The 225315-nt window shown below is 66.9% G+C and carries 220 protein-coding genes and 1 tRNA gene (1 of these 221 only partly in view); 93 read left to right on the top strand and 128 right to left on the bottom strand.

The annotated features are described in order from the left end of the window. From leuB to CA236_RS08245, 5 genes are all read right to left on the bottom strand, one after another. Positions 1–605, bottom strand: the 5' portion of a protein-coding gene (gene leuB / locus CA236_RS08265) for a 3-isopropylmalate dehydrogenase (protein WP_125945239.1). It extends 436 nt beyond the left edge of the window; 605 of the gene's 1041 nt are visible here — the first part of the coding sequence; the start codon lies at positions 603–605; the stop codon falls past the left edge of the window. A 60-nt stretch (positions 606–665) separates the two neighbouring features. Next, positions 666–1397 carry a DNA repair protein RecO gene (recO, locus tag CA236_RS08260; protein WP_125945238.1) on the bottom strand — a complete coding sequence of 244 codons (732 nt, stop codon included), beginning with the start codon at positions 1395–1397 and terminating at the stop codon, positions 666–668. Positions 1398–1479: 82 nt separating this feature from the next. Next, a complete protein-coding gene (locus CA236_RS08255; protein ID WP_052742474.1) occupies positions 1480–1965 on the bottom strand; it encodes a DUF192 domain-containing protein in 486 nt (161 codons plus the stop codon). A 2-nt stretch (positions 1966–1967) separates the two neighbouring features. Next, positions 1968–2528 (bottom strand): cold shock protein, encoded by a 561-nt coding sequence (locus CA236_RS08250; protein ID WP_046408335.1) that lies wholly within the window; start codon positions 2526–2528, stop codon positions 1968–1970. Between the two features lie 75 nt (positions 2529–2603). Further along, positions 2604–3125 carry a RecX family transcriptional regulator gene (locus tag CA236_RS08245; RefSeq protein WP_046408337.1) on the bottom strand — a complete coding sequence of 174 codons (522 nt, stop codon included), beginning with the start codon at positions 3123–3125 and terminating at the stop codon, positions 2604–2606. A 127-nt stretch (positions 3126–3252) separates the two neighbouring features. Between CA236_RS08245 and CA236_RS08240 the strand changes: the two genes are divergently transcribed. Further along, positions 3253–4986, top strand: coding sequence for a fatty acyl-AMP ligase (locus CA236_RS08240; RefSeq protein ID WP_125945237.1), 1734 nt, complete (start codon positions 3253–3255; stop codon positions 4984–4986). A gap of 508 nt (positions 4987–5494) precedes the next feature. Here the strand turns inward: CA236_RS08240 and acs are convergent. From acs to CA236_RS08205, 7 genes are all read right to left on the bottom strand, one after another. Beyond that, complete coding sequence (gene acs / locus CA236_RS08235) at positions 5495–7432, bottom strand: acetate--CoA ligase (protein ID WP_125945236.1); 1938 nt, start codon at positions 7430–7432, stop codon at positions 5495–5497. 100 nt (positions 7433–7532) lie between these two features. Next, positions 7533–8150 carry a MarC family protein gene (locus tag CA236_RS08230; RefSeq protein WP_125945235.1) on the bottom strand — a complete coding sequence of 206 codons (618 nt, stop codon included), beginning with the start codon at positions 8148–8150 and terminating at the stop codon, positions 7533–7535. 66 nt (positions 8151–8216) lie between these two features. Further along, positions 8217–9086 (bottom strand): bifunctional methylenetetrahydrofolate dehydrogenase/methenyltetrahydrofolate cyclohydrolase FolD, encoded by an 870-nt coding sequence (folD, locus tag CA236_RS08225; protein ID WP_125945234.1) that lies wholly within the window; start codon positions 9084–9086, stop codon positions 8217–8219. Between the two features lie 11 nt (positions 9087–9097). Further along, on the bottom strand, positions 9098–9349 hold the full coding sequence (locus CA236_RS08220; RefSeq protein WP_277600065.1) for a DUF167 domain-containing protein: 252 nt from the start codon (positions 9347–9349) through the stop codon (positions 9098–9100). A gap of 32 nt (positions 9350–9381) precedes the next feature. Further along, complete coding sequence (locus tag CA236_RS08215; RefSeq protein WP_314472320.1) at positions 9382–9681, bottom strand: YggT family protein; 300 nt, start codon at positions 9679–9681, stop codon at positions 9382–9384. A gap of 67 nt (positions 9682–9748) precedes the next feature. Continuing rightward, a complete protein-coding gene (gene argB, locus CA236_RS08210) occupies positions 9749–10651 on the bottom strand; it encodes an acetylglutamate kinase (RefSeq protein ID WP_046408451.1) in 903 nt (300 codons plus the stop codon). 77 nt (positions 10652–10728) lie between these two features. Then, positions 10729–11373 (bottom strand): queuosine precursor transporter, encoded by a 645-nt coding sequence (locus tag CA236_RS08205; RefSeq protein WP_046408348.1) that lies wholly within the window; start codon positions 11371–11373, stop codon positions 10729–10731. Between the two features lie 164 nt (positions 11374–11537). On the opposite strand from CA236_RS08205, the gene CA236_RS08200 reads away from it, so the two are divergent. Further along, positions 11538–12872, top strand: coding sequence for a nucleoside transporter C-terminal domain-containing protein (locus CA236_RS08200; RefSeq protein WP_125945232.1), 1335 nt, complete (start codon positions 11538–11540; stop codon positions 12870–12872). A gap of 40 nt (positions 12873–12912) precedes the next feature. On the opposite strand, the gene CA236_RS08195 is transcribed toward CA236_RS08200, so the two are convergent. After that, entirely contained in the window at positions 12913–13764 is an 852-nt protein-coding gene (locus CA236_RS08195; protein ID WP_164518893.1) for a LysR substrate-binding domain-containing protein, read from the bottom strand. A 137-nt stretch (positions 13765–13901) separates the two neighbouring features. On the opposite strand from CA236_RS08195, the gene CA236_RS08190 reads away from it, so the two are divergent. After that, on the top strand, positions 13902–14345 hold the full coding sequence (locus CA236_RS08190) for a hypothetical protein (protein ID WP_206430531.1): 444 nt from the start codon (positions 13902–13904) through the stop codon (positions 14343–14345). 61 nt (positions 14346–14406) lie between these two features. Next, positions 14407–14742 (top strand): TfoX/Sxy family protein, encoded by a 336-nt coding sequence (locus CA236_RS08185; RefSeq protein WP_125945230.1) that lies wholly within the window; start codon positions 14407–14409, stop codon positions 14740–14742. 137 nt (positions 14743–14879) lie between these two features. Here CA236_RS08185 and CA236_RS08180 read toward each other — a convergent pair whose 3' ends face one another. Next, positions 14880–15662, bottom strand: coding sequence for an SDR family oxidoreductase (locus CA236_RS08180; protein ID WP_125945229.1), 783 nt, complete (start codon positions 15660–15662; stop codon positions 14880–14882). Between the two features lie 53 nt (positions 15663–15715). Here CA236_RS08180 and CA236_RS08175 point away from each other — a divergent pair, with 53 nt between their 5' ends. Both CA236_RS08175 and CA236_RS08170 read left to right on the top strand, forming a co-directional pair. After that, complete coding sequence (locus CA236_RS08175) at positions 15716–16501, top strand: ABC transporter ATP-binding protein (protein WP_125945228.1); 786 nt, start codon at positions 15716–15718, stop codon at positions 16499–16501. Beyond that, the gene (locus CA236_RS08170) at positions 16498–18030 is read left to right on the top strand and encodes an ABC transporter permease/substrate-binding protein (protein WP_125945227.1); all 1533 of its coding nucleotides are present in this window, start codon (positions 16498–16500) and stop codon (positions 18028–18030) included. Before CA236_RS08175 ends, CA236_RS08170 begins: the two co-directional genes overlap by 4 nt. Here CA236_RS08170 and CA236_RS08165 read toward each other — a convergent pair. Then, a complete protein-coding gene (locus CA236_RS08165; protein ID WP_206430530.1) occupies positions 18027–19028 on the bottom strand; it encodes an NAD(P)H-quinone oxidoreductase in 1002 nt (333 codons plus the stop codon). The genes CA236_RS08170 and CA236_RS08165 overlap by 4 nt on opposite strands. 71 nt (positions 19029–19099) lie before the next feature. Between CA236_RS08165 and CA236_RS08160 the strand changes: the two genes are divergently transcribed. Continuing rightward, entirely contained in the window at positions 19100–19297 is a 198-nt protein-coding gene (locus CA236_RS08160) for a DUF1192 domain-containing protein (RefSeq protein ID WP_046408360.1), read from the top strand. A 131-nt stretch (positions 19298–19428) separates the two neighbouring features. After that, complete coding sequence (gene clpA, locus CA236_RS08155) at positions 19429–21747, top strand: ATP-dependent Clp protease ATP-binding subunit ClpA (RefSeq protein WP_125945226.1); 2319 nt, start codon at positions 19429–19431, stop codon at positions 21745–21747. A 91-nt stretch (positions 21748–21838) separates the two neighbouring features. On the opposite strand, the gene CA236_RS08150 is transcribed toward clpA, so the two are convergent. Then, positions 21839–22072, bottom strand: coding sequence for a hypothetical protein (locus CA236_RS08150; RefSeq protein ID WP_241212575.1), 234 nt, complete (start codon positions 22070–22072; stop codon positions 21839–21841). A gap of 110 nt (positions 22073–22182) precedes the next feature. Here CA236_RS08150 and CA236_RS08145 point away from each other — a divergent pair, with 110 nt between their 5' ends. Together CA236_RS08145 and CA236_RS08140 are read left to right on the top strand one after the other, a co-directional pair. Then, on the top strand, positions 22183–24225 hold the full coding sequence (locus CA236_RS08145) for a S9 family peptidase (RefSeq protein ID WP_125945225.1): 2043 nt from the start codon (positions 22183–22185) through the stop codon (positions 24223–24225). Between the two features lie 121 nt (positions 24226–24346). Beyond that, positions 24347–26170: an ABC transporter ATP-binding protein/permease gene (locus tag CA236_RS08140; protein WP_125945224.1), complete on the top strand. Its 1824-nt coding sequence runs from the start codon at positions 24347–24349 to the stop codon at positions 26168–26170. Positions 26171–26202: 32 nt separating this feature from the next. On the opposite strand, the gene CA236_RS08135 is transcribed toward CA236_RS08140, so the two are convergent. After that, on the bottom strand, positions 26203–26475 hold the full coding sequence (locus CA236_RS08135) for a GNAT family N-acetyltransferase (protein WP_046408459.1): 273 nt from the start codon (positions 26473–26475) through the stop codon (positions 26203–26205). Between the two features lie 100 nt (positions 26476–26575). On the opposite strand from CA236_RS08135, the gene recQ reads away from it, so the two are divergent. The 3 genes from recQ (at position 26576) to CA236_RS08120 (ending at position 29239) form a co-directional block, all read left to right on the top strand. Then, on the top strand, positions 26576–28339 hold the full coding sequence (gene recQ / locus CA236_RS08130) for a DNA helicase RecQ (RefSeq protein ID WP_125945223.1): 1764 nt from the start codon (positions 26576–26578) through the stop codon (positions 28337–28339). A gap of 73 nt (positions 28340–28412) precedes the next feature. Further along, positions 28413–28847: a TIGR01244 family sulfur transferase gene (locus CA236_RS08125; protein ID WP_046408368.1), complete on the top strand. Its 435-nt coding sequence runs from the start codon at positions 28413–28415 to the stop codon at positions 28845–28847. Beyond that, the gene (locus CA236_RS08120; protein ID WP_125945222.1) at positions 28844–29239 is read left to right on the top strand and encodes a hypothetical protein; all 396 of its coding nucleotides are present in this window, start codon (positions 28844–28846) and stop codon (positions 29237–29239) included. Before CA236_RS08125 ends, CA236_RS08120 begins: the two co-directional genes overlap by 4 nt. 25 nt (positions 29240–29264) lie before the next feature. Here CA236_RS08120 and CA236_RS08115 read toward each other — a convergent pair whose 3' ends face one another. Beyond that, positions 29265–30533, bottom strand: coding sequence for a dipeptidase (locus CA236_RS08115; RefSeq protein ID WP_125945221.1), 1269 nt, complete (start codon positions 30531–30533; stop codon positions 29265–29267). A gap of 311 nt (positions 30534–30844) precedes the next feature. Between CA236_RS08115 and CA236_RS08110 the strand changes: the two genes are divergently transcribed. Beyond that, complete coding sequence (locus tag CA236_RS08110; RefSeq protein ID WP_125945220.1) at positions 30845–31051, top strand: hypothetical protein; 207 nt, start codon at positions 30845–30847, stop codon at positions 31049–31051. 42 nt (positions 31052–31093) lie between these two features. On the opposite strand, the gene CA236_RS08105 is transcribed toward CA236_RS08110, so the two are convergent. The 4 genes from CA236_RS08105 to CA236_RS08090 are packed head-to-tail and all read right to left on the bottom strand — an operon-like array spanning position 31094 to position 35247. Further along, the gene (locus CA236_RS08105; protein WP_241212574.1) at positions 31094–32194 is read right to left on the bottom strand and encodes an FAD-dependent oxidoreductase; all 1101 of its coding nucleotides are present in this window, start codon (positions 32192–32194) and stop codon (positions 31094–31096) included. Then, the gene (locus CA236_RS08100; protein WP_125945219.1) at positions 32191–32592 is read right to left on the bottom strand and encodes an acyl-CoA thioesterase; all 402 of its coding nucleotides are present in this window, start codon (positions 32590–32592) and stop codon (positions 32191–32193) included. The genes CA236_RS08105 and CA236_RS08100 overlap by 4 nt, the downstream gene beginning before the upstream one ends. Beyond that, positions 32589–33149, bottom strand: a complete 561-nt coding sequence (locus tag CA236_RS08095; protein WP_241212573.1) for a DedA family protein — start codon at positions 33147–33149, stop codon at positions 32589–32591. Before CA236_RS08095 ends, CA236_RS08100 begins: the two co-directional genes overlap by 4 nt. Before the next feature lie 28 nt (positions 33150–33177). Then, entirely contained in the window at positions 33178–35247 is a 2070-nt protein-coding gene (locus tag CA236_RS08090) for a S9 family peptidase (RefSeq protein WP_125945217.1), read from the bottom strand. A 264-nt stretch (positions 35248–35511) separates the two neighbouring features. On the opposite strand from CA236_RS08090, the gene CA236_RS08085 reads away from it, so the two are divergent. Next, positions 35512–36450 carry a DUF808 domain-containing protein gene (locus CA236_RS08085; RefSeq protein ID WP_125945216.1) on the top strand — a complete coding sequence of 313 codons (939 nt, stop codon included), beginning with the start codon at positions 35512–35514 and terminating at the stop codon, positions 36448–36450. A gap of 28 nt (positions 36451–36478) precedes the next feature. Here CA236_RS08085 and CA236_RS08080 read toward each other — a convergent pair whose 3' ends face one another. Continuing rightward, positions 36479–37396 carry an ABC transporter ATP-binding protein gene (locus CA236_RS08080; protein ID WP_125945215.1) on the bottom strand — a complete coding sequence of 306 codons (918 nt, stop codon included), beginning with the start codon at positions 37394–37396 and terminating at the stop codon, positions 36479–36481. A gap of 82 nt (positions 37397–37478) precedes the next feature. Between CA236_RS08080 and CA236_RS08075 the strand changes: the two genes are divergently transcribed. Further along, on the top strand, positions 37479–37709 hold the full coding sequence (locus tag CA236_RS08075) for a zinc-finger domain-containing protein (RefSeq protein ID WP_046408381.1): 231 nt from the start codon (positions 37479–37481) through the stop codon (positions 37707–37709). 573 nt (positions 37710–38282) lie between these two features. Beyond that, complete coding sequence (gene tldD / locus CA236_RS08070) at positions 38283–39710, top strand: metalloprotease TldD (RefSeq protein WP_125945285.1); 1428 nt, start codon at positions 38283–38285, stop codon at positions 39708–39710. Positions 39711–39765: 55 nt separating this feature from the next. Here tldD and CA236_RS08065 read toward each other — a convergent pair whose 3' ends face one another. Both CA236_RS08065 and CA236_RS08060 read right to left on the bottom strand, forming a co-directional pair. Continuing rightward, a complete protein-coding gene (locus CA236_RS08065; protein WP_046408383.1) occupies positions 39766–40092 on the bottom strand; it encodes a pilus assembly protein PilZ in 327 nt (108 codons plus the stop codon). Positions 40093–40115: 23 nt separating this feature from the next. Then, a complete protein-coding gene (locus CA236_RS08060) occupies positions 40116–40637 on the bottom strand; it encodes a sterol desaturase family protein (protein ID WP_046408385.1) in 522 nt (173 codons plus the stop codon). A 51-nt stretch (positions 40638–40688) separates the two neighbouring features. Between CA236_RS08060 and CA236_RS08055 the strand changes: the two genes are divergently transcribed. The 3 genes from CA236_RS08055 to CA236_RS08045 all read left to right on the top strand — a co-directional run bounded on the left by CA236_RS08055 (position 40689) and on the right by CA236_RS08045 (position 43680). Next, a complete protein-coding gene (locus tag CA236_RS08055; RefSeq protein WP_125945214.1) occupies positions 40689–42290 on the top strand; it encodes a lysine--tRNA ligase in 1602 nt (533 codons plus the stop codon). 75 nt (positions 42291–42365) lie between these two features. After that, complete coding sequence (locus tag CA236_RS08050; protein ID WP_125945213.1) at positions 42366–42956, top strand: SOS response-associated peptidase family protein; 591 nt, start codon at positions 42366–42368, stop codon at positions 42954–42956. Between the two features lie 250 nt (positions 42957–43206). Beyond that, positions 43207–43680: a hypothetical protein gene (locus CA236_RS08045; RefSeq protein WP_125945212.1), complete on the top strand. Its 474-nt coding sequence runs from the start codon at positions 43207–43209 to the stop codon at positions 43678–43680. Positions 43681–43760: 80 nt separating this feature from the next. Here the strand turns inward: CA236_RS08045 and CA236_RS08040 are convergent, their stop codons facing one another. After that, the gene (locus tag CA236_RS08040) at positions 43761–45380 is read right to left on the bottom strand and encodes a cisplatin damage response ATP-dependent DNA ligase (RefSeq protein WP_125945211.1); all 1620 of its coding nucleotides are present in this window, start codon (positions 45378–45380) and stop codon (positions 43761–43763) included. 76 nt (positions 45381–45456) lie between these two features. On the opposite strand from CA236_RS08040, the gene CA236_RS08035 reads away from it, so the two are divergent. Genes CA236_RS08035 through map form a run of 3 tightly spaced genes read left to right on the top strand, consistent with a single transcriptional unit; the run spans position 45457 to position 47356 of the window. Then, complete coding sequence (locus CA236_RS08035; RefSeq protein WP_125945210.1) at positions 45457–46296, top strand: metallophosphoesterase; 840 nt, start codon at positions 45457–45459, stop codon at positions 46294–46296. A 52-nt stretch (positions 46297–46348) separates the two neighbouring features. Next, positions 46349–46555: a ParD-like family protein gene (locus tag CA236_RS08030; protein ID WP_125945209.1), complete on the top strand. Its 207-nt coding sequence runs from the start codon at positions 46349–46351 to the stop codon at positions 46553–46555. Between the two features lie 24 nt (positions 46556–46579). Beyond that, positions 46580–47356: a type I methionyl aminopeptidase gene (gene map, locus CA236_RS08025; protein ID WP_125945284.1), complete on the top strand. Its 777-nt coding sequence runs from the start codon at positions 46580–46582 to the stop codon at positions 47354–47356. Positions 47357–47418: 62 nt separating this feature from the next. On the opposite strand, the gene CA236_RS08020 is transcribed toward map, so the two are convergent. The 3 genes from CA236_RS08020 to CA236_RS08010 form a co-directional block, all read right to left on the bottom strand. Beyond that, positions 47419–47604: a DUF1328 family protein gene (locus CA236_RS08020; protein WP_046408396.1), complete on the bottom strand. Its 186-nt coding sequence runs from the start codon at positions 47602–47604 to the stop codon at positions 47419–47421. 6 nt (positions 47605–47610) lie between these two features. Beyond that, entirely contained in the window at positions 47611–48114 is a 504-nt protein-coding gene (locus CA236_RS08015; protein ID WP_046408467.1) for a DNA starvation/stationary phase protection protein, read from the bottom strand. Positions 48115–48207: 93 nt separating this feature from the next. Then, the gene (locus tag CA236_RS08010; RefSeq protein WP_241212572.1) at positions 48208–48762 is read right to left on the bottom strand and encodes a TMEM165/GDT1 family protein; all 555 of its coding nucleotides are present in this window, start codon (positions 48760–48762) and stop codon (positions 48208–48210) included. A 241-nt stretch (positions 48763–49003) separates the two neighbouring features. On the opposite strand from CA236_RS08010, the gene rpmG reads away from it, so the two are divergent. Beyond that, a complete protein-coding gene (rpmG, locus tag CA236_RS08005) occupies positions 49004–49171 on the top strand; it encodes a 50S ribosomal protein L33 (RefSeq protein ID WP_007407030.1) in 168 nt (55 codons plus the stop codon). Positions 49172–49318: 147 nt separating this feature from the next. On the opposite strand, the gene CA236_RS08000 is transcribed toward rpmG, so the two are convergent. The 6 genes from CA236_RS08000 to CA236_RS07975 all read right to left on the bottom strand — a co-directional run bounded on the left by CA236_RS08000 (position 49319) and on the right by CA236_RS07975 (position 55057). Next, complete coding sequence (locus tag CA236_RS08000) at positions 49319–50026, bottom strand: head GIN domain-containing protein (RefSeq protein ID WP_125945207.1); 708 nt, start codon at positions 50024–50026, stop codon at positions 49319–49321. Positions 50027–50065: 39 nt separating this feature from the next. Next, positions 50066–50794 (bottom strand): head GIN domain-containing protein, encoded by a 729-nt coding sequence (locus tag CA236_RS07995; RefSeq protein ID WP_125945206.1) that lies wholly within the window; start codon positions 50792–50794, stop codon positions 50066–50068. A gap of 240 nt (positions 50795–51034) precedes the next feature. Continuing rightward, entirely contained in the window at positions 51035–51568 is a 534-nt protein-coding gene (locus CA236_RS07990) for a CarD family transcriptional regulator (RefSeq protein ID WP_046408403.1), read from the bottom strand. Positions 51569–51876: 308 nt separating this feature from the next. Continuing rightward, entirely contained in the window at positions 51877–52218 is a 342-nt protein-coding gene (fdxA, locus tag CA236_RS07985; RefSeq protein ID WP_125945205.1) for a ferredoxin FdxA, read from the bottom strand. Between the two features lie 66 nt (positions 52219–52284). Continuing rightward, a complete protein-coding gene (locus CA236_RS07980; protein WP_046408406.1) occupies positions 52285–52572 on the bottom strand; it encodes a S4 domain-containing protein in 288 nt (95 codons plus the stop codon). Between the two features lie 22 nt (positions 52573–52594). Beyond that, on the bottom strand, positions 52595–55057 hold the full coding sequence (locus CA236_RS07975; protein ID WP_125945204.1) for a helicase-related protein: 2463 nt from the start codon (positions 55055–55057) through the stop codon (positions 52595–52597). 168 nt (positions 55058–55225) lie between these two features. Here CA236_RS07975 and CA236_RS07970 point away from each other — a divergent pair, with 168 nt between their 5' ends. The 4 genes from CA236_RS07970 to groL all read left to right on the top strand — a co-directional run bounded on the left by CA236_RS07970 (position 55226) and on the right by groL (position 60319). Then, complete coding sequence (locus CA236_RS07970) at positions 55226–56725, top strand: M23 family metallopeptidase (protein ID WP_241212571.1); 1500 nt, start codon at positions 55226–55228, stop codon at positions 56723–56725. 73 nt (positions 56726–56798) lie between these two features. After that, positions 56799–58205, top strand: a complete 1407-nt coding sequence (locus tag CA236_RS07965) for an MATE family efflux transporter (RefSeq protein ID WP_125945202.1) — start codon at positions 56799–56801, stop codon at positions 58203–58205. Positions 58206–58337: 132 nt separating this feature from the next. Next, positions 58338–58625, top strand: coding sequence for a co-chaperone GroES (gene groES, locus CA236_RS07960; protein ID WP_046408410.1), 288 nt, complete (start codon positions 58338–58340; stop codon positions 58623–58625). Positions 58626–58681: 56 nt separating this feature from the next. After that, positions 58682–60319 (top strand): chaperonin GroEL, encoded by a 1638-nt coding sequence (groL, locus tag CA236_RS07955; RefSeq protein ID WP_125945201.1) that lies wholly within the window; start codon positions 58682–58684, stop codon positions 60317–60319. Positions 60320–60466: 147 nt separating this feature from the next. Here the strand turns inward: groL and CA236_RS07950 are convergent, their stop codons facing one another. Then, complete coding sequence (locus tag CA236_RS07950; protein WP_125945200.1) at positions 60467–61354, bottom strand: EamA family transporter; 888 nt, start codon at positions 61352–61354, stop codon at positions 60467–60469. A gap of 138 nt (positions 61355–61492) precedes the next feature. Here CA236_RS07950 and CA236_RS07945 point away from each other — a divergent pair, with 138 nt between their 5' ends. Beyond that, positions 61493–63277 carry an ATP-binding cassette domain-containing protein gene (locus CA236_RS07945; RefSeq protein ID WP_125945199.1) on the top strand — a complete coding sequence of 595 codons (1785 nt, stop codon included), beginning with the start codon at positions 61493–61495 and terminating at the stop codon, positions 63275–63277. Here the strand turns inward: CA236_RS07945 and CA236_RS07940 are convergent. The 4 genes from CA236_RS07940 to CA236_RS07925 form a co-directional block, all read right to left on the bottom strand. Continuing rightward, a complete protein-coding gene (locus CA236_RS07940; protein WP_125945198.1) occupies positions 63274–64080 on the bottom strand; it encodes an ATP-binding protein in 807 nt (268 codons plus the stop codon). The genes CA236_RS07945 and CA236_RS07940 overlap by 4 nt on opposite strands. Positions 64081–64127: 47 nt before the next feature. Beyond that, on the bottom strand, positions 64128–66239 hold the full coding sequence (locus CA236_RS07935) for a tetratricopeptide repeat protein (RefSeq protein ID WP_125945197.1): 2112 nt from the start codon (positions 66237–66239) through the stop codon (positions 64128–64130). After that, on the bottom strand, positions 66232–67560 hold the full coding sequence (locus CA236_RS07930; protein WP_241212570.1) for a sigma 54-interacting transcriptional regulator: 1329 nt from the start codon (positions 67558–67560) through the stop codon (positions 66232–66234). Before CA236_RS07930 ends, CA236_RS07935 begins: the two co-directional genes overlap by 8 nt. Before the next feature lie 74 nt (positions 67561–67634). After that, complete coding sequence (locus CA236_RS07925) at positions 67635–69023, bottom strand: TIGR03013 family XrtA/PEP-CTERM system glycosyltransferase (protein WP_125945196.1); 1389 nt, start codon at positions 69021–69023, stop codon at positions 67635–67637. A 196-nt stretch (positions 69024–69219) separates the two neighbouring features. Here CA236_RS07925 and CA236_RS07920 point away from each other — a divergent pair, with 196 nt between their 5' ends. Further along, entirely contained in the window at positions 69220–70266 is a 1047-nt protein-coding gene (locus CA236_RS07920) for a mannose-1-phosphate guanylyltransferase/mannose-6-phosphate isomerase (RefSeq protein WP_125945195.1), read from the top strand. Between the two features lie 70 nt (positions 70267–70336). On the opposite strand, the gene CA236_RS07915 is transcribed toward CA236_RS07920, so the two are convergent. The 6 genes from CA236_RS07915 to queF form a co-directional block, all read right to left on the bottom strand. After that, positions 70337–70693 (bottom strand): GntR family transcriptional regulator, encoded by a 357-nt coding sequence (locus tag CA236_RS07915; protein WP_046408419.1) that lies wholly within the window; start codon positions 70691–70693, stop codon positions 70337–70339. Positions 70694–70796: 103 nt separating this feature from the next. Continuing rightward, a complete protein-coding gene (locus CA236_RS07910; RefSeq protein ID WP_125945194.1) occupies positions 70797–72083 on the bottom strand; it encodes a homoserine dehydrogenase in 1287 nt (428 codons plus the stop codon). A 106-nt stretch (positions 72084–72189) separates the two neighbouring features. Continuing rightward, on the bottom strand, positions 72190–72477 hold the full coding sequence (locus CA236_RS07905) for a PspC domain-containing protein (protein ID WP_125945193.1): 288 nt from the start codon (positions 72475–72477) through the stop codon (positions 72190–72192). 188 nt (positions 72478–72665) lie between these two features. Beyond that, a complete protein-coding gene (locus CA236_RS07900) occupies positions 72666–73949 on the bottom strand; it encodes a glycoside hydrolase family 130 protein (RefSeq protein ID WP_046408423.1) in 1284 nt (427 codons plus the stop codon). Positions 73950–74004: 55 nt separating this feature from the next. After that, entirely contained in the window at positions 74005–76272 is a 2268-nt protein-coding gene (locus CA236_RS07895; protein ID WP_046408424.1) for a glycosyltransferase family 4 protein, read from the bottom strand. A 124-nt stretch (positions 76273–76396) separates the two neighbouring features. Then, a complete protein-coding gene (gene queF / locus CA236_RS07890) occupies positions 76397–76840 on the bottom strand; it encodes a preQ(1) synthase (RefSeq protein WP_046408426.1) in 444 nt (147 codons plus the stop codon). A gap of 105 nt (positions 76841–76945) precedes the next feature. On the opposite strand from queF, the gene CA236_RS07885 reads away from it, so the two are divergent. Next, entirely contained in the window at positions 76946–77782 is an 837-nt protein-coding gene (locus CA236_RS07885; RefSeq protein ID WP_125945192.1) for a sulfurtransferase, read from the top strand. Beyond that, a complete protein-coding gene (metC, locus tag CA236_RS07880; RefSeq protein WP_125945191.1) occupies positions 77740–79002 on the top strand; it encodes a cystathionine beta-lyase in 1263 nt (420 codons plus the stop codon). Before CA236_RS07885 ends, metC begins: the two co-directional genes overlap by 43 nt. Before the next feature lie 21 nt (positions 79003–79023). On the opposite strand, the gene CA236_RS07875 is transcribed toward metC, so the two are convergent. The 7 genes from CA236_RS07875 to CA236_RS07850 form a co-directional block, all read right to left on the bottom strand. Then, positions 79024–79431: a DUF3035 domain-containing protein gene (locus CA236_RS07875; RefSeq protein WP_125945190.1), complete on the bottom strand. Its 408-nt coding sequence runs from the start codon at positions 79429–79431 to the stop codon at positions 79024–79026. Then, positions 79424–79951: a signal peptidase II gene (lspA, locus tag CA236_RS07870; protein WP_241212569.1), complete on the bottom strand. Its 528-nt coding sequence runs from the start codon at positions 79949–79951 to the stop codon at positions 79424–79426. The genes CA236_RS07875 and lspA overlap by 8 nt, the downstream gene beginning before the upstream one ends. Continuing rightward, complete coding sequence (gene ileS, locus CA236_RS07865) at positions 79948–82800, bottom strand: isoleucine--tRNA ligase (RefSeq protein ID WP_241212568.1); 2853 nt, start codon at positions 82798–82800, stop codon at positions 79948–79950. Before ileS ends, lspA begins: the two co-directional genes overlap by 4 nt. A 32-nt stretch (positions 82801–82832) precedes the next feature. Next, a complete protein-coding gene (locus CA236_RS07860) occupies positions 82833–83774 on the bottom strand; it encodes a bifunctional riboflavin kinase/FAD synthetase (RefSeq protein WP_125945188.1) in 942 nt (313 codons plus the stop codon). Between the two features lie 26 nt (positions 83775–83800). Beyond that, complete coding sequence (locus CA236_RS07855; protein ID WP_241212567.1) at positions 83801–84292, bottom strand: dihydrofolate reductase; 492 nt, start codon at positions 84290–84292, stop codon at positions 83801–83803. Then, positions 84282–84404, bottom strand: coding sequence for a hypothetical protein (locus tag CA236_RS19265; RefSeq protein ID WP_277600064.1), 123 nt, complete (start codon positions 84402–84404; stop codon positions 84282–84284). The genes CA236_RS07855 and CA236_RS19265 overlap by 11 nt, the downstream gene beginning before the upstream one ends. Before the next feature lie 66 nt (positions 84405–84470). Next, complete coding sequence (locus CA236_RS07850; protein WP_125945187.1) at positions 84471–85265, bottom strand: thymidylate synthase; 795 nt, start codon at positions 85263–85265, stop codon at positions 84471–84473. Here CA236_RS07850 and CA236_RS07845 point away from each other — a divergent pair. Continuing rightward, a complete protein-coding gene (locus tag CA236_RS07845; protein WP_125945186.1) occupies positions 85257–85751 on the top strand; it encodes a JAB domain-containing protein in 495 nt (164 codons plus the stop codon). The genes CA236_RS07850 and CA236_RS07845 overlap by 9 nt on opposite strands. On the opposite strand, the gene CA236_RS07840 is transcribed toward CA236_RS07845, so the two are convergent. The 4 genes from CA236_RS07840 to CA236_RS07825 all read right to left on the bottom strand — a co-directional run bounded on the left by CA236_RS07840 (position 85674) and on the right by CA236_RS07825 (position 91583). Beyond that, positions 85674–86450, bottom strand: coding sequence for a methyltransferase domain-containing protein (locus CA236_RS07840; protein ID WP_082102817.1), 777 nt, complete (start codon positions 86448–86450; stop codon positions 85674–85676). The two genes, CA236_RS07845 and CA236_RS07840, sit on opposite strands and share 78 nt — an antisense overlap. 47 nt (positions 86451–86497) lie before the next feature. Continuing rightward, positions 86498–87625, bottom strand: coding sequence for a peptide chain release factor 2 (prfB, locus tag CA236_RS07835; RefSeq protein ID WP_125945185.1), 1128 nt, complete (start codon positions 87623–87625; stop codon positions 86498–86500). Between the two features lie 116 nt (positions 87626–87741). Further along, complete coding sequence (locus CA236_RS07830) at positions 87742–90252, bottom strand: transglycosylase domain-containing protein (RefSeq protein WP_125945184.1); 2511 nt, start codon at positions 90250–90252, stop codon at positions 87742–87744. Between the two features lie 86 nt (positions 90253–90338). Beyond that, on the bottom strand, positions 90339–91583 hold the full coding sequence (locus tag CA236_RS07825; RefSeq protein ID WP_046408443.1) for an N-acetylmuramoyl-L-alanine amidase: 1245 nt from the start codon (positions 91581–91583) through the stop codon (positions 90339–90341). A 468-nt stretch (positions 91584–92051) separates the two neighbouring features. Between CA236_RS07825 and CA236_RS07820 the strand changes: the two genes are divergently transcribed. The 3 genes from CA236_RS07820 to CA236_RS07810 all read left to right on the top strand — a co-directional run bounded on the left by CA236_RS07820 (position 92052) and on the right by CA236_RS07810 (position 97001). After that, positions 92052–94787 carry a ribonuclease E/G gene (locus CA236_RS07820; RefSeq protein ID WP_125945280.1) on the top strand — a complete coding sequence of 912 codons (2736 nt, stop codon included), beginning with the start codon at positions 92052–92054 and terminating at the stop codon, positions 94785–94787. Between the two features lie 184 nt (positions 94788–94971). Next, positions 94972–96282, top strand: a complete 1311-nt coding sequence (locus tag CA236_RS07815) for a M48 family metalloprotease (protein ID WP_046408445.1) — start codon at positions 94972–94974, stop codon at positions 96280–96282. Further along, positions 96279–97001 (top strand): DsbA family protein, encoded by a 723-nt coding sequence (locus CA236_RS07810; protein ID WP_125945182.1) that lies wholly within the window; start codon positions 96279–96281, stop codon positions 96999–97001. Before CA236_RS07815 ends, CA236_RS07810 begins: the two co-directional genes overlap by 4 nt. Positions 97002–97011: 10 nt before the next feature. On the opposite strand, the gene CA236_RS07805 is transcribed toward CA236_RS07810, so the two are convergent. The 3 genes from CA236_RS07805 to CA236_RS19260 all read right to left on the bottom strand — a co-directional run bounded on the left by CA236_RS07805 (position 97012) and on the right by CA236_RS19260 (position 100625). Beyond that, on the bottom strand, positions 97012–97692 hold the full coding sequence (locus CA236_RS07805) for an HPP family protein (protein WP_046408448.1): 681 nt from the start codon (positions 97690–97692) through the stop codon (positions 97012–97014). 5 nt (positions 97693–97697) lie between these two features. Continuing rightward, entirely contained in the window at positions 97698–99467 is a 1770-nt protein-coding gene (locus CA236_RS07800) for a DUF885 domain-containing protein (RefSeq protein ID WP_241212580.1), read from the bottom strand. A 333-nt stretch (positions 99468–99800) separates the two neighbouring features. Further along, a complete protein-coding gene (locus CA236_RS19260; RefSeq protein WP_125945181.1) occupies positions 99801–100625 on the bottom strand; it encodes a cold-shock protein in 825 nt (274 codons plus the stop codon). Between the two features lie 282 nt (positions 100626–100907). On the opposite strand from CA236_RS19260, the gene CA236_RS07790 reads away from it, so the two are divergent. The 5 genes from CA236_RS07790 to rpoN all read left to right on the top strand — a co-directional run bounded on the left by CA236_RS07790 (position 100908) and on the right by rpoN (position 105369). Then, entirely contained in the window at positions 100908–101528 is a 621-nt protein-coding gene (locus CA236_RS07790) for a ribonuclease D (RefSeq protein WP_125945180.1), read from the top strand. Between the two features lie 143 nt (positions 101529–101671). Beyond that, positions 101672–102310, top strand: coding sequence for an LPS export ABC transporter periplasmic protein LptC (gene lptC / locus CA236_RS07785; RefSeq protein WP_125945179.1), 639 nt, complete (start codon positions 101672–101674; stop codon positions 102308–102310). A 5-nt stretch (positions 102311–102315) separates the two neighbouring features. Further along, positions 102316–102855 (top strand): LptA/OstA family protein, encoded by a 540-nt coding sequence (locus tag CA236_RS07780; RefSeq protein WP_046409127.1) that lies wholly within the window; start codon positions 102316–102318, stop codon positions 102853–102855. Between the two features lie 144 nt (positions 102856–102999). Then, positions 103000–103776 (top strand): LPS export ABC transporter ATP-binding protein, encoded by a 777-nt coding sequence (gene lptB / locus CA236_RS07775; RefSeq protein WP_046409126.1) that lies wholly within the window; start codon positions 103000–103002, stop codon positions 103774–103776. 99 nt (positions 103777–103875) lie between these two features. Further along, positions 103876–105369, top strand: coding sequence for an RNA polymerase factor sigma-54 (rpoN, locus tag CA236_RS07770; protein ID WP_125945178.1), 1494 nt, complete (start codon positions 103876–103878; stop codon positions 105367–105369). Positions 105370–105400: 31 nt separating this feature from the next. On the opposite strand, the gene CA236_RS07765 is transcribed toward rpoN, so the two are convergent. The 6 genes from CA236_RS07765 to CA236_RS07740 form a co-directional block, all read right to left on the bottom strand. Beyond that, on the bottom strand, positions 105401–107215 hold the full coding sequence (locus CA236_RS07765; RefSeq protein WP_125945177.1) for an acyclic terpene utilization AtuA family protein: 1815 nt from the start codon (positions 107213–107215) through the stop codon (positions 105401–105403). A 94-nt stretch (positions 107216–107309) separates the two neighbouring features. Further along, on the bottom strand, positions 107310–108599 hold the full coding sequence (locus CA236_RS07760) for an adenylosuccinate synthase (protein WP_046409123.1): 1290 nt from the start codon (positions 108597–108599) through the stop codon (positions 107310–107312). Positions 108600–108709: 110 nt separating this feature from the next. After that, a complete protein-coding gene (locus tag CA236_RS07755) occupies positions 108710–109807 on the bottom strand; it encodes an ATP phosphoribosyltransferase regulatory subunit (protein ID WP_125945176.1) in 1098 nt (365 codons plus the stop codon). A 63-nt stretch (positions 109808–109870) separates the two neighbouring features. Next, positions 109871–110122, bottom strand: a complete 252-nt coding sequence (locus CA236_RS07750; RefSeq protein WP_125945175.1) for a hypothetical protein — start codon at positions 110120–110122, stop codon at positions 109871–109873. Positions 110123–110164: 42 nt separating this feature from the next. Further along, positions 110165–111742: a phosphoglycerate dehydrogenase gene (gene serA / locus CA236_RS07745; protein WP_125945174.1), complete on the bottom strand. Its 1578-nt coding sequence runs from the start codon at positions 111740–111742 to the stop codon at positions 110165–110167. 124 nt (positions 111743–111866) lie between these two features. After that, positions 111867–113018 carry a phosphoserine transaminase gene (locus tag CA236_RS07740; protein ID WP_125945173.1) on the bottom strand — a complete coding sequence of 384 codons (1152 nt, stop codon included), beginning with the start codon at positions 113016–113018 and terminating at the stop codon, positions 111867–111869. Between the two features lie 225 nt (positions 113019–113243). Here CA236_RS07740 and CA236_RS07735 point away from each other — a divergent pair, with 225 nt between their 5' ends. Both CA236_RS07735 and CA236_RS07730 read left to right on the top strand, forming a co-directional pair. Continuing rightward, positions 113244–113891 carry an extensin family protein gene (locus tag CA236_RS07735; protein ID WP_241212566.1) on the top strand — a complete coding sequence of 216 codons (648 nt, stop codon included), beginning with the start codon at positions 113244–113246 and terminating at the stop codon, positions 113889–113891. A gap of 11 nt (positions 113892–113902) precedes the next feature. Then, complete coding sequence (locus CA236_RS07730; RefSeq protein ID WP_046409118.1) at positions 113903–114784, top strand: LOG family protein; 882 nt, start codon at positions 113903–113905, stop codon at positions 114782–114784. 17 nt (positions 114785–114801) lie between these two features. On the opposite strand, the gene CA236_RS07725 is transcribed toward CA236_RS07730, so the two are convergent. Both CA236_RS07725 and CA236_RS07720 read right to left on the bottom strand, forming a co-directional pair. Continuing rightward, positions 114802–115086 (bottom strand): DnaJ domain-containing protein, encoded by a 285-nt coding sequence (locus CA236_RS07725; RefSeq protein WP_206430528.1) that lies wholly within the window; start codon positions 115084–115086, stop codon positions 114802–114804. Further along, positions 115086–115868: a division plane positioning ATPase MipZ gene (locus tag CA236_RS07720; RefSeq protein WP_046409153.1), complete on the bottom strand. Its 783-nt coding sequence runs from the start codon at positions 115866–115868 to the stop codon at positions 115086–115088. The genes CA236_RS07725 and CA236_RS07720 overlap by 1 nt, the downstream gene beginning before the upstream one ends. A gap of 80 nt (positions 115869–115948) precedes the next feature. Here CA236_RS07720 and panC point away from each other — a divergent pair, with 80 nt between their 5' ends. Beyond that, the gene (gene panC / locus CA236_RS07715; RefSeq protein WP_125945172.1) at positions 115949–116791 is read left to right on the top strand and encodes a pantoate--beta-alanine ligase; all 843 of its coding nucleotides are present in this window, start codon (positions 115949–115951) and stop codon (positions 116789–116791) included. A 72-nt stretch (positions 116792–116863) separates the two neighbouring features. Then, the gene (locus tag CA236_RS07710) at positions 116864–117160 is read left to right on the top strand and encodes a sel1 repeat family protein (RefSeq protein WP_125945171.1); all 297 of its coding nucleotides are present in this window, start codon (positions 116864–116866) and stop codon (positions 117158–117160) included. Positions 117161–117208: 48 nt separating this feature from the next. Here CA236_RS07710 and CA236_RS07705 read toward each other — a convergent pair whose 3' ends face one another. Continuing rightward, positions 117209–117493: a hypothetical protein gene (locus CA236_RS07705; RefSeq protein WP_125945170.1), complete on the bottom strand. Its 285-nt coding sequence runs from the start codon at positions 117491–117493 to the stop codon at positions 117209–117211. After that, on the bottom strand, positions 117493–118473 hold the full coding sequence (locus CA236_RS07700; RefSeq protein ID WP_241212565.1) for a glycerophosphodiester phosphodiesterase: 981 nt from the start codon (positions 118471–118473) through the stop codon (positions 117493–117495). Before CA236_RS07700 ends, CA236_RS07705 begins: the two co-directional genes overlap by 1 nt. Positions 118474–118572: 99 nt before the next feature. On the opposite strand from CA236_RS07700, the gene CA236_RS07695 reads away from it, so the two are divergent. The 5 genes from CA236_RS07695 to CA236_RS07675 are packed head-to-tail and all read left to right on the top strand — an operon-like array spanning position 118573 to position 123731. Continuing rightward, complete coding sequence (locus CA236_RS07695; RefSeq protein WP_125945168.1) at positions 118573–119076, top strand: 2Fe-2S iron-sulfur cluster-binding protein; 504 nt, start codon at positions 118573–118575, stop codon at positions 119074–119076. Then, the gene (locus CA236_RS07690; protein ID WP_125945167.1) at positions 119073–120047 is read left to right on the top strand and encodes a xanthine dehydrogenase family protein subunit M; all 975 of its coding nucleotides are present in this window, start codon (positions 119073–119075) and stop codon (positions 120045–120047) included. Before CA236_RS07695 ends, CA236_RS07690 begins: the two co-directional genes overlap by 4 nt. Further along, the gene (locus CA236_RS07685; RefSeq protein ID WP_125945166.1) at positions 120044–122248 is read left to right on the top strand and encodes a xanthine dehydrogenase family protein molybdopterin-binding subunit; all 2205 of its coding nucleotides are present in this window, start codon (positions 120044–120046) and stop codon (positions 122246–122248) included. The genes CA236_RS07690 and CA236_RS07685 overlap by 4 nt, the downstream gene beginning before the upstream one ends. 3 nt (positions 122249–122251) lie before the next feature. Then, on the top strand, positions 122252–123175 hold the full coding sequence (locus CA236_RS07680; protein ID WP_125945165.1) for an XdhC family protein: 924 nt from the start codon (positions 122252–122254) through the stop codon (positions 123173–123175). After that, entirely contained in the window at positions 123162–123731 is a 570-nt protein-coding gene (locus CA236_RS07675; RefSeq protein ID WP_125945164.1) for a nucleotidyltransferase family protein, read from the top strand. The genes CA236_RS07680 and CA236_RS07675 overlap by 14 nt, the downstream gene beginning before the upstream one ends. Positions 123732–123852: 121 nt before the next feature. On the opposite strand, the gene grxD is transcribed toward CA236_RS07675, so the two are convergent. The 6 genes from grxD to CA236_RS07645 all read right to left on the bottom strand — a co-directional run bounded on the left by grxD (position 123853) and on the right by CA236_RS07645 (position 128838). After that, the gene (grxD, locus tag CA236_RS07670) at positions 123853–124179 is read right to left on the bottom strand and encodes a Grx4 family monothiol glutaredoxin (protein ID WP_046409110.1); all 327 of its coding nucleotides are present in this window, start codon (positions 124177–124179) and stop codon (positions 123853–123855) included. A gap of 30 nt (positions 124180–124209) precedes the next feature. Continuing rightward, on the bottom strand, positions 124210–124443 hold the full coding sequence (locus tag CA236_RS07665) for a BolA family transcriptional regulator (RefSeq protein ID WP_046409109.1): 234 nt from the start codon (positions 124441–124443) through the stop codon (positions 124210–124212). A 1-nt stretch (position 124444) separates the two neighbouring features. After that, entirely contained in the window at positions 124445–124768 is a 324-nt protein-coding gene (locus tag CA236_RS07660; protein ID WP_046409108.1) for a DUF1476 domain-containing protein, read from the bottom strand. 70 nt (positions 124769–124838) lie between these two features. Further along, positions 124839–127019 carry a sodium-translocating pyrophosphatase gene (locus tag CA236_RS07655; RefSeq protein WP_125945163.1) on the bottom strand — a complete coding sequence of 727 codons (2181 nt, stop codon included), beginning with the start codon at positions 127017–127019 and terminating at the stop codon, positions 124839–124841. Positions 127020–127232: 213 nt separating this feature from the next. Beyond that, positions 127233–128123, bottom strand: a complete 891-nt coding sequence (thiL, locus tag CA236_RS07650) for a thiamine-phosphate kinase (RefSeq protein WP_125945162.1) — start codon at positions 128121–128123, stop codon at positions 127233–127235. Between the two features lie 37 nt (positions 128124–128160). Next, a complete protein-coding gene (locus tag CA236_RS07645; RefSeq protein ID WP_046409149.1) occupies positions 128161–128838 on the bottom strand; it encodes an MBL fold metallo-hydrolase in 678 nt (225 codons plus the stop codon). A 134-nt stretch (positions 128839–128972) separates the two neighbouring features. On the opposite strand from CA236_RS07645, the gene pabB reads away from it, so the two are divergent. The 7 genes from pabB (at position 128973) to CA236_RS07615 (ending at position 136369) form a co-directional block, all read left to right on the top strand. Continuing rightward, complete coding sequence (gene pabB, locus CA236_RS07640) at positions 128973–130745, top strand: aminodeoxychorismate synthase component I (RefSeq protein WP_125945161.1); 1773 nt, start codon at positions 128973–128975, stop codon at positions 130743–130745. Positions 130746–130772: 27 nt separating this feature from the next. After that, complete coding sequence (locus tag CA236_RS07635; RefSeq protein ID WP_046409105.1) at positions 130773–131972, top strand: pyridoxal phosphate-dependent aminotransferase; 1200 nt, start codon at positions 130773–130775, stop codon at positions 131970–131972. A gap of 222 nt (positions 131973–132194) precedes the next feature. Next, on the top strand, positions 132195–132329 hold the full coding sequence (locus tag CA236_RS19255) for a hypothetical protein (RefSeq protein WP_269430566.1): 135 nt from the start codon (positions 132195–132197) through the stop codon (positions 132327–132329). Between the two features lie 125 nt (positions 132330–132454). Continuing rightward, positions 132455–133318 (top strand): UDP-2,3-diacylglucosamine diphosphatase, encoded by an 864-nt coding sequence (locus CA236_RS07630; protein ID WP_125945160.1) that lies wholly within the window; start codon positions 132455–132457, stop codon positions 133316–133318. 9 nt (positions 133319–133327) lie between these two features. Further along, a complete protein-coding gene (locus tag CA236_RS07625) occupies positions 133328–134344 on the top strand; it encodes a glycosyltransferase family 1 protein (protein ID WP_125945159.1) in 1017 nt (338 codons plus the stop codon). A 107-nt stretch (positions 134345–134451) separates the two neighbouring features. Beyond that, a complete protein-coding gene (locus CA236_RS07620) occupies positions 134452–135129 on the top strand; it encodes a DUF1013 domain-containing protein (RefSeq protein ID WP_046409102.1) in 678 nt (225 codons plus the stop codon). Between the two features lie 151 nt (positions 135130–135280). Next, positions 135281–136369, top strand: a complete 1089-nt coding sequence (locus tag CA236_RS07615; protein WP_125945158.1) for an MBL fold metallo-hydrolase — start codon at positions 135281–135283, stop codon at positions 136367–136369. A gap of 10 nt (positions 136370–136379) precedes the next feature. Here the strand turns inward: CA236_RS07615 and CA236_RS07610 are convergent, their stop codons facing one another. The 5 genes from CA236_RS07610 to CA236_RS07590 form a co-directional block, all read right to left on the bottom strand. Beyond that, positions 136380–136847 carry a YaiI/YqxD family protein gene (locus CA236_RS07610; RefSeq protein ID WP_125945157.1) on the bottom strand — a complete coding sequence of 156 codons (468 nt, stop codon included), beginning with the start codon at positions 136845–136847 and terminating at the stop codon, positions 136380–136382. A 43-nt stretch (positions 136848–136890) separates the two neighbouring features. Further along, positions 136891–138462, bottom strand: a complete 1572-nt coding sequence (purH, locus tag CA236_RS07605; RefSeq protein ID WP_125945156.1) for a bifunctional phosphoribosylaminoimidazolecarboxamide formyltransferase/IMP cyclohydrolase — start codon at positions 138460–138462, stop codon at positions 136891–136893. 158 nt (positions 138463–138620) lie between these two features. Continuing rightward, complete coding sequence (locus CA236_RS07600; RefSeq protein WP_125945155.1) at positions 138621–140360, bottom strand: heparinase II/III family protein; 1740 nt, start codon at positions 140358–140360, stop codon at positions 138621–138623. After that, positions 140357–141019: a ribulose-phosphate 3-epimerase gene (gene rpe, locus CA236_RS07595; RefSeq protein ID WP_125945154.1), complete on the bottom strand. Its 663-nt coding sequence runs from the start codon at positions 141017–141019 to the stop codon at positions 140357–140359. Before rpe ends, CA236_RS07600 begins: the two co-directional genes overlap by 4 nt. Before the next feature lie 111 nt (positions 141020–141130). Next, positions 141131–142426 (bottom strand): transcription antitermination factor NusB, encoded by a 1296-nt coding sequence (locus CA236_RS07590; protein WP_125945153.1) that lies wholly within the window; start codon positions 142424–142426, stop codon positions 141131–141133. A 41-nt stretch (positions 142427–142467) separates the two neighbouring features. On the opposite strand from CA236_RS07590, the gene CA236_RS07585 reads away from it, so the two are divergent. Together CA236_RS07585 and CA236_RS07580 are read left to right on the top strand one after the other, a co-directional pair. Next, the gene (locus tag CA236_RS07585) at positions 142468–142629 is read left to right on the top strand and encodes a DUF1674 domain-containing protein (RefSeq protein WP_125945152.1); all 162 of its coding nucleotides are present in this window, start codon (positions 142468–142470) and stop codon (positions 142627–142629) included. Between the two features lie 84 nt (positions 142630–142713). Then, a complete protein-coding gene (locus CA236_RS07580) occupies positions 142714–144570 on the top strand; it encodes an AsmA family protein (RefSeq protein WP_125945151.1) in 1857 nt (618 codons plus the stop codon). Between the two features lie 15 nt (positions 144571–144585). Here CA236_RS07580 and CA236_RS07575 read toward each other — a convergent pair whose 3' ends face one another. Continuing rightward, positions 144586–145557, bottom strand: a complete 972-nt coding sequence (locus tag CA236_RS07575; RefSeq protein WP_125945276.1) for an NAD(P)H-dependent glycerol-3-phosphate dehydrogenase — start codon at positions 145555–145557, stop codon at positions 144586–144588. Between the two features lie 8 nt (positions 145558–145565). Next, complete coding sequence (gene tsaD / locus CA236_RS07570; RefSeq protein WP_125945150.1) at positions 145566–146591, bottom strand: tRNA (adenosine(37)-N6)-threonylcarbamoyltransferase complex transferase subunit TsaD; 1026 nt, start codon at positions 146589–146591, stop codon at positions 145566–145568. Between the two features lie 89 nt (positions 146592–146680). On the opposite strand from tsaD, the gene hemC reads away from it, so the two are divergent. The 4 genes from hemC to CA236_RS07550 all read left to right on the top strand — a co-directional run bounded on the left by hemC (position 146681) and on the right by CA236_RS07550 (position 150739). After that, positions 146681–147586, top strand: coding sequence for a hydroxymethylbilane synthase (gene hemC, locus CA236_RS07565; protein ID WP_125945149.1), 906 nt, complete (start codon positions 146681–146683; stop codon positions 147584–147586). Then, positions 147583–148254, top strand: coding sequence for a uroporphyrinogen-III synthase (locus tag CA236_RS07560; protein WP_125945148.1), 672 nt, complete (start codon positions 147583–147585; stop codon positions 148252–148254). The genes hemC and CA236_RS07560 overlap by 4 nt, the downstream gene beginning before the upstream one ends. Before the next feature lie 25 nt (positions 148255–148279). After that, a complete protein-coding gene (locus CA236_RS07555; RefSeq protein WP_125945147.1) occupies positions 148280–149221 on the top strand; it encodes a hypothetical protein in 942 nt (313 codons plus the stop codon). A gap of 126 nt (positions 149222–149347) precedes the next feature. Continuing rightward, entirely contained in the window at positions 149348–150739 is a 1392-nt protein-coding gene (locus tag CA236_RS07550) for a M20/M25/M40 family metallo-hydrolase (protein WP_241212564.1), read from the top strand. Between the two features lie 48 nt (positions 150740–150787). Here the strand turns inward: CA236_RS07550 and CA236_RS07545 are convergent, their stop codons facing one another. The 7 genes from CA236_RS07545 to CA236_RS07515 form a co-directional block, all read right to left on the bottom strand. After that, on the bottom strand, positions 150788–151369 hold the full coding sequence (locus tag CA236_RS07545) for an ABC-type transport auxiliary lipoprotein family protein (RefSeq protein WP_046409091.1): 582 nt from the start codon (positions 151367–151369) through the stop codon (positions 150788–150790). A gap of 8 nt (positions 151370–151377) precedes the next feature. After that, complete coding sequence (locus tag CA236_RS07540; RefSeq protein WP_125945145.1) at positions 151378–152340, bottom strand: MlaD family protein; 963 nt, start codon at positions 152338–152340, stop codon at positions 151378–151380. Then, positions 152340–153176, bottom strand: a complete 837-nt coding sequence (locus CA236_RS07535) for an ABC transporter ATP-binding protein (protein ID WP_046409089.1) — start codon at positions 153174–153176, stop codon at positions 152340–152342. Before CA236_RS07535 ends, CA236_RS07540 begins: the two co-directional genes overlap by 1 nt. Further along, on the bottom strand, positions 153176–154273 hold the full coding sequence (locus CA236_RS07530) for an ABC transporter permease (protein WP_125945144.1): 1098 nt from the start codon (positions 154271–154273) through the stop codon (positions 153176–153178). The genes CA236_RS07535 and CA236_RS07530 overlap by 1 nt, the downstream gene beginning before the upstream one ends. A 140-nt stretch (positions 154274–154413) precedes the next feature. Then, complete coding sequence (locus tag CA236_RS07525) at positions 154414–155646, bottom strand: DUF445 domain-containing protein (protein ID WP_241212563.1); 1233 nt, start codon at positions 155644–155646, stop codon at positions 154414–154416. 102 nt (positions 155647–155748) lie between these two features. Further along, complete coding sequence (locus CA236_RS07520) at positions 155749–159015, bottom strand: efflux RND transporter permease subunit (RefSeq protein WP_125945143.1); 3267 nt, start codon at positions 159013–159015, stop codon at positions 155749–155751. A 4-nt stretch (positions 159016–159019) separates the two neighbouring features. Continuing rightward, positions 159020–160198 carry an efflux RND transporter periplasmic adaptor subunit gene (locus tag CA236_RS07515; RefSeq protein ID WP_046409086.1) on the bottom strand — a complete coding sequence of 393 codons (1179 nt, stop codon included), beginning with the start codon at positions 160196–160198 and terminating at the stop codon, positions 159020–159022. 211 nt (positions 160199–160409) lie between these two features. On the opposite strand from CA236_RS07515, the gene CA236_RS07510 reads away from it, so the two are divergent. After that, entirely contained in the window at positions 160410–161126 is a 717-nt protein-coding gene (locus tag CA236_RS07510) for an SIMPL domain-containing protein (protein WP_125945142.1), read from the top strand. Between the two features lie 126 nt (positions 161127–161252). Here the strand turns inward: CA236_RS07510 and CA236_RS07505 are convergent, their stop codons facing one another. The 3 genes from CA236_RS07505 to CA236_RS07495 form a co-directional block, all read right to left on the bottom strand. Beyond that, complete coding sequence (locus tag CA236_RS07505; protein ID WP_046409084.1) at positions 161253–161510, bottom strand: GlsB/YeaQ/YmgE family stress response membrane protein; 258 nt, start codon at positions 161508–161510, stop codon at positions 161253–161255. An 89-nt stretch (positions 161511–161599) separates the two neighbouring features. Continuing rightward, positions 161600–161899 carry a DUF1153 domain-containing protein gene (locus CA236_RS07500; protein ID WP_046409083.1) on the bottom strand — a complete coding sequence of 100 codons (300 nt, stop codon included), beginning with the start codon at positions 161897–161899 and terminating at the stop codon, positions 161600–161602. A 108-nt stretch (positions 161900–162007) separates the two neighbouring features. Continuing rightward, positions 162008–162235 carry a hypothetical protein gene (locus CA236_RS07495; protein WP_046409082.1) on the bottom strand — a complete coding sequence of 76 codons (228 nt, stop codon included), beginning with the start codon at positions 162233–162235 and terminating at the stop codon, positions 162008–162010. Positions 162236–162362: 127 nt separating this feature from the next. Here CA236_RS07495 and mnmA point away from each other — a divergent pair, with 127 nt between their 5' ends. Next, positions 162363–163469: a tRNA 2-thiouridine(34) synthase MnmA gene (mnmA, locus tag CA236_RS07490; RefSeq protein WP_241212562.1), complete on the top strand. Its 1107-nt coding sequence runs from the start codon at positions 162363–162365 to the stop codon at positions 163467–163469. Between the two features lie 19 nt (positions 163470–163488). On the opposite strand, the gene CA236_RS07485 is transcribed toward mnmA, so the two are convergent. From CA236_RS07485 to pdxH, 3 genes are all read right to left on the bottom strand, one after another. Then, complete coding sequence (locus tag CA236_RS07485) at positions 163489–164286, bottom strand: PhzF family phenazine biosynthesis protein (RefSeq protein ID WP_125945140.1); 798 nt, start codon at positions 164284–164286, stop codon at positions 163489–163491. A 67-nt stretch (positions 164287–164353) separates the two neighbouring features. Next, positions 164354–165301 carry a cation diffusion facilitator family transporter gene (locus CA236_RS07480; protein WP_125945139.1) on the bottom strand — a complete coding sequence of 316 codons (948 nt, stop codon included), beginning with the start codon at positions 165299–165301 and terminating at the stop codon, positions 164354–164356. Further along, the gene (gene pdxH / locus CA236_RS07475) at positions 165298–165876 is read right to left on the bottom strand and encodes a pyridoxamine 5'-phosphate oxidase (protein ID WP_125945138.1); all 579 of its coding nucleotides are present in this window, start codon (positions 165874–165876) and stop codon (positions 165298–165300) included. Before pdxH ends, CA236_RS07480 begins: the two co-directional genes overlap by 4 nt. 87 nt (positions 165877–165963) lie before the next feature. Here pdxH and CA236_RS07470 point away from each other — a divergent pair, with 87 nt between their 5' ends. The 5 genes from CA236_RS07470 (at position 165964) to CA236_RS07450 (ending at position 174157) form a co-directional block, all read left to right on the top strand. After that, positions 165964–166875: a Ku protein gene (locus CA236_RS07470; RefSeq protein WP_125945137.1), complete on the top strand. Its 912-nt coding sequence runs from the start codon at positions 165964–165966 to the stop codon at positions 166873–166875. 33 nt (positions 166876–166908) lie between these two features. Next, the gene (ligD, locus tag CA236_RS07465) at positions 166909–169392 is read left to right on the top strand and encodes a DNA ligase D (protein WP_125945136.1); all 2484 of its coding nucleotides are present in this window, start codon (positions 166909–166911) and stop codon (positions 169390–169392) included. Positions 169393–169511: 119 nt separating this feature from the next. Beyond that, entirely contained in the window at positions 169512–171992 is a 2481-nt protein-coding gene (locus CA236_RS07460) for a circularly permuted type 2 ATP-grasp protein (protein ID WP_241212561.1), read from the top strand. Next, positions 171989–172879 carry a transglutaminase family protein gene (locus CA236_RS07455; RefSeq protein ID WP_046409075.1) on the top strand — a complete coding sequence of 297 codons (891 nt, stop codon included), beginning with the start codon at positions 171989–171991 and terminating at the stop codon, positions 172877–172879. Before CA236_RS07460 ends, CA236_RS07455 begins: the two co-directional genes overlap by 4 nt. Before the next feature lie 84 nt (positions 172880–172963). Continuing rightward, a complete protein-coding gene (locus CA236_RS07450) occupies positions 172964–174157 on the top strand; it encodes a multidrug effflux MFS transporter (RefSeq protein WP_046409074.1) in 1194 nt (397 codons plus the stop codon). A gap of 13 nt (positions 174158–174170) precedes the next feature. Here CA236_RS07450 and CA236_RS07445 read toward each other — a convergent pair whose 3' ends face one another. The 3 genes from CA236_RS07445 to CA236_RS07435 all read right to left on the bottom strand — a co-directional run bounded on the left by CA236_RS07445 (position 174171) and on the right by CA236_RS07435 (position 176232). Further along, positions 174171–174470, bottom strand: a complete 300-nt coding sequence (locus CA236_RS07445; protein ID WP_125945135.1) for a hypothetical protein — start codon at positions 174468–174470, stop codon at positions 174171–174173. A gap of 108 nt (positions 174471–174578) precedes the next feature. Continuing rightward, a complete protein-coding gene (locus CA236_RS07440) occupies positions 174579–175226 on the bottom strand; it encodes a peptidylprolyl isomerase (protein ID WP_046409072.1) in 648 nt (215 codons plus the stop codon). A 475-nt stretch (positions 175227–175701) separates the two neighbouring features. After that, positions 175702–176232: a hypothetical protein gene (locus tag CA236_RS07435; protein ID WP_125945134.1), complete on the bottom strand. Its 531-nt coding sequence runs from the start codon at positions 176230–176232 to the stop codon at positions 175702–175704. A 98-nt stretch (positions 176233–176330) separates the two neighbouring features. Here CA236_RS07435 and CA236_RS07430 point away from each other — a divergent pair, with 98 nt between their 5' ends. Continuing rightward, positions 176331–176705 (top strand): PRC-barrel domain-containing protein, encoded by a 375-nt coding sequence (locus tag CA236_RS07430; RefSeq protein ID WP_125945133.1) that lies wholly within the window; start codon positions 176331–176333, stop codon positions 176703–176705. A gap of 30 nt (positions 176706–176735) precedes the next feature. Here CA236_RS07430 and uvrB read toward each other — a convergent pair whose 3' ends face one another. Beyond that, the gene (uvrB, locus tag CA236_RS07425; protein WP_125945132.1) at positions 176736–178928 is read right to left on the bottom strand and encodes an excinuclease ABC subunit UvrB; all 2193 of its coding nucleotides are present in this window, start codon (positions 178926–178928) and stop codon (positions 176736–176738) included. A gap of 353 nt (positions 178929–179281) precedes the next feature. On the opposite strand from uvrB, the gene CA236_RS07420 reads away from it, so the two are divergent. The 3 genes from CA236_RS07420 to CA236_RS07410 are packed head-to-tail and all read left to right on the top strand — an operon-like array spanning position 179282 to position 181809. Continuing rightward, positions 179282–180103 carry a ferredoxin--NADP reductase gene (locus CA236_RS07420; protein WP_052742520.1) on the top strand — a complete coding sequence of 274 codons (822 nt, stop codon included), beginning with the start codon at positions 179282–179284 and terminating at the stop codon, positions 180101–180103. Between the two features lie 57 nt (positions 180104–180160). Then, on the top strand, positions 180161–181504 hold the full coding sequence (locus CA236_RS07415) for an amidohydrolase (RefSeq protein WP_125945131.1): 1344 nt from the start codon (positions 180161–180163) through the stop codon (positions 181502–181504). Then, on the top strand, positions 181501–181809 hold the full coding sequence (locus tag CA236_RS07410; RefSeq protein ID WP_125945130.1) for a hypothetical protein: 309 nt from the start codon (positions 181501–181503) through the stop codon (positions 181807–181809). Before CA236_RS07415 ends, CA236_RS07410 begins: the two co-directional genes overlap by 4 nt. A 50-nt stretch (positions 181810–181859) precedes the next feature. On the opposite strand, the gene CA236_RS07405 is transcribed toward CA236_RS07410, so the two are convergent. Further along, entirely contained in the window at positions 181860–182852 is a 993-nt protein-coding gene (locus tag CA236_RS07405; RefSeq protein ID WP_125945129.1) for an adenosine kinase, read from the bottom strand. A gap of 97 nt (positions 182853–182949) precedes the next feature. Here CA236_RS07405 and CA236_RS07400 point away from each other — a divergent pair, with 97 nt between their 5' ends. The 5 genes from CA236_RS07400 to CA236_RS07375 all read left to right on the top strand — a co-directional run bounded on the left by CA236_RS07400 (position 182950) and on the right by CA236_RS07375 (position 187971). Next, positions 182950–183618, top strand: a complete 669-nt coding sequence (locus tag CA236_RS07400) for an EI24 domain-containing protein (RefSeq protein WP_125945128.1) — start codon at positions 182950–182952, stop codon at positions 183616–183618. After that, positions 183615–183983 (top strand): hypothetical protein, encoded by a 369-nt coding sequence (locus CA236_RS07395; protein ID WP_125945127.1) that lies wholly within the window; start codon positions 183615–183617, stop codon positions 183981–183983. Before CA236_RS07400 ends, CA236_RS07395 begins: the two co-directional genes overlap by 4 nt. A 519-nt stretch (positions 183984–184502) precedes the next feature. Beyond that, a complete protein-coding gene (locus CA236_RS07385; protein ID WP_241212560.1) occupies positions 184503–185432 on the top strand; it encodes an ATP-binding cassette domain-containing protein in 930 nt (309 codons plus the stop codon). Beyond that, on the top strand, positions 185429–186694 hold the full coding sequence (locus tag CA236_RS07380; RefSeq protein WP_125945125.1) for an ABC transporter permease: 1266 nt from the start codon (positions 185429–185431) through the stop codon (positions 186692–186694). The genes CA236_RS07385 and CA236_RS07380 overlap by 4 nt, the downstream gene beginning before the upstream one ends. A 35-nt stretch (positions 186695–186729) precedes the next feature. Continuing rightward, entirely contained in the window at positions 186730–187971 is a 1242-nt protein-coding gene (locus tag CA236_RS07375; RefSeq protein ID WP_125945124.1) for a cytochrome P450, read from the top strand. A 296-nt stretch (positions 187972–188267) separates the two neighbouring features. On the opposite strand, the gene ftsH is transcribed toward CA236_RS07375, so the two are convergent. From ftsH to CA236_RS07315, 12 genes are all read right to left on the bottom strand, one after another. After that, on the bottom strand, positions 188268–190232 hold the full coding sequence (gene ftsH, locus CA236_RS07370; RefSeq protein ID WP_046409061.1) for an ATP-dependent zinc metalloprotease FtsH: 1965 nt from the start codon (positions 190230–190232) through the stop codon (positions 188268–188270). Positions 190233–190307: 75 nt separating this feature from the next. Continuing rightward, positions 190308–191291, bottom strand: a complete 984-nt coding sequence (gene tilS / locus CA236_RS07365; protein WP_125945123.1) for a tRNA lysidine(34) synthetase TilS — start codon at positions 191289–191291, stop codon at positions 190308–190310. Positions 191292–191295: 4 nt separating this feature from the next. Beyond that, the gene (locus CA236_RS07360; RefSeq protein WP_125945122.1) at positions 191296–192246 is read right to left on the bottom strand and encodes a tetratricopeptide repeat protein; all 951 of its coding nucleotides are present in this window, start codon (positions 192244–192246) and stop codon (positions 191296–191298) included. A gap of 76 nt (positions 192247–192322) precedes the next feature. After that, positions 192323–193243, bottom strand: coding sequence for a helix-turn-helix domain-containing protein (locus CA236_RS07355; protein ID WP_125945121.1), 921 nt, complete (start codon positions 193241–193243; stop codon positions 192323–192325). A 127-nt stretch (positions 193244–193370) separates the two neighbouring features. Continuing rightward, positions 193371–195641, bottom strand: a complete 2271-nt coding sequence (ptsP, locus tag CA236_RS07350; RefSeq protein WP_082102930.1) for a phosphoenolpyruvate--protein phosphotransferase — start codon at positions 195639–195641, stop codon at positions 193371–193373. 69 nt (positions 195642–195710) lie between these two features. Further along, positions 195711–196019, bottom strand: coding sequence for a hypothetical protein (locus CA236_RS07345; RefSeq protein WP_125945120.1), 309 nt, complete (start codon positions 196017–196019; stop codon positions 195711–195713). 55 nt (positions 196020–196074) lie between these two features. Further along, entirely contained in the window at positions 196075–197097 is a 1023-nt protein-coding gene (gene ruvB, locus CA236_RS07340; RefSeq protein ID WP_125945119.1) for a Holliday junction branch migration DNA helicase RuvB, read from the bottom strand. Next, entirely contained in the window at positions 197094–197834 is a 741-nt protein-coding gene (locus CA236_RS07335; protein ID WP_125945118.1) for a ParA family protein, read from the bottom strand. Before CA236_RS07335 ends, ruvB begins: the two co-directional genes overlap by 4 nt. Beyond that, a complete protein-coding gene (ruvA, locus tag CA236_RS07330) occupies positions 197831–198427 on the bottom strand; it encodes a Holliday junction branch migration protein RuvA (protein WP_125945117.1) in 597 nt (198 codons plus the stop codon). Before ruvA ends, CA236_RS07335 begins: the two co-directional genes overlap by 4 nt. An 81-nt stretch (positions 198428–198508) precedes the next feature. Further along, entirely contained in the window at positions 198509–199015 is a 507-nt protein-coding gene (ruvC, locus tag CA236_RS07325) for a crossover junction endodeoxyribonuclease RuvC (protein ID WP_125945116.1), read from the bottom strand. A 10-nt stretch (positions 199016–199025) separates the two neighbouring features. After that, positions 199026–199769 (bottom strand): YebC/PmpR family DNA-binding transcriptional regulator, encoded by a 744-nt coding sequence (locus CA236_RS07320; protein ID WP_125945115.1) that lies wholly within the window; start codon positions 199767–199769, stop codon positions 199026–199028. A gap of 50 nt (positions 199770–199819) precedes the next feature. Then, positions 199820–200353 (bottom strand): DUF1003 domain-containing protein, encoded by a 534-nt coding sequence (locus tag CA236_RS07315; RefSeq protein ID WP_125945114.1) that lies wholly within the window; start codon positions 200351–200353, stop codon positions 199820–199822. Positions 200354–200449: 96 nt separating this feature from the next. Here CA236_RS07315 and CA236_RS07310 point away from each other — a divergent pair, with 96 nt between their 5' ends. Next, positions 200450–201907 (top strand): ATP-binding protein, encoded by a 1458-nt coding sequence (locus tag CA236_RS07310; RefSeq protein WP_125945113.1) that lies wholly within the window; start codon positions 200450–200452, stop codon positions 201905–201907. A gap of 19 nt (positions 201908–201926) precedes the next feature. Here the strand turns inward: CA236_RS07310 and CA236_RS07305 are convergent, their stop codons facing one another. The 4 genes from CA236_RS07305 to CA236_RS07290 form a co-directional block, all read right to left on the bottom strand. Beyond that, positions 201927–202349 (bottom strand): hypothetical protein, encoded by a 423-nt coding sequence (locus CA236_RS07305; RefSeq protein ID WP_046409050.1) that lies wholly within the window; start codon positions 202347–202349, stop codon positions 201927–201929. 47 nt (positions 202350–202396) lie between these two features. Further along, positions 202397–202663, bottom strand: a complete 267-nt coding sequence (locus tag CA236_RS07300; RefSeq protein ID WP_125945112.1) for a DUF2312 domain-containing protein — start codon at positions 202661–202663, stop codon at positions 202397–202399. Positions 202664–202802: 139 nt separating this feature from the next. Further along, on the bottom strand, positions 202803–204131 hold the full coding sequence (locus CA236_RS07295; RefSeq protein WP_125945111.1) for an amidohydrolase family protein: 1329 nt from the start codon (positions 204129–204131) through the stop codon (positions 202803–202805). A gap of 122 nt (positions 204132–204253) precedes the next feature. Next, positions 204254–204544 (bottom strand): DUF1244 domain-containing protein, encoded by a 291-nt coding sequence (locus tag CA236_RS07290; protein ID WP_125945110.1) that lies wholly within the window; start codon positions 204542–204544, stop codon positions 204254–204256. Between the two features lie 72 nt (positions 204545–204616). Between CA236_RS07290 and pyk the strand changes: the two genes are divergently transcribed. Then, the gene (pyk, locus tag CA236_RS07285; protein WP_125945109.1) at positions 204617–206071 is read left to right on the top strand and encodes a pyruvate kinase; all 1455 of its coding nucleotides are present in this window, start codon (positions 204617–204619) and stop codon (positions 206069–206071) included. Positions 206072–206128: 57 nt separating this feature from the next. On the opposite strand, the gene CA236_RS07280 is transcribed toward pyk, so the two are convergent. Further along, the gene (locus CA236_RS07280; protein WP_125945108.1) at positions 206129–206740 is read right to left on the bottom strand and encodes an HAD family phosphatase; all 612 of its coding nucleotides are present in this window, start codon (positions 206738–206740) and stop codon (positions 206129–206131) included. 5 nt (positions 206741–206745) lie between these two features. After that, positions 206746–206871 (bottom strand): type B 50S ribosomal protein L36, encoded by a 126-nt coding sequence (ykgO, locus tag CA236_RS07275; protein ID WP_003046794.1) that lies wholly within the window; start codon positions 206869–206871, stop codon positions 206746–206748. Positions 206872–207003: 132 nt separating this feature from the next. Between ykgO and CA236_RS07270 the strand changes: the two genes are divergently transcribed. The 4 genes from CA236_RS07270 (at position 207004) to CA236_RS07255 (ending at position 210207) form a co-directional block, all read left to right on the top strand. Further along, positions 207004–207603 carry a DUF4136 domain-containing protein gene (locus tag CA236_RS07270; RefSeq protein WP_125945107.1) on the top strand — a complete coding sequence of 200 codons (600 nt, stop codon included), beginning with the start codon at positions 207004–207006 and terminating at the stop codon, positions 207601–207603. After that, complete coding sequence (locus CA236_RS07265) at positions 207600–208709, top strand: M14-type cytosolic carboxypeptidase (protein WP_125945106.1); 1110 nt, start codon at positions 207600–207602, stop codon at positions 208707–208709. Before CA236_RS07270 ends, CA236_RS07265 begins: the two co-directional genes overlap by 4 nt. Next, positions 208706–209164: a GNAT family N-acetyltransferase gene (locus CA236_RS07260; protein WP_125945105.1), complete on the top strand. Its 459-nt coding sequence runs from the start codon at positions 208706–208708 to the stop codon at positions 209162–209164. The genes CA236_RS07265 and CA236_RS07260 overlap by 4 nt, the downstream gene beginning before the upstream one ends. 143 nt (positions 209165–209307) lie before the next feature. Next, complete coding sequence (locus CA236_RS07255; protein ID WP_125945104.1) at positions 209308–210207, top strand: MipA/OmpV family protein; 900 nt, start codon at positions 209308–209310, stop codon at positions 210205–210207. A gap of 40 nt (positions 210208–210247) precedes the next feature. Here the strand turns inward: CA236_RS07255 and CA236_RS07250 are convergent, their stop codons facing one another. Next, positions 210248–211021 (bottom strand): hypothetical protein, encoded by a 774-nt coding sequence (locus CA236_RS07250; RefSeq protein ID WP_125945103.1) that lies wholly within the window; start codon positions 211019–211021, stop codon positions 210248–210250. A gap of 131 nt (positions 211022–211152) precedes the next feature. On the opposite strand from CA236_RS07250, the gene CA236_RS07245 reads away from it, so the two are divergent. The 3 genes from CA236_RS07245 to CA236_RS19250 are packed head-to-tail and all read left to right on the top strand — an operon-like array spanning position 211153 to position 213552. Beyond that, on the top strand, positions 211153–212046 hold the full coding sequence (locus CA236_RS07245; protein WP_125945102.1) for a dienelactone hydrolase family protein: 894 nt from the start codon (positions 211153–211155) through the stop codon (positions 212044–212046). Positions 212047–212076: 30 nt separating this feature from the next. Beyond that, the gene (locus tag CA236_RS07240; RefSeq protein ID WP_125945101.1) at positions 212077–212706 is read left to right on the top strand and encodes a glutathione S-transferase family protein; all 630 of its coding nucleotides are present in this window, start codon (positions 212077–212079) and stop codon (positions 212704–212706) included. 39 nt (positions 212707–212745) lie between these two features. Continuing rightward, positions 212746–213552, top strand: a complete 807-nt coding sequence (locus CA236_RS19250) for an energy transducer TonB (RefSeq protein ID WP_125945100.1) — start codon at positions 212746–212748, stop codon at positions 213550–213552. A 36-nt stretch (positions 213553–213588) separates the two neighbouring features. On the opposite strand, the gene CA236_RS07230 is transcribed toward CA236_RS19250, so the two are convergent. The 3 genes from CA236_RS07230 to CA236_RS07220 all read right to left on the bottom strand — a co-directional run bounded on the left by CA236_RS07230 (position 213589) and on the right by CA236_RS07220 (position 215965). Beyond that, a complete protein-coding gene (locus CA236_RS07230; RefSeq protein WP_206430526.1) occupies positions 213589–214023 on the bottom strand; it encodes an NUDIX domain-containing protein in 435 nt (144 codons plus the stop codon). Positions 214024–214062: 39 nt separating this feature from the next. Further along, complete coding sequence (locus CA236_RS07225) at positions 214063–215448, bottom strand: DEAD/DEAH box helicase (protein ID WP_046409037.1); 1386 nt, start codon at positions 215446–215448, stop codon at positions 214063–214065. 103 nt (positions 215449–215551) lie between these two features. Further along, positions 215552–215965 (bottom strand): hypothetical protein, encoded by a 414-nt coding sequence (locus CA236_RS07220; RefSeq protein ID WP_125945098.1) that lies wholly within the window; start codon positions 215963–215965, stop codon positions 215552–215554. Between the two features lie 77 nt (positions 215966–216042). Between CA236_RS07220 and CA236_RS07215 the strand changes: the two genes are divergently transcribed. Next, a complete protein-coding gene (locus CA236_RS07215) occupies positions 216043–217515 on the top strand; it encodes an FAD-binding oxidoreductase (protein WP_241212558.1) in 1473 nt (490 codons plus the stop codon). A gap of 54 nt (positions 217516–217569) precedes the next feature. Beyond that, positions 217570–218334, top strand: a complete 765-nt coding sequence (locus tag CA236_RS07210; protein WP_046409035.1) for a SapC family protein — start codon at positions 217570–217572, stop codon at positions 218332–218334. A 252-nt stretch (positions 218335–218586) separates the two neighbouring features. On the opposite strand, the gene CA236_RS07205 is transcribed toward CA236_RS07210, so the two are convergent. Then, positions 218587–219420: an N-formylglutamate amidohydrolase gene (locus CA236_RS07205; protein ID WP_046409034.1), complete on the bottom strand. Its 834-nt coding sequence runs from the start codon at positions 219418–219420 to the stop codon at positions 218587–218589. A gap of 121 nt (positions 219421–219541) precedes the next feature. Here CA236_RS07205 and CA236_RS07200 point away from each other — a divergent pair, with 121 nt between their 5' ends. Continuing rightward, positions 219542–219919 (top strand): response regulator, encoded by a 378-nt coding sequence (locus tag CA236_RS07200; protein ID WP_125945097.1) that lies wholly within the window; start codon positions 219542–219544, stop codon positions 219917–219919. A gap of 49 nt (positions 219920–219968) precedes the next feature. After that, a tRNA-Val gene (locus CA236_RS07195) sits at positions 219969–220043 on the top strand. Between the two features lie 129 nt (positions 220044–220172). On the opposite strand, the gene CA236_RS07190 is transcribed toward CA236_RS07195, so the two are convergent. From CA236_RS07190 to CA236_RS07180, 4 genes are all read right to left on the bottom strand, one after another. After that, a complete protein-coding gene (locus tag CA236_RS07190; protein ID WP_164518891.1) occupies positions 220173–220826 on the bottom strand; it encodes a hypothetical protein in 654 nt (217 codons plus the stop codon). Positions 220827–220947: 121 nt separating this feature from the next. After that, positions 220948–221115 carry a hypothetical protein gene (locus CA236_RS18740; RefSeq protein WP_164518890.1) on the bottom strand — a complete coding sequence of 56 codons (168 nt, stop codon included), beginning with the start codon at positions 221113–221115 and terminating at the stop codon, positions 220948–220950. 32 nt (positions 221116–221147) lie between these two features. Next, entirely contained in the window at positions 221148–222281 is a 1134-nt protein-coding gene (locus tag CA236_RS07185) for a hypothetical protein (protein ID WP_241212557.1), read from the bottom strand. A 634-nt stretch (positions 222282–222915) separates the two neighbouring features. Continuing rightward, positions 222916–224334, bottom strand: a complete 1419-nt coding sequence (locus CA236_RS07180) for an AAA family ATPase (protein WP_125945094.1) — start codon at positions 224332–224334, stop codon at positions 222916–222918. Positions 224335–224634: 300 nt separating this feature from the next. Here CA236_RS07180 and CA236_RS07175 point away from each other — a divergent pair, with 300 nt between their 5' ends. After that, positions 224635–225027: a hypothetical protein gene (locus CA236_RS07175; protein WP_125945093.1), complete on the top strand. Its 393-nt coding sequence runs from the start codon at positions 224635–224637 to the stop codon at positions 225025–225027. Positions 225028–225315 lie beyond the last annotated feature (288 nt).

The following is a 225315-nucleotide window of genomic DNA, read 5'->3' as shown; positions in this document are numbered from 1 at the left end:
TCCGTCACCACGTCGCGCCAGAGTTGTGACGTTTCCAGCACATTGGCCTTGTCGACCGAGCACAGCCGCCCGCCCCGCCGGCGTGCCGCCTCGAACCCCGCCACCGCGATCCGCGCCACTTCGCCCTCGTCATAGCTCATCAGGTCATAGCCCTGACGCAGCCCCGCGGCCGTGGTGCGCATCCCCTTTTCGCCGAAGTAAACGTCGCCGTTCAGCTCGCGCACGATCAGCAAGTCAATGGTGCGCGCGACCTCGGGCCGCAGCGCGGAGGCATCCTCCAGCCCCGGGAACAGCTTTGCCGGCCGCAGGTTCGCGAACAGCGACAATTCCTTGCGCAATCCCAGGATCGCCTGTTCCGGGCGCAGCCCCCGCTCCAGCGCGTCGCAGGAAGGGTCGCCGACCGACCCGAACAGGATCGCGTCCGCGCGATGCGCCAGCTCCAGCGTCTCGGGTGGCAGCGGCTCGCCCGTCGCATGATAGGCCGCGCCGCCCACCAGCGCGCTTTCAAACGCGAGCGGCAGGTCCAGCGCCTCCAGCACCCGGCGCGCCTCCGCCGTCACTTCGGGTCCGATGCCGTCACCCGGCAGGATTGCGATCAGGGCCATGCGTGCCTCCAGGCGAAACGGGGATGCGAACGGTACCGTTCCTTGCCGCCCGGCAGGGTCTCACGCAACCGCTCTGTGCAGCCGGTCGATCAGCCGCTCGCGCGCCGCCAGCGTTTCCGCCTGCCGGTCAAGCAGGATGCTGCGCGCCAGGAACCGCCCGGTGATCGCCAGCCCGGCAAAGATGTCGGGCCACTCCGCCGCGCCCCCTGCCGCCAGGAACGCGGGCAGCGGCAGCAACCGGTCCTCATATCCCGCCGCTGCCGCACGGCTCACCGCGCCGCCAGACCGCGGGCTGACATAGCCGATATCCGCCTGCGCCCCCGTCGCCACGCAGCGCCCCAGATCAAGGCCAAAGCCAAGCTCTGACAGCAGCAGCAGCTCGTACCGCGCCAGCGGCGCCGCCCAGCCGCGTGCCGCCGGCGCCGCATCGATCGCGTCGAGCACCCCCGACAGCGCCTGGTACAGCCGGGGATAGGGATGCGCCTCGGGCAGCGCGGCGGCGGTCAGCGCGGTCAGCCATTCCAGCGCGGCCGCCGGCAGCGGCTCGCTATGCAGCGGCGCCCGGCTGCGCACCAGTTCGGCGGTCAGCGCCGGCAACTGGCTGTCGGTCCGCGCCCGCCATTCGCCGATAATGATGTTGGCCGGCTGCAATACGGGGCGCAGCGCGCGCGACCGGCCGCCGCGGACATAGCCGGCCTGCACGCCATCATCCCCGGTCAGCGCACGGACGACGGCGCCATGCTCGCCATGCGCCCGGCTCGACAGGATGATGGCGGTCGCGGTCAGGCGCATGGGGCGAGAGATAGGCGCTCACCCATCATCGCGCCATGCTGGCCGCTATTCGCCGCGCCGCCTCCGTCGCGGCGCCCGGCCGTCACTTGTTCCAGGAAACCTTGTCGCCTTCCGCAATGCCCAGTTCAGCCGATCGGCCGCCGTTCAGCTCCAGCACCGCGCTCACCGGCTCGCCAGACGGCACCTGCGCCTCGGAGAAGGGCACGGTATTCTCCGCGATGCGCGCGATCGTCCCGTCCGGCCGGATGAAGATGATGTCGAGCGGCGATGGCGTGTTCTTCATCCAGAAGCTCGCCTCGCGCGGGCCGCCGCCGTCCGGCGGATAGGGCGCGAACAGCATGCCGCCATCCTTGGGAATATCGGTACGGTACATCAGTCCGCGCTGCTGCTTCTCGGGCGTGTCCGCCACTTCAACCCGGAACACGTGCCGCCCGTTCGCGCTCGCGATCGTCACCTCGGTCAGCGGCGCTTTCGCGCGCTCGTCGCTGGCCGTCGCGGCGGCGTCACGGCCGGTACACGCCGCCGCGCCCAGCAGGAACGCCAGCGAGGCCATCGCCAACAGCTTCATCGTCAATTCTCCCGTGTCACGCTCACGGCCATCGGCCCCTTGCGCCCGTCCACGATGCGGGCGCGCAGCCTCTGGTCGGGCAACACTTCACTGATGTCGCCGCGGCGCAATGTTTCCATATGGACGAAGATATCGCCCGGCACGTCGTCGCGCACCAGGAAACCATATCCCTTCAGCCGATTGAACCATTTCACCGCCACCGGCTCCCAGTCGCCCGCTTCGTCGACCAGGGTGGCGGGATCGATGCGGCTGGTCGGGCGCGGTGTGGGCTCGATCGCGGTGGTCGTGTCGATCGACAGGATCTCGCGCGCCTGAAACCCCCGCTCGCGCCGCACCACCATCGCGTCGATCCGCGTCCCTTCGGGCAGGCTGCGGCGGCCAAGTGGCTGCAAAACCGAAAAGTGGATCAGCACGTCGCCAAAGGACGCATCGTCAGGCACCAGAAAGCCAAAGCCGCGCGTCACGTCGAACCACTTCAACGCACCGGCCACACGTACGCCATCTTCCTCGCCAGCACTGGCGGCGTCGGGGCCTTGTCTGGCCTCGGACGGTTCGCTTTGCATTGTTCTTTCCCCTGGGCGGGACGCTAGCATGGTTGTGGCGGCGCACAATATCTTCCTGCGAAAACAAGGCGTGCGTCACGCTTCCGGTATGTCGCCCGGCGCGGCCGCGACGATCTGCCGCGCCAGGGCGAAGGAATGGCCCGCGCGCAGCATCGCCGCCATGTGCCGCTGACGGCCGCGCTCGTCCGCCGGCGCGCTCGCAAACGGCCCGATCCGCCGCCGCCGGGCAAAGGCCAGCGCGCTTTCCAGCGCCTGCTCGCCGCTCTGCTCCACCAGCTCGGCAATATCCTCGCCCGCGATTCGCGCCGCCTTCAGCGCTTGGCCCACGCGCCCGGCGCCATAGCCGCGCCGCGCCAGCGATCGCGCCCGCGCCTCGGCAAAGGCGCGGTCATCGATATAGCCGAGCTCGGCCATCCGGTCGGCGATCGCGGCCGGATCCGCCGCGGCGGGGCCGTCCCAGCCCCGCTCGCGCACCTTGCGGGCCAGATATTCGGCCAATTTGCCCCTGGTCGTCGCGAACCGCGCCACGTAACGCAGCGCCAGATCCTCCAGCGCACGGCGGTCGAGCGGGGGCGGCGTACGGCGGCTATTCGTCATGCGCCTTTATGTTGCCACACTGCCATCGGAATTTGAACGTGGCGAACCGTCAGTTGGCCGGCCTCCGGAAAAAGCCGGTGTGCAGGTCCGAAACAGGCACACTAACGAGATTTTGAGCAAACCGACCATGACGAGCGCGACCCTGATCCCCACCCCGAGCAGCGACGCACGACCGCGCCGCTTCGCCGATTTCGACACGCTCGGCGAAGCGCTGGATTATGCCGCTGAGGGCGATCGCGGGCTGAACTTCCACGATGCGCGCGGCACGCTGGTGCGCCCCTACCCCTTCCGCGAGCTGCGCGACGACGCGAAGCAGGCCGCCTATCGCCTGATCGCCGCGGGCATCACGCCGGGCGATCGCGTCGCGCTGGTTGCGGAAACCAGCGCCGAATTCGCCGCCTTGTTCTTCGGCACCGTCTATGCCGGCGCCTGGCCGGTGCCGCTGCCGCTGCCGACCTCGTTCGGCGGCAAGGATTCCTACATCGATCAGCTGCGCGTCCAGCTCACGAGCTGCGATCCCGTCATGCTGATCTATCCGCCCGAGCTGTCGGAAATGGCCGGCGCGGCGGCGGCAGCCGTCGGCACGCAGGGCCTCGACTGGGCCGATCTTCTCGCTCGCCCCGCCGATGCCATCGATCTGCCGCCGGCGTCGGGCAGCGACATCGCCTATCTGCAATATTCCAGCGGCTCGACGCGCTTCCCCCACGGTGTCGCGATCACGCACCATGCGCTGCTCAACAATCTCGCCGCGCACGCGCACGGCATGCAGCTGATCGAAAGCGACCGCTGCATCTCCTGGCTCCCCTGGTACCATGACATGGGCCTCGTCGGCTGCTTCCTGTCGCCGATCGCCAACCAGGTGTCGGTCGATTACCTCAAGACCGAGGATTTCGCCCGCCGCCCGCTCGCCTGGCTCGATCTCATCACCCGCAACCCGGGCACCTCGATCAGCTATTCGCCGACCTTCGGCTACGACATCTGCGCGCGCCGCATGTCGAGCCAGACCAAGGCCGCCGACCGCTTCGATCTGTCGCGCTGGCGCCTCGCCGGCAATGGCGCGGACATGATCCGGCCCGACGTCATGCAGGGCTTCGTCGATGCCTTCGCCGATGCCGGCTTCCAGGCCAGCGCCTTCCTTCCCTCCTACGGCCTTGCCGAGGCGACGCTGGCGGTCTCCATCATGCCGCCGGGCGAGGGGATCCGCGTCGAGCTGGTGGAGGAAACGCAGCTCTCCGGCGTCCCCGCCGGCCAGGATCGCCCGCAACGCTATCGCGCGATCGTGAATTGCGGAAAGCCGGTGCGCGACATGCTGGTGGAGATCCGCGAGGAGGACGGCACCGTCCTTCCCGAGCGCGCGATCGGGAAGGTGTGGTGCAGCGGCCCGTCGCTGATGGTCGGCTATTTCCGCGATGATCCCGCGACCGCCGCCTGCATGGCCGACGGCTGGCTCGACACCGGCGACATGGGCTACATGTCGGATGGCTACATCTACATCGTCGGCCGCGCCAAGGACATGATCATCGTCAACGGCCGCAATCACTGGCCGCAGGACATCGAATGGGCGGTGGAGCAGCTCCCCGGCTTCAAGCAGGGCGACATCGCCGCTTTCGCGATCACGACGCCGGGCGGTGAGGAGACCCCCGCCGTCCTCGTTCAGTGCCGCACCTCCGACGTGGAGGAGCGCAGCCGCCTGCGCGACGAGATCCGCGATCGCGTCCGCGCGGTGACGGGCATGAATTGCGTGATCGAACTCGTCCCGCCGCGCACGCTGCCGCGCACCAGCTCGGGCAAGCTCAGCCGCGCCAAGGCGCGCAACCTCTATCTGTCGGGTGAGATCAAGCCTTACGCGGTCGCCGCCTGAGGCGCAGCGGCCCGGCGCCGGCCGCCCGACCAGGGCGCCGGCATCGGGCACGCCGATGGATCAGGCGATATGCAGGTCCAGCTCGCGCCGGTGCGCGCGCGCCTTCGCGGTCAGCACGATATGCCCGCGCTTCTCCTGCACCCAGCCCTGCCGGGTCAGCGCGTTCAATGTCATCGGACAATCACCGCGCGAAATCATGAGATTCGGTCCCGCGGCTCGCGCGGAGCCCAGGATACGTTCGAGCAACTCAGCGGTCAGCCAAGCGCCATCATCTTGCTGTCCCAAAGCGACCCCCCAAGGGCTTACGGCAGCCCTCGTTATTGTGGCTAAAAGACAACGATCCCTTAACAAAATCAACCGATTCTCAGGTGCCGGACGCCCCGATTCGACGAATCATCGGTGAGTTGCACGACTGCTGCGACGACGCGGGAATAGCTCCCCAATCACAGCCTGTTTGCCGCTCCGGGAGACCCGCCGGCCCGGCCGAAAAGCCGGCCCGGCGTCGCCCTCATCGCTGCCGGTTCGCCACCAGATCGTCGACCACCGCGGGGTCGGCCAGCGTCGACGTGTCGCCCAGGCTGTCGACCTCGCCCTCCGCGATCTTGCGCAGGATTCGTCGCATGATCTTGCCGCTGCGGGTCTTGGGCAGGCCGGGGGCGAACTGGATCGCATCCGGCGTCGCGATCGGCCCGATCTCCTTGCGCACCCATGCACGCAACGTGGCGGTCAGATCCTCGGACGGCTCCTCGCCCGAATTCAGCGTGACATAGGCGTAGATGCCCTGCCCCTTCACGTCATGCGGCATCCCCACCACAGCCGCCTCGGCGACCTTGGGATGAAGCACCAGCGCGCTTTCCACCTCGGCCGTTCCCATGCGGTGGCCGGAGACGTTGAGCACGTCGTCGACCCGCCCGGTGATCCAGTAATAGCCATGCTCGTCGCGGCGGCAGCCGTCGCCCGTGAAATATTTCCCGCGATAGGTCGTGAAATAGGTCTGGAAGAACCGCTCATGGTCACCCCAGACGGTGCGCATCTGCCCCGGCCAGCTCGCGGTGATGCACAGGTTACCGCTCACCGCACCGTCCAGAACCTCGCCCGCCTCGTCCACCAGCTGCGGATGGACGCCCGGCAGCGGCTTGGTCGCCGACCCCGGCTTCAGGTCGGTCGCGCCCGGCAGCGGTGCGATCAGCGCGCCGCCCGTCTCGGTCTGCCACCAGGTATCGACGATCGGCGAGCGCCCCTCGCCCACCACCTGATGATACCAGCGCCATGCCTCCGGATTGATCGGCTCGCCGACCGTGCCCAGCAGCCTCAGGCTCGCGCGGCTGGTCGCCTTCACCGGCGCGTCGCCCTCCTTCATCAGCGATCGCAGCGCGGTCGGCGCGGTGAACACCGTGTGCACCTGGTGGCGGTCGACCACCTGCCAGATGCGGCTCGCATCGGGCCAGTTGGGCAGCCCCTCGTACATCAGCGTCGTCGCGCCATTCGCCAGCGGGCCATAGACGACATAGGTATGCCCGGTGACCCAGCCGATGTCGGCCGCGCACCAGAAGACGTTCTCGGGTCGATGGTCGAACACCAGGTCATGGGTGTAACTTGCCCACAGCAGGTACCCGCCCGTGGTGTGCAGCACCCCCTTGGGCTTCCCCGTCGAACCGGAGGTATAGAGGATGAACAGCGGGTCCTCCGCGTTCATCGGCTCGGGCGCGCATTCGCTCGACACCTCGGCCGCCGCCTCATGATACCAGATGTCGCGGTCGTGCATCGGCACGTCGTCGCCGGTCACCTTGATGACGATCACGCGCTCCAGGCTCGGCGCGCGCGCAGCCGCCGCGTCCACATTGGCCTTCAGCGCGATGCGCTTGCCGCCACGCCGCCCGGCATCGGCGGTGATGACCAGCTTTGAATCGCAATCCTGGATGCGCCCGGCGAGCGCGTCGGGGGAAAAGCCGCCGAACACCACCGAATGGATCGCCCCGATCCGCGCGCAGGCGAGCAAGGCAAAGGCCGCTTCGGGGATCATCGGCAGGTACACGGTCACCCGGTCGCCCTTGCGCACCCCTTGCGCCTTCAGGACGTTGGCGAACCGCCCGACCTCCTCGTGCACCCGGCGATAGGTGAAGCGGCGCGGCTCCTCCTCGGGCACGTCCGGCTCCCAGATGATCGCGACCTGCTCGGCGCGCTCGGGCAAATGCCGGTCGATGCAGTTCGCGGAGACGTTGAGCACGCCGTCCTTGAACCACTGGATGTGGAAATCATCCTCGTCGAACGACCAGTCGCCCGCCACCGTCGGCGCCTTGATCCAGTCCAGCCGCTTGGCTTCCTCCAGCCAGAAGGCGTCGGGATCGGCCGCTGCGGCGGCGTACAGCGCCTCATAGGCGTCCCGATCAACTTTCGCGTTGGCCGCCCAGTGTTCTGGAACGGCGTACAGCTGCTGCTCGGCCATGGATCATCTCCTTTTTTGTGCCTGATGGCCGCTGAAGGTGATGATTGGCAACTGTCTTGGTGGTGCGATCAGCCAGCACCGCGCCGGCGGCGGTGCCGGCTCAGCCCAGCTGCGCCTGCACCCCGTCGATCACGAACTGCACCGCCAGCGCGGCGAGCAGCACACCCAGCAGGCGCGTGATCACCGCCTCCATCTTGTGCCCCATCAGCCGCATCAGCGGCCCGGCGGCGATCAGCGCGGCCAGCGTGATCAGCAGCACCGATCCGAGCGCCGCGAACACGACCAGCGACTGGTTCAGCCCGTTGCTGCCGCTCATCAGCAGCATGACGCTGGCGATCGATCCCGGCCCCGCGATCATCGGCATCGCCATGGGGAAGATCGACACATCCTCCACCTCTTCCAGCGCGACGGCGGCGGCACGATCCTCGCGGCGCTGGGTGCGCTTCTCGAACACCATTTCCAGCGCGATCAGGAACAGCATGATTCCGCCGGCGATCTGGAACGACGCCAGCTCGATCCCCAGGCCCTTCAGCAATTCCTCGCCGAACAGCGCAAAGACAAGCAGGATGGTCGTCGCCACGCCGACCGCGCGCATCGCCATCGACCGGCGCTGCACCGCCGAGGCGTCGCCGGTCAGCCCGGCATAGATCGGCGCACAGCCGGGCGGATCGATGATCACGAAAAACGTGATGAAGGAGGAGATGAACAGCTCAACCATGATGATGCCCCCCCAGGCAGATCCTCCAGGCGTCTAGTGATGCATGCCGCCGCACGGCCGCCGGCATCAGATTGGCTTAGCCAGCGTGATTCCTTCACGGCGTGCGGCAGACACCAGGGTGTTCCGCAGCAGCACCGCGATCGTCATCGGGCCGACGCCGCCCGGCACCGGCGTCATCGCCCCGGCCACCTCGGCGCACGCCGGGTCGATATCGCCGACCAGCCCCTCGTCGGTGCGGTTGATGCCGACATCGATCAGCGTCGCGCCCGGCTTGATCCAGTCGGGCTTCACCATCTTGGCACGGCCGACCGCGGCGACGACGATGTCGGCGCGCTTCACCACCGCCGGCAGGTCGCGGGTGCGCGAATGGGCGACCGTCACGGTGCAGCTTTCGCCGATCAGCAATTGCGCCATCGGCTTGCCGACGATGTTGGACCGGCCGATCACCACCGCGTCCTTGCCGCTGAGGTCACCGAGCACGTCGCGCAGCAGCAACAGGCAGCCATAAGGCGTGCAGGGCACGAACCCCGGCAGGCCGGTCGCCAGCCGCCCGGCGTTCACCGGGTGAAAACCGTCGACGTCCTTGTCGGGATCGATGCGCGTGATGATCGCGCTTTCATCGAGGTGCCCCGGCAGCGGCAGCTGCACGAGGATGCCGTCCACCGCCGGATCGGCGTTCAGCTGGTCGACCAGCCGCTCCAGCATGTCCTGCGTCGTATCGGCCGGCAGGCGGTGCTCGATGCTCTCCATCCCCGCCGCCACCGTGGCCTTGCCCTTGGACCGGACATAAACCGCCGACGCCGGATCCTCGCCGACCAGCACCACGGCCAGCCCCGGCTTGCGCCCGGCTTCGCGGGCGACCTGAGCCACGCCTTCTGCCACCTGCGCGCGCACATCCGCCGCGAAGGCCTTTCCGTCGATAATCCGTGCCGTCATGGTTGAGCGCCTTAGAGGCTCGCCGCGCGCCGCGCCAGCATGTCGCTGTCGCCGCTGAGCAAAAGCCGCTTGATCCGCGCGGTCTCGCCGCCGGTCAGCCGAACGGCGCTGCGCGGCACCTGGAATGTCTTGGCGACCAGCGCGATCACCGCTTCATTGGCCGCACCGTCGACCGGCGGCGCACAGACCCGCGCCGCCAGATGTTCATCGGTTCCCGCTGCCAGCACCTCCTTCGAGGCGCGCGGCGTTACCCTGACCGCGATCGCCAGCCCTTCGGGAACCGGGCGCCAGGCGCTCAGACGCCGCCCATCACCACGCTGGCGGCGACGTTGTTCAGGATGATCGTCAGGATGGCGATCCCGATCAGCACCACGGCCGGCGCGAAATCAATCCCGCCGGTCTGCGGCAGGATGCGGCGAATTGGGCGGTACATCGGCTCGGTCAGCTTATCGAGGCCCATGTAGAGCGAACGGACGAAGTTCGACTGCATGTTGACGACGTTGAACGTCACCAGCAGCGACAGGACGAACTGGATGATGATTACCCACCACACCACGTTCAGCAGCACCTGCAGGATCTGGACGAGGGTTAGCATCAGCAAGGGCGGTCTCCGTTCGGGTGTGTCATTACGATAGCACAGTTGGGCATCGCGCCAGTCGCGATCAAGCCCGGCGGATCAATGTACCCGCACCGCGCCGCGTGAAGATTTCCAGCAGCATACCGTGGGGCACCCGCCCGTCCAGAACGACCGCCGCGTCGACGCCGGACTGGACCGCCGCCACGCACGTCTCCAGCTTGGGGATCATGCCGCCCGAGATCGTGCCGTCGGCGCGCAGTCCGGCGACGTCGTCGGGCGTCAGGTCGGTGACCAGCTGCCCCTGCTTGTCGAGCACGCCCGCGACGTCGGTCAACAGGAAGAACCTCTTGGCCCCCAGCGCCGACGCAATCGCACCCGCCATCGTGTCGGCGTTGATGTTGTACGTGTGGCCGTCGGCACCGATGCCGATCGGCGCGATAACGGGGATGATCCCGTCGCGGCTCAGCGTGTCGATGATCCGCCTGTCGACCGCCACCGGCTCCCCGACGAAGCCCAGGTCCACCTTGCGCTCGATCCCCTGCAACTGGTCGGGCTCGCTGCGGCCGACCTTCTCGGCCTGCACCAGCCCGGCGTCCTTGCCGGAAATCCCCACCGCACGGCCGCCGGCCGCCGCGATCCAGGACACGATCTGCTTGTTGATCGATCCCGCCAGCACCATTTCGGCGATCTGCGCGGTTTCCTCATCGGTGACGCGCAGCCCGTCGACGAAGCGCGACTCGACGCCCAGCCGCTTCAGCATCGACCCGATCTGCGGCCCGCCGCCGTGCACCACCACCGGGTTGATCCCGACGGCCTTCATCAGCACCACATCCTCGGCGAAATCGCGCTGCGCCTCGGGGTCGCCCATGGCGTGCCCGCCATATTTCACCACGAAAGTCGCGCCGGCATAACGCTGCAGATAGGGGAGCGCCTCGACGAGCGTTTCGGCTTTCGCGAGCAGTTCGGGCGCGGGCGTATGATCGTTCATGGCGGTGCCCTTAATCATATCGCCCCGCGCGCGAAAGTCGGCACTGTCCCCGGCCGTGCGGCCAGCGGCAGTCGCCTTCAGGCCTGCCGGTCGAGCCGCCGGCCCAGCGCGACGAAGGCGTAGATCAGCGGCGGCACCAGCACGATCGACAGCACCACCTTGGCAATGATCTGCCCCATCATCAGCTCGCCGATCGGGAACACGCCGTAAAAGGCGATGGTGACGAACAACAGGCTGTCCAGCACCTGCGACAGGACGCTCGCGATCGCCGCGCGCAGCCACAGGAACCGCCCGCCCTCACGCCCCTTCAGCGCGGCAAAGATGGTGACGTTCAGCGTCTGCGACGTGCCATAGGCGACGATCCCGCCCAGCCAGATGCGCGGCGTGCCGGTCATCATCAGCTCGAACGCGCTCAGTCGCTCCGGCTCCATCGCCGGCGACGCGGGCACCGCCAGCACGACCAGCGTCAGGAACAGCGACACGATCAGCGGGATGAAGCCCAGCTGCACGAGCCGGTTCGCGATCTGCCGCCCATATAGCTCCGCGATCGCGCTCGACGTCACTACCAGCAGCAGGAAGGCGAAGATCCCCGCCTCCACCGCCAGCGGCCCGAGCGCGACCTGCTTGTTGCCCAGCACCCCGGCAATGCAGACCATGCCGCCATAGAAGATGGAGAAGGCGAAGAGCGAGCGCGCGATCGGCGCGGGAGCGCGGGATTCCATCGGCAGCCGGTACATCGTGCAGCGCGCCGGTAAAAGGGCGTTGTTGCAGGAATCCTGTCCTTCCGCGCGGTTGACTGCTTGTCGAACCGCCTGCCTTTTCCCTATGATAGCGCGCGAAAAGTGATCAGGCGGCAAGCTCCGCCCGTAGCGGGGATGAGTTGCAGTTGAGCCGTTTTCTGATCGGTATCGCCGGTATTCTGGTGATCCTTGCGCTGGCCGTGGCCTTGTCGACCGACCGGCGCGCCATCCGTCCCCGCGTCGTGCTCAGCGCCTTTGCGCTTCAGGTCGGCATCGCAGTGATGGTGCTCTACGTCGACTGGGGCAAGCGCGTGCTCGCCACCATGTCGGCGGGCGTCTCGAACCTGCTGGGCTATGCCAAGGCGGGCGTCGACTTCCTGTTCGGCCCGCTCGCCTCGCCTGAGATCGGCGGCAACAGCTTCGCGATCGCCGCGCTGCCGGTGATCATCTTCTTCGCCAGCCTCGTTTCGATCCTTTATTATCTCGGCATCATGCAGTTCGTCGTCCGCTGGCTGGGCGGCGCGCTGGAAAAGGTGATCGGCGTCTCCAAGGTGGAAAGCCTGTGCGCGGCGGCCAACGTCTTCGTCGGCCAGTCCGAATCGCCGCTCGTCATCCGCCCCTATCTCGCCGGCCTCACCCCGCCGCAGCTGTTCACCGTGATGACCAGCGGCATGGCCGGCGTCGCGGGCACGATCCTCGCGGCCTATGCCTCGATGGGCATCCGCATCGACTATCTCCTCGCCGCCAGCTTCATGGCCGCGCCTGCCGGCATCCTGATGGCAAAGATCATCATGCCGGACCGCACCGTGCCGCCGGAAGGCGAACTGCCGCTCGGCGACCTGCCCGACGCCGACCGCGAGATCCTGGTCTCCGAGGCGCGCCTCGCCGGCGCCAACATCGCCGCGCTCCCGAACGAGCTCGCGCCCGGCGAACCCATGCCGCAGGCGACGCATGACGAGGAGGCACCCGCCAACATCATCATGGCCGCCGCACAGGGCGCACAGACCGGCGTGCGCCTCGCCGTCGCGGTCGGCGCGATGGTGCTGGCGTTCGTCGCGCTGGTTGCGCTCGCCAACGGCATCCTCGGGGGCATCGGCGGCCTGTTCGGCTATCCCGATCTCAGCTTCCAGCAGATCCTCGGCTATGCCTTTGCGCCGGTGATGTTCCTCATCAACGTGCCATGGGACGAGGCACTGCGCGCGGGCGGCATGTTCGGCCAGAAGATCGTGCTGAACGAGTTTGTCGCGTACATCGACCTCGGCCGCCAGGCCGGTGAGCTGTCCGAGCGCACCGTGGCGATCGTCACCTTTGCCTTGTGCGGCTTCGCCAATTTCTCCTCGATCGCGATCCAGATGGCGGTGACCGGCAACCTCGCGCCCAACCAGCGGCCGATGATCGCCAAGCTCGGCATCCGCGCGCTCCTCGCCGGCAGCCTCGCCAACCTCCTCTCCGCCGCCCTCGCCGGCCTGCTAATCGGCTGATCAACGGCGGGGCCGGCCGCCCCGCCCCCAAGCCCCCCGCTCAGCCGTGCGCCTGGCGCCACAGCCAGTCGCGCAAGAGGCACCCCGCGCGGGTCGACGGCCTAAGCGGCTCCAGCAGGAAGAAACTGCGCGCCGATCGCAGCCGGTGCGTGGCCAATCCCGTCAGCCGGCCATCGTTCAGCAGACCCGATACCAACGGCTCGAGCCCGATCGCGACGCCGGCACCGCTGACGGCATGCTCGTACAGCAGCAGCGGATCGATCCCTCGGATGCGCGCCGCCGACCTGTCCAAACCAACGCCGCCGAGCCACTCCTGCCAGAATTCCGGCCGGTGATCCGGTCCCAGCAGCACATGGCGCAGAATCTCCGCGGGACGATCGATCGCGAACGAATGACCCGCGCTCCACACCGGCAAGAGATGGATCGGCAGCAACGGCGCCATCGCCATCTCGGCGTCGGGCGCTAGGCGGATCGCCAGGTCGTACTCACCCCCGTCGAGCCGCTCGAATGTAATCGAGGTGCGAACATCGACATGGATGTCGGGATTGCGCGCAGTGAAATCGGGCAGGCGCGGCAACAGCCATCGTGTGGCCAGCGACGGGATCGTCGTGACCCGCACGGTCGCTGAATCCTGCCGCACCTCGGCGGCGGCGACCTCAAGCCGCTCGAGGATGGCGACCGCATGCACCAGGTAGCGTTCGCCCGCATCCGTCAGCACGACACCGCGCGGAAGCCGCTCGAACAGGCGGACGCCTAACGCCTTCTCCAGCGCAGCGAGGCGCCGCGACAGCGCCGGCACCGACATCGCCACCCGGGTACTGGCCGCGGCAAGGCTTCCCAGTCGCGCCGCGGCGACGAACGCCTGAAGGGTGCGGGGCGCAGGCAGGTGCATCGCCGACCAAGGTAGCAGCGGCGCAGCCTTGCAAAAAGTGAAAGGTACCGCGCACCTTCGCAATGGTGGCAGGCCCATTCACCGCATAGCTTCAACGGCGACGGACCCGGTCCGGCTCCACTGTCGGAAGATCGCGCATGACAAGCCCTACGCCACCCTCAGCCCGCCCGGAGGATCCGGCCACCGTTCCCGGTCCCATCCCCCGGCACGGTTCCATCGCAGATGCCCCGCATCGCGGCGTCATCCTGACCGGTGAGAACGGCGCGGACGGGCACAAGGCCTTCTACATTCACATCGAGGCAAGGCCTGGCAAGGAAGACGCGGTCGTCGATATGCTCCGCGACATCTACGGCTGCGTCCTTGGCGAACCGGGAACCGGCCCGTGGTTCGCCGTGCGCTATTCGCCGCAGGTGTTCGGCATCTTCGAGGCATTCCCCACCATCGCGGCCCGCGACGCGCATGTCGCGGGTGGCGGCGGCGACATCTTCCGCGACAATGCCCGCATGAACGACCTCCTCGCCCGCCCGGCGCACGTCTATCGCGTCGACGTGCTCCTCAACAAAAGTACCATTGGCGAGTAGAACCCCGCCGTCAGTGCCCGCGCCCTGTTCCCCGCGATATGGGTCTGTTACGCTGGCTCCGATGGCCACGCAGCACCGCACGATTGAACATCTGCTCGAACAGGCTGCCGGTGCGGGAACGGTCTCGGCCAAGCCGATGTTCGGCGAATACGGCCTCTACCTCGACGGCAAGATGATCGGCACGGTCTGCGACGATCAGCTTTACCTGAAGCCCACCGCATCCGGTCGCCGCCATGCCGCGCCGGTGTCCGAAGCGCCGCCCTATCCGGGTGCCAAGCCGAACTTGCTGATCGAAGCCGATCGATGGGACGACGCCGAATGGCTCGGCGAATTGCTGCGCCTGACCGCCGCTGAACTGCCAACCCCCAAGCCGCGCAAACCGAAGAGGGCGAGCTGAGCGCCCGCCGCCGGGCTACCGCCGGTTTCGTGCCCCGCTGGTCACCCAGCGGACAGCAGCAAGCGCCAGCACGTATCGCAACGCATCGTCCGCCGGTCTGAACGCACAATGTCCGCTTGCCTCACCCGGTCACCCCGTCAGAGCGCCCGCCCGCCGCGCATCCGCTTGCGCAGCGATCCCGGCATCCACCGCGACGCAAAGGACAGTCGCCGCGCCGTCTTGCCGACCAGCGTGTGGACGCGCCCGCCATGCACCGCTTCCCACGCCGCTTGCGCGACGACCTCGACCGGCGTGAACTCCAGCCCCGCCTCGACCACCGTCTCGCGCACGCTACGGTTCGATCCGCCGACCCCGGCCTGCAGCAGCGGCGTGTCGATGAAGCCCGGCATCAGGCTTCGCACGCGAATGTCGTCCGCCGCCCATTCGCCGTCCAGCGCCTCGGTCAGCCCGCGCACCGCGAACTTGGTCGCCGAATAGACCGCTGCCCCCGGCGTGCCATAGATGCCCGCGGCGGACGCGGTGTTCAGCAGGCATGATCCCGGCGTCGCGGCCAGAAACGGATAGGCCATGCGCGCGCCGTACAGCACGCCCTTCAGGTTGACGTCGACCGCCCGGTCGATGTCCTCCAGCCCCGTCGCGCCGAACGGCCCGCCCACCGCGACCCCGGCATTGTTGAACAGCACGTCCAGCCGCCCGCCACTCAGCTGGGCGAACTCGGCCAGCACTTCCTCCCAATCCTCCGGCGATCGCACGTCCATGACGTGACAGCTGGTGCGCTCCGCCGGCAGCCCCGCCGCCGTCTCCTTCAGCCCTGCGCTGTCGCGATCGGCCATCCCGACGCGCCACCCCCGGTCGGCGAACAATTGCGCCACCGCCCGGCCGATGCCGGAACCCCCGCCGGTGATCAGGATCGCCTTCATCTCTCAACCCTCATGTTTGACGCCGGTGGCGGCATCCCGCATCCTCCCGGCCGATGCCCCTGGACTTATCCGGCCCGGCGGTGGCTTTCCACCGCATCGCGAAACACTACGCCGGGGGGAGCGCAGCGGTCGACGAGGTGACGCTCACCATCGCCGGCGGCAGCTTCGTCGCACTGGTCGGCAGCTCGGGTTCGGGCAAATCGACCTTGCTCAAGATGATCAACCGGCTGGTGGAGCCGACCGCCGGCCATGTCACGCTGGGCGACCATGATGTCCGCGATCAAACCCCGCACCTCCTGCGCCGCGCGATCGGCTATGTCTTCCAGAACGTCGGCCTCTTCCCGCACCTGACCGTGGCGGAGAATATCGCGCTTCCGCTGCGCATCGCCGACCAGGGCCCGCCGCGCGAGCAGCGCGAGGCGCGCGTGGGCGAGATGCTCGACCTCGTCGATCTGCCGCGCGCGCTGGGCAGCCGGCTGCCCGCCGCGCTGTCCGGCGGGCAGCGCCAGCGCGTCGGCGTCGCCCGCGCGCTCGTCACCGGGCCGCAGCTGCTGCTGCTCGACGAACCGTTCGGCGCGCTCGATCCGATCACCCGCAGCGCGCTGGGCGACGCGGTGCAGGCGCTGCACCGCCGGCTCGGCCTCACCACCATCATGGTCACGCATGACATGGCGGAGGCGCTGCTCCTCGCCGACCGAATCCTGGTGATGGATCACGGCCGGATCATCGCCGACGAAACGCCAGCCGCGCTTCTCGCCGGCGACGGCGGCGATCAGGCGCAGGCGCTGGTCGCCGTGCCCCGCGACCAGGCACTTCGCCTCGCGGGGCTTGCGCGATGAGCGACGCCTGGGCGCGCGTCCCCGATCTCGCCGCACAGCATTTCCTACTCGCGATGACGGCGCTCGCCGCCGGAATCCTCATCGCGGTGCCGCTCGGCTTCTGGTCCGCGCGCCGGCCCACTGCGGCGCGGATCGCGCTGGGTGCCGCCAGCCTCGTCCAGACGATCCCCAGCCTCGCGCTGCTCGCGCTTTTCTATCCCATACTCCTGTGGATCGGCGGCCTGCCCGCGCTCGGCTTCCTCCCCTCGGTTCTGGCGCTCACACTCTACGCCATCCTCCCGATCCTGCGGAACGTCGTCACCGGGCTCCAGGGCCTCGACCCGGCAGTGATCGAGGCTGCGGACGGCATCGGCATGACCGGCTGGCAGAAACGCCGGCTGGTGGAGGCACCGCTGGTCCTGCCGATGGTGATGGCGGGGGTGCGTACCGCCGCCGTGTGGACGATCGGCGCGGCGACCCTTTCCACCACGGTCGGTCAGCCGAGCCTCGGCGACCTCATCTTCGCCGGGCTTCAGACGCAATCCTGGCCGCTGGTGCTGGCGGGGTGCATCGCCTCCGCCGCGCTGGCGCTCGCCACCGACGCGCTGCTCGGCCTGTCCGAATGGGGCATCGCGCATCGCCGCCGCTGGCTGGCGGCCCTGTCGCTCGGGCTGATCGTCGCCGCGACTATCGCCGCCGCCGCGCCGCTGTGGCGCAGCGATCAGGATCGGGTGGTCGTCGGCGCGAAGAACTTCTCCGAACAATTCATCCTCGCCCGGCTGATCGGCGATCGGCTGCGCGACGCGGGCTATGCCGTCGACTATCGCGACGGGCTCGGCTCCGCGGTCGCCTTCGGCGCGCTCAAGAGCGGCGCGATCGACGTCTATGTCGATTATGCCGGCACGATCTGGACCGGTGAGATGAAGCGCAGCGACACCCCGTCGCGCGATCAGCAGGTGCGCGCGATCGGCGACTGGGCACGCCGGCAGCATCAGGTGACGTTGCTCGGCCCGCTCGGCTTCGAAAACGCCTATGCCTTTGCGATGAAGCGGGAGGATGCGGCGCGGCGCGGCATCGCCGATCTGAACGACCTTGCCCGCCAGTCGCCCCAGCTACGGCTCGGCGCCGACCTCGAATTTCTCGACCGCGCCGAATGGGCCGCGATCCGCCGCGCCTATCCGATGCGCTTCGCCGCCGCGACGCCCTACAGCCCGACCTTCATGTATCGCGCGCTGGCCAGCGGCCGGGCGGATGTGATCAGCGCCTTTTCCTCCGACGGCCGGATCGCCGCCGACGATCTGGTCGTGCTGCCCGATCCGCGCGGTGCGATTCCGGGCTATGACGCGATTCTGTTGGTCTCGCCGCGCCGCGCCGGTGACACGCGCTTCGCCGATGCGCTGCGCCCGCTGATCGGCGCGATCACCCCGGCGATGATGCGCGCCGCCAATTACCAGGTCGATCGCGACACGGACAAATCGACCCCCGAAATCGCTGCTGGCCGGCTCGCCGCGCAAATCGGCCGATCTTCTCCGAAAGGCGGCCGGGACTAGCCCATCGTCAGGACGATTTTCCCCACATGATCGCCGGCTTCCATCCGGCGATGCGCGTCCGCCGCCTGTTCCAGCGGGAACGCCTTGTCCATCACCGGCTTCAGCCGCCCCGCCTCGACATGCGGCCAGACGATGCGCGCCAGCTCGTCCGCGACCATCGCCTTGAACGCATTGTCGCGCGCCCGCAGCGTGGATCCGGTCAGCGTCAGCCGCTTCATCATCACTTCGAAGATCGGGATCGTCGCCTTGGCGCCGCCCTGCACCGCGATCGACACATGCCGGCCGTCCGGCGCCAAGCACTTGATATTGCGGGCAACATAGTCGCCGCCCACCATGTCAAGCACCGCGGCACAGCCTGCGCCGCCGGTGATTTCCTTCACCCGCTCGACGAAATCCTCGGTCCTGTAATTGATCGCATGATCCGCCCCCAACGCCTTGGCCGCCGCGACCTTCTCGTCCGATCCGGCGGTGACGATGATGGTGATGCCAAAGATGTTGCACAGCGAAATCGCCATCGTCCCGATGCCGCTCGTGCCCCCATGCACCAGCACCATATCCCCCTCGGAGGCATAGGCCCGCTCGAACAAATTGGTCCACACGGTGAACAGCGTTTCCGGCATCGCCGCCGCTTCTTCCATCGACAGCAGCTCGGGCACCGGCAGGCACTGGCCGGCGGGCGCCGTCACATAATCGGCATAGCCGCCCCCGGCGACCAGCGCGCAGACCGGCTGCCCGACCATCAGCTGGTGAACCCCCTCGCCCAGCGCGACGACCGTGCCCGACACCTCCAGCCCGAAGATGCTGGGCGCGCCCGGCGGCGGCGGATAGGCGCCCTTGCGCTGCATGACGTCGGGGCGGTTCACCCCGGCCGCGGCGACGCGGATCAGCACTTCGCCCGGCTGCACGGCAGGGACCGGACGCTCCACGATCTGCAGCACCTCTGGCCTACCGGGCGCCTCGGGATCGATCGCCCGCATTGTCGCCGGAATGGTGTACATTCGCGTCCCCCCTCATTCGGACTATGCGCGCCTTATTGACTTCGCACCCGCAGCGGTCAACGATGGGGGCTATGGATCTGGATGATATTCTCGGGTCCCGGCCCGACGATCCGCTGACCGCCCTGGTGCGCGAGGATCTCGATCGCCTCTCGGTTGCCGAGCTGGAGGCGCGAATCACGGCGCTGGAGGGCGAAATCGCCCGCAGCCGGCGCAAGATCGAGCTGGCGTCGAACACGCGCGCCTCTGCGGACGCCTTGTTCAAGCGATGACCGGGCGGGCACCCGCCCGGCGCCACGCCACCTGCCGGTCCCTGGCTGCGCTTCTTGATGACGGCCGCCGCAATCACGACATGGTGAGAAAGGGCCAGGCGCCTGCCTGCTGCCCGGTTGGAGTATCCTGAATGCCATCCTTTGCCAGCGCTCTCGAGACCACGCTGCACAAGGCACTCGAGGCCGCGTCGTCCCGGCGCCATGAATATGCCACGCTCGAACACCTGCTGTTCGCGCTCGTCGATGACGAGCATGCCAGCCAGGTGATGACCGCGTGCGGCGTCGACCTTGGCGAACTCAAGACCACCGTCGCGCACTATCTCGATACCGAGCTGGGCGCGCTGAAGGTCGACCAGCAGACCGATCCCTCTCCCACCAGCGGGTTCCAGCGCGTCGTGCAGCGCGCGATCCTGCACGTCCAGTCCTCCGGTCGCGATGAAGTAACCGGCGCGAACGTGCTGGTCGCCTTGTTCTCCGAACGCGAAAGCTATGCCGTTTATTTCCTGCAGCAGCAGGACATGAGCCGCCTCGATGCCGTCAGCTACATCAGCCACGGCGTCGGCAAGGGCGTGTCCGCGCCTGAAGCCGCCACCCCCAAGGGCGCCGAGGACAAGGAAGAAAAGAAGCCGGCAGAGAAGGCCGGCAAGGGCGAAAGCGCGCTCAAGCAGTTCACCGTCGACCTCAATGAAAAGGCGCGCAACGGCAAGGTCGATCCGCTGATCGGCCGCGGGCCGGAGGTCGATCGCACGGTGCAGATCCTGTGCCGCCGGTCGAAGAACAACCCGCTCTATGTGGGCGATCCGGGCGTCGGCAAGACGGCGATCGCGGAAGGGCTCGCGCGCAAGATCGTCGAGGGCGACGTGCCCGACGTGCTGAAGCCGGCCGTCATCTATTCGCTCGACATGGGCGCGCTGCTCGCCGGCACGCGCTATCGCGGCGATTTCGAGGAGCGGCTGAAGCAGGTCGTCAACGAACTCGAAAAGATGCCGCATGCGGTGCTCTTCATCGACGAGATCCACACCGTGATCGGTGCCGGCGCGACCAGCGGCGGCGCGATGGATGCGTCGAACCTGCTGAAGCCGGCGCTGTCGGGCGGCACGATCCGCTGCATCGGCTCCACGACCTACAAGGAGTTCCGCAACCACTTCGAAAAGGATCGCGCGCTGCTGCGCCGGTTCCAGAAGATCGACGTGAATGAGCCGACGATCGAGGATACGATCAAGATCCTCGCCGGCCTGCGCTCGGCGTTCGAGAGCCATCATGACGTCAAATACACGCCCGACGCGATCAAATCGGCCGTGGAGCTGTCGGCGCGCTACATCAACGACCGCAAGCTGCCCGACAAGGCTATCGACGTGATCGACGAGGTGGGCGCGATGCAGATGCTGGTGGCGCCGTCGAAGCGGAAGAAGACGATCACGCCCAAGGAGATCGAGGCCGTCATCGCGACGATGGCCCGCATCCCGCCGAAGAGCGTATCGACGGACGACAAGAAGGTGCTCGAGACGCTCGAGACGGACCTGAAGCGCGTGGTGTTCGGCCAGAACAAGGCGATCGAGAACCTCGCGAGCGCGATCAAGCTGTCACGCGCGGGTCTGCGCGATCCGGAGAAGCCGATCGGCAATTACCTCTTCACCGGCCCCACCGGCGTCGGCAAAACGGAGGTTGCCAAGCAGCTGGCGACGATCATGGGCATCCCGCTGCAGCGGTTCGACATGTCCGAATATATGGAGCGCCACTCGGTTTCGCGGCTGATCGGTGCGCCTCCGGGCTATGTCGGGTTCGACCAGGGCGGCCTGCTGACCGACGCGGTTGATCAGAACCCACATTGCGTGCTGCTGCTCGACGAGATCGAGAAGGCGCATCCGGACCTGTTCAACATCCTGCTTCAGGTGATGGACAACGGCCGCCTGACCGACCAGCACGGCAAGACGGTCGATTTCCGCAACGTCATCCTGATCATGACGACCAATGCGGGCGCGTCCGACATGGCACGCGAGACGCTGGGCTTCGGCAATCTTTCCCGCGAGGGTGAGGACGAGCAGGCCGTGCAGCGGCTGTTCACGCCGGAATTCCGCAACCGCCTCGATGCCATCGTGCCGTTCAGCTACCTGCCGGCCGAAGTAGTCGCGCGCGTGGTGGACAAGTTCATCCTTCAGCTGGAACTCCAGCTGGCGGACCGCGACGTCCACATCAAGCTCGACGACGAGGCGCGCCAGTGGCTCACCACCAAGGGCTATGACAAGCTCTATGGCGCGCGCCCGATGGGCCGCCTGATCCAGGAGAAGATCAAGCAGCCGCTGGCCGAGGAGCTGCTGTTCGGCAAGCTCGTCCATGGCGGCGAGGTCGTGGTGAAGCTGAAGGACAATGCGCTGACGTTCGAGATCGTCGGCGCGGCGCCCAAGAAGCCGAAGCGCAAGGGCGGCAAGGCCAAGGTCGCCGTCGAATAAACCAGAAGGGCGCCGGTCGATCGACCGGCGCCCTTTCTGATTCCATCTATTTCGCAGAACTGACCGGGCGCTAGGCGCCCTAACGGCGCAATCAGCCCTTCGGCTGCCCCTTGTCCTTGGCAACCCACCGGGGTCCGCTCGCGCGGCACGCCGCGCTGATCACCGGGAACATCAGGTCCGTATTACGCGCCAGCGCCGCTGGCGCCGCGGCCTGGCATTGCTGCACGGTGGAATAGCGAACCGGGTCGATCCGCGCCTCTGCGCAGCCGGACTGATCGTCCCCGCAGCCCATGATCGCCAGTACGAAATAGATCGGTTGCATCATCGCCTCCACTCCCTGCTCAAACCCGCAAGGCCTTCAAACTGTTCCGTTTGCGCTTGCCGGTGTCCTATGCGCATGACACAGTCGGCCAATAGCTCAGGGGGAGAATCAACATGCGTATCGCGACAAAATTGCTGTTGGGGGCAACAGGCATCGCACTGGCGGCGGCGGCTGTCGCCGCGGGACCATCAGCCACCCGGACGCAGGTGGCGGCGCCGCTGATCGAGCGCACCAAATTGTTCGGCAATCCGGAGAAGACCGGCGGTCAGCTGTCGCCCGACGGCCGGTGGATCAGCTTCATCGCCCCGCGCGATGGCGTGCTCAACGTCTGGGTCGCCCCGGCTGACAATCCCGCCGCGGCCAAGCCGCTGACCGCGGAGAAGACCCGCCCGATCCGCCAGACCTTCTGGGCACCGGATTCGAGCCAGGTGCTGTTCGTCAACGACAAGGGCGGTGACGAGAATTTCCGGCTCTATGGCGTTCCCGTCGTGGGGGGCGAGGCGCGCGATTACACGCCGTTCGAGAAGGTTCGCGTGATCCCGTACGGCCAAAGCAGGACGATCAAGGACCGCGTCCTCATCGGCCTCAACAATCGCGATCCCCGCTGGCATGATGTCCACAGCCTCGACCTCAAGACCGGCAAGCTGACGCTGGTGATGCAGAACGATGGCTATGCCGGCTTCATGGCCGACGATCAGCTAAACATCCGCATCGGCTCTCGCCCGCGCGCCGATGGCGGCGACGACTGGTTCAGGATCGTGGACGGCAAGGCAGAAGCCACCCCGATCGTCTCTTATGGCCTTGACGATAGCGCGACGACCGGTGCGATCGGCTTCACCACCGATGGCAAGACGATCTACTGGGCGGACTCGCGTGATCGTAACACCGGTGCGCTCATGGCACAGGATGCCAGTGGCAAGATGACGCTGATCGCCGAGGACCCGCGCGTCGATCTCGCCGACGCCCTGTTCAATCCTAAAACCGGCGTGATCGAGGCTTATCGCGCGGATTATCTCAAGAACGAATATGTGCCCGTCGGCGATGCGGTGAAGGCGGATCTCGCCTTCCTTAAGGCGCAGAACAAGGGTGAGTTCACGATCACCAGCCGCACTGATGCCGACGACAAATGGCTCGTCGCCTTCGATCCGGTGTCCGCCCCCGCCTCCACCTGGGTCTATGATCGCAAGGCAAAGACCCTGAAGCAGCTCTATGTCTCACGCCCGGCGCTGGTCGGCGCGCCGCTCGTGCCGATGATCCCCACGGTGATCAAGTCGCGCGACGGGCTCGACCTCGTCTCCTATCTGACGCTGCCCAAGGGCGTCGACGCGAACGGCGATGGCCGGGCGGACAAGCCCGTTCCGATGGTGCTGTTCGTCCATGGCGGGCCGTGGGGCCGCGATGGCTATGGCTATAACAGCTATCACCAGTGGCTCGCCAACCGCGGCTATGCGGTGCTGTCGGTGAACTTCCGCGCCTCCACCGGCTTCGGCAAGAAGTTCCTTGCCGCCGGGAACATGGAATGGGGCAAGAAGATGCACGACGACCTGCTCGACGCGGTCGACTGGGCCGTGCGCGAGGGCGTGACGACCAAGGACAAGGTCGCGATCATGGGCGGCTCCTACGGCGGCTATGCGACGCTCGCCGGCCTCGCCTTCACGCCCGATACCTTCGCGTGCGGCGTCGACATCGTCGGCCCGTCGAACCTCAACACCCTGCTCGCCTCCATCCCGGCTTATTGGGAGGCCGGCAAGCAGCAGATGTACCGCCGCATGGGCGATCCGACCACGCCGGAGGGTCAGGCGATCCTCAAGGAACGCTCGCCGCTCTTCGCCGCGGACAAGATCAAGAAGCCGCTGCTGATCGGCCAGGGCGCCAACGATCCGCGCGTGAACGTGCGCGAAAGCGATCAGATCGTCGATGCGATGAAGGCGAAGAACATCCCCGTCACCTATGTCGTCTTCCCGGACGAAGGGCATGGCTTTGCCCGGCCGGTGAACAACATCGCGTTCAACGCGGTGACGGAAAATTTCCTCGCCCCCTGCCTCGGCGGCCGTGCCGAGCCGATCGGCGGCGCGCTGGAGGGCTCCACCGCTGAAATCCGCCACGGGACAGAGTTCGTGAAGGGCCTCGCGCCCACCCGGGCGGCCGCGCGGTAACATCAACAGGCCCTCGGGCCGAATCGTGATGGCACGCAGCGTCCTTCCGGCCCGCTCCGGAGGGACGCTGCGACGCTTCACCCCATTGCGCCCACGCCCCGGCGCCCCGACATAGGCGCCAATGCCGCCAATCGACCCGACCGCCCACAGCGCCGACCGGCCGCTCGGGCCCACGCTCCGACGATTCCTCCCCTACCTCTGGCCCACCGGCGAGCCGGGGATGAAGGCGCGCGTCCTTGGCGCCATGGCGCTGGTGATCGCGTCCAAGCTCGTTCAGGTCTATGGCGCGCCCTTCGCGCTGCAGGGCGCGGTCGACGGCATGGCGTCGCTGCCGCGCTCCCCCGTCACCCTCGTCGTGCTGCTGGTGGTCGGCTATGCCGCCGCGCGCTTCGGCACGACGCTGTTCGACAATCTGCGCAATACGATCTTCGAAAGCGTTGGGCAGGAGGCGACCCGGCGGCTCGCCAGCCAGGTGTTCCGCCACCTCCACAATCTGTCGCTGCGCTTCCACCTCGAACGGCGCACCGGTGCCGTCACCAAGGTGGTCGAACGCGGCACCAAGAGCATCGATACGATGCTCTACTTCCTCCTGTTCAACATCGCGCCCACCATCCTTGAACTGACGCTGGTGCTCGGCATCTTCTGGGTGAAGTTCGGCTGGCCGCTCGTTGCCGGCACCCTGGTGATGGTGGTCGTCTACATCTGGTTCACCCGAAAGGTGACCGACTGGCGCGCCAGCCTGCGCCAGCGGATGAACGATCTCGACACCGGCGCGGTCGCCCACGCGGTCGATTCGCTGCTGAACTTCGAAACGGTGAAATATTTCGGCGCCGAGGATCGGGAGGCCCGCCGCTACGATGCCGCGATGCAGGCCTATGCCACCGCCGCGGTGAAGTCCGAAAACAGCCTCGCCTGGCTCAATATCGGCCAGGCCGCGATCACCAATCTGATGCTCGGCGCTGGCATGGCCTTTGTCGTATGGGGCTGGTCTGACGGCCGCTTCTCCGCCGGCGACGTGGTGCTCGTCTCGACGCTGCTGTCGCAGCTGTTCCGCCCGCTCGACCTCCTCGGCATGGTCTATCGAACGATCCGCCAGGGCGTGATCGACATGGGCGCGATGTTCGATCTGGTCGACACCCCGTCGGAGGTGGTCGATCCCCCTGGCGCCCGCCCGCTCCGCGTCGGCCCGGGGCATCTGCGCTTCGAGGATGTCCGCTTCGGCTATGAGCCCGGGCGCGATATCCTGAAGGGCATCACGCTCGACATTCCGGCCGGCAGCACCGTTGCGGTCGTCGGCCCGTCCGGCGCCGGCAAGTCGACGCTCGCGCGGCTGCTGTATCGCTTCTACGATCTGACCGGCGGCCGCATCACCATCGACGGGCAGGATATCGCCACGGTCACCCAGGCCAGCCTGCGCAGCGCGATCGGCATCGTGCCGCAGGATACGGTGCTGTTCAACGACACGATCGGCTACAACATCGCCTACGGCCGTGAAGGCGCCGACGACGCCGATATCCGCGCCGCCGCGCGCGGGGCGGCGATCGCCGGCTTCATCGAGGCGCAGCCCGGCGGCTATGACACGCGCGTCGGCGAGCGTGGGCTGAAGCTTTCGGGTGGCGAAAAGCAGCGCGTGGCGATCGCCCGCACCCTGCTCAAGAACCCGCCGGTCCTGATCCTCGACGAGGCGACCTCGGCACTCGACAGCCGGACGGAAGCGGACATCATGGCGACGCTGGAGGCGATCGAGCGTGGTCGCACCACCATCGTCATCGCCCACCGCCTTTCGACTGTCGTCCACGCCGACAAGATCGTCGTGCTTGAGGCCGGCCGTGTGACCGAACAGGGCACGCATGACGAATTGCTCCGCGCCGGCGGCACCTATGCCGAACTATGGGCGCGTCAGGCGAGCGAGCGGCAGGCGGCGGAGGTCGAAACCGCCGACTGATCTACTATTGATCTGTTGTCGGGCGCGCCCGATCAGGCGACCAGATCGCGATATTCGGGATGCCGGCGGATGAATGCCGCCACGAACGTGCATTGCGGCACCACCTTCAGCCCCTGGTCGCGCGCGCTGTCCAGCGCGGCGCGGATCAGCTTGGATGCAACGCCCCGCCCCTCGATCTCTGCCGGGACGTGCGTATGGGTAAAGACGATCCGCTCGCCCTCGCGCTGATAGGCGGCCAGCGCGCGATGACCGCCGACGTCCAGTTCGAATTCCTGTTCGGCACGATTGTCGCGGACCTTGTTCATGCCCCGCATGTAATGCGTCGCGCCGCGGGGTAAACTGCTGCGGATCAAGCGGCGCCATCGCGGTTGCCGCCCCCGCCCGGCACGCGTAGAGCCACGGCGAATGGCCGCCGACCCCGTTTCCGTCCTCCAGAAGCTGTTTGGTTTCCCCGATTTCCGCGGTGTTCAGCGCCACGTGGTCGATCGCGTGCTGGCGGGGCAGTCGACGCTTGCCGTCATGCCAACCGGTGCCGGCAAGTCGCTGACCTATCAGCTGCCCGCCACCATGCTCGACGGCACCTGCATCGTCGTCTCCCCGCTCATCGCGCTGATGCACGATCAGCTGCGCGCGGCCGAGGCGGTGGGCATCCGCGCCGCCACCCTCACCAGCGTCGATGAGAACAAGGCGGAGACGCGCGGCCGTTTCCTCGATGGCGATCTCGACCTCCTCTACATCGCGCCCGAACGCGCCTCGACGGCCGATTTCCGCGACCTGCTCGAACGCGGCCGGGTCGCCTTGTTCGCGATCGACGAGGCGCATTGCGTCAGCGAATGGGGCCATGACTTCCGCCCCGATTATCGCCTGCTACGCCCGCTGCTCGATCGCTTCCCCGATGTGCCGCGTCTCGCGCTCACTGCGACGGCGGACGAACATACCCGCGCCGACATCCTCGATCAGCTCGGCATTCCGACAGAGGGGATGATCGTCGCCGGTTTCGACCGGCCCAACATCCGCTATTCGATCTCGCCGCGCGACAATACGACGCGCCAGATCGCCGACGTCATCCGCGACACGCCGGGCCCCGGCATCGTCTATGCCCAGACCCGCGCCGGTACCGAGAAGCTCGCCGCCACGCTGCGCGAGGCGACCGGCCGCCCGGTGCGCGCCTATCACGCCGGGCTTGATCCCGAGATTCGCCGCCGCAATCAGGCCGCCTTCGTCGCGAGCGAGGACATGGTGATCGTCGCCACCGTCGCCTTCGGCATGGGGATCGACAAGCCCGACGTCCGCTTCGTCGCGCATGCCGGCCTGCCTAAGTCGATCGAGGCATATTATCAGGAAACCGGCCGCGCCGGCCGTGATGGCGATCCGGCGGTCGCGCACCTGTTCTGGGGTGCGGAGGATTTCGCCCGCGCGCGACAACGCATCGCGGAGGTCGAGCCGCAGCGCCAGCCGGGGGAACGCCAGCGGCTCAACGCGCTCGGTGCGCTTGCCGAGACCGCCGGCTGCCGCCGCCGCATCCTGCTCGCCCATTTCGGCGAGACCCCGCACGCAGCCTGTGGCAATTGCGACAATTGCCTGTCGCCGCCCAACGCGATCGACGCGACGGAAACCGCGCGCAAATATCTCTCCGCCGTCTTCCGCACCGGCCAAAGCTATGGCGCGACCTATGTCGAGGAAGTGCTGATCGGTAAATCCTCCGAACGCAGCCTGATGAACGGGCATGAGGCGCTGTCGGTGTGGAGCATCGTCGACGGCGAGGAGGCGGCCATGCTTAAGCCGGTCGGCCGCGCGCTGCTGCTGCGCGACGCGTTGCGCACCAATCCGCATGGCGGGCTGGAATTCGGCCCCGCCGCGCGCGGGCTGATCAAGGGCGAGGATACGCTCAAACTCGTCATCCCGCCCAAGCGCGCCCGCCGTCGCCGCGGCGATCAGGCGGCCGATCCGGTCAACGACCCGCTGTTCGAGGCATTGCGCACCTGCCGGCGCGAACTTGCGCAGGAGGCCGGCGTGCCGCCCTATGTGATCTTCCACGATTCGGTGCTGCGCGAGATGGCGGCGACCCGCCCCGCCAGCCTCTCGGCGCTCGGCCGCCTGACCGGCGTGGGACAGCGAAAGCTCGATGCCTATGGAGAACCGTTCCTGCGCGTGATCCGCGAGCATTGAGCCGCTGAAAAAGCCGTGGATAACGCGCCGGCGCTGGTTCTCCCGTGCGCGAAGCTGCGCTATCGCTGGCGCCATGCTCGATATCCGCCGCATCGACGACCGCATCTCGGTCGCCCCGCAGATCGCCCCTGAGGACATTCCGGCGATCAAGGCCGCCGGCTTCGCGGCGATCGTCAACAATCGGCCCGATGGCGAAGAGGACGGGCAGCCGACCGGCGACGCGATCCGTGCTGCGGCCGAGGATCAGGGCCTGGCCTATACCGCCATCCCGGTCACTCACGCCGGCTTCTCGATGCCGCAGGTCACGGCGATGATCGACGCGCTCGGCGCCGCCAATGGCCCGGTGCTCGCTTACTGCCGGTCGGGCACCCGGTCGTGCAACCTGTGGGCGCTGGCGCAGGCTGGCCTCGGCGGTGACCCGGACGAACTGACACAGCAGGCGCGCGGCGCCGGCTATGATCTCTCCGCCCTTCGTCCGCTGATGGACGCGGTCGCGCCACCCAGATGATCTGGGTCGTGGCGGGCGCAGCGGGGGCTGCGCTGGCCGGGCTGGGGGCGCTGATCATGTGGCTGCTGCACCGTGGGGGCGGGCAGCGGCTGACCACACCCGAGCAGGCGTTGTCCGCATCGGCAGAGCTCCTCGCCGGCTTCGCGCCGGTGTCCGCCGTGCTTGGCGATGACGGGCAGGCCGCGTTGATCGTCGGCGATGGCCGGCGCGTCGCGGTGCTCAAGGTGCGCGGAAAAGGCGCTGCCGCGCGGGAGGTCGAATGGCGCGACGTTCAAGCCACGCGTGAGGGGTTGCGCGTCGCGACGCGCGACTGGCGGCTCGGCACGATCCTGATCCTGGGCGTCGACAATCTCGACGTCCGCCGCCTCGCGCCGCAGCTGCGGGGCCTCTAGGCGGCGGCTCCTTCTCCCTCCCGACTCAGTCGGTCGCGGTCGCGTCGACCGGCTTCATCGCCTTCTGGCTGGCGGCGACCGCCTCCACCCGCTCCATCACGCGCAGCACATTGCCCTGCGCCAGCGCGCCAAGCTCCGCGTCGGTCCAGCCGCGCCGCGCCAGTTCCGCGAACAACCGCGGATAGCCGTCCACCCCGGTCATGTCCGCCGGCGCCGTACCGCCGATCCCGTCATAATCGCCGCCGATGCCGACCGCGCCCTTGCCGGCGACGCGCGCGATATGCTCGACATGGTCGGCGACGTTGGCGGCGGTGACATGCGGCATCGGGTTCGCTGCGTCCCACGCGACCAGCGGCGCCGGCGCCTTGGGCCCGTACACATCGGTCGCCAGACCCTGCGCCTTGCCGAAGTCCGATCGCTTGCGATCCCACGCGCGCCATTCCTCCGAGACGAAGGCCGGGTACACATTGACCATCACGACCCCGCCCGCCTGGCCGATCCGCGCCAGCAGGTTGTCGGGAATGTTACGCGGCACGTCCGCCACAGCGCGCGCGCCCGAGTGCGAGGCGATCACCGGCGCCTTGGCGATGTCCAGCACCGCCGCCATCGTCGCGTCCGACACATGGCTGACGTCGACGATCATGCCGATGCGGTTCATCTCCGCCACGACCGATCGGCCGAAATCGGTCAGCCCGTTGGCGCGCGGCGCATCGGTCGATGAATCCGCCCAGCTCAGGCTCTTGCCATGCGTCAGCGTCATATAGCCGACGCCCAGCTCCTTCATCTGGCGCAGCACGGACAGGCGGCCGTCGATCTGGTGCCCGCCCTCGATCCCGATCATCGAGGCGATCCGCCCCGCCTTCTGCGCCGCGCGCGCTTCGGCCGCGGTGGTGACCAGCGCAAAGGCGTCCGGATTCGCCGCCGCCACCCGGCGCACGATGTCGATCTGCTCCAGCGTCATCTCGACGGCGCGCGGCCCGGTGGTGGTCGCCGGGATCCACACCGACCAGAACTGCCCGCCCACGCCGCCGCGCCGCAACCGCGGGATATCGGTCTGCAAGGGATAGGGCAGCGCGGAGGTGTCGCGCATCAGATCGACCTGCTCGACCTTGCCGTCATGCCGGTCGCGGATTTCCCAGGCGAGATCGTTGTGCCCGTCGATCACCGGATAGCGCTGCAGCAATCGCGTGATCCGCGCCGGAACCTCGGCCGTTACGGGGCTAGTCGCGGCCGGCGTGGAGGGCATGAAAGCTGTGGCTGCCTGGGCGACAAACAGAAGGGCAATCAGCGACATGGCATCTCCGGACGTAGCGGGCCGTGCAGGAACCATCCGCCAGCCCGCATGTTGTGGGGTGAGGCCCGGAGAAAACCGGACCGCCTGATGGTCTGCGAAAGCGGCCATTGGTGCAAGTGATAAACCAGCCTCGTCGCATCCCCGCGGCGGGGTTTCCTTGTCTGCAATAACAAGACGGAGAGTAATAGAAGATTACGCTTCAGCAACAAGTAACACAGCTTTCATGCGCTTAACGGTTGATTATTAATGTGGTTGATTTCGCACTCCCGGCAGAAAGGCTATGTCGGAAGTCGGGAGATGGAGTGAGTTTCGTGGACGACGACAAGGAATATTACTACCGCCGCGCCGAGTCGGAGCTCGAAATGGCGCAGCGGACCGAAAACCCCGAAGCAGTGAAGGCTCATTACACTTTGGCCGGCTATTATCTCGACAAGGTGTACAATGATGATGCCGCCGCCATCGTGGCTTCCGGAGAGGCCGCCATCAACACCACCCCGCCGGCCGCTTCGCTAAGCTAGGACGGGTGGGTCACGCGCCGGGCACATCGGCTGCCCGGCTCTTCACGCGCGGCATCGAAATCCCATGAAGAACGCCGCGTGCCGCGCCAGGATAGTGTCGATATCCCCCGGCTGGGGCTCCGCCGCACTTTCCCCATGTTCGAACGTGCCGCCGCAGATGATCCCGTCCGGGCGCGGGAACATATATCCCATCCGGCCGCCGAAAGCGTAATTCACCTCGGGCTGCGGCAGCAGGACGGCCAGCTGCCCGCGCACGGGGATCATCTCCGCATCACCGAACAGCGCGGCCGCGCCCAGCCCCGTGCAATTGAAGATCAACCGCTCTGGCAACCGCGCCAGGTCCGCAGGCGTGGCAAAATCGCGAATGACGATGCGGCCGCCGGCAATCCGCACATCCTGTTCCAGCTTGCGCAGCAACCGACCCGTCTCGGCATACATCGTGTCGAACCGGATGACGTGGCCGCCAACGGGAAAGGGATGCTCCGCCGCATCGAGGTAGCGCAGACCGGGCATGTAGCGCTCCAGCGCGCGTGCCTGCCCCGGCGGGGTGCGCGTCTGCTGATAGGTGGGCACCCAGCGGATGCCGTAATCCTCGCCGACCATGATCTGGAACCGGCGCCAGCTATAGTCCAGCGCCCGGGCATATTGTGCGCGCCATTGGGACGTCACCGCATCGTCCGCGAAATGGCTCGCCGGTTCCCATTGCCCGCCCGCGATATTGGACGTCGTCTCGGGCGGTAGCGCCTTGGTGTAGAGCGTCACCGGATAGCCGGCTTCCTGGCACAGCCGCGCGGTGGTGAGGCCCATGATCCCGGCACCGATCACCGCCACGCCTCCGTGATGGCCGGGCAGCCCCAGATCCACCGCCAGCCGCGATGTGCCCCAGGACAGGGTGATGCCCGCGCCGCCGTGGCCGTAATTGTGCACCACGCGCTTGTCACCCAGCGTGTCTGCGCGGACCACGAACCCGCTCGAACGATAGGGCCTGAGGCCGGCAATGGTGCGGATCACGCGGTCCGGTGCCACCCGGACCGGCGCCAGGCAGGCCGTTGCTGGCGCCGCAATCGGGCGCGTCCGTGTCGTGGCACATCCCGGAAGGATCAGCGGGGCGGCGGCAAGGACCGCGCGGCGATCCAGCGTCACGCCGGCCCGTCGCTTCGGAATGGCGCGGCAACTTCGTCACGTACCCGCAGCAGCCGCCCGCTCGCCCGGTCGAGCAGCGCCCAGGTGGTCACGCCTTCCACCAGCGCCCGGCCGTCGGCGCTGGTGAAACGGAAATGCCGGTTGAACCGCGCGCCCCGCGGCGGCTCGGGCACCCATGTCTCGCCCGTCGCCTGCTGCCCCTCCGCCAGATTGCCGCGATAATCGATCTCGTGCCGGGTCACGACCCACACATGCGCCGCGCGCTGCTCCTCTGGCGCGACCGCCTCCCAATGCGCCACCGCCAGGTCTTGGATCCAGCGCACCCACACGGCATTGTTAACATGGCCCAGCTCGTCGATGTCGGCCGCATCGGCGACAAAGGTCTTGGTAAAGGTCATCGCTTTCGCCACCATCGCAGGATCTGGAACAGCACGAATATACCGCCCAGCACCGCCACGCCCATCAGCAGCGTTTCGCGACTGGGCCGCAGTCGCCCGGCGAGTTCCGTCACCGCCTCGCCAAACCAATAGCCTAGCGCCGTGAACAGGCTCGCCCACACCGTCGCGGCGATCGCGTTGATCACTAGGAAGGTCGATGCCGGCACCTGACTGGTCCCGATCGCGATCGGGCTGACGGTTCGAAATCCGTAGAGGAAGCGGAAACCGAAGATGAAACTGGTCGGATAGCGTTCCAGCAGGCGCAGTGCCTTGGCAAAGGCGCGCTTCTGCGTCCAGCGCTGCACCGTCGGACTGTCGCGATAGCGCCGGCCCGCGGCGAAGAAGAACTGGTCCGACAGGAAGGAGCCCGCCGCCGCCCCGACAAAGGCGAACTGCCAGTGCAACAGGCCCTGGTGCGACAGCAGACCACCGGCGAGCACTGCCGTCTCACCTTCGAGCATCGCGCCCAGGAACACCGCGACGGCACCCCATTGCGCGATGATCGATTCAAACGTCACGTGCGAACGGCCCCGCGCGCCGTGCGGGTCACTCTTCCACCCCCAGCTGCCACAGCACGAAGGCATGTTCCTCCGCCGCCTCGCGCAGGCTTTCGAACCGACCCGATTTGCCGCCATGCCCCGCGCCCATGTTGGTCTTGAGCAGCAGGATATTGTCGTCAGTCTTGGTCGCGCGCAGCTTGGCCGCCCATTTCGCCGGCTCCCAATAGGTCACGCGCGGATCGTTCAGCCCGCCGGAAATGAACAGCGGCGGATAATCCTGCGCGCGGATATTGTCATACGGGCTGTAGCTGCGGATCAGCTGGAACGCGGCCGGATCGGTGATCGGATTGCCCCATTCGGGCCATTCGCCCGGCGTCAGCGGCAGGCTTTCGTCCATCATCGTGTTCAGCACGTCGACGAACGGCACGTCGGCGATCACCGCGCCCCAGAGTTCAGGATCGGAATTGACCACCGCACCCATCAGCTCGCCGCCGGCCGATCGCCCGGCGATCGCGATCCGCCCCTCGCTGGTCCACTTCTGCTCGATCAGCCCGCGTGCGACATCGACGAAATCGGTGAAGGTGTTGGTCCGCTTCGCCAGCTTGCCGTCATGATACCATTGCTGCCCCAGGTCATCGCCACCGCGGATATGCGCGATGGCGTAGGCGAAGCCGCGATCGAGCAGGCTCAGCCGCCCGGTGGAGAAGCCCGGCGGAATCGCATGGCCATAGGCACCATAAGCATAAAGGAACAACGGGCGGCTGCCGTCTCGCGGGAAGTCGGACGGATAGACGATCGATACCGGTACCTCAGTGCCGTCGCGCGCGGTGATGTGCAGCCGCTCGGTGCGATATTTGCCCGCCTCATAGCCCGACGGGATCTCCTGCACCTTCAGCACGGTCAGCCCGCGTGTCGCGGTATCGTAATCGTACACGGTGCCCGGCGTGACCATCGATTCATAGCCGACGCGCAACACCGTCTGGTCATATTCGGGATTGTCCCCCAGCCCGGCGGCATAGCTCGCCTCCAGGAACTCGATCCGCTCCGCCACGGTCGGCGCGTCGTAGCGGTGGATCGCCACCTGATCGAGACCGTCCTCGCGTCCCTCCACCACGAAGAAGTCGCGATAGCATTCGACGCCCGTCATGTAGAACTGGCGGCTCGGCCCGATCAGCTCGGTCCATTCGCCGGGCGCACTGATCGGCGCGGTGACCAGCCGCCACATAGGGTCCACGTCATTGGTGTGGATGAACAGCGTGTCGCCATGCGTATCGACGTCATATTCCCGCCCCGACTGGCGCGGCGCGACCATGATCGGCTCGGCCAGCGGATTGTCGGCCGGCAGCAGGCGAACCTCGCTCGTCACATGGTCGCCCGTCGCGATCACAATCCAGCGGCGGTCGCTCGTCTCCGCCACGGCCACGCGATAACCCTCGTCATCCTCGTGGTAGAGCTCGACATCCGCGGCCGGATCGGTGCCCAGCCGGTGCAGCCGCGCATTGTCCGTCCGCCATTCCTTGTTGGCGAGGCCGTAGAGGAACGCGCTGTCGTCCGCGGTCCACACGATGTCGGACAGCATCCCCGGGATCGTGTCGGGCAGCAGCGCGCCGGTGGCCAGATCCTTCACATGGATGGTGAAACGCTCGGACCCATTGTCGTCGATCGCATAGGCCAGCTTCATGCCGTCGTTCGACACGGCGAACGCACCCAGCCGGAAATACTCCTTCCCCGCCGCCAGTGCCGTTTCATCCAGCAGCAGCTCGTCGGCGCTGCCATCGTCGGGCGCACCTACCGGGCGGCGCCACCATTTGCGATACTCCCCGCCCGTTTCGAACGCGGTCCAGTACAGCCAGTCGCCATCCTTCTGCGGCACGGAGGATTCATCCTCCTTGATGCGCGCCTTCATCTCTTCGTACAGCCGGTCGACCAGCGGGCGGTGCGGCGCCATCGCCTGTTCGAAATAGGCGTTCTCCGCCTCGAGATAGGCGAGCACGTCCTTGTCATTGACGTCAGGATAATTGGCATCCTTCAGCCACGCCCAGGGATCCTCGATGGTGACCCCGTGGGCGGTGAAGGAGTGCGGACGAGTGGCGGCGATCGGCGGGGAAATCGTCATGTCGCTTCCTTAACCCGCATCGGGGCGAAGTCGATGCCAACGGGTTGCGATGCAATTTATGCAACCGGTTACATGCAACTTTGCACTTGCGGCGAATCATGCTGCAGTGCACAAGCATCAGGCCTTTCAGGCATCCTCTCCTAAAAACTTTCATGGCCGATCCCTCCGGGGGTCGGCCTTTTTTCTTTGTGCCGCGTTCATCCGCCCCTTGCCGCTGTGCGCGTTCGCCCATAGCGGCAGCTTGGGTTTGAAGGATCAGATCAGATGGCTGGTGGCCTGGTTGCGTTGCTTGATGACATTGCGGCGCTGGCGAAGCTCGCCGCCGCCAGCCTGGACGACGTCGCCGGCGTCTCGGCAAAGGCCGGGACCAAGGCCGTGGGCGTCGTCATCGACGACACCGCGGTCACCCCGCGCTACGTCACCGGGCTCAGCCCCGCGCGCGAACTGCCGATCATCTGGAAGATCGCGCTGGGCTCCATCCGCAACAAGCTGATCCTGCTCCTGCCCGCGGCACTCCTGCTGTCGGCCTTCGCGCCTTGGGCAATCACCCCGATCCTGATGGCGGGCGGCACCTTCCTGTGCTTCGAGGGCGCGGAAAAGGTGATCGAGGCGCTGACCGGCGCGCACCATGGCGACGAAGCCGTCGCGGTGACCGATCCCAAACAGCTGGAGGATCGTCAGGTGTCGGGCGCCATCCGCACCGACCTCATCCTCTCCGGTGAGATCATGGCCATCGCCCTGTCTGAACTGGCCGATCAGACGATCGTCAACCAGGCGATCGCGCTTGCGCTCGTCGGCCTCGCCATCACCGTCGGCGTCTATGGCGTCGTCGCGCTGATCGTGAAGATGGACGACATCGGCCTCGCATTGGCAGAGCGGGAGGGCAGCGGCACGCGCGCGATCGGCCGGGGGCTGGTCTCGGCGATGCCCGTTGTCCTGAAATGGCTCGGCATCATCGGCACGGCGGCGATGCTGTGGGTCGGCGGCCAGATCATCGTCCACGGCCTGCACGAATTTCACCTGACGCCGATCCCCGGCTGGATCGAGCACGCCGCCGAAGCCGCGCGCCACGCCGTTCCCGGTGCCGGGGGCGTCGCCTCCTGGATCGTCAACGCCGCCCTCTCGGCGGTGTTCGGCATCATCGTCGGCGCGATCGTCGCCGGCGTGCTTCACCTCCTGCCCAGGAAGGCCGCCAAGCACTGATAGCGCTGGCGGACCGCGACCCGATCGGTCAGGCCGCGCGGGTCAGGCTCAGGAACACGTCCTCCAGATCAGCTTCGCGCGTCGACACATCGACGATGCCGAATCCCGCACCCTGAACCGCCGCCAGCACCTCACCAGCGTTCACCCGGTCCTTGGAATAGGTGATCTCCAGCGTTCGCTCGCCCTTCAGCACGATCTTCTCGAAACAGGGCGCGCTGGGCACCGCCGTCACGTCGCGCTCCACCGTCACCTCGACCACCTTCTCCTGCGCACGGCTCAGCAACTGGCGGGTCGGCTCGTTGGCGACGACCTGGCCATGGTTGATGATCGCGATCCGATCGCACAATTCCTCGGCTTCCTCGAGGTAATGGGTCGTCAGCACCACCGTCACGCCACCGGCGTTCAATTCGCGCACATAGGCCCATAATTGCTGGCGCAGCTCGATATCGACGCCAGCGGTCGGCTCGTCGAGCACCAGCACCGGCGGCGAATGGACCATGGCCTTGGCCACCATCAGCCGCCGCTTCATGCCCCCCGACAGGGTGCGGGCATAAGCCTTGGCCTTGTCCTCCAGATGCACCGCGCGCAGCAATTCCATCGATCGCCGCTCCCGCTTCGGGATGCCGTACAGCCCGGCCTGGATCTCCAGCGTCTCGAGCGGCGTGAAGAACGGATCGAACAGGATCTCCTGGTTTACGATCCCGATCGACGCCTTGGCGTTGCGCGGCTGCGCATCGATGTCGAAGCCCCAGATCGATGCCGTGCCGCTGGTCTTGTTCACCAGCCCGGCCAGAATGTTGATCAGCGTCGATTTGCCCGCGCCATTTGGCCCCAGTAGGCCAAAAATCGTGCCCTGCGGCACGTCGAAACTGACCCCGTCGAGCGCGCGCTTCCCCCCCTGATAGGTCTTGCAAAGATCCCGTATGGCGATGGCAGCGTCGGTCATGGCGGCGATCGTTACGCCCGCCCGCACGCGAATGCTAGGCAGGTGATTGCTAGCGCGGCGCGGCCTTGCTAACGCGGGCGCCATGTTGCCGCCGCCCCAGATCAGCCGAGTTTCGCACCACCGCGTCGCCTGTGACGGCGCGCATGACGGGATCCCCGCCGCGCTGGGCCACCCGCGCGTGTGGCTGGAAATCTCGGAACTCGGCTATGTCGACTGCGGCTATTGCGATCGCCGCTTCGTGCTGATCGGCGGCCCGGCCGATGGCGTCGACCCGGCCACCCTTCCCGACCACGGCGACGGCGCCGGGCGCTAAGTCGCCTCCTGACGCGACAGCACGCAAACCTGCTCGATCGCGTCACCGCCCCCTCGGGCGCCTGAACATCCCACCACCGGTACGCAGCCGCGGCACTTGCGGCTGCGTCAGATCAGCGGAACGAACAGCCCATTGGCGCCGCACCACCGGGCGTGAGCGCCGACACGCGCCTCCCGGCCATAACGCCAGCGCCTTGACGCGAGTCCTACCGGGCTGACGCCACCCCTTCCTCGATCCGGCAAGTCAGCGCAGCCGCCGAACAGCGCCGTTGCGTCACCTTGGGCCACGCGCGCCTCCAGCCATACCTCGCCAACGCAACCCCAGCTCGTCACCCCGCTGAGGATTGCTAACGCACGCCAATGTTATCCACAGCCAGTCCACAGCTAATCCACACGCTGCCCACACCCTTCCCACGGCCTGTCCACAACCTGCTCACAACTTATCCACAGCCCGCTTGAAGGTTATCCACAGCTCGCCCACAGATTGTCCGCAGCTTGTTCCGGCCGCCCCCACAGCTTTGCCCACAACTTTATCCACAGCCTTTCCGCGACGCCCCCCGCGCCCTACATTCCCATCATGACCGCTATCGATCCCCGCTCGTTCCTGTACCGCGACTCGCTGGATCCGGAGGCCGCGCTGTCGCTCACCGCGGGCGCTCTCTCGCGCGCCGACGACGGGGAGCTGTTCCTGCAATATCGCAAGTCGGAGGCGTTCGGCTTCGACGATGGCCGGCTCAAGACCGCCAGCTACGACACCCATTCCGGCTTCGGCCTGCGCGCCGTCTCGGGTGAGATGACGGCCTTCGCCCACGCCAGCGAACTGTCCGAGGCAGCGATCAAGCGCGCGGCGGAAACGATGCAGCTGATCGATCCCTCGACCAGCGCGAAGGCGCCGCCGCCCACCGGCACCAATCAGCGGCTCTACACCGATGGCGATCCGCTCGATCTCGTCCCCTTCGCCGACAAGGTGAACCTGTGCCAGACGATCGACGCCGCCGCCCGTGCGCGCGATCCGCGGGTCGCGCAGGTATCGGTCGGCCTGTCAGGCACGTGGAGCGTGGTGGAAATCGTCCGCCCCGACGGCTTCGTCGCTACTGACGTTCGCCCGCTCGTCCGCCTCAACGTCTCGATCGTCGTGGAGCAGAACGGCCGCCGCGAAACCGGCACCTTCGGGATCGGCGGGCGCTATCTCTACGATTCGCTGCTCGATCCGGCGACCTGGAACCGGGCGATTGACGAGGCATTGGCGCAGGCGCTGGTGAACCTTGAATCGGTTGCGGCTCCGGCGGGCGAGTTCACCGTGCTGTTCGGCCCCGGCTGGCCCGGCATCCTCCTTCACGAGGCGATCGGCCACGGGCTTGAGGGCGATTTCAACCGCAAGGGCACCAGCGCCTTCTCGGGCCGCATCGGCGAACAGGTCGCGGCGCGCGGCGTCACCGTGGTCGACGATGGCTCGATCCGCGATCGCCGCGGCTCGCTGACGATCGACGACGAAGGCACGCCGACTCGCGAGACGATCCTGATCGAGGATGGCTTCCTGAAAGGTTACATGCAGGATCGCCTCAACGCGCGCCTGATGGGCGTGGAGGCGACCGGCAACGGCCGCCGCGAAAGCTTCGCCCACGCCCCCATGCCGCGCATGACCAACACCTTCATGAAGGGTGGGAACGACGATCCGGCCGAGCTGCTCTCCCGCGTGAAGAACGGCATCTATGCCAAGTCGTTCGGCGGCGGTCAGGTCGATATCGTCTCGGGGAAGTTCGTCTTCTCCTGCACCGAGGCGTATAAGGTGGAGAACGGCAAGATCGGCGCCCCGATCAAGGGCGCGACGCTGATCGGCGATGGCCCGACCGTGCTGACCAAGGTGCTTGGCGTCGGCAACGACTTCGCGCTCGACGAAGGGATCGGCATGTGCGGCAAGGGCGGGCAGAGCGTGCCGGCCGGCGTTGGTCAGCCAACGCTGCTGGTGGGCGGCCTGACCGTCGGCGGCACCGCCGCCTGACGCGTTCGCGCACGATAACCGCCATTGCGCCCGCGCGCGATGGCGGGGGTCGGGCCTAGCTGTTGCTCAGCGCCACGATGTGATCGAACACCGCCGGGTGCAGCGGCTTGGTGAAGGCGCAGCCGTAGCGATATTTGTCGCGCCACGCGACCACCGCCTCCAGCCCGGCCAGCCCCGGCAGCGTCAGCCACACGGTCGTGCCCGGCCACAGCGTGAAGCTGGTCTGCGCGCGGAAACCGGTGGTGGACAGGTCGACCACCTCGATCTCGAATCGGGTCGTGCCGCGATCACGCAGATGCGCGCGCATCTTCACCGCCTTGCGCAGCGCGCCGCGATTCTCATCGCCCTCACCCGGGCCGGGAAGTGGGATGGCGTGGTCCATGGCGCCCTTATCCCCTGCGAAGGTTACTTTTCGGCAAACGTCCGATCCGCACCGGCCGGGGCACGCACCCCCGCCCGCCCGCGCCGCTTAAGCTCGGCCTTCAGATCCTCCGGCTTGGGCGCCACGAGGAAGCCGAAGCTGACCGTGCCTTCCTTGGTGTTCACCACATGGTGCAGCCGGTGCGCCTGCACGATCCGCTTCATGTAGCTGGATTTGGGCAGGTAGCGCGTGCGCACCCGCTCATGAACGATGATGTCGTGGAACCCGAAATAGATCGCGCCATAGGCAGCGATCCCCGCGCCGATCCAGGCATAGCCTTCCCACCAGCCGCCCTGCACGCCGCCATAGATCAGCACGATCGAGGGGATGGCGAAGATCGCACCGTACAGGTCGTTCAATTCGAACCGTCCGGTGCGCGGCCGATGGTGGCTTTCGTGCAGGAACCAGCCCGGCCCATGCATCACCCAGCGGTGCATGACATAAGCGAACACCTCCATCCCGGCGACGGTGAGGAAGAACAGGAGAAGGCCGGACCAGATCGACATGCGTTGCCCATATAGCCATCGCGCGCCCGCGTCGCTACGTCGCACCGCGTTATGACAGACGCATACGATCCCGAACGGCGCGCCGCAGCGCTCGAGTCCAAGGCCTGGCCCTATGAGGAAGCGCGAAAGCTTCTGAAGCGCTGGCCCGAAGGCAAGCCGAACGGGGAACCGATGCTGTTCGAAACCGGCTACGGTCCCTCGGGCCTGCCGCACATCGGCACCTTTCAGGAGGTGCTGCGCACCACCATGGTCCGCCGCGCCTATGAGGAAATGACCGGCCGCCCAACCCGGCTGGTGGCGTTCAGCGACGACATGGACGGCCTGCGCAAGGTACCGGACAATGTGCCGAACAAGGAATTGCTGGAGGCGAACCTCGGCAAGCCGCTGTCGCGCGTCCCCGATCCCTTCGGCAAGTTCGACAGCTTCGCCGCGCACAACAACGCCATGCTGCGCGACTTCCTCGATCGCTTCGGCTTCGATTACGAGTTCGTCTCGTCGACGGACTATTACACCTCCGGCCGCTTCGACGAGAAGCTGCGCGACGTCCTGCGCAACTATGACAAGATCATGGCCGTCATGCTGCCGACGCTGCGTGCCGAGCGGCAGGCGACCTATTCGCCCGTTCTGCCGATCAGCCCCACCTCGGGCATCGTGCTCCAGGTCCCGGTCGAGGTGGTCGACGCAGAGGCCGGCATCATCCGCTTCCAGGATACCTCTGTTCCCGGGGGCCAGACCGTCGAACAGTCGATCCTCGGCGGCAAGGCGAAGCTCCAGTGGAAGCCCGATTGGGGCATGCGCTGGGCCGCACTCGGCGTCGATTATGAAATGTACGGCAAGGACCTGATCGATTCCGGCATCCTCGGCGGCAAGATCGCGCAGATCCTCGGCGGCCGTAAGCCCGAGGGCCTGGTGTACGAGCTGTTCCTCGATGCCAAGGGCGAGAAGATCTCCAAGTCGAAGGGCAATGGCCTTTCGATCGAGGAATGGCTGACCTACGGCCCCGACGAGAGCCTCGCCTTCTACATCTATCGCGAGCCGAAGAAGGCGAAGTCGCTCCACCTCGGCCTCATCCCGCGTGCGGTGGACGACTATTGGCAGTTCCGCGCCAATTATCCCGCGCAATCGTGGAAGGAGAAGCTCGGCAACCCCGTTCACCACATCCACACTGGCGACGTGCCGGCGGCAACGCTGCCGGTCACCTTCGGGCTGCTGCTGAACCTCGTCGGTGTGATGGGCGAAGGCGCGACGAAGGAGCAGGTCTGGGGCTATCTCGGCAATTACCTGTCGGATGCCAACGCCGCGGCGCATCCGGAGCTCGACCGGATGATCGGCTATGCCCTCGCCTATCACCGCGACTTCATCGCCCCGACGCTGAAGCGCCGCGCGCCCGAGGGCGTCGAGGTTGCCGCGCTCGAACGGCTCGACGCCGATCTCGCCACGCTGGGTGAGGACGCTTCGGCGGAGGATATCCAGAACGCCGTCTATGAGATCGGCAAGACCGCCGGCTTCGCGGAGCTGCGCGGTTGGTTCAAGGCGCTGTACGAAACGCTGCTCGGCTCCAGCCAAGGCCCCCGCATGGGCAGCTTCATCAAGCTCTACGGCGTCGCCAACACCCGCCGCCTGATCGCCGAGGCGCTCGCCGCGGTCAAGTGATACCGGCAGCTGGCGCCAATCTCCCCCGCCGCGGGAGGTTGGCGCCAGCCCCGCCGATCCGCTACCCTCCCGCCCATGTGCAACGAGGCCGCCCGTCGCATCGCCATCGGCGAATTGCGCAACGACTGGGGTGAGACGCGCATTCCGCTCGTCTTCCCCGAGGGCGTGCCCAACATGGCGCCGCTCGACAGCTTCCGCATCACCGATCCGACGATCATCATGCGCGGCGTCGACGGCCGCGCGGATGCGGCGGAATGCGTCACCCGCCGCTGGAGCTGGCCCGGCTCGGGCGGAAAACCCGTGTACAATTTCCGCTCCGACGGGCGAGATCTGCGCACCGGCCGCTGCCTGATCCCGGTCGACAGCTTCTTCGAATTTACCAAGCCCGCCGACCCCAAGGCGAAGCGCAAGGACAAATGGGCCTTTCGCCTCGCCGGCCACGACTGGTTTTGCATCGCCGGCCTGTGGCGCAAGGACGCAAGCGTCGGTGAAGCCTTCACCATGCTCACCTGCGAACCCGGACCCGACGTCGCCCCCTATCATTCACGCCCGGTGGTGGTGCTCGGCCGCGACGCATGGGCGGCATGGCTCGACCCTTCCGTCCCCTCCGCCGATCTGTGCCGGCCGCTCCCCGCCGGCAGCCTCAGCGTCACGCCCGCGCGATAATTCGCGTTACGTCACCAGGATCGTCGCCGCCCCGGCCAGGATCATGCCTACCGCCACGCAGCGCTGCCACGACACCCGCTCACCCAGCGCGAAGATCGCGATTCCCACTGCCGTCACCATCCCGGTCTCGCGCAGCGCGGCGAGCGGCGCGGTCGGCCCAAGCGCAAAGGCGGTCAGCGCCCGCTGGACCGCTCCGGTGAATGGGTGTTAGGTTTTGCTTCCTCGCTCCCTCTCGCAAAAGGTCTAATCATTGGGCTTCTTTGCTTCACTCCTTAAGGCACTTGCCGGAGAGACGATCAACGACGGTTTTGGTCGGCATCGACTGCCAAGAAACTGGTGGAAAGTTGAGGGATTCTTCCCGCTCGCCACCGGGGGCCATCTTGAGATCGTAGGAGAGAGCCACTTTCAAGACACATTTGAGACGGTGGTAGGGGAGCGTTGGCGTGGAGGAGTGTATTGGCACGTCGTCGCTCAGATCTTTTTCGTCGACGACAACCCTGCTGATCCGAACGCGGTGGGTGTCATGATTGAGGGTATGCCCGCCGGCTACATTCCACGTGATCAAGCTAATGCAATCCGCACTGCCATTTTGCAGGCGAACCCGGAGAGGCTGCCGGTAATATGCAAGGGCGAGATCATCGGCGGCTTTGTTCGAGGGTCAAAACGAGGCAGCTACGGCCTTGTGCTTGATGTTTCCCAGCCGATCCGCCGGAAAGCACGCTAGCAACCCGGGCTTCGATTGGGGCGTGCACACTGGCTCGATTGCGGCGTGCTCGGAACGTGCTGCATCGGCAAGCACGCCGCTCATGTCACCAGCCGCCGCAATCCCGCAAGCGTATCCGCCTCCGCCGCCGGCTTGTCGGTCCTGATCCGCGCGATACGGGGGAAGCGCATCGCGACGCCCGATTTGTGCCGTTTCGATTCGTGGATCGAATCGAACGCCACCTCGAGCACCAGCGTCTTTTCCACCTCGCGCACCGGGCCGAAGCGGTTGAGCGTGTTGTTGCGCACGAACTTGTCGAGCTGCTTCAGTTCCTCGTCGGTGATCCCGGAATAGGCCTTGCCCACCGGCAGCAGCTCGCCATCCTCGGTCCAGCAGCCAAAGGTATAGTCGCTGTAGAAGGACGATCGCCGCCCATTGCCGCGCTGCGCATACATCATCACGCAATCGGCGGTCAGCGGATCGCGCTTCCATTTGTACCACAGGCCCACGCGCCGCCCGGTGACATAGGGCGAATCGCGCCGCTTCAGCATCACGCCCTCGATCGCCGCATCGCGCGCGCCGGCGCGGATGCCCTCCAGCGCGGTGAAATCCTCCGCCTCGATCAACGCGGAAACATCGAACCGCTCCGGGTTCAGCCGGCTGGCGAAATCCTCCAGCCGCCCGCGCCGCTCGTGCCAGGGCAGCGCGCGCAGATCCTCCTCCCCGTCGAGCAGGATATCGTACAGCCGCACGAACGCCGGCGCTTCCTCCAGCATCTTGGCGGAGACGACCTTGCGCCCCAGCCGCTGCTGCAACGCGTTGAAGCTCGCCGCCCCGCCGCCTTCCTCATCACCCTTGCCGCCCAGTGCGGCGCCCAGTGCGATCCCCTGCGCCTCGCCCTTCACCAGCAATTCGCCGTCCACCGCGCCCGCCTCGGCAAAGGCGCTGGCGACATCGGGAAAGGCGCGGGTCACGTCATCGCCGGTGCGGCTGTACAGCCGCGTCTCGCCTGCGACATGGACGATCTGGACCCGGATGCCGTCCCATTTCCACTCCGCGGCATAATCGGAAAGGTCGACGCGCAGGTCTTCCAGCGGGTGCGCCAGCATGAACGGGCGAAACACCGGCACATTGGCCGGCGTCGGCTGCGCGCCGCGTCCCTCGGCCCAGGCGAACAGGCTTTCGTAGGGCGGGTCGATCCCGTGCCACACCTCCTCGACCGCATCGACGTCGATCGCGAAGGCATCGGCCAGCGCCTGCTTGGCCAGCCGCGCTGACACCCCGACGCGAAGCGCGCCCGTCGCCATCTTCAGCAGCGCGAAACGCTCCTCGGCGTTCAGCTGGTCCAGCATCTGCGCCAGCGCCGCCGGTGCCTGCCCGCGCGGCAGCGTCAGCAACCGTTCGACCACCGCGCCGACCGACAGCGCTTCAGCCGCCATCGGCGTCTCCGGCGTCGGCCACAGCAGCGCCACCGTCTCCGCCGAATCGCCGACATAATCGCGGCTCATCCGGTACAGCACCGGATCGACCCGCTCCTCGATCAGCGCGCGGATCACCGCCGGCTTGACCCCCGGGATGTCGAGGTCGCCGGTCAGCGCGGCCATCGCCCAGCCCCGGTCGGGATCGGGCGTGGTCTTCAGATAGTCGCCGATCAGCCTCACCTTTGCCGTGCGCGACCGGGTGTAGATGAGCGAATCGAGAAGCTGCGCAAAGGCGTGCATGGCCGCTCCAACGCACGGCATCGGCGAACCGCTCCGGCGATGGCCTCGGCGGCGCACTGGCGCTAGCGACACCGGCATGATCCGCAGGCATCCCATCATCGTCGCGCTCCTTCTCCTCCTCGTCGCAGCCGGCGGCGTGCTGGCCGTCCTCGGCTGGCAGGAGGCGCATCGCGATCCGGTGATCCGCCCCGGCTCGATCGCGCTGTCGGGCTGGCCCGCCGGCCACCCGCCGCTCACCATTGCCCTCGCCAGCGATATCCACATCGGCGGCGGCGCGATGGACGGCGCCCGCCTCGCCCGCATCGTGGCGCAGATCAACGCCGCCGCCCCCGACCTGATCGTCCTCGCCGGCGACTTCATCGACGGGCATGACGCTGAGACCGCGCGCGACAATGCGCCCGTGCTGACCCAGGCGCTGCGCGGGCTGCGCGCGCCGCTCGGCACGATCGCAGTGCTCGGCAACCACGATCATGACAGCGATCCCGCCAGGATCGCCGCTGCCCTTGCCGCGGCCAACATCTCGGTGCTCGACAATGCCGCCACGCAGCGCGGCCCGCTGGCGATCGGCGTGGTGGGCGACGCCTATAGCGGCAACGACGATCTGCCGGTGACGCTGCGCGCGCTCGCCCGCCTCTCCGGCCCACGGCTGCTCGTCACGCATTCGCCCGACATCGCGCCGGACATGCCAGCCGACATATCGCTGCTGCTCGCCGGGCACACCCATTGCGGCCAGGTCGTGCTGCCGCTCGTCGGCGCGCTGTGGGTCCCCTCGCGCTTCGGCGATCGCTACCGCTGCGGCATCATCCGCGAGGGCGCGCGCACCGTCGTCACCAGCGCCGGGCTCGGCACCAGCCTCCTGCCGCTCCGCTACCGCGCCCCGCCGGACGTGTGGCTGCTTCGGCTCGGCGCGGATTGACGATCCATATACGTTCCATATACGCACCACCTATCACTTTGGAGCGGCCGGCATGGGAATTGTGAAGATCGACGACGCCCTGCACGAGGATGTCCGCCGCGCCAGCGCGGTGATGTGCCGCTCGATCAACGCCCAGGCGGAATTCTGGATGAAGATCGGCATGTTGGCCGAAACCAATCCCACGCTGACCTTCCACGAGATCATCAAGACGCAGCTCGCGGCCGTTCCCGCCGATCTGCCGCGCCTCTCGGTCGCCTGAAAGCCTCCCATGACGAAGAATGGCCTGATCAAGACCCCGGACGAACTGGCGCTGATGCGCATCTCCGGCCGGCTGCTCGCCAGCGTGTTCGAAATGCTTGATCGCCAGGATCTCGCCGGCATGTCGACGCTCGCGGTCAACGACCTGGTCGAACATTTCATCACCGTCGATCTCGCCGCGCGTCCCGCCAGCAAGGGGCAATATGGCTATGGCTATGTGCTGAACTGCTCGCGCAACGAAGTCGTCTGCCACGGCGTGCCGAGCGCTGACGAGATCATCCGCGACGGCGACATCATCAACCTCGACATCACGCTGGAAAAGAACGGCTTCATCGCCGATTCCAGCAAGACCTATATGGTCGGCACCGTCTCTCCCCAGGCGCGCCGCTTGGTGCGCGTCGCGCAGGAGGCGATGTGGCAGGGTATCCGGCAGGTACGGCCCGATGCGCACATCGGCGACATCGGCTTCGCGATCGAACGCCATGCCAAGAAGAACGGCTATTCGGTCGTGCGCGACTATTGCGGCCACGGCATCGGGCGGGAAATGCATGAGGAGCCGCAGGTGCTGAACTACGGCCGCCCCGGCACGGGCGCCCGGATGCGCCCGGGCATGGTCTTCACCGTCGAACCGATGATCAACCAGGGCAGCCGCAAGGTCGCGACGCTGGACGATGAATGGACCGTCGTCACGAGCGACGGCAAGCTGTCCGCGCAATTCGAACACACCGTCGCGGTTACGGAAAACGGGGTCGAGATCATGACCCTGCGCAGCGACGAACAACCGTCGCTCGGGAAAAACTGAAGCAACGGGCCGTACGCGCCGGCGCGGGAGGAATCTTCCGCCCCGCACTGACGCGCATCAGCCTAGTCGATCGCGTCCTTGATGGCCCTGCCGGTCATCAGCGCCAGCACCAGCAGCACGACGAAGATCGCAATCGCGATGAAGAACAGCACCTTGGCGATGCCGACGAAGGCGCCGCCGATCCCGCCAAAGCCCAACGCGCCGAGCACGAGGCCCGCGACAAGGAAGATCAGCGCCCATTTCAGCATCGCGGCTTATCCCCGACCCTTGCGGCTGGCCTCGAACAGGAACCAGGCGCGCTCCTCGGCCTGATCGGTCCATTCGTCGACGATGCCGCTGGTGGCATTATCCTTGGCTTCCTCGGCCGCTTCCTTGACCGCGCGAAAGCTCTCGACCAGCTTCAGATTGTCGTCGCGCAGCTCGGCCAGCATCTCGTCCGCCGGCACGAAATCGCGATCATTGTCGGAAATCGTCTGGCGGCGCGAAATGTCGCCGATCGAGCGCAGCGTGACGTTGCCCGTCTTGCGCACGCGCTCGGCGATGGCGTCAGTCACGCCCAGGATCTGTGCCGCCTGGTCGTCCAGCATCAGGTGATAGTCGCGGAAATGCGGTCCCGACACATGCCAGTGGAAATTCTTGGTCTTCAGATACAGCGCATAGCAATCCGCCAGCGACGAATTGAGCGCGTCCGCCACCGTGCGCGTGTCGTTGCGCGGCAGGTCGGAGGGGGTTTTCAGGTCAGGCGCGATGTCGGCCACGGTACATACCTCCACAAAGCTGGGATTTCGTTGCGACAACGGCCTGATCGCCGAATCTATCCCTCCCCGTGAAATCCCGGACCGGCGTGCGCGCTACAGCAGCCGCACCGCATTCAGCCCGGCAATCACCCCCGTCACGACCAGCACCAACGCCGAGGCGATGCGGATCGCCGGCTGCGGCAGCGCCAGCCAGCGCCGCTCGCCGATCACCGCCGCTGGCGCCACCACCGCCAGCGCGCCCAGCGTGCCACCGACCGCCGCCAGCCACGGCAGCTCGCTCCGCGCCGCCAGCCCCAGCACGATGAACTGCATCCGGTCACCCACGATCATGATCGCCAGCCCCAGCACGCTGGTCGCCACCGCCCCCAGCCGCCAGCCGCTCAGCCGATCGGGCGTGCGCGATCGCAGCGTCGTGCTCAGCCCCGCCAGCACCAGCGCCAGCGCGAGCAGCAACTGGCGCGCCTCCGGCGTCAGCAGCGGCGCGATCCACGATGCCGCGACAACCCCCAGCGCATAATTGCCCGCCAGCGCCACCCCCGCGGCGGCAATCACCAGCGCAGGCGATCGGAAACGGTCAGCCAGGATCGCCGCCAGCCACGGCGTCTTGTCCCCCGCCTGGCAGATCGCGCCCAGGACCAGCGCGGCCATCAGCGCATCCACGTTCGTCGTCCCTCGTCTGCCGTCCGATTCGCCACGCGCGCCTTGTGGTGCATGCCCGCGGGCCATTCCATGGTCGCATTCACCGTGGCAGATAGGGGTTGAAGAGGGCGTTAAGCCACGCCGCTGCTTGACTTCGCCCGCCCCATCGGCCATTGCGCCGACCGTTGGAAGCGGCGCGCCCACGCTCGCCGCTCCTTTTTTGTTTGCTACAGAACAGGATTCGCGGGTCATGGCCAAGCCGACCACCGTCAAGATCAAGCTCGTCAGCTCGGCCGATACCGGCTTCTTCTACGTCACCAAGAAGAATCCGCGGACCAAGACCGAGAAGCTCAGCTTCAACAAGTACGATCCCGTCGTGCGCAAGCACGTCGAGTTCAAGGAAGCGAAGATCAAGTAAGTCGCGATTCGTCATGCTCCCGGTGGGCATGACGTCAATCGATCGATTGGCCGGCGGCACGCCCGATTGATGGGCGCCGCCGGATGGTACCCCGCTTGCGGGGACCGCCCAGGCGCTGTCACAGCAGGGCCTTTCCAGCAGCCGCACCTATTTCGCGGCTGGCTTGCCACAGCTCACCGGACCGCCACCAGCGGAGCGTACGGTGCAGGTGGCATCACCCGCGACGGTGACCTTCCCCAGCCCGGTATTCGTCACCGATGCGGTATAGCGCGCCCGTGCGCGTGTTTCCCCCGGCCCAGTCAGCAGAACGGTCAGGTCCTTCGTGACCAGCCCGGAGGCGTCGATCGTCCCCGGACCATCGGTAATCAGCCGTGCCCGGTTCGCCTGCCCGCCAGCCGTGATCGTCCCGGGACCGACCAGCGACGCGGCCAGCTGATCCGCGTCCACCCGCGCAGCGGCAACCCGCCCCGATCCGGCAAGCGAGAGTTCGACGCGCTGCCCCGCCATGCGGTTCACCGTCACATTCGCGCCGGCACTTACCGCCAGCGAATTCAGCCGCGGCGTGCGCAGCACGATGACGGGGGGCGCGGCATTGTCAGCGCGAAACGTCTCGCCCCATCCGCCAGTACCCAGCCGAACCGACAGGGTCCCGCCATTCACCGCCACGGCGATCCGCTCGATCAACTGGCGCTCGCCGGCGGCTGTGGCGCCGGGCGACGCGCCGGCCTCGATCCGCACCTCGAACGGCCCGTCGACCCGCACCCGCTCGAAACTGCCGACCGAAAACACCCGCTCCGCCGCCAGGGCGGGTAAGGGGGCCAGCAACAGCGGAAGAGCGAGCGCGCCTGTTCTCATGCGATGAGGTGGCACCAACTCACCGCTGGCTGCAAGCGCTCATCCGCCGCAGCGCACGTCCCCCGTGCCCATCTTGCTCACCTTGCAGCGCGCCTTAGGCCCCAGATCGACATCGCCCGTGCCCATGATCGACACACTGGCATCGCCATCGATCAGCGCCTGGACATTGCCCGTCCCGGCGATCTTCACCGATGCCCGCGATCCGCGCAGATCCTTGCCGTCGACGTCGCCCGCACCGGCGATCGACACGTCGATTTCTTGCGCCTGCCCCGCGGCGGTGACCGTGCCCGACCCGGCGATCGACAGCTTCAGCGCGTCCACCGTCACCCGGTTCAGGCCCAGCGATCCCGCGCCGGCGATGTCGCCCGTGAAGGCGGCGCCGTCGACGCGGTCGATCGCCACGTCGCCCGCCCCGGCGAGCCGCGCGGCCTCGATCCGCGGCATGGTGACAAAGACCTTGGCCGACCCGGAGCTCCAGCCGATGCCGCCCGTCGTCTTTCGGGAGATCCGCAGCCGGTTGCCCTCGCGGACGATCTTCAGACGGTCCAGCGCGTCGGGATCACCCTCCGCGTGCACCGAAAAGCCGGCACCGACCCGGACGTCGACGTCGTCAGGCCCACGCTGATCGATCTGCGTGAAATCCGTCACGGCATAGGTGCGGCTGGATCCTTCACCCTGCCCGCGCACCCCCGGCGTGTCATCGTCGCCCGACAAAGTGCCACCACAGGCAGCGGTCGGGATCAGCGCGCCGATCACCAGCCAGCGCATGATCGATCGCCCGCGCGAACGATTGCGCTTCGATTCCGACGCCTCATTGCTGTGATCAACTCGGTTCGACGAAAAAAGTAGATCAGATTGCATCATATCAGCCTGCCCGGTGTATTTGCTAGATAATACACCAGGCAGGAACGAACGCAACGGTCGTTTCACATGCGAAAAGGGCGGCCTTCCGTCGGGAAGACCGCCCTTTTTCGAAAACCGGCCGCAACCGCGGTCGGTGTGGCTGGATCAGGCCGGAACCTTGTCCTTGTTGTAGATCGCAGCTGCATCGCGGAGGATCTCGAGGATCTTCTCCTGCGCCGCCGGCTCGTCGATCTGCTCCATCGCGGCCAGTTCGCGCGCCAGACGGCTGCACGCACCTTCGAAGATCTGCCGCTCGGAATAGCTCTGCTCGGGCTGATCGTCGGCACGGAACAGGTCGCGGACCACTTCGGCGATCGACACTAGGTCGCCCGAGTTGATCTTCGCTTCATATTCCTGGGCGCGGCGCGACCACATGGTCCGCTTGACCTTGGGCTTGCCCTTCAGCGTCTCCATCGCCTCGCGCATCGTCTTGTCGGACGACAGCTTGCGCATGCCTACGCTTTCCGCCTTGTTGGTCGGAACGCGCAGCGTCATCTTTTCCTTCTCGAAGCGCAGCACGTAGAGCTCGAGCTGCATGCCGGCAATTTCTTGTTTCTGCAGCTCGATTACGCGGCCCACGCCATGCTTGGGATAAACGACATAATCACCGACATCGAAATGCAGCGCCTTGGCAGCCATAGGATCCGGATCCTCCGGGTTGAATCACGCCGAGGCAGAGCTTTGTGCGGACAACCGCCCGTCTGAGCCCGTGCACCATTGACGTGAAGGGTTAGCGACTCCAGCGGACGCGCGAAAACAATGCGCCCGTCACGGACTCATATAGCAGCGTTGCAACAATATTACCAGAGTCGATCGGGCAGCATGGCTGGCATTTCGCCACCATCCCACGATCGACGAGGAACGGGCCGCGGCGATATCCGGGATTTCACCTAGCCTGTCGCTCACGGCCGCGGCCGCCGTCAGGCGACCAGATCGGCCGCCGGGGATCAGTCGCCAGCGCCAGGCTCGGGCGAGAAATACTTGTCGTACTTGCCCTCGGCGCCCTTGAACGCGTCGGCATCCGGCGGCGTCTGGTCTTCCTTGCGCGTGACATTGGGCCATTGCGCGGAGAAGGTCGCGTTCAGCTCCAGCCATTGCTCCAGCCCGCTTTCGGTATCGGGCAGGATCGCTTCCGCCGGGCATTCCGGCTCGCACACGCCGCAATCGATGCATTCGCTCGGATTGATGACGAGCATGTTCTCGCCTTCATAGAAGCAATCGACCGGACACACCTCCACGCAATCCATGTACTTGCAACGGATGCATGCGTCGGTGACGACATAGGTCATGGCCGGTTCAACTCCTCCATCGATCAGCAGATCGGGCGCCGCTGCTATGCGCGCTGTCGGCCAGCGTCAATCGTCGTCGCACTTGGGCGGTGCGTTCTCGATCTTTACACCCAGCTCGCGGTAACAGGCCTGCGCCTCTGCTGCTGGCCCGCGACGTAAGGGCAAAGCCTCGATCTGCAAGACGCGAACGCTGCCTGCCTTCACGAATGTCAGCACATTGCCGACCCGCACCGGAGCATGCGCCCGGTCGATGACGCGGCCGTCGATGCGCAGCCGCCCCTGCGCCGCCATGTCCTGCGCGATCTCCCGCGTCTTCGCTAGGCGAACGAACCACAGGTAACGGTCCAGCCGCATCGTGGCCTCGCCACCCGGCGGGTTAGCCAAGGTTCAGGTCCGACAGCACGGCAAATGCATTGTCGCTGCGCGGGCGAACCGCGCGGGCCGGCGGTCGGCCACGCCATGTCCAGCGCCCCTCGGACAGGGCACGAAAGCCCAATTCGGTCAGCAGCCGCGCGATGGTTGCGGGCTCCAACCCCATCGACGTGGCGAGCGCCGGGTCGGGCGTGAACGCGCCCCTCCCCTTGCGCCCTTCATGCGCCGACCTCGCGATCCGCTCGACCAGGTCGATGCGCACCGCCTGCTTTCCCAATGGGCGGAAACCGGTCGACAGAACCGCGCCGGGCGCGCCCCGCATCAGCACGGTCGCCCCGCCCGGCGGGGTGCCCGTCAGCGGCTGCCCCGCGGCGTGAAGCAGCGCGGCGCGCCAGGGAAGCGCGCGCGGCTTCATCATTCGCGGGTCGAACAGGTCCAGCGCGCCGATCGTCACGCCCGCCTTGCGCAGCCGCTGCCGCTCATCCGGGGTAAGCGCCTCCACCGCCGGGCGGATCGGCAGGCGCTGGGTGATGCCGGCGCCGGTCTCGATCGCCCGCGCCACGCTGCGCAGCGCGCCTGTCGCGGCCGCATCACCCGCCATTTCGGCCAGGCGCGCGATCACCGGCAGATGCGCGGCAATCGCATCCTCCACCCATCGCTGGACGCGGGCCGACGCCGCCTTGCGCAGCGGCGCGGCAAGGCAGTTCAGCGCCTCGTCCAGCACGATCGCCGGGCGGGCGAGCGATCGCCCGCGCGCCAGCCGCGCGACCTCATGCCCCTGCCAGCTGATCGTGCCCTTGGGGCCCAGCGCAAAGGCGTCGTCCGCAGCACCGATCAGCGCCGCCCCACGCGCATCGCGCTCCTTGGAAAGCTGCTTCTCCGCCGTCGACAGCAACAACCTCTTGTCCGCCGCCCGCGCCTCGGGCGCGACGACGAAGCGGAAACCGTCGAGGCGGCCGATCGAATGGGTGTCGATCGTCACCTCGCCCTCGGCCCCGATTTCGATCGGCAACGCGCCGGCACCTGCGCCGATCTGCTTCAGCAGCACGCTGGTCCGCTTGTCGACGAAGCGCTGCGTCAGGCTGGCATGCAGCGCGTCCGACAGCCGCTCCTCCACGGCGCTCGTCCGCGCCGCCCAATGGTCAGGGTCGGCCAGCCAGCCCTTGCGCTGCGCGATATAGGCCCAGGTGCGGATCGCGGAGACGCGCCCGGCGATCGTCTCGACGTCGCCATCGACCCGGTCGAGCCGAGCAACCTCGTCGGCAAACCATTGGTGCGGCAGATAGCCGGTCGACAGATGGTCGAAGATCCGCGTCACGAAGCGGGCATGCGGCTCGACACCCAGCTTCTGGAAATCCGGGATGCCACACACCGCCCACAGCCGCTCCACCTGCCCGCGCGCCTGCGCCCGGATTTTGGGGTCGGCCGAAAGTCTCCGCAGAACGGCCAGGTCGACCGCCTCCGGGGCCGCACGCAACCGCTCGTGATCCGGCGGCTCCGACAGCGAGGCCAGCAAATCGTCCACGCTGCGAAGGTCGGGGCGACCGTTGCGCCAGTACAGCCAGTCGAGCGCGGGGAAGCGATGCTCCTCGATCGCCAGCACTTCCTCCGGCAGGAACGCGTCCGGCCCCTCCTCGGTCACCGCCCCAAAGGTGCCGTCCCGCTGGTGCCGCCCGGCGCGCCCCGCGATCTGCGCCATCTCCGAGACGGTCAGCCGCCGCCGCCGCTTGCCGTCGAACTTGTGCAGCCCGGCGAAGGCGACATGCGCGACATCCATGTTCAGCCCCATGCCGATGGCGTCGGTCGCAACCAGGTAATCGACCTCGCCGGCCTGGAACATCGCCACCTGCGCGTTGCGGGTGCGCGGGGACAGCGCCCCCATCACCACTGCCGCCCCGCCACGCAGCCGCCGCAGCATTTCCGCGACGGCATAGACTTCCTCGGCGCTGAACGCGACGATCGCGGAGCGGCGCGGCAGCCGGCTGATCTTCTTCGCGCCGGCATAGGAAAGGTCGGAAAAGCGCGGCCGCTCGACGATTTCGGCGCGCGGGATTAGCGACCGGACCACCGGCTTCAGCGCCGCCGATCCCAGGATCATCGTCTCCTCGCGCCCGCGGGCATGAAGCAACCGGTCGGTGAACACATGGCCGCGCTCAGCGTCCGCCCCCAACTGCGCCTCGTCCAGCGCCACAAACGCGACGTCGCGGTCGACCGGCATGCTCTCGGCCGTGCACAGGAACCAGCGGGCGTCCTTGGGAACGATCCGCTCCTCACCGGTGATCAGCGCGACGCGTTCCGGCCCCTTCATCGCGACGACGCGGTCATACACCTCGCGCGCCAGCAGCCGCAGCGGAAAGCCGATCATGCCGCTGGAATGCGCCACCATCCGCTCGACCGCGAGGTGTGTCTTGCCGGTGTTCGTCGGCCCGAGAACCGCTGTTACGCGGAGGTTGTCGTGGGAGGACATGGTCCCGGCAACATCGGGCGCAAGCACCTCTGAATCAACCATTCCGTTTCGTCGCGTTCAAGGAACGGGCCGGCGCAGCAGCGACTCGCCTGATCCCGGGTTAATTTGACTTTAGGACCTTGCCCCCACAACGCCTTGGCCTGCGCCGGGGGTGGTCGGCGACATCATGTGCTTGGGGGCGCCTTTCTCCTCGTGTTCTTGCGTGAGCAGCCTGGACTGGAACTGGCCGGCGCCGCAGGCGCCCGTCGCTTCGGACGTGCGACCGCGCCCGTGCGCACGATCCCCTGGCCGGACCGCATTCGTCACACGCTGCATCAGACCGACTGGGCACCTGACCTTGGCGCGCGCATCGGCAGCCGGGAATGGTGGCGCGGGCTGGCCACCTGCGGCAGCCTCATCGCCGCCGCGCTGCTGACGGCGCCGGGCATCCGCCCCGTGCTAGGCACCATCACCAGCCAGATGATCGGCGCGGAGCGCGAAGAGGCCCGCACGCTGTCGATCGCCCCGCTCGGCCTCGGCGCCTCCAGCGGGCGACGCATGGCCGCCAACGATCTCGTTCGCCCCCTGTCGGAAACGCCCGAGCGTCCAACGATCGAGCTATCGGCGTCGATCAGCAACGGCGACAGCTTCGGCGCGGCCTTGCAGCGCGCCGGGGTCGGCCGCGCCGATGCCGCCCGCGCCGCAGCACTCGTCGCCAGTGAGGTCGGGCTGAAGGATCTGAAGCCCGGCACCGTTCTGGACCTGACGCTCGGCCGCCGGCACGACCGGCGCACCGCGCGCCCGCTGGAAAAGCTCGCCTTCCGCGCCCGCTTCGATCTCAACCTCGAGCTGCATCGCCAGGCAGAGGGGCTGACGCTGGAGCGGCATCCGATCGCGATCGACAACACGCCGCTGCGCATCAAGGGCCAGGTCGGCTCCAGCCTCTACCGCTCGGCGCGCGCCGCCGGCGCCCCGGCCAAGCTGGTCGAGGCCTATATCAAGGCGATCGCCGCGCGCACCTCGGTCGGCGCGATCCCCGCCAGCGCCACGTTCGACATCATTGCCGATCACGCCCGCGCGGCGACGGGCGAGGTCCAGGTCGGCCAGCTGCAATATGCCGGCCTCGATCAGGGCCGAAAGAAGCTTCAGCTCGTCCGCTGGGAAGATGGCGACGGCAATGGCGGACAATTCTGGGACGCCAGCGGCCAGGTGAAGCGTCAGGGCTTCATGGGCATGCCGGTCTCCGGCCGGATCTCCTCCACGTTCGGGATGCGGCGCCACCCGCTGCTGGGCTTCCTGCGGATGCACAAGGGCCTTGACCTTGCGGCCCCGCACGGCACGCCGATCTATGCCCCGGTCGCAGGCCGCGTGGTCATGGCGGCGCGCAATCGCGGCTACGGCAATTTCATCAAGCTGGATCACTCCAGCGGCATCTCGAGCGGCTATGGCCACCTCAGCCGCTTTGCCGTGCGCGCAGGCCAGCAAGTGTCGCGCGGCCAGATCATCGGCTATGTTGGGTCGACCGGCATGTCGACCGGCCCGCACCTTCATTGGGAGGTGTGGAAGAACGGCAAGAACGTCAATCCGCGTTCCATTTCGCTCTCCAGCGTCGCCACGCTTTCGGGTGAAAAGCTGCGCGCCTTCAAGAAGAAGACCGCACACCTCCTGTCGGCACCCATCGCAAACTAATTGATTATCGCTGACCTGCACTGCCGCCCGCTGCCTTTCACTTGACCGAAAAGCGGCCTAACGCGCGATCATCATGGAGATCGCCGCCAATCCTCCGCTGACCGAGACTCGCCCCGCCAGCGATCGTGCGGAAATGTCGGCGCTGGTCCGGCTTGCCGGGCCGCTGGTCGGTGCGAACCTTCTGCAGATGGCGGTCAGCGCGGTCGACGTGATCTTCGTCGCACGTCTCGGCACCCTCGATCTCGCCGCCGCCACCCTTGGCGTCTTTCTCTTCAACCTGTGCATGTACGCGCTGATCGGCCTGACCAGCGCCGCCGCGCCCCTGATCGCGGCCGAACTCGGCCGTCGCCGCCACGCGGTGCGTGAGGTGCGGCGCAGCGTGCGCATGGCGTTCTGGGTCGGTGCCGCCGGCTGCGTGCCCGTCATCCTCCTCCTCGCCCATGGTGAAACGGTGCTGCTGCTGTTCGGCCAGGATCCAGAGGTGTCGCGTCGCGCCGGCAGCTTCCTCGACATCATCCTGCTGGCCATTCCCGCCGGCGTCGCCGCTGGCGTGATGCGCACCGCTGCCGCCGCGCTCGGCCGGCCCGGCTGGGCCTTTGTGGTCACCGGGCTGGCGCTTGGCGTCAGCATCCTGGCCAATTGGATGCTGGTGTTCGGCAACCTCGGCGCGCCGGCGCTTGGCCTCGAAGGATCTGCCTGGGCCAGCGTCATCAGCCTTGTCGCGATGGCGCTGGCCTATGTCGCCATCCTTTTCTTCGACCCGCGGCTGCGGCGCTATCGCCTGTTCGGTCGCTGGTGGGTCACCGAATGGTCGCGCTTCCGCGAGATCGTCCGCCTTGGCGTACCGATCATGCTGACCTGGACCTTTGAAGGCGCGCTGTTCGGCGGGGCGGCGATCCTGATGGGCCTGATCGGCGTCGATTCCGTCGCGGCCCATGCGGTCGCGCTGAACATCGCCGCGATCGCGTTCCAGGTACCGTTCGGCATCGCGCAGGCCGCGACCATTCGCGTCGGCATGGCCTATGGCGCGGCAGACGCCGCATGGATCGCGCGTGCCGGCCGCGTCGCGCTCATTCTTGGCATCGGCTTCATGGGCCTTACCGCGGCGGCAATCTGGCTCACCCCCCGGCTGTTCGTCAGCGCCTATATCGACGTCGACGCGCCGCAGAACGCGGCGGTGGTCGCGCTGGCGGTGAAGTTCCTGGCGGTGGCCGCCATGTTCCAGCTGGTCGACGGCGCGCAGGCCGTGGCCGCCGGCGTGCTGCGCGGGCTGCAGGATACGCGCGTGCCGATGATCATCGCGCTGTTCGGCTATTGGGTGATCGGCTTCGGCACCTCAGGGCTGCTGGGCTTCTACGTCGGCCTGGCGGGCGTCGGCGTGTGGCTTGGCCTGGCCGTCGGGTTGCTCGTCGTTTCGATCCTCCTGATGTGGCGCTGGCACGCCCGCGCACGCCTTGGCCTGCTGCCACGCACGGTCTGACGGATAGTTCCAAAAAATTGTGATCGGCCCCGTTGACGGTGCCTGGGCTCGTCCACATATCCCCCCGGCTGGCACTCGCATCAGGGGAGTGCCAACGAACTGTCATACTCCGCTCAAAGAGAGGGAATCCGCATGAACTTCCGTCCGCTGCACGACCGCGTGCTCGTGCGCCGCGTCGAGGCCGAGGAAAAGACCGCTGGCGGCATCATCATTCCGGACACCGCCAAGGAAAAGCCGCAGGAGGGCGAAGTCGTCGCCGCCGGTGCTGGCGCCAAGGCCGAGGATGGCAAGGTTACCCCGCTCGACGTCAAGGCCGGTGATCGCGTCCTGTTCGGCAAGTGGTCGGGCACCGAGGTCCGCGTCAACGGCGAAGACCTGCTGATCATGAAGGAATCGGACATCCTCGGCATCATCGCCTGAGCGATCGTTCGTACCTGCACTTCTCTCAACATTCGTTCATTTGAAAGGGTAGCCACATGGCAGCCAAGGACGTGAAATTCGGCCGCGACGCACGCGAGCGCATCCTCAAGGGTGTCGACATCCTCGCCGACGCGGTGAAGGTGACGCTCGGCCCGAAGGGTCGCAACGTCGTCATCGACAAGAGCTTCGGCGCGCCCCGCATCACCAAGGACGGTGTGTCGGTCGCCAAGGAAATCGAGCTCAAGGACAAGTTCGAGAACATGGGCGCCCAGATGGTGCGCGAAGTGGCCTCGAAGACCAACGACATCGCCGGTGACGGCACCACCACCGCGACCGTTCTCGCCCAGGCGATCGTCCGCGAGGGCATGAAGTCGGTTGCAGCCGGCATGAACCCGATGGACCTGAAGCGCGGCATCGACCTCGCCGTCCACAAGGTCGTCGACGACATTAAGGCGCGCTCCAAGCCCGTCTCGGGTTCGCAGGAAGTTGCCCAGGTCGGCATCATCTCCGCGAACGGCGACCGTGAAGTCGGCGAGAAGATCGCCGAGGCCATGGAAAAGGTCGGCAAGGAAGGCGTGATCACCGTCGAAGAGGCGAAGGGTCTCGAATTCGAGCTCGACGTCGTCGAGGGTATGCAGTTCGACCGCGGCTATCTGTCGCCGTACTTCATCACCAACCCGGAAAAGATGCAGGTCGAACTGAACGACCCGTACATCCTGATCCACGAGAAGAAGCTGTCGAACCTGCAGTCGATGCTTCCGATCCTCGAGGCGGTTGTGCAGTCGGGCCGTCCGCTCCTCATCATCGCCGAGGACATCGAGGGTGAGGCTCTCGCCACGCTCGTCGTCAATAAGCTGCGCGGCGGCCTGAAGGTCGCAGCGGTCAAGGCACCGGGCTTCGGCGATCGTCGCAAGGCGATGCTCGAGGACATCGCGATCCTCACCAAGGGCGAGGTCGTCTCCGAGGATCTCGGCATCAAGCTCGAGACCGTCACGCTCGGCATGCTCGGCACCGCCAAGCGCGTCACGATCGACAAGGACAATACCACCATCGTCGATGGCGCCGGTGATGCCGAAGCGATCAAGGGCCGCACCGAGGCGATCCGTCAGCAGATCGAAGTCACCACGTCCGACTACGACCGTGAGAAGCTCCAGGAGCGTCTCGCGAAGCTCGCTGGCGGCGTTGCCGTGATCAAGGTCGGCGGTGCGACCGAGGTCGAGGTGAAGGAGCGCAAGGACCGTGTTGACGACGCGCTGCACGCAACCCGCGCTGCCGTCGAAGAGGGCATCGTTCCGGGCGGCGGCACGGCGCTGCTGTACGCGACCAAGGCACTCGAAGGCCTGAAGGGCGACAATGACGATCAGACGCGCGGCGTCGACATCGTTCGCAAGTCGCTCACCGCGCTGGTGCGTCAGATCGCGCAGAACGCTGGCCAGGACGGCGCCGTCGTCTCGGGCAAGCTGCTCGATCAGACCGACACCGCGTTCGGCTTCAACGCTGCGACCGACACCTACGAGAACCTGGTTGCGGCCGGCGTGATCGACCCGACCAAGGTCGTTCGTACCGCGCTTCAGAACGCCGCATCGGTGGCGGGTCTCCTCATCACCACCGAGGCGACCGTTTCCGAGCTGCCGGAAGACAAGCCCGCAATGCCGGCAATGCCGGGCGGCGGCATGGGCGGCATGGACTTCTGATTTCGGACCGGGGCGGCACCCGCCGCCCCGGGCACGACATCGGATCCGCAGCGGCCCCGCCGCTGCCACCCGACCAAAAAGAAAGGGCCGGAGCGCACCAGCGTCCCGGCCCTTTTCTTATCCGCACCCCTGCGAGCGGCAGGTTCCTCAGGCCTGCTCCCGCTCCGCCAGCAACTGCGTCGCCTTCTTCGATCGCAGCGCCACCACCAGCCCCCCCGCCAGCGCGAGCATCGCCCCGGCGATCATCCGCATGTCCAGCTTGTCCCCGGTCAGCGCGACTCCGAAGGCAATGGTGAACAGCGGCGTCATCAGCGTCAGCGGCGCCAGCAAATTGGCTTCATAACGGCGGATCAGCCCGTAATAGCTGGTGTGTCCCAGCACCGACACGACCAACGCGGCAAACAGCACCGCGCCGACGAACGGCCAGCCGACCGCAACGGCGCTCGTCCATTGCCCCTCCTCGAACAGGGCTGACGCCACCGCCAGCGGCAGGAAGGAAACCAGCCCCACCCACGCCTGGAAGCGCAGCGGCGCCACGTCCTCCACCTGCTTCATCAGCACCGCGCCCAGCGATCCGGTGAACGCCGCGCCGACGACGAACCACAGCCCGGCGGAGAGATCGATCCCGTCGGGATTCCACACCACCAGCAGCACGCCCGCCAGCGTCAGCCCAATGCCCAGCCCGCGGCGCCAATGGATTCGCTCGCCCAGCATCACGATCGACAGCAATGTCGTGAACGGCACGCCGATCTGGATCACCACCGCTGCGGCACTTGGCGACGCGGTCTGCAGCCCGATGAACAGCAAAGCAAAATTGCCCGCCCCCATCAGAATGCCGATCACCACGATCCGCCAGCGCGGCCGCGGCATCGGCAGCAGCCATGGCAGGGTCGCCGCGATCACCACCAGGAAGCGGATCGCCGCAAAGAACAAGGGCGGTACCGCCCAATTCCCGACCACGATCTTGCTCAATACATTGCTGTATCCCCAGACCAGACAGATGAGGACGAGGAGCAGGAAATCGCGGATCTTCATGTCGCCCCCGTGGCAGAGGCACGCGGCGGACGCCAGACAGCCCAGCTTTTGCGTGCAATACCTCCAGCCATCATAACTATGCCCGCGCGGCCATTGCGCGCTTGGCGCATCGCCCCCGGCCCCCTATCTGCCGCCCTCATGGCAGCCCCTATTCTCGCGTACGAAGACCTTGGCCTCATCCAGGGCGCCGGCTGGTTGTTCCGCCACCTCAATTTCTATGTCGGGCCGCGTGATCGGCTGGCGCTGATCGGCCGCAACGGCGCCGGCAAGACGACGCTGCTGAAGCTGATCGCCGGCACGATCGACAGTGACGAGGGCCGCCGCACCATCGTGCCGGGCACCCGCGTCGTCCTGCTCGAACAGGATCCGAACCTCGCCGGCTTCGCCACGCTCGCCGACTACGTCCTGTCAGGCGACGACGCCCCTCAGCATTTCGAGGCGGATGCGATCGCCGACCAGCTCGGCATCGATCTCTCGCGCGAGGCCGCCACCGCCTCGGGCGGCGAGCGCCGCCGCGCCGCCATCGTCCGCGCGCTGGCGCAGGATCCCGACGTGCTGCTGCTCGACGAGCCGACCAACCATCTCGATATCGGCGCGATCGAATGGCTGGAGGAATGGCTGAACCGCTACCGCGGCGCCTTCGTCGTCATCAGCCACGATCGTACCTTCCTCACCCGCCTGACCAAGCAGACGCTATGGCTCGACCGCGGCAATCTGCGCCGTGCCGAGGTCGGCTTCGGCGGCTTCGACGCCTGGACCGAACAGGTCTATGCCGAGGAACAGCGCGCCGCCGAACGGCTCGACGCCCGGCTGAAGCTGGAGGAACATTGGCTGCTGCGTGGCGTCACCGGCCGCCGCCGCCGTAACCAGGGCCGCCTGACCAAATTGAAGGAAATGCGCGCCGCGCGCGCCGCGATGATCGGCCCGCAGGGCGCCGCCGCCCTCGCCATGGGGCATGATGACAACAAGACCAAGGTCGTCATCGACGCGGAGCATGTCACCAAGGAATATGACGGCCGCACGATCATCCGCGACTTCACCTTCCGGGTGACGCGCGGTGACCGCATCGGCATCGTCGGCCGCAACGGCGCGGGCAAGACCACGCTGCTGCGCCTCCTCACGGGCGAGCTTGCCCCTGACAGCGGCAGTGTGAAGCTCGCCAAGACGCTCGACGGCATCATCATCGATCAGCAGCGCAAGCTGATGGCGCCGGAGAAGACGGTGCGCGAGGTGCTGGCCGACGGCGGCGACTGGATCGACGTCCTCGGCACCAAGAAGCACATCCACGGCTATCTCAAGGAATTCCTGTTCGATCCGAGCCTCGCCGAGGCGAAGATCGCCTCGTTGTCGGGCGGCGAACGCTCGCGCCTGCTGCTCGCGCGCGAATTCGCCCGCCACTCGAACCTCCTAGTCCTTGACGAGCCGACCAACGATCTCGACCTCGAAACGCTCGATCTGCTGCAGGAAGTGATCGGCGACTATGACGGCACGGTGCTGATCGTCAGCCACGATCGTGATTTCCTCGACCGCACTGTCACCGTCACGCTCGGTCTCGATGGCTCGGGCAAGGTCGACATCGTCGCCGGCGGCTATGAAGATTGGGAGCGCCAGCGCGCCGTTCGGGCCGAACCCGCACGCAAGGCCGCGGCAAAGCCGGCCGCCACGCCAGCCCCCCCGCCGCCGACGCGCACCAAGCTCAGCTACAAGGATCAGAGAGATTTCGACCAACTGCCCGCGCGCATCGAGGCGCTAGATGCAGCGATCGCGCGCGATGAGGCACTGCTCGCCGATCCCGCCCTCTACACCCGCGATCCCGCCCGATTCGACGCGCTGATGAAGTCAGTCGCTGCCGCCCGCGACGAGAAGGACGCCGCCGAAATGCGCTGGCTGGAACTCGCCGAGATGGTCGAGGGGCTGGGCTAAAGCGCCTTGCCCGCGCGCCCGGCAAGGTCGACCACATATTGCCACGCGACGCGGCCCGATCGGCTGCCGCGTTTCGTTGCCCACAAAAGCGCATCCTGCGGCTCGAACGGCAGGTCGTAGCGCTCGGCATAGCCACGCACGATCTCGAGATAGAGCGGCTGGTCGACCACGTGAAAACCAAGGCTCAAGCCGAAGCGATCGGCCAGCGCCAGGTGATCGTCCACCGCATCACGCGGGTTGATGGCGCTTTCCTGTTCGTGGATGTCGCGCGGGATCAGGTGGCGCCGGTTCGACGTGACGACCAGCCGCGCGTTCGCCGGCCGCGCCTCCGCCCCGCCCTCCAGCAACGATCGCAACGTGCGCGCATCCGCCGCGGCATCGAAGCCCAGATCGTCGAGGAAAAGGACGAAGGCACGCGGCACGCCAGCGATCGCGTCGAACAGCTGCGGCAGGCTGTCGAGCCGGTCGGCCGCCACCTCGACGATCGCCAGCGCCCCGCCGGCGCCTTGCACCGCGCCAACCACCGATTTCACCAGTGCCGACTTGCCCGTGCCGCGCGCGCCCCACAGCAGCACGTCCTGCGCCGCATGGCCGGCCGCCAGTCGTTCCAGGTTCGTCAGCAGCGCATCCTTCTGCGCCTCCACCCCGTGCAGCAGGTCAAGCGACAGTGGGGCAAAGGCCCTTGCCGCCACCAACACGTTCTGGCGCCACACATAGGCAGGATGCGCCAGCGGATCGGCACCGGCCGGCGGCGCGGGCGCCAACCGCTCCAGCGCAGCGGCAATGCGGGCAAGGTCGTCCATCTGCCCGCTGCTACGATCGCCGCGTTGGCGGCGCAATGCCGCGTCGCTCAGCCGCTGATCGCCCGCAGCAGCGCCTGCGCCGCGGCGCGCTGCGAAAAGCGGGCGTCTCCCAGCAGCTGGCGCAGCAGCCGCTGCGCCGCCGCCTTGTCGCCCGCCTCCGCCAGCACCTGCGCCTGATGCCAGCGGACCTCCGGCACATCGGGTGCCAGCGCCACCGCCTTGGCGAACAATTGCCGCGCCCCCTCCAGGTCGCCGTTCTCGTACAGCGCCCAGCCATAGGCATCGGCAACGCCGGGATTCATCGGCAACAAGGCGTAGGCGCGCCGGGCAAAGGATAATCCGGTCCTTGGGTCGCCCGCCTCGGTATGGGCGCGCGCCAGTTGCGCCAGGACGAACGCGTCGCGTTGCGCGCCCGCACCGCGCAGCGTCTCCAGCGTGGCGGCGGCCGATTCCCACTCACCGCTTGCCACCTGCAGGTTCGCCAGCAGGCGATAGGCCGGCAGCGCCTGCGGATTTTGCGACAGGTACAAGGTCAGCGCCGCCGCGCCGTCACGCAGCCGGCCGGTGCGCGCGGTCGCCTCCGACAGGCGGAGCAAGGCCGGACCGTCGAACCTCAGGTCAGCGGCCAGTCGGTACCGCTCCATTGCCGCCGCCCATTGGTTCGTCGCGGCGCGGGCGTCCCCCGCCAGCAATTGGGCGTCCGCCGCACCCGGCGACACATTGGCCACCGCCTCCGCCGCGCGCACTGCCGCGCCGGGGTCGCCCTCCTCCAGCAGGCTGCGCACATATGTCACCGCCAAGGCGGGGTCTTCAGGCTCGCGCGCCACCGCTGCCGCCGCCGCAGCCACCCCTGTATCGCTCGCGAACGGCGCCGGTTCGCCGATCGTCGGGCGGCTCGCACGATCCAGGTAGCGAGCGGCCCAGTCACGTTCCCCGTTCGCCTCGAAGGCTCTGGCGACCAGCATCAATGTGTAGCTGTCCGCATCCGCGCGCAACGCCATCGGCCGCAGGATATCAAGGGCACCGCGCACGTCACCGGAACGCAACAACGAGGCGCCGAGCAGGCGCCGCGCGACAAGGTTCATCGGCTGTCGGCCGACGATCTCCCGAAAACTGACGACGGCCTGCTCATAGGCACCATCGGCATACGCCAGCAGCCCCGCCAGCATGACCACCCCGGGCACCTCGACGCCGGCATCGCCGATCTTCGACAGCATGGCGCGCGTCAGGTCACGCTTGCCCGCCCGCGCGGCAAGCACCGCCTGCAGGTACAGGGCCGGGACGTTGCCGGGCCGCGCTGCCAGCGCCTTCCTGCTCGCGTCGAGCATGATGGCGTAGCGCCCGGCGTCTCCGGCCGTGGCGGCATATTCGATCAGTGCCGGATAATAATAAGCGTCGGCCTCCAGCGCGCGGGCAAACCACGGCAGGGCCGCCACAAGGCCATATCGGCTGCGGATCACCTGCCCGGCCGTCACGATCGCGCTCAGGTTCGATGGATCGATCGTCAACGCCGCCCGGGCCGCCGCCTCCGCGCCAAGGACATCGCCCGCATCCATGCGCAGGCGGGCCAAATCGCTAAAGGCCTTGCTGTCGCGGGGATTGGCACGAGTCACGGCGATCAGCAGCGCGCTTGCCGCGGCGGGATCGCCATTGGCGGCCAGCGCGCGGGCGCGAACCCGCTGTCCGTCTGCCGCGAATGCTCCCGCCACCCGACCCGCGGTTGCCAATGCGCGATCGGCATCCCCCTGCAGCAGATAGGCTTCCGCAAACAGATGCCTCACCTGCCCGGCGGGCATTCCGGCCGAAACAGCGCGGCTGAAGGCCGCCTCTGCCGCCGCCCCGTTTTCCATCAGCAGGTCGACCTGGCCGAGCAGCACGTTGGAACGGGCTTGCTCGCTTCCGGTCACCGCGACGAGCGCGTGGTTTCGCGCCGCGCTGTAATTGCCGCGCTTGAGGGCCGCGATGCCGTCCGCATAGGCGCGCGCCGGATCGGGGGCACTCGCCCGCCGGGCAAGCATGACGAGCCCCCCCAGCACCAGCGCCGCAAGCAGCAGCACCGCGACCACGCGACGCGAGACAACACGTACGCGGCTTCGCGTGCCCGTCGACCTGCGCCGCCGCCGGCGCAGCATGGGATAGCGTGCGCTCACTTCATGCATGCAGGTCGTAGCTCTTCAGCAGGTCATACAATGTCGGGCGGCTGACGCCCAGCAGCCTCGCGGTTTGCGAGATGTTGCCTTCGGTACGTGCCAGCGCCCGGCGGATGGCATCGCGATCGGCTGCCTCGCGCGCAGCGCGCAGGCTGGTCGGCCGCTCGGCCCCTTTGACTAGGTCCAGGTCCGCCGACGTGATCAGACGCGCGTCAGCCATGATGATGGCGCGTTTGATCCGATTCTCAAGCTCGCGCACATTGCCCGGCCAGTCATGGGCATCGATCGCCGCAATGGCGTCGGCGGCGAGCCCGCGTACCGCTGGATTCATCACGGGCGCGAACTTTGCCACGAAATGCCGCGCGAGCAACAGGGCATCGCCCGGCCGCTTCGCCAGCGGAGGGATCGCCACGACAATCTGCGCCAGCCGATAATATAAATCCTCCCGGAACTGGCCGTCGGCGACCATCTGGTCGATGTCGCGGTGGGTGGCACAGACGATCCGCGTGTCGACCAGGATAGGGCGCCGCCCGCCGATCCGCTCGATCGCATGTTCCTGAAGGAAGCGGAGCAGCTTGACCTGCAACGGCAGCGGCACATCGCCAATCTCGTCCAGGAACAGCGTCCCGCCTGCCGCCTGCTCGATCTTACCTGGCATCGTACGGATCGCGCCGGTGAACGCACCCTTTTCGTGGCCGAATAGCTCGCTTTCCAGCAACGTGTCGGGAATCGCGGCGCAGTTGATCGCGACAAAAGCACCCTTGGCGCGCGGCGAGGCGGCGTGGAGATGCAGCGCCAGCAATTCCTTCCCCGTGCCGCTCGCACCCGACAGCAGAACCGATACGTCGGTGCGTGCGATGCGGCTCACCGTCCGCAGCACCTGCGTCATTTCGGGGGCGGCAGTGATCACACCGCTGTCACCACCAGCCTCCTCTCCCCCGCCCGCTGCGGCGGACGCCGCCGCGTGAAGCGCGTGAACATCAAACGCACGCGCGACGATCTGGCGAAGCGCCTGCGGATCAACCGGCAGATAGCACACGTCCCACGCCCCGGCCGCGACCGCCGCCCGCGCGACCGCGTAAGACTCGGCCGGGCAGATCACGATGACCTTCAACGTCGGACGCGCTTGAAGAAGCGCGTCGATCAGCTCGGGATCGCCAGCGTCATCACCAGCCTCCAGCATCGCGCCGTCGATGACCGCGACGCCGGTCGGCGTCGTCGCTACCAGCTCGACCGAACACGCACCCGTCGTCCCAAGGTGAACTGGCCAGGATGCGAGCGCGCCGATCACCGGCTCGAACCCCGCGGGGTCCGCGGTGGCGCACAACAATGCTGGCCGCTCCTTACCCGCGGACGCACTCGCCGAGGCCGAGTTATCTGCCGGGGCGGCCGAGATGCGGCCGCTCACCGGGCGCCCGACGGCCAGAGGACGACCCGCAAGGTTTGCAGCAGGATCAGCAGATCGAGGAAGGGGGAGTAATTCTTGGCGTAATAGAGGTCATATTCCAGCTTATGCCGCGCATCCTCGATCGAGGCACCATAGGGATAGTTGATCTGCGCCCAGCCCGTGATCCCCGGTTTCACCATGTGACGCTCGGCATAATAAGGCAGCTGCTGTTCCAGTTCGGCGACGAACTGCGGGCGCTCCGGGCGCGGGCCGACGAAGCTCATCTCGCCCTTCAGCACGCTCCAGCATTGCGGCAATTCGTCGATCCGGACCTTGCGGATGAAGCGGCCGATGCGCGTCACCCGCGGATCGCGCTCCTGCGCCCAGACCGCGGTGCCGGCGGCTTCGGCATCCTGCCGCATCGAGCGCAGCTTCGGGATGTCAAAGGGCTCATTGTACAGGCCGACCCGACGCTGACGATAGAAGGCCGGACCGCGGCTCTCGAGCCGGATGGCCAGCGCGGTCACTAGGATAAGCGGCCCCGCGATCAGCAACAGCAGCGAACTCACCACAATGTCGAACGCGCGCTTGGCGACGCCGGACAACATGCGCCCGGACGAGAAGCCGTCGGAAAAGATCAACCAGGACGGGTTGAGGCTGGCCAGATCGATCCGACCGGTCTCGCGCTCGAGGAAGGTGGAATAGTCGCTGACGTGCACGCCCGTCGTCTTGACCCGCAGCAGATCCTTGAGCGGGAGCGCCTTCCGCCGTTCTTCAATGGCAAGAACCACTTCCGTCGCGCGTCGCTCGACCACAAACGCCGCAAGGTTCGCGATATCGGCGCGCGGCACGGCATCTTCCACCTCCCGCGCCCCCTCGCTCATCGCAACCACGCCGGCAATGACGAAGCTGGCGCCATTTGCCTGTTCCAGCTGTCGCAAGCGCGCCGCGCGTGATCCGGCGCCCAGCACGATGATCCGGCGGCGGAATCGCTCGCCGCCCAGGATGCGCAGAAAAAGCAGCCGCGCCGCGACCAGGCCGGCGATGGAGAACAGCATGGCGTAGAACAGGCTCGACCGCCAGAAGCTGACCGAGGGCATGAAGAAATAGAGCAAGCTGAGGAAAATCACGCCGACGCACACGGCGACGATCAGCCGCATGACCGCCTGCCGGACGGAGACTAGGACGTCGGCATGATAGGCGCCAACCGCCACCATCGCCGCGAACAAGGGGATCGCGAAAGCGAAAAGCGCTGGCACGCGCGTGGTCACGGCACCTGGCAGCATGTCCAGCTGCGCCGTCCGCACCAGCCAGCCGAGTTCGGCCGCGAACAGCAGGATGACGAAGTCGATCAGGCCGACCAGCGCCACCGCATTGGGCACATAATGTTTGAAAATCCTGATCATGCCCGCGCTCGCCGATCGGTGTAAGGAAATCCGACAGGATCGTGTCGCAGCAAATGACAAAGAAAGGCTGAATACGGAAGCGCGTGGATCGATTTCCCCGGATGTGCATTGAAGCGCAGGGGAAGCTTCCGCTTACCGTTCGTCTGCCGCGCCCCTGACCGGCGGACCATCACCATCTGCAAAGGAAACAGCGCGCATGTCGCCAATCGTTCCCGTGATCCTGTCTGGCGGATCGGGCACGCGCTTATGGCCGATGTCCACGTCGGACCGTCCCAAGCAGATGCTGCCCCTGACCGCCGACCAAACCATGCTGCAACTGACCGCGCTGCGCGCGGTCGGTGATCGGTTCGCCTGCCCGATCGTGGTGGCGAACGTTCGCCACCTCGACATGATCGACAGTCAGTTGAGCGCCATCGGGTGCCGCCCGGAGTCGGTCATTCTTGAACCGCTCGGTCGAAACACTGCTCCTGCGATCGCGCTCGCCGCTCTATGCGCCAGCGATAGCGCCGCGCCGCTGCTGGTCATGCCATCGGACCATGTGATCCACGACGTCTCCGCCTTCCATGCCGCGATCGAGGCGGCACGCCCGATGGTGGAGGAGGGCTGGCTGGTCACTTTCGGCATCACCCCCGATGCGCCGGAAACGGGCTATGGCTATATCAAGGTTGGCACCCCCGTTGCGGAAGGAGTGCACCGCGTCGACCGTTTCGTGGAGAAGCCGCCGCGCGATGTGGCAGAAGCGATGCTCGCCTCGGGCGACCATGTGTGGAACGGCGGCATTTTCCTGTTCCGGGCCGATGCCTATCTTGATGCGCTCGCCCGTTTCGAACCAGCCATGCTGGATGCTGTCCGTCGTTCGCTGGCCGAGGGGGAACGGTCCGGCCCGCATATCCGACCGGCCGCCCAGGCCTTTGCGGACGCGCCCAACCAGTCGATCGACTATGCCGTGATGGAAAAATCCGACCAGGTCGCAGTCGTCCCCGTCGCCATGGGATGGAACGACGTCGGCAGTTGGGACGCGCTGCATTCGATCAGCACGTGCGACGAGGCGGGGAATGCGATCCGCGGCGAGGTGATCGCGCTCGATTCGTCCAACTGCATGGTGCGCACCGACGGTGCCCGCATTGCGATGGTCGGCGTCAAGGACCTGATCGTCGTGGCCTCGGGCAACGACATCCTGATCCTGCCGCGCGGCCGCAGCCAGGAAGTGAAGTCGCTGCTGGAGGCGATGCAGAACCGATGAGGGTGGGGGGTGCCGGCGGCTGTCCGGCACCGATGACTTGGGCGCTTTACCGCTCAAGAGGCGCGCGCGCTCAGACCTCCTGATCGGCCAGCAGTGCGGCGGGGTCGAGATCCAGCAACTCGATATAGGCTCGGATCCGCGGCCATTGCTGGGTGACGAACATGTCGCGCTCGGCCACGCGCAGTCGATCCGCCGCCCCCGGCAGCACGAACATACCGACTCCGCGCCGAACCTCGACATAGCCGGCGTCCTGGAACGACTGATAGGCCTTGGCCACCGTCAGCGGGTTCGCGCCATGTTCGGCGGCAAGCGCTCGAACCGACGGCAATTGATCCCCGGCCCGATAATCGCCGCGCAGGATCGCGGCGGCGATCGTGCCACGCAGTCGAATATAGACCGGGCTGTCTTCGTTGCTCAGCGCTGTCATGCTGCCTTAATACAGCAAAAGAGCAGACAGATCGAGCCTTAACCGACGCGATCCGGGTGAACGCACCGTCAGCCTGTCCCGCTTTACCCGCCAACGGCGTGGATCAATCGAGAATGTGCATCCACAAGGGCTCACCGGCGAGGCTCTGCGAACCCCGTAGGCGCTCCAGCGCCGCTTCGATGTGCGCATCAGGCGCTTCATGCGTCACGATCACGACCAGCGCGGTGCCTTCAACCGGCACGGCGCGCTGAATCAGGCTCTCGATCGAGACACCGGCATCTCGCATCGCCGCGGCGATTTCCGCCAGCACGCCGACCCGATCAGCCACCGCGAAGCGCAGATAGGCGCGTCCACGTTGCGCCCCCGCGGCTGCGGGCGCGACTTCGGCCAGCGCGGCGACCGGCATCGCATACGGCGGGCCGGCCTCGCCGCGCGCAATGTCGATCAGGTCAGCGACGACGGCGCTCGCCGTCGGGCCGTCGCCCGCGCCGGCACCCTGGAACAACAGGCGACCGACGAAATTGCCCTCTGCAACGACGGCGTTGGTCGAACCGGTGACATGCGCCAGCGGATGGGCGTGCGGGACGAGATGCGCATGGACACGCTGGAACAGGCCGCTCGCATCGGCCTGCGCCATGCCGACCAGTCGAACCCGATAGCCAAGCGCCTCGGCCTCCGCGACATCCGCCGCGGTGACGTTTCGGATGCCGCCGATCGCAACATCGGCGAACGCCGGCCGCGTGCCAAAGGCGATGGTGGAAAGGATCGACAATTTGTGCGCGGCATCGACGCCATCGATGTCGAAGGACGGATCGGATTCGGCAAAGCCGAGCGCCTGGGCATCGGCCAGCACGTCGCCAAAGTCGCGTCCTTCCGATTCCATCTTGCTCAGGATGAAATTGCAGGTGCCGTTGAGGATGCCATAGACGCGCGACACCGCATTGGCGGCCATCCCCTCGCGCAGCCCCTTGATGACAGGGATCCCGCCCGCCACCGCGGCCTCGAACTTCAACGGAACGCGCGCGGCCTCCGCCATCTCCGCCAGTTCGGCACCGTGATGCGCAAGCATCGCCTTGTTCGCGGTCACGAACCCCTTGCCACCGCCAAGCGTCGCGCGGGCGAGCGCCAGTGCCGGGCCATCGGCCCCGCCGACCAGTTCGACCACCACATCCGCGTCGCAGCGGGCAAGCGCGGTGGTATCGTCCACCCACTCATAGCCGCTGACATCAACACCGCGGTCCTTGGTGCGGTCACGGGCGGACACGGCAACGATCTCGATCGGCCGGCCCGCGCGCCGCGCGATCAACTCGCGATTGGTCTCCAGCACCCGGATCACCCCGCCACCGACGGTCCCCAATCCTGCCAAAGCCACTCGCAACGCTGTCGTCATGACTACCCCTTTCCTCAAGCCGGTCGGCCTAAGCGGTCAGAGCGGGCGTGTCGACTGTCACGAGCAGTGGCGCAGCCCGAGCCTTCCTCGGCCGCGCCACCCGCGATCAGGCAGCCTTGGCGAATAGCTGCTCATCCTCCAGCGCCGCCTGGTCCTGCGCGATCACCGGCACGTGCGGAGCGACAGCGAACCGCGGCCGCACCAGGATGCGCGAGATCAACACCCCGGCGCCCAGAACGAAATAGAGGGTGACGATCGCAACCGGCTGAAGCACGAACGAAGCACCCAGCGCCAGTCGCAACCACAAGGGGTTGAAGCCGAAATCCTCTCCCACCGCATTGCAGATGCCCAGCAGATTGTCCTTGGGGGCTGCGCGCGAAGAAACGTCGGTCATCATGTCTGCTCCGGTAATATGCAGGCGAACCGCCTGTTACCGGACGCATTGCAGCCGCCGTGCCAATTACCGGACACAAGCAAATACAATGACTTAGGCCTGGACAGACGATAACAAGCCGCCAGGAAGCAGGATCATCCGCCAATTCGTGGCAAAGCGCGCCGACCCTGCGGCAAGCAGTCGCCAACTCACATCAGCGACAGCAGCTTCTCGATCTCGACGAAGGCGAAGCCGACCGAACTGTCGGCGATGCCATAGGGGATGAACAGCTTGTCCCCATGGCGCATCGCCCCACAGGTGTAGACGACATTGGGCACATAGCCCTCGCGATCCTGATCGGCAGCGGCCAGGATCGGCTCGCGCGTGCGCCCGATCACCTTGGAAGGATCGTTCTTGTCGAGCAGCGCGGCGCCGATCGAATATTTGCGCATCGCGCCCACACCATGGGTGAGCAGGAGCCAGCCTTCATCGACCTCGATCGGCGGACCGCAATTGCCGATCTGCACAAGCTCCCAAGGATAGACCGGCGTCAGGATCAGTTCGCCGTCGTCCCAATGATCCAGCCGATCGGAACGGAGCAGGTAGAGGTTCTCACCGTCCTGGCGCCCGATCGACAGATATTCGCCGTTCACCGTGCGCGGGAACAGCGCGATTCCCTTGTTGCGCGCCGCACTCCCGGTCATCGGCACCAGATCGAAGGCGCGAAAATCGCGCGTGCGCATCAGCTCCGACTGAATTCTCGCGCCATTATAGGCGGTATAGGTGCCGAGCCACTCCTGCGATCCATCCTCATGGGTGAAATGCACCAGCCGCAGGTCCTCGAGTCCCTTCGACTGTGCCTCGGTAATCGGGAAGATCACCGTACCGGACAGCGTCGAATCGCGATCACGGTGCACGGTCACGGGGCCACTCGGCATCTCCGGCCCATCGATGCCATAGGCATCCGCGGCCGTGGCAAAGGGCGGCTCGGGCGCCAGGATCAGCTCATTCTCGTCCGTGATGATGCCTTCGCGGAAGGCGACGGAGGAAATATGCCCCTCCCCCACTGCGCGAAGGCTCATCAGGATGCGCTGCGACCCTTCGGGCATGCCCGACTGGTCGTAATGTGGAACGGCGCTGGGGTTCATCAGCGCCGCGGCCGCATAGCTGTATTCGTGGCAGAAATAGGCACCGATCAACTGCCGCTTTTCGTCGCCAAGCGCGCTGTCGTCGATCCCGTGGGTCTCCGCAATCTCGCGATAGCGGGTCAGGAACACGCGCCGCGTCTGCCAGTGACGCGCCTCGAAATCGCGCAGGACAAGGCTCAATTGCTCGCTCGCCTCGACCGCTGACATCGCCAGCACTTCGTCGATCATGCGCTGCGCACGGCTTTGCCCCTGCCCGTTCAGGGCAGTGCTCGAAATATGAAACGGGCGTACCACGACGCGAGACGGATCGGCATGCAGCCGGAGCCGGTGATTGTACAAGTCCAAGAGAAAAAGGCCTCGCGTTGCGGTCCGTTGGTCGACGCCGTGGAAAAGCGGTGACTTAAGCGACGGCGCGGCCCGTCCCTGCCACGCTTGGGGCCACCTTTGAAAGCCCCGAAATCGCGCAGCTGGACAATTGCAGCGCGAGGATCGACTCGGCACCCTGATTGCGGTTGAGCCCGGTCGGCATTAGGCCGTCAAAACAACCGCCGTCATGGACCGACGCCAGCGGCAGATCGAGGTCGTTGAGACCAAGGTACCAGCCATAGGCGCGCTCCGCCTCGATCCGCCATTTCTCGTCACGCGTCGCGCTATACGCCGCGCAACAGGCCTCGATCGTCGCCTGCGCCTCCAGCGGCTGCTGGTCGAACGGCAACGGCGCCTCATAGGCGCGCCCGAAACTCTCCGATCCCACCGCGCGGAAGCGCCCTTCCGGGCTCTTCTGCTGCGAGATGATCCAGTCAAGCGTCTCGAGGCCGGTCTCCACCACCTCCGGACGGCCCAGCGCCTTGCCCGCGCGGATCAAAGCTTCGGGCAGGCGGGCGTTGTCATACGCCAGCACCACTTCGAACCACACCCAGTCCGGGCGGCGCGCCGTGTCGAGCAGCGCCATATGCTCGTCAGGGAAGCGCGACAGGATCGCATGTGCCAGTTGGTGTCCGGGCGACGCCTCCAACATCGCCGCCGCGCCCAGCATCGCAAACGATTGCGCGCGCGGGCTGCCCAGATCGAATGCCAGGCTCGCGGTCATGTCGAACATCATCGTCGCCCAGTCGCGATGCTTGCGCGTGCGCGCGTCGCGCGCCGTGACCCCCAGAGCCCACAGCGCGCGACCGTTCGAATCCTCCGAACCGGTCTCCTCACACCAGGTCCGGTCGAAGTTCATGAAATTGCGGAAGCGCCGCTTCTCCGGGTTCCAGGCATATTGGACGAAGGAGGCATAGACGGTCGTCCATTTGTCGCGCGTCGCCTCGTCCAGCGTGTCGATCGCGCTCATCAGGATCAGCGCGCGGGCATTGTCGTCGATGCAATAACCGTGGCGGCGATCAGGCACCGAATAGATCGAATGCTGCAGCATCCCGGTCGAATCGCTCATCCGTTCCACCGCCGCGATGTCGGGGGCGAGCGGATTGATCGGCGCGGGCGCACCGATCCGCTGCGGTCGACCGTCGATGATGCTCGCGATCTCGCTCATGGCGCGCTCCGCCAGCCGCGACCACGTCATGGTGCGGCCACGCTCATAGGCGCGCTGCGACAGACGGGTGCGATTACGCTCGCTGCCGAGGAGGTTGTTGATCTCGCGCGCGAACGCACCGACGTCGCGGAAATCGACCAGCACGCCATGCCCATCACCCAGGATCTCGGTCGCGTGCACATAGGGAGTGGAGATCACCGCCTTGCCGACGCCTACGGCGTAGGAAAGCGTCCCGCTCGTGATCTGCGCCGGATTCAGATAGGGCGTGACGTAGAGGTCGGCCGCCTGGAGATAGTCGATCAGCTCGTCATGTTCGACAAAGGCGTCGATGAAGGCGACATTGTCGCCGACGCCCTTCTCCGACGCGAGAGCACGCAGCGAATCGCGGTATCGCTCGCCCTCATGCGCGACAAGGTTCGGGTGCGTGGCTCCCAGCACGACGTACATCGCATCGGGATGCTGGCCGACCACTTCCGGCATCGCCTCAATGACTGTCTCGATCCCCTTGCCCGGCGCCAGCAGGCCAAAGGTCAGGATGATCTTGCGCCCTTCCCAGCCGAAGCGCGGCTTGAAGCTGTCGGGGTCGGCAAATTCGCGGTCGGGCACGCCATGCGGGATCATCACGATCGAACGCGGATTGGCGCCATAGACCCGAGTGAGGATGTCCACGCCGCGCTCCGCCATCACGATCACCTTGGACGCGCGCCGCAGCAGCCCCTCCATCACCGACCGCTCGTCCGCGCTGGGCTTCTCCAGCACGGTATGAAGCGTCACGATCAACGGCAACGTGGTGCGGTCGAGCAGCGCGAGGATGTGCTCACCCGCTGCACCGCCATAGATGCCATATTCGTGCTGGACCCAGATCGCCTGCGCGCCCGATTCCTCGATCTTGCGCGCCGTCTCCAGATAGGCGGACCGATCCTGCTGCGGGATCGTCCCCGTCACCGCGGCCGGATAATCGTACCGGCCGACATGATCATCCATCGCATAGACGTCCACGGAAAGATCCGGGAACCGGCTGATCATCGCATTGTAGGTATCGGTAGTGAAGGTCGCCAATCCGCATTTGCGCGGCAGGAAATTACCGATGAGGGCAATGCGCTTGATGCCGTCGAGTGCGACCGCCTGATTCATCTCACTTGCCTTCGCTGGTAGAAAGACGCCCTGTTCACAAAGCGTTCAACCCGCAACAACGGGCGAACCGCAGCTTGGTTGCGTTTTATGCTGCGGTGCAAGATGCGGAAGCTACCAATACCGTTCAGCCGCGCCCGCGGTACGATGGGACCCCCTGGTCCGGCACCCACAGCCCGGCCGGCGGGGCGGCGGTCTGCCAGAAAACATCGATCGGGATCCCGCCGCGTGGATACCAGTAACCGCCGATGCGCAGCCATACCGGGTTCATCTCGGCGACCAGCCGCTCGCCGATGCCAACGGTGCAATCCTCGTGAAAGGCCGCGTGATTGCGGAAGCTGCCGAGAAACAGCTTCAGCGACTTCGACTCGACGATCGTCTCGCCCGGCACATAATCGATCACCAGATGCGCGAAGTCCGGCTGTGCCGTCACCGGGCAGAGCGAAGTGAACTCCGGCGCCACGAAGCGGATCAGGTAATTGCGGCCGGGACGCGGGTTGGGAACATAGTCGAGCACCGCTTCTTCCGGAGCCTGGGGGAGCGGGGTGGCCTTGCCGAGATGGAGTGTCATGCGCCGCGAGATAGTGGCACCCGCGCGGCGGCGCCAGTTCCGGGGCATCGCTGCACCGCCACCGGCTGTTTCGACTTCGCACGGCCCGCTCGCTAAGGGAACGCCATGGACGCACTGGTTTCAACCGAATGGCTCGCCGCCGCAATCGCTGACCCCGACGTCAGGATCGCAGATTGCACGTGGTTCCTGCCCACCGAAGATCGCGATGCCGCCGCGGAATATGCGCAGGCGCACATCCCCGGCGCGGTCTTCCTCGACCTCGCCGAGATCGTCGATACCGACGCCGCCGCCCCCATGATGCTGCCCCCGCGCGAGAAATTCGTCAGCCGGCTCTCGCGGCTCGGCATTGGCGATGGCACGCGGATCATCCTGTACGATCAGTCGCCGCACCACACGGCGGCGCGCGGCTGGGCGATGCTGCGCAGCTTTGGGATCACCGACGTGGCGCTGCTCGACGGTGGCCTTGCCAAGTGGCGCGCCGAGGGGCGCCCGGTGATCAGCGAGGCCGCCCCGCCCAAGGCACGCCACCTCACCCCGCCAACGCAGGGCGCGCTGATCCGCACGCTCGCCGACATGAAGGATATCGTGGCGAACGGCAGCGAACAGATCCTCGACGCCCGCTCGCCCAGCCGCTTTGCTGGCGCAGAACCGGAACCGCGCCCGGGGGTGACACCGGGGCACATTCCGGGATCGATCAACCTTCCCTACACGCGGTTCTTCAACGACGATGGCACGTGGAAGCGCGGTGCCGAGCTCGCGCAGATCTTTGCCGATGACGGCATCGATCTCGATCGGCCGACCGTCGCCACCTGCGGATCGGGGGTCACCGCCTCGGTGATCGCCTTCGCCGGACACCTGCTTGGCCGCGAGATCGCCGTCTATGACGGCAGCTGGGCGGAATGGGGCGCCGACCCGACGACGCCGAAGGAAACCGGACAGTGAGCGCCGATCGCTTGGACGACGATCACGAGGGCAACCACAAACCGATCGGCGATGCCACCCGCGTCGTAAATGCCGGCCGACGGCCGGAATGGACGCAGGGCGTGGTCAATCCGCCGGTTTGGCGCGCGTCGACTCACCTCTACGATACGGTGGGCGATCTGCGCGCCGCCGGCGGGCGCGACACGCACCATCGCCTGTTCTACGGCCGACGCGGCGCGCCGACGCAATGGAGCCTTGCCGAGGCGCTGACCGAGCTGGAGCCCGGGGCGGAGGCGACGTTCCTCTACCCCTCCGGCGTAGCGGCGATCGCGGCGGCGCTTCTGTCGGTGCTGTCGCCCGGCGACGAATTGCTGCTCACCGATTCGGCCTATGATCCCACGCGGTCGATGGCGACCGGCCTGCTGAAGCGTTTCGGCATCAGCACGCGCTTCTACGATCCGCTGATCGGTGCCGGGATCGCCGACCTTGTCGGTGAGCGCACGCGGGCGATCTTCATGGAAAGCCCAGGCAGCCTCACCTTCGAGGTGCAGGACGTACCCGCCATCGTCGCTGCCGCCAGGGCGCGCGGCGTCACCACATTGCTCGACAATACCTGGGCCACGCCGCTGCATTTCCGCGCGATCGAACAGGGCGTCGACCTGTCGATCCTCGCCTGCACCAAATATGTGGTCGGCCATTCCGACGTGATGCTGGGCAGCGTCACCGCGACCGCGCCGCACTGGCGAAAGCTGCGCGAGACGAGCTTCCAATTGGGCCAGGTGGTCAGCCCCGACGATGCCTGGCTCGGCTCACGCGGGCTGCGCACCATGGCCGTGCGCCTCGCCCATCATCAGGCCAGCGCGCTGAAGATCGCGCAATGGCTGGAGGGCCGGCCGGAGGTCGACCGGGTGCTGCACCCGGCGCTGCCGTCGTGCCCGGGGCACGGCATCTTCACGCGCGATTTTCGCGGGTCGAGCGGCCTGTTCTCGTTCGTGCTCGCCGGCGGCGACGAGGCGGCACGCGCCGCGCTGATCGACGGCCTGCGGCATTTCGGGATCGGCTATTCGTGGGGCGGGTTCGAGAGCCTGGCGATCCCGGTCGACCCGGGCAATTATCGCACGGCGACACGGCCGGACTTCGCCGGCCCCCTCGTGCGGCTGCAGATCGGGCTGGAGGACAGCGACGATCTGATCGCCGACCTCGCGGCCGGCTTGGAGCGATTCGCCGCCGTCCGGGGCTGACCCGGACAGCGGCGCGATCGCTCAGCGGGGCGCGTTCGCGCGCGCGTCCTGCCCGTCGCCTTCCGGCGCGGCGATGATGTCGCGGGTCGTCTGTCCCTTGTCGACGACGTTGGTCTCGGGATCACCTGCGGAGGACCGGATCCCCGCCTCGGCCGAATCGTCACCTGCCGCCCGGATCACTGCCGTCTCGCCCGCGCTGCGCGGTGCGTTGCCGAACAGCGCCTCCAGCGTCTGCGCCTGCGCGGCGGTGGCGGACTGGACGCGCGCCGCACCCGGCGTCGGCGGCACCAGCGCGAAATCGGGCGGAATGATCAGCGAGGGCTGGCGCGCCACCGCGAACTCGTCCGGACGATCTCGATTGAGGCCGTTGCTCGCGCATCCGGCCAGCAGCACCGCAAGGCCAGCGACCATGACAATCGACTTACGCATTCACATTCTCCGAAGCCATCTTGTCAGGCTTTGCCGTGGGCTTATCGCGAATCAGCAGCGCGCGCACCAGCAGAATGAGCACGCCGATGGTGATGGCCGCATCCGCCACGTTGAACACCAGGAACGGCCGCCACTCGCCGAAATGCAGGTCGGCGAAGTCCACGACATAGCCGAACCGCACCCGATCGACGATATTGCCGAGCGCCCCGCCCAGCACCAGGCCAAGCGCCAGCTTGTCCGCCGCCTTCTCCTCGCGCCACATCCAGAAGGTGACGGCACCGGCGATCGCCGCGGTCATCACGACAAGGCCCCAGCGCGCCAGTTCGCTCTCCGCGCGCAGCAGCCCCAGGCTCACGCCCATGTTCTGTACGAAGCGAAGATCGAAGAAGGACACGATCTCGCGCGATGCACCCAGGAAGTTGATGCCGAGCGGCCCGGTCACCACCCATTTGATCAGCTGGTCGAGCACGAACACCGCCGCCGCGATCACCAGGCCGGCAACAGGCACGCTGCGCTTCACGCCGCCACCTCGTCGCTCACCACATCGGCGCAGCGGCCGCACAGCGCATTGTCCTCGACGACTTCGGGCAGCAGGCGCCAGCAGCGCCCGCATTTGTTATAATCGGTCCGGCTCACCGTCACCTCATCGCCTGGCGATACCTTCGCCACGATGAACGCCTCGGCCAGTTGATCGACCGGCAGCGGCGTATCGGTGACGGTCACGTCCGCTTCCAGGCTGGAGCGGACGATCTTCTCGCGGCGCAGCGGCTCGATCGCCTCGGTCACCCGCTCGCGCAATGCTCGCACCTCCAGCCAGCGGGCGCTTACGTCGTCGCCTGCTTGCGCCGGCAATTCCGGCCAGTCGAGGAAGTGGACCGAGCCGTCCTCGCTCGGGAAGCGCGCCTGCCACACTTCCTCTGCGGTGAAGACCAGTACCGGCGCCGCCCAGCGCACCATCGCGTGGAACAGCACGTCGAGCATCGTCCGATACGCCCGGCGCTTCACGTCGTCCGGGGCGTCGCAATAAAGCGAGTCCTTGCGGATATCGAAGAAGAAGGCCGACAGATCCTCGTTGGCGAAATCGCTCAGCAGGCGGACGTAGCCGTTGAAGTCGTAATCGGCGATCGCGCGCTTGAGCTGCTGGTCCAGCGCATGGACGAGGTGGAGCATATAGCGCTCCAGCTCGGGCCATTCCGCGACCGGCAGCTTCTCCGCCTCGTCGAACCCGTCCAGCGCGCCGAGCAGGTAGCGGAAAGTGTTGCGCAGCTTGCGATACTGGTCCGCGACACCGGCCAGGATCTCCTTGCCGATGCGGTGATCCTCGGTGAAATCGACCGACAGCGCCCACAGCCGAAGGATGTCCGCGCCATAGTCGCGCATCAGATCAAGCGGATTGATCGTGTTGCCCAGGCTCTTGGACATTTTCATGCCCTTGGCGTCCATCGTGAAGCCGTGCGTCAGCACCGCATCATAAGGCGCCCGCCCGCGCGTGCCGCAGCTTTCCAGCAGCGAGGACTGGAACCAGCCACGATGCTGATCGGACCCCTCAAGGTACAGGTCCGCCGGCCAGCTAAGCTCCGGCCAGCGCCCGCTTCCCAGCACGAAGGCATGGGTGCAGCCCGAATCGAACCACACGTCGAGAATGTCGGTGACCCGCTCGTAATCCGCCGGATCACGCCCCTCGCCAAGGAAGCCAGCCGTCGCCTCGTCGGTCCAGGCATCGACGCCTTTCTCGCGGAAGGCATCGACGATGCGCGCGTTCACCGCCGGATCGACCAGCAATTCGCCCGTCGCACGATGCACGAACAGCGCGATCGGCACGCCCCAGGCGCGCTGCCGGCTGATCACCCAGTCCGGCCGCCCCTCGACCATCGCGCCGATGCGGTTGCGCCCCTTCTCGGGCACGAAGCGAGTCGCGGCGATCGCAGCCACCGCCTTCTGCCGCAGCGTGTCGCCACCCTCGATCGGCTTGTCGACGGCGATGAACCATTGCGGCGTGCAGCGGAAGATCACCTTCGCCTTGGAGCGCCACGAATGCGGATAGCTGTGCTTGAAATCGTCGCTCGCTGCGACCAGTGCGCCGGCTTCACGCAGGTCGGCGCAGATCGGGCCATCGCTGGCGACGAACTTCTTGTTGATAACGCTGCCCTGCCCGCCGAGCCACAGCCAGTCGGAACGGTACATGCCGCCGGCATCCACCGCGAAGACCGGATCGATGCCATGCGCCTTGCACAGCTCAAAATCGTCCTCGCCATGGTCAGGCGCCATGTGGACGAGGCCTGTGCCCGCATCGGTGGTGACGAAATCGCCCGGCAGGAACGGACGCGGTTTGGCGAAGAAGCCGCCCAGTTCATGCATCGGGTGCCGCGCGACCGCGCCCGCCAGCTTCTCGCCGCTGAACGCCGCCAGCACCGTCACCGTGCCCGCCGCATCGCCGATCTTCACCACCACCGGATGGCCGATCCGCGCGCCGAAGCTTTCCAGCAGATCGCGCGCCACCAACAGCGTGCGCGGCCCCTCGACCATGTCGTCGAAGCGGGCGAGGACGTATTCGACCTCCGGACCGTAGGCGAGCGCCTGGTTCACCGGGATCGTCCACGGCGTCGTGGTCCAGATCACCGCATGGGCGCCGACCAGCTCCGGCGCGTTCGGCGCCTCGGTGATTTCGAACGCGACGTCGATCTGCGTCGACACCACGTCCTCATATTCGACCTCGGCCTCGGCCAGCGCGGTCTTCTCGACCGGGCTCCACATCACCGGCTTTGCGCCGCGATACAGCTGCCCCGTCTCGGCGAACTTCATCAGCTCGGACACGATGGTCGCCTCGGCGGCGAAGTCCATCGTCAGATACGGCTTGTCCCAGTCGCCGTTGACGCCCAGCCGCTTCAGCTGCTCGCGCTGCGTATCGACCCATTTCTGGGCATAGGCGCGGCATTCGGCGCGGAATTCCGCCGGCGGCACCTCGTCCTTGTTCAGCTTCTTCTTGCGATATTCTTCCTCGACCTTCCACTCGATCGGCAGGCCGTGGCAATCCCAGCCCGGAACGTAAGGCGCGTTCTTCCCCAGCAGCGTCTGGGTGCGCACCACCATGTCCTTCAGGATATGGTTCAGCGCATGGCCGATGTGCATGTCGCCATTGGCATAGGGCGGGCCGTCGTGGAGGATGAACTTCTCACGGTCGGCGCGCTGCTCGCGCAGCCGCTGGTACAGGCCCAGCCGCTGCCACCGCTCGAGGATCGCGGGCTCCTTCTGCGGCAGGCCCGCCTTCATCGGGAAGTCGGTCTTCGGCAGGAAGACTGTGTCGCGCCAATCCTTGGGATCGGCAGTCGGTGCGGAGGGTGTATCGTCGGCCATGGGTGCCGCGCGCATTACGGCTTTACCTCCCCTCCCTGCAAGGAGGGTTAGCGCGCGAGCAATTCCCGCGCCCGGTCGCAGTCCGCCGCCATCTGCGCCTTGAGCGCCTCAAGCGAGTCGAATTTCGCCTCCGGCCGCAGATAGTCGATCAGCGCGACGTCGATCGTCTGGCCGTACAGGTCGCCGGAAAAATCGAAGAGGTACGGCTCCAGCAGCTCCTTGGGCGGATCGAAGCTCGGCCGAATCCCCAGATTGGCCGCGCCATCGACCACGCGCCCATCCTCCAGCGTCACGCGCACCGCATAGATGCCGTACGCCGGGCGCAGGTAATTGCCGAGATCGACATTGGCGGTGGGATAGCCGATCTCGCGCCCCAGCTTGTCGCCATGGCGCACTTCGCCGCGGATCGTGAAGGGCCGGGTCAGCAAGCGGGCGGCGTCGCGCGGCCGCCCTTCGCGAAGCGCGGCGCGGATGCTGGTCGACGACACCTTCTCGCCATCCAGCGTCACTGCCCCGACGGTATCGGTCGAAAAGCCGAGCTCCTGCCCCAGCGCCGCCAGCACGGCGACATCGCCCGAGCGCCCCTTGCCAAAGGTGAAATCGGCGCCGGTCACCACGCCCCCTGCCCCGATCTGCTCGAGCAGGCGCGAGCGAACGAACGCCTCGGCCGATTCCGCCGCCAGCGCCGCGTCAAAGGTGAAGACGAGCAGCGCATCGGCCCCGGCCTGCTGCATCAGCTCGGCCCGCTGCTCCAGCGTGGTCAGCCGGAACCAGGGCGTATCGGGCTTGAAGAACCGCATCGGATGCGGATCGAACGTCGCGACCAGTGCGCGGCGCCCCTCGGCACGCGCACGCTCGACCGCGCGGCCCACCACCGCCTGATGACCCAGGTGAAAGCCGTCGAAATTGCCCAGCGCCACGATCGCGCCGCGCAATGCCTCGGGCAACGCCTCGCGCGCGTCCAGCCTGATGGGTCCCTGCCGCTCCATTGCAGCGGCGCATAGCGGCACGTGCTTCAGCGCACCAGTGTCACGAAGCTGTAGGCGGGACGATCACCGTCCGCCGGGTGATCCTCGCGGAATATCTCCCGCCACCCGGTGAAGGGCGGGACGATCGTATCGCCATCGGGCGTTGAATGAACCTCGGTCAATTCGACCCGCTCGGCCCGGTCGGCGAACAGTGCGAACACATCCGCCCCGCCGATCACCGCCGCATCGCCCCCGGCGAGCGCCAGCGCCTCCTCCGGGCTGTGCGCGACCTCCGCCCCTGCAGCCTGCCAGGCGCGGTCGCGGGTCAGGACAATGTGGCGGCGGCCGGGCAGCGGCGCGGGAAAGCTCTCGAACGTCTTGCGTCCCATGATCATCGGCCGCCCCATCGTCTGCGCCTTGAACCGCTTCAGGTCCGCCGGCAGATGCCACGGCAGCGCGCCATCACGGCCGATGACGCCATTGGCCGCCCGCGCCAGGTGCAGCGACAAGGTGACCGGCACGGTCATGCTATCGGGCATGGCCCTGCGCTGGCGCCGGATCGGCAGCGTTCGACGGCGCCGGCGGGCTGCCAAGTTGCAGCAGCAGCGCCGCCAGGGTCGCCGTGCTTATGGTAATGAAATATTCGCGCATCCTGACCTCCCAAGCCCTCGACTACGCTTGTAGTCGATATCGCTGAACCGGAGGTGAATTGCAAGGTCATACCGCGACCGGCGCCTTGATATGCGCCTGTGCTTCGTAGCCGTGAAGCACGAAGTCCTCATATTCATATTGGTCGATCGCTGGCGGTTTGCGCAGGATTTCGAGCCGCGGCAGCGCGGTCGGCTCGCGCGTCAGCTGAAGCCGCGCCTGATCGAGGTGGTTGGCGTACAGGTGGCAATCGCCCCCGGTCCAGATGAACTCGCCCGGCTCCAGCCCGCATTGCTGCGCCAGCATGTGCGTCAGCAGCGCGTAGCTCGCGATGTTGAATGGCACGCCAAGGAAGATGTCCGCCGACCGCTGGTACAGCTGCAGCGACAATCGCCCGTTCGCAACATGGGTCTGGAACAGGCAATGGCACGGCGCCAGCGCCATGGCGTGGAGGTCGCCCGGGTTCCACGCGGTCACGATCTGCCGTCGCGAGGCGGGGTTGGTGCGGATGTCCTCGATCAGCCCCTTGATCTGGTCGATGTGCCGCCCGTCGGCCGTCACCCAGTCGCGCCATTGCTTGCCATAGACCGGGCCGAGATCGCCATTCTCGTCGGCCCATTCGTCCCAGATGCTGACCTTGCGATCCTGCAGCCAGCGCACGTTGGTGTCGCCGCGCAGGAACCACAACAGCTCGATGATGATCGATCGCAGGTGCAGCTTCTTGGTGGTCAGCACCGGAAAGCCCCTGGCCAGATCGAAGCGCATCTGATGACCAAAGACGCTGAGCGTCCCCGTGCCCGTTCGGTCCATCTGCTCCGCGCCCGAATCGAGCACGCGGGCCATGAGGTCTAGGTATTGGCGCATGACAGCGGCCTACATCCCCGCAACGACGGTTGGAAGCATCGCACGATCGTTACGGGATTGCACCGGAACGGAGACATGGCCTTGCGCCATGCTCTGCACGCTCCAGAAACGAAGGAGATGCAAAATCTCGACCCTGCCACGGTGCAGCACCTTCAAAGCCTGGCAGGGGCGCGGCACGAATCGGTGGCGTTCGTCTTTCTCAGCACCGCCGGGGCAACCCTGGGGCTCCAGCATGTGTCCTCACGCGAAATGGCCTCGGTCGAGGTGCCGCTTCGCTCCGTGGTCGGCGTCGCGCTCGCCATGGGCGCGCGGGAGATCGTGATGGCGCATAATCACCCCTCGGGCGATCCAGAGCCAACGGCGGAGGATTTCCGCACCACCCGCCGCGTCGCGGACGTGCTGAGCAGCCTAGGGATTCGGCTGGTCGACCATCTCGTGCTGGCTGGCGACGCCATGGTCAGCTTCCGCGCCCGCGGCCTTTTGTGACGGCGACAGGCGGCACGACCTGATATCCTTCGGCTCGGGCCGCTCGCCGACCGCGCGGAAGGTCGAGAAATAACCGCCGGCCGACGCCATCGGCGTCATCGTCACCATCTGATAACCGACCGCGGCGAATTCGCAGCGAAGCAGGGCGGGCGGAGTGCCGTGATTGGCGGTGGGGCGGTCCGCATCCACCACCACCACCAGACCGCCGGGGCGAAGCGCCGGGCGCATCCGCCAGAGGAACTCATACGGCTCCGCGATCTCATGATACATGTGCACCATGAAGATACGGTCGAAGCTGTTTTCCGGCAGCTTCGGGTCCGCCCCCTCGCCCAGCTTGACGCTGACATTGTCCAGCCGCTCGCGCGCCACGCGCTCCGCCAGCATGTCGCGCACGGCGGGGATCACGTCCTGCGCCAGAACGCGCCCGTCCTCGCCCACCTTCTGCGCCAGGCGGATGGTGTAATAGCCTTCGCCAGCGCCGATATCTGCGACGGTCATGCCCGGCTTGATCGCGGCCTTGGCCATCACCGCCCCCGCCTCGTTCAGCCGGTCGCGCGCCTCCTCGTTCGACCAGCGCGACGAGACGATCGTCGCGACCGGCCGGTCGGCGACCGGGAACGGACCGGGCTCCTTCGGGTCCTTGCGGATCAGCGGCTCGCCGCCGTCGCACGCCGCCAGCAACAGCAGCGCGAGCGCCATCGCGCCCCCGCGGCGCCGGAAGGTGGGAGACGGGGCGTCGGTCACGCTCAGTCGACGTCCTCCACCTCGACCGCCTCGCCGGTCACGCGCTGCGCCAGCGCCGCGGCCATGAAGTCGTCGAGATCACCGTCGAGCACGTCGCCCGGCGAGGTAGAGGTCGCGCCGGTGCGCAGGTCCTTTACCAGCTGATAGGGCTGAAGCACATAGGAACGGATCTGGTGGCCCCAGCCGATGTCGGTCTTCGCCGCATTGACCGTATTGGCCTCTTCCTCGCGCTTGCGCAGCTCATGCTCGTACAGGCGGGCGCGCAGCTGATTATACGCCTCCGCCTTGTTCTTGTGCTGCGACCGCTGGTTCTGGCAGGCGACCACGATGCCGGTCGGCAAGTGGGTGATACGCACGGCCGAATCGGTCGTGTTGATGTGCTGCCCGCCCGCGCCCGATGCGCGGTACGTGTCGATGCGCAGCTCGCTGTCGTTGATCTCGATGTCGATCGAATCGTCGATCACCGGATAGACCCACACGCTGGAAAAGCTGGTGTGGCGGCGCGCCGAGCTGTCATACGGGCTGATGCGTACGAGGCGGTGAACACCGCTCTCCACCTTGGCATAGCCATAGGCGTTCTCGCCCTTCACCAGCAGCGTCGCGGACTTGATCCCCGCCTGTTCGCCGGCGTGATAGTCGATCAGCTCGACCTTGTAGCCGTGCCGCTCTGCCCAGCGCGTGTACATGCGCTGCAGCATCTCGGCCCAGTCCTGGCTTTCGGTGCCGCCGGCGCCGGCGTTGATCTCGATATAGGTGTCGTTCGCGTCGGCCTCGCCCGACAGCAGCGCCTTCACCTTGTCCTTCTGCGCACGTTCGGCGAGCTGCGCGAGTGCGGTAGTGCCCTCGGACGCCATCTCCTCGTCGCCCTCGGCCTCGGCCATCTCGATCAGCTCGGCGGTATCGCTCAGCTCGCGCTCGATCGTGCGCGTCGCGGTGATCGACTCGTCCAGCCGGCGGCGTTCGCGCATCACGTCCTGCGCAGCCTTGGGGTCGTTCCACAGCGTCGGATCCTCGACCCGCGCATTGAGTTCGTCGAGGCGCCTCAGCGCACGATCCCAGTCGAGGCTTCGCCGTAGCAGGGCGAGCGCCTCGTTGATCGTCGCTACATGGGCCTGCGCTTCGGCGCGCATGGTGATTCTCCAATCATCCGTCAGACCAGCGGGGTGCGGGAATCCAGCGATATGGCGCGGTCGGCCACTGAATTCCCGTGGTGCGGGGATGACGATCTAAATAACAAAGCGGCGACTTAGTAGATGCCGCCCTCTCGCTGCAAGAAGTCGCTGTCACTGGCCTGCTTCTTCGCCTCGGCGGTCGCGGACGCGCTGACGGCAGGCGCGCCCCCGGTACGGCGCACCGCGCGGCGGCCTTCCGCCTGCGGCTTGAACGCTTCCCAGATCACCGCTGGCTTGGGATCGTTGCCGCTCGGCCAGGCGCCGAACACCGGGCGTCCGCTCGCGCGATCGACGCGCACCATGCGAATGCCCTGCGGCGCGCGGAACGGCAGCACCTCCATCCCCTCATAGGCCTTGGTGGCCCATTGCTTGAAGATCGGCGCCGCCAGCGTGCCGCCCTGCGCATAACCGCCCAGGTTCACTGGCGAATCGTAACCAATGTAAACACCCGCCACCATTTGCGGCGTGCCGCCGATGAACCACACGTCCTTCGGCCCGGAATTGGTGCCGGTCTTGCCGAAGATCGGGCGGTTCAGGTCGCGCAATGTCGTCGCGGTGCCGCGCTGGATCACGCCCTCGGCGATATGCACCATCTGGAACGCCGACATGGCGTCGAGTACCTGCTTGCCGCGCGCGATCGGCCGCGGCATCGGCTTGCCGTCCCAATCGGGCATGTTGCACCGGTCGCAGGCGCGCCAATTCTCCGGCCAGATCACCTGGCCGCGACGGTTCTGCACGAAATCGATCAGCGTCGGGGAATGCCAGCGCCCCTGGTTGGCCAGCACGCCATAAGCGTTGACCATCTTCATGACGGTCGTCTCGCCAGCACCCAGCGCATAGGAAAGATACGGCTGATAGTCGCCGATATCCATCGCCTTCATCAGCCGTACGACGTTCGCCATGCCGGTCTGCGCCGCGGCGCGCACCGTCATCAGGTTGCGCGACTGCTCCACGCCCCAGCGCATCGTCCGCGGACCCGCGCCGCGCGAATTGCCGAAGTTGCGGAAGCATTTCTGGCCCAGCCGCGCGCCCTGATCCACGCAGAACGGCCCATCGACGATGATCGAGGCCGGCGTCATGCCATGCTCCAGCGCGGCGGCGTAAACGATCGGCTTGATGGTCGAACCCGGCTGGCGCATCGCCTGCGTGGCGCGGTTGAACGATTGAAGCGACGCGTCGAACCCGCCCTGCATCGCCAGGATACGGCCCGACTGCGGCTCCTGCACCACGAACCCGCCGGAGATCTTGGGCACCGAGCGAAGCGCGAACTGCCCGCCCTGCGGCGCCACCGCGATGATGTCGCCCGGCTCCAGCGTGCCGAACGCCGGCGTCGCCTTGCCACGCACCGGCATCTGCGCTGCCGCGCGCGGCAGCACGCCCTCCGTCCCGTTGGCAAAGCCGATTCGGGCAGCGGATGCGTCGCGCGAGATGATGATCGCCGGTCGCCAGTCATTATAGTCGAGCGTGACGTTGGTATTGAGCAGCGCCGACTGCCAGCGGTCGCCCTTGATCTCGACCTTGCGCAGCGGCCCGGAGAAACCACGGCCACGATCATAGCGTAGCAGGCCGTCGCGCAATGCCTGCGCCGCCGCTTCCTGCACCCCGCGGTCCATCGACGTGCGCACCCACAGGCCGCCCGAATAGACGCTGTTGGCCCCGTCGCGGGCGGTTTCGCCGAACTTGTCGATCAGCTCGCGGCGCACCTCCTCGACGAAATAGCCGCCGACCCGCTCGAACTTGGGCACCCGCGTGACGATCGCGCCGATCGGCTGCGCCTGCGCCTCCGCACGCTGCGCCGCGGTGATGAAGCCGTTGCGCTCCATCTCGCCCAGCGCCCAGTTGCGGCGGCTGATCGCCCGCTCGGTATCGCGGATCGGATCGTAATTGGCCGGCCCCTTCGGCAGGATGGCAAGATACGCCATCTGCGCGAGGTTCAGCTGGTCCAGCTCCTTGTCGAAATAGGCATGGCTCGCCGCCTCCACGCCATAAGCGTTCCGACCCAGGAAGATCTGGTTCAGATACAATTCCAGGATCTGCGGCTTGGTCAGCGTATCCTCGATACGCCACGCCAGGATCGCCTCGCGGATCTTGCGCGTGGGCGAATATTCGTTGCCGATCAGCAGGTTCTTGGCGACCTGCTGGGTAATGGTCGATCCGCCCCGCGCGCGCTGCCCACTGCCCAGCTTCGACACATAGTCGATCACCGCGCCGGCAAGGCCGGGATAATCGACGCCATGATGCTCGAAGAAGGTCTTGTCCTCGGCCGCCAGGAAAGCGTTGACGAGCATCTTGGGATATTCGTTGAACGACAATTCGACCCGGCGCTCGCGGGCATAGGAATAGATTGGCGAGCCGTCGATCGCGCGCACGTTGGTCGGCAGCGGCGGCTCATAGGTCCGCAATTGCTCCACCGACGGCAGATCGCGGGTGATGAACCACCAGCCACCGCCCGCGAGGAGCAGGCCGATCGCGGCAAGCACCGCCAGCGCCTTGAACCAGCGCCGCTGCCACAGGTCGGACAGGGTCTGGCGAAAGCCGGGCCCGCGACGTGCCAGCTTGATCGGTTCGGGAGAGTCAGACGCCATACGCAGCGCCGGTGTTTAGGCAGCGGCCATGCGGCTGGCAACAAGGCCGCGGAAAACTACGACAATGCGGGCGCCTGCGACGGTGATCAGCGCGCCGCCGTCTGCGTCATGCGCCGCGCGAAATACACCTCCACCGCGCGCCGCACGCTCTGCGCCACCCGCTCGCGTCCCTCGCGGCTGTCGAGGAAGGCTGCGTCCTGCGCGTTCGAGATATAGCCCGTCTCGAACAGCACCGACGGCATGTCCGGCGCCTTCAGCACCAGCAGCGATGCCATCCGATGGAAATTCTGCTTGGTCGGGATCAACGGCTTCGCTTCGCGGCCCAGCAACCGGGCAAAGCCGGCCGATGCGTTCATCGTCTCGCGCTGCGTCAGGTCGATCAGGATCGACGAGACGTCGGAATCCTCGTCCAGATTGACCCCGGCGATGATGTCCGCCTTGTTCTCGCGCGCGGCCAGCCGCGCCGCTTCCTTGTCGGACGCGACGTCGGACAGCGTATAGGCGGTCGCGCCCGTCGCCTCGACATTGCCGGCGCTGTCGCAATGCACCGAAATGAACAAATCCGCGCCCAGCCGCCGCGCGATGCCGAACCGCTCGCGATGCAGGATATAGCGGTCGTCATCCCGCGTCAGCGCGACCCGCACCCGCCCCGAATCGAGCAGTTCGTCGCGGATCGCCTTGGCGATCTTCAGCGTCAGGTCCTTCTCGCGCAGCCCCGTTTCCGGGTTGATCGCGCCCGGATCATTGCCGCCATGTCCCGCGTCGATCACCACCAGCGGGCGGCTGTCATCGCCCTGCACCCGCGGCAGCACGGCCTTCTTCGCCTTCGGAACGGGAACGCTGACCTTGTACTTGGGCCGCGATTCTCCCCAGCCGAACGGCAGGAAGCTCAGCGGAGAGGCCGCGCTCGCCGCGGTGAAGCGCCGCCCGTCGACCTCGCGCAGCGACAGTTCCAGCTTGCGCCCCTCGTCGTCGAACGACCCCTTGGTCACGATCATCGGCTGCGCCAGATCCAGCACCACGCGCGCGCCATCCGCGCCGCGCCACCCCTGCCGGACCGCCGTCACCGCGCCATTGCCGCGGCTCGGCCCGCCCGGCCGCGCGCCATCAATATCGATCGCGATCCGCTGCGGTCCATCCAGAATGAAACTAGAGGCGCCACGCACCGCTTCGTCAAAGCGGATGGTGATCCGGTCGTCGCCGACCTCGACACGCTCCACCCGTGCCGCCCACGCGGGCAGGGCCGGCAACAGGCCGGCAAATAACGCGAACAACACCGACATACCTCGTACATGCCGTGCCGGCCGCTTCTCGGTCCAGCGAAAAGCCATGGTACGCAAACCCTTCTTCCCTGTCGGGTCGGGATAATCGCCGCTTCTCAAGGCACCGTTTCATACCACGGTTAACGCCGCGTTCGGCAAGTTATTGCCGACCGGTCGGCAATCTTGTTCCGGTTGCCGAAGGATGACTTAGTTGCTACCTCCTGAATTGATCGGCGTGCGGTCGCCTATTGCGCCCGCCTCCGACCCACCGCCCAGCCGGCATTCGCGCCGGTGCGGGCCATCAGGTTGACGTTTGCATGTTGCATATCCCCGCACCGCAGTTCCGACCGGCCTTCGCCGGCGGCGCGGGCGTGGAAGCGGTCCAGGGCGTGTCGCCCGGCCATGCGCGGCAGACGAAGGCACAGTCCACCACCATCCGCGTGCCCGGCCAGACTGCGCCGGCACCGATTCATCATCGCGCGCCCCCGCCGTCCGGCGGCGTGAGGCGCGCGTGGAGACGTACTAATGACCATGCGCATGCTGATCGACGCACGCCACCGGGAGGAAACCCGCGTGGCCGTCGTCAAGGGAAATCGCATCGAAGAATTTGATTTCGAGAGTGCCGAGCGCAAGCAGCTCAAGGGGAATATCTATCTTGCCAAGGTGACGCGCGTTGAGCCGTCGCTGCAGGCAGCGTTCGTCGATTACGGCGGCAACCGCCACGGCTTCCTCGCCTTCTCCGAAATCCATCCCGATTATTACCAGATCCCCAAGGAGGATCGCGAGGCGCTGCTGCGCGAGGAGGCGGAGCATGCCGCCGAGGAAGCGAAGCTGCGCGCCGAGCAGGAAGCGGCCGAGGATGATGACGGCGACATCCATGACGATGTCGACGATGCGCATGGCGACGACGCCGGCGATCTCGACGCCGTCGAGGGCGAGGAGGGCGAAGGCGCCCCGGCCCCGACCACCGGCATCAACGACGATCAGGTCGAGGCGCTGCGCCAGCGTCGCATGAACCTGCGCCGCCGCTACAAGATTCAGGACGTGATCCGCCGCCGCCAGGTGCTGCTGGTCCAGGTCGTGAAGGAAGAGCGCGGCAACAAGGGCGCGGCGCTGACCACCTATCTGTCGCTCGCCGGCCGCTATTGCGTGCTGATGCCCAACACGTCGCACGGCGGCGGCATCAGCCGGAAGATCAGCAATTCGTCCGATCGCAAGCGCCTGAAGTCGATCATGGCCGAGCTGGAGCTGCCGCCCTCGATGGGCTGCATCGTGCGCACCGCGGGCCTCAGCCGCACCCGCACCGAGATCAAGCGCGACTTCGATTACCTCGCCCGCCTGTGGGACGGGATCCGCGAAAAGACGCTGACCAGCGCGGCGCCGGCGCTCATCTATGGCGACAGCGATCTCATCAAGCGCGCGATCCGCGACATCTACAACAAGGACATCGACGAGGTCATCGTCGAGGGCAACGACGGCTATCGCCAGGCGAAGGAATTCATGCGCCTGCTGATGCCCAGCCACGCGAAGCGGGTGAGGCATTACAGCGATCCCATCCCGCTGTTCCAGCGCTGCCATGTCGAGGATCAGCTCGCCGCCATGTACCACCCGGTGGTGCAGCTGAAGTCGGGCGGTTACCTCGTCATCAACCCGACCGAGGCTTTGGTCTCGATCGACATCAACTCCGGCCGGTCGACGCGCGAGCATAATATCGAGCAGACGGCGACCGCGACGAACCTTGAGGCGGCGCAGGAAATCGCCCGCCAGCTGCGCTTGCGCGACATGGCCGGCCTCGTCGTCATCGACTTCATCGACATGGACAACAATTCCAATGTCCGGAAGGTCGAGAAGGCGATGAAGGAGGCGCTGAAGAACGATCGCGCCCGCATCCAGGTCGGCCGCATCTCCAGCTTCGGCCTGATGGAAATGAGCCGCCAGCGCCTGCGCACCGGCGTGCTCGAAGCGTCCACCCGCCCCTGCCCGCATTGCGAAGGCACCGGCCTCGTCCGCACCGCCTCGTCGGCCGGCCTCAGCGCGCTTCGCCTGATCGAGGACGAGGCCGCGCGCGGCCGCGGCTCGATCCTGACGCTGCGCGCCAGCGTCGAGGCGGCGGTGTACGTGCTCAACCGCAAGCGCGCCGACATTGCCGAGATCGAGGATCGCTACGGCGTGACGGTCGAGATCCTGCCCGACGGCGAGCAGGAAGGCGCCCGCATGGAGGTCATCGCCTCCGGCCCGCCGCCGGCCTATGCGCCTAAGTTCGATCCCCCCGTCGAGGAAATCGAGGAGGATATCCCCGAGGAGATCGAGGAAGAGGAAGACGAGGTGCTCGTCGAGGACGAGGCGCCGCGCTCCTCGGAAGATCGTGGCGATGAACCGCGCGAGGGTGGTCGCAAGCGCCGCCGCCGCCGTGGTCGCCGCGGCCGCTCGGGTGGCGAAGGCGGCGAACATGCCGAGGGCGCCGACGAGGCGATCGGGGTGCCTGCCTCCAACGCCGACCTTGCCGAAGACGAGCCGGTCGAGGCGGATGACGAGGGCGAGGCCTTCGAGGCAGCCGCTGAGACGTCGCACGATGGCGAGGGCGAGGGTGGACGCCGCCGCCGCAACCGTCGTGGACGTCGCCGTCGCCGTGAGAATGGTGATGGCCAGCATGCCGGTGCCGAAAACGGCGACCAGCAGGACGCCGCGTCGGTCGAGGCTCCGGTAGCGACCGAGGAAGCACCGGAAGAGGCGCCCGCCGTCGTCGAGGCAGCGCCAGTCGCGGTCGAGCCTGAGCAGCCCGTCGCTGAGCCCGCGCCCAAGACGCGCCGTCGTCCACGCGCGAAGAAGGCCATCGAGGCACCGGTCGAGGTCGCACCGGCCGCGGAAGACGCCGCACCGATCCCGACCCCGGGCATCGAGGCGATCGCGCCGGCCGCCGAAGAGGCTGCGCCCGCGGAAGAGGCACCGGCCAAGCCGAAGCGCACCCGCCGCAAGAAGGCCGATGCCGCGGCACCAGCCGCCGACGCTGCCGAAGCGGCACCGGCCGGGGCCCCGGCTGCCGAAGAGGCGCCGGCCAAGCCGAAGCGCACCCGCCGCAAGAAGGCCGATGTGCCGGTCGTGGACGTGCCCTCCGCCGATCTGCCGCCGCCGCAGGCGACCGAGGAAGCCGCCGTTCCGGGCAGCGGCCCGGATGGCGCAGCGCCGGCCGACGAGGCTGCCGAGGGCAACGAAGAGTCCGCCGCCGAGGCAACGCCGCGGCGTGGCTGGTGGCAGCGCACCTTCGGCGCATGACGATCGGGTGAGGACAGTGATGCGCCGGGCTTCAGCGATGGTTCAGACGCCATCGGCATGGGTCCGGCGCATGGCTGTTCCTACCCAGCAACAGGCTGCGGGCGGCGACGTGACCGTGCATCGCGCTTCCGCCCCGCGGCGCCTGTCTGCCCTTCGGCTCGCCGCCGCTGCCACGCTTGCCTGCATGGTGCTGGCACAGCCGGCGCAGGCGCAGTCGATCCTGCGCGACGCCGAGACCGAATCGCTCCTGCATGACATGACGGCGCCGCTGGTCACCGCCGCGGGCCTGTCGCCGAGCGACGTTCGCGTCGTCCTGGTCAACGACGATTCGATCAACGCCTTCGTTGCCGGGGGCCAGATCGTCTATGTCCACTCCGGCACGCTGCAGGCGGCAAAGACCGCCAACGAAGTGCAGGGCGTCATCGCGCATGAACTGGGCCACATCACCGGCGGGCACGTCACGCTCGCCGGCCGCGGCTATCAGGAAGCGACCGGGATCACGATCCTGTCGATGGTGCTCGGCCTTGCGGCAATGGCGGCGGGCGCGGGCGAGGCTGGCGCCGGGCTCCTCGCCGCTGGCCAGCAGGCCGCCGTCGGCAAATACCTGTCCTTCTCGCGCCAGCAGGAAGCGTCCACCGACGCCGCCGGCGTCAAATACCTCAACGGCGCCGGCATCAGCGGCAAGGGGTATCTCAACTTCTTCAAGACGATGCAGCAGCTCGAATATCGCTACGGCATCACGCGCAAGGTTGAGTATATGCTCAGCCACCCGGTGTCGTCGGAGCGTATCGCCGCCATCTCCGAATCGCTGCAGGCGTCGCCCGCCTGGAACAAGCCGCTCAACCAGGATTGGGAGGAACGGTTCAAGCGGGTGCAGGCAAAGCTCGACGGCTATCTCCTGCCGCCCGCCCAAGCGCTGCAGAAATATCCGGAGAGCAACCAGACCATCTACGCCCATTATGCGCGCGCCTATGCCTATCATCGCGGCGGCTTCCCCGAGAAGGCGGATGCCGAGGCGGATGCACTGGTGCAGGCAAAGCCGACCGATCCCTATTTCCTCGAGATCAAGGGCCAGATCCTGCTCGAGGCGGGCAAGCCGACCGAGGCGCTGGCCCCGCTGCGCGCCGCCACCGAAGGCTCGCGCACCAATCCGCTGATCGCCACCACCTTCGGCCACGCGCTGATCGCGACCGAGGACAAGGCCAATTACGACGAGGCGAAGAAGGTGCTGCGCATCGCGGTCGCGCGCGACGATCAGAACCCCTTCGCCTGGCAGCAGCTCGGCACCGTCTATGACCGCATGGGCGATCCCGCCCGCGCCGCCCTCGCCACCGCCGAACGCGCCAGCATGATGGGCGACGCCCGGACGGCCGCGATCAGCGCCGGCTATGCGATGGGCGGCATTCCCCAGAACACGCCGGACTGGATCCGGGCACAGGATATCTCGATGACTTCTCAGCACGCACTCGAAGACGGCAAGAAGAAGCGTCGATGAACCGCCTTCAATTGCTGCTTCTCGTGGTGCTCGGCGCCGCTTTCGGCGCTGGCGGCATGTGGCTCGCCGAACGGGCTGTTCCCGGCGAACTCTCCGGCGCTGACCGCAGCCGGGTCGAACAGATCGTGCGCGACTATGTGCTCGCCAACCCGGAAATCATCCCCCAGGCCATGCAGCGCCTGCAGGAACGCGAAGGCGAAAAGGCGATCGCGGCGGATCGCTCGCGCATCGAGACGCCGTACAAGGGCGCCGTGATGGGCAATCCCGATGGCGACGTAACGCTGGTGGAATTCTTCGACTACAATTGCGGCTATTGCCGCGCGAGCCTTCCGATCATCGAACAATTGATCGAACGCGACCCGAAGGTGCGGGTCGTTTTCCGCGAGCTTCCCATTCTGGCCGAGGAAAGCCGGGATGCGGCCAGAGCATCGCTGGCGGCGGCCGCACAGGGCCGGTTCGTGCCGTTCCACAATGCACTTTACGCCGCCGGGCCGGTCACCGCTGACAGCATCGCCGCGGCGGCACGCACGGCCGGCGTCGACCTCAGCAAGATCCCGGACGATGCCGATACCGAGATCGCCGGCAACATCGGCCTTGCGACAAAGCTCGGCATTTCCGGCACCCCGGCCTGGGTGGTGGGCGACCGCGTCCTGTCCGGAGCGCTGCCGCTCGACCGCCTGCAGGACGCCGTCGCCGCGGCCCGCGCGCGCGGAAAATAGCCGAAGCGGCCTACCGCGTGCGGCGCTGTTGCGGCGCTGCTCGCCGGACGGCGGCATGATGGACCGCCCGCTGCACCAGAAACGTCAGATCCTCGCGATCGATGTCATAGGTTTCGCTCAGATCCTCGAGCGCGCGGTCGACATCCTCCCGGTCCGGCGCGCCATGCTGGACGACCGCCGGCGGCCGGTGCGGGTAGGAATGACCGGAAAAGCGGTGAAAGGCGACGGCCGCCAGCGTCAGCAGCACCGCATTCAACCCCACCGGCACCACCGCAAACCAATATCCGGTGGACAGCACCACGGGGCCACCCACCACCGCGGTCAGGGCGGCCGCGCCGCCAGGCGGGTGTAGGCAGCGGCACAGCGACATGATCAGGATCGCGCCGCCCACCGCCACCCCGGCGGCCAGCGCCACATCGGGGATCAGCTTGGCCGCCGTGACGCCGACGAACGCTGAGATGGTGTTGCCGCCAATCACCGGCCATGGCTGCGCCAGCGGGCTCGCCGGGACCGCGAACACCAGCACCGCTGCCGCGCCCATCGGGGCAACCAGCCAGGGGCTCAGGCCGACCGGGTGAAGCAGCGCAAGCGCCAGCGCCCCGGTCAGCCCGATGCCGATCACGCCGCCGGCGCTCGCCACCAAACGGTCGCGCAATGTCCCGCCGGCAAGGATTGCGTGGAAGATCGCCATGCCGGTCAGCGCTGGCTGGCGATCCAGTCGGCGACTTTGCGCTCCAGCACGGGCATGGGCAGCGCGCCGGTATCCAGCAGCGTCGCGTGGAAGCCGCGCGGGTCGAACTTCGCACCCAGCTTCTGCTTCGCGTCCGCCTTCAGCCGCAACATCGTCAGCTGCCCGATCTTGTACGCAAGCGCCTGTCCGGGGATCGCGATGTACCGCTCGACCTCTGCCGTCGCGTCGCTCTCCGGCATCGGCGAATTGTCGATCATGTAGCGGATCGCCTGCTCGCGCGTCCAACCCTTGGCATGGATGCCGGTATCGACGACCAGCCGCATCGCGCGCAGCATCTCGTCGTTCAGCCCGCCCATCCGCTGGTAGGGATCGGTCTCGACCCCCAGTTCGGGATAGAGCGTCTCGGCATAGAGGCCCCAGCCCTCAACAAAGGCCGTGTTGCCACCGAAGCGCATGAAGGCGGGAAGGCTCTCGTTTTCCTGGGCCAGGCTTATCTGGAAATGGTGACCGGGGACCGCCTCGTGCAGGTACAGCGTCTCCATGCCCCAGAGATAACGGTTCGCCAGATCATAAGTGTTGTAATAGAAGATGCCCGGACGCGAACCGTCGGGCGTCCCCGACTGGTAGGAGCCGGCGGCGGCGGTCTTCTCGCGGAAAGCCGGCACCGGCCGGATGTCGAGCGGCGTTTCCGGGATCAGCGCGAACTGCTCGCGCACCCGCGCGTCAACCTTCTTTCCGATCTCGGCATAGCCCGCCGCGATCTCTTCCGCCGACTTGGGCTGGAAGCGCGCATCGGTCCGCAGATGCTGGAAGAATTGCGGAAGGCTGCCCTGAAAACCGGCGTGTTCCTTCTGCTTTTCCATCTCCGCCAGGATCCGCGCCACTTCGCGCAGGCCCAGCTGATGCACCTCCTCCGCCTTCAGCGGCAGGGTCGTGTTGCTCTCGATCAGATAGTCATAATAAGCGGCGCCACCGGGCAATGCAGAGGTGCCGATCGTGTCGCGCGCCTTGGGCAGATATTCCTGCTGCAGGAACGCGCGCAGGCGCTGATGGGCAGGGGTCAGCACGTCGCGCACTTGCTTGGCATAAGCCGCCGTCAGCCGCGTACGATCCGCCGCGCGCACCGCATCGGGGAACTTGGTCACCGGCTCGTAGAACAAGGATTCCTCGACCGACGGCGCGAGCAGATTGTCGAGCTGCCCGATCACATTCTGCACCACCAAGCGCGGCGGCATGATGCCCTGCGCCATGCCCTCGCGGGCACGCACGATCATGCGATCAACCAACGCCGCATATTGCGCGTTGCGCTTCAGATTGTTGTCGTAATCCTCGGTCGTCTTGAACGGAGCAGCCCCCTGACCCGAGGCGAATTCCGGGTAGAAGGTCTGAAAGCCGCGAAAGTGGTTGATCGGCAGGACGTCGCTGATCCGGCGCAAGGCAGGATCAAACGCCTTCAGGTCACGCGCGCGATCGCTCTCGAAAACGTCGTAGGCGATGCGGTCGACGGTACCCAGCTTGGAACGGTCAATCTTCCGCAGCGCGTTCAGATCGTCGACCAGCGCCTGGCGTTCAGCCTCGTCATAGGCGCGGGTGTAATAGTCGCCGAGGCGGTTGGCGTAGCGCAGGTCGCCGCGCGAGATTGCTTCGATCGGGTTGCGACGCAACGCCGCCTCGTTGCTCTCCTCGAACAGGCGGCGCAGCTTTGCACCTTCCGCCGCCTGTGCAGCGGGGGGCGCAGCAGCCCGCGGGGCCGCGGCGGGGCTGGTCTGAGCGATGGCGAGCGTGGGAATAGCGACAGACAGCAGAAGCGGGAGGACGAGGCGCAACAGACGACCTTTCGATGGGGCTGCGCGTCACCTAGAGCCTGTCCCCCCACCGCGGCAATGGTCGCGGGTCATACAATCGCTCGCATCGCCGGATCCGGGAATCGCCTCCCGATTCTCGGGGGAAGATATGGCGGGACCCAGGCAGAACGACCCGCTCGTCGCTCCACTCATCCGGAGCGCCATCTGAGTCGTACGCCGCATCTACTGGGGAAGGCGCAAACGAAAATGGGCCGCCCGGTTGCCCCGGACGGCCCTTCCCTCTCCTATGGCAGAAGCGGGGTGTTAGCTCGACGTCGACAGGTTGACCGCTGCATACTTGCCGCGACGATCAACTTCGATCTCGAACGACAGGCGATCGCCCTCGTTCAGGCTCGACATGCCGGCACGCTCGACAGCAGAGATGTGCACGAAGGCATCCGGCTGGCCATCATCGCGCTGGATGAAACCGAAGCCCTTCATCGCGTTGAAGAACTTGACCGTTCCGGTCGCCTTCTCGCCCGTCAGCTGACGCTGCGGGGCGCCAGCGCCGCCGGCACGCGGCGCGCGCTCGGCGCCGAAGCCGCCCTCGCGCGGTGCGCGCTCGGTCACCGGCATCGGCTCGCCCTCGATCTTGAGGTCGGTCGCCGAGATGCGGCCGCCACGATCGACGAGGGTGAAGCCAAGCGGCTGACCTTCGGCAAGGCCCGTCAGGCCGGCCTGCTCGACCGCGGAGATGTGAACGAAGACGTCTTCGCCGCCGTCATCGCGGACCACGAAGCCAAAGCCCTTCTGCGCGTTGAAGAACTTGACCACGCCGGTACCCTCGCCGACGACCTGCGGCGGCATGCGGTTACCACCGCCAAAGCCGCCACCGCCGCCGCCGCGGAAACCACCGCCGCCGCCGCCGAAGCCGCCGCCGCCGAAGCCGCCACCGCCGCCACGGAAGCCACCGCCGCCGCCACCAAAGCCGCCGCGATCACCACCGAAACCACCACGGTCGCCGCCGAAACCGCCGCCGCCAAAACCACCGCCACCGAAGTCGCCGCCGAAATCGCCGCCGCCGAAGTCATCGCGCTTGTCGCGCCCGCGTCCGCCACGATTGCCGCGGCCACCTTTGTCGTAACCCATAAACCCTGTTCGTCTTCCCGCTCCGCCCGCAAAATCGTTCAAGATCCGCGCGATGGACGGCCGGCGCGGAGCTCCGTGACGCGAAAGCTGATGCGCCACGAGACTCGTCATAGCGCATCCGCGCACCTACCGCGAATAGAATCGTCACCAAAAACAAGTATTACGCTGCGATCATTGCGCAACTGTCGCGTTGAAGGCACAGCCCGTCGCTGGATTTTCTGCAGAATGTGGGCGCTGCGGTGTGTTGTTGAGCCTTTTGGCGCGCCGCGCTAGGGCATCACGATGGCCGTATATTTCCATGAAGAAGACCTGCCGGGCGATGTGTTCGTTCCGGGTGCCCCGCTTGCCGTCGACACCGAAACCATGGGGCTCATCACGCCGCGTGACCGGTTGTGCCTGGTGCAGATTTCCGACGGCACCGGCGATGAGCATCTGGTGCGGTTCAACCCCGGGTCCGATTATGCCGCCCCCCATCTGCGGGCAGCGCTGGCCGATCCGGCGCGGCTCAAGCTCTACCATTTCGGCCGTTTCGATATCGCGGCGATCCGCCACTACATGGGGATTGTCGCGGCCCCGGTCTATTGCACCAAGATCGCCTCGCGCCTGGTGCGCACCTACACCGACCGGCACGGCCTGAAGGAGCTGGTTCGCGAATTGCTGGGGCAGGACATCTCCAAGCAGCAGCAATCGTCCGACTGGGGCGGTCCCGACCTGAACGACGCGCAGCGTGAATATGCCGCGTCGGACGTGCGCTACCTCCATCGCCTGCGCGAGGAACTGGATCGGCGACTCGCCCGCGAGGGTCGCACGGCGCTGGCGCAGGCTTGCTTCGACTTCCTGCCGCACCGTGCCGAGCTTGATCTCGCCGGCTGGCCGGAAACCGACATCTTCGCCCATGCCTGAGCCACACCCCGCTTGTGATGGCGGCGCGGCGCCTGAGCGCGCCGTGTTGGCACGAAGCAATGCGGGGCTGCGGCTTTTTTGGCGCTCGTCGCGTTTGATGCCCGCCGGGCGACCGGCGACGGGCAAGGGGAATGGCGTCACGCATGTCTGAAATAGCCATCCGGGAACGCTCCAGGCGGCAGCGCTGGGCGGCACCGGGCAGCCGGCACGATCGGCTGATCTCGGTGATGTACTGGCTGCTGCCCGTACTGATCGGCGTTCTGGCGGCCTTTCTGGTGATGGCCCCGCTGACGCGCGCTGGGGACGTGTCGTTCGTTCTTGACAAGAACAAGGTGGAGGTCGCCAAGGAGCGGCTGAAGATCCAGAAGGCGCAATATCGCGGCTCCGACGCCAAGGGCCAGCCCTTCACGCTCGACGCCGGCTCGGCGGTGCAGCGCAGCTCGGCTGAACCGGTGGTACAGCTCAACGAACTGATCGCGCGCATCCGGCTGGAGGATGGCCCCGCGTCGTTGACCGCCCCCAGCGGCCGCTACGACATGGAAAGTGAGCGGGTGAATGTGGACGGGCCGATCGCGTTTCGCGGGCCCAACAACTACACACTCGACACTCAGGATGCCGAGGTCGACCTGAAAACCCGCAAGCTGCGCTCGCGCGAGGCGGTGACGGGCACGGTATCGCAGGGAACGTTCAGCGCGGACCGGCTCGATGCCGATCTGGAGGCGCGAACCGTCACGTTGCGCGGCAATGCCCGCTTGCGCGTGAACCCGCGAGGGGCGAGATAGCGCGCATGACACGTCCGGTCCTTCTCGCCCTTTGCCTGGCAACCGCTCCGCTGGCGACCACGGCCGGTGCTCAGACGCGGCACAATACCAATGCGCCGATCGACTTTGCGGCGGACACGATCGAGCTTCAGGATCGCGCCAACCGCGCGGTACTGCTGGGCAATGTGTCGGTTCGCCAGGCCGAAATGTCGCTGAGCGCGGCGCGAATGACGGTGAACTACACCGGCCAGATCGTGGACGGGAACCCGCAGGTATCGCGGCTGGACGCATCGGGCGGGGTCGTCGTGCGTCGCCCTGATCAGACGGCGCGCAGCCAGTTCGCCGTGTATGACCTGAACCGTCGCGTCATCACCATGATCGGCGGCGTCTCGCTGACGCAGGGCGCCAATACCGTGAACGGCGGCCGCCTGACGATCAACCTCGACACCGGCCGCGCGGTGATGGACGGATCGTCGGTTCGCGGGGGCGGCAGCGGCTCGGGCAATGTCACGACGGCGCCGTCGGGTCGCGTCACCGGCACCTTCTCCGTTCCGAAGCGGAACTGACCGGGAGCAACCCGCCGCGATCGGGGGTTTCCCTCTGCGCGTGCATTATGCATCATCACTGATGAATGTTTCTGATGCATGATTCCTGCCAGTTGCCATTCGACTGACGAGGCACTGGAACGATTGGCGAGGCAAGAACAGGCGATGGACGAGGTCACGACACTCGAAGAGGTGGAAGCAGTCCACGAGGCGCCGATTTCCGACGGCCTGCAGGTCGTCTCGATCGCGAAATCCTATGACAAGCGCACGGTGCTGCGCGACGTGTCGGTGTCGGTCGGGCGCGGCGAAGTCGTTGGCCTGCTCGGCCCCAATGGCGCGGGCAAGACGACGTGCTTCTATTCGGTGATGGGGCTGGTGAAGCCCGACGCGGGCCGCATCATGCTGGATGGCGAGGATATCACCGGCCTGCCGATGTACCGGCGGGCGATCCTCGGCCTTGGCTATCTGCCGCAGGAAACGTCGATCTTTCGCGGCCTGACGATCGAGAAGAACATCCTGACCGTGCTCGAACTGAACGAGCCGGATGCCACCGCGCGCCAGCAGAAGCTCGACCGGCTGCTCGACGAATTCGGCCTCACCCGGCTGCGTGATGCGCCGGCCATGGCGCTGTCCGGCGGTGAGCGGCGCCGGGCGGAAATCGCCCGGGCACTGGCCGCCGACCCCTCGATCATCCTGCTCGACGAACCCTTCGCCGGCATCGACCCGCTGTCGATCGCCGACATCCGCGCGCTGGTGAAACAGCTCAAGAGCCGCGGGATCGGGGTGCTCATCACCGATCACAATGTGCGTGAGACGCTCGAAATCGTCGACCGCGGCTACATCATCTACGACGGCCGGGTGCTGTTCTCCGGCGCCCCTGCGGATCTGGTCGCCGATCCCAATGTTCGCCGCCTCTATCTGGGCGAAGAATTCTCGCTCTGAGCCGATGCTGACCGTCCCTCTCCTCGCAGTCCCGGGTCCTGCCCGGACCGCGCATGGCCAGGGTAGCGTTGGGCGTGCCTACGGCGGCGCCGCCACGAGATGAGCCTCGCGCCGCGCCTCGACCTGCGTCAGTCGCAATCGCTGGTGATGACGCCGCAGCTCCAGCAGGCAATCAAGCTGCTGACGCTGTCGAACCTCGAGATTGAAGGCGTCATCGCCGAGGAGCTGGAGAAGAACCCGCTGCTGGAGGCACTGCCCGCGGCGGACTATACGCCGGCGCCGGAGCGTGAGCCCGAAGCGCCCCGCGACGAGCCGGCGCCGGCTGACGAACTGGTCCTCTCGGGCGAAGCGGCCGGCGAGGCACTCGACGTCGACATCGTGGCAGAGCGATTCGACGACAGCCCGCTCGACAGCATGACCGGCGATCGCGCGGCGGGGGACGGCCTCGGCCTCACCGGCGCGACGGGCGGCAGCCTGGAGGACGGGCCTGACCTCGATGCCCTTGCCGCCGGGGATCGATCGCTCACCGAACACCTGCTGTATCAGGCAGGCGAGGTGCTTGGCGGCGGCGACCTGTTCGTGGCCCAGCATCTGATCGATCTGATCGACGAGGCGGGTTACCTGACGACCGAACTCGCCGACGTGGCCAGCCGCCTGGGCGTGCCGCTGGAGGCTGTTGAGCGCCTGTTGAGGGTCATCCACACCTTCGACCCCACGGGCGTCGGCGCCCGAAACCTCGCCGAATGCATCGCGCTGCAGGCGCGAGAGGCCGACCGCTACGATCCCGCGATGGCGCGCCTGATCGACAACCTCGATCTCGTCGCGCGCGGCGATCTCGCCCGGCTGAAGCGGATCTGCGAGGTCGATGACGAGGACATGGCCGACATGATCCGCGAGCTGCGCGGCTATGATCCGAAGCCCGGGCTCCGCTTCGGCGGGGAGCCGATGCAGGCGGTGACGCCCGACCTCCACGTGCGCCGCACACGGGGCGGCTGGATCGTGGAGCTCGACAGCGCCACCCTGCCGCGCGTGCTGGTCAACCGGCGATACCATGCAGAGCTGTCGTCGGGTCCGCAGGACAAGGCCTCCAAGGCGTGGCTCGGCGACATGCTGGCCAGCGCCAACTGGCTGGTGAAGGCGCTGGACCAGCGGCAGAAGACGATCATCCGCGTCGCGACCGAGATCGTGCGCCAGCAGGAGGCGTTCTTCCTGAAAGGCGTCGCGCATCTTCGCCCGCTGACGCTGCGGCAGGTCGCCGATGCGATCGAGATGCACGAATCGACCGTCAGCCGCGTGACCTCGAACAAATATCTCAGCTGCGCGCGCGGGCTGTTCGAGCTCAAATACTTCTTCACCTCGGCGATCCAGTCCGCCGACGGCGGCGATGCCGTGTCCGCCGAAGCGGTGAAAAGCGCGATCCGCGGCCTCATCGCCAATGAAGGCGCCAAGATCCTCAGCGACGATACGATCGTCGAGCTGCTCAACGCCAAGGGCTTCGATATCGCCCGCCGCACCGTCGCCAAATATCGCGAGGCAATGGGGATCGGCAGCTCGGTGCAGCGGCGGCGCCAGCGGGCGCTCAGCGGCGGCTGAGCACCCCGGCCCCGGGGCCGCCGCCCCTCGATCAGCCGACCAGACGCCGCGGCACCTTCACCTTCATGTCCAGGAGCTGCTGCGCCTTGCCCTTGGCCAGCGCATCGAGCCGCAGGCTGGCGAACTGCCCCCCGCCCAGCGACTGGATGCAATGCAGGTTGATCGCATTCATCCCCGGCAGCTCGTACCGGCGAACCTCGGGATGGCTCGCCCCTTCGAACTCATGTGCGAAGAACGCCTGCACCGCGTCCTCGGTCAGCCCGGTGCGGATCCAGGGCAGATATTCCGGCCGCCGCGCGATCACGCCGACGTTGAACGCATTGCCCTTGTCGCCCGACCGCGCCCAGGCAAGGTCGATCAGCTGAACCTCGACCATCTCCTCGTCAGCACCGACCGCCGGCGCCTCATCATCCACCTGCGGCCGCACGATCATCGCCGGATCGAACGGCGTCGCCGGCGCCGGGTTGGCAACGGTGATCGTCTCCCCGCCCAGCGACACGCTGGCGGTCACCGACGCCCCGTCGACCAGGAACGAAAACACCTGCGCCACCGGCGAGATCGTCGGCCGCGCGCCGAACCACCCGGTCGAACCCACGCTCATCGACGTCGTGGGGGAATCGAACTCGCGCATCATGATGCCCAGCGCCTCGGCATCCTCATGCTCCGCCCCGATCCGCGCGATCACCTCGCGCGTCGCGGACAGCGCCGGATTGGCCTGCGCGCCATAGCTTGCCTCGGTCCCCAGCAATTCGACCCGCGTATCGCGCAGCGGCGGCAGGTTGCGCCCGCGCAGCATCTCGCCGACGCGGGTCAGCACCGCCTCTGCCTGCGCCTGCGCCTTCTTCGCCGCGTCGCGCCCGACCACCGGCATGATGCCGATGAAGCGATGCCCGTTCTCAAACGTGACGCAGGTCTTGAGCTTGCCGGTCGGCGGATAACCCCTGGCGTTGGACACGCGCACGCGGTGCTCGCCCTCTTCGGTGACGCTCAGCTGCGAGAAATCGCACACCACGTCGGGCAGCGCATAGGCCTGCGGATCGCCCACTTCGTACAGGATCTGCTCGGCAACGGCGGCTGCCGAGACGAGCCCGCCCGTCCCCTCCGGCTTGGTGACGATGAAATCGCCATTCTCATGGCACTCGATCACCGGATAGCCGATGTGCGCCCAGTCGAGCACTTTCTCCCAGTCGGTGAACAGCCCGCCGGTCGCCTGCGCGCCGCATTCGATCACATGTCCCGCCAGCGATCCCGCCGACAGCCGATCGTGATCGTCCGGCCCCCAGCCGAATTCATGCATCAGCGGGCCGAGTGTCAGCGCGCTGTCGACCACGCGCCCGGTGATGACCACCTCCGCACCCGCCGCCAGCGCCGCCGCGATCGGCCCCCCGCCAAGGTAGGCGTTGGCGGTCCACACCTTCTTCGGATCGGGAAAGGGCGCGTCGTTGAACATCTCGACCACGCCGCCCGCGGCGAAGTCGGGAACTCGCCCGATCAGGTCATCGCCGGTGACGATTGCGATCCGGAAGGAAAGCCCGGCTTCCGCGGCAAGCTCCTCCATCCGCGCGCGGCAGGCCTGCGGGTTCACGCCACCCGCGTTCGTCACGATGCGGACGCCCTGTGCCTTGAACTCGCGCAGATTGTCCTTCCACACCCATTCGGTGAAATCGCGCGCATAGCCCTGGTCCGGGCGCACCTGCTTCAACTGGCCCAGCGGCGCCATCGTGGCTTCCGCCAGATAGTCGAGGATCATGTAATCGAGCCTGCCGCCTGCCAGCAATTGCGGCGCCGCGACCGAACTGTCCCCGAGGAATCCGCCCGCACCGCCGATCCTGACCAACTTGGCCATCTCACTCTCCCGCTTGTTTTGCGGAGAGCCGTAACGGAAAGCGGCACGCAGGCAAACCGCCCCTCCCCGCATTGCGCAGGGAGGGTGGTGTCACTCAGTCCGCGAAGGGATCGCGAACCAGGATCGTGTCCTCGCGCTCCGGGCTGGTCGACACCAATGTTACCGGGCAGTTGATCAGTTCCTCGATGCGGCGGATGTACTTGATCGCCTGCGCCGGCAGGTCGGCCCAGCTGCGCGCGCCGGCGGTCGACTGCGACCAGCCTTCCATCGTCTCGTAGATCGGCTCGACCGCGGCCTGATCGGCCGCGTGCGACGGGAAATAATCCAGCGTCTCGCCGCGCAAGCGATAGCCGGTGCAGATCGAGATCGTCTCGAACCCGTCGAGCACGTCCAGCTTGGTCAGCGCGATGCCGGTGATGCCGCTGACCGCTGCGGACTGGCGCACCAGCACCGCGTCGAACCAGCCGCAACGGCGCTTGCGTCCGGTGACGGTGCCGAACTCATGCCCGCGCGTTCCCAGCCGCTCGCCGGTCTCATTGTCGAGCTCGGTCGGGAACGGGCCGGAGCCGACACGCGTGGTGTACGCCTTGGCGATACCCAGCACGAAGCCGACCGCACCCGGCCCGAGGCCGGAGCCGCCCGCCGCGGTGCCCGCGATCGTGTTGGACGAGGTGACGAACGGATAGGTGCCGTGATCGATGTCGAGCAGCACGCCCTGCGCGCCTTCGAACAGGATGCGCCGGCCGGCGGCGCGTGCCTCGTTCAGGTCACGCCACACCGGCTTGGCGAAGGACAGGACGAAGTCCGCAATCTCGCGCAGGTCGGTCAGCAACCGCTCGCGATCGATCGGCGGCTCGCCGAATCCGGCGCGCAGCGCATCGTGATGCGCCGTCAGGCGGTCGAGTTGCGGATCGAGATCGTCGAGATGCGCGAGGTCACACACGCGCAGCGCGCGGCGGCCGACCTTGTCCTCATACGCGGGGCCAATGCCGCGGCGGGTGGTACCGATCTTGCCGGCGCCGCTCGCATCCTCGCGCAGCCCGTCGAGATCGCGGTGGAACGGCAGGATCAACGCGCAGGTATCGGCAATGCGCAGCGTGTCGGGCGACACCATCACGCCCTGCCCCGACAGTTTCTCGACCTCGGCCTTCAGCGCCCAGGGATCGAGCACCACGCCATTGCCGATCACCGATGGCGTGCCACGCACGATACCCGACGGCAGCAGTGACAGCTTGTAGACGTTTTCGCCCACGACCAATGTGTGGCCGGCATTGTGGCCGCCCTGGAAGCGGACGACCATGTCGGCACGCTCGGCCAGCCAATCGACGATCTTGCCCTTGCCCTCGTCACCCCATTGGGCGCCGATCACCGCAACATTCGCCATGGATACAATACTCCCCCTGCCGGGATGATCCTGGCCGCCCTTCGACAGGACTCGGCGACCAGAAGGGTCCATAAATGCGCCGCGCCGGTAGCCGTGGCGCGACGCCGCTGTCAACCAGCCAACGGCCGGGCCTCACCATCAACGAACAGGTGGGTGCACAGTTGCGCTTCGGGCGTGTCACCGGCGGCAAGCGCGGCAACCGTCGCCCAGCCGGCGGAACGCATCGCGGCGCCATCCGCTTCCGACGTGCCCAGCGGCAGGAACAATCGCCGGCGCTTGCCCGCGCAATCGCCCGCGATCGATGCGGCGAACAGCGAGAAGCCGGTCGCCGCCTCCTCCGCGCCATCCTCATGCATCAGCGTATAGGTGCCGCCCCGCCCGACCTCGCGGGTCGCCCCTTGCGCGAACAGCGAGAAACCAAGCCAGGTCTGATATTCGAAGCCATGCCGCTCGGTCGGATCCAGCGTCAGCGTGGCGCGGCCGCCAAGCGCCCTCGAAATCGCCTCCAGCCCGTCGAGTCGTGATGACAGGACGCCAGCACTGTCGAACGCCCGCAGCCGCGCAATTGCCGCATCAAACGGCCCCGCCGCCTCGATCAGCGGCAGGTATTCCGGCGCCAGCGCCGCGACCGCGCCCGCATCCTTGGCATCCAGCCGGTCGCGCAACTGCTCGACATCGCTGACCGGCAGCGGTCCGGACGACAGCGTCTCCACCAGATCGGGCAAGGTGAAGTCGACCGACACGCCGGTCGCGCCCGCCGCGGCGAGCGCCTCGACCGCCACCGTCACGACCTCGCGCGCGGCGGCGACCGAATCGAGGCCGATCAGCTCGCACCCGATCTGCCGCGCCTCGCGATCGGGCTGCAATGCCCCGCCGCGCAGCTTCAGCACCGACCCGGCATAGCTCAGCCGCACCGGGCGCGGGTGGTGCGCCATGCGCGTCGCCGCGATCCGCGCGACCTGCGCCGTGATGTCGGGGCGGATCGCCATCGTGCGCTGGCTGACCGGATCGACGAAGCGAACCGCATCGGCGAGGCCGCCGTCCTTCAGGCGCGAGGCGAGGCTATCGGCAAATTCCGCCAGCGGCGGGTCGACCCGCTCATAGCCATAGGAATGGGCGACCGCGAGCACGCGCGATTCGACCGCCGCCGACGCATCGGCATGCGGCGGCAGGCGATCGCGAAACCCCTCGGGGAGCAGCGTCGTCATCTTACGCGCTCGCCCCGATCAGATCGGCGCACGGGAAAGGAGCAGTCGACAGCACCACGGCGATCATCTGAAAGGCACCTCGTTCAAATTCATCATCCTGCGCAGCGCACCGCCGCGCGATGACGCGAAAGCATGGCCGCCCGACCAAAGCGATCGGGCGACGTCGCGCGCCTCGTTGCCCGCACGGGTGCCGCCGTCAACCTCGATGATGCGCGCGCCTGTATTGGGCGCCCGCGGGGGGCCGAAAAACCGATCCGGCCGCGACACCAGGTGCCGCGGCCGGATCATCGCCGAAATGATGCCAGGCGCGGCCATTCTTCTCCGGAAGAAGGCCACGCCGGCTCCGGGCAAAAGGGCTTAGAAGCGAAGCCCCATCGCGGTCTTCACCCCCGGCAGCGCCTTCACGGTCGCCAGCAGTTCCGCCGTCACCGGCTGGTCCACCGACAACAGCAGCACCGCCTCGCCACCCGCCTGACGGCGGCCGAGATGGAAGGTGCCGATGTTCACCCCGGCCTCGCCCAGCGTGGTGCCGAGGCGGCCGATAAATCCCGGCGCATCCTCGTTCACGACATACAGCATCGCGCCGGTCAGATCGGCCTCGACCTTGATGCCGAACAGCTCGACGAGGCGCGCGGCCTGATCGCCGAACAAAGTGCCCGCGACCGAACGCTCGCCATCCGCGGTACGGACGGAAACGCGCAGCAGCGTGTGATAATCGCCCTCACGCTCGGTGCGGATCTCGCGCACTTCCATGCCGCGCTCGCGGGCCAGGAGCGGCGCGTTGACCATGTTCACCGTGTCGGTCTGCGTGCCGAGGAAGCCCTTCAGCACCGCGCTGGTCAGCGGCTTCGGGTTCAGCTCCGCCGCGGCGCCTTCCATGTGGATCGAGATGCGATCGATCGCGCCATGCGCCAGCTGGCCGACGAGGCTGCCGAGCTTTTCGGCAAGGCTCATGTAGGGCTTCAGCTTGGGCGCTTCCTCGGCCGTCAGGCTGGGCATGTTGAGCGCGTTGGTGACGCCGCCCGACACGAGATAGTCCGCCATCTGCTCGGCCACCTGAATGGCGACGTTCACCTGCGCTTCGGTGGTCGACGCGCCGAGGTGCGGCGTGGAGATGAAGTTCGGCGTGCCGAACAGCGGGCTTTCCTTCGCCGGCTCAGTGACGAACACGTCGAGCGCCGCGCCGCCGATATGGCCGCTGTCGAGGCCCTGCTTCAGCGCCGCCTCGTCGATCAGGCCACCGCGCGCGCAGTTGATGATCCGCACGCCCTTCTTGGTCTTGGCGAGATTCTCGGCCGACAGGATGTTGCGCGTCTGATCGGTCAGCGGCGTGTGCAGCGTGATGAAGTCGGCACGCGCCAGCAGCTCGTCCAGCGTGACCTTCTGCACGCCAAGCTCGATCGCACGCTCTTCGGTCAGGAACGGATCGTAGGCGACGACCTTCATCTTCAGCCCGAGCGCGCGATCGGCGACGATCGAGCCGATGTTGCCCGCGCCGATCAGGCCCAGCGTCTTGCCGGTGACCTCGACGCCCATGAAACGGTTCTTTTCCCACTTGCCCGCCTGGGTCGACCGATCCGCCTCCGGCAGATCACGCGCCAGCGCGAACATGAGGGCGATGGCGTGCTCGGCAGTGGTAATCGAATTGCCGAACGGGGTGTTCATCACCACCACGCCCTTTGCCGAGGCCGCGGGGATGTCGACATTGTCGACGCCGATGCCGGCGCGGCCCACAACCTTCAGGTTGGTCGCCGCCTCGAGGATGTCCTTCGTGACCTTGGTCGAGCTGCGGATCGCCAGACCATCATATTGGCCGATCATCGCCTTCAGCTCGTCCGGCGTCTTGCCGGTGATCTCGTCCACTTCCACGCCGCGCTCGCGAAAGATCTGCGCGGCCTTGGGATCCATTTTGTCGCTGATAAGAACCTTGGGCATGGGATAGTCCTTTGCCTGCACCGTCGCCCCGGCCTGGAGCCGGGGCCCCGCCATCTGCGGCGCTACGGTGAGAAGAAGCGTGACCCCGGATCAAGCCCGGGGCAACGCAAGGGAGTGGGTGGTCTCAGGCCGCCTTGGCCGTCGCGTAGGCCCAGTCGAGCCACGGGCCGAGCGCGACAATGTCCGCGGTGTCGACCGTGGCGCCGCACCAGATGCGCAGGCCCGGAGGGGCATCGCGATAGCCGCCGATGTCATAAGCGGCGCCCTCTGCCTCGAGCAGCGAGACCATCTTCTTGATCACCGCTTCCTCGGCATCGACCGTCAGGCAGACGCTCGTGGTCGAGCGCGAGGCTGGCTCGGCCGCGAGGTGCCCGAGCCAGTCGCGCGCGGCAACGATCTCGTCGAGCGCCTTGGCGTTCGCATCGGATCGCGCGATGAGGCCGTTCTCGCCCAGCGACTTTGCCCATTCGAGAGAGAAGATCGCGTCTTCAACCGCCAGCATCGAGGGGGTGTTGATTGTCTCGCCCTTGAACACGCCCTCGGCGAGCTTGCCCTTCGAAACGAGGCGGAACACCTTGGGCAGCGGCCAGGCCGGCGTGTAGGTTTCAAGCCGCTCGACCGCGCGCGGGCCAAGGATCAGCACGCCATGCGCGCCTTCGCCGCCCAGCACCTTCTGCCAGGAGAAGGTGGCGACATCGATCTTGTCCCACGGCAGGTCGTACGCGAACACGCCGCTGGTCGCGTCGGCGAAGGACAGGCCCTCGCGATCGTCAGCGATCCAGTCGCCGTTCGGCACGCGAACGCCGCTGGTGGTGCCGTTCCAGGTGAACAGCACGTCGTTCGACCAATCGACCTGGCCGAGATCCGGCAGCTGGCCGTAATCGGCGCGGATGACGGTGGGGTCGATCTTCAGCTGCTTGACGGCGTCCGTCACCCAGCCTTCGCCGAAGCTCTCCCAGGCAAGCGCGGTGACGGGGCGGGCGCCCAGCATCGTCCACATCGCCATTTCGAAGGCACCGGTGTCGGAGCCCGGAACGATGCCGATGCGGTGCGTGTCAGGCAGCTTCAGCAGCTCGCGCATCAGATCGATGCAATATTGAAGGCGCTGCTTGCCGATCTTGGAGCGGTGCGAACGACCGAGCGTGGCATCGGCCAGCTTGGCGGCATCCCAGCCCGGCGGCTTTGCGCAGGGGCCCGAGGAAAAATAGGGTCGCGCCGGTTTCGTGGCGGGTTTCGCAGGCGCAATGGTGGCGTCGGCGAGCGTCGTATCAGTCATGTCTGACTCTCCTTACAGAGAGCACGCGCGGCGTTGGGACCGCGTGGCCCGCCGACGGCTCTAGTGAACCGGGGACAACGTGGCAACCGCGATAAAGTGCGATCGACTCGCTTCGTCCTCTGCTACCCACCATTCAACCTGCGCGCCCCAACCACCGCTTTTCCTGAGCGACAAAACCGGCAAGAAAAGAGCGGCGCGTCAAACAGTTCATCGCGATCGGGGGAAGTGTTGCGTACCTTCATCATGCTCGCGCTGGCGGCGAGCCTCGCCGCGTGCGGCCGCTCGGAGCCGCCGGCGCGGTCCGATCGGCGCACCCCCGCGCCGCGAATCGAGGGGCCATCGTCACGCGAAACCGCGCAATGCCACCGCGACCTGCGCGAGATCGGCGTTGCTTATGAACCGCTGCCCGATCGCCAGTTCGGGCCCGGCTGCGGCGTAATCGGCACAGTGAAGCTGCTCGACATCGGCGTGCCGACAACAAACCTTGGCGCCGTGCGATGCGGCGCGGCGCGCACCTATGCGCGGTGGGCGCGCAATGCCGTTGCGCCCGCGGCTTACCAGATACTGGGCAGCGAACTGGCAAAGATCGAAAGCATGGGCACATACAATTGCCGCAACGTTGCCGGCACCGGTCGCCGCTCCGGCCATTCGGTCGCCAATGCGATCGACATCGGCGGTTTCGTTCTGAAGGACGGGCGGCGGATTACCGTGCTCAACGACTGGAACTCGTCCGATCCTGCCATCCGCCAGTTCATGCGCACGATCACTGCGTCCGCCTGCCGCCGGTTCGGCACGGTGCTTGGCCCAAACTATAACAGCGCCCATCGCAACCACTTCCATCTGGAGGACGACAAGGCCAATTTCTGTCGTTAAAGGCCGACGAAATGACAGAAACCCGCGTACCGAGCCGCACCTTTCCCCGTGCGCGCCAGGATGCCGAGTCGGCCAAGACCGGCATCTCCACCCCCCAGACCGAAAACCCGGCTTACCGCCTCGCCTTCCAGGACATGGACTTCCTGCTGCGCGAGGATCTGCGGCCGGTGCGTTTTCAGCTGGAGCTTTTGAAACCCGAACTGCTGCTGGAAGAGGCCCATATCGGGTCCACGTTCGTGGTGTACGGCTCCGCACGCATCCCCGAGCCGGAGAAGGCGCAGGCGATGCTGGAGATGGCCGATCCCGAGCATCGCCACATCGCCGAGCGACTAGTCGCCAAGTCCAAATATTACGACATGGCGCGCGAGCTCGCCCGACTCGCCAGCAACTTCCCGCGCGACGAACAGGGCAAGCGGCACTTCGTCGTGTGCTCGGGCGGCGGTCCGTCGATCATGGAAGCCGCGAACCGCGGCGCGGCGGACGTTCACGCCGAATCAATCGGCCTGAACATCGTCCTGCCGCACGAACAGGCGCCCAATCCCTATGTGACGCCGTCGCTCAGCATGCAGTTTCACTATTTCGCGCTGCGCAAAATGCACTTCCTGCTGCGCGCGCGCGCCTTGGCCGCCTTCCCGGGCGGCTTTGGCACCTTCGACGAACTGTTCGAACTGCTGACGCTGATCCAGACCGGCAAGGTCGCGCCGATCCCTGTGCTGCTGTTCGGCCGCGAATTCTGGGAGCGCGTGGTGAACTTCGACGCACTGGTCGAGGAAGGCGTGATCTCCGAACGTGATCTCGGGATCTTCACCTATGTCGAAAGCGCGGCCGAGGGCTGGGCGGTCGTCCAGCGCTTCTACCAGGAGCGGGCGGACAAGGAAGCAACCGCCGCCTGACGGCGCGGGCTGATCGATCAGCCCGCGCGCTGCAACAACAGGTCGCGCGCGGCATTCAGCGCGCGCGCCTGTTCGGGCGAGCCACCACGATCGGGATGCGCTTCCGCCATCAGGCGGCGATGCGCCGCGCGGATCGTTGCCTCATCCGCCTGTTGATCCACCCCCAGCAAGCGTCGCGCCGCCGCCGCATCGCCCGGCTCAGCCATCACCACCCGGCGCTTGACCGACTTCCCGCCCCAACCATTCTTCCACAATCGCCAACCGGCATAAGCGACCAGCAGCGCCAAGATGAGCTTCAGCATCACGCGACGAGCGGCGTGGCGGGTTCAGGCAGCGACAATCCCGACATCATCTCGCGCAACTCCTGCCGCGCCGCGACATGGCCCAGCCCCATTCCGCCAAAATCCTTGGTATCCAGCATCGTCAGCCCCGACGGGAACAGCTCGCGATAGATCACACGCTCGCCAAGGCCAGGGATGATGCGAAAGCCGACCCGCTTCGCCAACTGGTCGAGCGCTTCGGACACGCGCCGCATGTTGCGTGCCTCAATATGCTGCAGGCGGTTGCGCAGCACGACCCAGTCGATCGTTGACCCGTCGGCCTTCGCACGCGCCTTGCGCGCATCCCAGATCAGTTCGGAGTAGAAGCTCGGCCGCGTGACCTTGAACGTCTCGGGATGGACCTGCCCGATCAGATCGAAATCGACGAAGCTGTCGTTCATCGGCGTCACCAGCGTGTCGGCCCGCGTCGCGGCGGCACGTGCATATGGATCGTCACGTCCCGGTGTATCGATCACCAGGAAGTCGCTGTCGCGCAGCATGTCCTGATACGCTTCCTCGAAATCCTCGTGCGCCGTCCGATAGCGCGGGATCATCAGCGCCGATCCGGTGCGACGAACCGTCTCGGCCCGGTTGTCGAGATAGCGTCCCATGGTGCGCTGGCGATGATCGAGATCAAGGCAGGTGACGCGCGCGCCCCGCACGGACAACGCAATCGCTACGTGAACGGCGGTGGTCGACTTGCCCGTCCCGCCCTTCTCGTTGGCGAACACGATCACGTGAGTATTGTCGGAACCGGTCGGCAAATCGTCGCATCCTTTGTTGATCGCGTCCACCGATCCCCATAGATGCCCGCCCGTTCCGTTTCGAGTGGAGTTTCATCGGCGTGCAGACTGTCCGTGACCTGAACGAGCTGCGCGCCGCGATCGCTGCCTTCCGTGCAGAGGGTGCGCGCATCGCGCTTGTGCCTACCATGGGGGCGCTTCACGCCGGGCATATCGCATTGATTGACGCGGCAAAGCGGGTCGGGACTAAGGTTGTTGCCTCGATCTTCGTCAACCCGACGCAATTTGGCCCGAACGAGGATCTGGCGCGCTATCCGCGCCGCGAGGCCGCCGATTCGCGGATGCTGGCGGAGGCGGGCTGCGACCTGCTGTGGCTGCCGACCGTCGAAACCATGTACCCCGACGGCTTCGCCTCGACCGTCAGCGTCGCAGGCGTGAGCGAGACGCTGGACGGCGCGGCACGTCCCGGACATTTCGACGGCGTCGCGACGGTGGTGACGAAGCTGTTCAACCAGGTTTCGCCGGACGCCGCCTTCTTCGGCGAAAAGGACTACCAGCAATTGCAGGTGATCCGCCGGATGGTGAACGATCTCGATTTCGCGATCGACATCGTGGGCGTGCCAACGCAGCGCGATGATGACGGCCTGGCCCTCTCGTCGCGCAACATCTACCTCGACGAGGAAGAACGCGCCAAGGCGGTGGCTCTGCCACGTGCGCTTGGCGTCGCCGCCCGCGCGATCGCCCGCGGCATCCCCGCAGAGGAAGCAGCAGCAGAAGCGCAGACGAGCCTCGTCGCAGCCGGGTTCACCGTCGATTATGTCACTTTGGTCGACGCTGAGACGCTGGCCGCCAACCCGGGCGCTGATCGCCCCCGCCGCCTGCTCGCCGCCGCCCGGATGGGACAGACCAGGCTGATCGACAACATTGCTGTCACGCTCGACTGAGCGCGTTAACCATTTTGATACACGAATCGCGCCAATGTCGCCGCATGGGGACATGAACATGGGGCGAGGGAAATGGGTAACAGTCTCGAAAGTGCGCGTTTTCTGATCAACAGCCGGCTCAGCGATGCGCTGCGCGGCGATGATGATGCCTGCTACGATTTGGGCGTTGCCTATTCCACCGGCACCAACGGCGCGGAATACGACCTGATCGAAGCCCACAAATGGTTCAATCTGGCCGCCGTCGCCGGACACGTCGCGGCCCAGGCAGCCCGCGCCGAAATCGCCGATGACATGCCGGCCCGCGACATAGCGGTGGCCCAGCGCGCGGCCCGTGCGATCATCGCCCAGGCGCAGCGCCGCGCCGCCTAGCGCCGTCGCTTCAGGGGCGCGCGTAGCACCTGCGGACCTGCCGCTCGCTCAGCGATCGCGGCCGGCGACGAAGCCGTCATAGGGACCGCACGTTTCGGGATTCTTGCGGCAGCGCTTCTGCCATTCGCGCCGCTCCTTGCCTTCGCGCGCCTCGTCCTTGCGCATCTTGCGGCCGTAGTTGCGGTCGGCCTCCTCCTGACTCGTGGTGGACCAGTCGACCACCTTCCCGGCGGCCTTGAACGGCGCCGTCACGACGCTCGCGGCCGTGCGAACGCAGCCGCCAGTGGCGAGCGGGATAATCGCGGCCGCCGCGATCAGAACTGTTTTACGCATCACTTCACTCCCCGCACCTGATCGCGCACCTTTACGCCTGTTGCGGGAAAGTCGGTGAAGAATCCGTCGATACCAAGGCGGAGGGCAGCCGAAATCTCGGCGGCCAAGCCACCGTGGCCGCGCGGGTTGATCCCTTGTCGATAGGGGGCGGGAAGGAAGTAATTCTCCGCGCGGTACGTCCAGGGATGGACGCGCAGGCCGGCTGCATGGGCGTCGCTGACAAGCGTGGTCGGCGCTGAGCCATCCCAAAGCATTGCCTTGTTGGGCCCAATGCCCCACGCGTAGCCCGCCACCGCATTCAACCCGGCCGGCGTCATCATCGCGGCATAGCTTGGCGCGGCGCCATCCGCCGGCCCGCCCTTACCATCGACCAGCTGGATCAGCCGCACACTCGTCATGTCCTTCAGCCGCTTGAGGTTCGCGATCTCGAACGACTGGATGAACACTGGCGCATCGGCGCTGTCCCATCCGGCACGGCGCAGCGCCTCGACCAGCGGCGCATCCGTTCCCATGCCGATCGACGCGAAATAGGTCGGGTGCTTCGTCTCGGGGTAGATCCCCACGCCGTGCTTCTTGGCCAGCACGATTACCTCGTCGAAGGTCGGGATCGTCTCCCTGCCGTCATAGTCCCGGTTGCCCGGGCGCATCAGGGGCAGCCGCTCCTTCGCGCGCAGCGTCTTCAGCTCCGCCAGCGTGAAATCCTCGGTGAACCAGCCGGTCAGTTCCTTGCCGTCGATCGTCTTGGTCGTGCGGCGATCGGCGAATTCCGGATGGTCCGCGACGTCGGTCGTCTCGCTGATCTCATTCTCGTGGCGCGCCACCAGCACACCATCGCTGGTCGGCACCAGATCGGGCTCGATCACATCCGCACCTTGCGCGATCGCGAGTTGATAGGCGGCAATCGTATGCTCCGGGCGCTCTCCGGAAGCACCGCGATGAGCAATCACAATCGGCGGCGACAAGGAAGGAACGAAAGTCATCGGCTCCATTTGCGACGTGGATCTACAAGCTGCCAGCGCTATAACAAGAATTATCGGGATATACTTGGATCGTCTCGGCGAGTGGCGCATAGTACGCCCATGCGCTTCACCATCAACGGCAGCAAGCGCGAGGCCGATCCCGACATCCGCGCCTCGCTCCTCGACGTCCTCCGCGAGGAGTTTGCCCTGACGGGCACCAAGAAGGGCTGCGATCATGGCCAATGCGGCGCCTGTACGGTGCTGGTCAACGGGCGGCGGATCAATGCGTGTCTCACGCTGGCCGTGATGCACCAGGATGATGACATCCTGACGATCGAGGGGCTAGGCAGCACCGACTCGCTTCACCCGATGCAGGCGGCGTTCGTCCGCCATGACGGCTATCAATGCGGCTATTGCACGCCGGGGCAGATTTGCTCCGCAGTGGGCATGCTGGATGAAGTGGCCAGGGGCTGGCCCAGCCATGTCACCGACGATCTTTCCGCCCCAGCGCTGGATGATGCGGAGATCAGCGAGCGGATGAGCGGCAACATCTGCCGCTGCTCCGCCTATCCCAACATCGTCGATGCCATCCGCGACGTACATGCGCAGGAGCAGGAGGCGTGAAGACCTTCGACTACACCCGCGCGGAGAGCCCCGAAGCCGCCGTTCGCGCCGGCGGCCGCTTCATCGCTGGCGGCACCAATTTGCTCGACCTGATGAAGCTGCAGGTGGAAACGCCGGAAAGGCTGATCGACATCAGCCGGCTCGATCTGAATACGATCGAGGAACAGGACGGCGGCCTGCTGATCGGCGCATTGGTGCCGAACAGCGATCTTGCCGCCGACCCGCGCGTCATCGCCCTGTATCCGGCGCTCAGCCGCGCGCTGCTTGCCGGCGCCTCAGGCCAGCTCCGCAACAAGGCGACCACTGGCGGCAACCTCCTCCAGCGCACCCGCTGCTATTTCTTCTATGACACCCACGCGGCGTGCAACAAACGCGACCCCGGCAGCGGCTGCGATGCGATCGACGGGTTCAACCGAATCCACGCCATTCTCGGTACCAGCGACCAGTGTATCGCTACCCATCCGGGCGACATGCCCGTCGCGATGCGGGCGCTCGACGCGACCGTCGTCACGCTGAAGCCCGACGGCGATCGCCGCCGTATCCCGCTCGGCGATTTCTACTGCCCGCCCGGCGACACGCCGCATATCGAGACGGTGCTGGAACCGGGCGAACTCATCACTCACATCGCCCTACCCGCCCCGCCGCCCGGCGCGCGGCAGCTTTACCGCAAGGTGCGTGACCGCGCCTCCTACGCCTTCGCGCTGGTCTCGGTCGCCGGAGTCGTCGCGGTGGAGAATGGCACGATCACCCACGCGGCGCTCGCCTTCGGTGGCCTTGCACACCAGCCATGGCGCGATCCCGTGGTCGAAGCTGCGCTGGTCGGCAAGCTAGCCGAACAAGCCACCTTCGACGCCGCGGCCGACGCGCTGCTCACCGGCGCGCGCGGCTTTGGCCACAATGATTTCAAGATCCCGCTCGCCCGGCGCGTGCTTATCACCGCGCTGCGTGACCTTACCGGGGAGCCGGCATGAACGATCTCGCGATGGACGCGCCTTACCGTCCCGCGGCCCTCGACCGCGCGCAGCAGGGCCTGCTCGGCAAGCCGCTCGACCGTTACGAGGCACGCGAAAAGGTCAGCGGCGCGGCGCCCTATGCCTTCGAGCAGGCACCGGAAAACACCGCCTACCTAGCCGTCGTGCAGTCCAGCATCGGCCGCGGCCGGGTGACCGGCGTGGATGCGACCGAGGCAGAGGCTGCGCCCGGCGTGATCGCGGTCATCCATGGCGATCCGCGCATGCCGACCGGTGAGGGCAACTCGCGCGCCATGTCCGCGATCGGCAAGGACGAGGTGTTTCACTACGGCCAGGGCGTCGCCATCGTCGTCGCAGAGACGCAGGAAGCGGCCCGCGCCGCCGCCCGCCTTGTCACAGTCCGCTATGAGGAAAGCGCCGGACGGTTCGACGCCGCCGAAGTGGAAATTCAGCAGGACCACAAGCTCGGCTTCCTCCCGCCGGTGAACCGCGGCGATCTCGACGCGGCGCTCGCCGCCGCCAGGATGGTGGTCGACCGCACGTACACGACCCCGATCCACTTTCCCGCCGCGCTGGAGCCGCATGCCACCACGGCCTGGTGGGAGGGCGACAAGCTCATCGTTCGCTCCAGCAATCAGGTGATCGGCGCGGCCAAGTCCACGATCGCCACCGCGCTCGGCATCGATGCCGATCGCGTCCGCGTCCTCGCCCCCTATGTCGGCGGCGGGTTCGGCGGAAAGACGGGCGTCGGGCCCGAGGTGATCTTCGCCGCCATCGCTGCCGAAAAGGTCGGCCGCCCGGTGAAGGTCGCGCTCAGCCGTCGACAGACCGCCTATATGGTCCATCATCGCTCACCGACGACGCAGCGACTGCGCATCGGCGCTGATCATGAGGGACGGATCAGCGCGATCGGCCATGAAAGCGTCGCCTATCAGAATGACGACAGCGCTTTCCTTGAGCCGGTGCCGTTCGGCACGTTGCCGCTCTACGCCGGCGAGGCACGCCGTTTCCGCACCGATCTCGCCCGGATCGACTTGCCCGCGACGGGCGCGGTGCGCGCGCCCGGCGAGGCGATCGGCACCTTCGCGGTCGAATGCGCGATGGACGAACTGGCCCAGAAGCTTGGCCTGGACCCGATCGAGCTGCGCCGTCGCAACGAGCCGCCCCGCGATCCCACCACCGGCAAGCGCTTCTCCACCCGCCGCCTGCTCGATTGCTACGAGGAAGGCGCCCGCCGTTTCGGCTGGGACCGGCGCGAGGCGACGCCCGGGAGCCGGCGCGAGGGCGAATGGCTGATCGGCATGGGCATGGCCGCGGCGCTGCGCGGCAATTTCACCGTCAATGCCGAGGCCGAGGTGATCCTTGGCGATGACGGCCGCGCCACCGTGCGCACCGACATGACCGATATCGGCACCGGCACCTACACGATCCTCGCGCAGACGGTCGGCGACATGCTCGGCCTGCCGGTCGACGCGATCGACGTCGTGATCGGTGACAGCGATCTGCCGCCCAGCGCCGGCTCCGGCGGATCGTTCGGCGCGGGCAGCGCCTGCGCCGCCGCCGCGCTCGCCTGCGAGGACATTCTGGCCGAGCTCGGCCGCCGCATGAATGCGGCGCCGGAGGACATGCGCCTCAAGGACGGCGTCGTCGCCGCCGGCACCCGTACCAGCCCGCTTGCCGATCTCGTCCGTGGCTCGCCGATCGCCGCCAAGGGCAAGACCTCGCCCGGCAAAGAATCGCAGGCGACCAGCCAGGCAAGTCACGGCGCGCAATTCGCCGAAGTCGCGGTCAACGCCGTCACCGGCGAGGTGCGCGTGCGCCGCATGCTCGGCGTGTTCGATATCGGCCGCGTGCTCAACGTAAAGACCGCGAAGAACCAGATCGTTGGGGGCATGGTCTGGGGCCTTGCCTATGCGCTGAGCGAAGATGGCGTGGTCGACACCCGCAACGGTCGCTTCGTGAACCCCGATTTCGGCGAATATCACGTCGCCGTGAATGCCGACGTGCCGCAGATCGAAGCGTATTTCATCGAGGAAATCGACGATTCCGCCAATCCGGTCGGCGCGAAGGGCGTCGGCGAGCTCGGCATCGCCGGCTCGGGCGCCGCGATCGTCAACGCGATCCACAATGCCACCGGCGTGCGCATCTACGACATGCCCGTGACGCTCGACAAACTTCTCCCTCATCTCCCACCGGTGTGATCCATGGCCGATAACGACAGCGTCCTCTCCGCGGCTCAATCGTGGAAGGGCGCCCGCATGGCGCTCGCCACGGTCGTCTCCACCTGGGGTTCAGCCCCCCGCCCCCGCGGCAGCCACATGCTGGTGCATGAGGACGGCCGCTTCGAAGGTTCAGTCTCCGGCGGCTGCGTCGAAGGCGACATCCTCGACACCGCAGCGCAGGTGATTGCCGGCGCGCCGTTTGCGGTGAAGAAATACGGCGTCGCCGACGCCAGCGCGTGGGAAGTCGGCCTGCCGTGCGGCGGCGAGATCAGCGTGATGGTGCAACCGGTCTCGGCAGAGGGGTTCGACCCCGAACTGTTCGACCGCATCATCGAGGCCCGCGCGGACGGCGAGTCGCTCACCGTCACCACCGACCTTTCGACCGGCCACAGCGACCTGCGCCCTGTCGAAACGGGCGAGATCTTCGCCAACCGCTACGATCCGCCCCGCCGGCTGATCGTTGTCGGCGCAGTGCAGATTGCCCAGTCGCTCGTCGGCCTCGCCCGCACGCTAGGGATCGAGACGGTAGTGGTCGACCCGCGCGGCCGCTTCCTCACCGAGGAACGCTTCCCCGATACGGCGCTCGACGATCGCTGGCCCGACGAGGCCGTCGAGGCATACAAGCCCGGGCCCTCGACAGCAGTGGTAACGCTCAGCCACGATACCAAGATCGACGATCCCGCGCTCGTCGCCGCGCTCGCCGCCAATACCGGCTATGTCGGCGCGCTCGGCAGCCGCAAGAGCCACGCCGCGCGGCTTCAGCGGCTGGCGGAGGCCGGCGTCTCGGGCGATGATCTGGCGCGAATCGACGGCCCCGTCGGGCTCGACATCGGCGCGATCGGGCCGGCCGAAATCGCCCTCTCCATCGCCGGCGCGATGGTGAAGGCCTTCCATGATCGCGGCTGAGGACACCGCGCTCCTCCTGCTCGCAGCGGGCCAGTCGCGGCGCTTCGGTGCTGGTCCGAGCAAGCTAGACGCCGTGCTGGAGAGGCGACCGCTGGGTATCCATGTCGTGGAGACGCTAGCGGTTCTTCCCTTTCACGCCCGGCTCGCCGTCGTCAGGCGGAGCCTCATCGATTATGCCAGCCACGGCTATGCCACGATCGTGAATGACGATCCGGTGGGTGACATGGCGTCATCGCTGCGATTGGGCGTGCGGCGTGCCGCCGAAGTGAAGCCGCAGGCGCTGCTCGTCGTGCTGGCCGATATGCCCCGCGTCACCGCCGGTCACATCCAGCGACTGCTGGCGGCGGCGGATGGACCCTCGGCTATCGTCGCCTCCACGGATGGCGACGCTCCACGCCCACCGGCCGTGTTCGGTTACGCCCTTTTTCCGCTGCTTGAACGCCTGTCAGGCGATAGTGGCGCCCGCGACATCATTCGCCGCGGGAAGCACGTTCATGCACCCGCGGGCGAGCTGGTGGACATCGATACGCTGGAACAATTGCGCTCACTGGCCTGATCGCCGGAGCAGCGCTGGCTCAGGAACCGCCAGCCAGGCGCGCGCCAGGATCGAGCCGGTCGCACGTTCCAGCCGGAAGGGCGCACCATTATTACCGCGCACCCTTCCGGCAGATAATCAATCAGGCAGCCTTTGGCCCGTCCTTGATCAGCTCGGCCAGTTCCCCGCTCTCGTACATTTCCATCATGATGTCCGATCCACCGACGAACTCGCCGTTGACGTACAGCTGCGGGATCGTGGGCCAGTCCGAATAGGCCTTGATGCCCTGGCGGATCGCCTGATCCTGCAACACGTCGACGCTCTCGAAATCGGCGTTCAGATGCTGGAGGATAGCCACCGCCCGGCTGGAAAAGCCGCACTGCGGGAACAGCGGCGTGCCCTTCATGAACAGCACCACGGGGTTGTTCTTCACCACCGCGTCGATGCGGGCGTTGGTATCGTCAGTCATTCTTTGTCCTTCGCGTGAAGCGGCTGGCCGTTATTTCGGCACGCCCGTCGTCAACTGCAAGGCGTGGAGTACCCCGCCCATGCGACCACCCAGCGCGGCATAGACCGCCTGGTGCTGCTTCACCCGCGACATGCCGGCGAAGGACGCCGCGGTCACCCGCGCGGCATAATGATCGCCGTCGCCGGCCAGATCGGTGATCTCGACCTCGGCATCGGGGATCCCCTCGCGGATCAACGCCGCGATTTCGTCCGCCGCCATGGGCACGTTATTGTGCTTCCATCAGTTGGCGGCGCGCCTCGACGGTCTGCTTGTCGAGCGCCTCACGCACCTCGGCTTCGCCGATGTCGACGCCAGCCGCGGTCAGATCACCGACCAGCTTGCGGATCACGTCACCATCGCCCGCTTCCTCCAGATCGGCGTGCACCACCGTCTTGGCATAAGCGTCCGCTTCCTCGGGCGTCAGCTTCATCAGCCCGGCCGCCCACTGGCCAAGCAGGCGGTTGCGCCGGGCGATGATGCGGAAGGCAAGGTCCTCGTCGCGCGCGAACTTGGTCTCGAAGGCGCGCTCGCGATCGTCGAATGTGGTCATGGCTGCTGCGTTGCTCCTATTTCAACCCGGGATAGGCAGCGCAGCGGCCCGACGCAATATTGCTGCTGCCTCAGCCGCCGCCGGCCAGCGCCGCCAGCAACAGCAATGCCACGATGTTGGTGATCTTGATCATCGGATTGACCGCCGGACCGGCGGTATCCTTGTACGGGTCACCCACGGTGTCGCCGGTCACGGCCGCCTTGTGCGCCTCCGATCCCTTGCCGCCGTAATTGCCGTCCTCGATATATTTCTTGGCATTGTCCCACGCGCCGCCGCCGCTGGTCATCGACAGCGCGACGAACAGGCCGGAGACGATCACGCCCAGCAGCATCGCGCCAAGCGCGGCGAATCCCGACGCCTGGCCATCCACCGCGGTCACCACGAAATACAGCACGATCGGCGACAATACCGGCAGCAGCGACGGTATGATCATCTCGCGGATCGCCGCGCGGGTGACCAGATCGACGGTGCGGCCATAATTGGGGCGGCTCGTCCCCTCCATGATCCCGGGATTGTTGCGGAACTGGTCGCGCACTTCCTCGACCACCGCGCCTGCCGCCCGGCCGACCGCGGTCATACCGAACGCCCCGAACAGATACGGCAGCAGCGCGCCGAGCAGCAGCCCGACGATGACGTACGGGTTGGACAGGCTGAAATCGACCGCGATGTCGGGAAAATAGGTCTGCAGGTCAGTGGTATAGGCGCCGAACAACACCAGCGCAGCCAGCCCGGCAGACCCGATGGCATAACCCTTGGTCACCGCCTTGGTCGTATTGCCGACCGCGTCCAGCGCGTCCGTCTTGTGGCGAACCTCGTCCTCCAGGCCGGCCATCTCCGCGATACCGCCGGCATTGTCCGTCACCGGGCCATAAGCATCCAGCGCGACGACCATCCCGGCCAGCGCCAGCATCGAAGTGGCGGCAAAGGCGATGCCGATCACGCCTGCGAGCTTGTACGTCGCCACCACCGCGATCACGATCACCAGCGTAGGCAGCGCGGTCGCCTCCAGGCTGATCGCCAGCCCCTGAATGACGTTGGTGCCATGGCCGGTCTCGCTCGCCTTGGCGATCGACTTGACGGGGCGGTAGTTGGTGCCGGTGTAATATTCCGTGATCCACACGATCAGGCCCGTCACCGCCAGGCCGATCAACATGCACCAAAACAGGTCCATGCCGGTGAAGGCGTCCGCCGCCGGCGCGCCAGTGACCTCTGTCACGGTAAGATCGCCCGCCCCGCTGACGATCGTGTCGCTGGTCGCCTCAAGGAAACCAGCGGCGCCAATCGGCACGTTCAGGTCGCCGAGCGTCATCTGCGTCGCGACATAGATCGCCGGGATGGCAAGCAGCGCGGAGGTCCAGAACCCCTTGTACAGCGCGCCCATGATCGACCCCTTCGATCCCAGCCGCACCATGTAGGTGCCGATGATTGAGGTGATGATGCACACGCCGCCGACGATCAGCGGCAGGCTCATCAGGTTCATCAGCTCGGCAGGCGATGCCTGGATTAGCAGCGCGATCGAAATCATCGTCACGCCCAGCGTCACGACATAGGTTTCGAACAGGTCCGCGGCCATGCCCGCGCAATCGCCGACATTGTCGCCCACATTGTCGGCGATCACCGCCGGGTTGCGGGGGTCGTCCTCGGGGATGCCCGCCTCGACCTTGCCGACCAGATCGGCGCCGACGTCAGCGGCCTTGGTGAAGATGCCGCCGCCGAGCCGCGCAAAGATGGAGATGAGCGATGCGCCGAACGCCAGTGCGGTCAGCGCCTCGATGATCACGCGCGCGTTGGGCGCGTAGCCGCCCGGCCCGGTCAGATACCAGAAGAATCCCGCAATCGCGAGCAATCCCAGCCCCGCCACCAGCATCCCGGTGACCGCGCCGGAGCGGAACGCCATCGTCAATCCGCCCTGCAGCGTGCCCCGCGCAGCCTCTGCCGTACGAACGTTGGCGCGCACCGAGATATTCATGCCGACATAGCCGGCAACGCCCGACAGCACTGCGCCGATCAGGAACCCGACCGTCGAGAGGACGCCCAGGGTCGCAAAGATGATGACGGCGACGACCACGCCGACGATGGCAATCGTGGTATATTGGCGGCCAAGATAGGCCTTCGCCCCTTCCTGAATGGCGGCGGCGATGTCCTGCATCCGTTCATTGCCCGGAGAGGCTCGTAGGACTTGCTGGCTGGTGACGATGCCATAGACCACGGCCAGCAGGCCGCAGAGGATGGCGATATAGACCGTGGTCATCGCGTTCCTTCCCCTAACGTGGCCGATCGGCCCCGCCCCCGGGCGGTAACCGCCGGCCTCCTATGCTTATCGTTCTTGTATGACGGAGCGTAACCGTGCGGCAGGAAAGTGCAAGGCACCAATAATGGCCGGTTTTCGGGCAATCAGAGCGGCGTCCTGCCCGCAATGATGACTGATGATTTCCCGTCTTGACTGACGCTGGACTTTGATCGGTCAGGCGCGATGCTCGAAGCCGAGCCGCGGCGGCAGGGCAACAACCTCTCCGTTCTGGGTCAGGACCAGTCCCTTGCCCGCAGCAAAGCTGCCGATGCACGTCGAGATGCTGGTCGGCGCAACTTCCGGCGGCAGCGCGCACAAAAGCTGATAGTCATCCCCCGCCGTCGCCGCCGCCAGCACATCGTCACCGGCATAGCTGCGATAGGCGGTGGACAGCGGAACGCGATCGAGCGCGATGGTCAGGGCCAGCCCGCTCGCCGCCGCCATGCGCCAGCCGTCGATCAACAGCCCGTCGGACACGTCCATCATCGCATGCGCCAGCGGGGCGAGCGTCCGCCCTTCCGCAAGCCGCGGGCGCGGCCGGCGATAGGCGGCAATCAGCGCATCCGGGCCATCCCCCCGCTGGGCCGCCTTCAACCCCGCGCCCGCATCGCCGATCGTGCCCGTCACCCACAAACGGTCACCCGCCTTTGCGCCCGATCGCGCCGGGACCGCATCGGCCCGACCAAAAGCCGTCACCGTCAGCACGCGCGCCGCACCTTCGGGCAGCCCAACCGTGTCGCCGCCCAGCAATGGGCAGCCCAGCGCCGACAGGCAGGCGTTCAGTCCCGCAAGGAACGCCCGGTCCCAGCCGGTATCCGACAGCGGGTAATTCAACAGGATTCCGACCGGCTCCGCCCCCTTGGCGGCCAGATCCGACAAATTCACCGCCACCAGCTTCCACGCCACATCGCCAGGCGGATCGTCGGGCAGGAAGTGGACCCCCGCGATCATCGTGTCGGTGGTCATGACGAGGTCGCCCAGCCGTGCCACGTCGTCGCTCAGCCCCTGCGCCCCCTCATGCAGCGGCAGGCGGCGCAACGCGGCGATGAATTCGGCTTCCATCATGTCCTGGTCTCCAGCGCCGCCGGGCGGCCCAGCCGGGTCACGCCTCCAGCGCGCTGTCGCTCACGAACATGTTCCACTGCCGCTCATGCGCGAAGGTGGAAGGCTTGCCGTGCCCGGGGATGAACGCGGTCTCGCTGCCCAGCGGCCAGAGCTTGGTGACGATCGAGTTGATCAGCGTCTTGTGATTGCCCTGCGGCAGATCGGTACGGCCGACCGAGCCCTGGAACAGCACGTCGCCAACCTGCGCGAACTTGGACGGCGCGTGGTGGAAAATCACGTGCCCCGCAGTGTGCCCCGGCGTGTGATAGACGTCGAGCGTCAGTTCGCCCACCGTCACCGTGTCGCCATCCTCCAGCCAGCGATCCGGCTCGAACGGGACGCCGCGGATGCCCCAGTTGCGGCCATCGTCACCCAGCCGCGCCAGCCAGAAGCGGTCCTCCTCCTGCGGCCCCTCGATCGGCACGCCAAGCTCCTCGGCCAGCGGCTTCGCCTCGCCGGCATGGTCGATATGGCCATGGGTCAGCAGGATCTTCTCCGCCGTCACGCCAGCCTGCGCCAGCGCTGCCTTGATCTTGGGCAGGTCGCCACCCGGATCGATCACCGCCGCCTTCTTCGTCTTGGTGCACCAGATGATCGTGCAATTCTGCTCGATTGGCGTCACCGGGACGATCATCGCGCGCAGCGCTGGTTCGGTGGTCGCATCGGTCACGGGCATTTCCTCGAAAACTTGCGCTGGATGAGCGGCGCACATTGCTAGCCCGCAGATCGCCCTCACGGCAAGGCAGCAGCGTTGGCGCGGCGCACCAAGCGGGGTTGCCGCCATGGGCGGGGACGGGCATGGCGCCTTGTATGTCCCTCGCCGCACCCTTCGTGCTGCTCGACGATGCCCGGCCCGGTGGCGCGCCCGCACGCCTGTATCGCGATCCGGTGGCGATCATCGAAGCACATTCGGTGGATCAACTGGCGCCCGCGCTGACCAGCGTTCGCGAAGGCATCGCGGCGGGCCATCACGCGGCGGGCTTCATTGCCTATGAGGGCGGCGCCGCGCTGGAGCCGCATGTCGGGACGCTTCCCGCACCGGCCACCCCGCTCCTGTGGTTCGGCCTGTTCGCGGCGGTGGAGGAGCTATGCGCCCCCCACACGATCCTGCCCGCCCCGGACGGCGCATGGATCGGCGCGCTGGAACCCGCCATCTCGCGCGACGAATATGATGCGGCGCTGCGACAGGTGCTGGACCTGATCACCGCCGGCGACATCTATCAGGCGAACCTCACGTTCCGGGCGCGGGTGCCCTTTGCGGGCGATCCACTGGCGCTCTACGCCGCGGTGCGCACCCGCGCTGCTGCCGGATGGGGCGCGATCGTCGCCACCGGCGATCATCTGCTGCTCTCCTTCTCCCCGGAATTGTTCTTCCGCCTTGAAGGAGACACGCTCACCTGCCGGCCGATGAAGGGCACCGCGCGCCGCGATCCTGACCCTTCCCGCGACGACGACATCGCCGATGCGCTGGCCAGCGACGAGAAGCAGCGCGCGGAAAACCTGATGATCGTCGATCTGATGCGCAACGACCTGTCGCGGGTCGCCGCCGCCGGCAGCGTTAAGGTACCTGCGCTCTTTGCGGTGGAGCGATATCCGACGGTTCATCAGATGACCTCCACCGTCACCGCACGGCTCGCCCCCGGGCGCGACGCGATCGACGTGCTGTCGGCCCTTTTCCCCTGCGGTTCGATCACCGGCGCCCCGAAGGTTCGGGCCATGCAGGTGCTTCGCGAGATCGAACATGCGCCGCGCGGCATCTATACCGGCTCGATCGGGGCGATCGATTCCGGCGGCGACGCGCAGTTCAATGTCGCCATCCGCACGCTGGAGATCGCCGCGGGTGCGGATCACGCGACGCTTGGCCTTGGCGGCGGGATCGTCGCTGACAGCCGCGCTGACAGCGAGTGGGACGAGGCACTGGCCAAGGGCGCGTTCCTGACGCACGGCCAGCGAACCCCCGACCTGATCGAGACGATGCGCTTCGATCCCGATGCGGGCATCCTGCTCGTCGAGCGGCATCTGGCGCGTATGAAGGCCAGCGCCGCCCGCCTCGGCTTCGTCTTCGACCGGCATGACGCCCGCAATGAACTGCAGGCGGCGACCTTCCGGTTGCGGGCACCTGCTCGCATCCGGCTGTTGCTGAGCCACAGCGGCCGGATCACGATCGAGGTCGCGCCTGCTCCGCCCCCGATCCCCCGAACATTGCGCGTGGCGCTGGCACCCTTGCCGGTCGTCCCATTCGACTATCGGCTCCGCCACAAGACCAGCAGTAGACGCTTCTATGACGAGGCACGCCGCCGCGCCGGCGCTGACGAGGTGGTGTTCGTCGATCCGGACGGTTTCCTGACGGAAGGCAGCTTCACCAGCGTCTTCGTGGAACGTGATGGGCTGTTGCTCACGCCGCCCCTGACGCGTGGCCTTCTTCCCGGGGTGCTGCGCGCCGAGCTGATCGAGACCGGCCGCGCGGTCGAACACGAACTGACCGCTGATGATCTCGCGGCGGGCTTTCATGTCGGAAATGCGCTGCGCGGCCTCATGTCCGCGTTCGTGACAGTTGCGGAGCCGGGAGACGCCTCGCTATAGGCCGCGGCGCTTAAAGGAGCCGCCCCCATGAAGACGTCCGCCGCGCTCGATCGCATCAGCCCATCGCCCACGCTGGCGATCACCACCAAGGTGCAGGAGCTGAAGCGTGCCGGTATCGACGTCATCGGTCTGGGTGCCGGCGAGCCGGATTTCGACACGCCCGATTTCGTCAAGGAAGCGGCGATCGAGGCAATCCGCCGTGGCCAGACGAAATACACCAATGTCGATGGCACGCCCGAGCTGAAGGACGCGATCGTCGCCAAGTTCAAGCGCGACAACGGGCTCGACTACACCCCCGCCCAGATTAGCGTGAACGTCGGCGGCAAGCACACCTTGTTCAACGCCATGGTCGCGACCGTCGGCGAGGGGGACGAGGTGATTGTGCCGGCGCCCTATTGGGTCAGCTATCCCGATGTCGTGCAGTTCGCCGGCGGCACGCCGATCGTCGTCGCAGCGGGCCCGGAACATGGCTACAAGCTGACCCCGGCGATGCTGGAGGCCGCGATCACGCCGCGTACCAAGTGGCTAATCCTCAATTCGCCGTCCAACCCGACCGGCGCCGCCTATACCGCGGCCGAACTGAAGGCGCTGGGCGAGGTGCTGGAACGCCACCCCCACGTCTGGATCTTCGCCGACGATATGTACGAGCATATCGTTTATGACGATTTCCAGTTCGCCACGATCGCTCAGGTCTGCCCGTCGCTCTACGATCGCACGCTGACGGTGAACGGCTGTTCCAAGGCCTACGCCATGACCGGCTGGCGCATCGGCTTCGCTGGCGGCGCGCAATGGCTGATCAAGGCGATGGCGAAGCTCCAGTCGCAGTCGACCAGCAACCCCTGCTCGATCGCCCAGGCCGCGGCCGCGGCGGCGCTGAATGGCGACCAATCCTTCCTTGCGGAGCGCAATGCCGCCTTCAAGGCGCGCCGCGATCTCGTCGTCGGCATGCTGAACGACACGCCGGGCATCACCTGCCCGACGCCCGAAGGCGCATTCTACGTCTATCCCGAGGTCTCCGGCCTCATCGGCAAGACGACGCCCAAGGGGCAGAAGATCGAAACCGACAGCGATTTCGTCGGCTATCTCCTGGAGGAAGCGCGGGTCGCCGCAGTGCAGGGCGTGGCGTTCGGCCTCTCCCCGGCGATGCGCATCAGCTACGCGACCAGCGAGGAGATCCTTCGCGAGGCGTGCACCCGGATCCAGCAGGCGTGCGCCGCGCTGCGCTAGCAGCAATCTCGCGTCGACCAGCTTCAACAATCCGGCTAGGTCGGCGCACGAACGGACGTAAAAAAGGTTCCCGTAGGGAAACAGTTCCTTTCCTTGTTGACCATACAAGGGCAAGGGCCGCGTCCCTACATGCAAAACACGTGATGAACGGGGGCACCAGCCCCGGTTCAGGCGGTCGTGGCTACCACTGCGACGAACAGAAACGAGATACAGAGTACGCTTATGACCCGCCTCCTCAAGTCCAGCTTCCTGTGGCAGTTCGCCGGCGGGTTCCTGCTCGGTGCGGTCGGCCTGTTCACGCTCACGCCGACGACCGATCCGGTGACGGGCGCGCCGGTGGTCGAACAGGTTCGCTGATACGCTGACGACGGCCGTTACCAGGCCGTCACACGCCTGATACGAAGCTGCTATCAAAGCGTCATCGATCGGTGATCTGCCCGTAACCTGCCGCGGTTAGAGCTGCATGGCAGGGAGGGCCCGCCATGCCGACGACCGTCACGTTCGCCGACGTCACCGACCTTGCGGATTTCGCCAATTCGCGCCCCCATCTTCCCGAACGCGCCGTCGAACGGACGCGCTATCGCACCATCTGGATCAGCGATGTCCATCTCGGCACCCGCGGGTGCAATGCCGGGATGCTCATCGACTTCCTCGACCATGTCGACAGCGACACCATGTATCTGGTGGGCGATATCGTCGATGGCTGGCGGCTGCGGCGGAAATTCTACTGGCCGGCAGCGCACAGCGATGTCGTATGGCGACTGCTGAAACGCGCTGGGCGGGGGACGCGGATGATCTTCATCCCCGGCAATCATGATGAGGCGTTTCGCCAGTTCTGCGGCCTCGACTTCGGCGGCATCGCGATCCGCCGCAACGCTATTCACGTCACCGCCGACGGCCGTCGCCTGCTGGTGCTCCATGGCGACGAATTCGACGCGATCACTCTTGCGCATCGCTGGCTCGCCCATGTCGGCGACACTGCCTACAGCCTGCTAATGCTGGCCAATCGCGCGGTGAACGCCTTCCGTCGCCGCTTCGGGCTTCCTTATTGGTCGCTCAGCAAACATGCCAAGGCGCGCGTCAAGAACGCGGTCGCCTTCATTTCCCGCTTCGAGGAGATTGTCGCCGAGGCCGCCGGCGCGCGCGGGGTCGACGGCGTGGTCTGCGGCCATATCCACACCGCCGAGATGCGCACGATCGGCGACATCGCTTATTTCAACGATGGCGACTGGGTGGAAAGCGCCACGGCGCTGGTCGAGCATGTCGACGGGCGGATGGAGATCGTTCACTGGGCCGAGGTAATGGCCCGGCGCGAGGCGGCGGCCGTCCTCGCCATCGCAGCCTGAGCGCGCATCATGAAGATCGCGATCGTCACCGATGCCTGGGCGCCGCAGGTGAATGGCGTTGTGCGCACCCTCCAGTCGCTGGTCGGCGAGCTGACCACGATGGGCCACCATCCTTTGGTCATCGCGCCCGATGGCTTTCGCTCATTCCCCTGCCCCACCTATCCGGAGATCCGGCTGGCGGTGGCCAGCTCTCGCGCAGTGGGCAGCCGCATCGCCGCCTTCGGAGCGGAGGCGATCCATATCGCGACCGAAGGGCCACTCGGCTTCGCCGCACGCCGCTGGTGCCTCGACCGCGGCGTTCCGTTCACCACCGCCTATCACACGCAATTCCCGGATTATGTCGCCGCGCGCACCGGGTTGAGCCCGGCGTGGATCTGGCACCTTGTTCGCCGCTTCCACCAGCGCGCCGACGCCGTCCTTGTCTCGACCCCCACCATCCAGCACATGCTGGCCTCACACGGCATCTCGCACACGCTGCCCTGGGGCCGCGGCGTCGCGCGCGAGTTCACGCCGGACGGCGCTACGGATCAACATCTCGCCGCCCTGCCCCGCCCGGTCCTGCTGTACGTCGGCCGTGTCGCGACCGAAAAGAATGTCGCCGCCTTCCTCGCCGCCCCGCATCCGGGCAGCAAGGTGGTGGTCGGCGACGGCCCCGCCCTTCCCGACCTTCGCCACCGTTTCCCCAACGCACATTTCCTCGGCCCCCGCTTCGGCGAAGCGCTCGCCGCCTGCTATCGCACCGCCGACGTTCTGGTGTTCCCCAGCCGGACCGACACTTTCGGGTTGGTGATGATCGAGGCGCTGGCATGCGGGACGCCGGTGGCCGCCTATCCGGTGCCCGGCCCGATCGACGTCCTCTCCTCCGCCAGCGGCGTGATGGACGATGACCTCACCCGCGCGATCGCCGGCGCGCTGACGCTCGATCGGGCACGATGCGCGGCCGAAGGCAGGCGCCACAGCTGGCGCGCAAGCGCCGAGCAATTCCTGGCGGCACTCGTCCCGATCGCACTTCCGCGCGCCGCATAATGCGACGGCGCTTGCCCTGACGGCACGGGCACATTAAGTCACCACAGGTTAGGCGGCCGCTCCGGTAAGGGGCGGCCCTATTTGTTTATACCGAAAGGCTTTCCCGCATGGCCCAGCCGCTCATGCCCCACGCGACCGCTTCATGGCTCGTCGACAACACGTCGCTGACGTTCGAGCAGATCGCGGAATTCTGCGGTTTGCACGTGCTCGAAGTGCAGGCGATCGCTGACGATACCGCGGCGACCAAGCTGACCGGGCGCGATCCGGTGCGCGCACACGAACTGACCCAGGACGAGATCGAGAAGGGCCAGGCCAATCCCGACTATCGCCTGAAGATGACCAAGGGGCCGGAGCAGGTCCGCCGGACCAAGGGGCCGCGCTACACCCCTGTGTCGAAGCGTCAGGACAAGCCGGACGGTATCGCCTGGATCATCCGCAACCATCCGGAGATCACCGACGGGGCGATCTCCAACCTGATCGGCACCACGCGCACCACGATTGCCGCGATCCGCGACCGGACGCACTGGAACATTGGCAACATCACGCCGAAGGACCCGGTGACGCTCGGCCTGACCACGCAGCGTGAGCTGGACGCCGCCGTGGCCAAGGCCGCCAAGACCGCCGGCGTCGAGGCGCAGCCGACCGACACCCGCCTCGACGGCGACCGTGAGGCGCTGATCGAACAGTTGCGCGCCGAACGCGAGCAGGCATCGCGCGGTGCCGAAATGGCCGGCGACGAGGATGGCGTGTCGAAGTCGTTCTTCGAGGATCCGTTCCGCCGCTGATCCGCCGCCGTCACGGGCGGATGGCTGGTCCGCCACCGGCTGGCATGAACATTACAAGGGGCGCGGTTCCGGATGCCGGGATCGCGCCCTTTGCGCATCCAGGCGCAAATTCTCTCGACGTAACGAATGTTATGCTGATAGCGTCATCGCCATGGCGACGGCAATTCAACGCACGCTGATCGGGGATGAGGGGCTGACGCCCACCAGCTGGGCCGGTCTTACCTTTCCCTTCGGTGATCGTGGGCCGCAGCCCGGCGAACTGCTCACCCTGATGGACGGTATCCGCTGGTGGCGCGTGCCGATGTCGGGGCCGCTGAAACATGTGAACGGCCTGATCCTTGATGACGGCCCCGAACTGCTCGCGATCGACACCGGAACCGCCAGCCCCCGCTCAACCGAGGCATGGCGCACCATCCTGGAGGGGCCGCTCGCGGGCCAGCGAATCGGCAAGATCATGTGCACGCACATGCACCCCGATCACGTTGGCCTCGCCGGCTGGCTGTCGCGCCGGTTCGATGATGCCGACATCGTGATGACCCGCACCGAATGGCTGATGGTGCGTATGCTGGCGGGGGATTCGCGTCCCGAGGTACCCGAGGAGCAGCTCGCCTTCTGGCGCGGCGCTGGCTGGAACGAGGAACAGGTCGCGCATGGTGCCGGCCGTGGCTGGTCCAATTTCGGCAAGGCGATCGCGCGCATGCCGCTCACCTATACCCGCATCCAGGACGGCGAGGTGCTGCAGATCGGTGGCAGCGACTGGCATGTCATCACCGGCAACGGCCACAGCCCCGAACATGCCTGCCTGGTCGATTACGACCGCCGCGTCCTCGTCGCTGGCGATCAGGTGCTGCCGAAAATAAGCTCCAACATCTCGGTCCACGTCAGCCAGAGCAATGACGACCCGCTCGGCGACTGGCTGCGCTCGATCGAGAAGTTTCGCACCTTGCCGGAGGATCTTCTGGTCCTCCCCGGTCATGGCGACCCGTTCTACGGCCTGCACACCCGGCTCGACGCGCTGCGCGACGAACATATCGACCGGCTGGATGCGATCATCGACCTGATGGGCAGCGGCGCGGTGCGTGCGGTGGATTGCTTCAAGGTGCTGTTCCGCCGCCCGATCGGGCTCGACGTGATCGGCATGGCGACCGGCGAATCGCTCGCCCACCTCCGCCGGCTGGAGGTCGAGGGTCGCGCCGTGCGCGAGGAGAGCGGCGGCACCTGGTGGTACAGCCGCCGCTGATCGCGGGCTGCTACGCGCGCCGCGCCCGCAGCAGCTTGCCGAGCGCCTGATCCAGCGCCGACAGAAAGCGCGATCGGTCCTCCTTGCTGAACGGCGGCGGGCCGCCGATCCTGTCGCCACCCGCGCGCAGATCGGCCATGATCGCGCGCAACGCCACGGCATTGCCGATCGAACTGGTGGTGAAGGGCTTCCCCGCCGGCGAGATCACCGTCGCGCCCAGCTTCAGGCACCGGTCGGCCAACAGGATGTCAGCCGTCACGACCACCGTTGCGTCGCTCGCATGGGCAACGATCCAGTCGTCCGCCGCGTCAAAGCCATCGTTGACGACCACGCGCGCGATCAGCGGATGCTGCGGCACGCGCAGGTGCGCGTTGCTGACGATGGTGACCGGCACGTTCAGCCGATAGGCGACGCGATAGACCTCCTCCTTCACGGGACAGGCATCCGCATCGACCAGGATCGCGACCGTGGACGCCATCAGCCGCCCACGATCCACGATCCGTCGGTCACCGCGATCAGCCTCAATGGCGGAAATGCCGCATGCCGGTGAAGATCATCGCCAACCCGGCCTCGTCAGCCGCGGCGATCACCTCGGCATCGCGGATCGATCCGCCCGGCTGGATCACTGCGGTCGCACCGGCTTCCACTGCCGCGAGCAGGCCGTCAGCAAAGGGGAAGAATGCGTCGGAGGCGACGGCCGAGCCGATCGTCCGCGGCGCTGCCCAGCCGGCCTTGTCGGCGGCGTCCTTTGCCTTCCAGGCCGCGATCCGCGCCGACTCTAGTCGGTTCATCTGCCCCGCGCCGACACCCGCGGTGCTGCCCTCCTTGGCATAAACGATCGCGTTGGATTTCACATGCTTGGCGACCGTCCAGGCAAACCGGCAGTCGGCAAGCTCCTGCGCGGTGGGCTGGCGCTTGGTCACCACCTTCAGCATGTCGTCCGCCAACACGCCATTGTCGCGCGACTGCACCAGCCACCCGCCAGCGATCGTCTTTGCGGTCAGCCCGCCACGCGCCGGATCGGGCAGCGTCCCCGTCAGCAGCAGGCGCAGGTTCTTCTTCGCCGCGAACAGCGCAATCGCTTCCTCGTCGGCGTCGGGCGCCACCACCACTTCGGTGAAGATGCCGGTGATCGCCTTCGCCGTCGCCGCGTCCAGCGTGCGGTTCAGCGCGATGATCCCGCCAAATGCCGACACCGTGTCGCAGGCAAATGCCGCTTCATAGGCATCTGCCAACGTCGTCCCCGTCGCCACGCCGCACGGATTGGCGTGCTTCACGATCACGCAGGTCGGATCGGCGTCGCGGAACTCGCTGACCAGTTCCAGCGCCGCATCGGCATCGTTGAGGTTGTTGTAGCTCAGCTCCTTGCCCTGCACCTGCCGCGCCTGGCCGATGCCCGGCGTGCTCGGGCCGGCGGGACGATAGAAGGCCGCCTGCTGGTGCGGGTTCTCGCCATAGCGAAGCACGGTGGGCGCCTCGAGCGTGAAGGGCAGGGTCGCGGGAAACTGCTCCTTCTGGTCCTCCAGCCCGAACCAGCGGGCGATCATCGAATCATAGGTCGCCGTCGCGGCGAACGCCTTGGCGGCCAGCCGCCTGCGCTCCTCCAGCGTCGTCTCGCCGCGCGCGACGATGGCATAGTCCGCCGGATCGGTCACGATCGCGACATAGGCATGGTTCTTGGCTGCCGAACGCACCATGCTGGGGCCGCCGATGTCGATATTCTCGATCACCTCGGGCCGGTCCGCACCCTTCGCCACCGTCTGCGCGAACGGATACAGGTTCACCACGACCAGATCGATCGCGCCGATCCCATGCTCCTCCATCGCGTCGGCATGTGCGGCATCATCGCGCACCGCCAGCAACCCGCCATGAACCATCGGGTGAAGCGTCTTCACGCGCCCGTCCATCATTTCCGGGAAGCCGGTCAGGTCGGACACGTCGCGCACCGTCAGTCCGGCATCGCGAAGCGCCTTTGCCGTGCCGCCGGTGGACACCAGTTCCACGCCCTTTTCGGCGAGCGTTCGGGCGAGATCGACGATCCCCGTCTTGTCGGACACGGACAGAAGGGCGCGGCGGATGGTGATGGCGGTCATGACACTCTTTCCGCTCCTCCACGATCGGGAGGAGCAAGGGGTGGGTGGGTGACGGATCGCGCGCGAGTCGCTGATCGTCACGATGCGACGTGCAGCCCCCTAGCGGTGCCGGCGCGCGCCCCCAAGCCCTCGTGCGCCGCCGCGGCGGAAGAAATCGCCTATCGCGCGCGTTTGAGCACCCAGCCGACGGTCGCGCCGCCCGCTTCGGCCATGCCGCTCACGACCAGCTGCTGAGTTGTTACCGGGCGACCATCACCATCGATCCACAGGCTGTCGTCGATCGCCAGCGATCCGCCCCGCGTTCGGAATTGCCACATCGCGCCGCCCGGCACGCGCAGCACCGCCCCCATGCCGTCCGCCGTCGGCGACGCCTCCACCCCGCGGCCCAGGTGAAAGCGGATGGCGAACGGCTTTGGCCCCATCGGGCGCCGCCGCCCCTTGGGCAGCAGGACGTCATCGCCGCGCAGTTCCTTGCCATCCTCGGTCAGCACCAACTGCCGCCGGTGGACGAAGCCGTGGCGACGGACATAGCCGTCGTGGCTCGCCTCGATCCGACTCGCATTTTCCGATTCCTGCCGGCTCAGCTCGACCTCGCCGACCCCCCGACCCAGCGTGCCGTCCGCGTGAATCGCGGTTGAGTTGGTATCGGCCAGCGTCAGCGTCGAATGCGCGGCGGTGGTGCGCAGCGCGGAGACCAACGCCTTGGGCAGCCCGGACATGGCCGCATTCGCGCCGCCGCAGTTGACGATGATCCGCGCCGGCCCATCGGAAAGTTCGAACGCCAGCGTGGAGGCGCAGCCGCCTTCCACGACCCTCGCGACCGGCGGTGGCGCTGCATCGACCAGCACCACGGCCGTGCCGGCGACCAGCCGCTGATATCCCCAGTCGCGTGGCTGCCGCAGCGGCCGGGTGCGTACGCCGCTCGCCTCGATAACCTGCGCCACCCGCTCGGCCGGCACCGGCCCGCCGCTCTGCCAGCTTGCGAGACCCCGGTCGGCGTGACACACGGCCAACAGCGCCGGCACCATGCGCGCAAGCGTACCCTGGATGCCCTCGGGCAATTCGAGCCGGCGGGTGATGTACGTCTCGCGCAGCATCGCCAGGAGGCCGATCATGTCCAGCAGCGCTTCGGGCGAGCGGCTGACCGCACCGCCATCCTCGAACACCGCGCCCGCCAGCGCGCGCATCAGCCCCGCCTCGCCAAAGCTGCGGCGCGGATCCCCGCCCGGGATCAGCAACCCCGCAGCAATCACCCCGCACCACGCCGCCACCCGCGCCGGCCCGATCGGCGCCTTGTCCGCGCTGGTGTCGAGGTGCCGCGCACCGCGCGCCAGCGCGTTCAGCACCTTGGATCGGTAGACCAGATCGGTCGACGACAGGATCAGCGGGGCATGCGCGGTCCAGAACAGGATGCGCCGCCCCCACAGCTCGGGCCGCCACGCCAGCGCCGTCACCCGCTCACCATGTGCGGCAAGCCACCGCGACATCAGATCCTCGGCGATCGGTGCCCCTTGCGCCCGCGTCGCCACGCTGGACAGGTCGCGCAGCCAGCCGAAACTGTGAAGATAATCGGCAAAGGGCGCCGAAGGCTGAAAGGTGCGCAGGTTCAGCCCTGCAATGTCATGCCGTTCACCGCGGAAGGCCAGTTGCCCCGCGAGCAGCGACTCCCCGCGCGCGATGTCGCCGAACAGGGGATCGTCGGGCACCGCGATCAGCTTCAGCGGATAACGGCCCTTCAGCCGCAGCCCGTGAATCGGCGTCCGCCAGGTCAAGCGATGAAAACGGTCGGTTAGCCGTTCGGCGAGCGACAGCCCCTTGTCGCCGCCGACACGGACCAGCCGCTTGCCTTCGTCTATCCCGTCCGGGACGGCTGCAGGATCACGGACGCCTTCGCTCATGCGCCCCGCAGGGCTCGGATATTGGCGGCATAGGCCTCAGGCCCGCCGCGGAACGTCGCAGTCCCCGCCACCAGCGCGTCGGCGCCAGCGTCGATCGCCAGCGGCGCAGTGCGCTGATCGATACCCCCGTCGACCTGCAAATCGATGTCGCGCCCGCTCGCATCGATCATCTTGCGGATCGCCGCGATCTTGCGCAGCTGGCTGTCGATGAAGCTCTGACCGCCGAAGCCCGGGTTCACGCTCATCACCAGTACCAGGTCGACCATGTCGATCAGGTAATCCAGCATCTTGGCCGGGGTACCGGGGTTGAGCACCACGCCCGCCCGCTTGCCCAGCGACTTGATGTGCTGAAGCGACCGGTGGATGTGCGGTCCAGCCTCAGGATGAACGGTGATCGTGTCCGCCCCGGCCTCGGCAAAGGCATCGAGATAGGCGTCGATCGGCGAGATCATCAGATGCACGTCGAACGGCTTGTCGGTGTGCGGGCGAAGCGCCTTCACCACCGCCGGCCCGATCGTGATGTTGGGCACGAAATGCCCGTCCATCACATCGATGTGGATCCAGTCGGCGCCCGCCGCATCGATCGCGCGAACCTCCTCGCCCAGCTTGGCAAAGTCAGCGGAGAGGATCGAAGGCGCGATACGGACAGGCTTGGTCATGGAACTCACTGTGGATCGGCCCGCGCCCGCCGGCTTCGCTGCACGCGTGCAGGAACCCGGATCAGCGCGAACGAATGGACGTGTCGCTCAGATGCTTAACGTGCGATTTGATCAGGCGGAAGCACGCACGAGCCGGACGATGAAAAACCCGTCGCACCCGCCCGCATCTTCCAGCGTCCCCGGCAGCGTGCGGAGATAGCCGCCGCTCTGCGCCGCGAACCCGTGGGGCAATTCACCCGGCTGTGGCGGCTCGAGGGCATAATCGGGATGCTCAGCCAGAAACCGCTCCAGCTGCGCCTCGCCCTCCTCCGGCTCCAGCGAACAAGTGGCATAGACCAGCCGCCCGCCCGGCCGCACCCATGCGGCGGCGCGATCGAACAATTGCGCCTGCAGCGCGGCCATGTCGGCGATGATGCCAGCATGCGCGCGATACAATACGTCCGGGTGTCGCCGGAAAATGCCCGTCGCGCTGCACGGCGCATCGAGCAGCAGGGCATCGACCGGTTCGCTCGGCGCCCAATCCATCGCGTCGGCGATCACGACCGTCGCCGGCTGCTTGGTCCGCGCTAGATTCTCGTGGAGGCGCGCGGCGCGCGACGGCGATATTTCCAGCGCCGTCACGTCCCAACGGGCCGCCGCCAGCTGCATCGTCTTTCCCCCCGGCGCGGCGCACAGGTCAAGCGCGCGGCCCGGCCCCCGCCCGATCAACCGCGCGGGAAGCGAGGCGGCCACGTCCTGCACCCACCAGGTGCCTTCCGTGAAGCCCGGCAATTGCGCCACCGGCGCCGCATCGCGCAGCCGCCGCTGGTCGGCTGCCAGACTGTCCCCCTCGGGCGCCAGCGCATCAGGGGCGGCGAGCGTCAGGTCCAGCGGCGGCGGCACCGCGATGGCGCGGGCGGCGGCTGCCACCACGTCCTCACCCCATGATGCGCGCCAGCGCGCGGCGATCGCCGGCGGCAGCGCGGGAACATCCGGCAGGGTCGCACCCCCGCGTGTTAGTGCCCCAAACACACCATGGACCAGCTTGCGCGGCCCGCCATCGACCAGCGGCAGCACCGTGGCGATCGCGGCGTGCGGCGGGGTGCCCAGCGCCAGCGTCTGCACCAGCGCGATGCGCAGTGCGGAACGCGCCTTGGCATCTTCGGGGAGCACCTGGCGGGTCGCCGAATCGATCAGCGAATCAAGGTCGGGCAGGCGGCGCAGCGTCTCGGCCGCAATCGCATGGGCGAGGCCGCGATCCGGCCCCTCCAGTCCGCGCGTCGCCTGCGGCAGGGCCGCCTCCAGCGGTTCACCCCGCCGCAACACCGCATCGAGCAGGCGGAGCGCGGCGCGGCGCGGCGCGGTGCCGGGCGGATCCGCCGGGCGACGATGATGGACAGGCGGGCGGGGCTTGGCGGAAGAAGACATCGCGCCCATGTGGCGGGTGAACGCCGTAACCGGAAGAGCCCATGTCCAATCGACCACCTCATGTGAAGCCGCCGGCCTATCTTTCGCCGAACAAGCCGGTGCCCGAGCCCGCGCCGATGGAGCGCCCGCCCGAGGATCCACTCGGCCGCGATCCGGTGCGCTATGGCGACTGGGAGAAGAAGGGCATCGCCGTCGATTTCTGACCCCGCCTGACGACGCACACAGGTGACGTAACGTCATTCCTTTCGCGGCCGGAACGAAGTTTAGGTCGGCGCGTCTCAGCCTCGATGCCCACCTTTCTTTCCCGGCGCCGTGTCCGCGTCATCCTTGCTGCCGCGGGCGCGCTTCTCCTGTGCGCGCTCCTCGCGCTGGCGATCTTCCCCTGGGGCATGCTGAAAGGCGTCGCGGAAAGCCGCCTCACCCAGCGTTTCGGTCGCCCCGTGACCATCGGGACGATGGAGCGGGTCGACCCAGTCGGCTTCGCCACTATCGTCCGCCTTCGCGACGTGCGGATCCCTGGCCCGGCCTGGTCCGCCCCGCGTGACCTCGCACAGATCGGCCGGCTCGACGTTGGCTTCAACGCGCTGTCGCTTCTGCTCGGACGATTGTCGCCGCGCACGATCGACATCTCGGGCGCACAGATCAATCTGGTCCGCACCCGCGATGGGCGGGAGAACTGGCGACAGGACAAGAGCGGTGATCACCAGTCGGGCAACAGCAGCCTCGATCGCCTGACTGTCGCCAATTCCCGGCTCCGCTATGACGATGCGAAGCAGGATCGCCGCTTCGACATGGGCTTTGCCTCCGACAGAGGCGCCGGCTTGCGGCTGCAGGGATCCGGTACGGTGCGCGGCGCGCCCGTGACACTTGCCGCCCAGGCGCCCGCTCTGTCGGACCGGGGCGGGGGGCGCTGGCCGTTCGAGGCGCGGATCACCGGCCAGGCGCTGTCGATGCACGCCCGCGGCACCATGGCGGCGCCCTTCGACACCGATCGCATGACGCTCGACGTCACGGCGCGCGCGAATGACCTGAAACTCATCGATGCGATCATCGAGGCGGGATTGTTCCAGACCCAGCCAGTGACGCTGTCGGCACATGTGCGCCGCGAACCCACACGATGGTTGATCGACCGGCTCGACGGCCGGATCGGTCGGTCCGACCTGTCGGGGAAGCTGACGGTCGACAAGGTGGACGGCCGCACGAAGCTGTCGGGCACCTTTGTCTCCCGCCAACTCGACTTCGACGATTTCGCTTCCGACGAGGGGCTGCGCCGCGCCGCCGCGAAAAAGCGCGCGATTGGCCCCCGCATCGTTCCCGACACCCGCGTCAACCTTGCAAAGGTCGGCAAGACGGACGGCACCATTTCCTTTCGCGTCGGCAACATCGTCAGCCGGCAGGGTCCATCGTCGCTGAAGACCCTCGCCGGCACGCTGGCGCTCGACAACCGCAAGCTCTCGGTGGCGCCCCTCACGATCGGGCTCAGCCAGGGCAGGATCGCGGGCAGCGCGATCGTCGATCAGTCGGATGGTGCGCCGGAGCCGCTCGTCCGGCTCGATCTTCGCCTCCTCGACAGCAGCATTCCCGCGCTCGGCGGCGGTGGCGGTTCGGTAACGGGCCGGGTCGACGCGCGCGCCGTCCTTGCCGGCCGCGGCAGCACGATCCGCGAAGCGGTCGGCAAATCCTCCGGCCGGATCGGCGTGGTCGCCCGCAACGGCGCCCTGCCCGCGGAGATCGCCGCCGCGCTCGGCTTTGACGCGGGGCGCGCGCTGCTCGCCGGTGAGAAGGATCGTGCTGCCCTGCGCTGCGTGGTGGTCGGCATCGCCATGCGCGGCGGGCGCGGGACGGTCGGCCCGTTCGTCATCGACACATCGCAAAGCCGGCTCGATGGCGAAGGCACCGTCACCTTCCCAGGCGAAACGCTCGCGGTTCGGCTGACCGGCGCGCCCAAGCAGGACGCCGTGCTCCGCCTCCCGGGGTCGGCCACACTCTCCGGCACGATCAGCGAACCCGATGTTCAGGTGCCCAAGGAGGTCAAATCGGTCGGCAACGTCTTCAAGGCGATCGGCCGTGCAATCACCGGAAAGCAGGGTCCGACCGCGACCGACGCCGACTGCGCGGCGCTTTCCGCGCGCGTCCTGCGGTGACCGCCGCCGCGCGCGTTACGCCTCGTCGCGACGCGGGCGGGCCAGGAGACCGCTGATCACCTCGCTGGCGGGCGCGCCCTGCAACAGGCGGCACACCGCATCGGTAATCGGCATGTCGACGCCCGCCTGTGCTGCAGCCTCGGCCAGCACCGGCGCGGTGAAGGCACCCTCTGCCACCGTGCGCCGGTCCGCCAGCAGGTCGGTCGCCGACCGTCCCTGCCCCAGCCCCACGCCAAGCGAGAAGTTACGGCTGCTGGTCGACGAACAGGTCAGTACCAGGTCGCCCAGCCCCGACAGGCCAGCCAGCGTCTCCGCCCGCGCGCCGCGCGCCAGCCCGAAGCGGGTCATTTCGGCAAAGCCGCGCGCGATCAGCGCCGCGCGTGCATTCTGGCCGAGCCCCGCCCCCTCCACCACGCCGCAGGCGATCGCCAGCACGTTCTTCACCGCCCCGCCGATCTCCGCACCGATCACGTCGCTAGAGGCGTAGGGACGGAAGGTCGGACTGGCGAGCCGCTCGGCCAAACGCACCTGCAGCGCCGGATCGGCACACGCAAGCGTCACCGCCGTCGGCAGCCCCGCCGCAACTTCATGGGCAAAGGTCGGGCCGGACAAGACCGCGATGGGCGCGCCGGGGTGCGCGGCCTGGGCGACCTCGCCCACCAGACGCCGCGATCCGGCCTCGATCCCCTTGGCGCACAGCACCAGCGGCGTGTCATTGCTGGGAAGCGCGTTCAGCACCGCGCCGACATGCTGGGCCGGCGCGACCACCAGCAGCGCGTCACGATCCGCCAGATCGTCCAGCGCTCCGGTCGCGCGGATCGCCGGCGACAGCGGGACGCCGGGCAGGAACATGCTGTTCTCGTGGCGGTCGTTGATCGCGGCGACCACCTCCTCCTCGCGCGCCCACAGCAGCACCTCGCCGCCACGCGCGGCGACCTGCGCCAGCGCGGTGCCCCAGGCGCCGCCGCCGATCACGCCGATCCGCATGTCGCGGCTCATGCCTTCACCCCCGCACCGCGCACCGCCTCGGCGGTTGGATCAAGTGGCCAGCGCGCCCGCGCCGGTGTGTCGAGCGGATCGACCAGCCCGGCGGCGAACCGCTCCGCCCCGGCCCAGGCGATCATCGCGGCATTGTCGGTACACAGCCACAGCGGCGGTGCCACGAAACGCAGGCCATGTGCGTCGGCAAGCGACGACAAAGCACTGCGCACCGCATTGTTGGCCGCCACTCCGCCGGCGACCACCAGCGCCGTTGCGCCCGGCGCACGGTCGATCGCGCGCGCTGTCCGATCGATCAGGCAATCCACCACCGCCGCCTGGAACGATGCCGCGACATCCTCCGGTCGATAATCGCCCGCGATCCGCGCCACCGCGGCCTTCAGCCCGGCGAACGAGAAGTGCGGCTCCGGGGACAGGAACAAGGGCCGGGGCAGTGGCACCGCTGTCGGATCGCCCATCTGCGCCGCGCGCTCCACTGCCGGCCCGCCGGGAAAGCCAAGGCCCAGCACCTTCGCCGTCTTGTCGAACGCCTCACCCGCCGCATCGTCGATCGTCGTTGCCAGCCGGCGGTATCGGTTCACCCCCTCTACCAGCAGCAACTGGCAATGCCCGCCCGACACCAGCAGCAGCAGGTAGGGGAAGACGAGGTCGGGATCGGCCAGACGCGGGCTGAGCGCGTGCCCCTCCAGATGGTTCACCGCAATCAGCGGCTTGCCGACCGCATGGGCAATCGCTTTGCCCGTCACCAGCCCCACCATCACGCCGCCGATCAACCCCGGACCGGCGGTGGCCGCGACCGCATCAATATCGGCCAAAGACACGCCGGAATCGGCCAAAGCTGCCTCGATAAGCGGCTCCAGCGCTTCGACATGCGCCCGGGCCGCGATCTCCGGCACGACCCCGCCATAGGGCCGATGCGCCGCTTCCTGCCCCGCCAGTCGATGCGCCAGCACGCGGCGATCACCCGTCACCAGCGCCGCCGCCGTTTCGTCGCACGAGGATTCCAGACCAAGGATCAGCATGCCCGGCTCATATCCGCTCGACCCACGCTTGTCGAAGGGCGCCCACGTCCGATAGAGCGGACCCGATATCTGCAGGATAGAAGAGACCGGTGGCTCAGCGTTTCAGACTCGGCACCCGCGGTTCGCCGCTGGCCCTGACCCAGGCAGGGCTGGTGCGCGACGCCTTGATAGCCGCCCACGGCTGGGACGATGTCGACATTGTCGTCGTGAGTACCACCGGTGACCGCGTGCAGGATCGCGCGCTGGCCGAGATCGGCGGCAAGGCCTTGTGGACCAAGGAGCTCGACCGCGCGCTATTGGCTGGTGAGGTGGATGCCTGCGTCCACTCGATGAAGGATGTGGAAACCATCCGACCGGCCGAAATCGCCATCGCCGCGATGTTGCCCCGCGCGGACGTTCGCGACTGCCTGATCGGCGTCGACACGATCGACGCGCTGCCGCACGGCGCGGTGGTGGGGACCAGTTCGCCGCGCCGCCGCGCGCAGCTCCTGCGCCATAGGCCGGACCTCGAAATCGTGCTGTTCCGCGGCAATATCGATACGCGGCTGGGCAAGCTCGCCACCGGAGAGGTTGCCGCCACACTCCTCGCCGCGGCCGGTCTGGAGCGGCTTGGCCGGCACGACACGGGCGTTGCGATCGAGACGCACGTCATGCTGCCCGCCCCGGCGCAGGGCGCGATCGGGATCGAGACGCTGGCCGACAGCCCCGCCTTTGCGCTGGTTCAGGCTATCGACTGTCCCACCACCAGCATCTGCATCCACACCGAACGTGCGCTGCTGGCGGCGCTGGAAGCCTCCTGTCACTCGCCGGTGGGCGCACTTGCCAGGCGCGAGGGCGACGGCATCACCCTGGCGGCGGAACTGCTGACGGAGGATGGGTCGGAGCATGTCACCGGCGTCATCGCGGGCGAGGATGGCCCCACGCTTGGCCGCGAACTGGCGGCCGATCTGCTCGCCCGTGCACCCGCTTCGGTCCGACATCTGTTCGGGGGATGACACGTCCGATCGCCGTCCTGCGGCCGGAACCGGGAAACAGCGCGACCGCTGACCGGATCGCGAAGGCGGGTTTCACTGCGCTTCGACTCCCGATCTTCACCATCTCGGCTGTTCCCTGGGCGCCGCCGCCCGCGACCGATTTCGACGCGGTGCTCCTGACCAGCGCCAACGCGGTTCGTCAGGCCGGACCGGAGCTCCACACCTTTTCCTCGCTCCCGCTCGTCACCGTCGGACGTGGCACCGCCGATGCGGCGGAGGCAGCCGGCCTCACGCCGCAGATGGTGGGCAGTTCGGACGGGAGGGAAGCGCTCGCTCTCGCCAAGGGACGCGGCTGGCACCGGCTGGTGCGCCTCACCGGCCGCGCGCATATCCATCTGCCGGGCGTCACCGACATCGTCGTCTACACCAGCGACCCTCTCCATCCTGCAGAGGATCAACTACGCGCGCTCGCCGACAGCATCGTCCTCCTTCACTCACCCCGCGCGGCACGCCATTTCGCCGGCCTCATCGCCGGCGCGCACATCGCCCGGCGCTCCATCCGGCTGGCGGCGCTCAGCCAGGCGGTGGCGGACGCGGCCGGCGGGGGATGGCAGCGCATCAGTGTTGCGCCCCTCCCCAGCGACCCGGCTTTGCTCGAAACCGCCATGACGCTCGCGATTGACCGGTGAGCGTCGGGCGGGGATAAGCCGCGGCATGGACGAAAACGCGCCGCTCGCTCCTGCTCCGCGCCGGTCACGAGTTGGCCTGCTCACGGTGTTTGTGATCCTGGCTCTGGTTGTCGGGCTCGCGCTGATCTTCCTGTCGATGCGGGATGGTACCAGCTGGTGGCAGCGCCAGGCCAAAGCACCGACCGCCGTGGACAAGGCCGTCACGACAAAGGACGTCATCGCAGCCACGCCGCCGGCGCCCGCCGCGGTGGATCCGGCCACCCTCGCTGCTCGCGAAAGCGCGCTTGCCGCTCAGCTGGCGGCGCTGGAGGCGAGGACGGCAAGCCTCAGCATGGATGTCACCCAGTCGCAGGACCGCGCCGGCCGTGCCGAGGCGATCCTCATCGCCTTCGCTGCCCGCCGCGCGATCGAAAAGGGCGCAGCCCTTGGCTATCTGGAGGATCAGCTGCGACAACGCTTCGGCGAAACCCAGCAAAAGGCGGTGAATACGGTGATTGAGGCTGGTCGCGATCCCGTCACGCGCGAGGGACTGCGCCAGGCATTGGATGCCAACCGTTCGATGCTGCTCAATCCCGGCGCGGACGGCTGGTTCGCCGGCTTCATGGACGAACTGCGGCGCCTCGTCGTCCTGCATGATGCCAACACGCCGTCGCCCCTGCCCGCGGATCGCCTCGCGCGTGCCCAGCGCCTGCTGGATGCCGGCCAGGTGGAGCCCGCGGTTGAGGAAGTGTCCCGACTGCCCGGCGGGACTCAGGCGGCAAACTGGAGCGCGGCGGCACGACGCTACATTGCGGCGCGCCAGGCGCTCGACACGCTGGAAACCGCGGCGATCGTCGGCACGATCCCGAGCAGCGCGCCGACGGCTGCCGCTGCCCTCGTCCCCGCTGTACCACAGGTGACGGGCGATGCGGCCCCGGCCACGGGCGATCTGGGGAACGATCAGGCCGAACCCGCGCCGCGTCCCTGATCACCGCGCCTTATGGCGCCATGCCGTTCGACCATCGATTGGCACGTTGCGCACCAGCGGCTTCGCTGTAACCTCCCGGTTCAGATAACGACAAAAGGGAGTGGGATGCGCGGCATTTGGAAAGCCATGACGGTCGCCGCCGCAGGAATGGCGCTCGCGCCATTGGCAGCGGCAGCACAGAACCGGGCGGACGAGCGAGCGTTCTTCGATCTCTACAAGCAATTGGTCGAAACCAACACGGTCGTTGGCGAGGGAAGCTGCACCCGGGCCGCGCAACAGATCGCCACCCGGCTCAAATCAGCCGGCTACACCGATGCACAGGTTACCCTTTTCTCGACGCCGGAGCATCCGGAGGACGGTGGCGTTGTCGCCATCCTCCCCGGCACCGATGCGTCCGCCGACGCCATGCTTCTCCTGGGGCACATCGACGTCGTCGCCGCCAAGCGCGAGGATTGGGCGCGCGACCCGTTCAAGCTGATCGAGGAAGACGGCTTCTATTATGGCCGCGGTACGGTCGACGACAAGGGCATGTCGGCGATCTGGGCAGACAGTATGATCCGCTTCAAGCAGGAGGGCTTCAAACCCAGGCGCACGATCAAGCTCGCGCTCACCTGCGGTGAAGAAACCACCTATGCCTTCAATGGCGCACAATGGCTCGCCAACAACAAACCGGACCTGGTTCGCGCGGCATTCGTGCTGAACGAGGGCGGCGGCGGCCGGCTGGACGCACAGGGAAAGCGACAGGCGCTCGCGATCCAGGTGGGGGAGAAGGCCGCGCAGAATTTCACCTTCACCAGCACCAACCCTGGCGGGCACAGCTCCGCGCCGACGCCCGACAACGCCATCTACGAACTGGCCGACGCCGTGAAGCGGGTGCAGGGCTACGAATTCCCGATCAAGTTCACCGACACGACGCGCGCGTTCTTCACCGCCAGCGCCCAGGCGCTGCCACCGGAAACAGGCGCGGCGATCAAGCGGCTGCTGGCCAACCCAGCCGACAAGCGGGCGGACGCGGTCGTCAGTCGCGACAAGGTCCTTTACTCGACCCTGCGCACGACCTGCGTCGCCACGCTGGTCAACGCCGGCCATGCGGAAAACGCGCTCCCGCAACGCGCCACCGCCAACATCAACTGCCGGATCTTCCCGGGCGAGACCGTCGAGAGCACATTGGCAAAGCTGACCGAGTTGGCAGGGCCGAAGGTGACGGTGACGGCCAATCAGCCGGTGCGCCCGATTGCCGTGCCGCCGCCGCTCGACCCGCGCATCATGGGCGCTGTGCAAACACTCGCGGCGAAGCATTTTCCGGGGACGCCGGTCGTCCCGATGATGTCGACGGGTGCGACCGACGCGGTGTTCTTCGGCGTGCTGAAGATGCCGGTCTATGGCGTTCCCGGCATCTTCCTCGAACCTGACCTCAACGGCACGCACGGATTGAACGAGCGCATCCGGGTGACGGCGCTGTACGAAGGCCGGGACTACCTTCACGATCTGGCTAAGGCCTTGGCCACCCAAGGCTGACCCTTGGCGCCCCGCCAGCCCAACGTCGGGCGGCGGGGCACATTCGGTTTAGCGTCCGACCCAGTCGGCGACCTGCACCGCCACCTGATTGGCCGCCTGATTGAGCGCGACCGCAACCGGTGCCGCTTCAATCGCGGCCACCGGGACGCGCACTTCGAAGCGCTGCTTTTCCAGCGCGCCGCCCTCGTCACGGACGAGTGCCGCGTCGAAGGTCACGACCGCGGCGGAAGCGCCCGCATCGACGCCGAAGGTCCGCAATTCGCCCGACAACCGGGCGCCCGGACTTCCCATCGCCTGCGCCCCCGACAGGACGACGCGGCCGGTCCGCGCAGCAACGGTGTCGGACACCACGCGCGCGAACTGCCGCGCCGGCAACTCGACCCACTGCGCATCCCTGACATAGGCCACGTCGGTCAGGTTCGACTGCACCGGAATGCGGTTGGTCGCCAGTTCCTGCGGCACGACTGGCACCTGGATGGTCACCGTGCGGGCGCCCGCCGACGATTGCTCACGCCCGACGGGGACCTGTTCCGTCGAGGACAGGGTAAGAAGTGCCTTGGGCGGCTTTTCGCCAAAGCTGATGCATCCGGCGAGCGGCAGGGCAGCAAGACCGATCAGAAGCTTCTTCATGTGCGTCCTCACTTGCCCTTGTAGTCCGGCAGCTTTCGCGGGCCAACCAAGGCCGCTGCCCCCTGTTGATCGACCTTTTCCGCGACCGATGCGAGCGCCGCCGACATCTGCCGCAGATCCAGAACCAGCTGGTTGACCTCCGGAATGGTCTGCTTGGAGAAGGTTTGCAGGCCGGGTCGCGCATCCTGGATCGCGGAGTTCAGCGTTTCGGTGCTCTGCCGCGCGGAGCGAATCGTCTCGTTCAGATTGGCCAGCGTCGGCTTCACGTCCTCGGCCAAAATGCCGTTCGTCGTGGCCGCCAGGTTGCCGATCTGCTCCGCTGCCGTGCCGGCCTGGGCCACCGCGATACGCGTCTGCGCCAGCGTTGCGGCGATCTCCGGTCCGCGATCAGCCAAGGCGTCCGTCAAGCGGTTGGTATTCTCAAGGATGCCGGCGATTGACGCCTGATTACGGTCCGTCAGCAGCCCGGTCAGCCGCTCGGTTAGGGTCGACAGTCGTTCGAGCAGCTGCGGCGCGGAATTCAGGATCGCGCCAAGACCGCCGGTGCGCGTCGGAATGACCGGCACGCCATAGGGACATACGCTGCCGGGATCGCGCTCCGGACAGACGATCGGCGGGGCACCCTTGCGCGCACCATCCAGGCTGATCGTGCTCGTGCCCGTGAAGCTGCCCTGGATGGTGGCGGCGGTACCCTGCAGAATCGGCGTATCCTGGCTCACCTCGATCCGCACGCGTACGAACTGCGGATCATTGCGCCACAATTGGATCGACTTCACCTGCCCAGACGGCACGCCCGAATAGGTCACCTGCGATCCGCGGGCGAGCCCGTCGACCGATTGCTTGAAGAAGATGTCATACTCCTTCTGCTTGGTGCCGCCCAGACGCGCGATCCACACGGTGAACAGCGCCAGCACGGCAAGCAGGATCAGCACGACGGCGCCGACCAGGACGTGGTTGGAACGGGTTTCCATCAATCAGCCCCTGAATCTGCTGCTGCACCGGCGGTCGATCGTTCCGACCTTTCCCGTTGCGCCTCTTGTGTTGCGACTGCCGCCCGGCCGCGCGGCCCGCGAAAATACTCCTGGATCCACGGATGATCGAGTGCCAGCAGTTCGTCGATCGTGCCGACCGCAATCACACGCTTGTCGGCGAGCACCGCCACCCGGTCACAGATGGCATACAACGTGTCGAGGTCATGCGTGATCAGGAAGACGGTCAGTCCCAGCGTGCGCTGCAAAGATTTGGTCAGTTCGTCGAACGCCGCCGCGCCGATCGGATCGAGCCCCGCCGTCGGCTCGTCGAGGAACAGCAATTCGGGGTCCATCGCCAGCGCACGGGCAAGTCCGGCGCGCTTCCTCATGCCGCCTGACAATTCAGCCGGAAACTTCGGGCCCGCATCATTGGGCAGGCCGGTCATGATCACCTTATAGGATGCGATCTCGTCGAGCAGCGACAGGCTGAGCGACGGGTAGAATTCGCGCAACGGCACCTGGACGTTCTCGGCCACGGTCAACGTCGAGAACAGCGCCCCCCCTTGGAACAGCACCCCCCACCGTTTGCGAATCTCAAGCGCATCGGTCTCCGCCCGGCCGAGCGTGGGTTCGCCGAACACCGTCACCTCGCCTGCGATCGGCTGCTGCAAGCCGATGATCGATCGCATCAGCACGGATTTGCCTGTGCCCGATCCACCGACGACCCCCAGGATCTCGCCCTGACGCACATCCAGATCGAGATTCTCGTGCACGACCTGGTCGCCGAAGGCATTCTTCAGGCCACGAACTTCGATGATGTTTTCCGGCTCTGCCATCAAATCCAGCCGATCCGCTCGAAGAAGACCGCAAAGAAGGCGTCGAGAACAATGACGAGGAAGATTGCCTGGACGACCGCTGCGGTCGTGCGCATGCCGACCTGCTCCGCATCACCCTTCACCTGCATCCCCTGGAAACAGCCAGCGATGGCGATGATCGCGCCAAAAACGGGTGCCTTGACCAGGCCGACGTAGAGGTCGGTGATCGGCACCACTTCACGCAGTCGTGCGACGAAGGTCACCGGCGGGATATCAAGCTGCCACCAGCAAAGCAGGCCACCGCCAATGATCGCGACGAGCGAGGCGTAAAAGCCAAGGAGTGGCATCATCACCACCGCCGCGATCGTTCGCGGCACCACCAGCGCCTCCATCGGGGACACGCCGATCGTCCGCATCGCGTCGACTTCCTCGGTCAACTTCATCGTACCGATCTGCGCGGCAAAGGCCGACCCCGAGCGCCCGGCAACCATGATCGCGGTCATCAGCACACCCAACTCGCGCAAGGTGATCCGCCCGATCAGGTTGATCGTCAGCACCTCGGCACCGAATTGCCGCAACTGCACCGCGCCCTGCTGCGCAATGACGATGCCGATCAGGAAGCTCATCAGGCCGATGATGCCGAGCGCCGACACCCCGACCACCTCGAAACGCTGCACCGTCGCATTGAAGCGGAAGCGCTGCGGATGGCGGATGACCGACGCCAGGGCCGCCAGCGTCGCGCCCATGAAGCCAAGCAAGCCGACCAACGTGCGTCCCGCGGTGACGGTCGCCTCGCCCACTTCGCCGAGAACGCGGTTGAAGGAGCTGACATGCTGCTGCCGCGTCGGAACAGGCTGATCGGCATTGACCACCTGATCGAAGAGGGCACGCTGTTCTTGGCGCAGCCCCTCGATGTTGGCACCGGTACGCTGCGCGAAGCGGTGGATGACCCATGCACCGATCGTATCGATCCTCGACACGTCGGACAGGTCGATCACCGATACCGCGCCGCTGTAATCATCCAGCCGCGTCGGGAGATCACCAAGGCGAGCCAGCACCAGATCGCCAGTGAAGCGCATCGCTCCGCTATCGTCGCTGAAGTCGGCCAGTGCGCGCATTCCCACCCTTTGCGGGAAACCCCGCACCTCGGCAAGATGAAAGTACGGAGCGGCGGCTTGTTGCATGGATGCTGGCACAGCGGCGTGGCCGCACGGCGATCACGCCATCTCCAGAACTTCTATAGCTCGCCTGCTCCTGCTCAGAGCGCGACGTCGACCGTATGGATCAGCAGGCCGACCATGCCACCCACCAGCGTGCCGTTGATGCGGATGAACTGAAGGTCCTTGCCCACCGCATGTTCCAGCCGCTGGGTAATCGTCTGCGCGTCCCAGCCGCGAACCGTTTCAGACACGAGGCCGACGATAACGTCGCCATAATCGGCGGCCGTGCCAACCGCGACGCGGCGCACATAGCGGTTCAGCGTACGGCGCAGGCGTACGTCGCGCTCCAACGTCTCGCCCAACTGCCGCAGCATGTCCCCCATCCCGCCGGACAGCAGCCGTTCGGGATCGCGAGCGGCGCGGAGCATGGCCTGGCGTGCCTGTTCCCACAGGCCGTTGATCCAGTTCTGCATGGCCGGGTTTTCCAGCAGCGCCAGCTTCAGTGCCTCGACCCGCTCGCGCATCTCGGGCTTGTGCTGGAGATCGCGGGCAAGCGTCGCCAGGCCTTCCTCGGCCTTTGCGCGAAGGGGATGGTCGGGCTGCTCCGCCATGTCGACCAGCATCTTGTCGAGACCGTCGATGATCTTGTTGGCAATGGTTTCGTCGAGCCCGGTCCAGCGCAGGATGGAACCGGCCCGCTCGTGCACCATGTTGCGGACGACCTGCTGGTTCGAATCGAGGACCCGCGCCGCCCAGCGCACGATGCCGTCGATGATCGGCTGGTGCCGGTTCTCGGCCATGGCTGCTTCCAGCGCGCGACCGATCAGCGGCGCCAGATCGATCCGCCGTATCTGCTCCACCATGGCGCCGCGCACCATCCCGCCAAGCCGCTCCTGATCAAGCGCTTGCAGTGCCTCCACCACCAGGCGCGACGCGCCGCGCGTCACGCGCTTGCTGCCGGACGACGGGTTCGCCAGCCAGCGCGCGGCGACGCCTGCCACGTCCATGCGTCGCATGCGGCGGGCGACGACGACGGGAATGAGGAAATAGTCACGCAGGAACACGGCGAGCTGGTCGCCGATCCGATCCTTGTTGCGCGGGATGATCGCGGTGTGCGGGATTGGCAGGCCAAGCGGATGGCGGAAGAGCGCAGTCACCGCGAACCAGTCGGCAAGACCACCCACCATCGCCGCCTCGGCAAAGGCGCGGACAAACCCCCAGGCGGGCGCGCTGTCCTGCAACCGGCCAGCGACGAAGAACGTCGCCGCCATCACGACCAGCATCCCGGTGGCGATCACGCGCATGCGGACCAGCCCCGGGGGTGCAGACATTCGCAAGGGGCGCCTCAGCGCGACCGGCATCATGCCCCGATCAATCCCCCAAGCGGGGGATTGTTCAAGCCTTCTTTCTCGAAGTTGACGCTTATGATGGGGTCATTCGGCCGGAACGTCGCCGTCGCGGAAGCCGATGCGGCCGTGCGGGGCGGGCAGGACGCCGCTGGGGCCCTGGTGGTCGATCACCGTCAAACCATCGTCGCCGGGGCGATAGGTCAGCAGCTTGCGACCGAGCCATGGCCCGATGCGGCGTTCGATCCCGATCGACAGGCTGAAGGCAGCCGGGACGATCAGCAGCGTCAGCAAGGTCGAGACGATGAGGCCGCCGATCACGACAATGCCCATCGGCGCGCGCCATGCGCCGTCGCCGGTGAGCGCCAGCGCGGTCGGCACCATGCCCGCGACCATCGCCACCGTGGTCATCACGATCGGCTGCGCACGCTTATGTCCGGCGTCGACCACGGCGTCGTAGATCGGAACACCGGCCTGCATTTCCTCCAGCGCGAAGTCGATCAGGAGGATCGAGTTCTTCGCCACGATGCCGAGCAGCATCAGGAGGCCGATGAACACCGGCATCGACAACGGGTTGCCGGTGATGATCAGCGCGATGACGCCGCCCAGCGGCGCGAGCAGCAGCGAGCCCATGTTGACCAGCGGCGGCAGCAGCCGGCGATACAGCAGCACCAGCACCGAGAAGACGAGGAACACCCCCGCGATCACCGCGATCACGAAGTTGATCAGCATCTCCATCTGCCACTTGGCCTGGCCGACGCTCATCTTCTGCACGCCGAGCGGCAGGTTCTTCATGATCGGCAGCGCGTTGACCTGCTGCATTGCGTTGGACAGCACCAGCCCCGGGGCCAGATCGGCGCCGATCGTCAGCTGTCGCTGCTGATTGAGGCGGTTGATCTTGGTGGGGCCGGAGCCAAAGCCGATCTCCGCCACCACTGACAGCGGCACCGATCCGCCGTTCTGCGTCGGCACCGGGAGATTGCGGATCGTCGCCATGCGCGTGCGCGACGACTGATCCAGCGCCACCCGGATCGGGATCTGCCGGTCGTTGAGCGAGAAGCGCGCGCTGTTCTGGTCGATGTCACCCAAGGTCGCGATGCGGATCGCGTTGGACAGCGCACTGGTCGTGACGCCAAGGTCCGCCGCGAGATCAAGCCGCGGCTTGATGACGATTTCCGGCCGGTTGAGGTCGCCCGCAATGCGCGGCGCGAGAAATCCGGGGATCTTCGCCATTTCGCGCACGATCTTGTCGGCGGTTTCGCGCAGCAGCACCGGATCGTCGCTGCCCAGCGTCACCGACACGTCGCGGTTGTTGTCGCCCCAGCCGAACTGCGACTGGAAGTTGACGCGCGCATCCGGGATCTTGGCGAGTTCCGGCGCAAGCTGGCGTTCGAACTCGGTCGAGGTCTTTTCGCGCCGATGGCTGAGGTCGCCGCCGAACAGCGCGCCGATCCGTTCGTTGAGGCTCGGCTTGTCCTTGAACTGCACGGTGACGCGGCCAGTGCCGACGAAGGCGCGGGTGTAGATCGTCTCCGCCTCTGGCTGCTGACGCAGCAGGTCATAGACCTTGTCGACGACCTGCTGCGTCTGCGGCAGCGTGGAGCCGGGAGGCATGGTGATCGTGACGGTCGAGCGTTCCTGATCGATCGACGGCTGGAACTGCATCGGCAGGCTAGCAAAACCGACAATGGTCAGCAGGAAGGCGAGCACGCCGATGCCGATCGTCCAGACGCGGTGATCGCGGAAATAGCCGGTCACGCGGCTGAACCCGCCGCGCGCGCGGATCGCCATCGACTTGCCGGGATCGAGCGTCCAGCGAAGGACGTTCATATAGATGTCCATCATCCGCCCCTCGCCATGCGCTTCGGGGCCGGCGGACTTCAGGAAATAGGCCGCGATCATCGGCGTGATCATGCGCGCGACCGCAAGGCTCATCAGCACCGCGACGACGACGGTGAGGCCGAAGTTCTTGAAGAACTGCCCCGACACGCCCGGCATCAGGCCGACCGGCAGGAACACCGCGACGATCGACATGGTGGTGGCGAGCACGGCCAGGCCGATCTCGTCCGCCGCGTCGATCGACGCCTGATAGGCGGATTTACCCATGCGCATGTGACGAACGATGTTCTCGATCTCCACGATCGCATCGTCGACCAGCACGCCCGCAACGAGGCTGAGCGCGAGCAGCGTCATCTGGTTCAGCGTGAACCCCATCAGGTCCATGAACCAGAAGGCGGGGATCGCGGAGAGCGGGATGGCGAGCGCCGATATGAACGTCGCGCGCTTGTCACGCAGGAACAGGAACACGATGAACACGGCGAGCACCGCGCCCTCGATCATCGCGTGGATCGCGCTCTCATATTGCTCGATCGCATATTTGGAGCCGTCGATCCGCAGCTGGAATTTCACCTGCGGATTGCGCTTCTCCAGCTCGGCGAGCTTCTTCTGCGCCTCCTTGAAGACGCTGACTTCCGAATAGCCCTTGGCCCGCTTGAAATCGAAGGTGATGACCGGTCGACCGTCGACGCCGGCGGCGGATCGCTGCTCGGCATAAAGGTCGCGCACCGTCGCCACCGCGCTCAGCTTGATCGTGCGGCCGTTGCCGGCGATGATCTGCGTCTGGCCCAGTTCATAGGCGTCGCGCGCATTACCCAGCACGCGCACCGACTGTTCGGCGCCGGCGATCTCCGCACGGCCGCCGGCGGCGTTCAGGTTCACCTGCCGCAGCTGCTGGTTGATCTGGGTGGCGGTGAGGCCGTAGGCGGCAAGCTTCGCCGGATCGAGGATCACGCGGATCTCACGATCGACGCCGCCGTTACGTTCGACCGAGCCCATGCCCTCGACGCCGAGCAGCTCCTTGGTCACCGTATTGTCGATGTACCAGCTCAGCTGCTCGATCGTCATGTCGGTGCCGATCGCCGAATAGCTGCCCAGATCATTGTCGTTGATCTTCACACGGCTGATCTGCGGCTCCAGGATGCCTTCGGGCAGGTTGGAGCGGATCTGCGTAACGGCATCGCGCACTTCGTTCACCGCGCGGTCGACCGGCGTGCCGATGTCCAGCTGGATCATCGTCGTCGAATTGCCTTCGGAGACAAAGGACTGGATTTCGTCCACGCCCTCGATCGTCCGCACCGCGGCCTCGATCCGCTGCGTGACCTGCGTTTCCAGCTCGCTCGGCGCGGCGCCCGGCTGCGTGATTTCCACCGCGACCGCGGGGAAATCGATGTCCGGTTCGCGGTTGATGTCCATCCGGATGAAGCTGACGATGCCGGCGACCGTCAGGATCACGAACAGGACGATGACCGGAACCGGGTTTCGGATCGACCAGGCCGAGATATTGCGGAAACTCATGCCGTCACACTCCGGGCTTGCCGAGCACCGGCGCGATCTTCTGCCCCGGGTTCAGGAACGCACCTGCCGAGACGACCACCTTTTCCGTGCCGTCGAGACCTGATGCAATCGCAACCGAATCGTCGTTCACCGTGCCCAGCCGCACGTCGCGGCGCTGCACCACATTGTTCTTGTCGGCGATATAGACGTAATTGCCCTTCTCGTCGCTAAGAACCGCCGATTGCGGAAGCTCGGGCACGCTGGCGGTGCCGCCGACGATCGTGGCGGAGGCGAAGCCGCCGGGGCGAAGCGCGGGATCATAGCGAAGCGCAACGCGGGCGATGCCCTGGCGCGTCTGCGGGTCGATGACCGGCGACACCTGCCACACCTCGCCATCGAACTTCGTCTCGCTGCCCACCGGGGTCACGCTGACGCGTGCGCCCGGGCGCAGCTTGACGAGATCATCCTCGGCGAGCTGCGCGCGCATTTCCATCTCGCCCCCCTTGGCCATGCGGAACAGCGTGCCCGAGGCGGAGCTGATGATCTGCCCCGGCTCGACCTGGCGCGTCAGCACGAGGCCGGCGGCGGGTGCCCGGATATCGAGGCGATTGTTGCGCGCGCGCTGTTCGGAAGCGGCGGCGTTGGCAACCTTGAGCCGCGCGGCGGCGGCATCGCGGGTGGCGATGCGGCGCTGGACGTCGGCCTGGCTGATGAACCCGCGGCCGACGAGCTGCTCGGCGCGATCAAGCTCCGCCTGGGCGAGCGTCAGATCGGCCTTGGCCACGTTGACCTGCGCGGCGAGGCTGGCGGCGGTCTGCGTCTGCACCGACCGGTCCACCGTGGCGAGCACCTGGCCGGCCCGCACCCACTGGCCCGGTTCGACCAGAACGGCGGTCACCATGCCGCCTTCGCCAGCGACACCGACCGGCATCTCGCGGCGCGCGGCCAGCGTGCCGGTGGCAGTGACCGCGCGATCGACCGATGCACGGCCCGGCACGATGACCGTGACGCGCGGCGCCTGATCGGCGGCGGAGGAGGCCGAAGGCGCAGGATCGCCCGAGCGCGTCAGCAACATCGCCGCGGCCACGATCGCCAATACCGCCACCACGGCCACGATGATGAGCCGCCGACGCCGGCGGCCATCATCCGTCGGACCTTCGATCAACACGGTCTCGCCACTCACACTACCGGTATCGTGATTCATGCACCCTACATCCCGCTCCGGCGACGTCAGACGGCCGTTCGCTACCTTGCCGGCAGTGTATTATATGAATAAGTCACCGGCCTCAAGTACCGGCTTGCCCCGATTGGCGCCATGGCAGATTGGGTGCTCCACCACAAGCCAGCCTCGTTCAGCTTGCGTTGTCGAAGCGTTGTGCAGGAACGACCAACCGATTGTCCGGAGTTAAACATTCATGCGCATTCTTTTCGCTTCGCTGATGCTGGCCACCGCCGCCACCCCCGCCCTGGCCCAGAATGTGGTGGGCGGGCCGGTGCTGCCGGACGGGACGCTGCTCGACGTCGTCGCGACTGGCGACATTACCCGCGTACCGGACGTTGCAACGCTGCGCGCGGGCGTCGTGACGCAGGCGGCGACCGCGAGCGAGGCGTCGGCGCAGAATGCCAGCCAGATGGCGCGCGTCATCGCCGCGCTCCGCGCCGCGGGAATTGCCGAGCGCGACATCGCGACCGCCAGCATCGGCCTGTCGCCGCAATATCGCTATGGCGAGAACCAGCCGCCGGTGATCACCGGCTATCAGGCGACCAACACCGTGTCGGTGAAGTTTCGTGACATCGCCAAGAGCGGACGGGTGCTCGACGCCCTGGTGAAGGCGGGCGCCAATCAGATCGACGGGCCGCAATTGTCGATCGACAAGCCCGCGGCGGCGCTCGACGAAGCGCGGGTGAATGCGGTCCGGCAGGCACAGGCGCGCGCGCAGCTCTATGCGCAGGCTGCCGGGCTTCGCGTCGACCGGATCGTGTCGATCAACGAGCAGGGCGACAATCGCGGCGACCAGCCCCGCCCGCCGGTCCTCTACGCCCGCGCGGCCAAGGCGGATGCGCAGACCGAGATGCTGCCGGGCGAGACCGAAGTCAGCGTCACCATCGCGGTGCGCTTCCTGCTGAAATGAGCAAATGCCGCCCCGCGTGGGTGCGGGGCGGCATCAGGCTTTCTCAAGGGCCGGAAAGCAGCGGCCAAGAAAAAGGCCGCCCGAGTGATCGGGCGGCCCTTTTGTCATGGTCCTGGTAGCGCGGGCTTAACGCACGCTGCCACGACGGACGAGGTTGACGATCGCCAGCAGGACAACCGCACCCAGCAGCGACACCAGGAACGACGTCAGCGTCAGCGGCGAATTGTTGATCGAACCACCCGAAATGATCAGACCACCGATGAACGCGCCAACGATGCCGACGACGATATTCAGGAAGATGCCCTGCTGTGCATCGGTCCGCATGATGATGCTGGCGAGCCAGCCGATCACACCGCCGACGATCAACCAGAGAATGATACCCATAACTAACTCCCCTGCGTTAACGGCCCGAACGGCCGGGCTGGGGAAAATACTCTTGACAGCCAAACTTTGTTCCGATCACGTAACTCAGTTCAGAAGTTCTGCTGGCGCTCATAGAGCGATTTGTAGTGCTGGATGCGCGTGACGCGCAGCCCGGGCATGCCCGAGCGGTCGATCGCACGCTGCCAGCTGGCGAATTCCTCCACCGTCAGGCCGTAGCGATTGCACACCTCGTCAACCGTCAGCAGACCGCCGTTCACCGCTGCGACGACCTCCGCCTTGCGACGCACGACCCAGCGGGTGGTGGTCGGCGGCGGCAGGGTTTCGAGGGTCAATGGCTCGCCGAGCGGGCCGATGACCCGGGCGGGACGGATCTTCTGGTTCTCAATCATGACTCAACCTCGGTTGTGGGGACCGCGAGGCCCCCTTTCCACCTGACATTGCACAGCGTGACGAACGCGAACCGGTGTACTCTAGCCACCGATCGGTAAACAGGATGTTCAATCGTCCTTCCATTGCATCATTGCTTTGGCCACGGGACCGTTGAACGCACCGTCCACCGGCGCGAAAAGCGGCGAATCGAGCCGCACCCGCGCCGAACGGGCGTAGATGGTCGCGGTGGGCGACGCCGCCTGTCGCGCCGTCATCTCCACCAGCAATACCGCCAGGTCGCTGGGGAGCTCGACCAGCGGTGCGCGGCGGTCGAACAGGGCAAAACTCAGGTCCACGCTACGCCTGGCTCCTCATGCGTCCTACGGGACACCCCTGCTACGCGCCGCAGATGAAGGGTCCGTAAAGGATGCCACCATCCTGGTGCGTGTTCACCATCCAATTCGGATGTGCTATGGCGCGCACGTGACTGATATCGGTGATTTCCAGCTGGACGGCGGCGCCGCCGGCCGCCGCATCGTCGTTGCCATGTCGGGCGGGGTGGACAGCTCCGTCGTCGCCGCGCTGGCCAAGGCGAGCGGGGCGGAGACGATCGGCGTGACGCTGCAATTGTACGACCATGGCGAGGCGACCGCCCGCCCCGGCGCCTGCTGCGCCGGGCGCGACATTCGTGATGCGCGCGCGGTGTGCGACAGCCTGGGCATCGCGCATTATGTGTTCGACCACGAAAGCAGCTTCCGCAGCCGGGTGGTCGACCGCTTTGCCGACGAATATCTCGCCGGCCGCACGCCGATCCCTTGCGTCCAGTGCAACATGGGACCCAAATTCACCGACCTGTTCGCGCTGGCGCGTGATCTGGGGGCGGACTGCCTCGCCACCGGCCATTATGTCCGCCGAATGATGGGCAGCGCGGGCGCCGAGCTGCACCGCGCGATCGATCCCGCGCGCGACCAGAGCTATTTCCTGTTCGCCACCACGCGGCAGCAGCTCGATTTCCTGCGCTTCCCGCTGGGCGGCATGCCCAAGGATCAGGTGCGCGCGATCGCCGCCGAGATGGGGCTGGGCGTCGCGGGCAAGCCCGACAGCCAGGATATCTGCTTCGTCCCCGACGGTGACTACGCCGGGCTGGTCAAGAAGCTGCGCCCCGCCGCCGTGGACGGCGGCGAGATCGTCGACCTCGAAGGACGCGCGCTCGGCCGGCACGAGGGGATCATCCATTACACCGTCGGCCAGCGGCGCGGCCTCGACATCGGCGGCCAGCCTGAGCCGCTGTACGTCATCCGGCTGGAGCCCGAGGCGCGGCGCGTCGTCGTCGGCCCGCGCGCGGCGCTGGCGGTGGCCGCCGCGCGGCTCGCCGATCTCAACATCCTCGGACCTCTGGACGGCCCGCTGACCGCCAAGGTGCGATCGATGGCCAAGCCGGTGCCGGCGCGCCTCGATGGCGACATGCTGCTGTTCGACGCGCCCGAATATGGCGTCGCGCCGGGCCAGGCGGCGGTGCTGTATGATGGCGACCGGGTGCTCGGCGGCGGCTGGATCGCGAGCACCGAGGCCGCCGCGCTGGCGGCCTGACGACAGGCGCTGCCACCGATCAGGGCAGCAGATACGTTCCCTCGATCACGGTGACGCACTCGCCGGTCAGCAGGATGCGGTCCCCAGCAACCCGGCAGCCGATCCGGCCACCACGCGCGCTCGCCTGAAACGCGCTGAAGGTGTCGCGGCCAAGCACATCGGCCCAGTAAGGCGCCATCACCGCATGGGCGGAGCCGGTCACCGGATCCTCGGGAATGTCGTAGAAGTCGGTGAAGACGCGGCTGACGATATCCGCGCTCTCACCGCGCGCGGCGACGATATGGACGATCGGCCCCAAAGCCTTGATCGCGCGACCATCGGGCGCGGCGGCGCGCACCGCTGCCTCATCGGCGACGATCACCAACGCATAGCCCTTGTCATGCCACAGCGTCTCCACCGCCTCGACGCCCAGTGCGGCGACGATCGCGTCCAGCGGCTTTGGCTTGGGCCGCCACGCGGGCAGCGCCATCTCATAACCCGCGCCGCGCCGCGCGACCTCCAGCATCCCGGCCTGCCGGGTGGCGAAGCGCACGCGATCGATCGTGGTGTCGGAGGACAGGACGAAATGCCCGCTGGCCAGCGTCGCATGCCCACATAGCGCCACCTCGGCGGCAGGCGTAAACCAGCGCAGTTCAAAATCCGCCGCATCATTCGCCGGCGCTGGCACGATGAAGGCCGTTTCGGACAGGTTGTTCTCCGACGCGATCGCCTGAAGCAACGTGTCGTCGGGCCAGGCCGAAAGCGGCAGCACGGCGGCGGGATTGCCGACGAACGGCGCGTCGGCGAAGGCGTCGATCTGCGCGAACGGGATCCTCATAATGTCCTTTCGTGAAGCGGCCGGGATGCCGCCGGTGCGGCTGCGAACGCCGGATCAGCGGCGAGGTTCAGATACGCTTGCCGAACCAATGCGGCGTCACGTCCGCCTCGACCAGTGGATTGTCGGTATCGACATGCCCCTCCGGATCGAGGTGGATCAGCACCTCCACGCGCGGAAACACGTCGCGCAGTCGGCGTTCGACATTCTCCACGATATCGTGCGCCGCCGCGACGGTCAGCGTGCGATCCACCTCCATGTGGAATTGCGCGAAATCATGCGCGCCGGCCCGCCGGGTGCGGAAATCATGGATCCCGCGGATGCCCGGCTGGCGCGCAGCCACCTCGATGAAGGCGGCGCGTTGATCCTCCGGCCATTCCTTGTCCATCAGCATGTCGATTGCCTGGCTCGATGCCTTGAACGCCCCCCATGCGAGCCACGCGGCAATGGCGATGCCGAAGATCGGATCGGCGCCGGGCACGCTGGCGAACTGATCGAGCACCAGCGCCGCGATCACCGCGACATTGAGCAGGACGTCCGACTGGTAATGGACATTGTCGGCAAGGATCGCGACCGATCCGGTGCGGCGGATGACGCTGCGCTGATAGGCGAGCAGCGCGAAGGTGGCGACGATCGCCGCCACCGACACGCCGATGCCCAGCGTCGCGTCCTGATTGACCTGCGGATTGGTCAGCCGCTCGATCGCGCGCCATGCGATGCCGATCGCCGAGGCAGTGATCAGCACCACCTGGAACAATGCCGCCAGCGCCTCCGCCTTGCCATGGCCGAAACGGTGATCGTGGTCCGCCGGCTCCGCCGCCACCTTGACTCCGTAAAGGGTGACGAGGCTCGCCAGCAGGTCGAGCGCGGTATCGGCCAGCGAGCCGAGCATCGCGACCGATCCGGTGTGCCACGCGGCAAAGCCCTTCAGCGCCAGCAGGAACGCTGCCGTCGCGACGCTCGCCAGGGCGGCGCGCATCGCAAGCGGGATGATCCGGCGGCGTTCGTCGTTGGTCATGGGTAGAGCAAGCCTTCCGTCCACCCCGCTTCTTCACGCGTGAACAATCGACGCTCATGTAGGCGATGCGCGCGATCCTGCCAGAACTCGATGCGATCGGGCACTACGCGATACCCGCCCCAATGCGGCGGGCGCGGCACGTCGCTACCTTCGAACCGGAATTGCATCGCCTCGAACCGCCCCTCGAAGATCGAGCGGGCGGCGAGCGGACGGGATTGTTCGGACGCCCAGGCGCCCAGCTGCGAGTCGCGGCTACGCGAGGCGAAATAGGCGTCGCTCTCGGCGTCGCTCACCCGTTCCACCACGCCCTCGATGCGGATTTGCCGGCGCAGCGACTTCCAGTGGAACAGCAGCGCAGCCTGCATATTCTCCTTCAGGTCGTGCGCCTTGCGGCTCTCGCGATTGGTGTAGAACACGAAGCCATCGGGGCCGTGCCCCTTCAGCAGCACCATGCGCGCGGCAGGCCGCCCGCTGGCATCCGCAGTCGCCAGCGCCATCGCGTTGGGATCATTGGGTTCGCTTTCCTGCGCCTCGGCAAACCAGGCGTCGAACAGGCCGAAGGGGTCGGTGGACATGGTGGCTGCCATAGCACCGGCGATGCGGCGGAACGACTCCCCGCGCCGCGAATTGAATCGGCCTCGCAACGATGAAGGCGGACGATCATGGCGGCACGGGCATATTGGCAAGGGCAGATACGCCTCGCGCTCGTCTCCATCCCGGTGGAAATCTATTCGGCCGTCAAATCGGGCGCGAGCGTCAGCTTTCGCCAGATCCATGAGCCGACCGGCAAGCCGATCAAATATGAAAAGGTGGCCGAGGGCGTCGGGCCGGTCGATGCCGACGACATCATGAAGGGCTATCAGATCGACAAGGGCGAATATGTCCTGCTCGATCAGGACGAGATCGATTCGGTGAAGCTGGAATCGAAGAAGACGCTGGAGCTGACCCAGTTCGTCGACGCGAGCGACATCGACGTCCTGTATTATGAGAAGCCCTATTTCGTCGTGCCGGCGGACGACCTGGCGGAGGAAGCGTTCATCGTGCTGCGCGAGGCGTTGCGGCGGACCAAGAAGGTCGGGCTGGGGCAGCTGGCGATGCGCGGGCGCGAATATGTCGTCAGCCTGAAGCCGTGCGGGCGCGGCATGGTGCTGGAAACCTTGCGCTATGCCGATGAGGTGAACCGGGCGCAGGGCTATTTCCGCGACATTCCCGATGCCAAGCCGGACGAGGAACTGCTCGAACTGGCCGAGGCGCTGATCGAAAAGAAGAGCGCTGCCTTCGACCCCAAGGAGTTCCACGATCGCTATGTCGATGCGCTGAAGGACCTGATCGAGCGCAAGCGCAAGCAGAAGGGCAATCGCAAGATCATCGAGGAGAAGGATGACGGCGGCGGGCGATCCGCCTCCAACGTCGTCGACCTGATGGCCGCGCTGAAGAAATCGATGGAGAAGTCAGGCGGTGCTGGCGCGGCGACCAAGAGCGCGCCGGCCAAGAAGCCCGCCGCCAAGACCGCGTCGCGCACCGCGCCGGCGAAGAAGACGGCCAGCAAGCCGGCGGCGCGCAAACGTGCCTGACCTCATCCTCATGCCGCCGATGGGGGTCACGCCATGAGCAGCGATCCCCTCGCCCTCTACAATGCCAAGCGCGACTTCGCGAAGACGGCCGAGCCCGCCGGCACGTTGGCGCCGGGCAATGGCAACAGCTTCATCGTGCAGAAGCATGATGCGACGCGGCTGCATTGGGATTTCCGGCTCGAACTCGACGGGGTGCTGAAAAGCTGGGCGGTGACGCGCGGGCCGAGCCTTGACCCCAACGAGAAAAGGCTGGCGGTCAGGACCGAGGATCACCCGCTCAGCTATGCAACCTTTGAGGGCACGATCCCCAAGGGCGAATATGGCGGCGGCACGGTGATGCTGTGGGATCGCGGCACCTGGTCGGTGATCAAGGGCAAGTCGCCCGAGGACCTCGAGAAAGGCCACCTTCATTTCGTGCTCGATGGCGAGCGGATGAAGGGCGAATGGCTGCTGATCCGGCTGAAGCCCAGGGGCAAGGAAAAGCGCGAGAACTGGCTGCTGCGCAAGATCGATGATGGCTATGCCGGCGGCACCGACACGTTGGTTGAAACCGCGCTGACCAGCGTCACCACCGACCGCACGATGCAGGAGATCGCCGAGGGTAAGAAACCGAAGAAGGTCGAAAAGGCTCAAGCGAAGAAGAAGGCGCCTGCGTCACGCGGGCGCAGCACGAGCAAAGGCAAGGCGAAAGGCGCACCGCCGGCATTCTCCCCGCCGCAATTGTGCACGCTGGTGGACAGCGTGCCCGACGGGTCTGCGTGGATGCATGAGGTGAAATACGACGGCTATCGCGCGGTGATCGCAGTCGGCGGCGGCACCGCAAAGGTCTATACCCGCAACGGGCTGGACTGGACCGACAAGTTCCAGGCGATCGCCGATGCCGCGGCGGCGCTGCCGGTCGACAGCGCGCTGCTGGACGGCGAGATCGTCGCCTTCAAGGACGGGCGGCCCGACTTCTCCACGCTGAAGAACGCGATCTCCTCCGGCGGCGACATGACCTTCTTCGCCTTCGACCTCATCGAACTGGATGGCGAGGATCTGCGCACGCTCACCAATCTCCAGCGCAAGGAACGGCTGCGGCCGATCATCACCGCCTCCGACCGGCTGCAGTTCAGCGAACATGTCATGGGATCGGGTGAAAAACTGTTCGAGACGATGTGCGCCGAGGGGCTGGAGGGGATCGTCTCCAAACAGGCCGACGCGCCCTATCGCGGGCAGCGCACCAAGGCGTGGGTGAAGGTCAAGTGCACGCGGCGGCAGGAATTCGTGATCGTCGGCTGGACCACGTCCGACAAGGCGCGCGGCTTCCGCTCGCTGCTGCTCGGCGTACATGAGGACGGCAAGCTGCGCTATGCGGGCAAGGTCGGCACGGGGTTCTCCAACGACCTGATGATCGAGCTGAGCGAGAAGCTCGCGAAGCTGGAGCGCAAGACGCCGACCGTCGAGGTGCCCAAGAATCTTGGACGCGCCGCGGTGAAGGGCGCGCATTGGGTGACGCCCAAGCTGGTCGCCGAAATCGCCTTCACCGAGACCACGCCGGACAAGCTGCTGCGCCACCCGAGCTTCCTCGGGCTGCGCGGTGACAAGGATGCCAAGGACGTGGTGATCGAACAGCCGCAGGCCCCGCCCGCCGCCGCCCCCACCGACGTTCCGGCGACCAGCATCAAGGTCAGCAGCCGGGACCGGCTGATCTTTCCCGAATCGAAAGTCACCAAGGGCGATCTGGCCAATCATTATGCTGAGGTGGCCGGAATCATGCTGCCCTGGGCCGGGCGGCGGCCGATCAGCCTCGTTCGGTGCCCGCAGGGACGCGCCCGAAAATGCTTCTTCCAGAAGCATGACGCCGGCTCGTTCGGCGATCACGTCCATCAGGTGCCGATCACCGAGAAGGACGGATCGACCGAAAATTACCTCTGGGTCGACGATGCCGACGGCCTCGTCGCCTGCGTGCAGATGGGCACGATCGAGTTCCATGGCTGGGGATCGACGGTCGACCATCTGGAGCAGCCCGACCGGCTGGTGTTCGACCTCGACCCCGACGAGGGCCTCGATTTTGGCGACACCAAGAAGGCGGCCGAGCATCTGAAAAACCAGCTCGCCGAGCTTGGCCTCACCAGCTTCCCGATGCTGTCCGGGGGCAAGGGGGTGCATGTGGTCGTGCCGCTCACTCCCGATGCCGAATGGCCGGCGGTGAAGAGCTTCGCCGATCGCTTCGCCCGCGCGCTGGCTCAGGCCGAGCCCGACCGCTTCGTCGCGACGATGAGCAAGGCGAAGCGCAAGGGCCGGATCTTCATCGACTGGCTGAGGAACCAGCGGGGCGCCACGGCGATCATGCCCTATGCGGCGCGTGCACGTGCCGGCGCGCCCGTTGCAGCGCCGGTTTCCTGGACCGAATTGCGCGACATCGACAGCGCCGCGCGCTGGCATGTCAAGGACGCGGCTGAACTGATCGAACGCGCGGGCAGCCGTGCGCTCGCCGGATGGGGGGTGGCCGAGCAGACATTGCCGGACCTGTGACGCCATGGCCTTTGCGCCCGCGCGCTTCCATCCGATCCCCCCTTCCCCGCAGCACCGATTTCATATTGCGCCGCCACAAGGCCCCGCTAGGGTCCGCGCCGCGCAGGAGCCCCATCGTCTTGGCGACACAGCCCGCCCTTTTTGATCCCTATACCAACGCGCGTCGCTGGATCGACGATTACCGCGCGCATGTCGCCAGCGGCGGCGACGTGCTGTGCGGCGGCGACGAGACGCCGTGGCTGGCGATGTTCGAGGAACTGGCGACGCTGGTCGGCGATGACCTGGCGCACGCCCGCGAACGCGTGCAGCGCCACGCCGCGGACATCGGCACGGGATTTCGCGTGACCGGCGAGAATGAGGAGCGCCCCTGGCCTCTGTCCCCGGTCCCGCTGCTGATCGAGGGCGACGAATGGGCCGCGATCGAACGCGGGATCGTGCAGCGTGCCGACCTGTTCGAGACCATCCTTGCCGATCTGTACGGCGAGGCAAAGCTGGTCGCGCGCGGGCTGGTCCCCGCCGCGCTGGTGGCGGGCAGCCCGTTCTTCCTGCGCCCGCTCGTCGGCCTGCCGCCACCGGGCGGCCACCAGCTTCACTTCATGGCCGTGGACCTGGGACGCGGGCCGACCGGCGAATGGCGGGTGCTGGCCGATCATCTTCGCACGCCATCGGGTGCGGGCTATGCGCTGGAAAACCGCCTGGCGGTCAGCCGCACGCTCGGCGGCCTTCAGGCGCGGCTCAATGTCGCGCGCCATGCGCCCTTCTTTGCCGCATTTCGCGACGGCCTCGCCGCATCGTGCAACCGCACCGATCCCCGCATCGGCCTGCTGACCCCGGGAAATTACACCGTCAGTTATCCCGAGCAGGCACATCTTGCCCGCTACCTCGGCCTGCTGCTGGTGGAGGGCGCTGATCTCGCCGCGCTGGAGGACAAGGTCTATGTCCGCACCATCGGCGGGCTGAAGAGGATCGACGCTCTGTGGCGCCGGATCGACGCGCGCTTCCTCGACCCGCTCGCCTTCGACACCCATTCGCAGATCGGCGTGCCCGGCCTGATCGACGCTTATGCCGCCGGCAATGTCGTGCTGGCGAACGCACCCGGTGTCGGGGTGCTGGAGGCGCCCGCCTGGCACGCATTCCTGCCGCAATTGTGCCTTCGCCTGACCGGCGCCAGCCTCAGCCTGCCCAATATCGCGACCTGGTGGTGCGGCCAGCCCTCCGAATGTGCGCGGGTGGAGGAGGATCTCGACAATCTGCTCATCGCGCCGGCCTTTGGCGGCGGGACGCTGGGCTTGCCCACCGACAGCGCCGTCGCGGGAAGCGATCTCGATGCCGCACAACGCACGGCGCTGCGCGCCGATCTGGCGCGTCGCCCGCAGGATTATGTCGGGCAGGAGATCGTCCGGCTTTCCACCATGCCGGTCGTCGCCGGTGACACCCTGGTATCGCGCCCCTTCACGCTGCGTGTCTTTGCCGCGCGCGGCGCGGACGGCCGCTGGGTCGTGCTGCCGGGCGGCTTCGCCCGAATCGCCGAGCATCCCGATCCACGCGCGGCGGTGATGGGCGAGGGCATCTGGTCGGCCGACGTGGTGGTGCACGGGAACACGCCGGTCGATCCCGTGTCGCTGCTGCCACCAACCGACACCCAGCATATCCGCCGCAATCCCGGCACCTTGCCGAGCCGCGTGGCGGACAATTTCTTTTGGCTGGGTAGGTATCTGGAACGCGGCGAGGCGCTGCTGGCGGTGATCCGCGTGATGCTGGGCAATTCGATCGACGCCGATGGCGGCGCGGCGCTGAGCAGCGACACGATCGGGCGGCTGGCGGGACTGATCGCCAGCACCGGCGCCGCGCCGCGCCCGTCCAGCCACAAGCGGGCGGACCTGACCCAGATGGCGCGGCATGCGATGGAATCGGTTGGCCAGGGCTGGCAATCGGTCGCGGAGATCAACCTGCACGCACGGCGGATCGGCAACAATTCGCGTGACCGGTTGTCGGCGGACATGGTGCGGCTGCTCGACGCGCCCTTCCCCACCCATCGCGGGACGCTGGATCGCGCGGGGTCGCTTCAGCGGCGCTACGCGGCGATCGCCGGCCTGTCGGCGGAACATATGAGCCGCACCGCGGCCTGGCGGTTCCACGATCTCGGTCGGCGGATCGAGCGCGCACTGGCCATGGTCCGCGCTCTCCTGACCTTTGGCCTCGCGGGATCCTCGCTCGATGATCTGTCGACCTTGCTCGACCTCGCCGACAGCCAGATCAGCTATCGCCAGCGCTATCTGACCGGCCTCGCACGCGTGCCGGTGGTCGATCTGGTCGCGCTCGACACGGGCAACCCGCGCTCGCTCGCCTTTCAGGTGGAGCGCATCTGGGAGCATCTTTGTGCGTTGCCGGTGCTGAACGACGACGGCATGGCGGAGGAGCAGCAGCAACAGGCAACCGAGCTGAAGGCGATCGTATCGAGCGCCCGCGCCGGAACGCTCGACGGCAAGATGCTGAGCGAGCTGGAGGCGCGGCTGATCGGCCTCTCCAACGAGATTGCCCGGCGCTATTTCCTGCAAGGGGCGGAGCCGCTGCGCGCCGGCGGGCTGACGCTGGCATGATCTACGACATCACCCATGTCACCCGGTTCGACTATGGTGCGCCGGTGCGCTTCGCGCGCTGCAACCTGCGGCTCGAGCCGATCGACTGGCCGGGACAAAGGCTGGAATCGTACATGCTGCGCGTCACGCCATCGGGCCGGACCACCCCGGCGCGGGCAGAGGCGGGGCTCGCCAATGTCACGCGCCTCACGATCGACGTGCCGGTCCAGCGGCTGACGATCGAGAGCTGCGCACGCATGACGGTAGACCGTCCGGTGCCGATGCTGGCGCCGGGCGATCCGACGCTGGGCGAGATAGCCGCCATGGCGCGCGACAGCCGCGACCTGTCACCCGCGGGGCCGCCAAGCTATCTCTTCCCCTCGCCGCTGATCCCGCTCGATCGCCAGATCGCCGATTATTGCGCGCCCGATCTTGCCCCCTCGCGCAACGCGCTGGAAGCGGGCATTGCGTTGGCGCAGCGGATCCAGCGCGAGTTCGAATTTGATCCCGCCGCGACGCTGGTCGACACGCCGCCGCACGAGGCGTTCCTGAAGCGGCGCGGCGTATGCCAGGATTTCGCGCAGATCATGATCACCGGCCTGCGCGCGGCGGGTCTGCCGGCAGCCTATGCCTCGGGCTATATCCGCACGCTGCCACCGCCCGGGCAGGAGCGGCTGGTGGGCGCGGATGCGACGCATGCCTGGGTGCTGTTATGGTGCGGTCCGGTGCGTGGCTGGATCGGCGTCGACCCGACCAACGGCATCTGGATGGCCAGCGACCATATCATCACCGCGGTCGGCCGCGATTATGCCGAAATCGCCCCTGTCGACGGTGTCGTGCTGGGATCGGGGGCGCAGAAGATGGAGGTTTCCGTCGACGTTGCCCCATTGGCTGAAGGCGAGGAATAGCGCCTCGCCCGCCATCCACCGCTTGTCCTCCTGCCGTACCTTCCCGATAGGCCCTGCATGAACACCCACCCTGCTCCCGCCGGCATGCATCCGCGCGAATTCGTGGCCTTTGTCGCCGCGGTGATGGCAGTCAACGCATTCGGCGTCGACCTGATGCTGCCGGCGCTCGCCGACATCGGCCGTGACCTGTCGATCATGGAAGCGAACCATCGGCAGTGGATCATCACCGTCTATATGGTGGGGTTCGGGGCGGGGCAGCTGGTGTATGGCCCGCTCGCGGACCGGTATGGCCGGCGGCCGATCCTGCTGGTGACGCTGGCGGGATTCACCGCCGCGAGCATCTTTGCCGCCAGTTCGACAACCTTTGCCGCCCTGCTCTTCGCGCGGCTGCTGCAGGGGTTGATGTCCGCCTCCACCCGCGTGCTGGCGGTCGCCATCGTGCGCGACGGATCGTCCGGGCGGCAGATGGCGCGCACCATGTCAGTTGCGCAGATGATCTTCTTCCTGGTGCCGATCCTGGCGCCGACGCTGGGACAGTTGCTGCTCGCCTTCGGGCCATGGCGCTTCATCTTCTACGTGCTCGGCGGCTTTGCGGCGTTCGTCCTGGCGTGGAGCGCGGTGCGCCTGCCCGAGACGCTGCCCATCGCACGGCGGCGGGCGATCTCGCTGGAGGCGCTGCGCGGCAGCTATCATCTGACGCTCACCAACCGCTATTCGCTGGGCTATGCGATCGCCGCCTCGCTCACTTTTGGCGGGATCATCGCCTTCGTGTCGCTGTCGCAGCAGATCTTTGTCGATGAGTTCGATGCGGGCGATCGCTTCACCATGTTGTTCGCGCTGTGCGCCTGCGCGATGGGAGCGGCCTCCTTCCTCAACAGCCGACTGGTCGAACGGCTGGGCACGCGGCTCATCTCGCAAAGCGCGGTGCTGGCGCTGATCGCGCTTTCGATCGTCCATGTCGCCGTGGTGCTCGCGGGGTGGGAGACGCTGGCCAGCTATGTCTTCTTCCAGGCGCTCAGCATGACCTGCATCGGCCTGTGCGGCGCCAATTTCGGCGCCATGGCGATGGAGCCGGTCGGGCATATCGCCGGCACCGCGTCGTCGCTGCAGGGCTTCATCACCAGCATTGGCGCGGTGATCGTGGGGACGCTGATCGGCCAGTCCTATGCCGGCACCACCACGCCGCTGGCGATCGGCTATCTGTGCATCGGCCTGATCGTGCTGGGCATCATCTGGGTCGTGGAGGAAGGGCAGCTGTTCCGCGCCCGCATGTCATAGCGGGCGCGCGCGATCAGGCGTCCTCGCGGCGCGCGTAGAGGGGCGCGGCAAGCGCATGGATCAGCTGGTCCTCGGCAGGATTGCGGTTCGCGCTGGTGATGAAGAACAGCTGCTGCTCGCGTGCCGGCCCGCTGTCCCCATCATGCGCGTCATCAATGAGGGGATCGGCCTCCTCATAGCGCGGACGAGGCGGAGGAACGAAGGCGGTGACGGGGTCCGCTTCCTCGTAGCAAAGCCCGAAGGGGCGCTGCGAACCGGCCGTGCCGTAGCGGAAGGACGTGACCGATCCGGCCATATGATCGCCGTACTGCATGACGATTGCTAGGTCAGCGTCACTGCCATAGCAACGTCAAAGTACCGTTATATCGTCCAGCTTGCGACGAGCGGAGTGGCGCGCTGTCCTGACGGTGGCGCGTGGGGCCTAGCCGTCCTTGCGCCCTTCCAGCACCCAGGGCCGGGGGCGTCCCGTCGGCTTCGCTTTGCCGTCGAGCCGCACCGCGCGCTTCACGTAGATCGGCTTCATCAACAGCGTGCCGTTCATGCCGCCGCCCGTAGGCTGCGCCAGGATCTTCTTCACCACCGCCTGTCCGGCGACGACGCGGCCGAAGGCGGCATAGCCGGGATTGTCGGGCTTCCAGTCCATCCAGGGCATGGCCCCGACCGAGATGAACCAATTGCCGTTGGCCGAACCCGGCGGGCCGCGCCGCGCCATCGAGATGGTCATGTCGAGATGCTTGATCCCGGTCTTCTTGGTCGATTCATGCGGAATCATGTCGAGGAAGCGGCGGGCATCGGTGCGGATGCCCGACTGGATGAAGCCGAACTGCGGCGCCTTCTTGTTGCGTGCGACACGGTAGAAGCTGACGCCATCGAAACGGCCGTCATCGACATATTTCATGAAATTCGCGGTGGTCTCCGGCGCCCGCTTTGCGTTCAGCGCCAGCGTGATCGGCCCGAGCGCCGTTTCCAGCCGCACCCGCACATAGCCGGGGGTCGCCCGATCTGCGCGCTGTGCCGCCGCGGGGAAGGCTAGGCCGAGGCCGAGAAGCAGGAGAAGGAGAGCACGCATCGATGCGCCGTGTAGCGGCCAAGCGTGGGAAGCTCCACCGTTGGTGCGTCTCCGCGCGGCATGGCGGTCGCGCGGTGCGGCGTCCTGCACGTCCACAGGCACCTTGCGGAAGCGTCAGATATGAGAAGAGGTTGCCGGGCACCCTTTCGGACAACCCGACAACCCCTAAACATGGTCAGCGGCCGGAGAGCTCCAGCCCGGGAGACCATGCGGGCCTCTGAATGCTACGGCGTCCGACGTTGGTTGGAGGGGGATACCTCCCGTCGAAGCGTCACAGGATCAGAAGCGCGTCCCCCGAACGAACTGAACCGACCCCATTGCTGAACCATGAGACATCGGATCACCTCCTTTCGCTGGTTGATAACGAGCGTGACCTTGTCAGCCACATCCGCAATCTGAATCCTTTATCGACCAGAAACAAGACTTGTTTTCAGTGCCGCTTCGCACGATCCTTCGCGCCCCGCCGCGGATCGGATCAACCCCGGCAATCCTCGATCACGCGGCCGACTTCGGCATAGGGCGGAACCACCAGCGTCCGCGCGCCCGGCTGCTCGATCGCGACCCGCCCGCGGCTGAACGCCATGGCATCCAGCAACGGCTCGCGCGCGGTGAACACCGCCTGCGCAGAGGGGGCGGAGCCGGTCGACACCTGGACCGGAACGGCGCGGGTCGCGCTGCTGGTGCGGATCGTCATCGCGCCCGGCAGCGCGCCGGGCCGCGACAGGACGAGGCGGCGACCCGCCAGGTCACAGCGCAGCGACAACAGGGGCGCGCCGTTGGCCGGCCCGAACACCGCGCGCGTGCCGCCGCTTTCGCGGGCATAGCGCCAGGTTCCGGGCGTCAACGGCCAATCCTGCCAGTCGGCCGCCAGCGGCGCCGGTTTGGGCGGCGGCGGCGGCGGGGTGGTGACCGGCGGCCGCGGCGGCGGGGGAGCATCGGCCGGCGGGGCGACGCAGGCCGCCATGCTGATCGGGAGAAGAAGGGCGGCGGCAGGCAGAAGGCGCATGGCCTACCCTAGCGCGCACCGGCGCCCCGGCTCAACCGGAACCGCCGCGCGGGACCATCGGTTCAGCGAAACACCATTCGCCCGACCGGGAGACAATGATGAGCACCGCCGACACGCCGACCACTCTTGCCCTGATCGAAGCGACGCTCGTCTCCACCGTAAAGGTCGAAAGTCGCGACGGCGACAAGATCGGGACGGTGCAGTCGTTCCTGACCCATAAGGTCAGCGGGCGCGTGACCCATGCGGTGCTGAGCCTCGGCGGGTTCCTGGGCATGGGGAAAAGCTATTATGCCCTGCCCTTCTCGCTGTTGAGCTTTGATCCCGTCCGCGACCTATATGTGGTGACGATCGACCGCCGCATGCTCGAAGGCGGGCCGAGCTGGGCCAGCAATGCACCGCATTTCGACCAGGCCTATGCCGATCGCGTCGCCGGCTATTACGGGGTAAGCGGCGAAGACCTGACGCTTCGATAGGGCTTTGCCGGCGGCGGCGGGGGGCGCGCCCTACCGCCGCTTCGCCATCCTGATCGCCTGCTGCTTGCCAAAGCGCGTCTTGCGCGTGCCCGGCTTGCCCTCGTTGCTGCGGCCCATCAGCGGCGCCGTGTGCTCCTGCACCGGCAGGCCAAGCTCCTCCTGCTCCAGCGCACGGATCTCGTCGCGCAGGCGGCCGGCTTCCTCGAACTCCAGGTCGGACGCGGCCTTGCGCATCTTCTTCTCGAGTTCCTCGATATAGGCGCGCAGATTGTGGCCCACCATGTGCGGCCGCTGCTCGTCGCCGGTATCGACCAAGACGCTGTCCTGGTTCGACACGTGCGCAATGATATCGCCGATGTTGCGCTTGATCGTGGTCGGCGTGATGCCGTGCTCGCGGTTATACGCTTCCTGCTTCTCGCGACGCCGCGCCGTCTCGTTCATCGCCCGCTCCATCGAGCCGGTGATGCGGTCGGCATAGAGGATCACGCGGCCGTCGACGTTGCGCGCCGCGCGCCCGATCGTCTGGATCAGCGACGTCTCGGAACGCAGGAAACCTTCCTTGTCGGCATCCATGATGCACACCAACCCGCATTCAGGGATGTCGAGGCCTTCGCGGAGCAGGTTGATGCCGATCAGCACGTCATAGACGCCAAGCCGGAGGTCACGGATCAGTTCGATACGCTCCAGCGTCTCGACGTCGGAGTGCATGTAGCGGACCTTCACGCCCGCCTCGTGCATATATTCGGTCAGATCCTCCGCCATCCGCTTGGTCAGCGTGGTGACCAGGGTGCGGTAGCCGAGCTCCGCGGTCTTGCGGCATTCGACGATGCAATCCTGCACCTGTTCCTCGACCGGACGGATCTCGACCGGCGGATCGATCAGGCCGGTGGGGCGGATGACCTGTTCGGCGAAGACGCCGCCGGTCTGCTCCATCTCCCAATGGCCCGGCGTCGCCGAGACGCTGACCGTCTGCGGGCGCATCGCATCCCATTCGTTGAAGCGCAGCGGGCGGTTGTCGATACAGCTCGGCAGCCGGAAGCCATATTCGGCCAGTGTGATCTTCCGCCGATGGTCGCCGCGCGCCATCGCGCCGATCTGCGGCACCGTCTGGTGGCTCTCGTCGACGAACAGCAATGCGTTCTCGGGCAGATATTCGAACAAGGTGGGCGGCGGCTCGCCGGGCAGGCGTCCAGTGAGGAAGCGGCTGTAATTCTCGATCCCGTTGCAGCTGCCGGTGGCGGCGATCATCTCGAGGTCGAAATTGGTGCGCTGCTCCAGCCGCTGATGCTCCAGCAGCTTGCCCTCCGCCTCCAGCTCCTTCAGCCGCTCCGCCAGTTCGTGGCGGATCGCCTCGGTCGCCTGCTTCATCGTCGGCCCGGGGGTCACATAGTGCGAGTTCGCATAGACGCGCACCGAGTTCATGCTCGCCGCCTTCTTGCCGGTCAGCGGGTCGAACTCGACGATCTCCTCGATGTCATCACCGAAGAAGCTGATCCGCCACGCCGCATCCTCGAGGTGGCTGGGGAAGATTTCCAGATTGTCGCCCTTCACGCGGAAATTGCCGCGCTGGAACGCTGCATCGTTGCGCTTGTACTGAAGCGCGACGAGCTTCCGCACGATCTCGCGCTGGTCGACCGTCTGGCCCTTCTTCAGGTCGAAGATCATCGCCGAATAGGTTTCGACCGAACCGATACCGTAGAGGCACGAGACGGAGGCGACGATCAGTACGTCGTCCCGCTCCAGCAGCGATCGGGTGGCCGAATGGCGCATCCGGTCGATCGCCTCGTTCACCGAGCTTTCCTTCTCGATGTACGTGTCCGACCGGGGGACATACGCCTCGGGCTGATAATAATCGTAATAGCTGACGAAATACTCGACGGCATTTTCCGGGAAGAAGCTCTTGAACTCCCCGTAGAGCTGCGCCGCCAGGATCTTGTTCGGCGCGAGGATCAACGCGGGGCGCTGCAACTCCTCGATCACCTTCGCCATGGTGAAGGTCTTGCCCGAGCCGGTGACGCCCAGCAGCACCTGATCCTTCTCGCCCGCCAGCGCGGCATCGACCAGTTCGCGGATCGCGGTCGGCTGGTCGCCGGCGGGCTGGTAATCGGACACCAGCTTGAACGGCTTGCCGCCCTCCACCTTCTCCGGGCGCTGCGGCCGATGGGGAACGAAATTCTCGCCGGTTTCGGGTTCAGCAAGCGAGGTACGGATCTGGATCGCCATTGCGGCAATATGGGGGCGAGGGGTGCGGCGCGGAAGAGCAATGCTGCTGCTGTCGTGCTGGTCGGCGCGTTGCACTCCGACCGTGCTTCACCTACTTGAGCGGTCGTTGGCGCGCCCCGGGCAGAAGTGTCTGAGGCTGCGCAGGATCGTCAGGCGCTGACCATGGCTCGCCCCCTGCATGATGCAGGGGCCGTGCGCGTGGCCGGCTTTTCGTGCCGTCAGCTTTTCTTGCTTGCGGCGGGGGCGCAGGACGACGACGTTGTTGGTAACCCGAGTGGCGGTCAGGTGTTGAAGACTGCCGATGTTTGGATGGCGCCGCCAGTCGCACCAGGCGCCATCAAGGAGCGAGATCGTTGACCGTACTTGCAGAACCGAAGTTGATTCCCGACCACAAGGCCTTCCTGACGGTCAACGTGAAATGGGTGCGCCACTGGAACGAGCATCTGTTCAGCTTCGCGGTGGATCGCCCGTCGTCGCTGCGCTTCCGCTCGGGCGAATTCATCATGATCGGCCTGCCCGGCGAGGATGATTCGGCCAAGCCGATCATGCGCGCTTATTCGATCGCCAGCCCGTCCTATGCCGATGAACTCGAATTCCTGTCGATCAAGGTGCAGGACGGCCCGCTGACCGGCCGGCTGCAGATGATCCAGCCGGGCGACCAGCTGTATATGGGCAAGAAGCCGACCGGCACGCTGGTCTGCGACGCGCTGCTGGGTGGCGAGCGGCTGTGGCTGCTGTCGACCGGCACCGGTCTTGCCCCGTTCCTGAGCCTCGCGCGCGACCCGGAAGTGTACGAGCGCTTCAACCAGGTGATCGTCGTTCACGGCGTGCGCCGGGTGAACGACTTGGCGTTCCGCGAAGAGCTGGGCGCGCGGCTGGCGGACGATCCGCTGGTCGGCGACCAGGCAGCGGAGCAGTTCCACTATATCCCCACCGTCACGCGTGAGGAGTTCGAGACCAAGGGCCGGATCACCGATCTGATCGCCGACGGTCGCCTGTTCGCGCCGCCGGTGACCGGCCCGGCGAAGTTCGATCCGGAAACCGACCGCGTCATGCTGTGCGGATCGACCGCGATGATCCGCGAGACGGCGCAGATGCTGGAACAGCTCGGCATGACCGAGGGGTCGAACGCCAATCCCGGCCAGTTCGTGATCGAACGCGCCTTCGTCGACTAAACGCGCTTCACCCCCGCGGCGCGGCGGCTATGCTGCAGGCGACAAGAGGGGAATAGAATGCGCCGTTTGATTGTTGCCGCACTGCTTTGCGCCGTCGCCACGCCCGTGGCGGCGGCGCCCGATTATCAGGCCCAGATCAAGGCCGATTACGACCGCGACCTCGGCAAATTGTGGGACCAGTTCCATCGCAATCCCGAACTGTCGTTCCGCGAGACCAAGACGGCGGCCGCGATCGCGGCGGAGCTGCGCAAGATCGCGGGCATGCAGGTGACCGAGAAGGTCGGCCAGACCGGCGTGGTCGGCGTGCTGAAGAACGGGCCCGGCCCGGTGGTGCTTCTCCGCGCGGACATGGATGGCCTGCCGGTGCAGGAAAAGTCTGGGCTGCCCAATGCCTCCACCGTGCGCCAGATCGGCGTCGACGGCGTCGAGGTGCCGGTGATGCACGCCTGCGGACATGACACCCATATCGTCGGCCTGATCGCCACCGCGCGCCGCCTCGCCGCGATGACCGATCGGTGGAAGGGCATGGTGGTGTTCGTCGCGCAGCCGGCCGAGGAGCGGATCGCTGGCGCCAAGGCGATGGTGGCCGACGGCCTCTACACCCGCTTCCCCAAGCCCGATTACGCGCTGGCCTATCACGTCGATGCCAGCATGGAGACGGGCAAGATCGCGGCCAGCGAGACGATCCAATATTCCTCGTCCGATTCGATCGACATCGTCGTGCCCGGGGTCGGCGCGCATGGCGCCAGCCCCAATACCGGCAAGGACCCGGTCTATATGGCGTCGCAGATCGTGATCGCGCTGCAGGGGCTGGTCAGCCGCGAACGGGCGCCGCTGCTCCCCGGCGTCATCACCGTGGGTTCGTTCCACGCCGGGCTGAAGCACAATATCATCAGCGACGAGGCGAAGCTGCAGGTCACCGTGCGCGCCAATGACGAGGCGACGCGCGCGCAACTGGTCAACGGGATCAAGCGGATCGCGCGCGGCGTTGGCATCATGAACGGCATGCCGGAGGACAAGATGCCCGTGGTGACCCAGATCGAGGGAACGCCCACCACGATCAACGACACGCCGCTCGCCCGCCGGCTGAACGCGGTGATGGTCGACACGCTGGGCGCCGCCAACGTCGTGCCGTTCCAGCAGATGGGCATGGGGGCAGAGGATTTTGCCTATTTCGTCCAGCCCGATACCGGCGTGAAGGGCTATTACATCGCGGTCGGCGGCACGCCGCGCGCGGCGCTAGAGGCCGCGCGCAACGGCGGACCGGCCGTCGCGTCACACCATTCGCCGCTGTTCAAGATCACGCCCGAACCGGTGGTGGTGACCGGCGCGACTGCGATGACGGCGGCGGTGCTCGATCTGCTGAAGCCGGGCGCAACGGCAGCGGGAGCGGCGCAATGAAGCGCGCCGCCCTGCTTCTGCTGGCGCTGGGCGGGTGCGAAGTTGCACCTGATCGGGGAGAGGTGGAGCGCGTGCGCGCGGGTACCGAAGCGGTGCGCCAGCAGTTGCGCGAGCCGGAAAGCGCGCAGTTCAAAGGCGTCATCGCGCATGGCGACGCGGTCTGCGGCGAAGTGAACGCCAGCGTCGGCATGGGCCGCACCGGCTATGAACGGTTTATCGTCAAGGCGGGCAAGGTGACGCTCGCCTCGCAGCTGCGCACCGATGCTGACATGGACGCCCGCTGGAAGGCGGATTGCGGCGGGTAAGGGGATGACGGGGGATCAGGCCGGATACGCTGGCCTGATCCCCGTAACGGTCAGGCGTCTGCGGCCAGCGCCTTCAGGTCGGCGAGCGGACGCGCGCCGAAATGGCTGATCACTTCCGCGGCGCAGATCGCCCCCAGGCGAAGCGAACGCTCCAGATCCCAGCCCTGCGCCTGACCATGCAGGAAGCCGGCGGCGAACAGATCGCCCGCGCCGGTCGTGTCGACCACCTTGTCGACCGGTGCTGCCGGTACGTGGACGCGTTGGTCGCCGGTTATGGCGCAGGCGCCCTCCTCGCTCATCGTCACGACCAGCAGCGGCACCTTGTCCTTGACCGCAGCGATCGCGCCTTCGGTGTCGGCCGCCTGGGTCAGCGCGACGATTTCCGCCTCATTGGCGAAGAGTACGTCGATCAACCCGGCGTTGATCAGCTCGTGGAAGGCATCGCGGTGACGATCGATGACGAATTCCGCCGACAGCGTGAAGGCCACCTTGCGCCCGGCGGCACGCGCGATGTCGATCGCCTCGCGCATCGCGGCGCGCGGCTCTTCCGGATCCCAGAGGTAGCCTTCGAGGTAGAGATATTGCGCGTTGGCGATCAGATCGCGGTCCAGCGCCTCGGCCGGCAGATAGTGCGATGCGCCAAGGAACGTGTTCATCGTGCGCTGCCCATCAGGCGTCACGAAGATCATGCAGCGACCGGTCGTCGGGCTGCCGGGGCGCGCATTGGTATCGAAACGGATGCCAGCGGCGCGAATGTCGTGCGCGAAGACCGCGCCCAACTGGTCATCGGCAACCTGGCCGATGAAGGCGCACTTGCCGCCAAGTGCGGCCATGCCGGCGATGGTATTCGCCGCGGAGCCGCCGGACACTTCCTGTCCCGGACCCATCTTGGCGTATAGCGCGTCAGCGTCCTCAGGAGAGAACACGAGCGCCATCGCCCCCTTCGTCATGCCGTTCTCGGCGACAAAGGCGTCGGTGGAGGGAGACAGGATGTCGACGATCGCATTACCGATCGCGACGACGTCATAGGCAGGCTGGGTCAAAAGCAGGGACTCCGATCCCGATAAGATGAGGGTTGCGCGCGGCCGTAGATGGCAGGTCCGCCTTGCGCAACCGCACGGGTGCGCGCATTCGGCAGGGATGTTCACGGCGCTTGCCCTCAGCCTGGCCCAGCTCGGTGACCGGGCGATCCTGTCCGTCCTGCGCAAGAGCCTGCTGCTGACGCTTGCCGTCTTCATCCTGCTGGGGGGCGCCATCTGGTGGGGGGTGAACCGCCTGCTGGAGGGCTGGACCTACAACGGGTCGCTGGCCGCCGCGGCCGCGCTGATCGTCAGCATGCTGGCACTGTGGCTCACCTTCCGCGCGGTCGCGATCGCGATCGTCGGCCTGTATGCCGATACGATCGTCGCGGCAGTGGAAAGCCGCCATTACCCGCGTGCGCTGGCGACGGCGCGCGACGTGTCGATGGCCCAGTCGGTGCGCATGGGCCTTGCCTCCGCGGCGCGCTTCGTCGGCGTGAACCTGCTGCTGCTGCCCGCTTATCTGGCGCTGATGGTCACCGGCGTCGGTACGGCGGCATTGTTCCTTGCCGTGAATGCCTGGCTGTTGGGCCGCGACCTCGGCGACATGGTCGCCGTCCGGCACCTGTCGCCGGCGGAACTGCCGGAATGGCGCCGCCGCACGATGGCGCGCCGCTTTCTCCTCGGGCTTGCAGTGACTGGGCTGTTCCTCGTCCCCGTGCTCAACATCCTGGCGCCCGTACTCGGCGCCGCCATGGCCACTCATTACTATCACCGGAGCCGTCGATGATCCGCCTTGCCGCTTCTCTCATCCTGCTGCTGCTCGTCGCGGGCTGCGCCACGACGGGGAGCGGGGCGCCGGAACGCGCGGCGCCGGTACCGATCCCCTATAGCGGTGTTGGCCTGGAACGGGTGATTGGCCAGAACGCCAACGGGCTCGTGCGGCTGTTCGGCCAGCCGGACGCCGATGTTCGCGAAGGCAATGCGCGCAAGCTGCAATTCCACAGCGGTATCTGCGTGCTCGATACGTATCTCTATCCCAAGGGGTCGGGCGAACCGCGCGTCACCTATGTCGATGCACGCCAGCCCGATGGCCGCACGATCGACCGGGCAAGCTGCGTCTCGGCGCTGACCCGGCGGGTGGGCGGCAAGTAAGCGCCTGCCTGGCTGGTGCCCTGTCCATCCGCCAGCAGGCGACCAGCCCGCTATGACCTGTTGTTTTGTGAAGTAGAGGCATAGGACATAGCCTCCGCCGTGCCAGTTCCCGGCTTCAGACTGAACCATTCCTGATGCTCGATGGCGACGAGAAAAAGAAGAATCGCCACGCCGAAACACATAAAGAACAACGACGACCACACCGGCTCACCGATTGAACTTACAAGTCGCTTACGCTGTCGGCTCATGTATCCAGGCTCCTCTGTTTCGGAGCAGCATATAGGGACGCGTTTGTTTCGCCGCGTCTGCAGAATGTAATCTATGTTTTCTGCACTGCGGCAAGGTGAAGCTGGTCAACGCCGGGCCGTGCGAATGGCTCCCGCCCTGCCCGGATCAAATCGCCTGTATTTTCCACGGGCCAATTGCTAGCGATACCGGCAGCGGGTCGGCCGGTTCTCGGCCGCTCCTCCCCTGATCATGACGGACGATCGTTCGTTCTTACGGGCAGAACCGGTGGACGTGACCAGCAACCAGGATTTCGTCATCGTCGCCGAGAGGCTGGTCAAACGCTTCGGCCACCGGCGGGTCGTCGACGGCGTGTCGCTCATCGTGCCACGCGGCATGATCTATGGCGTGCTGGGGCCCAACGGCGCCGGCAAGACGACCACCTTGCGGATGCTGCTGGGCATCATCGAGCCGGAGGAGGGCAGCCGAACGCTGCTCGGGTATTCCCATCCGCGCGATGCCAGCGACCGCGTCGGCTATCTTCCCGAGGAGCGCGGCCTGTACCCGGCGATGAAGGCGCGCGAGGCGATCGCCTTCATGGGGGCCTTGCGCGGCCTTCCCTGGCATGAGGGTCGCGCCCGCGCCGGCGCGCTGCTCGAACAGGTCGGGCTCGGCCAGGCGGCCAATGAGAAGATCCGCAAATTGTCGAAGGGCATGGCGCAGCTCGTCCAGCTGCTGGGATCGATCGTCCACCAGCCTGACCTCCTTGTGCTGGACGAGCCTTTCTCCGGCCTTGATCCCGTCAACCAGGAACGGCTGGAAACGCTGATCCTGGCGGAGCGCGACCGCGGTGCCACGATCCTGTTCTCGACCCATGTCATGGCGCATGCGCAGCGCTTGTGCGACCGGCTGGCGATCATCGCCGGTGGCCAGCGCCGGTTCGAGGGGACGGTCGGTGAGGCGCGCGCGATGCTGCCGCAGCAGGTGCTGTACGAACCCCATTTCCCCAACGAGGGCATCGCGGCACAATTGCCACCCGGCGCCCAGCGGGAAGGCAATGCGTGGCGGTTCGAACTGCCACCCGAAGGGATCGAGACGCTGCTGAAGCGGCTGATCGACGCTGGCTACGGCATTTCCGGGCTGTCGATCGAGCGGCCCGGACTGCACGAGGCATTCGTTCGCATTGTCGGCGAGGCGGCCGCCGATCCGGAGCGCGTGGCATGACCGACCGATCATCCTCCTTCCGCCGGCGGCTGCGCCAGACGCTGACGATCGCGCGGCGCGATTTCACCGCCACCGTCTTCACGCCGATCTTCCTGTTGTTCCTGCTCGCCCCCGTGATCATGGGATCGTTCGGCGCCATTGGCGGGCTGGGCGCGGCATCGGTGTCGGCCGGCGCTGCGGAGAAGGAACGGCTGGTGATCCTCGCCGACCCGCGTGACACCGCCGCGCTGCTCGCCGCCGACCGGGAACTGCGACGCCTGTCACCGCCCGAGGTCGCACCGCCGCCGGTCGACCTGCGGGCAGCGAGCAGCGATGCCCGGGCTCAGGCGCGCGCGGCGCTCGAAACACGCGATGTCGACGTACTGGCGGTGATGTACGGCCCGCTCGCGACGCCGGAGATCATCTATGGCCAGAGCCGCCGATCTGCCCGCTATCTCGCGCTCTTGGCAGATCAGGCGGTGCGTCTTGATCGTACCGGGATCGATCCGCTCAGTCGGGCCACCTTCACCCGCGTGACGCGCGACGCACCGACCGTGGGATCGCGCAGCACATCGGCGTTCTTCGCCGTGTTCGGCATCTTCTTCCTGACGCTCTTCCTGTCCGGGCAGGTCGTCGGCACCATGGCGGAAGAGCGCAACAACAAGGTGATCGAGGTGCTGGCCGCGGCGGTGCCGCTTGAAAGCGTGTTCCTGGGCAAGCTGCTCGGCATGTTCGGGGTCGCGGTGCTGTTCGTCGGTTTCTGGGGGCTGGTGGTCAGCCAGATCGGCGCCGTGCTGCCGCCTGAACTGAACGTCGCCGATCTGACGCCGGCGGTGGGCTTCCGCACTTTTGCCCTGTTGTTCGCGGCCTATTTCACCACCGCCTATCTGCTGCTCGGCTCGGTTTTCCTCGGGATCGGCGCACAGGCATCGACGATGCGCGAAATCCAGATGCTGTCCCTGCCGATCACCGTGCTTCAGGTCGGGATGTTCGCTCTTGCCTCGGCCGCGGCGTCCAATCCGGGCAGCTGGGTGGCCCAGCTCGCCGAGATCCTGCCGCTCTCCTCGCCCTTCGCGATGGCGGGGCGAGCTGCGAACTCGCCCGATCTGTGGCCGCATGTCGCGGCGCTCGCGTGGCAATTGCTGTGGGTGGCGATCTTCATCATCGTCGGCGCGCGACTGTTCCGGCGCGGTGTGCTGCAGTCCGGTAGCCCGGCCGGCGCGTGGAAGAAGCTGTTTCGCCGCACCCCGGCCGCAGCCCCTATTGACAGTTCTGTCAGTTAGGTCTTCTCTCTACCGATAAATGCGGGAGAGAGATGATGGCGACGCTTGCGAGAAGCGCGGCGGAGACGGTCGATCCGTTCGATGTGAGCCGGCCTGAGCTGTACCGGGACGATACATGGCGGGCGCCCTTCGCCAAGCTGCGCGCCGAGGCGCCGGTTCATTATGTGCCGGATTCGGAGTTCGGCGCTTACTGGTCGGTGTCGACCTACAAGCCGATCGTCGAGGTCGAGTCGCTGCCCGACCTTTATTCGTCGGAAGCCGGCGGCATCACCATCGCAAATTTCGACGCCGATGATCCCAATGCCGTCCGCATGCCGATGTTCATCGCGCGCGATCGGCCGGTGCACACCGCGCAGCGGCGCACCGTAGCGCCCGCCTTCACCCCGTCAGAAATGACGCGCATGGCCGCCGACATCCGCCATCGCACCGAAGAGGTGCTCGATCGGCTGCCGTGGGGCGAGGAATTCGACTGGGTCGACACGGTGTCGATCGAACTGACCACCGGAATGCTCGCCATCCTGTTCGATTTCCCCTGGGAGGATCGACGCAAGCTCACCTTCTGGTCCGACTGGGCGGGCGATATCGAGATCATCAAGAATGACGAGCTGCGCCAGCAGCGGCTGATGCACATGTATGAATGCGGCAGCTATTTCCGCCGCCTGTGGAACGAGCGGGTCGACAAGCCGCTGCAGCCCGACCTCATCAGTATGATGATCCATTCCGATGCGATGCGAGAGATGGACGACAATGAGTTTATCGGGAACCTGATCCTGCTGATCGTCGGCGGCAACGACACGACCCGCAACACCATGTCGGGGCTTGCCTATGGCCTCGACAAATATCCCGACCAGCGCGCCAAGCTGGAAGCTGATCCGTCGCTAATTCCCAATGCGGTCAGTGAGCTGATCCGTTGGCAGACGCCGCTGGCGCACATGCGGCGCACCGCGACGCGCGACACCGAACTGATGGGCCAGCAGATCAAGGCCGGCGACAAGCTCGCGCTCTGGTACATCTCGGGCAACCGCGACGAGAGCGTGTTCGGCGAGGATGCCGATGCGCTGGTGGTGGATCGCCCCAATGCGCGGCGCCACCTCGCCTTTGGTCACGGCATCCACCGCTGCGTGGGCGCGCGGCTCGCCGAACTGCAGATCGGCATCCTGCTGGAGGAAATGGCCAAGCGGCGGATGCGCGTGAACGTGACCGGCGCGCCGGAGCGTGTCTCGGCTTGCTTCGTCCACGGCTATCGCCGCCTGCCGGTCGAGTTGAGCAAATACTGACGTGAGGGGCGCGGCGGGGCAGGAGGCCCGCGCCGCGCTGCTGCGGAAAGAGGCGCGATCACGCTGCCGCAGCGCGCGCACGTCGGTTGGATCGCCGACAAGATGCGCCACGCGCGAGAACCCGACGTTGCTGCTCCAGAAGATGAAGACGTCAGCCTATGAGTTCAGTTGGGCGCTGATCCCGCTCGGGGCCCAGCTTCGCGATTTCCCATACGACAAAGGCCGGGCGATCGCCCGGCCTTTGATCTTTTGGCATGTTCGTTCGGACAGCCGCTCTACGGCTGCCGCCGCGGCGGTCAGGCGCCCGCGGGCGACGGATTGCCGAACGGACCCTGCGGACGACGCGTCTTGGGGATCGACGTGCCCACTGCCGGCAACGATGACGTCTTGGGCTGCTCCGTGCGGCCAATGCCCTCACCCGAGATCAGCTTCTTGATCTCGTCGCCCGACAGCGTCTCATATTCGAGCAGCGCGCCCGCCAGCAGGTGAAGCTGGTCGATATGCTCGGTCAGCACGGTCTTTGCCCGCGTCAGACCGCCTTCGACGATCGTCTTGATCTCATGATCGATCAGCTGCGCCGTCTCGTTCGACATGTGCGTCGGCTGCGAGGAGGAATAGCCAAGGAAGCTCTCACCCTCGGGCTGCGCGTAATCGACCGGGCCGACCTTGTCCGACATGCCCCATTTCGTGACCATGTCGCGCGCCAGGCCTGTCGCATATTGGATGTCGCCAGACGCCCCCGACGAGACCTTGTCATAGCCGAAGATGATCTCCTCGGCGACGCGGCCTCCCATTGCCACCGCCAGGTTCGCGTACATCTTGTCGCGGTGGTAGCTGTAGCTGTCACGTTCCGGCAGGCGCATCACCATGCCCAGCGCGCGGCCGCGCGGGATGATCGTCGCCTTGTGGATCGGATCGGACGCCGGCTCATGCAGCGCAACAATCGCGTGACCGGCCTCATGATAGGCGGTCATCCGCTTCTCGTCCTCGGTCATCACCATGGAGCGCCGCTCGGCGCCCATCATGACCTTGTCCTTGGCCTCCTCGAACTCGGCCATCGCGACAAGGCGCTTCGACTTGCGCGCCGCCATCAGCGCCGCTTCGTTGACGAGGTTGGCGAGATCCGCGCCCGAGAAGCCCGGCGTGCCGCGGGCGATGGTGCGTGCGTCGACGTCGGGCGCCAGCGGCACCTTCTTCATATGCACTTCGAGGATCTTCACGCGGCCCTCGATGTCTGGTCGCGGCACCACGACCTGGCGGTCGAAGCGGCCCGGACGCAGCAGCGCAGGGTCGAGCACGTCGGGGCGGTTGGTCGCCGCGATGATGATGATGCCCTCGTTCGCCTCGAAGCCATCCATCTCGACCAGCAGCTGGTTCAGCGTCTGCTCGCGCTCGTCGTTGCCGTTGCCAAGGCCCGCGCCACGATGACGGCCGACCGCGTCGATCTCGTCGATGAAGACGATGCACGGCGCGCTCTTCTTGGCCTGTTCGAACATGTCGCGCACGCGGCTCGCGCCGACGCCGACGAACATCTCGACGAAGTCCGAGCCGGAAATGGTGAAGAACGGAACGCCAGCCTCACCCGCGATAGCGCGAGCGAGCAGCGTCTTGCCGGTGCCGGGCGAGCCGACCAGCAGCGCGCCCTTCGGAATCTTGCCGCCAAGCCGCGCAAACTTCGACGGGTCCTTCAGGAACTCGACGATTTCCTCCAGCTCCTCGCGCGCCTCGTCGATGCCCGCGACGTCGGCAAAGGTGACCTTGCCTTCCTTCTGCGTCAGCATCTTCGCGCGGCTCTTGCCGAAGCCCATCGCGCCACCCGCGCCGCCGCCCTTCTGCATCTGGCGCACCACGAAGAAGGCGATGCCCAGGAACAGCAGGAACGGCAGCGCCTGAACCAGCATATACTGCCAGATCGAGGGGCCTTCGTCGCGTTTGCCCGAAATCTCGACGCCCGCCTTGCGCAGGCGATCGGTCAGCTGCGGATCGGAAACCGGGTCAGTACGGAATTTCTCGCCGCTCGACAGCGTCCCCGATATCTGGTCGCGCGAGATGGTCACGTCCTTGACCGTCCCTTCGTCAACCTTGTCGAGGAATGCCGAATACGCGATCGCATTGCCCGTCGCGGTACTCGTCCGACCATCGAACATGGTCACGACGATTGCCAGCGACAGCAGGATGCCGACCCAGATCAGCAGACTCTTCATCCAGGGATTGGGGCCATTGCCGCCATTGTCACCTGACTGCTTGTCGTTGTCGTTCATGCCGTACCTTTCACGGCCTGCAATGTAGGCTGCGCGAGGTTAATGGCAATGGAACGGACCGCAGAATTCAATCACTCAGACTGATCGACGCGGGGGTGCCGGGCGGAAGTGCCAGCTGCCCCGCCGGATGCCCACGACCACGCCACCATGCGTGGCGCGCCGGCCGCTCTCGAGCGCGTCGAGCAGCGGCTCTACATTGGCCGCGTCGTCAAACGCCGGCGTGGTAATTCCCGCCGCAGCCCGCACCACGATGATCGCCCGCCGCGCGAGCCGGCGCAGCGTGTCGCGCGGCAATCCCTGAGGGTTCAGCGTCACGCCCTCGTCGCGGATCTCGGCCCGGCCGCGCCAGAACAGCGCGGCGATCTCCGCCAGCTCACGCTCGGCCTCCCCCACTGCCGCCGCGGTGCGCGCGAGCGCTGGCGGATCGAGCCATTCGTTGCGGTCGAGCAACTGGCGAAAGCGGGTACGATCGTGCCTGAGGTCGTGATTGGCCGGATCGTCGATGAACGGCAGCCCCGCCCGCCGCACGGTGGCACGCAACGCGGCACGCCGCCACGACAGCAAGGGTCGCACCACCGCTGCCCCGCTGATCGTCGTCGCCGGGCGGATGGCGGCAAGCCCCGTCACGCCCGACCCGCGCGAGGCGCGCATCAGGAACGTTTCGGCCTGGTCATCGGCATGATGGGCGGTGGCGATCGCCATCGCGTGGCGACGCTCCGCCCAGGCCGCAAGCGCCTCATAGCGGCCCTCACGCGCGCGGGCCTGGACGCTCGCCCCCTCGATCGGCGCGCTCACCGCCAGGATGTCGTGCGGCACGCGCAATGTGGCCGCCTCCCGCCCGACCATCCGCGCTTCCTCCGCTGCCTCCGGCCGCAAGCCATGGTCGACAGTTGCCGCGACGACCGCGTCGGGGAAGGCAAGCGCCGCCAGTACCAAGAGCGCCATGCTATCCGGCCCGCCGGACACCGCCACGCCGATCGGACGATCGCGGCTCGGCGCCTCGCGGGTGAGCGCGATCAGATCCTGGCGAAGCCGGACGACTTCGGGATGGTCGGCCACAAGACTACTTGCACTTGGCGGAAGTGCGCGCGCGCGCGACGTTGTCCTTCATCCCCTGTCCGATCTTGTCGCCATAGACGTCGGTCAGCTCGTTATACACCTTGCACGCGTCTGCCGGCTTGTTGAGCTTCAGCAGCGCCTGCCCCAGATAATAGAGGCTCTCGGGCGCGCGCTCCCCATCGGGATATTTCTTGTAATTGTCGTAGAAGGCGATCGACGCAAGGCTCGGCTTGCCATCGTCGAGATAGGATCGGCCCAGCAGGTTCTGGGCATAGCTGGCGCGGCGGGACTTGGGATAAGTCGCGACCACCTTCTTCAGCTGATCAGCCGCCTCGGGATAGCGCTTCGCCGCCCACAGGCGGTAGCCATAGATGTATTCGTCCTCGTCCGCCTTGCCCGTCGACGGCTTCTCGATCCCGCCCGCCGCGGCGGCCGCCGGCTTGCTGGCCCCGGCGGTGCCGGCGACCTGCCCCTCCAGGCTGCCACCGCCACGCGCCTGGTTGCTCGCTCCGCCTGCCGGAGCGGCTGCCCGCGGCGGCGGCGGAACCACCGGCCCGCCCGTGCCGGTGCTATCGAGCCCCGCGTCACCCGCGCCGCTGTCCAGCCGCGCATCAGTCGTCCGCTTATAGGCGGCGAACTGGTCTTCGAGCTGGCGCATGCGATATTGCGTCTGCTCGATCTGCCCGGTCATCGTCGCGAGCTGCTGTTCCAGCGAGGACAGGCGCTGGGTCAGATCCAGCACTGCGCTGGAGGCGGGTGCGCCGATCTCCTCGGGTGCCGACTGCGGCGCGCGCACCTGCGGCTCGAGATACGCGCCTGCCCCGCCCGGGAACACCTTGCGCTGCACCGCGCGCATTTCGCTCTCGAGCTTGCCGACCCGGCCCTCGAGGCCGGACTGCGCCGCGACCGGCGTCGCCGCGGCCGACATCAACGCGACAATGAGGAACCTACGCATCAGTCCATGCCCCCGGAAACAGGTTAATATCGCGCTATAACTATACACGCCTGCCTGTCGCCAGCCTTAAGGCCGATCAGTTTGCGGGAGCGCTGGTCCCTGCGCCAGTCTCCGCACCAGCCGCCCCAGCCGCTGACGTGGCGAACGCGGGCGGAACGGCGGTGCTGGTGCGCGCGCCGACGACTGCCGGAGGTGAAGCGGGCGATGCCACCGGTGCCGGCGCACCTTCCCCGCCCATCCGGGCGGTTAGGGCCGCCGCGCCGACCGGCACGTCCTTGATCGGCCGCGCGCCGCTGCCCAGCGGGGGCAATGCGGAGCCGTTCAGCGTCACCTGCAATTTGTCGGGGCGACCGACGTTGATCTTCGGATCATTGGCGTCCGCAGGCACGTCATAGCGGTCGCCCGGCTTCATCGTGCCAAGGTACAGCGTCTTGTCGGCCGCATCATAGACGCGCAGCCACACCTCGTCGGTCGCCACCAGCGAGACCTGGTCGGCACGGCGCGCCGCCTGCGTGGGCTGCGCGGCCGGAACGGCGACCGCGACCGAGGGCGCCGCTTCCGGCGCGTCGTCGCCACCGCGGAACAGCCCGCTCGCAAACCACAGCACTGCAAGCACCGCGACGGCCAGCGCCAATCCGGCCGCCACCACCACCAGCCCGCGGCTGGGCACGCGCGCCGGATCGGCGATCTCATAGGGCTGATATTGCGGCGTTGTGCGCGGTGCTTTCAGCGCCTCGACGCGCACGTCGCGGGCCAGCGCCACCTCATCCTCGCCCACCGCGCGGGCGTAGGCGCGCACGAAGCCGACCGCATAGGTCGGCGACGGCAGCGCGCCGTAGTTCGAGGCCTCGATCGCCTCCAGGTGGCGCAGCGGCACACGGGTGCGCGCGCCAATCTCCGCCAGTGACATGCCTTGCTGCTCGCGGGCCGCGCGCAGCCTATCACCAACAGGTTGCGGGAAGAGCGTCGCGTTATCGCCGCGCTCGGCCTCAGTCATTCGCTTCTCCGCTTCGGGCGGACTGCCCCGTCCGTCCCCGCCCGCACGTCTCACAGAGCGCGATACCTGTGTCAATCGAGCCACACGTCTTTTGATCGGCGCTGGCGCTCCGTTCAGCGCCCTTCGCTCACCCCAGCTCGACGCCGTTGGCCTCGGCCCATTGCGTCAGCGCGGCGCGAAGATCGTGCGGCGGCGCCGCCAGCAGCCGCGTCATCTCGGCCGTTACGGCCGCGCGATCGAGCGTACGGACCATTGCCTTGATCGGGCCGACCGCTGCCGGGGTGATCGAGAAACGATCGATCCCGATCCCGATCAGCGCCATCGCCTCCAGCGGTCGCCCGCCCATCTCGCCGCACACCGCCACCGGAACCCCGGCAATGCGCGACGGCTCAAGGACCGAGCCGATGAAGCGGAGGATGGAGGCGGAAAGCCAGTCATATCGCTCCGCCAGCTTGGGATTGGCGCGGTCGGCAGCGAACAGGAACTGCGTCAGATCGTTGGTGCCGATCGACAGGAAATCGACCTGCGGCAACAACAGGTCGAGTTGATAAGCGAGGCTCGGCACCTCAAGCATCGCGCCGTAGCGCACCTCATTGGGCAGCCGGCGATGGCGCGAGGCAACCCAGGCGCGCTGCTGCTCGAACAGCGCGCGCGCCTCGGCGAACTCCCACGCCTCGCTGACCATCGGGAACATGACGTTGAGCGTGCGCCCCGCCGCCGCTTCCAGCAGCGCACGCGCCTGCGCCTTCATCAGCCCGTTGCGCTCAAGCGCCAGGCGAAGCGCGCGCCAGCCCATGGCGGGATTTTCCTCCTCGCCGTCATGCTGGATCAGATAAGGCAGCGCCTTGTCGCCGCCGATGTCGACCGTGCGGAAGACCACCGGGCGCTCGTCCGCCACGTCCAGCACCTCGCGGTACAATCGCTGCTGGCGTTCGCGCTGCGGCAGGGTGGCGGAGACGAGGAACTGGAATTCGGTGCGGAACAGCCCGATCCCGTCCGCGCCTGTCACATCCAGCGCGCCCACGTCGTCGCGCAGCCCGGCGTTGACCATGACGGTCACGCGATGGCCATCCCTGGTGGTGGGCGCCACGTCGCGCAGCGCGGCATAGGCCGCGCGCCGCTTCTGCCGCAGCGCCAGCTTGGCGTCGAACGCTTCCTCCATCGCGCTCGACGGGCGCACCACGACCGACCCCTCGTTGACGTCGAGCAGCAGCAGGTCGCCCTCGGAAATCTGCCGCCGCACCTCGCGCACCCGGCCCAGCACGGGGACTCCCATCGCGCGCGCGACGATCGTGACGTGCGCCGTCAGCGATCCTTCTTCCAGAATCACGCCCTTCAATCGGCGGCGGTCATATTCCAGCAGCTCGGCCGGGCCCAGGTTGCGGGCGATCAGGATCGCATCCTGCCGCAGCCCCAACTGCGCCGCCGTGCCCATCTGGCCCGACACGATGCGCAGCAGCCGGTTGGAGAGATCCTCCAGGTCGTGCATCCGGTCCGCCAACAGCGGATCGTCAATCTGTCGCATGCGCTGGCGGGTGCGCTGCTGCACGCGCTCGATCGCCGCCTCAGCGGTCAGGCCGCTGTCGATCGCCTCGTTGATGCGCCGCGACCAGCCCTCGTCATAGGCGAACATCTTGTAGGTCTCGAGCACCTCCTCATGTTCCCCCCCGCCGCCAAATTCGGCCTCGCGGGTCATCTTGTCGATCTGCTCGCGCATCTTGTCGAACGCGGCATAGACCCGGTGCCGCTCCGCCTCGACGTCCTCGGCGACCGTGTGCTCGATGTGGATGCGCGGCTGGTGGAACACGGCGTAGCCAGCGCCCATTCCCTCGACCAGCTTCTGCCCGGTCAGCCGGATGCTCGCGGTGGAGGATTGCGGCCGGTCGCGCACGCCAGCGGGGTCGATCAGCCCTGCGTTCGCGATCAACTCGCTCAGCACCATCGCCACTGTCTGCAGCGCCTCGATCTCAACATCGGCATAGCGGCGCGGCTCCGCATGCTGCACCGCCAGAACGCCGACCGAGCGCTCGCGCCGGATGATCGGCACGCCGGCGAAACTGTGGAAGCGATCCTCCCCGGTCTCCGGCTTGTAGGCGAAATCCGGGTGGCTTGCCGCCTCGTCGAGGTTCAGCACCTCGCTGTTCTGCGCGATGGTGCCGACCAGGCCCTCGCCCAACGCCAGCTTGGTCACATGAACCGCATCAGGCGACAGGCCGCGCGTCGCGAACAGCTCCAGCACGCCTTCGCGCAGGAGGTAGATCGAACAGACTTCGCTGTTCAGCGCCTCGCCGATAATGTCGACGACCTGGTTCAGCTTGGCTTGCGCGTTGGACCGCGCCGCCATCACGTCATGGAGATTGACAAGGATCTCGCGGGCGGAAGCGGCGGCAGAAAGCATGATAAAGGGGCTAGCAGGCGACAGGGCCGGGTGCCACGCAACATTTGCTGCGTGGCACCGCAGCAAACATCAGTTCTTCCGCTTCTTTTTCTTGGGCTCCGGCGCGCTGTCACGCGGGAACAGCACCGCCGCGACGCCGATCGCGATCGCACCGATGCCGGCGGTCGCGCCGGCGATCTTGCCCAGCGACCAGCGACGCTTCGCCGGCGCGGCCCATTCGTCGCTGCCCGCTGCCTTCGCGGCGTCGGGCTTCACGGAGTCAGGCTTGCCCGACTCCTGCTTGGCGCTCGGCGCTTCGGGCGTCGTCGGCGTGTGCGGCGGCTCCTGGATCGGGAACGGGGACTGGTTGCCTGGCGGTACCGGCGGCGTGTGGGTCATCGTGGTCCTCTTGCTGTTGAACGAACAAACGCTGCGGTCGACCGACGGCTCCCGTTCAGTCGAACAAACCGTCCTGGCTGCCCGCAGGCGGGTTGAGCCCTAGGTGTTTCCAGCCGCCCGCGTTCAGCACCCGGCCTCGCGCCGTCCGAGCGACGAGGCCAAGCTGGATCAGATACGGCTCGATCACTTCCTCAATCGTGTCGCGCGGCTCGGACAGGCCCGCCGCCAGCGTCTCCACGCCGACCGGGCCGCCGCGATAAATGTCCGCGATCATCGTCAGGTAGCGGCGGTCCATCGCGTCGAGACCCAAGCTGTCGACCTCCAGCCGGTTCAACGCGCGATCGGCCGCGACCGCATCAACCTCGACCACGCCCGCGACATTGGCGAAATCGCGCACCCGGCGCAGCAAGCGCCCGGAGATACGCGGTGTCCCGCGCGATCGGCGCGCAATCTCGGCTGCGCCATCTGGTGCGATATGCAGATCCAGCAGCGCAGCCGCCCGCGTCACCACCCTGGTCAGTTCCTCCACCGTATAGAATTGCAGTCGGATCGGGATGCCGAACCGGTCGCGCAGCGGCGTCGTCAGCAGCCCCTGCCGCGTCGTCGCGCCCACCAGCGTGAATCGCGGCAGATCGATCCGGACGCTGCGCGCCGACGGCCCCTCCCCGATCATCAGGTCGAGTGCGCGGTCCTCCATCGCCGGGTACAGCACTTCCTCGACCGCCGGTTGCAGCCGGTGGATCTCGTCGATGAACAACACGTCGCCATCCTCGAGATTGGTGAGCAGCGCGGCAAGATCGCCCGACTTGGCGATCACCGGGCCCGACGTCGCGCGGAAACCCACCCCCATCTCGCGCGCAACGATCTGCGCCAGCGTCGTTTTGCCCAGCCCGGGCGGACCGAAGAACAGCACATGGTCCAGCGCGTCGCCGCGCGATTTCGCCGCTTCGATGAACACGCGCAGATTGTCGCGCGCCGCCGCCTGGCCGACAAATTCGTCCAGCCGCTTGGGGCGCAGCGCCGCATCGGCATCCTCGACGCGGCGCGTGGGCGTGATCAGGCGATCGCTATCGGTCATCGGATCTCCGATAGCGTAGTTTCGATCCGGCGCCACAGGTCCGATACTGCCTCAACGCCAGCGGAGCCGCGCGGAGCGTAGGCACCCAGCGGCGCGCGGCGCACGCTCATCGCCTCGAACGCGCTGGTCATCGGAATGACCGGCCAGTCGGGATGCTGCTGCAAGGCCTCACGGTGAAGCGCGCGCCGCCGGTCGACCATCGAGAATACCGGCGCCAGCGTAACCTTCGGGCCCTTCTTGCGCGTGACGTGCGCCGCAATGGTGTCGAGCGCGCGCTGCGACAGCGCGGAGGGGATGGCCGGCACTACCACCAGATCGGCCGCGCGCATCACCTGATCCGACGTGTCGGTCAGGCCCGGGGGGCAATCGATGATGATCCGGTCGTAATCACCCGCCAGATCCTCGACGAGACGGGTCAGCCGGCGCTTCTTGTCGATGGCGTGAAAGGCAAGGTCCAGCGTGCGCAGCGAGGCATCGGCCGGCAGCAGGTCGAGCCGGTCAAGGGCGGTCGGCCGGATCAGCCGGCGCGGATCGATCTCGCGGCGGATCGCAGCACCGGCCTCGCGCCCTCCCCCGTCATGCCCGAGGATCCAGGTCGCCGCGGCCTGGCCATCGAGATCCCAGAGCAAGGTGCGCCGCGCGGACAGCGTCGCCGCCGCCCAGGCCAGGTTCACCGCCAGCGTCGTTTTGCCAACGCCGCCCTTCAGGCTGTAGACCGCGACCGCGCGGCCGCTCACTTCGCCGCCTTGCGCAGCGCCAGCCGGACGAGCGCGTCCAGCGTGGCGCCCGCACCCAGCTCCTCTTCTGCCGCGGCCACCGCCGCGCTTGCCTCCACCGGGCGGAAGCCGAGGTTGAGCAGCGCCGACACCGCATCCGCGGCCGCACCGATTGGCATCGCCTGCGCCGCCGCCGCCGGGCCCAGAACGATCCCACCCGCCTTGTCCTTCAACTCGCGCACGATCCGCTCGGCCAGCTTCGGTCCCACGCCATTGGCGCGTGCCACCATCGCCTTGTCCTGCGCCGCGATTGCCCGGTTGAGCTCGGCCGGCTCGAGCGCCGACAGGATCGCCAGTGCGACGCGTGCGCCCACTCCCTGCACACCCGTGAGCAGGCGAAACCAGTCGCGCTCCTCGGCGCTCGCAAAACCGACCAGCCGCTGGAAATCCTCGCCTACCAGCATTTCGGTATGGATGAGAACCGCTTCGCCGACCGGCCCTAGCGCCGCGAGTGTGCGCGACGACGCACCGACCAGATAGCCGACGCCATTGACCTCGATCACGGCCGCGTCCGCACTCGTGCTGGCGAGAATACCCTTGAGGTAGGCGATCACCGATGCTGGTCCGTCATGTCGCCCGAACCGTAGCGCCTCGGCGACGACGGGCCAACTCCCGGCGCTCGCAATGCGAAGGTGTCAGCCGCCGGTTTGCAGCCGCCGCATCATCCCTGCCGCGCTCGCGCGATGGTGCGCGTGGCAGATCGCCACCGCCAGCGCGTCGGCGGCGTCCGGGCCCGCGACTTTCGCGCCGGGCAGCAACACCCCGATCATAGCCTGGATCTGGCGCTTTTCCGCGCCGCCGGTGCCGACCACCGCCTTTTTGACCGTGGACGGGTGATATTCACCGATGTCGAGCCCCGCGCCGGCTGCGGCAAGCAGCACCACGCCGCGCGCCTGCCCCAGCTTCAGCGTCGATTGGGCATTGGTGTTGCCCAGCACTTCTTCCGCCGCCGCGCTGTCCGGCCGCTCGGTGCGGATGACGTCGATCAGCGCGGCATAGAGGTTCGCCAGCCGGCGCGGCAGCGGCATGGAGGGATCGGTGCGGATCTGCCCGTTGGCAACGTGCCGCAGCCGGTTCCCTTCCGCCGCGATCACCCCCCAGCCGGTGGTGCCGAGGCCGGGGTCGAGGCCGAGGATGATCATCGCCGGGCCATCAGCCCAGCTTCGCCATCACCTCGTCGGACACTTCGTAATTGCCCCACACCTGCTGGACGTCGTCATCATCGTCGAGCGCATCGATCAGCTTGAACAGCGTGGCGGCGTCATTCTCGTCCACCGACACCATCGTTTGCGGCCGCCACGCGAGCTTCGCGCTCTCCGCTTCACCCAGCACCGGCTCGAGCGCCTTGACGACTTCGTGAAGGTCGCCCTGCGCGGTCCAGATCTCGTGGCCGTCCTCGCTCGACGTCACGTCCTCCGCGCCCGCTTCCAGCGCGGCCTCGAACACCTTGTCCGCGTCGCCCACGCTTGCCGGATAGTTGATCAGGCCCATGCGGTCGAAACCATGGCTGACGGAGCCCGACGCGCCAAGGTTGCCGCCGTTCTTGCTCACCGCGGTGCGTACGTTGGTGGCGGTGCGGTTGCGGTTGTCGCTCAGTGCCTCGATGATCAGGCTGACGCCGCCGGGACCGAAGCCCTCGTAGCGGATTTCCTCGTAATTCTCGGCGTCGCTGCGGCTCGCCTTGTCGATCGCGCGCTGGATATTGTCCTTCGGCATCGACTGCGCCTTGGCGGCATTCACTGCTGCGCGCAGGCGTGGATTCATGTCCGGATCAGGCAATCCCATCTTTGCCGCGACGGTGATTTCGCGGGAAAGCTTCGAGAACATGCCCGAACGCTTCTTATCCTGTGCACCCTTGCGGTGCATGATGTTCTTGAACTTGGAATGACCTGCCATGTGCGCGCCTCTAGCGAAGGTTGGGCGCCCTGCTCAAGTCGCTGCGCTCATTAGGAGGCGCGTTTTTCCAGGAACAGCGCCTCGATCCGTTCCAGCCGCACGATCACATCCTGATCCATCTTGCGGTGGAGCCGCAGAATTTCGAGCTCCGCGCGCAGGTTCGTCTCATAATCCAGCGCCGCGGTCAGCCGGTCCTTCGCCGCCTGCCGGTTCTGGCTCATCATGATGATCGGCGCCTGCACCGCCGCGAGCGTCGACAGCATCAGATTGAGGAAGATGTAGGGATAGGGATCGAACACCAGCCCCATCCGCCCCAGCACATTGCTGTTGAGCACCATCCAGCCAAGCAGGACGGCGGTGAAGGCGCCGATAAACGCCCAGGATCCGCCGATCTCGGCGACCCGGTCGGCCAGCCGCTCGCCAAATGTCGCCTGCTCCTCGGCCACGTCGGATGCATCGCGTACGCCGATGGTGCCAGACGCGATCGCTGCCAGGACTCGCTGCTCTTCCTCGTCCAGCGCCTCCACCGGCTTGCCCAGCAGATGGTGGGCCAGTTCCTCGATATCCGCTCGATGCCCGTGCATGATCTGCTCCCGGCTAGCTGCCCGGCGAACCTCCACGATATCCGCAATGCACGCAAACCCTTGCCCCCCGGGGCCGGTTTCGGCCAAACGCATCGCATGACGATAGCGGTGGACATGGGCGCCGATGCCTCGGGCGCGCCGGTCCTGATCGACCTAGAGGAATTGCTGGCCACCCGATTGCTTGTTCAGGGCAATTCCGGGTCCGGAAAGTCGCACCTGCTGCGCCGCCTGCTGGAGCGGTCGGCCGGGCAGGTGCAGCAGGTGGTGATCGACCCGGAGGGCGATTTCGTGACGCTTGGCCCCGCTTATGGCCATGTCGTGATCGAGGCGGCGGACTATGCCGAGCGGGAGATTGCGCGAATCGCCGGGCGCCTGCGCGAACATCGCGCCTCAGTGGTGCTCAGCCTTGAGGGGCTGGAGGCGGAGGGGCAGATGCGCTGCGCCGCCACGTTCCTGTCGGCGATGTTCGATGCCCCGCGCGAACATTGGTACCCCGCGCTGGTCGTGGTGGACGAGGCGCAGCTGTTCGCACCTACCACCGGCGGCGAAGTGGCGGAGGAGGTGCGCCGCGCGTCACTCTCGGCGATGACCAACCTCATGTGCCGCGGCCGAAAGCGCGGCCTCGCCGGGGTTATCGCGACCCAGCGACTCGCAAAGCTGGCCAAGAACGTCGCCGCCGAAGCGTCGAACTTCCTGATGGGCCGCACCTTCCTCGATATCGACATGGCGCGCGCCGCCGACCTGCTGGGCATGGAGCGCCGCCAGGCCGAATCGATCCGCGATCTTCCGCGCGGCACGTTCCTCGCGCTCGGCCCCGCGGTCTGCCGCCGTCCCAAGACGGTGAAGATCGGCGCGGTGGAAACCAGCGCGCGCAGCGGCAGCCCTAAGCTGACACCGCTCCCCTCCGCCCCGCCGGCGGACCTTCAGGAGCTGATCTTCGCCGAACCCGAGCCGGAGGCAGCCCCCCAGCTGCCGATGGCGTTCGAGGCCCGCCCGCGCCGCGTGCCGGCGGAGGAGATCATCGCCGACATGGCGCGCCCCGCCCCGTTGCCGCCCGAACCGGAGCGCAGCGAGGACGAGGTCGCGGCGATCATCGGAGACGTGTTGCGCGCGATCGTCGAGGATGCCGATGCGGCGGGCCGCCCGGCGTCGGTACTGTTCCAGGATTTCCAGGTCCGCTGCCGGATGCAGGGCCTGTCGCGATCGGGCATCGACCTGGGCGATTTCTCCCGTCGTCTGTCGTGCGCACGCGCCGGCATCTTCGACATCGCCGATCCCGAATGGGCGGAGGTGATCGCGCTCGCCGGCACGCTGCAGGACGAGATGGTCGGGCCATTCCTGCTCGTCGCCAAGGCCGCCCGTGAGGGCGCGCCCTGCCCCAGCGATGCCGCATTGGCGGAAACGTATGGCACATCCTCGCTCGGCCGCGTGCGCCGGCTGATGGGCTATATCGAAAGCCGCGACCTCATCGTCACCCGCACCGATCTGTCGGGCAAGCGATCGATCACGATCGCGCGGCTCGGCTGGACGACGGCGCCGGCGGAGGCTGCCTAGCCTTCGTTCGGGGGGCAGGTCAGCGTTCCTCGCAGCGGATGCGGTTCTTGGCCATGCTGACTTCGGCCTGCTCGCCAGGCGCCGCGTCGGTGGTGGCGGCATGCTCGCCCACCGTCATCTCGAATCTCGACGGGCCGCTGATCCTGCAGGCCACTCGCCCCGCGCTCAGCTTGCACGCATCGGCGAAGCGCGCAGGGTCGCCGATTGCAGCGGGGTCGTCGGGCGGGCTCAGCTGCATGCCGACCATCGTCGACCCGCCGAACAGCGCCACGCCCAAGCCCTTCAGCGCACGCGCCTCATAGGCGGGCTTGCCGTTCGGCTGGCTGGCCAGCTTCATCCCATGCTGCGCCGCCATGCGGGCGCAAAACCCCGCCGCAGGATCGACGGCCGGTGCCGCTGCGGCAGGCAGCAGAAGCGACAGGACAAGAATGATGGTCTTCATGCCGGCCGCCTCTGCCCCATTTTTGTGACGTTCTCGAGCCGTGCGGCTCAGAGCATGCCGAGCGCCTGCATGTACGTCTCGAGGATCATTTCCTCTTCCTGATATTCCTCGCGCTTCTTCTTGCGGATCGACATGATCTTCTTGATCGCCTTGGGGTCGTATCCGCGGCTCTTCGCCTCGGCGAACACGTCCTTGATGTCGTCGGCGATGCCCTTTTTCTCTTCTTCGAGCCGCTCGGCGCGCTCGATCAGCAGGCGCAGCTCGTCCGCCGCCACCTGACCGCCGCCCATGCCCTCGCCGCGTTCTTCAGCCATCTTGAAAACCCCATAAGTGAAGCACCGCCGCTTCACGCGCGAATCGCGGGTGGGGCGGCGGCGCAATTGCCGGACTATCGGTTGCGGCGGCGGCTCCTATGGGATGCCGCCGCCCCAATCAAATCGAAATCGGCGAACTTCAGTCGGCGAGCGGCTTGGCGACTGCCCCCTTGCGCATGACGAAGCGGACACGCTCCAGCTGGCGCACGTCGGACAGCGGCGATGCGTCGACGGCGATGATATCGGCCTGCTTGCCCGGCTCGATCGTGCCGATCACATTGCCCTGACCCAGCACTTCGGCGGCCGTGACGGTCGCGCTGCGGATCGCGTCGGCGGGGGTCATGCCGACCTTTTCCACCAGCAGCGCGAATTCCTGCGCATTGTCGCCATGTTTGGAGACGCCGCTGTCGGTGCCGAAGGCGAACTTCACGCCTGCCTTGTACGCCCGGCGGTGGCTTTCCTGCATCGCAGCGGCAGCGGCCTCGGCCTTGGGGATGGTCGCGGGCGGCAGTGCACCGGCACGCGCCTGCGCCACGGCAGCAACCGGGGCGATCTCGGTCGGAACCAGATAAGCGCCCGTTTTCTTGAACGCGGCGATCGCCTCGTCGTCGATGAAGCTGCCGTGCTCGATCGAATCGACCCCGGCCGCCAGCGCCGCCTTGGTCCCCTCGGCCGCATGGCTGTGCGCCGCCACCTTGCGACCCAGATTGTGCGCGGTGTCGACGATCGCCTTCATTTCCTCCGGCGTAAAGGCGCGGCCAAGCCCGCCCGACACGTTGGAGAGGACGCCGCCGGTCGCAGTGATCTTGATCACCTGCGCGCCGAGGCCGATCTGCCGCCGCGTGGCGCGGACGCAGTCGGACGGCCCGTCGCAGGTATTCTCCACCGTCTCCTTCACCGCATGGGCGAACGGTTCGGCCAGGCCATTGAGCGGATCGCCATGGCCGCCGGTCACCGAGATCGCGGTACCCGCATTGACGATCGTCGGGCCGACCACGTCGCCGCGATCCACCGCATCGCGCAGCGCACGGATGCTGCGCGGCTCGCCGCCCAGGTCGCGTACAGTGGTGAAGCCGGCGTTCAGCGTCGCCTTGGCGTTACCCGCGCCATACAGCACGTCGTCGGCGCCTTCGGTGTTGAGCGCGGTCAGGCGTGCGCGCATCGGATCGCCGCCGATGCCGATCAGGTGGACGTGAAGGTCGATCAGGCCCGGCAGCACGAACTTGTCATTGAGCGCCACCAGCTTCGCGCCGCCCTCCGGCGGGACGAAGCCGTCACGTACCTCGACGATCTTGCCGTCACGCACGATGATCGTGCTGTTGCCGCGCGGCGCCTGGCCCGGCCGGTCGAGCAATGCGCCGGCGTGGATATAGGTCACCGCCGGAGCGGCCGCGGGTGCTGGCGCGGTCTGCGCAATGGCCGGCACGCTGACGGCCGTCAGCAACGCGGCCGCGATCATCTTCTTCATTGTTCCCCTACCCCCCTCGGCGCCGCTTCACGCGCGGCGCATTGTTTGACGCCGCCGGCGGTAGAAGAAACAACCCGTGCCCGACAAGCGCGCGAAGGCAGGAAAGTTGCGCAAATCGCCCGTCAGGCGTTCTTCGCGACGCTTTCTTCCATGCGGCGCAACTGTTCGGGGGTCGCCTCCTGCTGATGCTCGGCCTTCCACTGCGCATAGGGCATGCCGTAGATTGCGGTGCGCGCTTCCTCCTTCGGCAGCCCGCCCGCCTCGCCTACCCAGTCGGACAGGCAGTTGCGGCAGAAACCGGCCAGCCCCATCAGGTCGACATTCTGCGCATCGATCCGGTGCCGCAGATGGCGTACCAGCCGGCGGAATGCGGCAGCGGCGGCGGCATCGTCGATCGCGTCGATCGGGTCCATTGTCTTCTCCACAGTTGATCGTGACGAGATAAGGACTAGGGCATCGCGCGGCAAAGCGGAGTAACCGTTTACATGACACGATCGATCATTCGTCGCAGCCGGCAGGTCCGCGTGCTCGCGACGCTCGGCCCGGCGAGCAACACGCCCGACATGATTGCGAAGCTGTTCCTCGCGGGTGCCGATGCCTTTCGCGTCAACATGAGCCACGGGGACCAGGCCTCCAAGGTGGAGGTGATCCAGGCGATCCGCGCGCTGGAGAAACGCTATGGCCGCCCCACGACGATCCTTGCCGACCTGCAGGGCCCCAAGCTGCGCGTCGGCCGCTTCGCCGCCGGCCGTGTCGAACTGGCGCATGGCGCCACCTTCGTGCTCGACCGCGATCCCACGCCGGGCGACGCGTCCCGCGTCGAACTGCCGCACCGGGAAATCTTTGCCGCCGTCGAACCGGGCGCGCGCCTGCTCCTCGACGACGGGAAGCTCGTCCTGCGCGTCATCGATCACGAGCCGGACCGCATCATCACCAATGTCGAGGTCGGCGGCACGCTCAGCAACAACAAGGGGCTGAATGTACCCGACGTGGTGCTGCCGATGGCGGCGCTGACCGACAAGGACCGATCCGACCTCGCCTTCGCGATCGACCAGCACGTCGACTGGATCGCGCTGTCGTTCGTGCAGCGACCGGAGGATCTGGCCGAGGCGCGCAAGCTGATCGGCGGCAAGGCCGCGCTGATGGCCAAGATCGAAAAGCCCGCCGCGATCGAGCGGCTGGAGGAGATTGTCGAGCTGTGCGACGGCGTGATGGTCGCGCGCGGTGACCTCGGCGTCGAACTGCCGCCCCAGGCCGTTCCGCCGCTTCAGAAGCGAATCGTCGAGACCGCCCGCCGGCTCGGTCGCCCGGTGGTGGTCGCGACGCAGATGCTGGAATCGATGATCAAGTCGCCCTCCCCGACCCGCGCCGAGGTCTCGGACGTCGCAACCGCGGTGTACGACGGCGCGGATGCGATCATGCTGTCGGCGGAAAGCGCCGCGGGTGACTGGCCGGTCGAATCGGTGGCGATGATGGATGCCATCGGCACGTCCGTCGAACGCGATCCCATGCATGGCGATCGGGTGCGCTTCACCGAAACCCGTCCCGATCCGACCACCGCGGACGCCCTGGCGGAAGCGGCCAAGAACATCGCCACCACGGTGTCGGCAAAGGCGATCATCTGCTTCACCACCTCCGGCTCCACCGCCCGCCGCGTGGCGCGAGAGCGGCCGTCGATCCCGCTGCTGGTGCTGACCCCGCAGATGGAAACCGCGCGTCGCCTCGGCATGTTGTGGGGCGCCCATGCCGTCCACACACGCGACGTCAATTCGTTCGAGGAGATGGTGGCCAAGTCGAAGCGGATGGCATTGCGCCACGGCCTTGCTGCCGCGGGCGACCGGGTCATTATCATGGCCGGCGTTCCGTTCCGCACCCCGGGCGCCACCAACGTGCTTCACGTCGTCAGCATCATCGGCGACGAACTGCACAGCCACAAATGACCGGAACCGGCGCGTAGACGGCGCGCCGGTTACCGGCACTTGGCGATCACGGCGTGACTAGGGAAGCAGCCCCTGGCGCGTCAGTTCGGGGAGCAGCGTCGCGGCATCGGTAAACAGCACGGCGTGCATCCCGATGCCCGCCGCGGCATCGACATTGTCCTGTCGGTCGTCAACGAACAGCGCCTCGTCCGGCTTCAGCCCGAACCGATCCAGCGCCAGATGGTAGATCGCCGGGTCCGGTTTCACCAGCTTCTCCGTGCCGGATACGACGATGTCGCGGAACCGGTCGAACATCGCCGCCTCCCGTTCACGGAAGGGCGCGAAGAATTCGTCGCTGAAATTGGTGATCGCGAACAGCGGCACGCCCGCTTCGTCCAGCGCGGCGACCAGTCCCGGCATGCCGTCGATCGGCCCGGGGATCTGCTCCGAAAAGCGCGGTCCCCATTGCGCGATCAGATCGGCATGATCCGGGAATTGCGCGCACAGCTCCGCAGACGTCTCGGCAAACGGGCGGCCGGCGTCATGCTGGAAATGCCACTCCTTGGAGCAGACATCACGCAGAAATACGTCCAGCGCCTCATCATCGGTGATGAGGCGCCGGTAGAGGACCTTGGGGTCCCAATCGTACAGGACGTTGCCGATGTCGAAGACAACGGCAATCGGCCGCATTCGAATCAGCCCTGGCGGGCCTTAAAGCGGCGATTCGTCTTGTTGATGACATAGGTCCGGCCGCGACGACGGATGACGCGGTTGTCGCGGTGGCGGTCCTTGAGCGACTTCAGGCTGTTGCGGATCTTCATGGCGGATTCGCTTCTATAAATGGGCGTGTCTGGAAAGCGTGGCCGCCTAGTGCCTGGCCCCTTGCAAGTCAAGCCGGAGCCGGGGATCACGCGATGCGTTGTAGCAGCGTAACGACAGTGGGGAGAACGCAAATGCGCAAGATCATGATCGCCGCGGGGCTCGCCGCGGCCCTCTCCGGCTGTGCCACCGGGCCGACTCGCTTTCCGGTCCAGGCCACGCGCTATCATTTCGACGCCATGACCGATCGCGGCACGATCGCGGTCGAGCCGCTGACCGGCAGCGGCACCGCCAGCATCGAGTACAAGACCTATGCCGCCGCGGTGCAGACCGAATTGCTGCGCCTCGGCTTCACCGCCCCGCCCCCCGGCCAGACGCCGCAATTCCTTGCCACGGTGTCGTTCAGCCGCGCTCCGGGCATGCTGCCCCCGCGCCGCTCGCCGGTCTCGATCGGGCTGGGGGGCGGCGGCATCAGCGGCGGGCGCGGCGGCGGCGTCGGCCTTGGCGGCGGGGTCAGCTTCCCGGTCGGCGGCAGCGGCGCGCACGAAGGCGTGGTGACCGAATTGTCGGTACGTATCCGCCGCGGCCCCGATGCCGTGTGGGAGGGGCAGGCCCAGTCGCTGACCGACCTCGCCTCCCCTGATGCCGACACCCCGGCGATTGCCGCCCGGCTGGCCCGCGCGCTCTTCTCCGGCTTTCCCGGCGACAGCGGGCGCACTATCGAGGTGCCATGACCCTCAGCATCAACGCCGCCTTCGACAGCGGCAACATTCGTCTCGTCGGGATTCAAGGCGATCGTGTCGATCTGGAGATCGTCCGCGACGCCGAGTCCGATTTCTACCAGTGGTTCTATTTCCGCGTCGCCGGAGCGGCCGGGCGCCGCCTGACGTTCCGCATCCTGAACGCGGGCGGCTCCGCCTATCCGTTCGGCTGGCCCGGTTACCGCGCGCGCGCCTCGACCGATCGGCAGGCGTGGCGCACGGTCGACACGCGCTATGCCGATGGCGTGCTTGAATTCGACTGGACCGGCGACGCGCAGGTCGTCTGGTTCGCGTATTTCGCGCCCTACACGATGGAACGGCACGCCGATCTGGTCGCGCGCATCGCCGCGCGGCCCGGCGTCACCCATCGCGAGCTGGGCGTCACGCTGGACGGCCAGGCAATCGACTATTTCCGCCTCGGCACCGGCAAGACGCAGGTCTGGCTCTATGCCCGCCAGCATCCCGGCGAATCGATGGCCGAATATTGGATGGACGGCGCGCTCGACTGGCTGACCAGCCCGGCGGCGGCGCGGCTGCTGTCGGCTGCGACGGTGCATGTCGTGCCCAACATGAACCCGGACGGCACGCGCCGCGGCCATCTGCGCACCAATGCAGCCGGGGTGAACCTCAACCGCGAATGGCACACCCCGACGCTGGAGCGCAGCCCGGAGGTCTATCATGTCCTCGCCGCGATGGACGAAACGGGCGTCGATTTCGCGATGGACGTGCACGGCGACGAAGCGATCGCCGCCAATTTCATCGCCGGGTTCGAAGGCATCCCGTCGCTCAAGCCCGAACAGGGTGATGCCTTTGTCGAATTCGGCCGGCGCCTGGCGGCGCACACGCCCGATTTCCAGACCGAGCTTGGCTATGAGCGCGCCCAGCCCGGCCGCGCCAATCTCTCGATGTCCACCAACCAGCTCGCCGAGCGGTTCGGCGCGGTCAGCATCACGCTGGAAATGCCCTTCAAGGATCACGACGCCAACCCCGATCCCGAGTTCGCCTGGTCGCCCGAGCGGTCGGCACGCCTCGGCGTGGCGTGCCTCGAGGTGCTGGACGAAATGATCGCGGGGCGATGATGGAATTGCGCGAGGGCGGGCTGGACGATCCGCGCGTCCTCGCGCTGGTGGCGCATCATCAGGCGGAGGCGCACGCCTCGACGCCGTTGGAAAACGCCCATGCGATGAACGTCGACGGCCTGCGTCATGCCGACATCAGCTTCTGGGGATTGTGGGAGGGCGAGGATCTGCTCGGCATTGCCGCCCTGCGCGCGCTGGCGAGCGACCATGGCGAGATCAAGTCGATGCGGACCGCGCCGGTCCACCTGCGTCGCGGCGTTGCGCGCACGCTGCTGACGCACCTGATCGCGCTTGCCCGCACCCGTGGCTACACACGCGTCAGCCTGGAAACCGGCACCGCGCCGATGTTCGAAGCCGCCAACCGCATGTACGAGGCCGCCGGCTTCACCGATGGCCCGCCCTTCGGCGGCTATCCCGAAAGCCCGCACAACCGCTTCATGACCCTGTCATTATAGCCATGCTGCCGCGCCGGGCACGGTCCGGCGGTGGATAAGCGATTGTCTTTGCATCGCGATCATTTAGTTTGCGCACAACTTACCGAGGCCGTTCGTACCGCCTGCTTGCTGGCGCGGGCGCTCGGCCAGCGAGAGGATTGCTGATGCGCTCATTCCCCGCCGCCGCCGCGCTTGCCCTTGGCGCCACCGCCTTTGCACTTCCCGCGGCCGTTCAGGCCCAGGCGCCGGTACAGACCTCGCCCATCGTCGAGGCGCCGCCGCTGAACACGACGCCGGGCGACCCGCCCCCCGGCCGGCCGCCTGCCCTGCCCGGCGCCGACGGCTGGAGCATGACGATCGGCGTCGCCCCGGTGCTCAGCCCCGTCTGGCAGGGCTCGCGCGACACGGCGCTGTCGCTCTTCCCGGACCTCCGCTTCAACTACAAGGACGTGATCTTCGCCTCGATCCCCGAGGGACTGGGCTGGAATGCGATCAACACCGACGGCTGGCGCGCTGGCCCGCTGGCCAAGATCCGCTTCGGTCGCGACGAGGAACGCGGCGGATCGCCCTTCCTCATCACCGGCGGCAGCGACGCCCTGCTGGGCCTTGGCGACGTGAGCGCGGCGGCCGAAGTCGGCGCCTTTGCCGAAAAGCGCTTCGGTCCGTGGCGCGGCCGGCTGGAGGCACGACGCGGCTTTGGCGGGCACGAAGGCGTGCTCGTCGACGGCTCGATCGCCTATCAGGCACGCCTCGGCCGCACGAGCATCAGCTTCGGCCCGCGCGCGACGGTCGCCAGCGCGGATTACATGCGCACCTATTTCGGGATCGATCCGGCGCAGTCGCAGCGTTCCGGCCTGGCGCCCTATCGGCCGGGTGGCGGGCTCTTGTCGTTCGGCGTCGGCAGCTCGGTCGTCCACCCGCTCGATCGGCGCAGCGTGCTGACGCTGTTCAGCGGCCTTGATCGGCTCGGCGGCGAACCCGGCGATTCCCCCTTGGTGCGCGAGCGCGGGCGGCGGATGCAGTTCACGCTGGGGCTTGGTTACGGCTTCCGCTTCGGCCTGTGATGAGTGGCCTGTGATGAGCCTCCTGTGACGAGGGCCGCGATCAGCGGGCGCGCCGTGCGCCCGCGATCGCCCCGCCGATGATCAGGACGGCGGCCACCGCGACACCGCCTGCGACCAGCGAGGATTGCTGCCCGCCAGCGGCAAAGATCGCCGCCAGCGCCCACAGGAACACCGCGGCATAGGGCAGGTTGCCGCGCCCGCGCACCAGCGCCGTCGCGCCGATTGCGCCCGCCACCACTACGATGATCGCGCCGATCACCGGTGCCGATTCGCCTGCTTCGACTCCATGGTAGCGCAGCGCGGCGGCGATGTTCACGGTCGTCGCCACCGTCAGCCACGCGGCCAGCGCGCAAAGCGGCAGATACGCCAGCCAGCGCTCACCCGTGGTCAGCTGCCGGGCAGAGGACAATGTGCGATAGCAGACCAGGAGACACAAAAGCGTCGCGCCGATGATCACCACCGAAATCGCGCTCAGGCCGAACACCTGCGTATAGGCCGCCCAGAGCGCATTGCCGAGGAACGCGCCCGCCGCAGGCCAGCGCAGCCGCTCGATCAGCGGGTTGTTTCGCTGCGCCGGCAGTGCCTGGTAAATCGCGAACAGCGTCGACCCGGTATAGAGCGCGCCCCAGATCGAGAATGCCCAGCCCGCTGGCGTGATGATCGTTCGCACCGAATCCGATTGCGATCCGATCGGCTCGCCAATGCCGAGCGCCGGCATCACCGGTGTCAGGATCTGCAGCGCGGCGGCGATCAGGACGGCGATCACGGCCGTGTTGACGGTGCTTCCGGCACCGGGATGAGAACGGGTAGCCATGTCGCCGTAACGATCCCGGCCCAAACTCGTTGCACGTCCGATTCGATGACGCCCGGCGCGCGCTCGCCTCGACTGCCGCTTCCCGCTAGCCTGCGGCGTCGCGCCTACCGGCGCCGATTCGGGGGAAAGCCATGACCGATCCGTCCCTTCGCGACCGCGCCGTCCAGCTCTATGACGCCTTCACCCATGAGCATCGCGATCGGCGCACCTTGCTGCGCCAGATGACCGCGCTGGCCGGCTCCGCCGTCGCGGCCGAGGCGCTGATTGCCGGCATCGCCGCCTCACCCGCGGCCGCAACGATCATCGACCCGGCCGATCCGCGCCTGCTGACCGAGATGCGCATGGGGACGCAGGCTGACAAGCCGGCTCGAGCCTATGTCGCCATGCTGAAGGACCCAGCCACCGGAAGGCCTGCCGCGGCGAAGCGCGGCGTGGTTCTGGTGATTCATGAAAATCGCGGGCTCACGCCGCACATCCAGGATGTCACCCGCCGGCTCGCGCTTGACGGCTTCCTCGCCGTCGCGCCCGATCTGCTCGCGCCGCAGGGCGGAACGCCCGCTGATGAGGACAAGGCGCGCGAGATGATCGGCACGGTCGATTATGATCTGGCGCTGGCGCAGGCGCGCGGCTTTGCCGATGAGCTGCGCACCCTGCCGCAATCGACGGGCAAGGTCGGCATGATCGGCTTTTGCTGGGGCGGCGCGTTCGTCAACCGCATGGCGCTGGCCGGGGGGATCGACGCCGGCGTCTCTTACTACGGCCCCGCCCCAGCCCCGGCCGAGGCGGCGCGCGTCACCATCCCGCTGATGTTCCATTATGCGGAAAAGGACACCCGTGTCGCGCAGACCGGCGATCCCTGGGTTGCGGCGCTGAAGGCAGCGGGCAAGCCGGTACAGGCCTTCACCTATCCCGGCGTCGATCACGCCTTCAATAACGACACCTCCGCCGCGCGCTACGACAAGGCGGCGGCCGATCTCGCCTGGCAGCGCAGCACCGCCTTTCTCCACCGCTATCTGGATCGCTGACGCCCGCCAATCTCACGGGGAGCAGACACGATGGCCGATGATCTGATCTTCTACACCAATCCCATGTCGCGCGGGCGCATTGCCCGCTGGATGCTGGAGGAGGTCGGCACACCCTATGCGGTGCGGCTGGTCGACTGGGGGGACAAGCCCGCCGATTTCCTCGCCGCCAATCCGATGGGAAAGGTGCCGACGCTCGTTCACCACGGCCGCGTGGTCAGCGAGGCGGCGGCGATCATCGCCTATCTCGCCGACAGCTTCCCCGCCGCCGGCCTTGCCCCCACGGCGGAGGAACGGGCGGATTATTACCGCTGGCTATTCTTCGCCGCTGGCCCGCTGGAGGCAGCCAGCACCGATCTCGCCATGGGCGTGGTCCCCACACCGCAGCAGCAGGTCATGCTCGGCTATGGCAGCATCGACCGGGTGGTGAGCGCGCTGCGCACCGCCGTCGGCGCGCATGATTATATCGCCGGCGATCGCTTCACCGCCGCCGATGTCTATGTCGGCAGCCATATCGACTGGGGGCGGCAGACCGGGGCGCTGCCTGATGACCCCGCGTTCACCCGCTACCTCGATCGGGTAATGGCGCGTCCCGCCGCAATCCGCGCGCGGACGCTCGACGATGCGCTCGCGGCACAGATCGCGCCGCACTCCGGCGACTGAGCCAGCAGCCGTTCAGCGATCCCGTGCGTTGTGCCGCGCATGGCCTATGGCACGATCGATCGGCAGCGGCTGACGCGGGAGCGCGTGATTGGCGCGGGCGCCGCGATCATCGTGCAACTCGCGCTCGGCTATGCGCTGATCACTGGCCTCGCCGTGTCGTTCCCGACAGCCGTCGAGAATGGGCTGAAGCTGTTCACCGCCGAACCGACGCCGCCACCACCACCGCCGCCACCTGTGCCCCCGCCGCCGCGCCCGACGGTCGCCCGTCCGGAGGGCCGCGCCTCCGCGCCCAACCTGCGCAGCCGCGCCGCGCCCGTCGCCGCCCCGACGCCGATCGTCGTGACACCCCCGCCGCCGCCGCCCGTGGTCGCCGCCCCGCGGCCCTATGTGGCCAATGATTTCATGTCCGGCTCGGCCGACGTCCGTGGCCCCGGCACGGGCGCTGGAGGCAGCGGCGACGGATTTGGCAGCGGCGGGGCGGGTGATGGCGATGGCAGCGGCGGCGGATCGCCGGAAACCGCGCCCCGCTTCCTGCGCGGCCGTATGAGTACGTCCGACCTGCCGGAGGCGCTGTTCGTCTCGGGGTTCAATGGCACAGTCGGGGTGCGCTACCTCGTCACCACCGACGGGCGCGTGCGCGACTGTGTGGTCACCCGGTCGAGCGGCAACGCCACCGTCGATGCGATCACGTGCCGCCTGATCCGCGAGCGCTTCCGCTTCCGCCCCTCGCTCGATGGCGACGGGCGCCCGGTGAACGCCTGGATCGTCGAAAACCATAGCTGGGAGGTGGAGGCGGACACGGTCGAGGAGACGGAGACTGTCCGCCGCCGGCGCCTGCGCTGGTAACCGGGAAGTGGTCGGGCCGGTGTTCGCGCGACGCTACTACCAGCGGCCGATGCCATACGCCCCTGCGCGATGCTCGTCGATCCGCCGCCGCGTCGCCGGGGAGGTGCCGTCGGGCAGCGCATCGAGCGCAAACCAGCCTGCCTCCGCAATCTCGCGTCGGTCCGCCGCACGCAGCGCCGCCGGGTCATCCACCACGCAGCGATATACGACGACATGATCGTCCTTTGCTTCGCCGCGGTTGTGATACGCTCCTAGCAGCCCCGCGATCGTGACCGCGCGCAGCCCGACCTCCTCGATCAGCTCGCGTCGGATCGCCGCATCGGCGCTTTCTCCGCGATCTACCCCGCCACCGGGCAGATACCATCCGTCGATATAATGATGGCGGACCAGCGCCACCCGTCCGGCAGGGTCAAGCACCAGCGCGCGAACGCCAAAGGTTCGCGGGCGGACGATCCGTGCGTAAAGTCGCATGGCGCGTCCGGCAGCCCGGTAGCGCCAGGCCACCATCGGTCAGGAGCCGAGCGACACGCTCAGGAAGGCCGGAACCGGGCCGTTCCACCCCGAATCCGATCCGGCATCGCTGTCGATCCGGCTGTCCTGACGCTGCGGCTGCGCCCGGCGGCTGCGCTCGGGCGCGCGCTCCTGCTCGCGCGGGGGCTGCGGCGCGCGGGCGACAGGCGCTTCCGCCTCGCGCTCTGGCACCGGCCGTTCGTCGCGCCGGCGATCGCTGCCCTGGCGCCGCGCACGCGGCGGCCGGCCCTGCTCCTCGGCCTCCACCACGACGGTGCGACGCTGGATCTTCTGGCCGGTAAGCTTCTCGATATTCTCGATATTCTCGGCGTCGTCCGGGCCAACGAGCGTATAGGCGATTCCAGTCGCCCCACCGCGCCCGGTACGCCCGATACGATGGACGTAATCGTCCGGGTGCCAGGGCGCGTCGAAGTTGAAGACGTGGCTGACACCCTTGATGTCCAGCCCGCGGGCCGCGACGTCGGAGGCGACCAGGATGTTGATATCGCCGGCCTTGAACCGCTCCAGCTCCGCGATCCGCGCCGGCTGTTCCATGTCGCCATGGATTTCGCCCGCCGCAAAACCGTGTTTCTTCAGGCTCTTGTTCAGCTCCCGCACGGTCGTCTTGCGGTTGCAGAAGATGATCGCGGTGGTCACGGCCTCTTCACGCAGCAACTGGCGAAGCACCGCCCTTTTCTCGAACGCCGCGCCCTTCACCGGCACCACCCATTGGGTGATGTTGATGTTGGTGCTCGCCGGCCGGGCGACCTCGATCGTCTTGGGATTGCTGAGGAACTTGTCCGCCAGCTTCTTGATCGGCGGCGGCATCGTTGCCGAAAACAGCAACGTTTGGCGCTGCTTGGGCAATTTGGTGCAGATTTCCTCGATATCGGGGATGAACCCCATGTCGAGCATCCGGTCCGCCTCGTCGATCACCAGCATGCTGCAACCGTTGAGCAGGATCTTGCCGCGGCTGAACAGGTCCATCAAACGGCCCGGCGTCGCGATCAGCACGTCGACGCCGCGTTCCAGCGCCTTGACCTGGTCGCCCATCTGCACGCCGCCGATCAGCAGCGCCATCGATAGCTTGTGATACTTGCCGTAGATTTCGAAATTCTCGGCGACCTGCGCGGCCAGCTCGCGCGTCGGCTCCAGGATCAGGCTGCGCGGCATCAGCGCGCGCGCGCGGCCATGTGCCAGAATGTCGATCATCGGCAGCACGAACGACGCGGTCTTGCCGGTGCCGGTCTGCGCGATCCCGATGATGTCGCGCATCATCAACACGCTGGGGATGGCGGACGCCTGGATCGGAGTCGGGTCGGTATAACCCGTATCGCCGACGGCGCGGAGGAGTTCTTCTGACAAGCCGAGGTCGGCGAAGCTCATGGCAATCCTGAAAAGAAGGCGCGTCGATGCTGCCCTTTTATCGTGCGGGCGAGACGCGATTGTGCCTTCGATGTCAAGGTAGCGCGGTGCGCAAGGTCGCTTTTTAGGACGGATTCTTCGGGATCAGCAGCCGAAAGCGACTTATTTCACACTGTCGGCCCGATCGGGTGCGCAACACGTCGCGCCGGGCGCAGAACTTTCCGTCCTTGGAACGCTTCAGGTAGAAGCCGCCGTAGAAATTCAGTGTCGGGCAATCACGGTCGAGCTTGGCGCGCAGCCGGCGCCCGTCAGTGACGATCAGGTCGATGTCGCCGTCAGGGGAGATGCTGGCGCTCGCCAGCCGGTCCATCGGCACGCATTTGGGCGCCTTCTTCTCCTCCCAGGTGACCGGCGCGGCGCGCTGCGCCCGCGACGGCCCGGGCAGCCGCGGGATGCGAATGATGATCCGCTCGCGAGTCGACAGCTGCGCATAGCGCTCGTCCGCCGGCCCGGCAGCGATTGCCAGGGGCGCAGCCATGAGCAGCGGAAGCATGGGGCAGGCGCGGATCAGCATGGATAGGCCCCCGTCGCTGCCCATCGAAGTTTGAACCCTTGATGAATTCGCGCGATGAAGCGGCGATGACCCCGCGCCAGACCCGCCTCATACAATCGCTCGCCGATACCCTGCCCGATCGCGCGATCGTCACTGATCGCACCGATATCGCACCGTGGGAAACCGACTGGCGGCAGCGGTGGCACGGCACGGCGCCGATCCTGTTTGCGCCTGACAGCGTGGCGCAGGTGCAGGCGATCGTCGCCGCGGCGGGCCGTGAGCGGGTGCCGTTGGTGCCGCAGGGCGGCAACACCTCGATGGTGGGCGGCGCCACCCCGCCCGCAGATGGCACCGCGGTGATCCTGTCGCTGCGGCGCCTCAACCGGATTCGCTCGATCGACGCCAATGCCGGGCTGGCGATCGTCGAGGCTGGCGTGATCCTCGCTGATCTCCATGCCGCGGCAGCAGCGGTGGGTCGTCGCTTCCCGCTGACCCTCGGCAGCCGCGGCTCCGCGACGATCGGCGGGCTGGTCTCCACTAACGCCGGGGGTACCCAGGTGCTGCGCTGGGGCACGATGCGCGGGCTTGTGGCCGGGGTGGAGGCGGTGCTGGCGGATGGCAGTCTTTATGACGGTCTCGCTGCGTTGAAAAAGGACAATCGTGGCTATGATCCGAACCAGCTGCTGATCGGCGCCGAGGGCACGCTCGGCATCGTCACGGCCGCAACGCTTCGCCTTGCCCCGGCAATTGCCAGCCGGGCGGTCGGCTGGATCGGCCTTGCCAGCCCCGACGACGCGCTGCGCCTTTTGCGGCGCTTCCAGGCGGCGGGCGATCTGGTCGAAAGCTTCGAGCTCTTGCCTGCCGAATCCCTTGCGGCAGTACTGGCGCATGTTCCCGGTGCCCGCGCGCCGCTTGCCGGCGAGCATCGCTGGCACGTGCTGGTGGAGGCGGTAATCAGCGATCCCGACGCCCCCTCGCCTGCGCAGTTCATCGAGCGCGTGCTGGTCCAGGCGATCGCCGAGAACATGGTCGAGGATGCGACCATCGCCGTGAACGAGGCGCAGGCGGAGGCATTCTGGCGCATCCGCGATTCCATCTCGGACGCCGAACGCGCCACCGGGCCAGCCGCGCAGCACGACATATCGGTGCCGGTGGAGGCCATGCCCCGCTTCCTGATCGAGGCGGCGGCGGCGTGCGAAGCGCGCTTCCCCGGCACCCGCGCCAGCGGTTTCGGCCACCTGGGCGACGGCAACGTCCATTTCCACGTCCGTGCGCCACGGGGCGCCGATCGCGCAACATGGCTGGCCGAGGAAGCACCCGTCGTCACCCGCTTCGTCGACGATCTCGTGGTCGCGGCGGGCGGCTCGATCTCCGCCGAACATGGTATCGGCCAGATGAAGCTTGCCGAACTGGAACGCCTGTCGCCGCCGCCGCGCATGGCGATGCTGCGCGCGATCAAGCAGGCGCTTGATCCGCATGGCATCTTCAACCCGGGCAAACTGGTGGCGCTTGCGCCCGGCGCGGTGGCCGAATAGGGGCCGAAATCGAGCTTTTTGGGTCGTACCCGCACCCGCATCTGGAGAGTAATCATGGCCAGCGCGCCGCAGCAGCTTCCGCTTTTCTACAACGGCCTCGAGCCGCTTTCGAGCGACCTGCATGCCGACTACAAGATCCGCCCGGCCGCGACCGCGCCGTTCCTGACGACGCAGCACGCCATCCCGGTGACGGTCGATGAATTCGCGCTGGTGCAGCGTTACATGCCGATCGTCTTTTCGGCCGGCGAGGATTCGATTCCGATCGCGCTGATGGGCCTGAACGAGGGCGTGAACGTGTTCGTCGATGCCGACGGCAAGCTGATCGACAACACCTTCTACGTCCCCGCCTACATCCGCCGCTATCCCTATCTCCTCGCCCGCCTGCGTCCCGACGCGGAGGAGCTGTCGCTCTGCTTCGACCCGACGTCGGACACGATCGGCCAGTTCGATGAGGGCGAGCCGCTGTTCGAGAACGGCCAGCCGAGCGACGTGACCAAGAACATCCTGGCCTTCAACGAGCAGTTCGAACAGGCCGGCGCCCGCACCGCCCAGTTCATGAACGAGCTGCGCGAATCCGAACTGCTGATGGACGGTGAAGTCTCGATCCAGCAGGAAGGGTTCGAGCAGCCGTTCGTGTATCGCGGCTTCCAGATGGTCAACGAAGAGAAGCTGCAGGGCCTGCGCGGCGACCAGCTGCGCAAGATGGTGCAGAGCGGGATGCTGCCGCTGCTGTATGCGCACCTGTTCTCGCTGTCGCTGATGCGCGAAGTGTTCGCGCGCCAGGTACAGATGGGCAAGATGCCGCAGCCGACGCTCTGACCGCGCTCGCGGCAAGCCTCCAATGAACCGGACGGGCGCGGGGACAATTCTGCGCCCGTTTGTCGTTGGGGCGCGGGCATCGCGCGACACCTTTTGCCGTATCAGCCAGGGTTCTTGAAACCGATTGCCGGTCTCTTATGTTATAAAGGTACGGTTTCCGTGTCCCCCCTTTCGCGGAACCGTATGGCACACCTTCTGGTGTGTCTCCTCCCTGAACCTTGGCCACCTCGGGCACCGCCCGGGGTGGTTTTTTTATTCGGCGGCGAGCCGCTCGGGCCCAGCGATCGCCTCATCGGCCAGCGCGTCGAGGATTTCGCGGACTAGCTGCACGATACGCCCGTGTCCCGGCCCCGCGCCGTCCATCCGGCTGTCGAGGTATAAGGAGCGATCGATCTCCAGCTGGATGGCGTGAATGCCCTGCTCGGGCGCGCCGTGCCGCTCCAGGATATATCCGCCGGCGTAAGGGACGTTGAGCGCCTGCGGCAGGTGCCCCGCTGCCACCGCCGCCTCCACCCGGTTCACGAAACGGCTGTCCGCCGATCGGCCGAAGCGGTCCCCGATCACGATCCGCGTCCGGCTGCCACGGATCGGCGGCATGGAATGAAGGTCCAACAGCACCGCCACGCCAAAACGCGCACGCGCGGCCGCCAACGCCGCCGCCAGCGCCGCGTGATAGGGGCGATGCGCCGCGTTGATCCGCGCGATCACGTCGTCGGCGCTCAGCCGCTTGCGCCACAATTCCCCCGCGGCGGTGGTGCGCCGCGGCACCAGCCCCAGCCCGCTGCGCACCTTGGCGCTCAGGTGGCCGGTACGTGCGCCATCGTCGAGCATCGGGTCGCGATCATCCTCCGCCCGGTTCAGGTCGATCCACGCGCGCGCCGCCTGCTGGATCAGCGTCGTCTCGCCGCCACGCGCGGCCATCGCCACCGAATCGATCAGCCGGTCTTCCAGCATCGTCAGCGCCGCGAACGGCACCCGCAGCGAATCGCGCACGCCCTCGGGATAGCAGCGCCCCGCGTGCGGCACCGACAGCACGACCGGGCTGGCGGGCGGCACGTCACCGTATGAGATGAAGCACGCGTCCATCGCTCACCAACCTATGGGCAGGCGGCACGTCTCGCAATGCGGGCGCACAGCGATCAACGCGCGTCTGGAAAATATTAAGCGATCTTCCCATAAGCTGCCGGTTGATCACAGGAACCCACGAATGATCCGAATTTTGCTGGCCGAGGACGACCAGGTCATGCGCGAATATCTGGCGCGTGCGCTGGAAAAGTCCGGATATGCGGTCACCGCGGTGGACCGCGGCACGGCCGCGCTGCCGCTCATCGAGGAGGAGGAATTCGACCTTCTCCTCACCGATATCGTCATGCCCGAAATGGATGGCATCGAACTGGCGCAGAAAGCCGGGGAGATCCGCCCCAAGCTGCGCGTCATGTTCATCACCGGCTTCGCCGCCGTCACGCTGAAGGCTGGCCAGGCAATGCCGCAGGCCCGTGTCCTCTCAAAGCCGTTCCACCTGCGCGATCTCGTGATGGAGGTCGATCGCATGTTCGAAGTGGGAGAATTTCAGGGTTTGAGCTGAACAGGGGTTGCGCACCCCCGGCAGCCCGGCTAATGGCGCCGCTCCCCGTGGGCGTGTAGCTCAGTGGTAGAGCACTGTGTTGACATCGCAGGGGTCGCAAGTTCAATCCTTGCCACGCCCACCATAAAAAGCCCTGCCAAGCGATCCGCTTGGCAGGGCTTTTTTGCTTTCTGTCATCAGCGTTGCGCGGGCCTGTTGCGTGCGTTTTGCGTGTCACCCAATTTCATCGCCTGTTCCAGCCTCCGCTCGCTTGTCAGGCGGGAGTGGCTTCGGAGAAGCGATCAACAAGCTCCCGCAATTCGGGAAGCGTCCTGTCACGCAGGTAGTCGGCGAACTCCTCGGCATCAGCTGCGTCGATGGTGTACATATCCTCCGTCAGTGTACCTGCATCGTCATGCGGCAGCATCATATGCACGTAGAACACTTGTGAGTGCTCGCGTCGCCGGCCGGGCTCGCAGGGGTCTTCGAATACGAGAACGGGCGCAGGCTCGATCCGCAGCAATTCAAGGGAGATTCCCTCCCGAGCGGCTTCCGCGATGACCTCGAGAGTAGCCTGCTTGATCGCACGGCGCGACGCCGAAACCTTTTCAGCCGTGGAGCGGATGGCCATGAGATGCGCAACGAACAGGTCAGACTGGACGTCGCGATCGACCGCCCGATTGCCATCTTCACCGGTGAGAGGCGTGGTGAGCTTGTACTCAATGCCGTAGTTTGGCTGGTAGCCCAGCGAAATGTCGGCTGTCCATGCGCCATTTCCGTCATGCGGAATGACCGTCAGCTGCCCGCGGTTCGTCAGGTACCTAGCTAGACCGGCTGCCTCCGCCTTGCGATAGATTGTGCGCTGGAGATCTAGGATCTGCAGCATGAGGTCGTCGGCTGGCTTCGCTTTCTGCGTCGTCTTCTTCAATTTCATCACTCCAGGTTGGTGCACCTACCCGGAGCCTTCCCTCCTCACTCCAGCTCGTTTTCTCCTGCCGAGCCGCTGGCTCGACCGCCAAAATGACTGGCGGCAGGTGCTGGATGCTATGTCAGCGCAAGGCTGACATAGCATCCAAGACTCCGATTTCGACGAACATCTCGACCTCCGCTGCCGCCGTAGGAGGGGCGGCGCGGATGCGTTCGGCGGCATCTTCGAGTGCGACCTCACGAATGCGCGCCAACGTCCATGGGCGAGCGATGTCGGCGAGAGCCCTCATCTGGGATTGCTTCAGAGCACCAGGTCCTACCTTCAGAGGAGTCGGCGGCGACCGTTTCCTCCGACTTCTGTGCTTTTTGCGCGAATGAAGGTTCCCGCCTTCTGCATGAGCTCTGCGCTCAACTCATCAAGGAGAGCGCGGACGCTTTCGAGGTATCTCGGATCTTCGGGGTCGAGCGTCGCATAGCGCTCAGTCGTTGAGTTGAGGGCCTGATGTCCCAGCGCGACGGCAAGCTGATCCTTGTCGACCCCGCGGCGCCGGAGGATGGAGGCCACGGAGTAGCGGATCAGCTTCGGACCCCATCCAATGGGGATGCCGAGTTTCGCCTGCATGGCCTGCCAAGCCTTTTTGACCGACTGGATAGGTCGCTGGTCCAGCCAATCTCCCTCGTCATCACAACGGAGGACCTCGGCACAGACGAGCCGATCGTCGGTGGCGGACAGCCAATCATCAAGCAGCTCTGTCACAGGCACGACGGCGCGGTACTTCTTGGTCTGGATTCGACCCGGCGGGTTTAGGTCAAACAACCGCTCGGCGGGATTCCACTGACCGCGTGCTCGCGAGGCCGACATGTCCATGACGGCATCAGGCCGAGCCATCGTCGAGATTGCGCCGATGAGATAGCGCCGGAGCGGAATCAGGCGGGTTGCATGAACGGCGGAGCCGTCTCCAACGCAGGTGTAATGCAGCAATTCCGCCAGCGAATCGCTGGATAGTCGATAGGTACGCTTCGGCGTGACCTCTGCCCGCGTGAGATGCTTGAGCCTCGGCACATCGGTCATTCGACGTGCGTTGAACCGGAGGGCAGCCTTGAGCTGGATGATGCTCTCCTCGGCTGTCGATTTCGCTCGCTTCTTGGGCGGCAGAGCCCGGTCATCGGCTGCGCGCCTTTGTGGGGCTATCGTGTCGATGCTGGTCGCCCAGAGACGAAAGCGGGCAAGCCACTCGTCATTGAGGATGGACGGGAGGACCGGCTCCCGCATGACGCCAATAGCGATTTCGTGATCGATGAAGCGGTTGATCAGCTTTAGGCGCGCACGAATCGCATCCGCGCTGACCCGGGTCGATCCATGGAGCGTCCAATAATCCGTCATTGCCTGGTGAACGGTGTAATCCGCTTTCTCGTCCGACGCTGGACGATGGACCGCCAGATAATGGCGGTCCAAGGCCTCGGTCGCTAGGCGAAGATCAGCCGTGCGCGTGCTGCGTCGCTGCACCCGCCCGCTATGCGGGTCGTACCAGCAGATGTATAGGTTGGGGCTGGCGGGCTTCCCGTTCTTCCCCAAGAGGCGCCCGAGGTAGAACTCGCCCCGGCAGTAGAAGTCGTCTGATCGCGGCACTGTGCGTTTTCCTTCATAATTGCACTTCGTGCCTCTCCAAGCAGGTCCACTGCTCCGACCAGCGTGAGCAGATCGAGCTCCGCTGGCTTCAGATTGATCCCTTTCTGCGTCTGGAGCGCGCGCGCGATTTTGCGATCAAGGCGCAGGATCGCTTCAGCTCCGGGCTTGGAGACGAGCTCCGTAACCGGCAGGATGCTTCCCCGCGCGATCATTGTGCATCCTCTGGGTGGCGTGTGGCTGATGACCGCATGGCGCGGCCGTCGACATCAACAATCACTGAATTTCATCCCTGACGTGGCTAGTGCCAACTCAGGATTTCTCTTCGGTATCTGGTCGGGGCCAGTCCGCCAACACCGGCAGATTGGCGATGAGCGTACGTGCGGCGCAGCGTACGCCCTTGCCGGACGGGGCTTGCTCTCCCATACGGCGACAGGTGAAAATTACGGGCATGGGCAAACCCTCATTGCTGTTCAGCCTGAGCGGAAGGCCGTTCGAGGACGTGATTTCCACATTTTTCGGGAATCAAGGCGGCGATCCGATCGTCCTGATCCCAAGCGACGAAGCGAAAGCGGCTGCCCTGTTTGGTCAGGATGCTCCGCTCGACAAGCCGATCCATATGCCAGTTCACAGCGCCCTCGCGCGCAGCGGTCTCACCACCACCATTCGCGGTCTTGACCAAAGCGCTCTCAGGGCGGCCCGCGAACTGAGTTTGGCAATGCTTCATGACGGCGCTAGCAGGAACGAGCGTTCCGGGCTTTGCATCCGGGAATAGCGCTCTGATCGCCTCCAGCACCAAGCTCGTTCCTTTCGCCCACTCGCGCACCCGTTTCTCTTCGCCAGCGACATCGTCAAAAGTCTTGCTTCGGTTGTTCTCGTCTGCAACACGGTCCTCAATTTCCTTCCGCACAGACGCCGGCGCTGGTCTCGTCACATCGATGAAGGCACCTTCGCTTTGACGAAGCAGGTAGCGCTCTTCGGTGTGCACGCCGGGAAGGCTCGCCTTGGCAACATAGACCACGACGAAGTCCTCTCGGCGTCGTTCCGGATGGTCGTTGCGGATGTGCGCTGCCTCGCGAACCTTCTGCCACTCCTGGATTAGGCGGACCTCTACCGTCATCCGGGGCGCGGTTGTCCACATGGCAGCACCGCGCAGCCGAGCGGCCGCGTTTAGGCGAGGGTCCTTGCCAATCGTGACCGACTTTGGCTGGTGCCCGATGACGGTCCAGAAGATGCCCAGAGCCTCGCACATACGACCGACATAGAAGAAGAAGTTCGTCGTCGCATGACCGTCGATGGTGTCGAAACCGGCCATGCTCGTGGCCGAGTCCATAACGACGCCGACGATCTTGTCTTCAGCGGCGGCTTGCCGATCGTTCCAGTCTTCTATGTAGCGGCGGATCTCGAGCAGGACCGGTGTGGGCTCCCATAGCCGGTCCAAGCCGAGTTGCATCAGACTGGCATTCGGATGCTGAAATTCTTCCTCGTCCATGCTGAGGAACGGCATGACGTGCAGGCGGCCACAGGTTTCCTGCGCGGTCGCATCGTCCTGACCCAGCGTATGGCGCACCACATCGCGCAGGCGACCGACGATCTGCTTGCGCGAGTCCTCGGCAGTGAGGATCAGGACGTGCCCGGTACCGTGCACTTCACGGCCGAGCCAGGTGGCTGGGCGTTGTCTGCTCGCGATGGTGGCAGCCATCCAGAGCAACAACTGCGTCTTGCCGGTGCTACCTGCACCGAACCAGACGGAGGTTCCGACCGAGGCGAGCCAACCGTCGATGCGAAACGGAACGCGCGAGGTCGCTTCGGCAAGGTCATTGCTGGCGAGCCAGTGTCCGGGCGGCGTCGTTGCATCCCACTTGAGCACGTCGTCTGCCATCCCCGCTAACCCCCTAGTACCGCCCACAATTTTGGCCTTCAGCGGGCCGTAGCGGGACGACCGGGAGGCCACAATCGCCTTTCAGCATTCAGCAGCCGTCAGCCCTATATATAGGAAAGAGAGGTCGCTGAATCTCCTCTCTTCCCATGACGTCGCCCGCTGAATGCGTGAAAGGCTGGCCCGCCCGGACGGGTAGCGAATGGATATCTGTCCCTGGACCCGCCGCCGATCTCACACGCGCACTGAGGGAGAAGATGATGAGGTACTTTTGACCAGTGGATCTGGTGAAAGGAGCAAATCATGAAGAAGCGGGTGTCGAAGCAGGCGCAAAGAGTAGCTGAGAAGGTCGACATGGCGGCACGCGTAGATGCGGCATTCGCCGAGGCGCGGCTTGCAGCGGCCGATGCCTACGAGGCTTATGCAGCCACGGTGATCCGCGACGCGAACGGACGCGAAATCGGCCCTTGGGGCCGCACGTACGTCGACGTGTTCGTTCCAAGCTATCGGTTTAGGACCGCGCTGATCGAGGCCGAAGTGATCCACAGCAGCAATCAAGGCCACTGGAGGATGAGTGATCGGCTTTGGCAGGTGAATGGATTTCCTCGTGCTCGTGGCCGAGGCCTGATCTGCGAGGCTGTCGTCGCGGTGCTCAAGCGACACTTCCCCCAAGAAAGCATCGGTACGGCCAGCTAGCACGTCCGGCAGGCCGAACTCGGGCAGGTCCGAATGTTCCACTTTTCGGACAGCGCCGCTCCGCGTCTCCCGCCAAAAGTCGGAAGATCACCTACCCGCTGTGCACTGCACCAAGCAGCCTTCCGTGCCGGTGCCGCTACCCGATGACCTGCGGGTAAGCCGTAAGCGTGGCGTGAGGACCGCAGTTTATGCGGCTTGGGCTGTTGGCTGATCTGTCTGGGGCACCCAGTTCCACGGCATCAGCTCGTCCCAGCGGGTGGCGGGCCAGTCGCCGGCGACCCTGGCGAT

The organism is Sphingomonas sp. ABOLG, from assembly GCF_003950435.1.
Classification (GTDB): Bacteria; Pseudomonadota; Alphaproteobacteria; order Sphingomonadales; family Sphingomonadaceae; genus Sphingomonas; species Sphingomonas panaciterrae.
Note: the sequence above shows the minus strand (reverse complement) of the source record. Positions and strands in the feature narration are given on the sequence as shown.

Excerpts from the sequence above, each read along its gene's own strand:
- recO (WP_125945238.1), bottom strand. The coding sequence starts at position 1,397 with ATGCGCCTGACCGCGACCGCCATCATCCTGTCGAGCCGGGCGCATGGC.
- CA236_RS08255 (WP_052742474.1), bottom strand. The coding sequence starts at position 1,965 with ATGAAGCTGTTGGCGATGGCCTCGCTGGCGTTCCTGCTGGGCGCGGCG.
- CA236_RS08250 (WP_046408335.1), bottom strand. The coding sequence starts at position 2,528 with ATGCAAAGCGAACCGTCCGAGGCCAGACAAGGCCCCGACGCCGCCAGT.
- CA236_RS08245 (WP_046408337.1), bottom strand. The coding sequence starts at position 3,125 with ATGACGAATAGCCGCCGTACGCCGCCCCCGCTCGACCGCCGTGCGCTG.
- CA236_RS08240 (WP_125945237.1), top strand. The coding sequence starts at position 3,253 with ATGACGAGCGCGACCCTGATCCCCACCCCGAGCAGCGACGCACGACCG.
- acs (WP_125945236.1), bottom strand. The coding sequence starts at position 7,432 with ATGGCCGAGCAGCAGCTGTACGCCGTTCCAGAACACTGGGCGGCCAAC.
- CA236_RS08230 (WP_125945235.1), bottom strand. The coding sequence starts at position 8,150 with ATGGTTGAGCTGTTCATCTCCTCCTTCATCACGTTTTTCGTGATCATC.
- folD (WP_125945234.1), bottom strand. The coding sequence starts at position 9,086 with ATGACGGCACGGATTATCGACGGAAAGGCCTTCGCGGCGGATGTGCGC.
- CA236_RS08215 (WP_314472320.1), bottom strand. The coding sequence starts at position 9,681 with ATGCTAACCCTCGTCCAGATCCTGCAGGTGCTGCTGAACGTGGTGTGG.
- argB (WP_046408451.1), bottom strand. The coding sequence starts at position 10,651 with ATGAACGATCATACGCCCGCGCCCGAACTGCTCGCGAAAGCCGAAACG.
- CA236_RS08205 (WP_046408348.1), bottom strand. The coding sequence starts at position 11,373 with ATGGAATCCCGCGCTCCCGCGCCGATCGCGCGCTCGCTCTTCGCCTTC.
- CA236_RS08195 (WP_164518893.1), bottom strand. The coding sequence starts at position 13,764 with ATGCACCTGCCTGCGCCCCGCACCCTTCAGGCGTTCGTCGCCGCGGCG.
- CA236_RS08190 (WP_206430531.1), top strand. The coding sequence starts at position 13,902 with ATGACAAGCCCTACGCCACCCTCAGCCCGCCCGGAGGATCCGGCCACC.
- CA236_RS08185 (WP_125945230.1), top strand. The coding sequence starts at position 14,407 with ATGGCCACGCAGCACCGCACGATTGAACATCTGCTCGAACAGGCTGCC.
- CA236_RS08180 (WP_125945229.1), bottom strand. The coding sequence starts at position 15,662 with ATGAAGGCGATCCTGATCACCGGCGGGGGTTCCGGCATCGGCCGGGCG.
- CA236_RS08175 (WP_125945228.1), top strand. The coding sequence starts at position 15,716 with ATGCCCCTGGACTTATCCGGCCCGGCGGTGGCTTTCCACCGCATCGCG.
- CA236_RS08170 (WP_125945227.1), top strand. The coding sequence starts at position 16,498 with ATGAGCGACGCCTGGGCGCGCGTCCCCGATCTCGCCGCACAGCATTTC.
- CA236_RS08165 (WP_206430530.1), bottom strand. The coding sequence starts at position 19,028 with ATGTACACCATTCCGGCGACAATGCGGGCGATCGATCCCGAGGCGCCC.
- CA236_RS08160 (WP_046408360.1), top strand. The coding sequence starts at position 19,100 with ATGGATCTGGATGATATTCTCGGGTCCCGGCCCGACGATCCGCTGACC.
- clpA (WP_125945226.1), top strand. The coding sequence starts at position 19,429 with ATGCCATCCTTTGCCAGCGCTCTCGAGACCACGCTGCACAAGGCACTC.
- CA236_RS08150 (WP_241212575.1), bottom strand. The coding sequence starts at position 22,072 with ATGATGCAACCGATCTATTTCGTACTGGCGATCATGGGCTGCGGGGAC.
- CA236_RS08145 (WP_125945225.1), top strand. The coding sequence starts at position 22,183 with ATGCGTATCGCGACAAAATTGCTGTTGGGGGCAACAGGCATCGCACTG.
- CA236_RS08140 (WP_125945224.1), top strand. The coding sequence starts at position 24,347 with ATGCCGCCAATCGACCCGACCGCCCACAGCGCCGACCGGCCGCTCGGG.
- CA236_RS08135 (WP_046408459.1), bottom strand. The coding sequence starts at position 26,475 with ATGAACAAGGTCCGCGACAATCGTGCCGAACAGGAATTCGAACTGGAC.
- recQ (WP_125945223.1), top strand. The coding sequence starts at position 26,576 with ATGGCCGCCGACCCCGTTTCCGTCCTCCAGAAGCTGTTTGGTTTCCCC.
- CA236_RS08125 (WP_046408368.1), top strand. The coding sequence starts at position 28,413 with ATGCTCGATATCCGCCGCATCGACGACCGCATCTCGGTCGCCCCGCAG.
- CA236_RS08120 (WP_125945222.1), top strand. The coding sequence starts at position 28,844 with ATGATCTGGGTCGTGGCGGGCGCAGCGGGGGCTGCGCTGGCCGGGCTG.
- CA236_RS08115 (WP_125945221.1), bottom strand. The coding sequence starts at position 30,533 with ATGTCGCTGATTGCCCTTCTGTTTGTCGCCCAGGCAGCCACAGCTTTC.
- CA236_RS08100 (WP_125945219.1), bottom strand. The coding sequence starts at position 32,592 with ATGACCTTTACCAAGACCTTTGTCGCCGATGCGGCCGACATCGACGAG.
- CA236_RS08090 (WP_125945217.1), bottom strand. The coding sequence starts at position 35,247 with ATGACGATTTCCCCGCCGATCGCCGCCACTCGTCCGCACTCCTTCACC.
- CA236_RS08085 (WP_125945216.1), top strand. The coding sequence starts at position 35,512 with ATGGCTGGTGGCCTGGTTGCGTTGCTTGATGACATTGCGGCGCTGGCG.
- CA236_RS08080 (WP_125945215.1), bottom strand. The coding sequence starts at position 37,396 with ATGACCGACGCTGCCATCGCCATACGGGATCTTTGCAAGACCTATCAG.
- CA236_RS08075 (WP_046408381.1), top strand. The coding sequence starts at position 37,479 with ATGTTGCCGCCGCCCCAGATCAGCCGAGTTTCGCACCACCGCGTCGCC.
- CA236_RS08065 (WP_046408383.1), bottom strand. The coding sequence starts at position 40,092 with ATGGACCACGCCATCCCACTTCCCGGCCCGGGTGAGGGCGATGAGAAT.
- CA236_RS08060 (WP_046408385.1), bottom strand. The coding sequence starts at position 40,637 with ATGTCGATCTGGTCCGGCCTTCTCCTGTTCTTCCTCACCGTCGCCGGG.
- CA236_RS08055 (WP_125945214.1), top strand. The coding sequence starts at position 40,689 with ATGACAGACGCATACGATCCCGAACGGCGCGCCGCAGCGCTCGAGTCC.
- CA236_RS08050 (WP_125945213.1), top strand. The coding sequence starts at position 42,366 with ATGTGCAACGAGGCCGCCCGTCGCATCGCCATCGGCGAATTGCGCAAC.
- CA236_RS08040 (WP_125945211.1), bottom strand. The coding sequence starts at position 45,380 with ATGCACGCCTTTGCGCAGCTTCTCGATTCGCTCATCTACACCCGGTCG.
- CA236_RS08035 (WP_125945210.1), top strand. The coding sequence starts at position 45,457 with ATGATCCGCAGGCATCCCATCATCGTCGCGCTCCTTCTCCTCCTCGTC.
- CA236_RS08030 (WP_125945209.1), top strand. The coding sequence starts at position 46,349 with ATGGGAATTGTGAAGATCGACGACGCCCTGCACGAGGATGTCCGCCGC.
- CA236_RS08020 (WP_046408396.1), bottom strand. The coding sequence starts at position 47,604 with ATGCTGAAATGGGCGCTGATCTTCCTTGTCGCGGGCCTCGTGCTCGGC.
- CA236_RS08010 (WP_241212572.1), bottom strand. The coding sequence starts at position 48,762 with ATGGCCGCGCTGGTCCTGGGCGCGATCTGCCAGGCGGGGGACAAGACG.
- rpmG (WP_007407030.1), top strand. The coding sequence starts at position 49,004 with ATGGCCAAGCCGACCACCGTCAAGATCAAGCTCGTCAGCTCGGCCGAT.
- CA236_RS08000 (WP_125945207.1), bottom strand. The coding sequence starts at position 50,026 with ATGAGAACAGGCGCGCTCGCTCTTCCGCTGTTGCTGGCCCCCTTACCC.
- CA236_RS07995 (WP_125945206.1), bottom strand. The coding sequence starts at position 50,794 with ATGCGCTGGCTGGTGATCGGCGCGCTGATCCCGACCGCTGCCTGTGGT.
- CA236_RS07990 (WP_046408403.1), bottom strand. The coding sequence starts at position 51,568 with ATGGCTGCCAAGGCGCTGCATTTCGATGTCGGTGATTATGTCGTTTAT.
- fdxA (WP_125945205.1), bottom strand. The coding sequence starts at position 52,218 with ATGACCTATGTCGTCACCGACGCATGCATCCGTTGCAAGTACATGGAT.
- CA236_RS07980 (WP_046408406.1), bottom strand. The coding sequence starts at position 52,572 with ATGCGGCTGGACCGTTACCTGTGGTTCGTTCGCCTAGCGAAGACGCGG.
- CA236_RS07975 (WP_125945204.1), bottom strand. The coding sequence starts at position 55,057 with ATGTCCTCCCACGACAACCTCCGCGTAACAGCGGTTCTCGGGCCGACG.
- CA236_RS07965 (WP_125945202.1), top strand. The coding sequence starts at position 56,799 with ATGGAGATCGCCGCCAATCCTCCGCTGACCGAGACTCGCCCCGCCAGC.
- groES (WP_046408410.1), top strand. The coding sequence starts at position 58,338 with ATGAACTTCCGTCCGCTGCACGACCGCGTGCTCGTGCGCCGCGTCGAG.
- groL (WP_125945201.1), top strand. The coding sequence starts at position 58,682 with ATGGCAGCCAAGGACGTGAAATTCGGCCGCGACGCACGCGAGCGCATC.
- CA236_RS07950 (WP_125945200.1), bottom strand. The coding sequence starts at position 61,354 with ATGAAGATCCGCGATTTCCTGCTCCTCGTCCTCATCTGTCTGGTCTGG.
- CA236_RS07945 (WP_125945199.1), top strand. The coding sequence starts at position 61,493 with ATGGCAGCCCCTATTCTCGCGTACGAAGACCTTGGCCTCATCCAGGGC.
- CA236_RS07940 (WP_125945198.1), bottom strand. The coding sequence starts at position 64,080 with ATGGACGACCTTGCCCGCATTGCCGCTGCGCTGGAGCGGTTGGCGCCC.
- CA236_RS07935 (WP_125945197.1), bottom strand. The coding sequence starts at position 66,239 with ATGCATGAAGTGAGCGCACGCTATCCCATGCTGCGCCGGCGGCGGCGC.
- CA236_RS07925 (WP_125945196.1), bottom strand. The coding sequence starts at position 69,023 with ATGATCAGGATTTTCAAACATTATGTGCCCAATGCGGTGGCGCTGGTC.
- CA236_RS07920 (WP_125945195.1), top strand. The coding sequence starts at position 69,220 with ATGTCGCCAATCGTTCCCGTGATCCTGTCTGGCGGATCGGGCACGCGC.
- CA236_RS07915 (WP_046408419.1), bottom strand. The coding sequence starts at position 70,693 with ATGACAGCGCTGAGCAACGAAGACAGCCCGGTCTATATTCGACTGCGT.
- CA236_RS07910 (WP_125945194.1), bottom strand. The coding sequence starts at position 72,083 with ATGACGACAGCGTTGCGAGTGGCTTTGGCAGGATTGGGGACCGTCGGT.
- CA236_RS07905 (WP_125945193.1), bottom strand. The coding sequence starts at position 72,477 with ATGACCGACGTTTCTTCGCGCGCAGCCCCCAAGGACAATCTGCTGGGC.
- CA236_RS07895 (WP_046408424.1), bottom strand. The coding sequence starts at position 76,272 with ATGAATCAGGCGGTCGCACTCGACGGCATCAAGCGCATTGCCCTCATC.
- queF (WP_046408426.1), bottom strand. The coding sequence starts at position 76,840 with ATGACACTCCATCTCGGCAAGGCCACCCCGCTCCCCCAGGCTCCGGAA.
- CA236_RS07885 (WP_125945192.1), top strand. The coding sequence starts at position 76,946 with ATGGACGCACTGGTTTCAACCGAATGGCTCGCCGCCGCAATCGCTGAC.
- metC (WP_125945191.1), top strand. The coding sequence starts at position 77,740 with ATGGGGCGCCGACCCGACGACGCCGAAGGAAACCGGACAGTGAGCGCC.
- CA236_RS07875 (WP_125945190.1), bottom strand. The coding sequence starts at position 79,431 with ATGCGTAAGTCGATTGTCATGGTCGCTGGCCTTGCGGTGCTGCTGGCC.
- ileS (WP_241212568.1), bottom strand. The coding sequence starts at position 82,800 with ATGCGCGCGGCACCCATGGCCGACGATACACCCTCCGCACCGACTGCC.
- CA236_RS07860 (WP_125945188.1), bottom strand. The coding sequence starts at position 83,774 with ATGGAGCGGCAGGGACCCATCAGGCTGGACGCGCGCGAGGCGTTGCCC.
- CA236_RS07855 (WP_241212567.1), bottom strand. The coding sequence starts at position 84,292 with ATGCCCGATAGCATGACCGTGCCGGTCACCTTGTCGCTGCACCTGGCG.
- CA236_RS19265 (WP_277600064.1), bottom strand. The coding sequence starts at position 84,404 with ATGCGCGAATATTTCATTACCATAAGCACGGCGACCCTGGCGGCGCTG.
- CA236_RS07850 (WP_125945187.1), bottom strand. The coding sequence starts at position 85,265 with ATGCGCCAATACCTAGACCTCATGGCCCGCGTGCTCGATTCGGGCGCG.
- CA236_RS07840 (WP_082102817.1), bottom strand. The coding sequence starts at position 86,450 with ATGGCGCTCGCGCTGCTGTTGCTGGCGGCGTGCGACGGCGGCGAGCCG.
- prfB (WP_125945185.1), bottom strand. The coding sequence starts at position 87,625 with ATGCGCGCCGAAGCGCAGGCCCATGTAGCGACGATCAACGAGGCGCTC.
- CA236_RS07830 (WP_125945184.1), bottom strand. The coding sequence starts at position 90,252 with ATGGCGTCTGACTCTCCCGAACCGATCAAGCTGGCACGTCGCGGGCCC.
- CA236_RS07825 (WP_046408443.1), bottom strand. The coding sequence starts at position 91,583 with ATGGCTTTTCGCTGGACCGAGAAGCGGCCGGCACGGCATGTACGAGGT.
- CA236_RS07820 (WP_125945280.1), top strand. The coding sequence starts at position 92,052 with ATGCTGATCGACGCACGCCACCGGGAGGAAACCCGCGTGGCCGTCGTC.
- CA236_RS07815 (WP_046408445.1), top strand. The coding sequence starts at position 94,972 with ATGGTGCTGGCACAGCCGGCGCAGGCGCAGTCGATCCTGCGCGACGCC.
- CA236_RS07810 (WP_125945182.1), top strand. The coding sequence starts at position 96,279 with ATGAACCGCCTTCAATTGCTGCTTCTCGTGGTGCTCGGCGCCGCTTTC.
- CA236_RS07805 (WP_046408448.1), bottom strand. The coding sequence starts at position 97,692 with ATGGCGATCTTCCACGCAATCCTTGCCGGCGGGACATTGCGCGACCGT.
- CA236_RS19260 (WP_125945181.1), bottom strand. The coding sequence starts at position 100,625 with ATGGGTTACGACAAAGGTGGCCGCGGCAATCGTGGCGGACGCGGGCGC.
- CA236_RS07790 (WP_125945180.1), top strand. The coding sequence starts at position 100,908 with ATGGCCGTATATTTCCATGAAGAAGACCTGCCGGGCGATGTGTTCGTT.
- lptC (WP_125945179.1), top strand. The coding sequence starts at position 101,672 with ATGTCTGAAATAGCCATCCGGGAACGCTCCAGGCGGCAGCGCTGGGCG.
- CA236_RS07780 (WP_046409127.1), top strand. The coding sequence starts at position 102,316 with ATGACACGTCCGGTCCTTCTCGCCCTTTGCCTGGCAACCGCTCCGCTG.
- lptB (WP_046409126.1), top strand. The coding sequence starts at position 103,000 with ATGGACGAGGTCACGACACTCGAAGAGGTGGAAGCAGTCCACGAGGCG.
- rpoN (WP_125945178.1), top strand. The coding sequence starts at position 103,876 with ATGAGCCTCGCGCCGCGCCTCGACCTGCGTCAGTCGCAATCGCTGGTG.
- CA236_RS07765 (WP_125945177.1), bottom strand. The coding sequence starts at position 107,215 with ATGGCCAAGTTGGTCAGGATCGGCGGTGCGGGCGGATTCCTCGGGGAC.
- CA236_RS07760 (WP_046409123.1), bottom strand. The coding sequence starts at position 108,599 with ATGGCGAATGTTGCGGTGATCGGCGCCCAATGGGGTGACGAGGGCAAG.
- CA236_RS07755 (WP_125945176.1), bottom strand. The coding sequence starts at position 109,807 with ATGACGACGCTGCTCCCCGAGGGGTTTCGCGATCGCCTGCCGCCGCAT.
- CA236_RS07750 (WP_125945175.1), bottom strand. The coding sequence starts at position 110,122 with ATGGCCGCGCCTGGCATCATTTCGGCGATGATCCGGCCGCGGCACCTG.
- serA (WP_125945174.1), bottom strand. The coding sequence starts at position 111,742 with ATGCCCAAGGTTCTTATCAGCGACAAAATGGATCCCAAGGCCGCGCAG.
- CA236_RS07740 (WP_125945173.1), bottom strand. The coding sequence starts at position 113,018 with ATGACTGATACGACGCTCGCCGACGCCACCATTGCGCCTGCGAAACCC.
- CA236_RS07730 (WP_046409118.1), top strand. The coding sequence starts at position 113,903 with ATGACAGAAACCCGCGTACCGAGCCGCACCTTTCCCCGTGCGCGCCAG.
- CA236_RS07725 (WP_206430528.1), bottom strand. The coding sequence starts at position 115,086 with ATGCTGAAGCTCATCTTGGCGCTGCTGGTCGCTTATGCCGGTTGGCGA.
- CA236_RS07710 (WP_125945171.1), top strand. The coding sequence starts at position 116,864 with ATGGGTAACAGTCTCGAAAGTGCGCGTTTTCTGATCAACAGCCGGCTC.
- CA236_RS07705 (WP_125945170.1), bottom strand. The coding sequence starts at position 117,493 with ATGCGTAAAACAGTTCTGATCGCGGCGGCCGCGATTATCCCGCTCGCC.
- CA236_RS07700 (WP_241212565.1), bottom strand. The coding sequence starts at position 118,473 with ATGACTTTCGTTCCTTCCTTGTCGCCGCCGATTGTGATTGCTCATCGC.
- CA236_RS07695 (WP_125945168.1), top strand. The coding sequence starts at position 118,573 with ATGCGCTTCACCATCAACGGCAGCAAGCGCGAGGCCGATCCCGACATC.
- CA236_RS07685 (WP_125945166.1), top strand. The coding sequence starts at position 120,044 with ATGAACGATCTCGCGATGGACGCGCCTTACCGTCCCGCGGCCCTCGAC.
- CA236_RS07680 (WP_125945165.1), top strand. The coding sequence starts at position 122,252 with ATGGCCGATAACGACAGCGTCCTCTCCGCGGCTCAATCGTGGAAGGGC.
- CA236_RS07675 (WP_125945164.1), top strand. The coding sequence starts at position 123,162 with ATGATCGCGGCTGAGGACACCGCGCTCCTCCTGCTCGCAGCGGGCCAG.
- grxD (WP_046409110.1), bottom strand. The coding sequence starts at position 124,179 with ATGACTGACGATACCAACGCCCGCATCGACGCGGTGGTGAAGAACAAC.
- CA236_RS07660 (WP_046409108.1), bottom strand. The coding sequence starts at position 124,768 with ATGACCACATTCGACGATCGCGAGCGCGCCTTCGAGACCAAGTTCGCG.
- CA236_RS07655 (WP_125945163.1), bottom strand. The coding sequence starts at position 127,019 with ATGACCACGGTCTATATCGCCATCCTCTGCGGCCTGCTGGCCGTGGTC.
- thiL (WP_125945162.1), bottom strand. The coding sequence starts at position 128,123 with ATGATGGAAGCCGAATTCATCGCCGCGTTGCGCCGCCTGCCGCTGCAT.
- CA236_RS07645 (WP_046409149.1), bottom strand. The coding sequence starts at position 128,838 with ATGCCCGTGACCGATGCGACCACCGAACCAGCGCTGCGCGCGATGATC.
- pabB (WP_125945161.1), top strand. The coding sequence starts at position 128,973 with ATGTCCCTCGCCGCACCCTTCGTGCTGCTCGACGATGCCCGGCCCGGT.
- CA236_RS07635 (WP_046409105.1), top strand. The coding sequence starts at position 130,773 with ATGAAGACGTCCGCCGCGCTCGATCGCATCAGCCCATCGCCCACGCTG.
- CA236_RS19255 (WP_269430566.1), top strand. The coding sequence starts at position 132,195 with ATGACCCGCCTCCTCAAGTCCAGCTTCCTGTGGCAGTTCGCCGGCGGG.
- CA236_RS07630 (WP_125945160.1), top strand. The coding sequence starts at position 132,455 with ATGCCGACGACCGTCACGTTCGCCGACGTCACCGACCTTGCGGATTTC.
- CA236_RS07625 (WP_125945159.1), top strand. The coding sequence starts at position 133,328 with ATGAAGATCGCGATCGTCACCGATGCCTGGGCGCCGCAGGTGAATGGC.
- CA236_RS07620 (WP_046409102.1), top strand. The coding sequence starts at position 134,452 with ATGGCCCAGCCGCTCATGCCCCACGCGACCGCTTCATGGCTCGTCGAC.
- CA236_RS07615 (WP_125945158.1), top strand. The coding sequence starts at position 135,281 with ATGGCGACGGCAATTCAACGCACGCTGATCGGGGATGAGGGGCTGACG.
- CA236_RS07610 (WP_125945157.1), bottom strand. The coding sequence starts at position 136,847 with ATGGCGTCCACGGTCGCGATCCTGGTCGATGCGGATGCCTGTCCCGTG.
- purH (WP_125945156.1), bottom strand. The coding sequence starts at position 138,462 with ATGACCGCCATCACCATCCGCCGCGCCCTTCTGTCCGTGTCCGACAAG.
- CA236_RS07600 (WP_125945155.1), bottom strand. The coding sequence starts at position 140,360 with ATGAGCGAAGGCGTCCGTGATCCTGCAGCCGTCCCGGACGGGATAGAC.
- rpe (WP_125945154.1), bottom strand. The coding sequence starts at position 141,019 with ATGACCAAGCCTGTCCGTATCGCGCCTTCGATCCTCTCCGCTGACTTT.
- CA236_RS07590 (WP_125945153.1), bottom strand. The coding sequence starts at position 142,426 with ATGTCTTCTTCCGCCAAGCCCCGCCCGCCTGTCCATCATCGTCGCCCG.
- CA236_RS07585 (WP_125945152.1), top strand. The coding sequence starts at position 142,468 with ATGTCCAATCGACCACCTCATGTGAAGCCGCCGGCCTATCTTTCGCCG.
- CA236_RS07580 (WP_125945151.1), top strand. The coding sequence starts at position 142,714 with ATGCCCACCTTTCTTTCCCGGCGCCGTGTCCGCGTCATCCTTGCTGCC.
- CA236_RS07575 (WP_125945276.1), bottom strand. The coding sequence starts at position 145,557 with ATGCGGATCGGCGTGATCGGCGGCGGCGCCTGGGGCACCGCGCTGGCG.
- tsaD (WP_125945150.1), bottom strand. The coding sequence starts at position 146,591 with ATGCTGATCCTTGGTCTGGAATCCTCGTGCGACGAAACGGCGGCGGCG.
- CA236_RS07560 (WP_125945148.1), top strand. The coding sequence starts at position 147,583 with ATGACACGTCCGATCGCCGTCCTGCGGCCGGAACCGGGAAACAGCGCG.
- CA236_RS07555 (WP_125945147.1), top strand. The coding sequence starts at position 148,280 with ATGGACGAAAACGCGCCGCTCGCTCCTGCTCCGCGCCGGTCACGAGTT.
- CA236_RS07550 (WP_241212564.1), top strand. The coding sequence starts at position 149,348 with ATGACGGTCGCCGCCGCAGGAATGGCGCTCGCGCCATTGGCAGCGGCA.
- CA236_RS07545 (WP_046409091.1), bottom strand. The coding sequence starts at position 151,369 with ATGAAGAAGCTTCTGATCGGTCTTGCTGCCCTGCCGCTCGCCGGATGC.
- CA236_RS07540 (WP_125945145.1), bottom strand. The coding sequence starts at position 152,340 with ATGGAAACCCGTTCCAACCACGTCCTGGTCGGCGCCGTCGTGCTGATC.
- CA236_RS07535 (WP_046409089.1), bottom strand. The coding sequence starts at position 153,176 with ATGGCAGAGCCGGAAAACATCATCGAAGTTCGTGGCCTGAAGAATGCC.
- CA236_RS07530 (WP_125945144.1), bottom strand. The coding sequence starts at position 154,273 with ATGCGCGCACTGGCCGACTTCAGCGACGATAGCGGAGCGATGCGCTTC.
- CA236_RS07525 (WP_241212563.1), bottom strand. The coding sequence starts at position 155,646 with ATGTCTGCACCCCCGGGGCTGGTCCGCATGCGCGTGATCGCCACCGGG.
- CA236_RS07520 (WP_125945143.1), bottom strand. The coding sequence starts at position 159,015 with ATGAGTTTCCGCAATATCTCGGCCTGGTCGATCCGAAACCCGGTTCCG.
- CA236_RS07515 (WP_046409086.1), bottom strand. The coding sequence starts at position 160,198 with ATGAATCACGATACCGGTAGTGTGAGTGGCGAGACCGTGTTGATCGAA.
- CA236_RS07510 (WP_125945142.1), top strand. The coding sequence starts at position 160,410 with ATGCGCATTCTTTTCGCTTCGCTGATGCTGGCCACCGCCGCCACCCCC.
- CA236_RS07505 (WP_046409084.1), bottom strand. The coding sequence starts at position 161,510 with ATGGGTATCATTCTCTGGTTGATCGTCGGCGGTGTGATCGGCTGGCTC.
- CA236_RS07500 (WP_046409083.1), bottom strand. The coding sequence starts at position 161,899 with ATGATTGAGAACCAGAAGATCCGTCCCGCCCGGGTCATCGGCCCGCTC.
- CA236_RS07485 (WP_125945140.1), bottom strand. The coding sequence starts at position 164,286 with ATGAGGATCCCGTTCGCGCAGATCGACGCCTTCGCCGACGCGCCGTTC.
- CA236_RS07480 (WP_125945139.1), bottom strand. The coding sequence starts at position 165,301 with ATGACCAACGACGAACGCCGCCGGATCATCCCGCTTGCGATGCGCGCC.
- pdxH (WP_125945138.1), bottom strand. The coding sequence starts at position 165,876 with ATGTCCACCGACCCCTTCGGCCTGTTCGACGCCTGGTTTGCCGAGGCG.
- CA236_RS07470 (WP_125945137.1), top strand. The coding sequence starts at position 165,964 with ATGGCGGCACGGGCATATTGGCAAGGGCAGATACGCCTCGCGCTCGTC.
- ligD (WP_125945136.1), top strand. The coding sequence starts at position 166,909 with ATGAGCAGCGATCCCCTCGCCCTCTACAATGCCAAGCGCGACTTCGCG.
- CA236_RS07455 (WP_046409075.1), top strand. The coding sequence starts at position 171,989 with ATGATCTACGACATCACCCATGTCACCCGGTTCGACTATGGTGCGCCG.
- CA236_RS07450 (WP_046409074.1), top strand. The coding sequence starts at position 172,964 with ATGCATCCGCGCGAATTCGTGGCCTTTGTCGCCGCGGTGATGGCAGTC.
- CA236_RS07445 (WP_125945135.1), bottom strand. The coding sequence starts at position 174,470 with ATGCAGTACGGCGATCATATGGCCGGATCGGTCACGTCCTTCCGCTAC.
- CA236_RS07440 (WP_046409072.1), bottom strand. The coding sequence starts at position 175,226 with ATGCGTGCTCTCCTTCTCCTGCTTCTCGGCCTCGGCCTAGCCTTCCCC.
- CA236_RS07435 (WP_125945134.1), bottom strand. The coding sequence starts at position 176,232 with ATGCGCCTTCTGCCTGCCGCCGCCCTTCTTCTCCCGATCAGCATGGCG.
- CA236_RS07430 (WP_125945133.1), top strand. The coding sequence starts at position 176,331 with ATGAGCACCGCCGACACGCCGACCACTCTTGCCCTGATCGAAGCGACG.
- uvrB (WP_125945132.1), bottom strand. The coding sequence starts at position 178,928 with ATGGCGATCCAGATCCGTACCTCGCTTGCTGAACCCGAAACCGGCGAG.
- CA236_RS07415 (WP_125945131.1), top strand. The coding sequence starts at position 180,161 with ATGCGCCGTTTGATTGTTGCCGCACTGCTTTGCGCCGTCGCCACGCCC.
- CA236_RS07410 (WP_125945130.1), top strand. The coding sequence starts at position 181,501 with ATGAAGCGCGCCGCCCTGCTTCTGCTGGCGCTGGGCGGGTGCGAAGTT.
- CA236_RS07400 (WP_125945128.1), top strand. The coding sequence starts at position 182,950 with ATGTTCACGGCGCTTGCCCTCAGCCTGGCCCAGCTCGGTGACCGGGCG.
- CA236_RS07395 (WP_125945127.1), top strand. The coding sequence starts at position 183,615 with ATGATCCGCCTTGCCGCTTCTCTCATCCTGCTGCTGCTCGTCGCGGGC.
- CA236_RS07380 (WP_125945125.1), top strand. The coding sequence starts at position 185,429 with ATGACCGACCGATCATCCTCCTTCCGCCGGCGGCTGCGCCAGACGCTG.
- CA236_RS07375 (WP_125945124.1), top strand. The coding sequence starts at position 186,730 with ATGGCGACGCTTGCGAGAAGCGCGGCGGAGACGGTCGATCCGTTCGAT.
- ftsH (WP_046409061.1), bottom strand. The coding sequence starts at position 190,232 with ATGAACGACAACGACAAGCAGTCAGGTGACAATGGCGGCAATGGCCCC.
- CA236_RS07360 (WP_125945122.1), bottom strand. The coding sequence starts at position 192,246 with ATGCGTAGGTTCCTCATTGTCGCGTTGATGTCGGCCGCGGCGACGCCG.
- CA236_RS07355 (WP_125945121.1), bottom strand. The coding sequence starts at position 193,243 with ATGACTGAGGCCGAGCGCGGCGATAACGCGACGCTCTTCCCGCAACCT.
- ptsP (WP_082102930.1), bottom strand. The coding sequence starts at position 195,641 with ATGCTTTCTGCCGCCGCTTCCGCCCGCGAGATCCTTGTCAATCTCCAT.
- CA236_RS07345 (WP_125945120.1), bottom strand. The coding sequence starts at position 196,019 with ATGACCCACACGCCGCCGGTACCGCCAGGCAACCAGTCCCCGTTCCCG.
- ruvB (WP_125945119.1), bottom strand. The coding sequence starts at position 197,097 with ATGACCGATAGCGATCGCCTGATCACGCCCACGCGCCGCGTCGAGGAT.
- ruvC (WP_125945116.1), bottom strand. The coding sequence starts at position 199,015 with ATGATCATCCTCGGCCTCGACCCCGGCCTCGGCACCACCGGCTGGGGG.
- CA236_RS07320 (WP_125945115.1), bottom strand. The coding sequence starts at position 199,769 with ATGGCAGGTCATTCCAAGTTCAAGAACATCATGCACCGCAAGGGTGCA.
- CA236_RS07315 (WP_125945114.1), bottom strand. The coding sequence starts at position 200,353 with ATGCACGGGCATCGAGCGGATATCGAGGAACTGGCCCACCATCTGCTG.
- CA236_RS07310 (WP_125945113.1), top strand. The coding sequence starts at position 200,450 with ATGACGATAGCGGTGGACATGGGCGCCGATGCCTCGGGCGCGCCGGTC.
- CA236_RS07305 (WP_046409050.1), bottom strand. The coding sequence starts at position 202,349 with ATGAAGACCATCATTCTTGTCCTGTCGCTTCTGCTGCCTGCCGCAGCG.
- CA236_RS07300 (WP_125945112.1), bottom strand. The coding sequence starts at position 202,663 with ATGGCTGAAGAACGCGGCGAGGGCATGGGCGGCGGTCAGGTGGCGGCG.
- CA236_RS07295 (WP_125945111.1), bottom strand. The coding sequence starts at position 204,131 with ATGAAGAAGATGATCGCGGCCGCGTTGCTGACGGCCGTCAGCGTGCCG.
- CA236_RS07290 (WP_125945110.1), bottom strand. The coding sequence starts at position 204,544 with ATGGACCCGATCGACGCGATCGACGATGCCGCCGCCGCTGCCGCATTC.
- pyk (WP_125945109.1), top strand. The coding sequence starts at position 204,617 with ATGACACGATCGATCATTCGTCGCAGCCGGCAGGTCCGCGTGCTCGCG.
- CA236_RS07280 (WP_125945108.1), bottom strand. The coding sequence starts at position 206,740 with ATGCGGCCGATTGCCGTTGTCTTCGACATCGGCAACGTCCTGTACGAT.
- ykgO (WP_003046794.1), bottom strand. The coding sequence starts at position 206,871 with ATGAAGATCCGCAACAGCCTGAAGTCGCTCAAGGACCGCCACCGCGAC.
- CA236_RS07270 (WP_125945107.1), top strand. The coding sequence starts at position 207,004 with ATGCGCAAGATCATGATCGCCGCGGGGCTCGCCGCGGCCCTCTCCGGC.
- CA236_RS07265 (WP_125945106.1), top strand. The coding sequence starts at position 207,600 with ATGACCCTCAGCATCAACGCCGCCTTCGACAGCGGCAACATTCGTCTC.
- CA236_RS07260 (WP_125945105.1), top strand. The coding sequence starts at position 208,706 with ATGATGGAATTGCGCGAGGGCGGGCTGGACGATCCGCGCGTCCTCGCG.
- CA236_RS07255 (WP_125945104.1), top strand. The coding sequence starts at position 209,308 with ATGCGCTCATTCCCCGCCGCCGCCGCGCTTGCCCTTGGCGCCACCGCC.
- CA236_RS07250 (WP_125945103.1), bottom strand. The coding sequence starts at position 211,021 with ATGGCTACCCGTTCTCATCCCGGTGCCGGAAGCACCGTCAACACGGCC.
- CA236_RS07245 (WP_125945102.1), top strand. The coding sequence starts at position 211,153 with ATGACCGATCCGTCCCTTCGCGACCGCGCCGTCCAGCTCTATGACGCC.
- CA236_RS07240 (WP_125945101.1), top strand. The coding sequence starts at position 212,077 with ATGGCCGATGATCTGATCTTCTACACCAATCCCATGTCGCGCGGGCGC.
- CA236_RS19250 (WP_125945100.1), top strand. The coding sequence starts at position 212,746 with ATGGCCTATGGCACGATCGATCGGCAGCGGCTGACGCGGGAGCGCGTG.
- CA236_RS07230 (WP_206430526.1), bottom strand. The coding sequence starts at position 214,023 with ATGCGACTTTACGCACGGATCGTCCGCCCGCGAACCTTTGGCGTTCGC.
- CA236_RS07225 (WP_046409037.1), bottom strand. The coding sequence starts at position 215,448 with ATGAGCTTCGCCGACCTCGGCTTGTCAGAAGAACTCCTCCGCGCCGTC.
- CA236_RS07220 (WP_125945098.1), bottom strand. The coding sequence starts at position 215,965 with ATGGCTGCGCCCCTGGCAATCGCTGCCGGGCCGGCGGACGAGCGCTAT.
- CA236_RS07215 (WP_241212558.1), top strand. The coding sequence starts at position 216,043 with ATGAATTCGCGCGATGAAGCGGCGATGACCCCGCGCCAGACCCGCCTC.
- CA236_RS07210 (WP_046409035.1), top strand. The coding sequence starts at position 217,570 with ATGGCCAGCGCGCCGCAGCAGCTTCCGCTTTTCTACAACGGCCTCGAG.
- CA236_RS07205 (WP_046409034.1), bottom strand. The coding sequence starts at position 219,420 with ATGGACGCGTGCTTCATCTCATACGGTGACGTGCCGCCCGCCAGCCCG.
- CA236_RS07200 (WP_125945097.1), top strand. The coding sequence starts at position 219,542 with ATGATCCGAATTTTGCTGGCCGAGGACGACCAGGTCATGCGCGAATAT.
- CA236_RS18740 (WP_164518890.1), bottom strand. The coding sequence starts at position 221,115 with ATGAGGGCTCTCGCCGACATCGCTCGCCCATGGACGTTGGCGCGCATT.
- CA236_RS07180 (WP_125945094.1), bottom strand. The coding sequence starts at position 224,334 with ATGGCAGACGACGTGCTCAAGTGGGATGCAACGACGCCGCCCGGACAC.
- CA236_RS07175 (WP_125945093.1), top strand. The coding sequence starts at position 224,635 with ATGAAGAAGCGGGTGTCGAAGCAGGCGCAAAGAGTAGCTGAGAAGGTC.